Source organism: Streptomyces sp. NPDC026575 (genome assembly GCF_055567415.1).
Map to the genome: position 1 here is coordinate 55,466 of NZ_JBVHQM010000013.1, position 178,023 is coordinate 233,488.

Sequence of the window (178,023 nt, forward strand, 5' to 3'; positions counted from 1 at the left end):
CGCCCCGCTACCGGGGAACCGCCACAAGGCATGGACCGCCCTACGGCTTCACTCCCCTATTCCCCTTCCGAGAACTTGTAGCTGTTCGGCACGTGGACCTTCTGTCCTACCGGCCCGTAGACAAGCGCGACCTCGTCATGCGCCCTGAACTCGATCGCGGCCGGGTTCCCCAGACGCTCCTTGCCGTTGACGTAAGCGTGGAACGTGTTGCCACCGCCAGCCTTGAGCCCGCCGACGGAGTTCTGACCGAGGGCAACGTTCCACTCCGTCATGAACTGCCCCAGGGAGAAGGTGGCCTTGACCGGAGCCTCGATGTGGATCACACCGCTGGAGTCGTGCGTGTGCAGCGGACTGATCTTCTGGGCCTTCAGGTCGATGCCGACGTCCGCAGGAACAGCGACGGGCTTGCCGTTCACGATGACATCCAGGTGCGCGTGGATGTGCTCGACGTTGCCCTCCGCTCCGAGCATCGGCAGGCCGGCAGCCTTGACCCGCGCGGAGGGATCACTCGGCGCGTCCCACGGCGGGCTGGTCGTATGGCCCGAGGCGGTCTTCATAGGGGCGGCGGGGATACCGGCCTCGGTCGGCGCCTTGGACGCCCCCCCTGACGAGAGCACCGCGACCGTGATCCCGGCGACCACCGCGAGCACGACGACACTCACGGCCAGCAGGAGCAGCACACGACGCCGCCGCCCTTCGCACGCAGCCCGCTCACGCAACACCCCAGCACGGCACGCCGCCCCTCCGGAACCTTCTTGCCGGGCTCACGGGACATGCGGCGACCTCCCCTCTCCCCTCCACGCCAGAGCGATGACGCCAACACCTAAGCCAGTATTCGCACAAAATCCCTATAGCGGACAACACAGGGACAAGCCCAGCATCCCCACGCCTTGACCGTGCCCCCAGGGAAAGGTTCTAGCGTCGTCGGCATAGGCACGAAACGGGAATACGGGAAGGGGCGCGGCCATCACTCTCGGCGCGGCCGGCTACGCCCAGCTCGCGGGCGTAGCCACCGACCGGATGCTGAACAGCCAAGGCCCCCTCCCCCGGCCCTTCACCGTGCCTCTGCCGATACCACCGGTACTGCGTCCGGTGAGCACCGCCCGCGGCACCGACTACTACGAACTCGACCAGCGCGAAGGCCACATCGAGATCCTGCCCGGCCGCACCACCACCGTCTGGGGCTACGACGGGATCTTCCCCGGCCCCACCTTCACCGCGCGCTCCGGACGCCGCACCGTCGTACGCGTCAGCAACAACCTCACCGTGCCCACCGCGATGCACCTGCACGGCGGTGTCACCCCGGCCGACTCCGACGGCTACCCCACCGACCTCGTCCTGCCCGAGCGGTGCGCCCCCGGACAACCACGCCCCAGTACCCAGAAGGGGCACCGGATGCCGATGCACGCGGAAGGGAAGACGACCTTCGCCTACCGCACGTACGCGTACCCGCTGCCCCAGCAGGCCGCCACCCTCTGGTACCACGACCATCGCATGGACTTCACCGGCCCCCAGGTGTGGCGCGGCCTGGCAGGCATGTTCCTCGTCCGCGACGACGAAGAAGACCGCCTGCCCCTGCCCACGGGCGACCGCGAGATCCCCCTGATGCTCTGCGACCGGGCCTTCACGGAGAACGGCGCCTTCCGGTACCCGGCCCTGGACCCCAGCTGTACGGGCCGACCAGGCGTCCAGGCGCCCTATATGAACGGCGTCCTCGGCGACGTCCAACTCGTCAACGGCGCACCCTGGCCCCACCTGGAAGTCTCCAACACCCGCTACCGGCTCCGCCTCCTCAACGCAGCCAACGCCCGCCGCTACCACCTACGCCTGGAAACCGACGACGGCCGCCCCGCGCCCGTTACCCAGATCGGAAGCGACGGCGGCCTCCTCGCCGCCCCACAACGGATGGACAGCATCCCGATGGCACCGGCCGAACGCTTCGACGTCATCGTCGACTTCGCCCGCCACCCCGTCGGCAGCCACCTCACCCTCGTCAACACCGCCGCCCGGGGTCGAATGCGCGACATCATGCGCTTCCACATCGTCCGCACTGCCAAGGACGACACCCGTATCCCCACCCGCCTCACCCGGTTCGGCAAGCTCATCCCGACCGCGCAGATGCCCGTGCGCCGCTTCGACTTCCGCCGCACCCAGCAGGACGGCGAACACCCGATGTGGACCATCAACGGCCGCCCCTTCTCCACCTCGGAAGTGCTGGCCACGCCACGCTTGAACACCGTCGAACGCTGGCGCTTCAGCAGCGACTTCCACCACCCCGTCCACCTGCACCTGGCCCAGTTCCAGGTCATCGCCCGTGGGAACAAGCCACCCGACCCCAGCGACGCGGGCTGGAAGGACACCGTCGACGTCCGCCCCTACGAAACCGTCGAGACCCTCGTCCGGTGCACCGGATACCGAGGCCGCTACATGCTCCACTGCCACAACCTCGAACACGAAGACATGGCCATGATGGCCACCTTCCACGTCGTTTGAACCACAGGCATCGCCGCCTTCCCAAGGGACGCGCCTTACCGTCATGCGCGGCTCAAGGCGAATACCTGTACCGATCGGCACGAAGCCACAGAACCCTGCTGGGAGCCATGTGGGAGCCGACCCACTCCCGAAAACCTTTCGACGCCGCCCGAGACCAACCCGCATCACACCTCTGGCCTGGGCAAACGTCATCCGCGCAGGCAAGATCAGTCTCCGGACCTCATTCGGGACGAAGAGGTCGCCGGTTCAAGGGCGCCACGCTACTGCTGCTGGCTACCGGTCCCCCGACCGCAAGAATCTGGCAGCTCCTCGTAACCCGGCCAAAGCGGTGCTGGCGCTCAACCCGATACGCCACGGCGAAGCCGCCCGCTCCACCCAGTTGGGTAGCGATCACGCGGCACCACGGGCAAGGGAGGCGAACCCCCGAGTGGCTGGCGTCACGATGAGGCTGTACGGGCGGTCCGGTCGCAATCCCGGAGACCGGGCCGCCCGTGCGGCGTCGGTGTGACCTGTCGGCGGTGCGGTCAGCCGGCCAGTTCGCGGGCGGCCAGGGCGGTGCCCTCGATCCGCGCGCGGATCTTGGCGAAGGCGGTGTCGCGGGAGGTGGAGTCGTCGTCCGCGAAGGGCGAGAACCCGCAGTCGTCGCTTGTGCCCAGGCGGTCGACAGGCAGATGCCGGGCGGCGGCCAGGACCCGGTCGCGGACCTGCTCGGGGGTCTCAATACGCGGGTCGATCGGGTCGGTGACTCCGATGAACACACGGGCGTGGCCTGGCAGATGGTCGGCGAGGACGTTGAGGACCTTATCCGGTTCCGGTTCGCTGGCCAGCTGGAGGTAGAAGGTCCCGGCTTTGAGCCGTAGCAGTCCGGGCAGCAGGGCGGCGTAGTCCACGTCGAGGCTGTGAGTGGAGTCCTGGTCGCCGCCGGGGCAGGTGTGCACGCCGATCCTGTCCTGTTCGGCTGCGGAGAAGCGGTCCAGGACACGGTTGTTGAGCGTGATGAACTGCTCCAGCAGGCCACCGCTAGGGTCCAGCTTCAGCGCGAGGCGGGCCTCGGTGAAGTCGAGCTGGACGATGTGTGCGCCGGCGTCCAGGCAGCCGCGGATATCGGCCTCGGCTTCGGCGGTGAGATCGTCGAGGAAAGCCTCGCGGGAATAGCCGTCGATGCCGTTCGGCGGGTAGAGCAGGCTGAGCGCCGAGGGGGCGATGACGGCCTGTTTGACCGGAACGGTCGCGTGCCGGCGGGCGGCACGCAAATAGCTGTCGGCGTGCACGGCGTAGCGCAGCGGTCCGGCCGTCAGGCGGGGAAGCTGCCGCTGGTGTCCGTCGGCGAAGGGGATGGCGACACCGTCGGGGGCCAGCCGGTCCAGCCCGGCGAGGGGGTAGGTGGCGAAGCTGGGCTTGGACTGTTCGCCGTCGGTGACGACTGGTGAGCCGATCTCCTCCAGGCGGCGGACGGTGTCGCGGACCGCGCGGTCCTGGGCGGTGGCGAGTTCGTCGTCGCCGATCCGGCCGGCGGCATGGGCCGCCATGGCCGCGAGCAGGTCGGAGGACCGGGGGATGCTGCCGATGGGTTCGGTGGGAATTCCCACAAAGGCATTGGTCATGGCTGGATCTCCAGCTGCGCCCAGCCGCTGCTGCCCGTTAGGCCGGAGGAGAGGCACTGCGTGGGCAGCTGATCGGGCAGCGCGGCCACAGTCCGCTGCGCCGGCTGTCCCTCGCTGCGGCCGTTGGTGACCTCGCCCGTCAGCCGCACGATGAGAAGGCCGGCGACACGGGCGGTGGTGCTGTTGTCGTAGGTGATCAACGACCGCGCGCCGTCGGCATACTGCACGGTTTCCGTGAGGCGGGAGTTGGTCAAAGCGACACAGGACGCCGCCGGCGATACGCCGTCCAGAACACCGGTGGCCGTTACGGTCCGGCCGGGTGTGACGGTGCATGTGTACCGGGCTTTGGTGTGGACGCGGGCCGTGCGTGGCTCAAGGGTCAGGGGCGGGTCGTACTCGCTTTCGCTGGTGCCCGTGCACAACACGCCCTCTGTGTCTCTGTGCCTGTCCGAGTCGGCCTGACCGGCTGGAGCCCACGCCCACGATGAGCCCATCAGGACCAGGGAACTCAACACCACCGCCGCACCACGCCTGCCGACCATGCACCCTCCAGGGACTCCGGATCCGTTACCGGCCCTTCACTACCCCGGGCATCTCCCACCACCCCGGCTCCTGGCAGCACATCACCGCGCACGTCCCGCTCTGTGCGCGGGAGATGCGCCACGTACACCACATCACCGCGGCGCAAGCTGCATCGGAAGCGTTGAACCCCGGGGTGCCGGGTAGGGACAGCCGAACGACAAACGAGAAGATAGCTCTCACGAGCGAACAAATCCGATGGAAGGGACTTCGGTGGACGACATCACCGCGAAGCGACTTGTCTTTGCCATGCTGGACGCGGACGGGGACGGGGTCATCTCGAAGGACGAATACTCCGCGCGAGCCGAGCGGGTGGTGCAGGCCACAGGTCGCACCGAGGACGATCCCCTGGTCGTCACCGCCCGCACAGCCGGCGAGCGGGCGTGGGCAGAAATGGACGCAAACGGCGACGGAGGAGTCACCTTCGACGAGTACGCCGCGTGGGCGGGCGCCGAGGCGTTCGACACCGTCTGCGAACCCGTACTCGGCGCACTGTTCGACCTCGTCGACGCTGACAGGGACGGCGCCTTGGACCTGCTGGAGTTCACCAAGCTGCGCACGGCACTGGGCAACCCGGTCAGCAACATCGAATCTGCCTTCGCCGCACTGGACACCAACGGTGACGGACACATCAGCCGTGACGACTACCTGGCTTCGGTCCGCGCACACGTCTCCGGGGAGAGCTCCCCCGTGGGTGAGGCTCTGTACAGGACGCAGTAGGGGCCACGTGGGATCCCCGGTGCTGCTGTGCGGGGCACGCCTCGGTCGCCCGTCAACCGTGGCCGAGGAGCAAGGTCCGCAGCCACTCCCCCGCAGCGGGCACGAGACCCGCACGGCCAAGGACGACTTGTAGATCGGATTCGACCCCGATGGGTCTGGCCCAAGGCAGTGTGGCTGCCCGCTGGCGGTCAGGCTTGTCGTACGAGGTGTTGCTGAGCGGCCGTTTTCTGGCGCGTAGCGCGTACCTTCGCGACTTCCTGTTGCCGCTCGTCGTCGGAGTGCTGGTAGATCAGCGCTGCCACCCAGCTCGCGCCCTCGAATCTCCCGTTCGCCACAAGGTGCCGACAGCCCTGCCCCGCATTCAGGTAGCTGACACCAAGATCCGGACCATTCACGGACCAACGCTCTCCCGACGGCAATCACAGCCGCTATTTCAGCAGCTCAGCACCAGCATGAGCGCTGTACCACCAACAGACGAAGAACCTGCTGTCAGGGCCCATCAGGGAACACAGCTCGACGTCAGCCGTTGCTGGGACTCTCTGACCTGGGCTAACGTCCGCCGAACCGATACCACTCTCCTCAGAACTCCGCAGGTGCGAGGTTGTGCGTCCCGTCCGCCGAAGTCGTGGACACCCAGGCACCAACTGCCCTCGGCTGCCGCGTCAAGCGTCACCCTGCTCGATGTCCAGATGGATCGGACCGCGAAGAACGGGGCTGGGCCGGTACGGCGGCGGGTCGGCGACCAGCCTGGGGCGGTCGAGCCGGCGTACCAACTCGGTCAGCGCGATCTGGGTTTCCCGCCGGGCCAGCGGGCCGCCGAAACACAGGTGGATGCCACTGCCGAACCCCAGGTGCTGGTTGTCCTGCCGATCCGGGTCGAAGCGGTCCGGATCGTGGAAGCGCTTCGGGTCACGGCTGCCCGAGGCCAGCACGAGCATGATCTGCGAGCCCTGGGGGATGACGGTGTCGGCGACGGTGACGTCGCTGTACGCCGTCCGCCAGGGAATGATGTGCACGGGTGGCTCGTAGCGCAGCAGTTCCTCGACCAATGGCACGACGAGGTCCGGTTCGTCGCGCAGTCGTTGGAGCACCTGCGGGTGGCGCAGCAGTGTCAGCATGCCGTTGGTGATGAGGTTGACGACGGTCTCATGGCCGGCGATGAGGAGCAGTCTGGCGGTGGCGACGATTTCGGCGTCGGCCATCCGACCGTCGGGCCCGTCGTCGTTGGCCAGCCGTGACAGCAGGCCGTCTCCCGGCCGGCCGTGGCGCTGTTCCACCAGTTCGCCGAGGCACTGGCGCAAGTCCTTGCGGGCCTGTATGCCCTTGTCCAGTTTGTTCTTCGGGTCGGTCTCGGGGTTGTAGTCGATCGAGTTCATGATGTCGTTCACCCAGAGGTGGAACCTCGGCTCGTCCTCGCGCGGCACGCCGAGCAAGTGACAGGTCACGGTTACGGGGAACGGGAAGGCGAAATCGTCGACGACGTCGATCTGCTCCTTGCCCGCCAAATCGTCGATCAGGTTGCCGACGGTGGCGGTCAGGAAGCCTTCAAGTCCGGTCACCAGCCCAGGGGTGTGCGGGGGGCCGAAGTGACGCATCGCCATACGCCGCAGGCGATCGTGCTCGGGCGAGTCCATGTGGATGAACGACGACGTGGCCCCTTCCTCGGGTGGAGGCGGCGGACGCGACAGATTGCGCAGGTCGGAACTCAGATGCGGGTCGTTCAGTACGTCCGTGATCTCGCGATAGGTGCTGATGACGTAGCTGCCGTCCTCCTGCCGAGCCACCGGCGTCTTGCGCAACTCGGCATACAGCGGGTAGGGGTCGGCCCGGGCGGAGTAGTCGAAGATCCGTTGCAGCGTGCCGGGCGTCCCGGACGTGGTCGTCTGGCCCTCCTCCTGCCGATGCTGCTGCACGGCCGTGACGCGGCGCTCACCCGGGTCTTGGCCTGTGACGAGCGCCGTGGCGCCCTGCGCGAGCAGGGCGGGGCCGGGCAAGTCGACGGGCACCGGCTTCATGTCGGCCGGCTGGTCCGGCGTGGGGCAGGGGGGCGGGAACGGTGCGGCCGCCTCGATCAACCGTCGGTAGTGGCCCAGCCACTTACCGTTGTTGAAGCCCACGGCAGCGGTGACGCGGCCCCGATAGCCATATGCGGTGACGAAACGGTGGTCGGCCAGCGATCCCTGGGTGACGACCACCTCGTCGGCGAAGGTCGGTACGCCGACGGACTTGATGTTGACACCGAACTGGATCGACCAGAACAGCGGGATGGACAGGTGGGGCCGGTGGTCCGCCTGGGCACTGACCATGTTGTGTGCCGCGACCCCTGCTTGCTCCACGGCGTTGGCCCAGTGCTCCTGTGAGATGAGCCGGTGTTCGTAGATGGGGTTCGGGCAACGTGCCACGTCTCCCGCGGCGAAGACGTCGTCGGTGGCGCGGCCATTGATGTCGAGGGCGCGGCAGCCCGTGTCGCAGGTGATTCCCCACACGCCCGCCGCCAGTCCCGACTCCCGTAGCCACTCGGTGTTGCGGATGCTCCCGAGTGCCACCACCGCCACATCGGCCTCGACCGTGCTGCCGTCGTCGAAGTGAGCACGGCGAAACCGTCCCTGCGCGTCGCCCTCCAGCCGGGCGACCTTGACACCGCACCGCAGGTCGACACCGTGAGCGCGCTGCATGTCGGCCGCAACCTCGCCGATCATGGCGCCGAGCGCCCCGACCAGCGGGGCCGGCGCGAGTTCGGCGACGGTCACCGGGATGTCCCGCTCGCGGCAGACGGAGGCGATCTCGGAGCCGATGAATCCCGCACCGATGACCAGCACACGGGAGGGACCGGCGGCGAGGGCCCGCTGCAGGCTCTCGGCATGCTCGCGTGTACGCACGACGAACACCCCGTCCAGGGCCGCCTCGGGCTCGACGAACCACGGCCGGGCCCGTACCCCGGTAGAGATCAGCACCCGGTCGAAGGGAACCTCACGTCCGTCGGCGAGACGCACGTGGTGCGTCGCGAGGTCCAGCCCGCTGGCGGGCACGCCCAGCAGCCACTCCGCGTCGATGTCGCGACGGCGGGGCAAAGTGGTGCCTCCGGCCGGCACCCACCCGGTCAGGACTTGCTTGGACAGGGGAGGCCGATCGTAGGGCTCGCCCAACTCGTCACCGATCATGGTCAACGATCCGGTGAAACCCTCGTCGCGCAGAGCCTCTGCGGCCCTCAACCCCGCCAGCGAAGCCCCGACGACCACGATGCGGCCATCGCGCTTGAACGCACGCAGGTTGTCGGCACTGGTCATGACGGCGACGCCTCCGCCGGCGCCTGCCGCGCCTCCAGCTGGTCGACCAGGATCGCCTGGACCGGACAGGCCGCCACGGCGCGTAGCACCTGGTCGCGCTGGGCGTCGTCGGAGTTCGGGGCGTACATGAGCGCTTCCTCACCGTGCATCCGGAACACCTCCGGAGCCAGGAACGCGCACTGCGCATACCCCTCACATCGGGAAAGATCAACGACGACTTTCACCCCGACCTCCACAGGGAGTGGGAGCTGCAGACCCTCAAACCGGGGCCACTCCGGCACGGAACGAGGAAGGATCCGGCCGCTGCCCACCCCTGCGAACTGCGACGGGGCGCATCGCGCTCGTCGGATCTCCATGTCTCCATGGAAGGAATTGGTCATCGCGGTTAAGGCGATCGGCGCCTGACTAGGAACGTATCGCGGGTTGCGGCTGCATTTTGGTTGCGCAAGCGACGCTCTTTTAGATTGCCGTTTCGACGGAAACCGTGTGGCACGGTGCGTCGGAATACCGTCCCAGAATCAGCCTAACAGCGGCCCCGATACCGGCGAGTCCGATGGCCCGGTAGGCAAACGCCTGATCTCCAACGTTGACATCAACGACGCTGGATAGCGGCGTACCTTGGTCGAGAACCGGCGTACGCGGCACGGCAGCGAGAAGCCGAGTCTGCAGACGTCGGACGAATTCCTGAAGCAGTGACCGGCGGCAGCCCGATGCCCTTCGCGTGCCCACTCGGTCCGAAGAGCAGTGGCGCGGCAGCACCGGCACGCCCCTCGCTGACGCAGTCGGACGTGCGCCCGCTGCGCGACCCCGCTGCTCCGGACGAGGGCGACGATCAGCGGTGAGACGGAGCACGGGGGGCAACATCTGCCTCGGCGTGCCTGTCGGCCTCGCGCGCACAGCAGCGTGATCAAATAGGGCATGGCATCGTCCTGGACCGGTAATCGGGTACGCCTGCGCGCTGTCGAGCCCGACGACTGGACGGAGTTCGCGCGTTTCGCCGACGATGACGGGCAGCGAAGGGGCCGGCTGGATCTGCCGCGGTCCGCCGAGAGCTACCGCGCCTGGGCGAAGGAGCAGGCCGTTGCCGAGTGCGATGACGACCACTTCCGGTTGGCGGTCGAAGCGACGGCCACGGGAGAGCTGGTCGGTACAGTCGGCTCATATCGCACCGGCCCTCGCTCAGGCTGGTTCGAGTGCGATATCACCATCGGCGCCGACCACCGGCACAAGGGCTACGGGACGGAAGCCGTGGTGCTGCTGCTGCGCTTCATGTTCGCCGAGCGGCGCTATCACAAATGCCTGGCGGCGGTTTTGGCCCACAACCGGGCATCGCTGGCGCTTTTTCGTGGGCTCGGCTTCACCGAGGAGGGGTGCTTGCGGGAACACGTTTTCTTCGCCGGCCAGCACCACGACCTCGTCATGATGGGCATGCTCGTCAACGAGTTCGACCGGCGACACACGATGAGCGAACCATGAGCCGGTGATCCGAGCGCGTGTGGAACGGCACTCGGACGTGATCGACGTTCGTTGTTCGCGGGCGGAGACGGCCTGCCACCGAAAGCAGGACCGTCCTAAGCCGCGCAAGGTGGCACGCAGGTGCAGGCCGGCGGTTGCGAGACCTTCGAAAGTGGTGACCCGGTAGCCGGGTTCCGAGCCGGGCGGCTCGCTCAAGTGGTAGAGGCGGGCGGTCTGCGCGGTCATGAGCGTGAGCATGGCCATGGCAAGAGAGGCGCCCTCGCAACCGTGCGGCCCGGTACCGAAGGCTAGGAAGACCCCGGCTTTCGCCGGCGAGCCCGAATCGTCGAGCCAGCGTTCGGGCCGGAACCGGTCCGGCTCGGGGTGTTCCCGTGCGTCGCGGTGGGCGGTGTAGGGGCAGACGAGAACGGTGGACCCGGCGTCGATGGTGTAGTCGGCGAGCTGAGTCTGCCGCGTGGCGCGCCGGGTGAGCAGCCAGCTCGGGGGGTGCAGTCGGAGCACTTCGCGTACCAGCGCCTGGGTGTATTGCAGGTTGTCGAGGTGGGCGCTGGTCGTCGTGGCCGGGTCGGCGGGCAGCAGGGCGGCTTCGGCCGCGACGCGGTCCGCGGCCTGGGGGTATCGGGCCAGGTGGAGCAGGATCCATCCGGCTGCCCGGGAGGGTGTCTCGAAGGTGGCGACGGTGATTCCGGGGAGGGTGTCGAGGACGGCTTCTTCCGACAGCGGGCCGTAGCGGGAGGAGGGCCGGAGCATCTGTCCCAGCACGTCGTCACCGAGCCGGCCCGATGAACGGCGTCGGCGGACGACGGGCCGCAAAGCGTTGGTGAAGGCGACTTGCCGCCGTGTGCGGAACCGCCGTGCCGGTGTGGGGATCCAGCGCGGCCACACCCAGCGCGAGGGGCGTACGAGCACCTCCCGGGCCACGAAGAGCTGCCAGGCGAAGGGCAGCAGGGCGGGAGCGTCTTCGGAGAAGAGGTAGCGCACGCCGATCTCTGCCAGGACGGGCCGGACCAGCGGCAGAATCTCGACGTCGCGGCCCGTGGGCCACTGGTCGGCAAATCGAGCGGTCCCGGACGCGATCTCACCGACACGGGCCGCAACCGCCTGCGGGCGCAGTCCGCGCATGCGGGCGGCGCGAGCGTGCGCACGCTCCTCGGGCGTCGGCGCTCCGCCGGCCCGCTTCAACGGCGGGAAGAGGGGCGAGGACGGCTTGGGGAAGTCCTGCGCGCGGCGCAGGACCGCTTCACACACCCCGGCCGAAGCGGCTACGTAGACACCCGGCTCCAGCTGCCAGACGTCCCCGCACTCGTCAGCGCCACGGCGCGCCAGCGCCAGCCGGTCGCGGCTCCAGGCCGCGAAGCTGCCCTCGGGCAGCCGTGGCGGCTCATTCACTCGGCCCATGGGATCGCCCCCGACTTCTCGTACCGGTCAGGGCGATATCGTCGGCAGCGCGGCCAGGAGCCGGCGGGAACCTGGGGGCGCCCGCCGACCGTGTGGTCACACCCTGTCGTCGCCGGTGTGCGTGCCCCAGTCGTGGGCCCCGTACGCACCGTAGTTACGGGTGAAGGACAACTTGGCGAGCAGCTTGGCGATCATGGGGCACTCCTCTCGCTTGCCTTCAGCGCCATGTGCCGTACATTCATTTGTACCGTACATTCATTTCTTCTCACACATAGCACGTATGTCGCATTTTAGAGCATTGGCGGCATGCTTGGATGCATGGCGCATGCTTGCGGGCCGGGCCCGCAGCCGGCCAACGTCGCCCCGGTGCCGGCGGTCGATGCCGCCCCCAGCCGCGAGGTGCGGCGGCGCCGGGCACCTCAAGACCGGCGGCACCAACGCCCCGAAGGAACGGAACGGCTTTCGCGCGAACCAGTCACCGGAACCGAGCACGTCGCGAACAGCGCTCCCCTACGGCCCGGGTCGCCACTGCGCACTCTCGCAGAGGCCGCTGGCCAACTACACCTCGGGCCTACGCTCGAAAATGGTGAAATGGACCTGACCTGGTGTCAGGTGAGCGTCTCGTCGGGCTCGATGCGTCGGTACAAGGGGCACTGAGATGACTCGTCGCTGCACATCTTCACGGTGTCCTTGTCGACCACGGTGACCAGGACCCGATGCGTCTGGAAGTATCACCGTTTTCCCTGTTTGTAGACGTAGACAGCGATGCCCTCGTAGCGGGCCTTCAGCGGGCGGATCCGGGCCTCCGACGGGTCGACCGCGGGCCCGTAGTCCTGTTGGCAGCCCTGCGCGGTCATGCCGTGGCTGCCTTCGATGGTGCCGGTGAGCGTGTACTCCTCGTCGTCACCCACCGGGTCGAAGCGCAGATGGAGCTGAGGGCCGGCGTAGGTGCCGGCGAGTCCGCCTCCCGCTGTCTGCTCTTCGCGGGCGTCGACGACTTCGTCTGCCTTATGGCCGCCGCCTCGCCAGGACAGCCCCCCTTGGCCTTTGACGGTGATGCGGACCGCTTCGACGTCACTGCCGATGGACACCTGTCGCTTCTCGACTGCCGGCCTGTTTTTGATCGTCCCCGTCTTCATCCCAGCCTTTTGGGTTTCTTCGGAAGCTGGTCTCCTAGGCCGGGTCCGGTGGTGTGTCATTCGCGGCCCAGTGCGGCGTCACCGACGAAACCTCTGGTCCATTCGGTGAGGAATTTCCGGCCCTTGTCTCTGTCGGCGTTGCCCGCCAGTTCGAAAGCTTCCGTGTTGGTCTCCTGGTGCATCATCCCGTCGATGGTCGCCCAGGGTTCGTTGTAGCCGTCGAGGGTGGTGTCCAGCTGAGCGTAGTAGCCCACCGCGTCGTAGCTTCTGGCCCATACGGTCTGTGCGCGATCCCGGGGGTTGAGGGTGTAGGAGTGGAAGCACTCCGGCCATTCCGTCCCGGGGGATACCGTGTTCGCGCCCTCGTACGCGTACATCGCGCCGGCCCATTCGGCCGCTCCTTCGGCGATCCAGTCCGCCATGAGATCGCACTTCCGTACATCGACCTCCTTTCAGTTCACGGCAGTGTGTCCACGTGCCGGCCGTGACGCACTCGAAGGCCCGGCGTTGCCTACCGTCTGCTACAACGGGCGCCCTCGCGGTCGGCCGGCTCATGGCCGTCCAAGAGCGAGGCCGACCAGACCTCCGGCCCCTCTCACACCCTCCGGCAATGTCTGACACGAGCGAACGACTGCACAGCCGCCTCCATCCGGCGCCCCATTTGCCTCCTACTGGCTTGTGGGCAGGCAGGTCTCGGAACGAGGCGAAGAAAAGGAGCCTGCGTCCAAGTCGAGAATGGTGCCAGCGCTTCAACTCCGACGCCAGACATTGCCGGAGCTCTCTGACCTGGATTAACCTCGGGCTTTCACGTGGCTGGGTGTCCGATGCATGACCGGAAACGCGAAGAGTGCTCCTGACCTGCAACGATGGGACTTGTCTAGGGTCCAGGTCGTCGCGTGGAAAGAAGCACTCCTCAGGTGAAGAAGCGTATCGGGTCCTATTGGCGTGTCCGCATCGAGGGCGGTGGCCGGGCGGTGGTCTCCCAGGCCGGAGGGGTGCTGCTGGTCGAGACGGTCGGCAAGAGCGGCCTGGACACCGCGATATCGGCGGCGCTCGCGCCGTGGCGGCGGCCACGGGCGGTGCATGATCCGGGAAGATCCTGCTGGACGTGGCCCTGGCGGTCGCGCTGGGCGGGGACTGCCTGGCGGATGTCGCGATGCTGCGGGCCGAGCCGACCGTGTCCGGGCCGGTGGCCTCCGACCCGACCGTCTCCCGGCTCATCGACAAGCTCGCTGCGGACGGACCGAAGACTCTGACCGCGATCCGGTCGGCGCGGGCTGAAGTACGGGAGCGGGCCTGGAAGTTGGCCGGCACCTCGTCACCGGACGCCACCGGACAGGTGACCGTGGACATCGACGGGGTACTCGTCCTGGCCCACTCCGACAAGCAGGACGCTGCCGCGACCTGGAAGAAGACCTACGGACATCATCCGCTGATGGGCTTCGTCGACCATGGACGCGGCGGCACCGGAGAGCCAGTGGCCGCGCTGTTGCGACCCGGGAACGCGGGCAGCAACACCGCCGCCGATCACATCACCGCCACCCAGCTCGCCCTGGCCCAGCTTCCCAAGCGATATCGACGAGGCCGCTCCACCCTGATTCGCACCGACTCCGGCGGCGGCACCCACGAGTTCGTGGCCTGGCTCACGAAACGCGGGAGGTGGCTGTCGTACTCGGTCGGGATGACCATCACCGACGCCATCCACCAGACTGTCCTGAAGGTTCCCGCCTCCGCCTGGACGCCCGCCGTCGAACCGGGTGGCGAGATCCGCGACGGCGCCTGGACCGCCGAATTCGACGGTGACGTCCTGAAGGGCTGGCCGAGAGGGATACGGCTGATCGTCCGCAAGGAACGTCCCCACCCAGGCGCCCAGTTGCGCTTCACCGACGCCGACGGACTGCGGCTGACCTGCTTCGCCACCAACACCACTGATGTCCCGATCGCCGCACTCGGACTAGGGCACCGCCAGCGAGCCCGCGCCGAGGACCGTATCCGCAATGCGCGCCGACGGCTCGTCATGAAAGATCGAGGCTAATCGGTGATTATGCAAATCGTAATCGTCATCCTCTGCACCACCGTGGTGGGATGCGCATTGAGAACTGAGAAATTCAAATTCAGGCCACCGGGCAAAGGATTTGTCACAACATGGAAGTCCCGGACCTCAACAGCGTAAACCTCCTGTAGGCTCCCCGGTTCCGCATGAGCTGTGGCACTAATTGATATGTTGTCACCGAGGCCCCCAACAAGGATCCCGGTAGAGAAGACCGCACTTTCCCCTGGCTTCAACTCTGTGGACGGAGTACCCTCCCAGTGAATGTTCTCAAATCGGATGTTAGCCATAACAATCCTTCTCTGTGGGGTCGAATGTCATACCTCCAGGCAAGCACGGGTGCGCTCATCCTGCATCTGGGCCTTCTCAGGTGAAGGAATCGTGACCCTTCGCACGCGGACTGCGGTGGCGCTCTACACCCGGGCCGTCTGCAAGGGCAGGCCAGGAATGGTCACAGTGAGGTAACGGCCGGAGGTGCCTCTCCTGCCCAGGTAGGAACTGGGGCTCCGGCCGATACCGGCCCGGACACAAACGATCACAAAGCCCGGATCCCGCCCTAGCCTCTCGCCTTCACGAGCGTGCTCGTCCATGTCTTGATCAAATAAGCGGAGAGTGCTTCTGACCTGCAACGATGGGACTTGTCTAGGGTCCCGTTGGCTGCACGGAAGGAAGCACTCTCCAGGTGAGCAAGCGTATCGGGTGGTACCCGCGTGTCCGCGTCGAGGACGGTGGCAGCGGGGTCATCTCGCAGGCCGGAGGGGTGCTGTTGGTCGAGATGGTTCGCAAGTCCGGCCTGGACAGTGCGATGTCGGCGGCAATGGCGCCGTGGCGCAAGCCGCGGGCGGTGCACGACCCCGGCAAGGTCCTGTTGGATATCGCGCTCGCGACGGCCCTGGGCGGGGACTGCCTCGCCGATGTCGCCATGCTGCGGGCCGAGGCCGACGTATTCGGCCCGGTGGCATCCGACCCGACGGTCTCCCGGCTCATCGACGCTCTCGCCGCGTCCGGACCGAAGGCCCTCACCGCGATCCGGTCGGCTCGGGCCGACGTGCGCCAGCGGGTCTGGGAGTTGGCCGGGGCGAACGGCCCGGCCGCCGACGGGCAGGTGATCGTGGACATCGACGGCGTGCTGGTGCTTGCGCACTCCGAGAAGCAGGACGCCACCGCGACGTGGAAGAAGACCTTCGGCCATCATCCCCTCGTCGCGTTCGTCGACCACGGCCAGGCCGGGTCCGGGGAGCCGGTGGCCGCCCTGCTGCGGCCCGGCAATGCGGGCTCCAACACCGCGAGCGATCACATCGAAACCACCCGGCTCGCCCTGACCCAACTGCCCAGAGCCCTGCGGCGAGGGCGGCAGACGCTGATCCGTACCGACTCCGCTGGCGGCACCCATGCCTTCCTCGACTGGATGTCCCAGCGGGGCCGGTGGCTGTCGTATTCCGTCGGAATGACCATCACTGACACCATCCACCAGGCCGTCCTGAAGATCCCGAAGAAGGCATGGACGCCGGCCTACGACGCCGAAGGGACCGAGCGGCCCGGGGCCTGGGTCGCGGAGATCACGGACATGCCCGACCTGAGCACCTGGCCCAAGGGCATGAGACTGATCGTCCGCAAGGAACGGCCGCATCCCGGAGCCCAGTTGCGCTTCACCGACCTCGACGGACTGCGGCTGACCTGCTTCGCGACCAACAGCAAGGGCGGCCAGCTCGCCGACCTCGAACTACGTCACCGCAGGCGGGCACGCTGCGAGGACCGCATCCGAGGCGCCCGCGACACCGGTCTGCGCAATCTGCCCCTGCACGACACCGCACAGAACCGGATCTGGCTGGAGATCGTCTCCCTCGCACTCGACCTCCTCGCCTGGATGCCGATGCTCGCCCTGACCGGCACGACCCGCCGCTGGGAGCCCAAGAAGCTCCGCCTGCGGCTGTTCTCCGCCGCCGCGCAACTGGTGAACACCGGCCGCCGCCGCTGGCTCCGTTTCACTACCCGATGGCCCTGGACCGACGAGATCACCCGGGCAATCGGCCGGCTCGAAGCCTTGCCGAGCCCAGGCTGACCAGCCACTTCAACCGCCCCAACGATCCGCACCGCCACACCGGGAAAGTGGAACCCGGCGCCCACCCGACGCGACAACCGGGCCGTCAACGTGCTCCGGCCCTGAAAAGACCGCACCCCCAAACGCAGAGTCCCCGTTAGCACACCGACGAGGACTCATGAACGATCGAGGTTAACGTCCCATCCCCCGTACCACTTTCCTCAGAACTTCGCAGGTGCGAGGTTGTGCGTCCCGTCCGCCGAGACCGTGGACACCCAGGCGATCGGCCGCGGCACCACCGTCGAGGTCAGCAGCTTGTAGAAGTCGTCGCGGGACATGGCAGCAGGATCAAAGTCAGTACGCATGGTGATCAGTATCCACACGGAAGCCCACGAACCCTAGGGCGGATCCACGGTGGGGGCACCGGTACCTCCTCCCTGGCGAACAGCTTGGCCAGCAGCGGTCACGACGGCGCAGGCATCTCAGATTTCGACGACGAGTAGGCCGCTGCGGCGGACTTCCTGGAGCGCAAGCCTCTAGTCGAACCCGAAGGGCTAAGGCACCACCTGCTGTGCAGGCAGCAGGGCAGCCTGCTACGGCCTACCAACCCGGGTGGTAGTTGATGAATCTCTTGAAACGGCCGAGGAGGGTGGCGGACTCAGCCAGGTCGATGCGGCAGATCGCGCAGTGCAGTCCGTCGGCCGGCGGCGCGTCCTCCTCTTCGATACCGCGGGGGTAGGTGGTCGATTCCAGCGGGCCGCCACATTGCTGGCAGGTGGGCTTGGACCTGGCAGCTGCCTTCTTACGGGCCTGCTCCTCCGCCTCCCGTCGCGCCAGGTCGCGGTCCCGCTTGGCCTCCTTCTCCCGTTGCTCCCTCTCCCGTCGCTGCTGCCTCTCCCTGCGCCGTACGTCCTCACGGCGTTCGTAAGCGGCCATGTCGTCGGGGTTGTGCAGGGCGTCGACGAGGGTCTCCCAAGCGTCGTGGCCGGCACGCCACCACACCGCGCCCAGCGGCCCGTACTGTTGGAGGCGGTCGAGGGTGGTGAGCAGCAGCGGCACGGCGTCGTCGTAGCGGGTGTAGCCGTCTTCCCCCTCGTTCCCGTAGGAACTCCGGCGGTGGTACCTGCCTTCCCAATGGATCTTGGCCAGGCGCATCACTTGGCCGATGCGGTTGTTCATCGCGGTAGTGCCGACCTTCTTGGTGAACACGATGGCCGGCGGAGGGTGCGGTTCATCCTGGTAGCCGTCTCGGGTGTTCGCGTTGGCGGGGTCGAACATCAACTGCCACAGCGGCACGCGCGCGTCTATCTGCCAGTCGGGGCCGGGGGCGGGGTGTTTGACATCACGGCGGAAGAAGTCGCGGTACCGGCTGACCTTGGAGGCGAGGGTCGCGGGATTCTCGGTGCCGTTGTCGACCTCTACGAACAGCACCGGCAGGCGGTGTTCCGGTGCGGTCAGCACAGCGTCCGCGCGCGGGCTGCCTTTCGCGGGCGTCGTCTGTGTCCCGGCCACCGGCAACACCACCTCAGTGGCCCAGGACTCGATGCGTCCGACACCGGCAGGACGCTGCTGCGCAGCGGGCCTTGCAGTGTCGTCTGACGGGGTGCTGACGGGCGCTGTGGCGGCCGTCTGGAGGCGTTTGCGGGGTACACGGCGGTGGGCTCGGGCGGGGTCTGCAGGAACGCTGCGATGGTGTCAGTGACCTTCACAGCGTGCTTGGCACCCGCGCGTGCCGCACCGCGAGCGGTGCCGCCCATCTCCTTCTCCGGCCGGTCGAGCAAGGTGGCTGCGGCCTTCAGGCCGGGGCCAGTCAGGTTCCACAGTTTCTCGGTGACCTGGTTGCCGTTCGAGTTGATGCGGCCTGTCGATCCCACCGACTCAACCAGGCCCTCGCGGGCCAGGTCGAGGCAGCCGTTACGCACAGTCTGCGCGCCGGCCGTGCCCGGACACATCAACTGCCGAATCTGGTCGGCCGTAGCTACCTTCACCACCCCAAGCGCAGCCAGCACCATCTGCCGGGTCTTGGCCGTCGATCCATACGGCCGTCGCGCTGTCCCACCCATCTCTCTCCCTCCCGCACCGGCCGCCCGGCGGCTGGTGCGCTCTCCCGGCCCCGCGGCCCGAGCACGCCCCGAAAGCCGACGCCCCGACCCACGCTCATCACCCACAAATAACACCCACCTCTGACAGGGAGAGGGAAAGGAGGATGTCGAAGCGGAGACAGCCCTTTGGTAAAGGTCCTGACCTGCGGATTTAATTGCCGCGCCCCGGCAGCGCGGCGTAGGGGATTCCATAGGGAACGGCGTAGGACACACCGTAGGGGCCAATCCACATGAGCAGCTCCAACCGCCCCCCTCACCACAGCGCTTACCACCGACACAGGGCGGGCGTCCCGAGGCTTCAAACGACCTTGACGCAACCATCGGCGCCTTCACCTAATTCCGGGCGGCGCAGGACCGTGACACCGAAACCGCTGCGGGGCCGCCAGACCCGAGTCGCGGATTCCCGCACTGCTCGCAGAAGTCGCCGAGCTCGTCGTCGTCCCGTTCACCGCGTTTCCCAGCCTGGACGCGGATATGCCATGCGTGGACGCCTTCGTCCTGGAGGCTCTCGGGCAGGTCTTCGTGAACACCCTGCGCACCTGGGAGCAGGCAGGGCCAGACGCTGCAGTTGGCGTGGCCAGCACCGTCCACGGCTTTGCCCCGCAGATCCTTACCGAAGAACGCGAGGACATCGCCGATGTCCTCCGGCAGCTGTGGGCCACCGGCGTGGGCCAGGCCCTCGGTACGCACCCAGCACCGGCCGGTGCGGCACCAGGTGCGCACCAATGGTGGGTAGTGCGCGCACCACGTAACGGCTTGCCGACCGCCAAAGGATCACCGGTGCGCCCCATGCGTGTGCGTGCAAGGCATCGTCACGACAGCCAGACGGTGGAGCGCCTCATCCGGGACAGATCCCATGCATAGTGCGTGGGGTGGCTGTGTCGATCCGGATCGCCCGGGGCCGGATTCGGCGAGACTGCCCCGAGGCGAGGCTGCGTTGCCCGGCCGCGGACCGGGGCCGTGGGCAAGGCGCGCTCCCGCATGCCGTGCTGAAGCTCGACGGCGATCTTGGCGGTTGCCTCGATCAGGTGGTGAGTCGCCTCCACCATGGCGACATCGGTCCCTGCTCCTCGCCCCGGCCGGCCTTCCCGACCATGCGTTCGCCAGCCCGCCGCTGGCCGCGGCCGCCACCGGGGCAGTGGCTTGCTGCCCCAGAATCGAGCCCCCACAAACACGGGCCGATGTCGGGGCGTGGGGAGCAACCCTGACGGCGAATGATAGATTCTCAACAAGCGTTTATTTTTGAGAATTCGGCCGTGAAGTCCGCGGTGGGGCCCACAACTTGGGGTCTGCACCGCATCGTGGAGAGCGAGCATCATGCGCATCCTCATCACCGCACAGGCAATCTATTCACACCTCGCGCCGCTGGTTCTGCCAGTGGCGGAACGAGCCCGAGAGGCGGGCCATGAAGTGGCCGTCGCCACTGGGGCCGGCGTTGTCCAGCACATCGAGAAGCGCGGGCTCACCGCGCTGACGCTGCCCCGTCTCCAGTCGATGGGGGAAGCCCTGCAGGGCGGTAAGATCCAGCCCCCGCCGGGCATGGACAAGGTCGGCTCCGCGACGGTCGAGATGGCGCCGGAGTTCTTCGCAGCGGCCTTCGTCGGGCATCTCGCCGGGTCCAGCGTCCACGACCTTCTGGACGTGGCGAGGGACTGGCAGCCGGACCTGATCCTCCACGAGTCGACCGAGTACGGCGGCTATCTGGCGGCAGAGAGCCTAGGCATACCCCATGGCGTTCTGGACATCGCGCCGATGGCTCCTTACGCCCATCCCGCCGTGCAGAAGGAGCTGAACCGGCAGCGGGAGAAGCTCGGTCTGGCGCCGGTCAGCGACCCCTGGCACCCGTTCCGCGCCTTCCGCGCCGGAGTCGTTCCGGAGGACTTCTACCCCGCGGACAGCCGACTGCCCAGCGCCCGCTACTACCAGGTCCCCGCCCAGACGACCGCGGGTGGCCTTGACCCGGAAATCGCCCAACTCCCCACGGAGCGGCCGCTCGTCCTCGCCACCCTCGGTTCGAACGCCCCCCGTCTCCCCGGCGGAGCCCTCGCACTGCTGGAGACCATCATCGAGGCGCTCGGAGACCTGCCGGTCACCGGTGTCGTGGCCTTGGGGGCCGAGCGTGACCCACAGCAGTGGGGCGGTGCGCGCCCCGACAACGTCCATCTGACATCGTTCGTCCAGCAGGAGCTGCTGCTCCGGTCCAGCGATCTGTTCCTCACGCATGCCGGTTTCAATGGAACCCGGGAGGCGCTGACATACGGAGTCCCCATGGTGGCCGTGCCGTTGTTCGCCGAGCAGTCGCACAACGCCAGTCGACTGCAGCAGTTGGGCGTCGGAACGCGGATCGACGCCCAGGACGCCACGCGCGAGGCGCTGGCGGCAGCGGTGCACAACGTACTGGAGGACCGCTCCTACCGGTCCCGTGCCCAAGGGCTCCAGCGCCGGACCCACGCGCTGCCGGACCTCGGCCAACTGGTGGCGGACGCGGCGGCCCTGGCCACCTGAGCCGGACGGCTGTCGCCCGCACATCACCCTCGTCAACGGTTCGCCGAACCGTTCCGCCGCGCTCCGACCGTGGGACTCCACTGGCTGGAGCGCGGCGGTGCTGAGTCCGCCCCTTGTCCGTGCAGCCGCGTCGGCTTCTCCCCCAGGGGCCCCTCTGTGATCCGTCGTCCGTCCGAGGCTCTGGCGCCGTGCGGAGGTGCTTGTAGCATCAGGGCCGACACCGGAGAGGAGACCGACTTTGACCTGCGCGGATGCAGTGACACCTGTGCCGCCCGGAGAGGGCGCACAGCGGACGCCCGGTGCAGCGGGCCCGGGGAAGGATTCCGGTTCAGTGGTGTTGGGCGAAGAATCGGGTTCCGTAGGCTCGGGCCGGGCGCCAGCCCTGGGCGAGCGCAAGGGAGAGCGCACACGTCGACGCATCCTGACGGCCGCACGGCGGAAGTTCGCGGAGGTCGGCTACGAGCGCGCCACCATCCGCGCCATTGCCACCGAAGCCGACGTGGACAAGTCCTCCGTGATCCAGTACTTCGGCAGCAAGCAGGACCTGTTCCGCGAGGCCGTCCGATGGCAGATCCCCCATGACGAGCTCACCACCAGCGACCCCGGCCAGACCGTGGAGAACCGCCTGCGCGGCATGCTGGGCACCTGGGCGGCGGATCCGGACAGCCCCATGGCCGTGCTCCTACGGACCAGCATGACGAGCGACGAAGCCGCAGAGCTGCTGCGCCGACATCTCACCACCGAGGTCACCGATCACATCGCCGGGACCATCGAGGCCCCCGACGCACGGCTGCGGGCCGCATTGTTCAGCGCGATCATGATGGGCATCGCCGCCCAGCGCTTTCTGCTGCGCATGCCCGACCTGGCCGAGGCGGACGTGGAGGACATCGTACGGATCGCCACTCCCCTGCTGCGCAGTCTCGTCGCTCCGGAGGCGTGAGCTCCCCGGGCCCCGTCTCGGCCAAACCCACTCGTCCAGCTCGTGACGAGGCTCTCGACTCCGCACGCGGATGAGACGCCCGTCCGTCGCGACAGCATCGATGCCCGCGACTCGGCCCGGCGCGGCTCTGATGCGACACTTCACCGTCAACCAGCCTGCGGTGAGGCCGAGTTACCCGAGTCGGGTTGAGCCGGCCGAGCCAAGGCGGGGCATGACCCGGATACGCCGGAAACCCGCCACGAGATGATCTTGGGTTGTTGAGCCCCTTGCCCCGTCACCCGTTCGGCTCGGTGTCGCTGGTGGTGATGCTGCTGCCCCGCGAGGTCGACGCCGAGCTGGTGCCGGCGATGTGGAAGCGCGCGGTGTTCTCCAACGCCAAGCTGCCTCAGGGCGCGGTCGACCGCGACGCGTACGTGGTGTGCGTGCTGGAGCAGCTGCACCGCGTCCTGAACCGGCGCGACGTGTTCGCCTACCCGTCCAACCGGTGGGCCGACCCGCGCGCCCGGCTGCTGGACGGCCCGCGGTGGGAGGCGATGCGCGCGGACGTGCTGGCGGGCCTGTCCCTGACCGAGGACGCCGACGAGCACCTGGCCCAGCTCACCCGGGGGCCGGACGCGGCAAACGCGGCGTGACCTGGCTCAATGCTGTCAACGACCAGGTCGCCGGGATCGGCTCGATGGTCGTAGGCGGCACTCCGCGCGACAGCCTCTACACGCTGGACTACGGCAGGGGAGGGAAGTCCGCGCCGCGCGAGGTGGTCTCGTAGGCGCGCAGCTCTTCGAGCATGTCTTCCAGCTGGCCGTGGACGGTGTCGTAGCCGGATGCGCCCAGAACCAGCCGGTGGGGAGGGGTGTCCTGCTCCATTGCGCTGACGACGGCCCGCACTCCTCGATGGGGATCGCCGGGCTGTCGGCCGTCCTGGTCGACCATGGAGGCGCGGACGGACTCGACGAACGGGAGATAGGCGTCAACTGTCTCGGACACGGGTTCGTCGGCGAAGGCGGAGTACGCGCGGGTGCGGAAGGCGCCGGGTTCGACGGCCAGGACGTTGATGCCGAAGGGGGCTACTTCGTGCCGCAGCACCTCGGTGAGGCCCTCGACGGCGAACTTCGCGGCGCTGTAGTAGCCGAAGCCGGGCACGCCCCGCAGGCCGGCGACCGAGGACATGTTGATGATCCATCCGGCGCCACGGGCTCGCATACCCGGGAGGACTGCGCGCAGGAGTTCGGTGACGGAGAAGAAGTTCAGTTCGAAGGACCGCCGGAGGTCGGTGTCGGCCGTGCCTTCGATGGAGCCGTACCAGCCCCGGCCCGCGTTGTTGACCAGGACGTCGATGCCTCCGAAGCGTTCCTCGGCCGCACGGACGGCATCATGGATCTGCCTCGTGTCGGTGACGTCGAGCGGTAGGACGAGCGCTCTGTCACCGTGGCGGCCGGCCCAGTCGTCGAGCAGGTGCGGGCGGCGGGCGGTCAGGGCGACGTTGTCGCCGCGCTCCAGCGCGACGTCGGCGTAGGCCGGGCCGAAACCGCCCGGAGTCCCGCCGGTGATGAACCAGGTCTTCATTTTTCCTCGCGATCCTTTGGTGGCGGCCCGATGAACTCCGTGACGGGCCGGGGTCGTCAGGGGGCGATGACGAGCCGGCTGATCCGTCTCTGCCCGTCGAGGACGAAGCGGTAGCGCAGGTCAACCTGCCCGCCGGGGAAGTCGCCTTCGAGGTGCTGGACTGCGGTGTACCGGTCAGGGCCGTGTCGCTCGGCTCCGACGAGCGTGGCGGTGTAGGTGTACTGGATGCTGGTCTGCTCCAGCCAGCCGCGGATGGCGGCCGCGCCGCGGTAGGTACGGCCGTCGTCGGTGACGGTGGCCTCGGGTGCGAGCGTGTCCACGGCGGTGGCGACGTCTTTCGCGTCGTGGGCCCGTAGGTAGCGTGTGACGGCCTCCGGCAGGTCGGCGACGTCGACGGGGTCGGTGCGTTCGGTCATGTCTGCCTCACAGATGCGCTGGATGCCGCCGCGGCCGGGCGCCCGGCGGCGGGGGCCGGATGTGGTGTCCGGGCTGTTCCGCGCGGCCGTACGAAGCACGCCCTTGGCAACTGCTAAAATAGAAGCAAGTTACTTTCACTTTAGCAGTAACTCGGGAGGGTGCCATGCCGAGCCGGATCCGGCTGGAGGATCGTGAGTGCCCACTGTCGACCACGGTGCAGCACGTCGGCGAGTGGTGGACGCTGCTGATCCTCCATGACGCCTTCGACGGCTATACGCGCTTCGACCAGTTCCAGCAGAGCCTGGGCATCTCCACCAGCATGCTCACGGCACGGTTGAAGGCCCTGGTCGCCGACGGCCTGCTGGAGCGGCGGCCCTACCAGACGAACCCCGTCCGCCACGAGTACGTCCTCACCGAGCGCGGGCACTCCCTGCGCCCCGTGATCGTCGCCTTGGCCGCCTGGGGAAACCGGCACCTGGCCCCGCAGGACCGATCCATGATCCTCGTCGACGCCGAGACCGGCCAGGAAGCGGAGCCGGTCGTGGTCGATGCTCGCACCGGGAAGAGCCTCGACGACAATGACGCGTACGTGTTCAGCGCTGGGCCGGCGGCCGGCGCGGCGATGCGCGCGCGCTATGCCGAACTCGATCGGCAGCGGCGATCACGAAGCGCCGACCCTGAGCCGGGCGCGCCGTAACCGCTCCGCCTGCCGAGTAGAGCTCGCTGCGCAGGTAGGCCCAGGCGAGATGGGCGAGGGCGGCGACCCGCTCGGGGTTCTCGTCCGTGGTTTCGGCGACGTCGTATCCGGAGACCCCTCCGAGTCCGTGCTCCGCGTCGAACAGGGTGAGCAGGGACTTGGGGCCTGGGGAGAGGACGTAGGGGTCGGTGTGCCAGTCCGGGCCGCTGACCGTCAGGAAGGCGGAGTCGTCCTTGTCGCCGGCGACCACGAGCGCGGGCGTCGTCATCGTGGAGAAGTCAGTGGTCAGGAAGAAGGAGTAGTTCTCGACCGTGAACTCGGTGAGGGCGCCACCGCCCCGGCCGGGCGCGGCGAGCAAGACGCCCGGCGAGCTGCGGGACGGCGTCCTCGATCACGTCGAGCTGGTCGAGGACGCGCGTCATGTCCTCGGCCCGGGTGCGCCAGTGCGCGGCGGCACCGGGGGCGTCGGAGTCCAGGCTCAGCGTCCTGGAGTCCAGGTGAGTGGGCTGGATGACGACGAAGCCACGTGCGGCCCAGAAGTTCGCGAGCGGGGCGTAGCCGTTCAGCGAAGAGAGATTGTTGGAGAAGCCGAGACCGTGCGAGAGGAGGATGACCGGCAGCTCGCTCCCGGTCACCGCCGCGGAGGTGTTCGTGACCTCGGGGATCGACGCACCGATTCGCCAGATCGCGGCCCGGGCGGGCGTCGGGCTGGGGACGCTCTACCGCCACTTCCCCACCCGGGCGGACCTGGTCACCGCCGTCTATCGCCATCAGATCGAGGCCTGCGCCGAAGCCGGCCCGAAGCCGCTGGCCGATGCCACCTCCCCGTTCGACGCGCTGCGCCAGTGGGTCGACCTCTTCACCGACTTCCTGGTCACCAAGCACGGACTTGCCGACGCCCTCCAGTCCGACAGTGACCGCTTCGCCGCGCTGCACACCCACTTCCTCGACCGCTTGATGCCCGTCTGCGCCCAGTTGCTCGACGCCGCCGTCGGCGCCGGCGAGATCAGGCCCGGCATGCAGCCCTACGAACTCATGCGGGGCATCGGCAACCTCTGCATCGGACGCGACAGCGACCCCCGCTACGACCCTCGAAGGCTGATCGAACTGCTCCTTCAGGGGCTGCGGCTCTCATAGACGGTCCTTTGCGCGAGCAAGATCAATAACGAGCCGCCGGACCCGCGCCGATCCCGGATTCGTTCGCAGAACCCGTTCTCACTCAAGAACGGGACGGGCTCCCTTGTGAGACTTGCATTGTCCGAAAATCCGGCCCCATGACGGACCCTCAACAGCCCTCCCCGGCCGACCGCGGGCCCGGGGCCGGCCGTGGCGGCCGGGCACCCCGCCCCCGGCGCCGATCGACCCGGACCTGCCGGGCGCGGACATCCGCATCGGGTACGCGCGGTGCTCGGGTCCTGATGGGTCAGCTGGCGAGGGAGACGGCGAAGGGCTTGAAGCCGTGTCGGCGCAGGATGTGGGGAACCACGAGGATCATGGCCTCGGTGGCGCGGGCCGTGGTGATGCCGCCGAGGTCCTCGATCCATGCGGGCTGCCAGCCCAGGTCGCCGAGCAGGCCGGTGACGGTCTTCTTCGCGTTCTGGTCATCGCCCGAGAGGTAGGCGGTCGGTGGGGTGGCCAGGGTTTCGGGAGCGGTCATGACCATGAACAGCATGGTGTTGAGGGTCTTGACCACATGGGTGTCAGGGAGGGCGGCCTGGAGTTGCTCGGCGAGGCTACTGCCCGGATAGCACAGGGCGCCGGGCAGGCCGTCATCGGCGTCGCGGGTGGCGTTGGAGACATCGACGAGGAGTTTTCCGGAGAGCTCGGTGCGCAGGTCGGCCAGGCGGTCCAGAGAGGTGTGGCCGGGCGTCGCGTTGATCACGATGTCCGCGGTGCGGGCGGTGGTGCGCTGGTCGGCGAAGGCAATCTGCGGGGCGATGCCGGCGGCAAGGGTTGCGGTCTCTTCCGGTTTCCGGACGCCGAGGGTGACACGGTGTCCGGCTGCGGAGAGCTTGCCGGCGAGGTTGGCGCCGACGCGGCCGGCGCCCAGGATGCCGATGCTGGTCATGGGGTGATGCTCCTTGCGGTGTGAGGTGGGTGGAGCGGAAATGTCCGGTCAGGCGATCGGCGACAGGACCTTGAGAGCGGCGGTGTGGATGCCGGGGGCGGCGGCCAGGAAGTCGCGGCTGCCCGTGTGCCAGGGCTCGCCCGCCAGGTCGGTGACGGTGCCTCCGGCCTCGGAGGCCAGCAGTGCACCGGCGACCAGACCGGAGCGAACGTCGGAGAACTGCCAGAAGGCGTCCGTGCGTCCGGCCGCGACGTGGATGAGCTGCATCGTGGCGGGAACGGAGACGCGCACGACCAGGCCGTTGATGAGCATGGCGGTGACCGAGTCACCGATCCGCCGGAAGGTGCGCTCGTCCTCGCCGGGCCTGGCCTGGCCGGTGCCGACGAGCGCGGCGCCCAGATCGGTCTTGGCGGACACCTTCAGGGGCCGGTCGTTGAGGCGGGCACCGCCGCCGGCGACAGCGGTGTAGGTGTCGCCGGTCAGTGGCAGGTGGACGACGGTGAGCACCGGCTGGTTGTCGCGGACCAGGGTGGCGGTCACGGCCCAGTCCTCCATGCCGTGAACGTGGTTGATGTTGCCCTCGGCGGGGTCGACGACCCACCACTCCCCCGACGGGAGCGCACCGCCGGCCAGCTCGTCCTCGGCCCACTGCGATCCCCGCCGGGCCCGCAGCAGCGGCTCCCGCAGCACGTCCAGCACCGCGTCGTCGTTGGCGAGGATCTCAGCGACGACCTCCTCCAGAGTCACGCCCCGGGCGTGCGGGGTGTGGCGGTCGCGCAGGGTGAGCCCTGCGGTCTTCACCGCGGCGGTCACCTCGGGCAGGAGCGTCGTGCCGGTGGCGAAAGGCATGGCTGTGCTCATGGTTGGGCTCCCTGAGTTCGATGTGTGCGGGCGGCTCGTCTCGCGCCTGCACTTCGAAGGTAGGTCTCCCGACCATTAACAACAAGTGCATGCTATTCAGCTATAGAATTACTCGCATGCAACTGGATCTGAACCTGCTCACGGCCCTGGACGCACTACTGGAAGAGGGCAGCGTCGCCGGCGCCGCAGCACGCCTCCACGTCACCGCACCGGCGATGAGCCGCTCCCTGGGCCGTATCCGCAAGGCCACCGGTGACCAGATCCTGGTCCGCACCGGCCGCAGCATGGTTCCCACCACCCGCGCACTGGCCATGCGCGCCCAGGTCCACGCCCTCGTACAGCAAGCCCACCACCTTCTGTCCACGCAAGCGGAACTCGACCTGACAGCTCTGGACCGGGTGTTCACCCTGCGCTGGCACGACGCCCTGGCTGCCGCCTGCGGCACCGCCCTGATCACCGCCGTCCACCACCAGGCCCCCGGCGTCCGACTGCGCCTGTCGGCCGAACCCGGGACGGACGACGCCGAGCTGCGCCGGGGTGAGGTCGACCTCGAATCGAGCTCCAGCACTCCGACGCTCCCCGACATCCGCCACCGCCTCGTCGGCAGGGATCGGCTGGTCGTCGCCGTCCGACCGGGCCACCCCCTCACCGAAGGCCCGCTGAGCACCGAGCGCTACGCAGCCGCCGAACACCTCACCGTTTCGCGACGCGGAAGCCTGCGCGACCCGATCGACGACGCCCTGACCACCCGCGGCCTCGATCGGCGCGTCGTCGCCGCCGGGCCCACGGCCGCCTTCGCTCTGCAACTCGCCCTCGACAGCGACCTGGTGGTGACCCTTCCCGACGCGGTCACCCGCGCGGCCCGGCACCAACTCGGCCTGACCACACTGGCGCTGCCACTGCCACTGCCCTTGCCCGAGGTCCCCCTGTACCTGCTGTGGCACCAGCGCTACGACGACGACCGCGCCCACACCTGGCTACGAGACCTGGCCACCGAAACCGTCCAAGCACTCTTTGCACCACCGACCGCCTCACAACAGCCCCTCACCAACCGGACCGGGCAGTGACGGATACGCCGGGCGACCAGGACGGGGCGGGCCGGCCCCGAGGCGGCGATGATCCCCCGCGCCGCCCGCGCGCGGATCGCCGTGGAGAAGTCGCAGCACTTCGTGGAGGTGCTGCGGAAACTGACGGAGCGGGGGGAATGCCAGGCGCAGGCGCTGGAGCGGCTAGTTTGTGTGCAGGACTGGTACGCAGGTCCGTGGTGGCAGAGGTGCACGGGGGACGGGAGGTCGGGAAGAGTGTCGCTGCGCGAAGGTGATCCAGCCGAGATCGGTGGTTATCCACTTGAGGCCCGGCTCGGTTCGGGTGGCATGGGCACGGTCTTTCTGGCCCGTACGAGTTCAGGGCGACCGGTCGCGGTCAAACTGATCCACCCGCAGTTCGCGGCGGACGACGAGTTCCGTATCCGCTTCCGGCGGGAGGTGGCGGCAGCGAGACGGGTGAGCGGCGCGTTCACCGCCGCCGTGGTCGACGCCGCCCCCGAGGCCGAGCAGCCGTGGATGGCGACCACCTACATCCAGGGGCACACGCTCTCCCGGCGCATAGCCACGAAGGGCCCGCTGGGCGGAGCGGAACTGAGGAGGCTCGCCATTGGGCTGGCGGAGGCGCTGCGGGACATCCATCGGGTGGGGGTCGTCCACCGTGACCTGAAGCCCTCGAACGTCGTGCTCTCGCCCGAGGGTCCACGCGTCATCGACTTCGGCATCTCGCGCGCCGTGGACCAGCAGACGCTGACGATCACAGGGCGGGTCATCGGTACGCCGCCCTTCATGTCGCCGGAGCAGTTGCAGGCGCCGCGCGATGTGGGGCCGCGGTCCGACGTCTTCTCGCTGGGGACGCTGGTTGCGTACGCAGCGACGGGCCACGGGCCCTTCGACGCGGACAGCCCGTACATCGCCGCATATCAGGTGGTGCACGGGGAGCCGTCGCTGGAGGACGTGCCGGTGGCCTTGCGCGCGGTCGTCGAGTCGTGCCTGGCCAAGGAGCCCAACGGGCGCCCCTCGGCGGACGAACTCCTCGTGCTGCTACGGGACCTGCCGGCCGACCTCGGCCAGACCGACGCGTGGGGAGTCGACGCGGGCCGCACCCGCGACATGATCACCCAGCACCACGTCGCGACGCCGGCCACCCCGGCACCGACTGCCCCGACCAGCGCCCCGACCACCGTCCCGGCCGGTCCCGATACGGGGAGCGCCGACACCCCCATCGGCCGCCGACCGCGTCGCCGATGGCGTCCCGTGCTCGCGGCCGCGGTCGCGGTCACGGTGGCAGCGATCTGCGGCGGAGTCGCCGCACTGACGGCGGGCGGCTTCGGGGGGAACGGCGGCGGCGACAAGGGCCACAACCTTGCGGCCCCGGGTGCCGCACTTCCGGACGGCTTCAAGCCGTGGCACAAGACCGTGCCGGGCGGTCGCGAGGACATACCCGACGAGCTGCGGTGCGTCGCGCACGGCGACGCGCTGTTCTGCGGGGGCGGCAGTGTTGTCGCGACCCGTATCAGGGCCAGGGACGGCTCGCGGGTGTGGACGGCGAAGAGCCCCGGCGTCCCCGTCCACGGCATGCACCTGGTGGGCGCCACCGACGACACGGTGCTCGGTTACCGCTTCGCCGCCCAGGACGCCCCGCAGGACCCTCCCAGCGAGGTGGTGGCCATCGACGCGGACAGCGGCCGGGAGCTGTGGTCCGTGCCGTCCGGCGGACAGTCGACGGCCGTCATGGGTCGGGCCCAGGACGCCGTTGTGGTCGGCTCCGACGTCGTGACGGTCGACGCCTCCAACTCCCGCTTCGAGGCCCGCAACGCGCACAGCGGTCAGGTCACATGGACGTCGCCATTCCCCGCGGGAACGCAGTGCTCACCCGTCCCGGTGGGCCCCCAGCTCGTCGCGATGTGCGCGACGCATGCGGAGGTGAATGCCTTCGCGGTGCGCCACCCCACCCTGCGCCCGGTCGACCGCGCGTCGGGGAGACTGGGCAGGCCCATCGCGATCAACGGCCCCGCCGTGCCGATGGGCATCGCCGACGGCAGGCTCGTCCTCCTGCAAGTACACCTGGGAGGAACGGAGTTGGACCGCTACAACGGGGTGGCACGGGTCGACACGGCCTCGCGGAAGGTCACGTACTCCCGACTGGCCAAGACATACACCGGGACGCCCGGCATGACGGACAGCACCGTCTACGTGAGCGGGCAGACCGGTCTCGTCACCGCACTCGACCCCGCGACCGGCCGGAAGAAGTGGTCGCGGCAGACTGGCGTGGAGGGCGCGTCGGGTCCGGTCGCGGGAGCCGGCGCACTGTATTTCAGCTCGGCCACCGGCCGGGTGGTCGCACTCTCGCCGAACGACGGCAAACCTCTGTGGACCACATATCCGCAGGCCGATGGGTTGACGGGCGAGCTGGACGTGAGCCCGCGGGTGACTCTTGCGGGGCGTGCGGTGATCGTGGCCGCGGCCAAGAACACTCTCTTCGCCTTCGACGCGCAGAAGCCGCCGAAGTCGGGGTGACCCGGGCGGACATCAACGGTGTCCCTGACGGTCGGCCGACGGCCGAGGAGCGGCCCGCGTCAATGGCGGACCGGAAGCAGCGTCGGCCGTACCCACCCGCGCCCGTGCCGACGCGGCCGCGTCGTCCTTGAACGCCCAGGACATCTTCGGCTCCATCACGTATCGGAACACCCGCCGTACCGGCCGCGTGCACAGCAGCGTGATCAGCGTGACGGCCAGCACCGTCACCACGACCTCGCCGACCGGCGTGCGCACCCAGGGGAGGGTGTCGTACCAACCGGACCAGCGGGACATCTTGATCGCGAAACCGTGCAGCAGATAGCCGTACAGCGTGCCCGCGCCCAGCTTCGTGAACCACGTCCGCCGACGCGGCACCAGGGCCAGGAAGCACACGGTGAGCACCATGGCGCAGCCGAACAGCGCGAGTTCCATGACCGGGGAGACCCACGCCGGCATGCCCAGGTCCTGTACGGCGTCGTTCTGCCGGAGCCATGCGACGTTCATGCGCGGCGCCGCCCAGTACGCGAAGAGGACGGCGCCCACCATCACCGGCGCTGCCGCGACGCGGACCGCGCGCTGCCGCAGCAGGTCGAAGTGGGCCGGCTTCAGGTGCAGTCCGAGGACGAAGAACGGCAGGAACTGCAGTACCCGCCGCATGGCGAAGTCGTTGCCGACCTCAGGTGAGGCCGCCGCGAGCACGGCGATGACCAGCGCCAGCGGGACGGGCCAACGCACGAGCTTCCAGACAGGGGTGGTCAACCGCCAGATGAAGAGAGCTGCCAGGAACCAGTCCAGGTAGTACGGGCTGGTGAGGTTGATCGGCTCGTTCGGAGTGTCGTTGACCCAGCGCTGGAAGTAGGCGTAGAGCACCTCGAACACCACGTACGGCACGGCGACACTGGTGAGGAGCCGCTTGAGCTTGGCCGGGCTGAGGTCGAATCCGCGGGAGAAATAGCCGGAGATGAGGACGAACGCCGGTATGTGGAAGGTGTAGACGGTCATGTACAGCGCCATCGCCACCCGGCCGCCGTGGGTGAGCGGCTCCCACGTATGCCCCATGGCGACGAGGACGACCGCCAGGTACTTCGCGTTGTCGAAGAACGCATCTCTGCCGCCGGACTCGGGCTCGATGCGGGGGACGGGATCCTGCCGCCCCTCGGGCGCCGGGTCCACAGTACGTTCGGGGGGTATGGCCGCGCGGAACATTTGAGGCACCCTAGTCGCACAGCTGTAATGGGTAAAACCGTCGACACGACTGAACCATCGTCCGTCCGTCGCTTCGGCTCAACGACAGGCCAATTCATGCGTTCCGCCTGCTTGATGGCTCATGATCTGCCTCAATGAAGGCATGTACGCGGCGAACTAGGCAGGCCGTTGTCGCGCTACGGCGGAAGAGCCGCTCCGGGCATCGGAAGCCGACCGACCAACGGTGCCGCCGCGAGATCCCACTGGCCCCCTTCGCCGTGACCGGCATGGGCTTGAAGCTGCGGGTCCACCCGCTGGCTCAAGGTCCGGAAGGCGCAGGGACCAGCGCTCCGCCGATGTCAGTCACAACGTTTCAGCAGGTCAACACAATCATAAGGTTCGTACCAACAGACGAAGCATCTGCTGGCAGGCGTCTGGCCGAGAAGGGCGGACTCGCGTACGTCCTCACGGCGTTCGTAAGCGGCCACGTCGTCGGGGTTGTGCAGGGCGTCGACGAGGGTCTCCCAAGCGTCGTGGCCGCCCCCAGCTCCGGCCGGCGCAACCGGGTTACGCGACCTTGGGGCCGCAGCGCATCCCGATGTACACGCAGGCGGTGCCATCCTGCAGCGTGGAGAAGATCACGGGCATGTAGTCCTCGCTGAACGCCGCGCCTACCCCTGTACCGGCGAAGACCGTCTCCGTCACCGGCACCAGATCGATCTCCAGGGGTTCGGAGAAGTCCTTCATGCCGTCGACGAACTCGTACACCATGTGCCCCGCACCGTCCCGCTCGGTCACGGTGATGACCACGCCCGCGCGCCGGTACGTGCCGACGAGAGGCGCGAAGTCGACCACGGGAGGCTCGGTCGGCGGGGCGAAGGCGTCCGGCATCGTCACCCCGGCCAGTTCGGCGAGGAGTTCTCGGTAGAGCGCCGCATACAGCTCACGCGCACCGCCGCCGTTGGTGAGCAGCGCGACCACGACGCCCGCCGACGGGACGACGCGCAGATAGCCGTACTGCCCGATGGAGGCGCCGTCGTGGCCGTAGCCCTGGACGCCGTTCCATTCGTAGAGGGTCCAGCCCAGGCCCCAACCATCCGCGCTGACCGACCACTTGTCGAGGGAGTCCACGACCCGGCGCTGCATCAGCGCGACGGCCTCTTCGGAGAGCACCCGGGTGCCGTCCTCCGCGACTCCGCCCGCGAGGTGCATCCGCGCAAGCCGCGCGAGGTCCCCGGCCGTGGCGATGACCCGGCCGTACGGGCCCGCCGAGCGCGGCATCAGGTCCCACGACGGCGCCGGGTCCGGGTCCTGGCCCGGCTCGCCCAGGTGGCTCATCGCTGCGCGGAACCGCAGCGCCTCCTCGGGCAGCGTCATCGTGTGGTCAAGGCCGAGCGGGGTGAAGAGCAGGTCCTTGAGCGCCTCGTCCCAGACCTTGCCGGTCAGCACCTCGATGATGCGGCCGAGCACGTTGTACCCGATGCCGCTGTACGAGAGCGCCTCGCCGGGCGGGCAGTCGAGTGCCACGCCCTTCGCGGCCTCGACGTACTTGGCGAGGCAGTCGTCGCCGCGCCCGCTGTCATAGGTGAAGTCGCAGGTGAGGCCGCTCGTGTGGCTGAGCAGCTGGCGCGTGGTGATCGCCCTGGTCACCTCGGGGTCGGCGACCGAGAACTCCGGCAGTACGTCCACGACCGGTGCGTCCAGATCCAGTTGTCCCGAATCGACGAGCTGCATGATCAGGGTGGCGGTGTAGATCTTGGCGATCGAGCCCATCTGGAAGACCGAGTCGGTCGTCGCCTCGACGCCCGTTCCGCGGTGGAGGACGCCGCTGGCCAGCTCGTGGACGGCTCCGTCGACGAGGACCGCCAGCGACGCACCCGGGACGTGGTGCTTGGCGCGCAGCTCATCGAGCCGAGACTGCCAGTGGGCGAGGTCCAGCTTCCGGCCCTCCGAGTCCCGGGTCCCCCACGAGCCCTTGGCATCCCAGTTGCCCTGCTCGTCCCAGTTCACGTTCTTCGACATGCCCACTCCCACTCGATGCGTACGGCGTTCTCTCGATGCGAACACTGTACGCATCATGTAACGCCGTACGCAAGGTGCGTACGGCGTGCGCTACCGTGGAGGGGAAATCACGGACCGAGCAGGGATGAGGGACGTATGCCAGCCGACGAGAAGCCGATCGCATCGGTGTGGACCCGTCCGCGCCGCCCGCAGCGGGAGCAGCTGACCCGCGAGCAGATCGTGGCCGCGGCGATCGAACTGCTGGACCTGGAGGGCATCGAGGCGCTCAGCATGCGCAAGCTCGGCACGCGTCTGAACGCTGCGGCCACGTCTCTCTACCGGCACGTGGCCAACAAGGACGAGCTGATCGAGCTGGTCGTGGACGACGTCTACGGAGAGCTGGAGGTACCGGTCGTCACCGACCGCGCCGGGTGGCGCGCGGCCGTCACCCGCAGCGCGGCCGACCTGCGGGCGATGACCCTTCGCCACCCGTGGATCGCCCCTGAGCTGGGCCAGGTGGGCCTCGTCCACATCGGCCCGAACGCCATGCGGATGTCGTCCGGGCTGCTCGCACAGTTCGAGGCGGCGGGCTTCACCGCGGACGAGAAGGACCGGGTCGCGGGGACGCTCATGGCGTACGTCATCGGGATCGCGACCTCCGAGGCCGCGTACCTCTCGCAGATCGCCCGCAGCGGCAAGACCGAGCAGGAGTGGGTGGCAGGTCTGCGGTCGGCCTTCGAGGCGGCATCGCAGGAGCACCCACGGCTGCGCGAGGGAAGCTCCGCCCGGCAGGACGTACACCCACAGCAGATCCGCGACGCCGACTTCGCGTACGGGCTCGACCGCGTTCTCGACGGCCTGGCAGCCCGGCTCGACGCCTGAACCCACACGCCTGGTGTGCGTGTTCGTTCACCACACCCTGAGGACCGGGGTTCGGACGACCCCTCGCAAGCGGCCCTTGGTCCGACACGTGCCCACCCCCCGCCGACCGCGAGCCCGGCCAACCGTGGCGCCCGGCGCCACCGTCCCTGCCCCGGCTGCCGGAGAAAACTCAGCCGGCGCCCCACTCCCGGACCGGAAATGGAGACGAGCGCGGCGGACACTGTGTGTGCCGTGCACGCCGCCCTGGCTCCCTCCCCGGCCCGCGGTCCTGTGCCCACCATCCGTTCCAGGGACCATGGTGGGGCACAGGACCGACAGTGAAGGTCGATGGCATCGTGGTCAGCCGGAATATCGGTCAGCTGAGGTAATCCGCGTGTCCCTCGTCGTCGAGCTCGAAGGGGCCCTCGGGGAGGATGCAGAACTCATTGCCCTCGGGGTCGGCCATCACCAGAAACCCGCCGTCGGCGTACTGCTCCAGCCTGCGTCCGCCGAGAGCCACGACCCGCTGCTGCTCGGCGGCCGGGTCGGGCGAGGTGACGTCGAAGTGCATACGGTTCTTTCCCGACTTCGATTCGGCGGTCTGCTGGAAGCCCCGGCCCAGGCCGTTCTCCCGCCGCAGTCATACGTACGGTCCCGTGCGGCCCGCGACCGGCCGGCCAAGCAACTCCGACCAGATCGCGGCAAGCCGCTCGGGGTCGGCGGCATCGACGATGAGGGCGTTGATGTGCATAGGCGAGTCCGCCATGCCCTGATCCTCTCAGGGCATGGCAAGGCGCCCGCTCAACCGCGCCGCGCACAGCTGGAGAACCAGTCGCCCGTGAGTCGGGCAGCTCGATCTCCACGTCGTACCACCACACCCCGGAGCAGCCCCGGCGCAATCGGCTCCCCTGGCGCATCGGGATCGACCACCCGCTGCGCCCCGGGGAACTGTGCACCGTCGTCACCGGACGCAACCTGGCCGTCGCCACTTCGGGCACCGCCGAGCGGGGCGCCCACATCCTCGATCCGCATACCGGCGCCCCCGTCCGAGGGCCCGCCTCGGTCACCGTCGTGAGCCGCCACCTGACCACGACGGACGCCTACGCCACCGCGGCCTTCGCCATGGGCGCCGGCGCCAGGCACCGGCTGGCCGGGCTCGACGGTTACGAGGGGTTCGCCGTCACGCGGGACGGCGGTGTCTGGCACACCCCGAGGTTCCCGGGAACGCCGCGCTACGGCGTCGGCCTCCGGCTGCCGTCCGACGAGCCGTGTGACTGAGCCGGTCGGTACCGATGCCCGCTGGGTACTTACACGTCATATCGCCCTCGTGCATCGGTGAGGACAGAGCAGAGGCGTTCGACGAGCGGGTTGGTGTCATCGGCCCGCCGGACCAGGTGCAGGTCGGTCGAGGTCTCGGCCAATGGCCGGGGGGTCACTCCCATGCGGCGCAGCACACGGTGCGAATCTGCCAGCACCGCGGCGCCGAACTTGGCTGCGACCAGGGCCAACAGTGTCTGCACGCTACGGCCTTCTGCGTTGATCTGCGGCACGATGCCGGCGCCGTGGCAGAGAGCGATGATCTCGTCGTAGGACCGAGGTGAGACGTCCCGGGGCCAGATGACCAGGGGGATCTGGCCAAGTGCCGTGAGCGGGGCGGGTTCGGAGGGATAGGCCAGCGGATGGCCGGCGGGCAGGAACAGGGTCAGCGGTTCGCGCCACCACACCTGGGTGGCCAGCCGGGCATCGCGCATCGGGAGGCGCTGGACCGCGAGGTCGTAACGGCCGTCCAGCACGCCCTTCGACATCTCGGCATCGTTGAAGCTTTCCTCCAACTGCAGGTGCACTCGCGGAAGTTCACGCCTCACCCGGCCCAGTGCTGCACCGAGTGGTCCGTTGATGCCCGAACCGGCGAAGGTCACGACCAGCCGTCCGGTCATACCCTGCCCGGCCAGCCGCACGTCCTTCAGGGCGGCCTCCGCCTCGGCGAGCACAGTGGCCGCACGCCGCACCAGCACCTGGCCGGCCTGCGTCGGTGCCAGTCCGCGCCCTCCCCTGACGAAGAGCTTGGTCCCCAACTGCCTTTCCATTTCCCGGAGTTGACGGCTGAGTGTGGGCTGCGTCAGATGCAGTCGCCGCGCCGCGCCGCTGATGCTGCCCTCCTCCGCGATCGCGACTGCGTAGCCGAGTAGCCTTAGCTCCATCCATACCTCCCAGGCATGGGAAGTATAGACAGTAATGCCCATGGAGCAGATCTGGGCAGTCCTCAGGCCAGGCTGGAATCAGCGCACCGGACGGACCGGAGCGCACACCACGCCCTGAGGAGAATCCATGAACCGCGAAGACCGCTACGGGTACGGCATGAAGGTGCTGGAGCAGGTCGACGGCGAAGCAGGACAGCGGATCGTCGACTCCCTCGCAGACACCTCACCCGAGTTGGGCCACCAGGTGGTGGCATGGGCATTCGGCGACATGTACGCCCGTCCCGAGCTGGCCCCGCGTGATCGGCAGCTGGTCACTCTGGGCGTGCTCACCGCACTCGGTGGCTGCGAAATCGAGCTGGAGGTACACATCAACGCCGCGCTCAACGTCGGCCTGGCCGCGACCGAAATCACCGAGGCGCTGCTGCACTCGGCCGTCTACTGCGGCATGCCACGGTCGATCAACGCCACTCTCGTCGCCAAGAAGGTCTTCGCCGAGCGTGGCCTGCTCCCGCTCACCAACCTCAGCTGACCGTTGCCATGCTGCACCCTCGATACGCCGGGCGGTGCTGTTCGCCGAAGCCGTATCACGAGCGGCTCTCCAAGTCGCCACGGAAGCAGCTGATCCATGTGCGTCCGCACCTTGGATCCCAGGCGAAGCGCACGGCAGCGCCCGCACCCTCGGCGACCGCATCCCCCCTGACGCCAGGCTCACGCCAACCCGTTCTGCCTCACTTGGACTTCGGCAGTACGTCTTCGGCCCCGGCGTGGGCGCGACCGTCGCCCGCGACTCCGGACCCGACCTGCACGTCCACATCGTCACCCACGAAGAAGCCGCCGAGGGACGCGGGCGTACGGGGCAGCGCAAGATCACACAGACGGAGAATTCCGCCGTACCCGAAGCCGACCTACCGCGCCCTGCCTGAGCGGTGAAGACCTTCTCACGTATGGGAGCCAGTGAGAGGGTTCCAGCCTGAAGGAGTCGGCTGGCTGGGGTGTGGGGGCGTTGGTTGCGATGAGGGTAATGGGTGGCAGGGAGGGGCGTCCTAGGGCCTGTCCGATGGGTCAGGGTCGGGAAGCTCGCGGCGTCTGGTGCGGTGCATCGCAAGGCGCCGGAGCGTCTCGATAGCGGAGCTATCGGGATGATTCGGCAACGCCGCGAGGTGCCGTGCCAGGCGTCGCGAGCCCGGCCATGACCCATCGGACAGGCCCTAGCACAGGGTCCTGGCGAGATGGGCGTTGCGGGACCTGATCAATCTGGGCATGTACCAGCCCAGGACGGTGGTGTCGGCGAGCTGCCCGAGTACTCCGAGGGGTGAGGCGAAGTCGATGACGTCCGTCATGACGGTGCCGCCGGTGCCGTCCGACTCGAAGTGGTGCGCGTGACGCCACTGCTTGAACGGGCCGGCTTCCTGCTCGTCCACGAAGTGCCAGGGCGGGTCCCACGAGGTGATGCGAGCGGTCAATCGCCAGCTCAGACCGAAGTGGCGGGCCTGGAATGTCACCGCCTCTCCGAGCGCGAGAACGCCTTGGGTCCTGCCGCCCACGGCCTGCTCCGAGGAAGCCCCCATCGATCGGGTGTGCTCTTCCACGTCGAGGCAGATATCGAACACCCGCTTTGGAGAGGCCGCCAGAACGGTAGTGATCTCGAAGTGCTGCACTGATCCTCCTCCAGCGTGACGGAACGCCAGAGCGAGTGCGGAGCCTGGCTATACGAAGAGACGAAGCTCCTGGTAGATGGGTTCACGGCCAAGATCATCCATACTCGCCAGGAGTTTCGGTGCTTGTCTACCCATCCTCGATTGATCTGTCCAGTCCAACCCCGTGCTACCTGGCGCGCCACCTGGCCGCCCGCCGCGAACGGATCGGCACCCGGTGGCGACGGCTCGCCGCCGGACGCCAAACCCTGCTCGCCCTCGCCCTCGCCCACCTACGCTGCGGGGGACACGTACGCCCAACCCACCACGGCGTTCCGCGTCGGCATCGCCACCATGTACCGCTACATCCGCCGTTGCGCTGGGCGTCTGGATGCCGGATGCTGTCTCAGCCGATCTGGTCCGGCTACGCCGTCGTCCTCGAGACTGACCGCCGCTCCGCCAAGCGGCCATCGCCCACCCTCCGGAAGGCCGATGGCAAGCGCCGAACGCCCCGGCAGGATCGGCCGCATGACCACGCACCCCACCATTGGCCCTCCCCGCTGGGCGGTCTGGGCCGCGCGCCTCACCACGCTGGTGGTGCTGCCGTCCGGGCTCTGGCGCATCGCCCTGGTCCTCGGCTATCCGTCCGGCTATCACGAGGCGGGCTTTGTGCCGTTCCAGACGCCCGGTGCGAAGATCTGGATGCTGGCGCTGAGCGTGCTCTGCGAGCTGCTGGCCTTTTTGACGATCGGTCTGGTACGGCCATGGGGAGAGAACGTCCCCGACTGGATCCCGCTGATCGGTGGCCGCCCCGTACACCCCCTGGCTGCCACGGTCCCGGCCGCCCTCGGCGCAGTGGCTCTGACCTTCATGTGGGCCACCATGCCCTGGTGGTGGACCCACCCGCACACCGACATGACCGAAACCGGACGTCTTGTGGTGGGCATCCTCTACCAGCCGCTGGCCCTTTGGGGACCGCTGCTCGCCGCCGTCACCGTCTCGTACTACCGGCGTCGGTGCCTCGTGGACGGGGATCAGATCCTTGGAGACGGGACAGGAGAGCAGTCGGGCGCACCGAGTCGGCGGGTGATGGCGCGAAGTGTGGGATGGGTGGTGTCGTTGCCGTCGCGTCAATGAGGGCCGCAGGCTGAAGTGGTGGATGAACGGCGCATCGTGTTTGTGGTTTTCGAGGGGTTCCAGTCACTCGACCTCGCCGGACCGTTCAAGGTATTCCAGCAGGCGGGTCGGCTCCGACCCGGATACGTCTGCGAATTCGTGGGCCCTGCGAGGGCGACCGAGGTGCGGGATTCACCGGACACAGCCGAGACCCAGGTCAGCTGACCACCACAAACCTGCGGCGCACAACGAAATCGAGAAATCTGCAGATGGAAGTCCACGAAATGAAACTCCCGAATACCGCGCACACCTCCCGGCCCTGGCGGATCCACGAGATCACGCCCGACTTCCGCCTCTATGACGTGTGGGCGCTGCCGACGCCCGGAGGTCCTGACGACTTCCCGCACCTGGTGCGGCAGACAGCCGTCGGCGACACGTCGGACAACCCGTCCTGGGTCGCCCGCACGCTCTTCGCGATCCGCTGGAAACTCGGGAAGCTACTCGGCTGGGACAACCCCGACTCCGGAGTCGGCGCCCGGGTGCCGACGCTGCGCGACCGGCTGCCGGCCGATCTGCGTGACGGTCGGTTCGGGCCCGAGTTCAGCCGCCTGCCCTTCCGCTCGATCTACCTGACGGACAACGAGTGGGCGTCGGAGATGAGCAACCGGACCATGCACGGGGTGATGCACATGAGTTGGGTCCCAGACGGAGCCGGCGGCTACCGCGGCCAGATGGCCGTGCTGGTAAAGCCGAACGGCCTGTTCGGGAAGGCGTACATGGCCGCGATCGCGCCGTTCCGGCACCTGCTCGTGTACCCGCCGCTGATGAGGGGCATCGCATCCGAGTGGCGAGCCGACCCACCCCAGAACGCCGCGCCCGTGACCTGAGAACTGCCCGCGATCGGATCATCGGGCCTTGGTCAGTCATGTGCGCGACCTGCGGCACCCATGGACGTCAGTGGCTGCCTCGTCGATCACTGCTGCCTGTAAGGGCGCTGAACGAATCGGGCACCCGGGCGGGTGAGGAAGCTGGCAGTCGCTGAGGTCGACAGGGGCCGAGGTTGCTACAACATGACCCCCCACCCGGGCCGGTGCACGAGGCTCCGGCGTACCGTTCGCCCGCGCACCCGCGCGGTACGGCACTCCGCCGCCCTCTGCTCCGACGGGGATTGCTCACAGATCTCGCCGAACGGGCGGACTCCCCGGGCTTCCGTGGCCGCCTTCACCACCCCGGGCGCAGCCAGCACCCTCTGTCGCGTGTCGGCCGTCGATCCCTACGGCCGTCGCGTCGTGCCGCCCATCTGGCCAAGGCTCCCTCGACGCAGTCACACGCGCCATTTCGGCAGGTCGGCACAGTACGAGCGCTGTACCACCGGCGGACGAAGAGCCTGCTGGTGTCGTACGCGCCGAAGAAGCTCGGCTTCTTCCGGACGCCCGGGACAAGGGCCTGACCTGGGCTTCGCCCGTCAGGCTCGGTCCGCGATGCCCGCGCCCTAAGGACGGACTAAGGCAACGCACAGAGTCGTGAGCACCATGACGGGCAAGGGAGCTCGACCCACGATCCCTCAGGAAGGGGGTACTCAGGCAATGGACGGTCCGGCCGATGCCACGACGGCTCCGAAGCCCGGCTCCACCGGTCCCAGGGACGTCATCTGGGACCTCACCTACGCGTGCCCGCTGCGCTGCACCCACTGCTACTCGGAGTCGGGCCGGCGCCCCGCCCAGCAGCCGGGTCATGAGGAGTTGCTGCGGATCGCGGATGCCCTCATCGCGCTGCGGCCCGGTGTGGTCTCCCTGGCCGGTGGCGAGCCCCTCCTGGTGCCCGGGATCGCCGAGATCGCGGCGCGGCTGACGAACGCCGGTGTCCAGGTGGTGCTGTACACCGGCGGATGGCGACTGACTCCCGGCATGCTGGACGATCTCGCGGACGTGTGCCACCGCATCGTCGTGAGCCTGGACGGCGCCACCGCGGAGGTGCACGACCGGATCCGGGGCAGGGTGGGGTCCTTCGAGCGGGCGCTCGACGCACTCGACCTCCTCGACCGGACCTCGCGTGCCCGCCGCGAACAAGGCGTGCGTCCCGTCCAGTTCGGTGTGGACTGCGTGGTGGTCCGCAGCAACTTCGACCGGCTCGAAGAGTTCTGCACCCGGATCGCGCCGCGCTTCCCCGAGATGCGGATCCTGTCGTTCGGCGCGGTGATCCCGGCCGGACTCGCGAGTCGGACCGGCTTCGCGGACCATGAGCTGCTCTCCGACGCTCAGATGGCCCAGCTCTCCGGCGAGCCGCTCCACCAGCGGCTCACCGCGCTGGCCCCCGCGTCCGTACTCGTCCTGGTCACCGACAATCTGCATCTGCAGATGCACCCGAGCCAGATCGCGCGGGGCCTCGGCTTCCAGGCCATCCAGGTGGAGCCCGACGGCGCGGTGCGGGCCATGCCGGTCTACGAAGGCACGGTCGGCAACCTCCTCACGGACCCCGCGGACGTGCTCTGGCAGCGCGCGGTCTCCCGGTGGAGCGACCCGTTCGTGGTCCGGACGCTCACCCCGGTACGGACCGTGCGCGACTGGGCGGAGGCCGCCCGGCAGATCGACTACCGCTTCGGCTCGGACGCGGTCCGTGCCCGTATCGACCGGCGGCCCGCCTTCGTACCCCGCGATCTCCCCTCCCCGGCTCCTGGAAACCGAGGTCAGTGACATGGATTCGATGCCGCCGCGGGACGCACGACGCGCGGGCGACGACGCCCTCCTCGTCGACATCGTGAGGTCGGTGTGCTCCCGGCACCAGGACGAGGGCGGCGCATGGCGCGTGCGCCCGGGGGATTTCTGGTGCTATGTGTCCCCCGTCGACGAGCCCACCAGGGTGCAGGGCTGGAAGCTGCACCTCTCCGCGACTCCGCTGTCCGCGCCGCTGGTCCTGTCCCGTGCCGCGCAGGTGCTCGTCCGCCGACGGTGCAGGTTCAAGTTCGCCGGCACCGTCGGCCGTGCCGGGGAGCTGGTGTCGCACCGCTACGACCGGGGCGGCGGAGGCAAGTTCCTCACCGTGTACCCGGAGTGCGATGACGACGGGCTGCGCGCCTTGGCTGAAGAGCTGCACCGGGCCACCGAGGGGCTGCCGGGGCCGGGGGTCCTCTCCGACCGTCCGTGCTTTCCGGGCAGCCTGGTCCACTACCGGTACGGAGTGTTCAACGGGGTACGCGCCCTGAGCGACGACGGCATGTACGCGGCGATGCTGATCGCTCCGGACGGCACGCTCGTGCGTGACCAGCGCAAGCCGTGGTTCTCCCCGCCGCCCTGGGCACCCCGTGACCCCTTCGTCGTGGAGCAGGCCCCTGCGCCTCGTAAGGCCGCGGCCCCGGCCCCCAAACCGGTTCTGCTGGACGGCCGCTACCTGGTTCACGAAGTGATCCGGCACGCGTTCGCCGGCGGCGTCTACCGGGCCACCGACCAGGCAACCGGCGCCCCCGTCATCGTCAAGCAGGCACGCCCGCACACCGCTGCGACCGTGACCGGACAGGACGTCCGCGACCGGCGGCGCCACGAGGCCGCCATGCTGGACCTGTTCGCCGACAGCGGCTACACCCCGCGCCCGGTGTGCGTCTTCGAGCAGCAGAACGACATGTTCCTCGTGCAGGAGGCCGTTCCCGGCACGACATTGCGTCAGTGGGTGCTCGACCACCTCGTCTTCGACGACGGGGGCGCCTGGGGAATCCCCCTTGCGGACGCCCTGCGCCTGGCGCGCGGCCTGACCGGCGTCATGCGCTCCGTCCACACGGCGGGGTGGGTGCTGCGGGACTTCACCCCCAACAACGTGATGATCAGTGAGAGCGGCGAGGTCAGTGGCAGCGACGAGGTGTGCCTCATCGACCTGGAGATGCTCGCCCGGCCCGGCGAACCCACGACCCGTATCTACACACCGGGATACGCGGGCGCCGAGCAGAGCACCGCGCCCGGCATCGGTGCGGCGCCCCGCCCCGCTTCTGACCTCTACAGCCTGGGTGCCACCCTCTTCTACCTGGTCAGCGGCGTCGACCCGCTGCTAGCTGCCGACGTACCGGCCACCCGCCCGTACAGCGAGCGCCTCACCGCCTGGCTGCTACGCCTGTCGTCCGGCAACGCGGCGGCCCACCGGCTCGCCCCGCTGATCCTGGACCTCCTCCAAGAGGACCCGGAACTGCGGCCCGGTGTGGACGAGGTCCTGGACCGGCTGGCGGAGGCGGCCGTCGACGAGCGGCCGCCCGGCGGCCTCGCCCCGGCGCGCGGTCTCGCGGGCCACGAGCTGAAGCAACTCGTCTCGGACGGCATCGACCATCTCCTCGTCACCATGGACCCGGAGCACGCGGAGCGGCTGTGGCCCACCGGCCCGGTGGGGGCGGCGACAGAGGCGTTCAACGTCCAGCACGGCGCGGCCGGTGTCCTCGGCGTGCTCGTCCGCGCCCACTCCGACGAGCCGCAACCGGGGCTGCGTACGGCCTTGGAACAGGCGGCCCGGTGGATCAGCCGACGGGTCGGGCGGGAGCCACGGATCCTTCCGGGGCTGTACTACGGCAGGTCCGGGACCGCCTGGTCCCTGCTGGATGCGGCCGTACTGCTCGGCGACGCGGCGCTGCTCGCCCATGCGAAGGATCTGGCGGTGCGGGTTCCGGTCCGCTGGCCCGGTCCCGACATCTGCCACGGGGTGGCCGGTGCGGGCATGACCCAGCTGCGGTTCTGGGAGACCACCGGAGAAGAGCGGTTCCTCGACCGGGCGCGGCAGGCGGCCGACCATCTCGCGTCGGCCGCCGTCCGCAACGAGGGCTCCGTTGCATGGCCCGTGCCGGGGGAACTCCTGGCCGGCCCGTCCGACATCACTCACTACGGGTTCGCCCATGGCGCCGCCGGAATCGGCGCGTTCCTGCTTGCGGCGGCGCGGGCCACCGGCACCGCCGCGTACGGGGAGCTGGCGGCCGAGGCCGCACGGACCCTGCTCTCTCTGGCCGAGGTGACGGAGGGCGCCGCGTACTGGCGCAGCGGGGAGAAGAACAGCCCCCGCAAGACCCACTGGTGCAGCGGCTCCTCCGGTGTCGGGACGTTCCTGGTGCGGATGTGGCAGGAGACCGGAGAGGACGCCTTCCGGGAGGCCGCGCACGGGGCCGCCGTCGCCGTCCGACGCTCCCGCTGGCACGTGGGCACCGCTCAGTGCCACGGTCTCGCGGGCGACGGGGAGTTCCTGCTCGACCTCGCCGAGGCGTGCGGCACGGGCACCTACCGCGAGTGGGCGGGAGAGCTCGCGGCAGGGATCCATGTCCGTCATGTCCTGCGGGACGGGCGGGTCGTCCTGCCGGACGACGGCGGGACGGAGGTGTGGGCCGACTTCAACACCGGCCTGTCGGGAGTCCTCGCCTTCCTGCTGCGCCTCGCCCACGGCGGGCCCCGACTGTGGCAGCCGCGCTCCTTCACGGGGCACGGCGACGAAGACTCCGGCACGGCCGCGGCCGTGCCGGTCCAGCCCCGCCGGACAGCGGAGAGGGGGTGAACATCATGGAGTTCGACGTGAACGCTCTCCAGCTCCTGGAGGAAGAGACCGCCGAGAGCGGCGCCTGGCCGCCGCCGACCCAGGGCACGTGCTGCAGCACCTTCTGACGCAGCGACACCCTCGGCCCACCGTTCCCGCCCGCCGACGGCGGGAACGGTGGGTGCCTTCATGGGGGCACCGCCGCGGACCGGCGCGGGCCCGCACGGCGACACGACAGGAGCGGGACATGAGGAGACGGCATCCTTCCGGCAGGGCGGTACGGGCGGCCAGGCTCGCGGCTGCGGTAAGCGGTTCGGCGCTCCTGGCCGTGCTCGTGCCGGCATCGCCCGCACCGGCCGTCTCCTCGCGGCAGGTCCTGTCCGCCGAGCGGGCGGTGCCCCGGCCGTGCCACACCGCCCTGCTTCCCCCGCACACACCGGGCGTGGCCGCGCGCCCGGTGACCGCCACGGCGGACGGAGTGCTGCACGCCCGGCTCGCGCCCCGCTCGGGGGCAGAGGGCGACTGGGACTTGGCCGTCTTCGACGCGGACAGCGGCACGCTCCTGGCGGCCTCGGCAGCGCCCCGCAGCCGTGAACTCGTCGAGACCTCCGTCGCCGGGGGCAGGCACCTTGTGGTGCAGAGCTGCCGGAGGCTGGGGCCCGCGCGCACGGTGTCGCTACGTGTGGACCTGTTGGCGCAGCCCCCAGGGAGCGGCCCGGCACCCGCCGCCGCGGCCACGGAAGGCGGCACTGCGCACAGCTCTGCGTTGCCGTCCGGACGGTCCGGCTACCGCCATCTGTACGACTACGAGTACGAGCTGAAGGAACTCGCCCGCGCCCACCCGTCCCTCGTGCGCTCCTTCGTTCTGCCGCACCCGACGGTCGAGGGCCGGGACGTCTCCGGAGTCGAGGTGAGCAGCCACGCGCCGCACATCGCCGACGGCAAACCGGTGCTGCTCACCCTGGGGCTGCACCACGCGACCGAATGGCCCAGCGGTGAGATCGCCCTGGAGTGGGCCTATGAGCTGGTGCACGGCTACCGCACGGATCCGTGGGTCCGGGGCCTGCTCAAGCAGACCCGTGCCGTCATCGTCCCGGTGGTGAACCCCGACGGGTTCTCGGTCTCCCGCCGGGCCATGCCCCGGGGCGACTTCACCCGCTTCGACTACGAGAACAAGCGCAAGAACTGCAGCGCCCTGGACGCCCCGTCCTCCCACGCCTCGGGGGCGTGCGGGGCCAACCCCGCGGGCCGCGACCGCGGTGTGGACCTCAACCGCAACTACGCCGGGTTCTGGGGCGGTGCGGGCGGTGCCCCGCAGTGGTACGCCGACTACTACCGCGGCTCCGCCCCCTTCTCCGAGCCCGAGACCCGCAATGTCCGCCATCTCGTCTCCACCCGGCAGGTCACCGACCTCGTCTCCCTGCACACCTACGGCAATCTGGTGCTGCGACCGCCGGGAGCCCTCGACACCCGTCCGCCGCTGGACGAGCCGGCCTACCGGGCCCTGGGCGCGCGGCTGGCCTCCCGCACCGGCTACCGCAGCGAACCGGCCTGGAGGCTGTACGAGGCGACGGGCATGACGGAGGACTGGTCGTACTGGGCGACCGGAGGTTTCGGTTTCACCCTGGAGATCGGTCCCGCCAAGGCCCATGGCCCGTACGCGGACGCGGTGGTCGCCGAGTACACCGGCAGGGCGCCGGCAGCCGGCGCGGGCAAGGGCGGGATCCGCCGGGCGCTGTTCGATCTGCTCGCCCACACCGCTGACCCGGCCGGGCACGCGACGCTGACCGGCACCGCGCCGCGCGGCCACCGGCTGCGGCTCCACAAGACCTTCCGGACCCCGACCTCGCCGGTGCGCGGGGCCGACGGCTCGACCGGGCCGCCCCTCCAGGTCACCGACACGCTCGTGTCGGACCTGCTCGCCCCTGGCGGCCGGTTCACCTGGTCCGTCAACCCCTCGACCCGGCCGTATGTCGCGGGACGATACGGAAGGGACCCGCAGGGCCCGGCCCAGCCGGTGGCCGAGCTCGCCAATCCACCCGGTCTGCCGCCCGAGAACACCGGGTTCCCGCGGGACCCGGCCGCGGACCGGGTCCCGTTCATCGTCCTCGGTCCGCCGGAGGCCGACGCCGGCCGGATGAGCGTGTCGGTGTCCTGGACGTCGCCCCGCACCGACTGGGACCTCTACGTCCTCGACGCGGACGGCCGTACCGTGGCCCGGTCCGTCACCGGCGGGGCCAACTCCGAACAGACGGTCCTCCTCGACCCTTCCCCGGGCCGCTACACCGCCGTCGTCGTCAACTACGACCAGACGCAGGCGGACCCCGACGACTGGACGGGCCGGGTGACGTTCCAATCGCCGCTGCCCGCCACCCACGGCCCCTCGGAGTCGTACTCCCTCAGCTGCTCGGACCGCGCCGGGCGCACCCTGAGTATCACCCAGGTGCGGGTCGGGCGGGGTGAGCGGGTGGACGTGGGCGAGGTATGTGCCCGGCCGGCGCGCGGCGTCGCGTTCACGCCGGTCCGGTCGGGCCGTGCCGCAGATAGGTGAGCACGGCGGTGACCCGGCGGTGCAGCTGGGACTCCTCCGCCAGGCACAGCTTGGCGAACGTCGAGTTCACGTGTTTCTCGATGGTCGACTCCGACAGCGACAGCGACTCGGCGATGGTCCGGTTGTTCATGCCCTGCGCCATCTGCCGCAGTACGTCGAGCTCGCGGCGGGTGAGCTGGGCCAGCGGTGAGTCGGTGGTGCGGATGTGGCTGCCGACCAGCACCTCCACGATGCGCGGATCGATCACCGAGCGCCCCGCGGCCACCTCGCGCAGGGCCCGCAGCAGCTGATCGAGTTCGCCGATCCGCTCCTTGAGCAGATACGCCAGGCCGTCCGTGCCGCGCTGGAACAGGGCGAAGGCGTACTGCTCGTTGGCGTGCTGCGACAGGACGACCACGCCGGTGTCCGGGTGCCGGGCCCGGATGGAGTGTGCGGCGGTGATGCCTTCGGTGTGGTGGTCGGGAGGCATCCGGATGTCCGCGATGACCGCGTCGAGCCGGAACCGCTCGACCGCGTCGAGAAGTTCCCCGGCCGTGCCGACCGCCGCAACGACATCGACCTCGCCGGTGTCCTCAAGGAGCCTGCGGGTGCCCTCCCTGACCAGATAGTGGTCCTCGGCGATGACGATGCGCAGCCGCTCGGGGGCGGTCGTCCCGGGTGCGTTCCGGTCAGGCATGGGTGGTTTCCCTCCGCCGCTCGGTGAGCCGTGCATGGACGGTCGTGCCGCCCCCGGGCCGGGACTCGATGGACAGCTCCCCGCCCACCGCCTCGATCCGGTCGCGCATCCCGGTCAGCCCGGAGCCGAGCCGGGACCCGGTGGGGAAGCCGACTCCGTCGTCGCTGATGGCCAGGAGCAGGTCTGTTTCGACGTGCGAGATCCGGATGGTCACCCGGGCCGCGTCCGCGTGTTTGAGCACATTGGTCAGCGCCTCGGACACCAGGAAGAACGCGGACTCCTCGATCTCGGGCGCGAAACGCCGAGCGCACACCGTGGGTTCCACATGGACAGTGACGGGGATCGGCAGCCGGCGGGCCCGGGAGGTCACCGCGGCTGCGAGGCCCTGGTCGGTCAGGACCGGGGGGTGGATGCCGTGCGCGAACTCCCGCAACTCGTCGATGACCCGGACGGCGTCCTCCTGGATCTCGGCGAGGGTGCTGTCCACCGTGCCGCCGCTACCGCGCAGTTGATTGCGCGCCAGCCGTAACTTCGCCACCAGAGCCACGAGTTCCTGCTGGATCCCGTCGTGCAGCTGCCGCTCGATGCGTCGCCGCTCGGTGTCCTGGGCCTGCACTATCCGGGTCCGTGAGGCGTTGAGTTCGCTCGCCTGGCGCTGGACCTCGTCGACCCGCGCCGACAGTTCGGCCGTGAGCCGGGCGTTGTGGACGGCGAGCGCCGCCTGTCTTGCCAGCGTCTCGACCAGGTCCCGGTCCTCGGGGGTGAACCAGCCCTCGTTCTTGGGCCCGTACTCGATGAACCCGAGGATCTCCGCACCATGCCGCAGCCGCAGCCCGGCCCGTGAGCCGATCTCGCCCGCGGTACGGGAGCCGGCCGTCGCCACGGCGAAGGGCCCGTCCCCGGATTCGGCCGCACCCAGTTCGACCCGTACCCAGCGCAGGTCGAGTCCCTCCCGCAGGCTGGTCGCCAGTTGCGGTGCCAGCCGTTTCACGTCGTAGGCGTGTTCCAGCGTGGTGCCGCACTGCACGAGCAGTTCGAAGTTGGAGGGGCGCGCCCCGAACACCCGGCGCGCCGCGAGCTGGTTGAGCCGCCCTCGCACCGGCTGGAACAGCATGGTCGCGCTCACCGCCACCAAGACCGCCAGACCGATCGGCAGGTACTGCCCCGCCGTCAGGCCCAACGCGGTGGTGATGCCCAGATACCAGCCGCCGGTGATCAGCCAAAGCAGCCCGTACACCACGGGTTTGCGCAGGGCGATGTCCATGCCGGGCAGCAGATGCCGGAACCCTGCGTACACCACGCCGACCGAGATCAGCAGATAGGGCAGCGCCCCGAGCACCGCACCGATGAAGTACGCGACTCCCGTCTCTCCCTGCCACATCCGGAACAGCCGCGATGAGCCGCGCCCCAGCAGTACGGCGAACGCCACCGCCGCGACCAGCGTCAGACGGCTGCTTCGGGCACCGCGGTCCCGCGCCGGCAGCAGGGACCGGACGAGCAACAGGCCCGCGCCCACAGCCGGCAGCCACGCCTCCGGCTGCACCAGCAGCCGGGACAGCTGTTGTTCGGGAATGTCCGACGCCATCAGGGCCGGCGGGCAGAGCGTCAGCAGCCACAACGCACCGAGCAGGACACGTTCGTAGCCGTGCCGGTGACGCCCGTCCGGCAACAGCGCCACCAGGCGGACCAGCAACACGCTCACGACCACGTCGAGCGTCCTGGCCACCAGCAGACCCGTCCACACCAGCGGCGTGGGCGGGTTCCAGTCCGACGGCTCGACCCAGAGCGCCAGCGTGAAGCGGACCACCAGCCCCATTGCCGCACAGGAGCCGGCCACCACCAGCCGTCGGGCCACCGGGTGTGCCGGAGCGCGCCACCACAGGAACAGCCCGGCCGCATAGCAGGGCAGCACCGCGCCCAGGCTCCAGGCCAGCGTCCGCTCGGCGGAGATCCAGATGCCGCCGGCGAGCACCGCGTAGAGCAGTCCGAGTCCGCCGCACAGGGCGAGGACGCGGACCGGCCATCCGTGAACACCTGCCATCCCACGAGTTTCCCGGTCCCGCCGCACGGTGTACAGAAAGCCTGCCTCCACTCCCCCATGGCGGCAAACCTCCATACCGAAGCGAGGCCGCCCGGATTCCGCGCGCCCGAGCGCCCGACCACACTCGTCATGTCCGGGGTCCCGCCCCGGAGCTGGGGGGAGCACGATGACGATCACACCGACCGAGGAGTCCGGCCGCGCGGCGGGCGGTACCGGGGAGGACTGGACCGCCGCGCCCGATCTGCTGCGCCGGGCCGCTTCCTGGACCGGTCCGATGGAACCGGCGCTCGGACAGCGACTGGGAATGACCTACCAGTTGCTGGGTGAGCCGGCCCGCGCCCTGGACATCCACCGCAGGACCGCCCTCGCCGGGGCCGGGACCCCGGACGAGATCATGTCCCTTGCCTGGGCCGCCGCCGCCCACTGCGCACGGGGCAGGCTGCGCCCGGCCCGCGCGCTCGGACAGCTCGCCCTACGGGCCCTGCGGCACTGCTGCGATCCCCGCGCCCAGGCCGTCACCCACACCACCGCCGCGACGATCGCCGCGCTGGAGGGCCACGGCCGTCTCGCCGAGCACCACGCGGACCGGGCCGGGGAGGCGGCGCGTTCCTCGGGGGACGCGACGCTCCATCTGTTCGTCCATACGAGCCTGGCGGCGGAACGTCTTGAGTACGGCGCTTGCCAGGACGTCTGCGACACGCTCGGCACCGCGCTGCGGGCCCTCGGCGGGGGCCATGACGGCGTCGATGTGCCGCTGGTCCTGCTGGCCCGCTGTCGGCGTGGCGCCGCGCACCTGGCCCTGGGCGAACTGGACCGTGCCATCACGGACTTCACCGGCGCGCTCGACGGCTACCAGCGGCTCAGCCAGTCCATGGAGAGCGGCCAACTGGGCGCCGCGGCGCTGGTCGGCCTGGGGGACGCGCACCGGGAGCGCGGTGATCTGGGCCCGGCACGGGCGGCCTACCAGGAGGCGGTGGTGCGCACCGAACACTCGGGCGATGCCCAGCTGCTGGCCTCGGCGCTGACTGGTCTGGCGCTGACACGATGTACCGACGCGCCCGGTACCGCGACCGTGCTGGCGCGCCGGGCGGCCGACGGGTGCGTGGGCCCGCAGCGGATCCGTGCCCTGCTCGCCGGCGGCTGGATCGCTCTCGCGGACAACCGCCCCGAGACTGCGGCCGAGGCGGCCCGGCAGGCGGCGGGGGAACCGGCCGCGCAGATCTCGCGGACGGCGTGCGCGGAGATCCTCGAACTGGAGGCGATGTGCCTGGCCGGCGGGCAGGCGCAGCAGCGGCTCCTCGACGACGCGGAGGCGCTGTGGGCCACGGCGCAGCGACCGTTGGCGGTGGCGCGGGTGGCCGTGGCCCGGGCGCGGCTGCGTCCCGCGCCGACGCGGGGCCCGGTTCAGGCGCTGCGCGAAGCGACGCTCCGGCTGAGGCAGTTCGGCGTGTCGCCCGCGGCGGCCGAGGCCGCCGGTCTGCTCAACCGGGTCATGGCGGACCCGGAACCGTGTGTGAGCGTCCGCGTCCTGGGCGGCTTCCGGGTGATCCGGGACGGCGTACCGGTGGGTGCCGACGAGTGGCAGTCGAAGAAGGCCCGCGATCTGCTGAAGGTGCTGGTCGCCCGGCGCGGCCTGCCCACGTCCCGCGAGGTCCTGATCGACGCCCTGTGGCCGGACGAGGACCCGGCCCGCTGCGCCAACCGTCTGTCGGTCGCCCTGTCGACGGTACGGCTCGTGCTCGACCCCGGACGCCGGATGCCGCAGGACCACTTCATCACCGCGGACAAGCATGTCGTCGGTCTGGCCCGGCTCCGCGTCGACGTACAGGAGTTCCTGGCCGCCGCCCGCCATGCGATCGGCGGCGCGCAGCGCACCGGAAGCGGCGCCTTCGCCTCCCTGGCCGCCGCCGAGGAGCTGTACCGGGGGGACGTCCTGGAGGGCGAGCCGTACGCCCCGTGGGCGGCGGGCCTGCGCGAGGAGGCGCAGGCCGTCTATCTGGAACTCCTCGCCCAACTCGCCGCGGCCGCCGCCGAGAGCGACGACCACCACTCCGAGGCGCACTACCGCCTGCGGCTCCTGGAGCGCGACCCCTACGACGAGGACGCCCATCTCGGTCTGGTCTCCCTGCTGACCGCGACGGGCCGCCACGGCGAAGCACGCCGCCGCTACCTCCTGTACGCCACGGCGATGGACGAGATCGAGGTGACTCCGGCCGCCTTCCCGTCCGCCCTGCGCGGCACGGTGGCCGGGCGGGGCCCGGGTGGCGATCCACGGCAGTTCGGGACATACGATCCGGGGAGTCCAGGCGGCGTTAGGGAGCGCGTGGGGAGAATCGGCTGAGCAGACGTCCACCTCCCATCGCCGTCGACCACCGCGTCGATGGGATGATCGGGCCATGACGACCGGAGCCGGTGACTTCGAGCTGACCATGGACGAGCTGCGCGTCGTGGCGCGCTACGTGGTGGAGAGCGTTCAGGACGTCCTTCCGGTGTTCGAGGAGGCTGTTCCTGGTGATCCGCGGCCTCGCGCGGCAGTTGATGCCGCCTGGGAGTTCGTGAACGGCGCGAGAAGGACCACGCTGCAGCGCATGGCCGCGTTGGACGCACACCGCGCCGCGAAGGAAGCGGCCACCGAAACCGCACGACTTGCTGCGCGCGCCGCCGGAGACGCCGCAGCTGCCGCATACCTGCACCCCATCGCGAAGGCTACCCAGGTAGGTCACATCCTGCGCGGGGCTGCATGTGCAGCGCGGGTGGCCGAGTTGTGTGCAGGCGACGATCCCGACGTCGGAGACAAGCTCATCGAGCAGGCCAGGCGACGCGCCACGCCGGTCCTGATCGATGTTCTTCACCGGTATCCGCTCGCGCCAACAGGCAAGGGCCGCGTTGCCCACCTCATGAGCACCTTGGACGCTTCCCTGCGCGCATCGCGCTGAGGAATCCCCTTTCGGGACGCCACCGATACTCATCCAAGCCCTCGGCCGCGCCGCCGGCCGCAATGACCGCACCGGCGCCGGCCTCGCCTACCTGCACACCGCCCTGGACGACCACTCCCGGCTTGCCTCCATCGAAGACTTCCCCGACGAGAAGGCAGACACCTGCGCGGGCTTCCTGACCCGCGCCACGGCCTGGTTCACGCCGTGCGACGTGAAGCTGGTCCGCTGCGACCACGCCGCCCAGCATCCGTCGCACGAAAGCCCCCTGATTGCCAAGCTCGGAGCGCGGGTGCGATGGGGCGAGGCGGCAACGGTGCCTCCAGGAGGCCGCCGTGCGCGACGGCAGCCTCCTGGATCAGCACCGGTGGCTCAGTAACCGATGGTGAATCGGCGTTGGACGAACCGGGGCAGCTCGGCTTCGTCGACGAGTGCGACGGCGGCGTCCTCGACCGAGATCCGGCTGAGGCCGTCGGCGTCGAGGACGGGCTGGTCGCCGCCGATGCGGAAGCGGCCGGTGCGCTCGCCGGGGGCGATCTGCTCGGCGGGGCTGAAGTAGGTCCACAGCCGGTTCGAGGTGCGCAGGACGTTCAACGCGTCGCGGTGGCCGCGTACTGCGGCGGCGTACTCGCGGGGGAGCCCGATCGCATCGAGCGCCTCATGGAGGAGTTCGTCGTGGTCGGCGCGGGCGACGCCCGGTTCGATCTCCAGGCTGCCGGCGCCGCCGATGACGATGAGGCGGGTGCGGGGGTGACTGTCCAGGGCCTTGAGCAGTTCTCGGGCGGCCCGCGCGTAGACGGTCGGGTCCGCGACGGAGCGCCGGATGGTGTCGGTGATGTCCTTGGCCGCGTTTCCCGGCTGGAATCCGCTGATGAGGACGTCCAGGCCGGGTAGGACGGCGGCGATGCTCGCGGCATCGAGGACGTCGACGCTCGCCCAGCTGAGGTTCTCGCGCGGGTCGTCGATCGCGGAGACGTCGCGGCTGAACGCCGCGACACGGTGCCCGCGCCGGAGTGCCTCGGTGACGACCCGGCTGCCGATGGTGCCGGTGGCTCCGATGACGCCGATATGCATGGTTCTCCCCTTGTTCATGCCGGATGGACGGCGCAGGCCAGCAAATCCCTCACGCCATGCAGAAACTATACACCGTGAAGTTTTCGCACAGAGCTCACTAGCGTGACGCTGTAGAGTGGGCGGATGGCAGGCACCCGGAGCACTGGACGACGTGAGCGGCTGAGGGCCGAGACGATCGCCGAAATCAAGAGCACCGCACTGGAGTTGATGGCTTCAGGCGGCCCCGACGCGATCACTCTGCGGGCGATCGCCCGCGAGATGGGCATGACCCCCAACGCCATCTACGGCTACTTCGCCACCCGCGACGACCTGGTCACCGCGCTCATCGCGGACGTCTACACCGCGCTCGCGGACGCCGTGGACGCCGCATGGACCGCCTCCTCGCAGGACAGCCCGGCGGCCCGCATCCCGGCATGGGCACACGCCTTCCGCAACTGGGCGCTGGCCAACCCGGAGGGCTTCCGGCTCATCTACGGCGATCCCGTCCCCGGCTACCGCGCCCCCGAGGGCGGCGCCGCGCCGGACGCCGCCCGGCGCGTGTGCGTCGGCATCGCCGCCCTCGCGGACGCGGCTTGGGAGAAGACCGAATCACCGCCCGGGGAGGACGGCTTCACCTGGGACGACTTCGATCCCGGCCTGCTCGGCAAAATCCGCCCGGCCTTCCCCGACCTGCCTCCGGCCGGCGTGGCCCTCGCCCTGCGGATCTGGGGGCACCTGCACGGCCTGGTCGCGCTGGAGGTCTACGGCCACCTGCGCGCCCAGACGCTCTCCCCCGACAAGCTCTTCCGCGCCGAACTGGGCCAATTGATCCGGTCTTTGGGCTTCGAAAGAGACTGAAGCCGTCCGGCCGGTCATGTGGCCGTCAACCACGTGATCCACAGCCCGCTCCGGCCTGCTGCCGAAGAGCGCCTGCCCGCATCGGTCGGTTGTGGAACAGGGTGGCGCGCTCTGCGACCTCGCAGGCACCTTTGGCCTGGTTGATCCCGCCCCCGGAGATGAGGCCGCTGCTGCAGTCCGCGTGGGTGGACATCTCGGAGAAGGGGGGAGGCGGATCCGATCTGCCTGCACTGCGATGTGCGCATGCGGAATATGACGGCCCTGCAGGCCCGCATCTACATCGGAGGTCTCCATTGAGATCCTCCACGGCCTCCCGGGTCACGAGCGGGACCAGCCGGTGCGGCCCGGACTGGATCTCCACCTGCGCGACCACGTCGTCCATCGACACCGCGGTCACGATGCCCACGAACGAGTTCCGCACGGATGTGGCCATGGCATCGGGTGCCGGGTGCGCCCCTGAGGACCGCTCCCAGCGGGTGCGAATCCACTGTCGCTATCTCCAAGATCAGTCACGCATATGCGCTCCCCATTGGGCAATCAGCCAAGCATTTCACAAGCTGTTGCCCACGAAGCCCTCGCAGATGCACGATGTGCCGCAACCACCGGTGCGAGGGAGGCCAACCGCTTCCGCAGTTCGCGCCCGAGAAGGGTTCCCCTTCTCCTGCTCACGAGGCGAGGTAAGTCACCATGACCACGCGTGCCCAGGGCGGCAGTGCCGGCGACGTCGACTACGACGTCATCGGCTCCGGATACTCCGCCCACCGCCGGCCGGACGCCCGGATCGCCCGGTTCATCGCCGATGCCCTGGACGGCGCCCGGACGGTGCTCAACGTCGGCGGCGGCACCGGATCGTACGAGAGCGCGGCCCGCACGGTCACGACGGTCGAGCCTTCGGAGCCGATGCGCGCCCAGCGGCCGGCGCGGCTCGCCCGGGCCATCGACGCCGCGGCCGAGGATCTGCCGTTCGCGGACGGGGAGTTCGACGGGGCGATGACCTTGTTCAGCGTCCACCAGTGGTCCGACGCGACTGCCGGACTGCGCGAGATGCGCCGCGTGACCCGTGGGCCGGTCGTCATCCTGACCTGCGATCCCGCTCTCGTGCGGGACTTCTGGCTGTACGCGTACGCGCCCGAGGTCCTCGACACCGAGGCCCGCCGCTATCCCTCCATCGAGGAGTTGACCGCGGCGGTCGGTGGGACGGGCACCGTGACGACCGTGCCCATCCCCCTGGACTGCACGGACGGTTTCAACGAGTCCTACTACGGCCGCCCCGAAATGCTGCTGGACCCCGCTGCCCGCCAGCCGTGTTCGGCGTGGAGCTTCGTCGACGACCGCGCCCGCGAGCACTTCGACGAAACCTTGCGGAGCGACCTGGCCTCCGGGGCCTGGGACGAGCGGTTCGGCCACCTGCGCAGTCAGCCGACGTACGAAGGGTCACTCGTCATCGTACGAGCGACCCCGTGAGAGCCACCGAGCCCGGCCCAAGGCGAGAGTCCATCGGGCTGTGGCGGCGGGCGACCGGCCTCGCACAAGACCGGGTGGCACATGCCATGCTTCCAGGCGGATTTCCTTGCAGGAGCAAAGACAGGGCGCCTATCTTGATGCCCATGCAGACCTACACGATCGGCCAGGCGGCGCGTCTGCTCGGGGTGAGTCCGGATACCGCGCGACGGTGGGCAGACGCGGGCCGGGTGGCCACTCATCGGGATGAGGGCGGGCGCGGGCGCCGACTCGTCAACGGGGAGGACCTGGCCGCCTTCTCCGTGGAACTGGCCAGGAGCGGCAGCGAGGAGGACGCCTCGCACACGTCCGTCCGCAATGCCTTCCCCGGCATCGTCACCGCCGTGAAGCTCGGCGATGTCTCGGCACAGGTGGAGATCCAGGCCGGGCCGCATCGACTGGTGTCGTTGCTGACACGTGAGGCCGTCGAGGAGTTGGGGCTGGAGGTCGGCGTGGAGGCCACCGCCCGCGTGAAGTCGACGAACGTGCACATCGATCGCTCCTGAGCGGAACGGGGCCCGGGTTCACCGCGTACGTGTGGTCGATGCGCGTAGAAGTCGATCACTCGAAGCGTCCTGCACCCCCTGGTCCGTGCAGCACAGCAGGGCGGTCCACAGGTCGAGGCGGTTGGCGAGGCGGGACAGGTCGCGTCCGGTGAAGTGTTCGATGCGCTGGATGCGGTAGGGGACGGTGTTGACGTGCAGGTGCAGCGCCTCCGCGGTGCGGGCCCAGGATCCGTCGCAGGCGAGGAAGGTCCTGAGGGTCTGCAGCAGCGGGGCGGCGGAGGCGTTCCCGGTGTCGAGCAGGGAGCCGAGAAGGGTGCGGCTGTAGGCGGTGCGGACCTCGGCCGGCACTCCGGTCAGCAGGGCGTCGAGGCTGGCGAGGTCGCGGCGTCGGCGAGGAGCGAGGCGTCGGGAGCGGTGCTCCGCGCCGAGTCCAGGGCGAAACGGGCCTCCGCCAGCGCCTCGGCCAGTTGCTGCGGCCCCTCGGCCGGTGATCCGGTTCCGCCGTGCAGCGGCATGGACGGCTCACACGCGGCGACGAGGGGCCAGACCTCGCTCACGGTGACGTCCCCGGCGACGACCGCGAAGGCGGTGCCGTCCGGGAGGCGCCCCACGGCCGCGGGCCCCGGCCTCACGTGGGCCACTGCCTCCGCCAGGGCACCCTCCGCCCATCCCCCACGTCGTGCCCCGGTCTCGGCGGTGACCACACGGTACGGTCCCTCGGCGGCCGGAAGTCCGCAGGCCCGCAGCGCGGCCGCCACGGCCGTGCTCTCCGCGTCGGCTCTGGCGAGCAGTGCGCCGAGTTCGTCCGACGCCTGGTGGGCGGCGCCCCGGTGCCTGGCCTGCGCTTCCTGGCAGCGGCCGAGGATCGCGGCGACCTCGTGCAGCATGCGGGGCGGTGCGGCGTCCGGGTCGGGCAGGTGGAGGTGCCAGCGCCCGTACGGTGTGGTGGCGTCCGCAGCGACCGGAAGCGTCGTGCCGGTGGCGTCCGACAGCAGGGCGGCCGCCTCGGGGGCGGGGAGGACAGGTGCCCCCTCCGTGGCCGCGACCGTGCGGCCGGTGGAGGTGATGACGTACGCGACGGCCGCCGGTCCCAGGTGTGCGAAGGCGGCCGCGACGATCTCGTCCAGCCCGGCGTCCTGGGTGACGAGTCGGCTCAGTCGGACACGTGCGTTCTCGGGCAGCGCATGGTGGCGGCTCAGCTCCCCCCACTGCTGGAGGTAGACCTTGTCGGTGACGGCCCGGAACATGACGTGGGCCGGGACCGCCGCCACCGGGATGCCATGCCGTACGCACGCCTCGATCACGTCGTCGGGGACCGAGCCGTGCGTCTCCTCCCCGGCCAGCAGCACGGCGGTGTCCGCGCTGCGCAGCCCGGCGTCGGCTTTCCGTCTGGTGAACCGGCCGTCCGGGACCGGTGCGCGACGCTTCGCTGTCAACGGATCCCGGAGGCGGTCGGTGGTCGATCGACTCGCAAAGGTTGCAGCTCTGCGCTTGGGAACCATCGGGGCAATTGGGTACCTGCCCCTATGGACAGGCACTTCCCGGCCGGCCCCGTGGGTTTGCCTCCCCCGTGCGGCGGAGGTGGATCGTCGTCGTGGCTGAGGCACGTGGCAGGCGGTGCCGGAAGGCTCGTCACCATGACTGTTCAGACCGGCCGGACCCGTCACCGCGCAGCCGCCCCGACTCCCGCCCCGCGACGGGGCGTGGGCGTCACGCTCCGGACGCTCACTCACGTCGCCTGCGTTCCGTACCTCTCACTCAAGATCGCCTGGATCGCGGGCAGCCGCATCGGCATCCCCGAGGGCAGCGCACTGCGCAAGGACGGCACCTTCCTGATGGCCATCAACGTGCTCACGCTGCTGATGGACGGCGTAGTGATCCTGCTGTCGTTCCTGCTCACCCGGCCCTGGGGACGGCAGGTCCCGGCCTGGCTGCTGGCGGTGCCGATGTGGTGCGCGTCGGGGCTGCTGGCGCCGGTCGTCGTGGCGTTCCCGGTCCAGACGCTGGCCGCCGCGCTGCACGACCACATCACGGTGGCCGACGACGGCTCCGACGCGCTCCTCGAACCCTGGGTGTGGACCGTCGTCTACAGCGGCTTCATCCTGCAGGCCCTGACACTGGGCACCCTCTTCATGCGGTACGCCAGGGAGCGCTGGGGACATATGTGGCGCGGCCGTACCGGGGCCCTGCCGCCCTCCCCGACCGGGGCCGCGCGGCGGCTGATCGCGAGCGTGGTGAGCATGCCGGCGCTGTTCGCGGGCGTCATGCATCTGGTGTGGGCGGTCGGCGGAACCTTGGGAATGACCCCGGCGCGGGCCGCGGCCCAGGACTTCAACAGCCGCGTGAACGACGCCACGTACGTCCTGTTCGCCGTCCTCACCGTCGCCGGCGTCCTGCTTCTCGCGTACGGCCGCGGGCGCCGGCTCCCCGTGCTGGGCCCACTGGCCGCCGTGTGGGTCGGCGCCGGCGCGCTGGCCTGCTGGGGCGGCTGGCTGACACTGAACACGCTGAACCTTGCCCCCGGTGACCCCAGGCTGCCCGCGCCGCTGATGAGCCTGACCCACTCCCTCCAGATGATCGCCGGGATGGTGGCGGTGGCCGCCGGGGCCCACTTCTTCGCGGAGCGCCAGGCCGAGCGCGACGCTCGACACCGGCCCGAGCCTGGGGTCGCGCGGTGAACGCGGTAAGGGCGAGCGCCTTCGGCGAGCGGCGGGGTGTTCGTGCCGTGGCTGCTCCTTCGACGATGTGCGGCACGCCCGCGACGTGCTCCATGAAGTCTTGCGGCAGTTGCCTCCCCGGCCACGAGCCGAGCTCAAAGCCCGAGTGCATGCGCTGGACGGCACGTACGTCGAGCGCACACTGCCCGATCCGTTCGCGGCTCATCGGCAGCGGCGTTCCGATCGCTGGTGGCGGCGCCGCCCGGCCGAGGGTCCGGAAGGCGGATGAGGAGTTCTGCCGCAGGCATCGGCCGGGACCGCGACGCCGTCATGGCCGGACTCGCCTGCCCTGGGACTCCGCAGTCGTCGAAGGCCATGTCAACCGGATCATTCGTGGAATCAGCGAGGTCAAGCCGTGTGCCTGTGCATCACGCCGAGGTAGTGGCGGTCTCGGTGCGGCACGTGGTTGTCCCGGCCGGGGAGGCTGAAAACCGCGCAGACGTCAGCCGGCCGAGTAACGATGCTGGACTGGCTGCCGAACGTGAGGGTGGCGTTGACGTGGTGCTCACAGCCTGCGGTGTCCAGGGCCGTGACCAGTTCCTCGCGGAGCACGGTGGCCTCGAACGACTCTGATTCGGGCAGGATGAGGGCTGGGAGCTTCGCGGTCGAGCCGGGCCGGAGACGGATCCGGATGCCGCTGACCGCCCGCTGGGTGACGTCCAACTCCAGTCCGTCCCAGGAGTACGGATAGCCGTCGATGTCGGGCCCCTTCATGCGGATGGCGGGGTGCGGACGCCCCGGACCGAGGAGGTCCTCGGCCTCGGTCAGGAGCATTCCGCAGTGCAGAGGCCCGATCCGGCCGATGCGGGCGAAGTCGACGAGGACGTCCATCAAGGTCACGGCAGCGACTGTGCCACGCGCCCGGGCGGCTTCGCACTCCGATATCAGCTCGGCCTCGGCACCTCCCTGCCCTTCTTGATGTCGACGATCGGTAGGAAGGTGGGAGGGTCCCGCCCCGCTTTCGTCGCGGCTCAAGCGTCGTCGGCTGGCCGGGCCGTCTCGTGGTCCGGGAAGAGGGTGGCGGCGACATGATGGGTGTCGGCGTATTCGACGACCGAGGTGATCTTGCCGTCGCGGACGGTGAAGATGCCGAGGCAGCGGTTGTCGTAGCGGCTGCCGTGCACGGTTGTGGCCCTGGAGGTCCATTCCGCTACCACGCGGTCGTTCTCGGCGATGGTGCCGACCAGAGCTATTTCCAGGCTGCCGGGGACGAAGGCCGGCCCCATGCCGCCGAGGAAGTCGTTGATGATCGCGTCGCGGCCGTGCCACACCTTGGAGACCGGCAGGCTGCCCGGGTAATGCCAGGTCGCGTCCTTGGCGAAGCTGTCGTGGATGACATCGGCGTCGCCGTCGCGCACGGCCTCGACGTAGCGGATGACGACGCTGCGAGGGTCGGTGGTGAGGTTCATGGTCGTGCTCCTTGGGCTGCGGTGCGGAGTGTGTGGTCGGGGAACGGCGATCACCGTTCGGGGGTTGGAGTTCGGGGTTCGGGGTTCGGGGTTCAGGAGAGGGTGAGGACAGCTTTGCCGCGGATGCGGCGGTCGCGCAGGTCGGTGAGGGTGGTCGCGGTGTCGGCCCAGTCCGTGACGCGGCCGATCTCCGGGTGCAGGCGGCCCTGCTCGGTCAGCCGGACCAGCGCCGCCAGATCGTCGTCGAGGCGGGAGTCCGCGTCGAGGTAGTGGAAGTGGCGGATGACGGCCGACTCGGGGCCGTTGAAGAAGTCGAAGAAGTCGAGCGTGGCGGGCGTACGGCTGGCCTGGCCGAACCAGACGAGCGTGCCGCGCCCGGCGAGCCGCGCCAGAGCGAGCGGAAGGGCACGGCCGCCGGTCGACTCCAGCACGACGTCGTAGGGGCCACGGGCGTCGGCGACGTCGTGGACGACTTCGGCGCCGAGCTCGGCCAGCCGGGCGCCGCGTTCGGCGTCCCGGGTCACGGCGGTGATCCGCGCCCCCGCCGCGGCCGCGAGTTCGGTCACGTAGTGGCCCACGCCTCCGGACGCGCCGGTCAGCAGGACACGCCGGCCCAGCACGGGCCCGGCGACCCGCAGCAGCCGCAACGCGGTGAGCCCCGCCAGCGGCAACGCCGCGCCCTGGAGCACGGAGACGCCGTCCGGCAGCACCGCGAGGGCGTCCGTCGGCACCGCCACGTACTCCGCCCAGCCGCCCGCCATGGGATGGCCCACGACCCGGGTGATCCCGGACGGTCCGCTTCCGTCGGCGGCCGGCTGCACCACCAGCCCCGCGATGTCCTTGCCGGGCCGCTCGCCGGGCACCGGCTTTTCCAGCTTGAACGTCTCGCCCCGGTTGACCGAGAACGCCTCGACCTTCACCAGCGCCTCGTGGGGGCGCGGGGCCGGCTCGGGGACGTCGGCGAGTACGACTGGTGCGGCGGGATCGCCGGTCGGTATCAGGGCTTTCATCGTGGTCCTCTTCCTCGGTGCTCTCCGGGGCCGTCCCCGGTGTGGCGCCCGGTGTGGCGTCGAGGACCATCTGACCGGGCGGCGGGGCGGACCGGCCAACAACGCAGCCGCCCGGCCGACAACGCACGGTTGTCGCATAAGGTCAGCGGCATGGATCTCGACCTCGCACTCGTCCGCGCGTTCACCACGACCGCCGGAATGCTGCACTTCGGGCGGGCAGCCGGGGAACTGAACACCAGTCAGCAGGCACTGTCCAAGCGCATCGCGCGGCTGGAGAAGCTGCTGGCCGTCCGGCTCTTCGAGCGCGAGGGCGGCATCCGGCTGACCGAGGCGGGTGAACGGTTTCTGCCGGCCGCACACGAGGCGTTGACGGCGGGCGAGCGCGCGATCGCGGCAGTATGCGGTGCCGGTTCGGCCGTACGGATCGACACCTGGGGGCACCTCTACGCCCCGATGCGCACCGTCGCCCAGGCCGTGCAGGCGCTCGGGCCGATACGGCTCGAACCCGGCCCGGGACGCGACTGGCCCTCGGTCGCGCAGGCGCTGCTGCGCGGCGACACCGACCTGGGCCTCGGCCGGGTGCACCAGCTGCCCGGCGGCCGCGACGCGGGCCTGACCCAGCGGCTGGTGCGGCTCGAACCGGTCGACGCGTTGGTCGGCCCGTCCCATCCGCTGGCCGGCGCGGACGCGCTGCGCCCGGCCGACCTACGCGAGTGGCCCCTGTGGTGCCCGGCCGAACTGACCCGCCTGGACTTCCTCCGCCGGTTCGCCGACCACTTCGCCCTCAACCTGCGGCAGGACGGCCCCAACCTGGGCCTGGACCACCTCGTTCAACACCTGCGCGGCGACGCCGGGTGCTTCACCCTCTTCCCCGCCGACGCCCCGCTCCCCGACCACGCGGGCCTGCGCGCGATCCCGCTCGTCGAGCCGACCCCGCTGTACGCCTGGTCGCTGGCCTGGCGCGAGTCCGCCCGCCACCCGCAACTCGACACCCTGCTGCGCGGCTTCAGCGAAACCGGCCGCTCCCTGCGCTGGCTGGACTACGACCCCCAGCGCGACTGGCTCCCGGACACCGACCACGCGAAGCTCGCGGGCCGCGCCCTCTGAGGTCCGGCTGTGGTGGACCAAGAACGGGCCGGCTTCGTGATGACGGCCACCGTCGAGGCCCCGCGCTGGGGCCCGACAGCGGGTGACGTCAGGCGGACCGGCTGACGTCGTCGAAGTCGGTGGAGGCCGACAGTTCGGCCCACGCCAGCATGTCGCGCTCGAAGGCGTCGCGTCCGGCCCGGACGAGCCGAAGCGCGTCGTTGCCGAGCAGCAGACGCCTCGGCGGCCGGTCGGCCGCCACGATGCGCAGCACCGCGGCGGCGGCCTTGTCCGGGTCGCCCGGCTGGGTCCCGCTGCCGTGGATGCGCCGGGCGCGCAGCGGCTCGAACAGCTCGTCGTAGTCGGCGATCGCACGGGGTGCGCGGATCATCGAGCGGCCGGCCCAGTCGGTCCGGAAACTGCCCGGCTCGACGGCGGTGACATGGATGCCGAAGTCGGCGACCTCCTTGCCGAGCGTTTCGAGGATGCCCTCCACGGCGAACTTGCTGCCGTGGTAGAAGCTGAGGCCCGGCATGGTGATCAGCCCGCCCATCGAGGTGACGGCGATGATGTGGCCCGAACGGCGCTCCCGCATGTGCGGCAGCACGGCCTTGATCACCGCCACGGTTCCGTAGACGTTCACCTCGAACTGACGGCGAAGGTCGTCCATCGACGACTCCTCGAAGAGGCCGTCATGGCCGAACCCGGCGTTGGCGACGAGTAAGTCGACCGGGCCCAGGTCGCGCTCGGTCTCGTCCACGACCGTGTCCACCGCGCCATGGTCGGTCACGTCCAGGATGCGGGCGTGCGCGTCGCCGGCGAGCGCCTCAAAGGCCCGTGCGTCGGCGGGCGTGCGCACCGTGCCCACCACCCGGTGGCCCGCGGCCAACGCCGCGCGCGCGACCCAGCTCGCCAAGCCCGCCGCAGGCAGGCCCCGCCGCACGGCGACGCGTCCGCAGCCGGTCCGCCCGGGGCTGCGCGATCTGCTCCGGATCCTCGAACACACCCCCGCCCTTGTGCTGGGGCGGCGACTGGACGTACTTGCGTCCAACCAGATGGCACGTGTGCTGCTCACCGACTTCGACGCGCTGCCGCACCGCGAGCGGAACCTGGTGCGGTTCATGTTCTGCGACGAGACCGCCCGCTCGCTGTATGCCCACTGGGACACCCACGCCCAGGACATTGTCGCCTCGCTCCGGCTCTACGCCCGGACGCCATCCCCACGATCCACTGCTGGCCGAACTCGTCGGCGAACTCTCGATCACGGATGAGGACTTCCGCCGCTGGTGGGCCGACCAGAACGTACATCGGCACACGCATGGCAGCAAACACTTCCACCACCCGATCGTCGGCCCGCTCACCCTCAATTACGAGTCCCTCACCCTGCCCGCCGACCCGAATCAGCGGCTGAGTGTCTACACCGCCGAGGCAGGCTCCAGCTCCGAAGAGGCGCTTCGGCTACTGGCCGCGTGGATTCGGCAGCCCGAGCCTCGCACGGGCACCGTCACCGACGCCCGGCTGTCGGCCTACGCCGACTTCTACACCGAAGCCACCGGGCAGCCGTTCCGCCCCGAGAACGCCGCGAGGCTGCTGGTCGACCGACCCCCGCTGCCCCACCTGACGCTCGACCTCCTGACCCCGGAAGGCGGGATCGCCGCCCAGGTCACCGCAGTGATCGCGGGTGAGGCGGCCACCGTGGACACGGTCCTCCACCGCCACGGGATCAGCGCCGGGCAGCTGACCGCGCTGCTGAGCGCACTCATCGGCCGGCTGCGACACGACTACCCCGAGGCCACACGTATTGACGTACAGGAGCACAGCGGTACACCCGTCGCCGAGGCGCTCACCGCCGCAGGCGCCCACATCGCCCACCGCTGGCTCCGGTACCGGCTCCCGCTGAGGGAAGAGCACCCGGACACCAACTGACTATCAGGGAGTGTCCGACGGGCCAGTGGCTAGGAGGCTTCGGTGTCGTTCCGGCTGTGGCTCCGTCCGTGACCTGCATCAGAACACGCATGTGGGCATCATTGGGCGGCCGGTGCGCACGGCCGTCGCCACCCGACACGGCAGCGTCGCCGCGCCAGGGCCCAACTGACCTTTCCTGCTCAGCTGTTGAAGGGCGACTTCCCGGCAGATCCGAGCCGGGCCGGCCCACCCTGGGCTGTCGTGGAACGTCACGCGGAGGGCGCGCAGGTGTCTCGGCCCTGGATCGCCGCCGCGGCCCGATGCAATGCGGCAACGACCGTTCGGGTGGCCTTTCGTGCGATGCGCTCGGGCCGGTGGAGCACGTCGATGTGGCGGCGGGCGTGCACTCCGCTCAGCGGCCTGAGGACGACGTCGGAGTGGGCACGGGTGGTCCAGCGAGGCATCAGCGCGACGCCGCCGCCGGCTGCCACGGCCTCGGCGACCACCGCGAACTCGTTGATGCGGTGGACGATATCCAGTCGGCGGTTGGCGACGCTGGCGATCGCCTCGATGGTGGCCATCAACGGGAAGCCGTCGTGGACGGTGATCCAGGGCTCCTCCGCCACATCCCGCGGCGAGAGCAGCGGTTGGGAGGCCAGCGGGTGGCCGACCGGCAGAGCGACGTCGAGAGGCTCGCGCAGCAGAGTGGTGGCGGTCACCGTCCGGGGCCACGGCAGAGCGTGGTCGAGGCGGTGGGCGAGCACCAGATCGTAGTCACGGGTGAGGGCCGGGAAGCGGTCCTGGGCAACGTCCTCGTCGGCGAGAGCCAGCCGGGGGCTGTCCGGGCCGGCGAGGCTCTGCAGCAGGAGCGGGAAGAACGCGGAGGCCGCACTGTGGAACGCCGCCACCGATACGTCCCCGTCCGGTCGTCCCGCGAAGTCGGTGATGGTGTGCCGTGCCCGGGCCAGCGCGGTCTCCACCTCGATGGCAGCGCCGGCCAGGGCCTGCCCGGCGTCGGTCAGCACCACCCGGCGGCCGGCGCGTTCGGTGAGCGGAACGGAAAACGAACGCTGCAGCAGCCGCAGCTGCTGCGAAATCGCTGAAGGCGTCACATGCAGTGCCTCGGCGACGGCGCTGACACTGCCCAACTCTCCCAGTTCGCGCAGGATCCGCAGCTGCCGTTCGTCCATCCTGACAGTGTAGGGCTGCTACAGCGTTGTTGAAGAACTTGGTTATGGCCTTCAAGATCCAAGTGGTGCAGCGTGGGGACATGCCTGTTGCCCGCCGCACCGATGTGGTGCTCCTCCTCGTCGCGCTCGTCTGGGGTTCCAGTTACCTCGCGGCCAAGACGGCCACCGTCGCACTCCCGGTCATGGCGGTGCTCTTCGCCCGATACGCGATCTCCGCGCTCGCATGCGGCGCCCTGGTCGCCGCTCGTCGCCGGGCGCGCGGCTGGACCCGCGCAGAGATCCGCGTCGGGTCGCTGCTGGGACTCACGCAGGCGGCCGTTCTGGTGCTGGAGACCTACGGAGTGGCGCACACCAGCGCCTCGAACGCGGGGCTGATCATCAGCCTGACCATTGTGCTGACGCCGCTGCTGGACCGTACCGGGGGCCGCCGCAGACTGCCTCCGACGTTCTTCCTCGCCGCCGGCCTCTGCGTGCTGGCTGTCGGACTGCTCACCTCCAGCACCGGACTGCACGCGCCACGGCTCGGGGACGTTCTGGTGCTCGCCGCCGCAGTGGTCCGGGCGGGGCACGTCGCGCTCGTCGGTCGGCTCACCACCGACCGCCCCATGGACCCGCTGCATCTGACGACCGTCCAAACCGTCGTCGGCTCGGCGCTGTTCCTGCCGCCCGCCCTCACCCACATGCCCGATCTCGCCCACGGCAGTGCCGCCACCTGGGCCCAGTTGATCTATCTCGCCCTGTTCTGCAGCGTGTTCGCCTTCCTCGCCCAGACCTGGGCCGTGCAACGCACTTCCGCCAGCCGGGCCAGCCTTCTGCTGGGCACCGAACCGGTCTGGGCCGTCACGGTCGGGATCAGCCTCGGCAGCGAACGGCTCACTCCGTGGGCCGCACTCGGCGCCATGCTCATGATCACCGGGACCTACTGGGGCCAGGCCGTCGAACGCACCCACCGCACCACCACACTGAAACCCGCGAAAGAGGACGCAGCGTGCCCGACCACAACACCTACCAGCGCCTGATCGACCTGCCCGACACCGCCAGGACCCCTTACCGGCTCATCGATCACGAACCGGAAGGCACCACGGACTCGGTCAGCGCCCTGCGCGGGCATCCCGCCTCCCATGCGGCGAAATGCCTCATTCTCAGGGCCAAGATCGACCGGCGGACCACGCGCCACGTGCTCGCGGTCGTCCCCGGAGACCGACGCGTCGACCTGGACGCCGCCCGCCTCGACCGCTCAGCGGCCATCTCCGGCTCCGACTACGCCCAACTCGCCCGACCACGCATCGAACGGATCGCCGGCCCGCAGGCCCCTGACGCGCAAGAACCCCCACACCGGTATGAGCACAACGCCATCTGACCCGGGTGTCCAGACACTGCCCTTCGAGCGCCGCGGTGTCGGCGACGGCACTGCGGCGGTGCCGGACGGCCCAGGGCTCCGTCCGGGGTCGGCGGGCGTTTCACCTGCTACCGGTCGAGCTGCCTACTCCACCGCGTACAGCAGCCTGTACTCAGCACCATCCGCCCTGAAGCGCAGACTGCGCTCACCAGGCGTATCCGTAATCCACTGCTCCCCGAGCTTGCCATCCCCGCCCGAGGCGCCGGCCTCGCCGAGTGATACAGCGATCGTCCCCGTGAAGTCGCAGTCGTACTTGACGGTGTACATCCGATCTCCCAGCACCGTCCCATTCCACACAGTGCCGCGATCCTGGACAACGAGCCTCGGCTCATCGGAGCCGCTCCAGCCCTCAGTCGTGACGCACTTGAGCTTCTCCAGATACAGCTTGGCCATACCGTCCCCTGTGAAGGATCCTTCTCGACACTTCACATCCTGCCGAGCCTCGATAAACGATCACTAAATGCTCTGGCACGACCTTCGCCGCACGGCCCCGCCGCACAGGTGAAAGATCGAGCCGGCAATACGGCACGAGTGCGTAGGTGTCAGGAAGTCATGGAGGCTCCACGCTCCTCGGCGAGCGGGGGGCGCGGGCTGTCGAGCCGGTGCAGTCAGATCCTGCCGAACGGAAGGAAGTTCTTCCCTATCCGGCATTCACTGCCGAAGGGGTATCTAACGGCGACCACGACACCCTACTCTGGAGCCGCCCCGGTCGCGTCGACGGACGTACGGACGTGGTGTACGGCATCGCGCCGGTGCGGGCGATCCGACCTGTCCGTCCGTCCCGGTCGTATGCCCAAGTCCCCGGGCTCGGTGCACCGCGTCACCAGGGAGGCGAACGTGCCCAGTGGGGCTGGATCGACCGATTCCGCACCCATCGCGCCCTCCGGCGACACCGTCCCGGGCGCTCCCGACGCGCCGGTGATCTCGCTGCCGAAGGGTGGCGGTGCCATCCGGGGGATCGGGGAGAAGTTCACCGCGAACTTGGTGACCGGCACCGGCGGGCTCTCGGTTCCCCTCGCGATCAGCCCGGGACGGTCCGGGTTCGGCCCGTCCTTGTCACTCGGTTACGACTCCGCCGCCGGCAACGGCCCGTTCGGGATCGGCTGGGGTATCGGACTACCGGCGATCACCCGCAAGACCGACAAGGGCATTCCGCGCTACGCCGACGACGGCGGGGACTTCGAAGACACCTTCATCCTGTCCGGCACGGAGGACCTGGTCCCCGTCCTGGTGGAGCGCGGTGGAGAGTGGATCCGGAATCGCCGGTCGTGCAGGGTGGACGGCTCGGATTATGTGGTGTGCCGATATCGGCCGCGTGTGGAGGGCCTCTATGCGCGCATCGAGCGGTGGACCGACGTACGGTCCGGCGACGTCCATTGGCGCTCGATCAGCCGGGACAATGTCACCACCGTCTATGGACGTGATGCCGCCAGCCGCATCGCCGACCCGAACGACGCACGCCGGGTGTTCAGTTGGCTGATCTGTGAAAGCCATGATGATGTCGGCAACGCGGTCCGCTACGAGTACAAGACCGAGGACGGCAGCGGCGTCGATCTCGCTGCCACCTGCGAACGCAACCGCACCGCGGCCGATCGCGCCGCGAACCGGTATCTGAAGCGCATCCGCTACGGAAACACGGTTTCCCGGCTGGTCTCCGCCGATGCGGACCATATGTTCGAGATCGTCTTCGACTACGGCGAACACGACGAGAGTACGGCCGAAGTCCGGCCGTGGGCCTGTCGGCTGGACCCGTTCTCCTCCTACCGGGCCGGATTCGAGATTCGCGGCTACCGGCTCTGCCGCCGGGTGCTGATGTTCCATCATTTCCCGGACGAGCCCGATGTCGGTCGTGACTGCCTGGTGCGCTCCACCGAGCTGGTATATCGCGGCGATGCCGAGCGGGGCGGAGTGACGGGCGCATTTTTGGAGTCGGTGTCACACAGCGGCTGGCGGCGGACTTCCGGTGGATATCTCACCAGATCGATGCCGCCACTGGAATTCTCCTATTCCCAGGCCGAGATCGACACCGAGGTACGCACACTCGACGCGGCCGACCTGGAGAACGCGCCGATCGGCGTGGACGGATCGGCCTACCGATGGACGGACTTGGAGGGCGACGGGCTGGCCGGGCTACTCACCGAGCAGGCCGGGACCTGGTTCTACAAGCCCAACCTCGGCGGTGGCCACCTCGGACCGATGCGGGTGGTACGCAGCCGCCCGACCGGCGGCCGGACCGAGCTGCTGGACCTGGACGGCGACGGCCGCCCGGCCGTGGTGGATTTCGGTGGCACCACACCGGGGTTCACCGAACGGGCCGACCAGGACTGGGAGGTGTTCCGGCCGTTCCGGTCCCGACCGGACCTGGCCTGGGACGACCCGAACCTGCGCTTCGTGGACCTCAGCGGCGACGGCCGGGCCGACGTGCTGGTCACCGGCGAGCCGGGCTGGACCTGGTATCGATCGCTGGGCGAGGAGGGATTCGACACCGGCCGCCGGACCTGGCCGTCACGGGACGAGGAATCCGGGCCGCGACTGGTCTTCGCCGACCGCACCTCGTCGATCCACTTGGCGGACCTGTCCGGCGACGGGCTCGCCGACCTGGTCCGGATCCGCAACGGCGAGATCTGCTACTGGCCGAACCTGGGCCACGGCCGGTTCGGCGCCAAGGTCGGCATGGACGGCGCTCCCCGGCTCGACAGTCCGGACCAGTTCGACCCGGCCAGGATCCGGCTGGCCGATGTCGATGGTTCCGGCCCGGCGGACCTGATCTACCTGCACCGCGACGGGGTCCGGCTCTACCTGAACCGGTCGGGCAACGCGTGGAGCGCTCCGCACGCCCTGCCCGTGGCCTTTCCCCGGATCGAGAACGTGTCCAAGGTCGCCGCGATCGACCTGCTCGGCTCCGGCACCGGCTGCCTGGTGTGGTCCTCGCCGCTGCCCGCCGAATCCGGCCGCCAGCTGCGCTATCTGGATCTGATGCGCGGCGGCAAACCCCATCTGCTCACCGGAGTACGCAACAACCTGGGGGCCGAAACCCATATCCGCTACGCCCCCTCGACCCGCTTCTACGCCGAGGACGCCGCCGCCGGGCGCCCCTGGCTGACCCGGTTGCCGTTCGTCGTGCACCTGGTCGAGCGCGTGGAGACGGTGGACGCGATCGGCCGTCACCGGTTCGTCAGCCGGTACGCCTACCACCATGGCCATTTCGACGGGCCGGAGCGTGAGTTCCGGGGTTTCGGCATGGTCGAGCAGACCGACACCGAAGCGTTGGAGGCGTTGGCCGAGGCCGGCAATGTGGACGAGGCCACGTACCGGCCACCCACGCTCACCCGGACCTGGTTCCACACGGGCGCCTTTCTCCCCGGACAGCGGATCTCGCGGCAGTTCGCACGCGAGTACCACAGCGATGACCTGTTACTCCCCGACACGGTGCTGCCGGACGGCCTGACCGCCGACGAGGCCCGGCAGGCATGTCGTTCCCTGAAGGGATCGGTGCTCCGCACCGAGGTGTACGCGCTCGACGACAGTGACGCCGAAAGCCGCCCGTACCGCGTCACCGAGCACAACCATCTGGTCCGGATGCTCCAACCGGCCGTCGGCCGCGCCGACTCGACCGGCGCGCCGCATGCGGTTTTCGACGTACACCCCAGGGAAACCCTGACCGGGCACTACGAGCGCACCATGGACCCGCGGGTCGGCCATGAGCTGACCCTCGCCGTCGACGCATACGGCAATGTGCTGCGGTCGGTGACCGTCGGCTACGGCCGTACCCGCCCCTCCCCCGATCTCGATGAGCGGGACGCGGGGCCGCAGCGGCGTACGCATGTGGTGCTCACCGATCACGACTACACCAACGCCGTCGAGGAACCCGACAGCCACCGTGCGCCCCTGCCCTGCCGGACCCGCGCCTTCGAGGTGCTGGCGCTCCGCCCCGCCGGGGACCGGTTCACCCACGCCGAGCTGACCCGCGCGCTGACCGGCATCGATCAGACGATTCCCTACCAGGACTGGGACGCACTGCCGGCGAAACCGGCACTCCGGCTCACCGAGCACGTACGCACCCTGTACCGGAGCGACGACCTCTCAGGGCCGCTGCCCCTCGGCACGCTCCAGTCCCGCGCGCTGCCCTACCAGGAGTACCGACTCGCCTTCCCCGACGGACTGGTCACTGCGCTGTACGGGGACCGGGTCGACGAACCGATGCTGCGGACCGCCGGATATCTGCGGCACGAGGATGGATGGTGGATTCCCTCGGCGCGGACCGCGTACGCGCCACCGGACACGAGCGAACTGGACCACGCCGCACGCCACTTCTTCCTGCCCTGCCGGTTCACCGATCCGCTCGGTGGCACCTCGACGGTCTCCTACGACGACTACGACCTGCTCCTCGTCGACAGCACCGACCAGCTCGGCAACCGCTACACGGTGGGTGAACGCGACGCCGACGGCAGGACGCTCTCCCAGGGCAACGACTACCGCGTCCTGCGGCCGGCCCTCGTCACCGACCCCAACCGCAACCGGGTCCAGATGGCCTACGACGTGCATGCCAGGGTCGCCGGGACCGCGACCATGGCTAAGCGCGAGGAATCCCTCGGCGACTCTCTGGACGGCTTCGACCCCGACCCCTCCCCCGCGCTGGTGGCCCGATACCTCGCCGATCCGCTCGCGGCCGGACCTGCGTTGCTCAAGTCGGCGGGGAGCAGGTTCTGCTACGACGAGTCGGCATTCTGGCTGCGCGGGGAACCGGCCATGGTCGCGACCCTCGCCCGGCACACCCACCAGTCCGACCTCGCCCCTGGCGAGCAGAGCAGGATCACCCACACGATCGCCTACAGCGACGGTTTTGGACGCGAGGTCCAGTCCAAGGTCCAGGCCGAACCCGGTCCGCTGTCCGAGGGCGGCCCGGTCGTCGAGCCCCGCTGGGCCGGCACCGGATGGACGATCTTCAACAACAAGGGCAACCCGGTCCGTACCTTCGAACCGTTCTTCACCGGGACCCACGCTTTCGAGTTCGCGGTCCTGGCCGGGGTGAGCACGGTGCTCCTCTACGACCCGCTGGAGCGGGTGGTCGGCAGCCTGCATCCCGACCACACCTATGCGAAAACGGTGTTCGACCCGTGGCGGCAGCGGGTGTGGGACGGCAACGACACCGTGCTGACCGATCCCCGGCAGGATCCGGACGTCGGCGGCCAGGTCCGCCAACTGCTGGCCACGGAGCCCGGGTGGACCACATGGCATGCCGCGAGGGCCGACGGGGCCCTCGGCCCCGAGCAGCGGCGCGCCGCCGAGAAGGCCGCACTCCACGCGCACACGCCCACCGACACCCATCTCGACTCCCTCGCCCGCCCGTTCCGCACCGTTGCGCACAACCGGCACGCCAAGGACGGGACGGTCGTCGAGGAGCGTCTGGTGACCCGGACGAGCACGGATGTCGAGGGCAACGTCCGCGAGGTGCGCGACCCACTCGGCCGCGCCGCGATCCGCCACGCCTACTCGATGGTGGGCATGCAGGTGAGCCGGGCAGGCATCGACTACGGGGCCGGGGCACTGCTGCCGGACGTGCTCGGCAATCCGCGCTGCACCTGGAACAGCAGGGGCTTCCGGTTCCGCACCGAGTACGACGCCGGCCACCGTCCGGTGCGCGCCTATGTCAGCGGTCCGGGTCTCGACGGTGAGGTTCTGCACCAGAAGACCGAATACGGCGAGGACCCGGCCCGCAACCTGCGGACCAGGGTTTTCCGGCGGCACGACGGTTCCGGTGTCAGCACCCACGAGGCGTACGACTTCCGCGGCAACCTGCTGGAGGCGACGCGCCGGTTCCCGGTGGATTACCGGCGAGCGCCCGACTGGCGGGAGGAGGTCGCGCTTGAGGAGGAGGTCTACACCGGCCGCACCCGATTCGACGCGCTGGACCGCCCCATCAGCATCACCAGCCCGGACGGCACCGTGGTCCGGCCGTACTACAACGAGGCGAACCTGCTGGAGCGTCTCGTGGCCACGTCCGACGGCCGGGACACCGTGCTGGTCGCGGGGGTGGAGTACAACGCCCGCGGGCAGCGCACCCGGATCGACCACGGCAACGGCGCGCGGACCCGCTACACCTACGACCCGCTGACCTTCCGGCTCACCGCGCTGCGGACCCGCCGTGAGCGGCCGCGTTCCCGCCGCGAGCGCAGGACGGTGCAGCACCTGGCCTACTGCCACGACCCGGTCGGCAACATCGTCTCGATCCGGGACACCGCGCAGCAGAGGACGTTCTTCCGCAACCGGGTCGTCGAGCCCGGCGCGGACTACACCTACGACGCGGTGTACCGGCTCGTCGAGGCGACCGGCCGGGAACACCTCGGCCAGACCGATCCCGGTGACACCGGTGACGCGCCCAGGGTGGGACTCGCCCACCCCGGCGACGGTGCCGCGATGGGGCGTTACCTGCAGCGGTATGTCTACGACGCGGTCGGCAACATGCTGACCCTGGAGCACCGCGCGTCCACCGCTCCCGGCTGGACCCGACGGTTCCGGTACGCCGAGCCCAGTGCGCTGGAACCGGAGGTGACCGGCAACCGGCTGAGTGGTGCGCACGACGGCGACTTCGCGTACGACGCCAGAGGGAACACCACCGCGATGCCCGGTCTGCCGCTGCTGCGCTGGGATCCCGAGGACCAGCTGGAGGCCAGCGCCCGGCAGGTCCGCGGCGCCGGAACCCCGCAGACGACGTACTACTCCTACGACGCCACCGGACAACGCGTCCGCAAGGTCACCGACTCGTCCTGTGGCGAGGGTGGAACGGCGAGGAGAAGCAGCGAACGCCGTTACATCGGCCCGTTCGAGGTCTACCGGGAGTACGGCGCGGACGGCGCGGTGACTCTGGAACGCCAGACGGTGCACGCGATGGACGACACGCGGCGCGTCGCACTGCTGGAGCGGCGGACCCGCGGCGCGGATTCCGGTCCGGAACACCAGGTCCGCTATCAACTGGCGGACCATCTCGGATCCGCCACGCTGGAACTGGACGAGCGGGCCCGAATCCTCACGTACGAGGAGTACTACCCCTACGGCGGCACGGCCTACCAGGCGGTACGTGCCAGGACCGAGACGCCCAAGCGCTACCGCTTCACCGGGCGGGAGCGCGACACCGAGACCGGCCTGTACTTCCACGGCGCCCGCTACTACGCCCCGTGGCTGTGCCGCTGGACCAGCTGCGACCCGATCGACACACCTCAGGCCAGCTCGTACGAGTACGCCCATGGCAATCCGGTCGCGCTGGTCGACCTGGACGGCAGGAATCCGACGCCTCCCACGCACACCATCGACGACATCCTGGAGTTCGTTCGCAACCAGGCGGGATTCGAGGCCGGCGCCAGTACCAGCCCCGGCGCCATCGAGCGGACGGCGCTGAACTTCAGTAGCAAGGCGGCGAGCCCGTTCGGCACCGCGGCGCACGGTCGCGTCGGCGGCGTGCTGCGGGAGTTGCAGCAGCTGGGTGTGCAGGGCGCCGAGCGGATCTACGCCGATGTGCGGGTGATCGGCGGCACGATCACCGAGATCGGCGTCCCGCCGGGGGGTCCGAAAGGGGCGCACAACCTCGATGTGGTGGTCGCCAAGGTCGGTCAGACGCTGGCGAAGGGGAAGAGCCTGCTCGGTGGCGTCGCCGAGGCGATCGGCGATTTCAAGTACGGCGGAGGCCGGATCGCCCAGAAGTACGCCGTCTATCTCTCCAAGCTGCTGACGCTGAACGCCCGTCCTCTGGCGGCCGCGGACTTCATCGAAGACGCCGCGTCCACGGCGGCCAACGTCGAGCAGGCCGCCGCGAGCACCCAGCAGGCGGTGACGGCCACGGTCTCCGCGGCCGCGACCGAGACCGCATCCGTCGCCAAGACCGTTTCGACGACCGCCCAGGTGGCCTCCGAGACCGGCGTCGCGGCCAAGGCGGTGGGTACCGGAGCACGAGCCCTGCAGGCCGCCGCGCCGGTGCTCAAGGTGGTCGGGAAGGTGGCGGCCCCGCTGGCCGTGGCCGCCACCGCCCTCCAAGTGGCCACCGCGAAGACCACGGCCGAGAAGGTCGACGCGGGAATCGGGGTCGTGTCCACAGCGGTCGGTTTCGCGGGCCCGCCGGGGGCGGTCGCCGCGGTCGGCATCCAGGGGACCGCGTACGCCAGCGGCAAGGTGGGCGAAATCGTCACCGAGAAGACCGGCAGCGAGACCGCCGGGGTGGCCGCGGCCACGTTGACCGGAGCGGCGGCAGGGGCGGGGGTCGGCGCCGTGGTGGGAAGCATCGTGCCCGGTGTGGGCACCGCTGTCGGCGCAGGGGTGGGCGCGGTCGTCGGCGCCGGCATCGGATTCGTCAAGTCGTACTGGAAATAGTCGTGTGGGAACAGCTGGAAAAGCTGGAATCGGGGCGGAAGGGCGAAGATTGAGATGCCGGAGTTGATCATCGTTCGGTTGCACCCGACGAAACCCATGTCCGCGGCGGATTTCCGGGCGGCCCTGGACAAGCTGACCGTGACGGCCTTCGACCTGACCTTCGCCGAGCCCAGGAAGGGCGTACAGATCGGCTCGGCGAAGGGGCTCGCCGTCACGCCCGCCGATGTCACCAAGAACGACGTGAACGTGGCCGACACGGCGATCATCCAGCACTACCTGGACATCGTCGGCGGTGGCCTGCCGCCCGTGACCACACGGCACCAGGAGGCGGTCGCCACCGCCGTGATCGTGGTGGCACCGCCGTCGGGCCATCCGGAGTACCCGACCGGCTCCTCGTACGACCTCCGGCTGGAGCTGACCCGCGACGGCGTCCCCGTCGGCGACGGGGAGCTGGACTTCAACGTCAAGGTCACCAGCGTGGGCCCGCTGCCGGTGCTCCAACCGGCGTACTTCGCGATGCCCGCGAGCGCCTACGCAGCGGTGCCGACGACGTCGCCCGGAGGGGACCAGATCGAGCTGCCCAGGGACGGCACCCCGCCGAACTTCGCCGACCTGGTCGCGAAGGTCGACAAGGTGCTGGCGAAGGATCCCGGCACGGGGGGCTCCCTCCGGCAGCGTCCGCCGCTCAGCCCGGCGCAGAGCCGTTATGTGGCAGCCGAACTGACCTGGGACCGGCTGGTGTATCCGCCCCCGGACCTGCCGCGCCCGCTCGGCGAGATGTACACCAAGCCGCCCGTGGACCCCGGTCTCGACGAGCGGCAGGCGGAGAACGACCGGCAGCGGTTCGAGGCGGAACTGGCCGGCTATCACGCGACCGTCGGCGCGAAGGCGTCACTGCTGACCACCTTCGTCTTCGCCGCCTCGGCGGCCGTGCAGGGCGAACGGCTGGCCGCGAACGCCGCCCGGGCGAGGCTCACCTTCCCGGTCCTGACCGGCGCGGAGACCGGGCACGCCGCGGTGACCTTCGTTCCCCAGGGTGGCTCGACCACACTGGACCCGACGTTCGCCGTTCCGGCGGCCTACCTGTACGCGCTCGGCGCGACGCTGCCGATGACGGTCGATCCCGAACACCGCTACGACGCGGCCCGTTTCGGCGTCGAGACGCAGTCCCTGGCGCAACTGCGCATCGCGGTCGAGAACGGCGTGGTCGCCGCGTCCGAGCCGCTGCTCACCAGGCCCGCCGAACCGGCGATCGGCCCGCAGGCAGCGGCTCGCCGACTGCGCGCGCTGGGCTCGGTCACCACGTCGGAGCCGACTGTCGCGCTGGCACCGCCGGTCTCCACGGTGGTGCGGTCGTGGAGCACGCATTCCGGGGCCACGGAGGCCATCGACGCGGAGTTCTGGGCCCCGGCCGCGGCCGCGTCACCCGGACCGTACCTGGAGCTGGTGCTGCGAGCAGTCACCGGAAACCACGATCCGCTGGTGGTCGCGGTGGGGCAGCCGCCGCTGTCGGTCACCACGGTGGCCGGGCTGGTGGCGGTCACCGATGAGCAGTGGCGCACCGTCCTGCGGGGCAATCCCGCGCTGCTGCCGCCGTTCACCGAGCCGGGCACGGTTTCGGAGCGGGCACGGGCCTTCGTCCGGCACCTGCGGAAGTTCTTCACCGTCCCCGTCAAGCCCCCGACCGCGGAGGAGCCCGCCGCCGGTGGCCTTCCGACGCTCGGTGTGTCCGCCTCGGACGTGTTGGCCCGCATGATCGCGGCATACGGCGACCACGGCGGTGGCGCCTTCGTCTTCGGAGCACCCCGGGACGAGGCCGCGTTCGCGGCCGCGCTGGCCGACACCTTCGGCGCGGACATCGCGGCGCAGCGGTGGCTGGAGCAGGCGGTCGCGGTGCTCGACGCGCTGCACGAACTGACCGCGTTCGCGGCCGGTGACGAACTGCGGTTCTCTCTGATGGAAGCGCTGTACTCGGTCGGCTTCACCAGCACGTCGCAGCCCGCCGCGCTGCCGGCGGCCGACTTCGCCGCGGCGCTCGCCGGCACCGTCGCGCACCCGTTCGCCGCACAGATCCAACAGGCCGCGGGGGGACCCGCCGATCCGGCCGGCCCGCCGGACGAGAGCTTCGCGCCGGTCAACCCGGACGGCACACTGACCGACTGCGTGCCGCCGGATCACCTCTCACCGTTCGGCCCGCCGCAGTACCTGCACGACCTGCTGCGGCTCTCGTCCGCGTCGACCTGCGAGCACCCCACCGCACCGGCCAACGTGGCATCGGTCGGCGAACTCCTCGCGGATCGCCGTGGCCCGCTCGGCGATCTGCAGGTGACGGCCGCCAACCTCGGCACTCCCCTGCCGGTGATCGACCTGGTGAACGAGAGCCTGGAGAGGCTGGCGGGCGGCGGCGCGCAGGGCGCGATCCACGACACCGCGACGGACCGGCTTGCCGGGCACGCTCTGGGGCGGCCGCACGATCCGGCGACCCTGTTCGCCGCGGTGCCGGAGCACTCCTCCCCGGCCACCGAGGCCCTGCCCCAGGCTCACCTCGACGCCTACGCCCTGCTGCGCAAGGACTTCACCGCACCCGCCCTGCCGTACCACCAGCCCCTGGACGTGAACAGGTCCTACCTGCGCTTCCTGGGCACCAGCCGGTACGCCGCGATGCGCCGGTTCCGCAAGGAGATCACCGAGCTGGTGCTGGACCCGGTGCACGAGCCCGCCGGGTTCCAGAGCCACCGGTGGCGCTACCCCGTCCGGCTGGAGATCGCCTGCGAGTACCTGGGCATCTCCGCCGAGGAGTACGACCTGCTCTACGCCCACGACATCGCTTTCCGGAAGGCGCGGGGCCGACTGACCCTGTACGAGGTGTACGGGTTCACCAAGGAGTCCGCCGACGGACCGTCCTGGACCGGCAACGTGTTGCGGGTGCCCGAGTTCCTGGACCGTACCGGCCTGGGCTACTGCGAGTTCCTCGAACTCTGGCGCAGCGGCTTCGTCGCGTTCCAGCGCGCCGTGCCGGAGGGCGCGGCCCCGGACTTTCCCGACTGCGAGCCGTGCTGTCCCGACGATCTGCGGATCAGGTTCACCGATCCCGCCGACGAGCAGGACCCGCGCGCCGCGCTGCGCAAGCTGATCGTCTTCGTCCGGCTGTGGCGGCGGCTGGGCGAGGGCACGGCGCCGGGGATCACCTTCGCGATGCTGCGCGATGTGTGCGAGGTGCTGCGGCTGTTCAACGGTTCCACGATCAATGCGGACTTCTGCCGCCAGCTCGCGGCGCTGCTCATCCTGCACGCGGAGCTGGGTCTCTCGCTCGTGGACACCTATCGGGCCGACGCTGCGTCGCCGGCCGGGAGAGTGCCGCTGCTGGGGCTGTGGGCCGCCGAGCCCCCGGCCGCCGGAGCCGTCGAGCTCATGCTGGACCGGATCGGCGATCTGGCACGGGCCCGCTATTCCTGCGGGGACCGGGAACCGCGCTTCGCCAAGGCGCTCGCCGGGAACCTGACGGTGTTGTCCCGGCTGGCCGGGTTCGACCCCGGCACCGCGAGCGATACCTGGCACGCGCTGCCCACACACACGCTGCGGTTCGTGGAGGTCCTCGGCAAGATCTACGCCTCCGACTTCACCGTCGGCGAGATCATGTGGCTCTTCACCGTCGAAGAGCACCGCGACGGTGACGACCCGTTCGCTCTCCAGGACCGCAACGAGTCGGCCGACGATCCCCTGTCACTGCCCGAGCCGGCGGGGTCGACCGGGTGCGACGAGGCGCAGACGCTCTGGGCGCTGCGGCGGTCCCTGCTGGCCGTGCGCGTTTCCGAGGAGGACGCCGAAGCCTGGACATGGCCCCGGATGACCGCGGCCTTGCGGGACGAGTTCGGCTACGTCCCGGCTTCGAGCGGACCCGACGCCTGGCGGGTGCTCGGGGAGCACTTCTTCCCGACCGTGCTGGAGCGGTGCGGCTGCCCGGTCGATGTGCTGGGGCGCCAGTACCGTACGCCGCTGGCGGCGGCGGACACCTCTCCCCTGATGTGGCTGCGACCGGAGGAAGGGCCGTTCGGCTACGACAGCGCCGCGCAGGAACTGTGGACCTCGCTGCCGGTCTCCGACACCGAGGTGATCGAGGAGCTGAGCCACCTGCGGCCGCTGCGGGAGGCCGAGCGGGTCGCCGTACGCAACCTGTACTTCGCGCCCCGGGCCGCGCTCGCGCCGTTCGCGGCCCTCTTCGACAACGCCGAGCTCGCCATCGACACCCTGGTCTCCGAACCCGACGAGCACGCGAGATTCGCCTTCTTCCAGGCCCAGTTCGCCCGATTCCGGGCTCGCTGCACGGTGATCGTCGATCATCTGGCGGCACACGTGGCCGCGGTGACCGGCTGCCCGGCCGACACGGACGCGGCGGCCACGGTGCTGCGCAGTCTGTGGGCGGACGAGAATGTGGCGGCGACGCCGTGGGAGGCCGATGACGGCAGGTCCCCCGAGGTGACCTGGGCGCCACCGCCCAGCGGTGGCGCGTTCGCCGCGCTGCTGGGCCTCGTCGGCACCGGTCTGCTCGGCGAACTGCACGACGGCGCCGGAGAGTTGGTCTGGCGGGAGACCCGCGGTCCGGCCACCGCGTTCGGTCCGGTGCGCGACCGCTACAACGCTCCGGTGCCCACCGTGTTGCCGGCGATGGATCTGGCGCTGAGCCCGGCCCAGTCCCGCCTGGTCGGCGTGCGCAACGGCTTCGCCGTCAGGGAGGGCGACGCCGAGCCGCTCGGTGGCGCGAGTCCCTTCACCGTGTGCTGGACCGGCGTGCTTCTGGTGGACGAGGCCGGGGAGTACCACTTCCACGCCGGCGCGCCCACCGAGGGCGATATCGCACCGGACTTCTCCCGCGCCCGCGAGCACCGCTGGCGGGTCACCCTGGGGCGCGGCCAGAAGACCTGGATCATGCTGGACCACCACTGGGCCTCCGACGACGCGCCGGCGGCGGCGTCACGGGGCGTGCGGCTGCGCCGGGGCGCCTACCGGATCACGATCGAGTACGCCCAGTCCGATCCGACCTTCGAGCGGGCCGAGGAGGTCTGTCCGGAGCACACCGGATTCCAGCTGAAGTATCGCGGCCCGGACAGTGGCGGTGTGCTGACGGAGATCGGCTTCGACCGGCTGTTCCGGGACGCCAAGAACGGCACCCTGGGCGACGGCCTCGTGGGGTCCGCGGGCCGGTACGCCTCGGACGAGGCCGCCGCGCAGTACCTGGAGCGGCGCTACGGCGCCACCCTGCGCGACATCCGCCGCACCTACCAGCGGGCGGTGAAGGCGGCGCTGCTCGCCCGCCGGTTCGCGCTCTCGGCGACGATCGTGCCCGGCTACCGGCAGTCCGAACTGGGCCACCTGATCACGCATCCGCAGTCCTTCGCCGGCACGTCCTACCCCAGGACCGGACCTTCGGCGTTCGGGGTGCACCACGCCTGGTTCGACTTCGACCTCCTGCCGGTGTCCGACCCGTACCCACCGCAACCGGTGGGGGATCAGCGCACCGCGCCGAGCCCACGCCGTCAGGCGGCACTCTTCGACTGGTGGGAACGGCTCTTCGACTACTGCCTGCTGCGGGCGGAGACCGAGTCCGCCCGGGAGCGACCGGCCTGGCTGCTCTTCGCCGACGTGCTCGAACAACAACCCGACGACCCGGCGCAGCTGCTGCGACATCTGGGCGTCGATCTGGCGCACTCGCCCCTGCTGCACACCTACTTCGCGACGCCCCCGTATGCGCTCGACGCCGACGACCTCACCGATGAGCGATGGGCGCTGCGGGTCTGGCAGGGCGAGAAATGGCTGACCCGGCTGCGCAGCCACTTCGCGTGCCGCTGGATCGGCGATGCCGTGCCGTGGAGGTGGGTCGCCGACGACCCCGGGGCGCAACCCGACCCGGGCAACACGAACCTCACCCGGTTTGTGCGGGACGGCTGTTTCGAGAACGGTGAGCCGCTGCGCTACGAGGACCTGCGCGGGCTCAACGACAGCCTGCGGGAGCGGGCGAGGACGGCCCTGCTCGGGTACCTGTGCGGGATGGACCGGGTACCGCTGCCGTGGGCGCCGGGCACCTTCGCGACCGCGCCGAAGGATCTCTCGGATCTCCTGGTCCAAGATGTCGAGGCGGGCATCTGCCTGCGGATGAGCCGGATCGAGGAGGCCATCCGGACCGTGCAGGCATGCGTTCAGCGGGCCCGGCTCGGGCTCGAACCCACCCTGAGGCCGGGGCCGGAGTTCGTCCGCCTGTGGGAGCGGCGGCTCGCCACCTACCGGGTGTGGGAGGCATGCCGGCGCCGCGAGGTCTACGGGGAGAACTGGATCGAGTGGGACGAGCTGAGCAGCGCCCGGGAGTCGGAGGCGTTCGCGTTCCTGGAGTCCGAGCTGCGCCGGTCGACGCTGACCGTGCCGGTACCCGGTGGACTGGAATGGTGGCCGGGACAGCGGCCGCCGGAGCACCCGTCGCTGCCCCTGCTCCAGGCCCGCGAACCGTCCGGAATCCAGCTGCGGCAACCGGCCCCGGAGGGTCTGGGGTTGCTGGGCACGCCCGAGCGGGCCGCCCGTAACTCCTGGCTCGCGCCGGTGCTCGGCCTCACCCCCGCCCGCCGCCCGCCGGAGAACGACCGCCCCCGGCTTGAGCGCGACCCGCGCGATCACCAGCAGGGAACCGAGGACGACCCCACCGGACTCCCGCTGTGGCTGGCCGCCGCGGTCCGCCTGGGCACCCGGTTCGTCCGCGTCGCCGCCGCCGGGCTCCCGCCCGCCGGGACGGAGTTCGAAGCCTGGCGCGAGGACACCGGCTGCTGCGCGCAGTGCGGCGAGGAACGGCACCACGTCGACGAGTACTACTTCTGGCTCGACGATTCCGCGTACTACTCGGCACGGGACCAGCAGGCGGACGTCGGTGCCCAGCCGGACCAAACGCACCGCGACACCTCCGACTGGCACCGGCCGGAGAAGCTGCCCGCCCTGCTGGACTGGGACGCACAACCCATGGTGCATCTGTGGTGGAGCCGGGTGCGGCACGGCGAGTTCGACCCGCCGCGCCGGTCCGGCCAGGGCATCGCGGTCACCGGAGACACGGCCACCTTGAAGTTCTCCGGACGCACGGCGGATTCTCTGCGCTTCGAGGTGGTGGGCGCGGTGACGCCGGTGATCGGCCACGCCGACCCGACGCCACCGGGGTTCCGCTACGACCTGGCCGAGGACCACGCCGTACCGCTTCCGTTGGTCGAGCCGCCGGTCCCGGCGCCGAGCTACCCCGGCGGGCTCGCGGCCTACCCCTACTTCGTCTACGTCGCCCCGGGAGCTCCCCTGCTGCCGCCCTCGCCGTTCAGCGTGGCGATGACCGTGGCGGGCGCGCTGCGCACCCACTGCCAGTACGAGTCCGCGCTGAAGTGGTACGAGCTGGCGTACCAGCCTCAGGCCCGCGACAACACCTGGGCCTCCTGCGCCACGGACAACCAGCGACGCCGACGGCGGCAGGACGTGCCGTGCTGCCCGAGTTCACCGGTCCGCGAGGACCGGGCCAGGAACCGCGCGGTGCTGCTGGCCCACCTGGAGACCATGGTGCAGTGGGCCGATTCCCACGCCTGCCGCAACACCGTGGAGGGCGCACAGCAAGCGGGCGTCCTCCTCGCCGCCGTCCAGCGGATCTTGGGCGATCGCCCCACCGTGGTGCGGGCCCGGGACCACGTCGGCGAGTCCATGACGGTCAGCGGCCTCGTCACCCGCACCGCGCCGCTGAACCCGCGGCTGATCGCCCTGTACGACGACACCGCGGACCGTATCGCCCTGAATCACCACTGTCTCAACCGCTACCGGCTTCCCCAGCGTGGTGCCTTCGGTGAGACCGGGCTGCGGGAAGGGTGGCAGGAGACCGTCGAGCCGTGCGCCGGTGACTGCGCGGAGGACTGCAGGTGCGGCGGCAGCCCGTACCGGTTCACCTTCCTGGTGGCCAAGGCCGGCGAACTCTGCGCGGAGGTACGCCAACTGGGCGCGGCGCTGCTCGCGGCCTACGAGAAGGGCGATGCCGAAGCCCTGGCCGCGCTGCTCCACCATCACGAGCGGCAACTGCTGGAACTGGCCCTGGACATCCGGAAGAACCAGTGGCGGGAGGCCGACTGGCAGGTGCAGGCGCTGGACAAGACCAAGGAGGGCGCGCTCGCCCGGCTGCGGTACTACCAGGAGCTGATCGCCGGTGGGCTCAACACCGGCGAGACCGGCTACGCGGCGCTGACCGGTGTCTCGATCGCGTCCCGGATCGCCGGCAACGTGCTGGAGGGCGTCGCGCAGGGAATCGGGATCAGCCCGGACATGTGGCTCGGCATCGCGGGATTCGCGGGCACCCCGCTGGAGTTCAACCAGCTCCCGGTCGGCAACAAACTCGCGTCCGGTTTCTCCACCGCGGCGCGGATCATGATGGCGATCGCCGACAACGCCAACACCGGCGCGGGGCTGAGCCTCACCGAGGGCGGCTGGGACCGCAGAGAACGGGAATGGCACCATCAGGTCGAGGTCATCGGCATCGAGATCGAGCAGATCGAACGGCAGATCCTGGCCGCCCACCGGCGACGTGACGTCGCGCTGCGCGAGCTGAACAACCACCAGCAGCAGATCGACAACAGCGCCGAGCTCTCCGACTTCCTGCGGGACAAGTTCACCGGCACGCAGCTGTACCTGCATCTGCAGCGGGAGACCGCCGCGCTCTATCGCAGCCTGTACGAGGTGGCGATGCACACTGGCCGCCGGGCCCAACGCGCCTTCAACTACGAACGCGGCCACACCGCCCGTGCCTTCCTGCCCGAGACCGGGTGGGACGGCCTGCATGAGGGGCTACTGGCGGGAGAGCGACTGCAGTTGGCGCTGCGGCAGATGGAAGCGGCCTACCTCGACGCCAACTGCCGCGAGTACGAGCTGACCAGGCACATCTCGATGCGCCAGGAGTTCCCGCTCGCCTTCCTGCATCTGCAACACGCCGGGTGGGCCGAGATCGACCTCCCCGAGTGGCTCTTCGACCTCGATCACCCTGGGCACTACCTGCGCCGCATCAAGAGCGTGACGTTGACGATCCCCTGCGTGGTGGGTCCCTACACCGGCGTGCACGCCCGGTTGACCCTGCTCGGCAGCAACACCCGCGTCGATCCCGCGCTCTGCGAACCACCGGCCGGATGCTGCTCGGGCCCCGAGTTCGACGGCTACCAGGCCGGCAGCGACGACCGGCGGGTGGTGCGCGCCTACGGCGCGACCGAGGCGATCGCCACCTCCAGCGGCCAGAACGACGCGGGCCTCTTCGAGCTGCGCTTCGCCGACGAGCGCTATCTGCCCTTCGAGTTCGCCGGAGCCGTGAGCCGCTGGCGGATCGAGCTTCCCCAGGAGAACAACCGGTTCGACTTCGACACGCTCGGGGATGTCGTCCTGCACCTCAACTACACGGCCAGGGAAGGCGGCGACGTACTGCGCAGGGCCGCCGGCACCTCCGCACGGCGACACCTGCCGGGCGCGGGCCTGCAGTTGTTCGACGTGCGGCACGACTTCCCCGACGACTGGCACCGCCTGACCACCGCCACGGGCCCGAGGCGGTTGCCGCTGCGCCTGACACGCGCGCACTTCCCGTACCTGCCCGGTGATCAGGACCTGCGGGTCAACCGGCTCGGATTGTTCGTCGAGACCGCGGGCTGCGAGGGCCTCGGCCACATCACGGTGCGGTTCAGGACTGAGCACGAGGTGCCCCACGGCCCCGGCGAGAACTGCGGATGCGCCGGGCACGACATCACCTGTGTGGCCAGTGCCGAATACCCGGGTCTGTTCCACGGGGAGCTGAGCCTGCCGTTGGCGCCGTTGCGTCGCGCCCGAGACCGCGAGCTGGGTGGCTTCACCATCCCCACCGATGTCGGCCCGGTCACCCGGATGTACCTCCTGTGCGGCTACGAACTGGTCCCGTGACCTGCTTCGCGGGGTCACGGGTGGGAGCGCCGACGCGGGATGCAAAGACTCGTACGCCCGACAGAGATCGGTCGTGTCGGAGCCGGATGTGCGCAATGCCGGCCGGCGAGCTGACGCCACGGCGCTTCGGTTTCCAGTGGCTCTGCCCGTCGGAAGCGGCCGCACTCGGCGATCAACGCGTCGGCGCATCCGCGCCTTGTGGGCCCGGTCGATGGATAGGCTCCCGGCATGGACGTCCGTGTAGAGATCATCCGGGAAGTCAGTGAGGAACTCGTCGACGCCTTCGGCCGACTGCTGCCGCAGCTGTCTTCGACGGCCAAGCCCCTCGGTCGCGAGGCGATCGACCGCATGGTGTCGTGTGATGCCAACACTGTGCTCGTCGCCCGGACGTCCGAGGCGATCGTCGGCACCCTGACTTTGGTGCTGTTGCCCCTGCCGTCCGGGGTGAGGGGTCGCGTCGAAGACGTGGTTGTCGACACCGCGGCGAGAGGCCAGGGAGTCGCAGCGCTCCTCACCCAGGACGCCTTGCGGATCGCTCGGGAGGCGGGCGCCCGGACGGTGGATCTCACCTCCCGGCCGGATCGTGCCGCGGCGAACCGGCTCTATGAGCGTCTCGGCTTCCGGGCTCGGGAGTCGATGGTCTATCGCTTCCCGATCGACTAGCCCTTCTCTTTCGGATCACTCTCATGGCATGCGATAGGTTGCCCGCCATGACTGGACTCGGACCCGTCGCCTGGCCACCTGCCCCGATAAGGACCGAACGGCTCGTGCTCCGCGAGTCCGAGGCCCGAGACCGTGCGGCGTTCATCGAGCTGTTCGCCTCGCCAGAGGTGGGCACCTACATCGGCGGCCCTCGACCGCGTGACGAGCTCGAACGCGCGGTGCCTGAGGTGCCCGGGCGGCGTCCTGGCCTCTTCGTGATCGATCTCGATGGAGCGATGATCGGCATGACCACGCTCGATCGGCGCGACGCAGAGCGTCAGGGTCGCGTCCGTCCGGATGGCGGGGAGGCCGAGCTCGGATACCTGTTCTTGCCGGAGGCATGGGGACGCGGGTACGCCGCAGAGGCGTGCGCAGCGGCACTCGGCTGGTTCGCCGACGTGCTTCCCGGCGAGCCGGTGGTGCTCACCACCCAGACCGCCAACGACCGCGCGATGCGCCTCGCGGCGAAGCTGGGGTTCACCGAGGTGGAGCGGTTCCAGGAGTACGGCGCCGAACAGTGGTTCGGCGTGTGGTCGTCCTCGGTCACGCCGTAGTTGCATGCTTCTGTCGTCCCGCCGCAGGCCCGTTTCCCCATCTGGTGGTCTTCGGCAGCCATGCGTTGGCGGAGGCTGCCTGGCTGCCTGGCTGCCTGGCTGCCTGCATCTGGCTGAGCGGTAGCAGGCATCCCATCCTGGATCCAGCGGACGAGCGGGTCAGCTCCCCCAGCACCTTCATAGCCGTAGCCGGGTCCGGCCCGTGGACAGGCCGCGCGAAGGCCGGTTTACGTCTGCTTGCGTCCCGGAGGGACGGGTACTACCCCAGCATGTTCCGATCCGGTCCGTCGCCCGATGCTTCCGGCCTGTGCGCGCACAGGCCGGAAGGGCTCGCCATGGCGGAGACGTCACCCCTGTTCTGCGGGCGAGGCGACCCTCTGTCCGGTCGGCAGGCCGTCATCCTGGCGGGCGGCAGGGGCAATCGGCTCCTGCCGCTTACCCATGAGCGGCCCAAAGCGATGGTGGAGGTCCAAGGGGTGCCGATCCTGCGGCACCAGCTCGACTGGCTCGCCGGTTGCGGAGTCGAACACGTCGTCGTGTCGGCGGGCTATCTGGCCGAGGTGATCGTCTCGTATCTCGGTTCCCGTCCATCGCTGCCACGGACCGAGGCAGTGGTCGAGCAGCAGCCGCTGGGGCGTGGCGGTGGACTACGCCGGGCCGCGCATGCCCTGCCGTATCCGGGCGAGCCGTGGTTCGCCGTCTACGGGGACATCTGGACGTGCTTCTGCTTGTGCGGGATGCGCGCCCATCACCTGCGCGGTGGCGTCGCGGCGACCGTGGCGCTCGCCGGTCCCGGCCTGCCCGGCAGCGCGGTGGCCTATGACGAGCTGGGCCGGGTGACGGACCTCGCCCCGGTCACGCCGGGGCCGGGCCGGGTGAACGCCGGTGTGTACCTGTTCGCCTGGCAGGTCGCCTCTCTTCTCCCCGACAAGGGAGATCACGCCGTCAGCACACTGCCCCGTCTGGTCGGCACCCGCCAGCTGGCCGGTTACCCGATCGACGCGCCCTGGCAGGCGGTGAACACCCCGGCGGACGTGATCCGGCTGGAACGCGATATCGCCACCCGGCGGGCCACTCGTCAGACTGTCGCCGAGTGACCGTCAGGGCAGCCATCGTCAGGTAAATGCCGAGGAGGGCGCGGTATGGACATGTCGCCGGTCGGGGTGTGGAGTACGGCGTTCACGCACGGTGATCCCGATCGAGTGCGGGCGGCGGCCTGCGAACTGGAGGAGCTCGGATACGGCACCTTGTGGCTGGGCGGCGTTCCCGGTGGAAACCCGAGTGGGGACCTGCACAGCAGCCTCAACCTCCTCACAGCGACCCGGCAGGTGATCGTCGCCCCCTCCTGCGTCTCCATCTGGAACCATCCGCCCGGTCTGCTCGCCGCCGCCTACCACGGTCTTGCCGCACCGTATCGGCGACGGACGCTGGTGGGCCTGGCCGTCAGTCACGCGGAGATCGCCGCGGCCTACCAGCGCCCCTACGAGGTGATGGCCGCCTACCTCGACGCGCTGGACGCGTCCGCCGGACCGCTGCCGAAAGCTGCCCGGATCCTGGGCGCGCACCGGCCCCTGATGACCCGGCTCGCCGCCGACCGGACCGCTGGAGTACAGCCCTATCTGGTCCCGCCGTCCCACACCGCCCGGGCGCGCGCGGCGCTGGGGGCGGGGCCACTCCTCGCGCCGGTGCAGACATCCGTGGTGGACACCGACCCGGTCACGGCCCGTGCCACGGCGCGGCTGGCGATCGGTCCCTACCTCACGAAGCCCAACTACGTGCGGACCTGGCTGGAGAGCGGATTCACCCAGGGCGACCTCGCCGACGGCGGCAGTGACCGCCTCGTCGACGCCCTGGTGGTGTGGGGATCCGCCGACGACGTCGCGCGGCGTGTCCTGGCCCACCTGGAGGCGGGCGCGGACCATGTCGCCCTCCAGATCATCGCCGACACCCCGCATGCCCTCCCCCTCGCCGCTTGGCGCGCCGTGGCCGAGCGCCTGCCCGATGCCCGGCCCACGCTCAGCACGGCAACCGCATCTGGGGACCTCGGGCCCAGGCCCCTGGCCGCTGATCGAGATCCCGGCCGAGGCCCGACCGGTGCTCCTGCCTCGCGGCACTTGCCTGGTGCCGGCGGAGTGTCCATCGACGGCGACGCTTGAGAAGCGGTAGCTCTCGCGCGGTCCTGCCTGACGTCCCCCGTCGGTCGGCCGAACTGCTTGAGCACGCGCCCATCCCCGTCTCCCCGCCAATCTGGTTGCGAGGTGGCCCAGTTGGCCACGAAGGAAGACCTCGCCTGTCAAGAGATCTACGACCGGTACCGGTTCAGCGGAGCGGGCGCCAATATGCTGCCCCAGCTTCTCGAAGCCCTCGGCGACCCGGGACGCAACCTGCGGGGCATGACCGTCGTCGGCACCAACGGGAAGGGGTCCACCTGCGCGTTCGCCGTCTCGGCGGTGGCCGCGTCCGGGCTGAACGGGGCGGCAGGCCGGAGGGCTACTGCCTCCGGTAGGCCCTCGACGCCGTTCGCTACGTCGTCGACAACGGCGTCAAGTTGCGTTGAGTTCCGGCCGACCGGCCGTCCTGGACCGGGTCGGCGCGGGAGATGGCGGAGGCGTGTACTCCGGCCGAGGCCGTGGCGATGACTTCGTCCAGAACGTCGCGGGAGCGGAGCAGGTCCATGATCAGTCGATCGATGCGACCCCGTTCCGCGGTGAGTTCGTTGACCAGCCGTGGCGTGGCAATCTCGTTCGGTGCCCCGTCCGTGTCCCGCATGCAGGGGAGCAGCTGCGCGATCTTCTTGCTGTTCAGCCCGGCGGCGTAGAGGGCTTGGACGCGGATGACCCGGTCGACCGCCCACTCACCGTAATGCCGTTGGCCACCCGGGGTACGCTCGGCTCTCAGCAGCCCCTGCGTCTCGTAATAACGCAGCGAACGCTCGCTCACGCCACTGCGCCGAGCCAGTTCACCGATCCGCATTCCCCACCTCGCATGTCACCCCAGGACTTGAACCTGACACCAGTGTCAACTTCTACCGTAGCGGCATGACGAACACACCGGCTGACTCCGGCCTCTTTGAGCCCACCACCCTCGGCGCCCTGCCCCTGTCGAACCGTTTGGTGATGGCGCCCATGACCCGCAACCGCGCCACAGCCGACGGCGTCCCGCAACCGATCATGGCCGGCTACTACGCCCAGCGTGCCTCAGCGGGGCTGATCATCGCCGAGGCATCCACACCGAACGCCGTCGGACAGACGTACCCCAACATCACCGCGATCTACAACGATGAACATGTGGCCGGATGGCGACACGTCACCGATGCTGTCCGCGCAGCGGGCGGCCGGATGTTCCTGCAGCTGCAGCACGGCGGCCGGATCGGTCACCCCGACACCAGCGGGCTGACGCCGGTTGCGCCCTCGCCCATTCCACTCCCGGAGACGATCCACACCCCCAGCGGGCACCAGGATGCCGTCGTGCCCCGCGAGATGACGATCGACGAGATCGGCACCACCGTGGCCGACTTCGCTGCTGCCGCCCGCAACGCCATCGACGCCGGCTTCGCCGGAGTGGAGGTGCATGCCGCCAACGGCTACCTGCTGCATCAGTTCCTGGCGCAGGGGACCAACCACCGCACCGACGCCTACGGTGGATCGGTGGCTCACCGCATTCGGTTCACCGTCGAGGTGGTCCAGGCCGTCGCCGACGCCATCGGCCCCGAGCGGGTAGGCGTGCGGATCGCCCCCGGACTCACCGTCAACGGCATAAACGAGGGCGATACCAAGGAGATCTACCCGGCGCTCATCGCCGCCCTGGCCGATGCCGGCATCGCCTATCTGCACGTGGTCTTCGCGGATCCGGACCAGCCGCTCTTCCAGGAAATCCGCAAGACCTGGCCAGGCACGCTGATCGCCAACCCGGTCCTCGGGTGGGGGAAGCCGTTGCCGGTCGACGGCGGAAAGCACGAGAGCGAACGGCTCCTTGCCGCCGGAGCCGACCTGATCTCACTCGGCCGTCCGTTCCTCGCCAACCCCGACCTCGTGGAACGACTGCGCATCGGAGCGCCGATCAACCAGGTACAGGACCAGGGCCTGATGTACACGGGCGGTGAGACCGGATACACCGACTATCCCCTGCTGGCCGCCGCCCAGCACCGAGCCGAGACGCTCGAACCCGTCGGACCGTGACGACTGCGGGACAGTCGCGCCGACACTCAGTGCGGCGCAGCGGCAGGTGGACCGGCACGGCCCACAGGAAGCAGCCCCTGCCCGGAGGAAGGCAGGGGCTGTGGCCCGTCTTGACGTTGACGATATGAGTGAACGGGCCCGCACCCTGATCGAGGAATTCGCCAGACACCGCCGGCGTGAGCCGCAACGGACGACCGCAGCGCTGGACATGCGCACCGGCGATCCCGACCGGGCGATCGCTGCCCGAACCGGCGGAGGTCCAGCTCGTGGGCAAAGCCCCGCCGCTCCTCGGAAGTGACGGGGCTTGTACCGGCCGCTGGTTGCCTTACAGGCCCTGGACCTTGGCGAAGTCCACGAACGACGCCCAAGAGGACGCGGGGAAGACCAGGACGGGGCCGTGCGGGTCCTTGCTGTCACGGACGGGGACGAGGTCGGGGATGCTGTCGGCGACCTCGACGCAGTCCCCGTTGGCGAGGCTGTAACTGGATGTGCGCCAGGCGGCGGTAGCCAGGAGGTCGTCGGAGACCTCGATGCAGGCACCATCGCCGGTGCTGTAGCTGGACTTGCGCCAAGTGACAGTGCTCAGGTCGGTGGAACGCATGGCATTGCCTCCAACTTCCGCGTGGTGAGCTCCCATGGGGTGCTCGGTTTGAGCACCGACCATTCATCTTGACGGCGGTGACGAACGATGGCCAGACGGCCGTTTCGCCGGCACACCGCACCTGGATCAGACCACAGGCTACGAGCCACCGGTCTCCCCGCCGGCCCGCCCGATAGTCGAGCGCGTGCCCGCGATCGGCAGTCTCGTGATGATCCGATGGCTGGGCTGTTCACGCCTGGTATTCGGTGAGGTCAATGGTGTGAACGCGCAGCGGAAGGCCGTACACCGGGTGGACCGTCTCCCGCTCCAGCACCATGCCGAGCTTGCGGATGACGTTCTCGGAGGCATCGTCACCCACCCGGTTGATGCTGATGACGCGGTCGAGGCCACGGTCCTGGAGCGCGAACTCCAGCGTGGCCTGGGCGGCTTCGGACCCGTATCCCTGACCCCAGAACTGTGAGCCGAGCCGCCAGCTGATCGCCACCGCGGACCCGAGCTCGGGCAGGAACTCGGGTACGGACAGCCCGGTGAAACCGGCCAGTTCACCCGAGGCCAGCAGTTCGACGGCGAAGAGGCCGAAGCCCTCCTCGTCCCACTCCTCCTCCCACCGCTCGATGGCCTCTGCCGTGTGGTCCAGGTCGCGCACCGAGCCGTCGTCGATCCAGCGCATGACCCGGGGGTCCGCGTTGATGTCGGCCATAGGCGCAAGGTCGTCGTCATGCCAGCGACGGAGCAGGAGGCGGGGGGTGCGGATCTCGGTCATGGCACCCATTTTGCCGAAGGCCAGAGCCTCATCGGTAATCGGCACTCGCCGTGCCGCCGCTCCCGGGCCCCGTGACATTACGGCGTATCCGACGGGTCCCCTCAGGCCCGCGCCGGGCAGAACGCATATACGTACGGGGTCGTGATGGCAAGCGGTACGAACCCGAGCCGCCGCAGGATCGGACGGCTCTGGTCGGACGCGTCGACCTGAAGGTAGCGGTAGCCGCGTTCGACGGCGATGCGGGTGCGGAAGGCGACCAGGGCCCGGTAGACGCCACGGCCGCGCCACTCCGGCACGGTGCCCCCGCCCCACAGGCTCGCGAAGGACGTCCCCGGGTGCAGCTCCATCCGAGCCGCGCTCACCGGCACGTCACCGGCCATGGCGACGACCGCGGGAGGCATTCCCGCGGCCAGCTGACCGAGCAGCAACTGCCGGTGGTGCGGCCGCGCCTCGCCGAACGCCCGCTCCTGAGCGGACACCGCCAGCTCGACCCCGGCAGCATCGGTCACCGGGAGCAGACGAACGCCCTCCGGCACCTCGACGCTCGTGGGCAGGTCTCCGATGTCGGCGACCATCACAGTCTCCTCGGGCTCGGGTACAAAACCCGCTGCCCGCAGCCGACCGGGCAGGTCGGCCGGCCGGTCATACCCGTACAGCTTCCACTCGAACCCGCGCCCGAGCGAGGTGAAGTACTCCACCTGGTCCGCGATCGCGACGTCGGCCGTGCTGTCGTCCAGATCCGACCAGACGATCCCGTTCCAGCCCTCGGCGTCCGCGCCGACGTGGCGTACGACGCCGCCCACCCGGTCGACCCGGGCTCCGGGCCCATCGGCCCGGATGCCCTGCCTCAGCTCACGATCGAAGATCGCCAGCACTGTGTCCTGATCCATCCGCTCACTCCACCATCACCAGGCGCTAACGGCAATGGAAAGTGATCGGAACGGGCCTGGCCCCTACCCGTGCTGCGGTCCTGGGCCTCCGAGGGCCCCGCGAGGTCACCGGCGGGGCCAGGTGCTACCCGGAGGTCCTGGTCCGTCGGAGAACTTCTCCCAGCCCGCCCCTGACCGCTGAACGTTTCGCCGCTTCGTAGCAGTTCTGTAGGGGTTGGGCGCCGGGTGGTCAGGTCGGCAGGCGCAGGGTGGCGACGGCGCCGCCCTCCGGGGGACGGCCGCCTGCGAGCCGGCGAGAGCGTCGGCCTCTGGGGACTGGGCGGGCTCGGCACGCACGCGGTGCAGATCGCCCGTGCCGCGGGCGCGGCGCCGATCGTCGGCTTCGCACCTCGCCCCGCTGCCCGCACCCGGGCTCTCGGGCTTGGCGCGGACCTGGCACTGGATCCGGCCGATCCTGCGGCCCCCGGCTGCCGTGCGCCCGGGCGCGTGTCAGCGGGGAGCTTCGGCTCCGCCTCCTCGTCGGACGCGATGCAGCACATCGGCGTGCAGAGCGGCCAGTCCGTCGCGGGGCAGCGGGGCGGGGCTACCGGCCAGGGTGTACCACTCCTCGGCACCGGTGTACTGGACCGCGATGCCGGCGCGCCCGCCGGACAAGGCGGTGGTGGCGACGGTGAGGCCGCCGGTGATGACACCGACTTCGTCGGTCATCGCGCCTCCGGGACCCGCGACCACGTCGTTCTCCAGCCGCTGGGGCTCCGGCCGGCTGTCGTGACCGGTCATGGGGTGCAGGTGTCCAGCATCTCGGTCAGCTTTTCCTTCTCCGCCTTGGTGACCGACAGGTCGTACGTCGACTTGATCGAGGTCCAGGCGCGCCCGTAGGTGCACCAGTACGTCTTGGACGGCGGCTGCCATTCCTCGGGCCCCTGGTCCCCCTTGGAGCGGTTGGCAGCCGCCGACACCACGAGCAGCTGCGGATGCGTCAGGTCGTTGGCGAAGTCCTTGCGCTTGTCCTGAGTCCAACTGCGGGCTCCGGAGCGCCAGGCATTGGCCAGCGGCACCATGTGGTCGATGTCCAGGTCCGAGGCGTCCGTGAACGTCTTGTCGTCGTACACGCTCACCCACTTCCCGGATACCGCCCGGCACTCGTCGTCGCGCCGCACGCCCGTGCCGTCGCGCACCAGCACCGTCTCCCGGGTGTTGCACCTCTCGCCCTGTGAGGCCCAGTGGGGGAACTTCTCACGGCTGTAGCCGGACATCGGTCCGTGTGCGGCCACCTCCAGCCCGAGCAGCTCCCTACGCGCCTGCTCGACGGTCGGCACGCCCGGCAGCTTCGTGGTGTCGGCCGCCTGGCCGCCACCGGCTCCGGCCGATGCGGACGGCTTCGCGTCCGTCGCCGCAGGTGACGCTCCCTTGTCGACAGGCGAGCAGCCGGCCACGGCGAGCACGGCCAGGGCCGCCAAACCCAGTCCCCAAGCATTCCGCTGACGCACCATGACCTGCGCATTCCCCTCATCCGGCACCCGTGCAGCCTAGCCAGCCGCCACCACGGCCACCACCCCCGCCGTCGCCCCTCCCGACACACCGGACTTCTGCGCCGGTCCGTCCCCGCGGCCCACGGGGCGTCGGTTCACAGCGGAGTGCCCGACGCGTCGGAGTCCTCGTCGATCGCCGGTCTCTCCCGGAGGCGGGCCGCGTGAGCCTGCTGCGCGGCTGTCAGATCCAGGCCGGAGAGCGACTCGGCGAGGTCGGAACGGTTCGGGTCTTCAGGAGGTGCGGTGCGGAGCCAGGCCAGCGTGTGGTCGGCGACGGTCCGGGCCTGGGCGGTCGGGAGATCACCTCGCCGGGCGAGCGTTCGCAGCACCACGGGTACACCGGGCGACGAAGGGCTGCGCTCCAGCCATCGCAGGACGTGAGCCACGGCAGGGGAGGTCCGTCCCGGGAAGGAGTAGTCGTCACTCAGCAGGGACCTGATCATGGACCGGTTCGCCTTGAGGCTCGGCGGGGTCTCCTCGAAGCGGTGCAGTACACGGTCGATGAGCCGCTGGATCTGTTCTCCGGTGACCTCTGGCCGCCGCAGGATCTCGTGCAGTATCCGGCGGTGGAGAGTGGGCGCGGCGGGCACGGCGTCGAACCAGTCCACCGCCTGGGCCACCAGCCGGTCCGCTACGGCCGCAGGCAGGTCCGAGCGGCTGAGAAGCGATCGCAGTACCCGCCCGCTTTCTTCGGAATGACCGTCCTCGGACAGCGCATCGGCCGCCAGTGCAGCGAGATGGCTGCCGCCGCGCTCCCGCAGCAGCACGCGCACCTCCTCGGCCGGGCCGTCCCGATCCTCATCCTGGTCCCGCAGCCAGTCCTCCGCCGCCGCAATGGAGCGGGCCCTTGCCAGGGCCGGGAGGTCGTCGCAGGAGAGCAATGTCGCCAGCAGCGTGCTCATCCTCTTGGAGCCATGGTCCTCTGCCAGCCACTCCCATACGGCCTCCAGAATCTTCTCCGTCGCGTCCGGCGTGCGGGCATCGCCGGCGAGGAGGGCGCTCAGCACCACATGTCCCGACTTCGCGCGCGGGTTGAGCCGGTGCCAGCTCAGGGCGAACCCGATCAGCCAGTCGGCGTTCCCGGGAGAGAGTCCCGGACGTCGGAGCAGTTGGGTCAGCACCGCCTGCGTGGCGGGAGCCCGCTCGTGGCTTTCCAGCCACGAGAGCGCCAGTTCGGTGAGGCGCTGCCCCTGTTCCGCCGCCAAGTCCTGGCGGGTGAGCAGATGGTGCAGCGGCAGGCCCGCGCTGTCGCTGTGCCGGGCCTGCTGGATGAAGTCAAGGGCGAGAGTGATCGCCCCGCGAGGTGACGCACCGTCCGGTATCCGTTGCAGAACGGCCCTCAGCAGCTGGAACTTCCCGTCGTGGTGGCTCCCCGCGGCGATCCGCACGGCGTCGGTCCGGGTGCCGAGCCAGTGCAGCGCCATCGTCACTGCGGCGCGTGCCTGGTCGTCGGGCAGGTCCTTCTGCGCCAGGAGCCCTCTGAGGACGTACAGCAGTGCGTGGCTCTCCGGATACGACGCGCCCCAGGCCAGAGCCTGCTCGTTGAACCGTACGCGGTTGTCCGACGTGAGGTCGGCCCGTCCCAGCAGGCACTCCAGGACCACACTCGTGGCCACGGTGTCGTGATGCGCGTCGAGCCAATCCAGAACCGGTTCCCACACTTCCGGCGAACGGTCGGATCTGAGCACCGCGCGCAGACCCAGCACGGAGTCACGGTCAGACTGGTCGCCGGCCAGTCGGCACAGCAGCCCTTCCGTGATGAAGCGCAGCTGATCGCCGCCGAGTTGGGGTCTCTTGAGCAGTGCTCTCAGCACCAGGCCCGAGCCGCCGACCGCACCGACGCCTCCCAGCCACTCCACCGCACAGCCGACGGCACGTCGCACCCGGCCGTCGTCGATGCCGTCGCGTTCGAGCAGCGCGAGCAGCACTCGGCCCGCCTGGGGTTTCGGCTCGCCCTCGGCGAGCCAGTCCATCACGGCGTCAGCCAACGGTGGGACCTGATCCGGCGGAAGCCGGGGGTATTCCAGCAGTACCGGCATCAGCCCGCCGTCGGGACGCTCCCCGAGCCGCTCCATGGCCAGGGCGCTGACGTCCCGGGCCTGGGCGTCCGTGATGTCGAGTGGTTTGAGGAGGGCTCGCGTCAGGGCGGCGACGGCTCGCGAGGGAGCCGCGGGGTCCCGGCAGAATTCGATCGCGCAGCCGACGAGGGCCTGGGACTGGTCCCTGCTGAGCTCGTCGCGGTCCAGAAGTGGCCAGAGGCTGAACTCCGGTTCCTGGTCCGGGGGTTGGGCGGCGCGCCAGGCCGAGGCCATGGTGCGGGCGGCACAGTCACCCTGCCATCTGTCGTTATTGAGCAGTGCCCCTATGAGCCTTGTCGTCAGCTTCTCGTTCCGCGCCGCATTGCGCCGCAGCCACCGCACGGCGCGTCCGTCGGCCATGACGCCCTGCTCGTCCGTCAGCTCCGGGTGTTCCAGCAGCGCACGCAGCACCACGCCCGCGTGGAACGCCTCGCCATGTCGGGCCAGCCAGCCCAGGGCGTTGTCGATGAGGACGGGCTCCCTGCCGTCCGGCCCGCCCCGTTTCAGCAGAAGCCCCAGCACCGACCAGGCGGCCGGTGTATCGGGGTTGCGTTCGAGCCACGTCCACAGGCAGGCGGTGGCGTCCCGGACATGGGCCCCGCGCAGGATCGCGTGCAATGCGGCGGCGGCCTTGAGATCGTCGGGCCAGGCCTCGATCCGCAGCAGCGCTTGCCGGGTGACGTCTACGGTCTGCTCCGAGGTGAGTTCCCCGCTGTCGACCAGCGCCGAGATGACCTGCGGGGTTCCGAGCGCGGTGGGCTGCTGGTGCACCCAGTCCCACGCCGCCCCTGTGGTCTGCCGCCACTGCTCGTCGGTGAGGCTCTTTTGGCGCAGCAGCGGCCTGAGCACGGTGTGCGCGTGTGGATCGGCGGCGTGGGCCGTCAGCCACGCTGTGGCGGCCTGCCCTGCGCGCTGTCGTTCCACAGGGGTCAGGTTCCGGTGGTTCAGCAGCAGGGAGATCACGAACACGGCCGAGGCGCCGTCCGGGCAGGTCTTGAGCCACTCCAGGGAGCGGTCCACCACCGCCCGCAGTTCCAGGTGGGTCAGATCCTGCCGCTGGAGCAAGGAGCCCAGCAACGGGCCCGTCGAGTACGCGCCCGGGTCCAGCCAGGCCATGGCGCGTCGTACGGCGTCCCGCGCCACGAACGGGCGCAGGGCCCTGCGGCGCAGGAGAGCAGCCAGGAGGTGGCACGCATCCGCCGAGCCCTCCCGCGCCCCGAGCCAGCGGAGGACGTGGGCGATGACGGCGGGGACCTGCCACTCCGGCAGGTCCGGGGCACTAACGAGCCGGCGCAGCAGGTGTCGGGCTTCGTCGCGGCCGCCGTGTTCGGAGAGCCACTCCAGGGCGAAGCCGACCGCACGCTCGTACTCGTGACGGGTGAGTTCCTGCTTGAGCAGGGGCACGAGGACGAACGTCGCCTCAGGCAGGGTGGAATGGTCGACGCACCAGCCGAGGGCACAGCTCACGGCGGCTCTCAGCTCCGGGGTTCCGTGTTCGCAGCGCTCGATCAGCGCGGGAAGGACGAAGCTGGACCGCTGCGAGGTGTGCATATGGAGCCACTTCAGCGCGTACCGGATCGCCGCTTCGCCCTGGTCCGGCGGCAGTTCGCGAAGCAGCAACGCCTTGAGGAGAAAGGACGCGTCGGCCTGCCGGCCGCGGCTGTCGAGCCAGTCGACGGCGTAGGACACGGTCTGCCGGCACTGCGCCTCGGTGAGGCCGGGATGCGTGAGCAGCGCGGAGATGACGTAGTCGGCGTCCGCCCGGTGATGGCGCGGTCCGAGCCAGGACAGGGCCTCGGTGACGATCCGGTCGGCGGCGGCCGGCGGGCAGACGGTCAGAGCTCCGGTGAGGAAGATGCGCGCGCTCTTCTCCGTCGCGCCTCCCGCGAGCCATGGTGCGGCGACGGTCTCCCAGTGCCTCGTGACCGCATCCGCCCAAGGCCGGCCGGAAACCATGCCGAGCAGCGGCTGTCCGCCCTCCTCGCCTGCTGCGTCGAGGAGTTCACCGATCACGGCGGCCTGATCCGCGAGCCAGCGTTCGCAGAAGGCGGCCACGAAGCCTCCGCCGCTGCCGTTCAGGTCGAGATCCGCGACCAGCCGCCGCAGATGGCCGACGAACCGGTCGAACGCCACAGGGCCACTCCGCACCGCGCCGAACACGGCGTCGGCCGCCCCCTCGTGGAGGGTCAGGCCGGGCTGCGGCAGCAGCGCCCCGTGCAGAAGGGTGTCCGTGACGACGTCGTGCAGGGCCTCCAGCTGTCCCTCGGCGTCCTGCAACCAGCCCAGGGAGAGCAGCGGCCCGAGAATCGCGCCGGTGCTCCACTGCTCCCCGTCGGGCCGCGCCGCGAGCAGGGCACCGACCGCGGCTTCCACGTCGGCACGCGGCTGTGGGCAGACGGCCATGGCCACGGTGCACGCCAGCTGGACGGTATCGGGCTCGGCCATCTGAAAAGGGCTGCGTGGTCCGTCGGGCGCCGGCGGCAGCAGGCCGTCCTCCCGCAGCCGCAGATCCAGCCAGGGCAGCAGCTGACCGCTGCGCAGCCTCGGTAGTTCTGGGGCCTTCATGGTGCCGGTGTTCAATCGCTGCTCTATGCCCATCGCGATCAGCAGTGCCATGGCCGGCCGCTGTCCGCAGGCTTCCATGAGGTCCGAGGGGCCCCAGCGCCGTAGGGCCCGTGGCGCGACGGTGTGCAGGATGCGGCCGACCACCGCTGCCCAGTGGTCCGCGTCGTCGCGCAACGGCACCTCGCGGAAGAGGTCAAGGGCGTTGCGATGGTGCACCGCGGCTCGGGCGCCGGGCCGGATCGAGCCGATGAAGGCCAGCGTGATGCCCTGGCGACGCGCCTCGGGCTTCAGTTCGCTCGCGACCTTCCGCAGATCCAGCCGGGTGTAGGTATCCAGGTAGTCCAGGACGAACAGAACCCGGCGATGCTCCCGTCCGAGGACGGCATGGGCGAGGTCCTCTGCGGTGAGAGAGCCGTCGGGCCGTGCGTGCAGCACCCGCCAGCCCGCTTCCTGGGCGAGCCCGGCAACTGTGAAGGCGGTCCGGGTCTTTCCGGTCCCGGCCGCCCCGACCAGCAGGACATCCGGCGTGCCGGGGTCGGCGAGTGAGGCCAGGAGCCGCTTCGGCTCGGCTTCGTGGTGAGGCCCGGGGCTGACGAAGTCGAGCGCCCGGTCGAGGAGGTACGAGTGGCTCGGCCGGGCGGCAAGCCGTTCCAGGACGTGGTCGTGCGGCAGGATGCTGCTCAGCAGGGGACCGCTCGGCTGCCCGGGAAGCGGGACCTCCACCGGTTCGGCATCGATGCCGTGCCGCTTCAACTGCCGTAAGAACGCGGGATCGGCGAGGTCGCACAGATCGACTGCGGACACACTCCGTCCTCCGCCGGGCAGATGGTGGCTGCTGAAGACACCCGCGAGCAGCCCGCCCTCGACGGTCACGATGCCGGCTCCTGAGTAGCCGGCCCAGGGCGAACGCCGTCTGCCGTCCGGACCTCGTCCTGGGGACTCCGGTTCCGGACTGCTGATCGCCAGCTCCAGCCGGTGGCCGAGACGGTCGGAGCCGAGCTGGATCGTGCCGTCGATCTGACGGCTGCTCATATGCCCCTCCTCCACGGCGAACCGCGGGAAACCCACGGCGTGGAAGCCGATGGCGCCCACCGCCTCGGGCAGCCGGGCGAAGCGCATGGGCGGCACCGCGTCGGGTTCGGCGTCAAGTACCAGCAGGGCCACATCGCGATCGCGATGCGGCAGAACGAACTGGACCCTGAGGGGCGCGGGCGGCACCGTTTGGCCGGGCCGGGCATGCTGCCGCACCTCGTACGTTCCCCGCTGGTCGACGGCGTGCCGTGCCGTGATCGCCAGATCACCGGTGAGCAGGAAGCCGGTCGCGACGAAGTGCCTGCTGCCGGGCTCGGTTCCATGACCGACGACTTGCAGCACCCGGCCACGATAGTTCGCCATATCCCACCACCCAGGCTCAGTCGGTCAGCGGCAACCGGTCCGGATCCGCGGTGAGAACGCGCTGCCCGTCGGCAGTCTCGGCCTTCAGCTGTAGCTTGACGGTATGAGCGACGGTGGTGCTGCCCGAGGCTTTGGCGTCGCCTGAGACGACCCAGAACCTGACCCCACCGGCGGCCTCGGCCGTCGCGCTCACCGATACCTGCATCTCCAGATCGACGGATTCCACGTGCAGCCGCACAGGCTGCCCCTGCCCGTCCGCCATCGCGTGCGCCAACTCCTGACGGAGCGCCCGTATCGCATCCGCAAGCCCGATTTCCACGCTCATCGACGATGTCCCCCCATTCCCTGCCGCCGTACGCGGCCTGCACCACAGCTTACGAGGTGGTCGATGCGGGACCTGGCAACAAACCTGGCCGCCCAGGCGGTGGAGCGGAGTCACAGGTTCGGCTTGCGCTCGACAGGCACGGCCACTGCACCTACGTGCCGAACATGCCTCCTGACGTTGCCGGTCCTCGCCGACCACCTCACGGTCGTGCCGGCCCAGTTCGCCGCCCCGATCGAGCTGATCTGGCATCCGCTGCAACACATCAGCGGGACGTTGGCCCATGCGCTGTACGGCACGGACTGGCTGCCGAACCCGGCCCACTTCAACTTCATCCGGGGGGCCACCAGACCGGTGGAACACGGAGTGATCCACGCGACCTCGCACGTCAGCAGCACACTCGGTCCGCTGTTCACCATCGTGATCGGCGCCGCGCTGATCCTGGTCGCCGTCCGCTACCTGGGAAAGCTGCTCAAACTGCTCATGGTCGGCAGGGCCCGCGACATTCTGATCAAGGCCGTCGGGGCCGCAACGCCTACCTCGCCATGGCGTCGGGCATGGGGGTTGCCTGCAAGAAGTGGTGATTCGGTGAACTCGGCTGGGCAGGGCCAGAAATGACGTGGCGGCACCGCTCAGCTGATGCTACCCAGGGATTTCAGGGGGTCAGTTGCTCTCGTCGTGCCGTCGCGTGAGGTTCGGGACGTTGGGGCGAAGATGCCGAGGATGTACCGTCGGGGTCGCGGACGAGGGGACGCTCCGTGGGCCAATTCTGTACTGTCACGCCATGACAGCACCGCTCTATCCCGCGAAGCCCGAACCAGGTGACACGGTCGCGGTCATCTCGCCCTCCAGCGGACTCGCCGGGATCCTGCCGCTGCCCTTCGAAATGGGATTGCGGCGGCTGCGCGAGGACTTCGGCCTGAACGTCGTGGAATACCCGGCGACCCGGAAGATGCACAGCACCCCACAGGAGCGCGCGGCCGATGTGCACGCTGCGTTCGCCGACCCGGAAGTCAAGGCGGTCATCGCGAGTATCGGCGGGGACGATCAGATCACGCTCCTGCCCCATCTCGACCGCGACCTGCTGCGCGCCAACCCCAAGCCCTTCTTCGGATACAGCGACAACACGAACCTGCTAATCCACCTCGTCAACTGCGGCATCGTCGGCTTCCACGGCGGCACCGTCATGGTGGAGTTCGGCCGCCCCGGAGCGATGCACCCGCTGACTGCGGCCTCGCTGCGCGCCGCGCTGTTCACCTCCGGACCGTTCGAGCTCACGGAGCCGAAGGAAACACGGGCGGAGGACGGCCTGTGGCAGAACCCGGCGACGTTCGAGGCCGAACCCGCCATGGAGCCGGCAGGCGCCTGGATATGGCACAACGCCGACCGGGTCGTTGAGGGGCGTGCATGGGGAGGGGAACTGGAAATCCTGTCCTGGCTGATGATGGCCGACCGGGAAATTCTTCCGGTCGATCAGTACGCCGGGCACGTGCTGTTCTTGGAGACCTCGGAGGAGATGCCGCGCGACGAACAGGTCTACCGGATCCTGCGCAACATGGGCGAGCGCGGGCTGCTCCGGCAGTTCTCCGGGCTGCTGGTGGGACGCGCCAAGGCATGGTCCTTCCAGAATCGCCACAATGCCGATCAGCGCGCCGAGTACCGGAGCGCCCAGCGCAGGGCGGTGCTGCGGGCACTTTCCGAGTACGCCCCGGACATGCTGACGGTATTCGACGTCGATCTCGGCCACACCGACCCGCAGATGGTGATTCCGATGGGCGGCACGGTCAGAATTGACGGGCCCGGGCGTCGTATCACGGTGATGTACTGACCATGCCCACACCACGCGCCCTGTCGAGATCTGTCGCAAGCAAGCGATGGTTCCAGTCCATTCCCCTGACGAACTGACTTCGTTCCTGGAGAAGATATGAGCAGCGCCCTCCTCGTGATGGACGTCCAAAAGGCCATCGTGGACCTCGTCGACACCGACTCCGCATACCTGCCACGCCTGCGCAGGGCCATCGACGGGGCCCGGGCGGCGAACATCCCCGTGATCTACGTGGTCATCGCGCTACGTCCCGGCTTCCCGGAAGTCGGCACGCGCAACAGGCCGCTGGCCGCCATCGCGCAGGCCGGCCTCTTCGTCGAGGGCGCTCCAGGCACCGAGATCCACCCGGAGGTCGCGCCCCGGCCGGGCGACGTGGTGGTCACCAAGAGAAGGGCGAGTGCGTTCTCGGGCAGCGATCTCGACGTGGTGCTGAGGGCACGCGGTATCGACAGCCTCGTGCTCACCGGCATCGCCACCAGCGCCGTGGTGCTGTCCACGCTGTGCCATGCCAACGATATGGACTTCGGCCTCACCGTCCTGCCCGATGCCTGTCTGGACACCGATCCAGAGGTGCACCGGGTACTCGTCGAGCGGCTGTTCCCGCAGTGGGCGGATGTCGTCACCGTCGACGACTGGCTCAAGTCGATCGCGCCTCAAGAGCCAGTTCCCTACCTCTAGGGCCGTCTTGTCGATCATTGGCTGAGCCGGAGGAGGTGCTGGCGAGGGTGGGGTGGGGGCGGCGAAGGAGCGGTGTCCGGCGGAGCGGGGCTCGGTCAGGCGGTGGGCAGCGGCCGGTTGTCGTGCGGGTGCAGTCGGTCGGTGAGGAAGGCGAGGATCTCGTCACGGGCGCGGACCGTGGGGTGGCCGGCCTCGTCGACAAGATGGGCGGTGACGACGCTGTGCGGCGTGCCCACCAGGTCGGCGAAGAAGGGCGGCGGGGCCGGGTTGGCGGCGCTGTCCGGAAGGACGCGCCCGTCGAAGGCGTCACCGAGCAGTGCGCGGTAGGCGGCGAAGCGCTGCCCCGTGCACCAGCGGTCGCCCTCGAAGCGGTAGGCGAGGACGGTGAGTCCGTCGCGGTCGAGCCGGTCGCGTACCGCGCGCGCGTCCGCCGCGTCCAGTTCGAGACCGCCGGGGTCGTCGAGCGGCAGCGACGGGTGGTTGACCACCGGGGCGATCACCGCCGGCTCCAGGGCCATGGTGAGGGCGAAGTTGCCGGTGAAGCACAGGCCGATCGCGCCCACCCCCGGCCCACCGCACGCGGTGTGGGCCTGGCGCGCCAGGCCGCGCAGCCAGACCGTCACCGGACTGCTGCCGCCCCCGGCGAAGGCGCGGAACTCCGCGCTGACACAGGCCCGGCGGACCACCTCCCGGCCGCCCTCGACCGTGGGGAAGGCGCCGTCCGTCCCGAACAGGGAGGGCACGTGAACGGTGAAGCCCGCCTCCCTCACCCAGCGCGCGAGCCGCAGGACGTCGGGACTGATGCCCGGCATCTCGGGCAGCACCACGACCGCGGGCCCGGCCCCGGCCACGTACACCGTCTTCTCCACCCCCTCCACGGCCACGCTCCGGCGGGTGAAGTCGGTGATCGGGTCGTCGATCGGATCGTCGTCGCTCATGGGGCCAGCCTCGTCCCTGGGCCGGCCGTCGGGTGAGGGGCCAGATCGCCAAGGCCAGGGGTAATCTCGCCATACGCGAGGGAGGCCGGCGGTACGCGGTCGGCGACCGGGGCCGGGGACACCAGGGGTACGGGAGCGATGGCGGAGGTGGCGCGACAGGCGGAGGTCGGTGCGGGTCCGGGCGCCGGACCGGGAGCGCTGCGGGTCGGGGTCCTGGCCTACCCGGACTGCTTCGCGTCCGAAGTGTTCGGCGTCCCGGACCTGTTGACGATGGCCGGGCATGTCGCCGGACCGGACGCGCCCCGCTACCGGGTGTCGGTCGTCTCGCCCCGCCGCCGGGTCACCGCCTCGGGCGGTGCGAGCCTGGAGGTGCGTCCCCTGCGCGAGGTCGACGTCCTTGTCGTCCCCGGCTTCGAACTGCTCCCGGCCACGGACCTCGACGCGCGGCTCGCCCCGCTCGCCCCCGAGATCGCCGCGATCCGCGCGCAGGCCGCCACCGGCACCGCCGTCGTCTCCCTCTGCGTCGGCGCGTTCCTGCTCGCCGAGGCCGGGCTCCTCGACGGGCGCCGGGCCACCACCTCCTGGCTGCACGCCGGCGAACTGGCCAGGCGCTGCCCGGACGCCGACGTACGGCCCGAGCACCTGGTCGTCACCGACACGGGCGTGACGACCACGGCCGCCTTCAGCGCCATGTACGACTTCGCGCTGGACCTGATCCGCCGACACAACGGCGCCCGAGTGGCCCGCACCACCGCACGGTTGGCGCTCGTCGACGACGCGCGGACCTCCCAGACCCCGTACGTCGACCCGCGGCTCCTCCCGCAGCCCGGCCGGGAGTTCTCCCAGCGGGTCATGCGGCGGCTCGACCAGAACCTCGCCGAGCGGTACGACCTCGCCGCGCTCGCGGACGCCTTCCGGGTCAGCACCCGCACGCTGCTGCGCCGCTTCGCCGAAGAGACCGGACGCAGCCCGCTGGCGCACCTTCAGGACTCCCGGGTCCGCCGCGCCCGCCATCTTCTGGAGACCACCGACCGCACCGTGGCCGCCGTCGCCACGGCCGTCGGCTACCAGGACCCCGGCACTTTCGCCGCCCTCTTCGCCCGCCACACCGGCCACCGCCCGAGCGCCTACCGGGCCGCCTTCCGCCGCCTGGCCCGGGCGTCCGCCCCGGACGTCGCGCGCGACCGTACGGGTTCGGCAAGACCGGCTACCGGCGCCGACGGACCGTGACCACCGGGAGGGTCGCTCTGGGGCGCGGCTACGCGGCCATGGGCCTGGCGGAAGACACGCTCGACCTTCGCGTCCCGCCGGCCCCGCCCGCTGCGAGGGAGTTCCGACAGCGCATACAGCGCGGGTCGACATGCCGCGCATGGCGTAATGAGTAGCGCCAGTGGCTGTGGCAGGTCACGTTGTGGCAAGGCAGTGACAGGAGCGGGTATCAGGAGGGTGGTGGCGGACCCGGCCATGGGCAAGGAGAGCGTGGAGCGGCCGGAGGGCTACGGTGAGCGGCTGCTCGGCTTGCTGCTGGACAGGGCGCAGCAGATGCCACCGCAGCTGATCGCCCCGCTGATCGCGGAGGAGCTGGCCAGGGTCGGCGGCCGTGACGTCTCGATCCTGCTCCAGGACTACGCGCAGGAGCTGCTGGTACCGCTGCCAGGGAGGAAACTGCACGTCAGCCAGCCTCAGCCGGTTGCCGACTCCCCCGCCGGCCGGGCCTTCCTGCGGGCGGAGGTCATCGAGGTGCCGCAGAACGGCGACGGTGTCCGGATGTATCTGCCGCTGCTGGACGGTAGTGATCAGGTGGGCGTGTTGGCCCTGACCCTGGAGGCCGTGAGCGACGATGACCGGCGCCTGCTGCGCCGGCTCGCCGGCCTGGTCGCCGACATGCTGGTCACCAAGAACGCCTATACCGATCAGTTCTTCCTGGCCCGGCGCAGGGAGCCGATGAGCGTGTCCGCGGAGATCCAGTGGAGCCTGCTGCCGCCGCTGACGATGTCCCTGCCGCAGGTCAAGGTGGCCGGCATTCTGGAGCCCGCCTACCGGGTCGCCGGTGACAGCTTCGACTACGCCCTCAACGACAACATTCTGCACATGGCCGTGATCGACGCGATGGGCCATGGTCTGGATGCCGCCGTGATGGCGACCGTCGCCATCGGCGCCTACCGCCATGCCCGACGCGTGTTGATCAGCCTGGCCGAGAAGTACGCGTTCATGGACGACGCCATCTCCCAGCAGTTCGGTCCCGACCACTTCGTCACCGCGCAGCTGATGCACCTGAACATCGCCACCGGGGAGATGGAGCTGGTCAACGCGGGCCACCCCGCTCCGCTGCTGATCCGCGACGGCCAGGTCGTGCGGCAGCTGGAGAGCGCGACGACGCTGCCCGTCGGCTTCGGAGGTGAACTGCCCCGGGTCCGAGAGCACACGCTCCAGCAGGGCGACCGGGTGCTGTGCTACACCGACGGCATCATCGAAGAGCACGTCGCCGGAGGGGAACCATTCGGCGAGGAGCGCCTCATCGACTGCGTCAACCGTTTGGGTGATGAGCCGTCAGAGGGGATGCGGGCGGACCTGCGCCGGCTCTCCCACACGTTGAAGAGGGAACGGGACGGGCGCACCAGCGACGACGCCACCCTCTTCATGATCGAGTGGCGCGGTGGCGCCGTCGACCACCTCGCGGTTCTGGACTGAACACCTCGACGTCGGCCGAGCCCGCACCGCCAGGAGAGGGCGGTGACCTCGCCGGGGTACACCGCCCACGGCTCCGTACCCGGCCGGTCACAGCGACGCGAGGTTGTCGGCCAGATCGTCGAGGCCGAGGGAGCCCTGGGTGAGCGCCTTCATGTGCCAGGTCCGCAGGTCGAAGCCGGTGCCGAGGCGGCGGCGTGCGGCCTCGCGGCCCTGGAGCCAGGCGCGCTCCCCCAGCTTGTAGCCGATGGCCTGGCCGGGCCAGCCGAGGTAGCGGTCGATCTCGCTGGTGCGGCGGGTGGCGTCGCTGCCGTGGTGGGCGGCCATGAACGCGGTGGCGAGGTCCGGTGTCCAGCGTTCGCCGGGGTGGAAGCCGGAGTCGGCGGGGATGGCGAGTTCCAGGTGCATGCCGATGTCGACGATCACGCGGATGATCCGGAGCATCTGCTTGTCCAGGTAGCCGAGGCGGCGGGCCGGTTCGGTGAGGAAGCCCAGTTCGTCCATCAGACGCTCGGCGTACAGGGCCCAGCCTTCCTTGTCGGCGCTCACCGCGCCGAGGGTGATCTGGTAGCGGCTGAGGTGGTCGACGGCGGCGGTCCATCGGGCGGTCTGCAGGTGGTGCCCCGGGACGCCCTCGTGGTACCAGGTGCTGACCATCTCCCAGGTGGGGAAGGTCTGTTGGCCCAGAGTGGGCAGGTAGGCGCGTCCGGGGCGGCTGAAGTCGAGGCTGGGGCCGTTGTAGTAGGGAGCGCCCGAGCTGCCCGGGGGCGCGATCCTGGTCTCGACCCGGCGGAGCGGGCCGGAGATGTCGAAGTGGGTGCCGTCGAGGGCGTCGATCGCCTCGTCCATGATCTGCTGGAGCCAGGCGCAGATGTTCTCCTCGCCGGTGATGGCGTGGCCGTGGTGGTTCAGGTGGTCCATGGTCTCCCGGACGGTGGCGCTCGGGAGGATCCGGCCGGCCTCGGCCGCCATCTCGGCGACCGTGCGGTGGAACTCCTCCCAGGCCCACGCATACGCCTCGGCCGGCTCCAGACCGGCGCCGATGGCCCAGCGTGCCGAGCGCAGGTAGCGCTCGCGGCCGACGGCGTCCGGGGTGCCGTCCGCGGCGGGCAGGTAGGTGCCGCGCAGCCAGTCCCGGAAGCCGGCCACCGCGGTCGTCGCCCGGTCGGCCGCGGCGTCCAGCTCGGGCCTGAGCCGATCCGGACCGGCGGCCACGAACTCGGCGAACCAGCTTGCGCCGTCGGCATCCTGGCCGGTCCAGGCCGCGAGCTGCCCGATGACGGCCCGGGCCTGGCGGGGCGCGCACAGCAGTCCGCGGGCGATGCCCTCGGCCAAGGTGGCACGGTAGCCGTCCAGCGCGTCCGGCAGATTGCGCAGCCGCCCTGCGACGGTCGCCCAGTTCTCGTCGGAGTCGGTGGGCATCAGGGTGAGGGTGCTCCGCACCTTGTGCAGCGGCGAGCCGACGTTGCGCAGCTGGCGGAAGTGGTCCCCCGCCTCGTGCAGGGCGAGTTCCGCGGTCAGCCGTTCCCTCAGCAGGCGGGCGCAGTTCCGTTCGGCGTACGCCCACACCACGCCGTCCTTCTCGGCGTTCTGCTCGCTGGTATCGAGCGCCAAGAGCGTGTGCCGGGCCACTTCGGCGAGCGCCGTGAACCCCTCCGGCGACAGATCCGGCTGCCGGTCGTCCTCGGGGTGCAGGCCGAGTCGGGTCGAGGTCAGGGGGTCGAGGGCGGCGACCTGCGCGACGTGGTCGTCGGCGATCCGGCGCGGAGTGCTCGCATTCTCGGACATGTCCCCCATGCTGGCCTACCCTGCCGACGGCGTCAGCCGGCCACCGTCGGCTTTCGGCCGACGGACGCCGGCCCCTCCCTGTCAGGGGCCGGACGGACCTTCGTGGTCAGCTCACCGCGGGACGTCCTGGACCCGGCCGGTCACCACCATGTTGCCGTCGGGGGTGCGCCGCGCGAGGCCGCCGGTGCGGAAGTAACCGTCGGTGGTGAACGAGCGTGCGTTGTGGTCGGGCGCCCGGTAATAGCCTCGCGGGGTATACGGCCCGCGGGCGAGCAGTTCGCCGGGCTCCCCGTCGGGCACGTCCTTGCCGTCGGCGTCGACGATGCGGATCTCGTCGTCGGGCGAGAGGGGACGGCCCTGTGTGGTGAGCACGGTCTCGTCCGGGTCGGCGGGCCGGGTGAGAGTGAGCAGCCCCTCGGCCATGCCGGAGACCTGCTGCAGGCGACAGCCCCATTCGGGGCCTATCCGTTCGGCGGTCGCCCGGCGCAAGGGCGCGCCGCCGATCTGCACGAGACGCAGGCTGGTCAAGTCGGCCTGGACCATGGGGCGTTCGTCGAGCCAGAGCTGGGCGACGGCGGGCACCAACGACGTGACGGTGACCCGTTCTCGCCCGATGACCGGGAAGCATTCGGCGGGTTCCGGGCTGTCGGCCAGGACGACGGTGCCGCCGACGGAGAGGGTGCCGACGATGCCGGGGCAGCCGAAGGTGAAGTTCGACTCGGCGGGGAGCGCGGCGAGATACACGTCGTTCTCGGTGAGCGACACCAGCTCGGCGGCGGCCCGCGCCTGGTAGGCGTAGTCGTTGTGGGTGCGCGGAATGAGCTGGGGCGCTGCGGTGGCTCCTCCGGAGAGCAGGAAGAACGCCACCTGATCGGCGCTCTGCGCAAGCGCCCGCTCGGGCGGGGCGTCGATGGATCCCAGCGGGAAGTGGTGGCAGCCCGATGTGTCGACCCTGAGACCGCCGTACGGGGACGAGGTGCCCGGTGCCTCATAGGTGAACACCCGCCGCAGGAAGGGCCCTTGGGACGCGATGTCCGCGACCATCGCCGTGTGGTCGAAGCCCTGGTACGTCGAGGGACCGACGTAGCCACCCGCCTCGGTGACCCGCACGAGGTGGGACACCTCGGCCGCACGGTGCGAGACCGGGCAGAACACGGGGACCGCGCCGACGCGCATCAGCGCGAACACGGTGATCACGAACTCGGGAACGTTCGGCAGCTGGACGACGACCCGTTGCCCGGGCCTGAGACCGCGCAGCCGGAACCCGGCGGCCATGCGGTCCACCCGCCGGTTCAGGTTCGCGTAGGTGAGGCGGGTGCCGCCGTGCACGAGCGCGGTCCGGGGTCCGTGCTCCAGGGCCCAGCCGCGCAGCAGGTTGTCCAGCGTATGGCCACGCCAGTGCCCGGCCGCCCAGTAGCGGTCGACGAACTCCTCGGGCCAGGGTGTACAGCCGTCGAGCATTGTTGCCATGCGCTTCCTTCTGTACCAGTTCCCGAACCGGAAGCCGTGCGGGTCTCCGTTCTCCCTTCGCCGTGACGGGGGCGGGGCAGCAGTGATCTCGACATACCGTCCCCCCTTCTCGACGCCGGGGAGCGACCCGCCGTCTCGACCGTGACAATCCCATCTGTCAACACCCCTCCGTGCAATGCGCTTTCCCCACCACGGACGCTGAATTCCCTCAGCAGAAAGTCCAATGCACGCCGCTGACCAGGAGGAATGGTCGCGGCGGCGAACGTCTTGGTCTGGCCGACGGCGCGGAAACGCGCGAACGGCCGCCGTGGGAGCCGACGGCCGTTCGCTGTGGGGTGGGGAGGAAGGAGTGGGTGGGTGAGCGGGCGTGCGGGCTACGGGTAGTCCACCATGTAGGACTGCTGGTGGTCCGTGTTCGCCGGGTCGCCCTGGTCGTTGACGACGTGGTTGATCGTGCCCGTACCGCCGAGCGAGACCGTCACCATGTGGCGGAGCCGCACGCCGTCCGTGCGGGGTACCTGGAAGGCCCGGTCGGCGGCGACGGACTTGTTGACGTTGAAGTAGCAGTAGCTGCCCAGCCCGTACGCCTGGTGGTCGGTGACGTCGTCGGCCACCTTGTACGCGGAGTAGCCCTTGGTGTCGCCGTCCCTCCAGGCCGCCTGGTCCGGTGGGTCGTAGGGCATCTCGTTCTGGAAGAAGTACGTCCGGCCGTGATTGCCGTTCCAGACCACCTGGTCCTTCTGGTAATGCTCGACGAAAAGGCCGTACATCGTGACGTCGTCGCCATTGACGGTCAGTCCGTTGTCCGCGGTGTTCTGCGTCCAGCCGACCCCGTCGCCGTGGTCGGCCCGCCAGATCCAGGTGTGGTCGCCGATGACGTCCGAGCTGTTGACGACGAGGCTCTTGGTCGCCTTGCCCATGCCCGCGCCGCCGACCCGGAAGTAGACGTCGTGGAGCGAGGAGGGGTTGCCGGAGTGGTCCCCCGAAGCGCCCTTGGGACCCATCTCCATCAGCGTGGCCGAGTTCTCCCGGCCGGCGTCGATCAGCAGACCCGCGATGTTCGCTCCGTCGACGTCGGCCACCGAGAGGGCGGTGACTCCGCCGTCCGGGACGAGGGTGGCCAGGCCGAGGCCGAGCACCACGGTATCCGGCTTCGTCACCTTGATCGTGTCGTCCAGGTGGTAGACACCGGGCGTGACCAGCAGGTGCTTGCCCTGGTTCAGCGCGCCGTTGATCTGGGACGCCGTCATGCCGGGCTTGGCGATGAAGAAGTCGTCCAGCGGCAGTGAGGTGCCTTTCGGGGCGCCGCCGGACCAGGTGGTGCCCTGGGTGTTGGTGGCGACGTCGGGGACGAAGACCTTGTACGCGCCCGCGTCGTCGACGTAGAGGAACGGCTTCTCCCGGGACGTGGGGGTCTTGTCCACCGTGGTGTACGGCGGCTGGGGGAAGTCGCCGGCGGGCGGGTGGGTCGCTCCGACGAACACCATGTTCCAGTTGGCGCCGTTCCAGCTGCTCCACTCGGTGTTGCGGGAGAGGTACTGCTGCTGCGACCCGGAGGAGACCGAACCGTCGACCTTGGTGTCGGCGAGCAGGCCGCCGCTGGACCAGCCGTGGTTCCGCGGATCGAGCTGCAGATTGCCTTTGACATGCATCCGGCGGAACGGCGCGGCCTGCGAGACGGCCCACCGGTCGGTGCCGTTCGCCGGGGTCACCGCCAGGTTCTCGGCGGAGCGCCAGAAGTTCTGCGTGGCGTTGTCGCCGAACCAGTCGGCCTCGGCGTGCACATCGCCGTTGATGTCGGTGTCGTCGGGCGACCGGCCGAGCCCGGAGATCTGTGTGTAAAAGCCGATGTTGGCGTCCACGTCGTACTTGCCCGGTCTGAACAGCAGCGCGTGCCGTTCGGCGCCGAACTGGTTCTTCTCCTGCTCCTTGAAGACCGCATCGAGCCGGGACTGGATCTGGTCCTTGGGCATCGACGGGTCGAAGATGTCGACGTTGGGGCCGAGGTCCGGGGCGTCCGCTGCCGTGAGGTGCTTCCGCGGTGCGAGGTGTTCCGGGCCTGCGCTCGCGCTCTGGGGGGACAGGAGGGCCACGGTGCCGGCCGCGAGGACGAGGGCGGCGGCAGCGGCGGGCAGGGCGCGGCGCCGGCGATGGCGCGGCCGGCCCGATCCGTCGCGGGTCATGTTCAGCTTCACGATGTCCCCCGCTCAGCCCGTGTATCCGGCGAAGATCTTGGTGAACTGCCAGGGTTCCTGGTCCACGCCGGAGCAGGTGTCGTCGTTGGGATAGGTGCCGGGGCACGGGCGGTCGCGGTTGGCCGACCAGTAGGTGAGGCGGGCGAGGTGGTGTTCCTGGGCGTAGGCGCGGATGGCCTCGAAGTTCTGCGGTGTGACCCGCTCGTCGGCGTCGGTGATGCCGTTCATCGACGAGATGCCGCTGTGCCGGTAGGCCGCGTCGTCGCTGTAGCCGTATGCGTCCTTGACCGTGTTCTTCAGCCCCTCGGCGGCCTTCTTCGTCAGCTCGCCCATGTCCTGACCGCCCGCGTCCCCGAAGTCGAACGGCATGATCGTCCAGCCGTCCACCGTCAGATCGGAGCCGGCGGCCCGCTTGATCATGCTGTCGTCCGGGCCGTCCTGGGCGCTGGGGAACGTGACGTACGTCGTCAGGCCGGAGTTGTGGGCCTTCACCTGCTTCAGCGCGTCGATCGTCTTCTGCTGCACCTGGGGGTCGTCGTAGGCGTCGCCCTCGATATCGATGTCGATGGCCTTCAGGCCGTAGGCGTCGATCACCTTCTGGTAGGCGCCGGCCAGGGCCGAGGCGTCCGGGCAGCTCTGTTCCAGCTTGTTGCCGTTGGCCCCGCCGAAGGACGGGACGATGTCGCCGCCCTTGGCGCGGATCGCGTCCACGGTCCGCGCGTCGACGCCGCCGGCGAGGGGGCGGCTGCCGTCCCACTGCGGATCGCAGGTGCCGTTGCTGAGGACGAAGGCCAGCGTGAACCACGTGACGCCGGTGGCGTCCATCACCGTCGCGGGATCGGGTGGGTTGCCCCAGCCGTTGTACAGGTACGGGGCCACGGCCTGCGGCGCATCGGCCGCCTCGGGCCCGTCGGACGGTACGGCGCCGGCCGCCGCGGTCGTGGTGCCGCCGAGGAGCACAGCGGCGACCACGCCGATCGCGCCCCGGTGGGCGCCGCGTATGTGCCGTGCCCGCGATCTGCTTCCGTGCCGTGCTGGTGAACTCATAGGGGCTCCTGTGCGGTGGGGGGAGCGGGCGGCGGCCCGGGGGCGGCTGCCCTGCCGTCAGAAGTGCCTGTGCACCGGAGCGCTGAAAGAGCGTTGAAGAACTGGACGCTCAAGGCATGGCTGGTTGCCCTCCGAAAAGCGGTGCACAGTCGGTTCGGCCGACCGGGTAGGGCGTCGGGACCAGCGCAGTTCAGGCTGGTCCAGACCTGTTGCACGGCTTGAGTTAACTCGGCGTAAGGAAGGGCGTCAAGACTGTTGACATCACTTCAAGAAGTGAACGCACTGGCCGGCAGCGGCCCCCTACGCCGGAGAGCCGGACACCGCGGGGACGACCGCCCCGGCCGACGCCCCTGACCAAACCCCTGTCCGAGCGAGCCCCTAGTATCACTTCGCGTTCTCCGACGGACGCTGACGCCTGCTGGGTCGTGCCCGCCGTCCAACGCCCGACACGACACGACGGCTCCACCGCATGGCGATGGAGCCGAGCATCGAGGAGAGGAACGTTCATGCGCGCCCGGAGCATCGCCACGGCCACCGCAACAGCATTGGCACTGGTGGCCGCTCGTGACCTTGTCCAGAAGAAGCACGCACTGCTCCGGAACTTCCCCGTGATCGGGCACGCCCGGTACCTGCTGGAGACCATCGGGCCGGAGCTGCGCCAGTACATAGTGACCTCCAACGACGAGGAGCGCCCCTTCAGTCGTGACCAGCGCACCTGGATCTACGCGTCGGCGAAGGGGGAGAACAACTACTTCGGGTTCGGAACCGACAACGACGTCGAGCACATGCAGGGGCACGCGTACCTGAAGCATCGCACGTTCGCCGGCACGCTGCCCGACGCGCACGACCCGCAGGCCCCACTGCCCTCGGCCAAGGTCCTGGGCGGGCCGCGTGGGCGCGCCAAGGCGTTCCGGCCGGCGAGCGTGGTGAACATCTCGGCGATGAGCTTCGGATCGCTCTCCGGTGCGGCGATCACGGCGCTCAACAAGGGGGCGGCGCTGGCGGGCACGCTGCAGAACACGGGCGAGGGCGGGCTCTCGCCGTACCACCGCAACGGCGGCGACCTCGTCCTTCAAATCGGTACGTCCTACTTCGGCTGCCGCAATGAGGACGGCAGCTTCAACATCGACAAGCTCAAGGACGTGGTCGCCGGCGCCCCGGTCAGAGCGATAGAGATCAAGCTCTCCCAGGGCGCCAAGCCAGGGCTGGGCGGGATGCTGCCGGGCGCGAAGGTAACCCCGGAAATCTCCGAGATCCGCGGCATCCCGCTCGGCGAGGACTGCGCCTCCCCGTCGCGGCACACCGCGTTCGGCGACGTCGACTCGATGCTCGACTTCGTCGAACTGCTCGCCACCGAGACCGGCCTGCCGGTCGGCATCAAGAGCGCGGTGGGAGAGATGGAGTTCTGGCAGGAGCTGGCCACGCTGATGGCGCGTGGTGACCGTGGTGTCGACTTCGTGACCATCGACGGCGGCGAGGGCGGCACCGGTGCGGCGCCGCTGACCTTCTCCGACTCGGTGTCGCTGCCCTTCCGGATGGGATTCTCCCGGGTCTACGGCGCCTTCGCCGAGCTGGGGCTGACCGACGACCTGACCTTCATCGCCTCCGGCAAGCTCGGCCTGCCCGAGAACGCCGCGGTCGCCTTCGCCCTGGGTGCGGACATGATCAACGTGGGTCGCGAGGCGATGCTGTCGATCGGCTGCATCCAGGCGCAGAAGTGCCACACCGACAAGTGCCCCACCGGCATCGCCACCCAGAACCCGTGGCTGGCCCGCGGCCTCGACCCGGCCTCGAAGGCCACCCGGGCCGCTGTCTACCTGCGCACCCTCCGCAAGGAGCTGATGAAGGTCTCCGCAGCCGTCGGCGTCGCCCACCCGTCACTCATCACGGCCACCGACATCGAAATCATGAACGGCGACTACGAGGCCCGCACCCTGGCCGGCGTCTACGGCTACAAGGAAGGCTGGGGCGAACTCGGCCCGCACCTCGCCGAGGAGATCACCGCACTGCTCACCGCCCATCCGGCCTCCGTGAAGAAGTCGACCGACTGAAGCGCCGACAGCGCCGAGCACCGCCCTCACTGCTCTACTCTCCTGCTCGGAGCACGCGCGCGCACCAGCCGGTGTCGCCCTCGTCTCCCTGCCCACGAACAGCCCCTGCCTAGGTGATCGCCACATGACCGAAAAAGTGAGATTTCCCAGCGTCGTCGGCCCCGAACTGGCCGGAGTGATCGACCTGCCGGACGGTGAGATCCGAGGCTGGGGAATCTTCGTGCACGGATTCACACTCGGCAAGGACTCGCCGGCCGCCTCGCGTGTCAGCAAGCAGCTGGCACGCGAGGGGATCGGAATGCTGCGCTTCGACAACCTCGGCATCGGGGACTCCGACGGCGACTGGGGGGACGGTTCCTTCACCATCAAGGTCCAGGACACGGTCCGTGCCGCGGCCCTGATGGCGGAGCGAGGGACTCCAGCGGACCTGCTGGTGGGGCACTCATGGGGAGGCGCCGCCGTCCTCGCCGCAGCGGCCGAGGCGACCGGCGTCCGCGCGGTCGCCACGATCGGGGCGCCCGCCGACCCCAGCCACGTCGAGCGGCAGTACGACGCGGTCGTGGATCGCGTGCTCAGTGACGGGTCGCACGAGTGGTTCGTCGGCGGGCGGACCCTGGTCCTCAAGCGCGCCTTCGTCGAAGACGTCCGCCGTGCTCACCTGCGCGACCGGATTCGCGAATTGGACCTGCCGCTGCTCGTCCTGCACTCGCCGACCGACAACACCGTCGACATCGACAACGCCGGGGAGATCTTCCGCGAGGCACGACACCCGCGCAGCTTCGTCTCGCTCGAAGGAGCAGATCACTTCCTGACCGCGCGCGGACAGGCGCAGCGAGCCGCCCACATCATCAGCGCCTGGGCCGACCAGTACATCCACGGGTCACGGTCCGCAGGAAAGGCGTCTCGGGTCGCCAAGTGAGCGTTTGATCGCGGTCGATCAGGGGCTTCTGGCCGGCAGTGACGCCGGTCAGAAGCCCGTTGCCGCGATCAGCCTTCGTCAGCCGTCGGACTCCGGCGAAGGGAGGTAGGCGCCCGGCACGTCCTTCGGCGCGTAGAGCTTGGTCTCGCCGGGGTAGGGCTTGGCCCAGTTGTGCGTCTGGTACCACGTGAGGTGGTTCATCTGCGCGGGGTTCGCATAGTCGGGCACGGCGCGCGGTCCGGTCAGTCGCTGGTGGGACTCCCAGGTCTTCCACTGCGCCGCGAGCGTCTGCTTGCCCGCCGGCACCTTCGCCGTCGGCGCGAGCGCCGCCTTGGTGTTCTGCGGGGCCGGGGTGTCCGCGCCGCAGGGAGGCAGGGTGCTCAGGCCGTCGGTCAGTGAGATCCGGTTGGGCTGTGCCGTGAAGGGGGTGTAGTCCGGCTTCCGGGTGAACGCCCCGTACATCGGCGTCGCCGCGCTGTCCTTCTGGTTCATCGGGTGGATCCCGAGGATCTGCTCGACGGTGCGGATCATCGTGATCTGCGAGTAGTAGCGGCTGTCGACCTTGCCGTGCTGGGCCCACGGGCTGATGACCTGGACCGGGGCCCGGTGGCCGTCGACGTGGTCGAGGCCGGCCTGGGAATCGTCCTCGACGACGAAGATCGCCGAATCCTTCCAGTACCTGCTGTGCGAGATCTTCTCGACCATCCTGCCGACCGCGAGGTCGTTGTCCGCGACCTCGGCGGTCGGGCTCGGCGGACCGCCGGTGTGGTCGTTGGAGAACCAGAACATGTTCAGGTTCGCCGGGCCGTTCTTCTCGAAGTCCTGCTTCCAGATCTGGTACTTGTACACGTCCGGGACGTCGAGGTCGAACAGCGGGAAGCCGGGCACCGACACCTTGTTAAGCGACGGGATCGCCGAGCCGGTCTGAATCGGGTACGCGGTCCGCTGACCCGTCGCGTCCATGTTCTTGGCGTCGCAGTACAGGTTCTGCCATGTCGCACCGGCCGGCTTGCTCTCGACCGACTGGAACTCGCCGTAGTCCTTCACGGACTTGCCGACCGCCTGCGCACCGGACCAGATGAAGCCGGTCTTCTGGTGGCCGAGAACGTCGTTCTCGGTGTCGTAGCTGCGCGCGTACTCACCGGCCGAGGACTCGGTGTACTCCGGATTGTCCGACTGCATCAGCCAGTTGTGGCCCTCGGCCGAGTTCGTGCCGATGTCGTAGAAGTTGTCGTAGAGCCCGAACTGCTCGGCCAGCGCGTGCTGGTTCGGCGTCACGTTCTCGCCGAACTGCGTGAACGTCGAGTCGCCATCGCCCTGCGGCAGATCGCCGAAGACCTGGTCGTAGGTCCGGTTCTCCTTCACGAGCAGGAAGACGTACTTGATCGTCGAGGGGGCGCCGAGCCGCACCGGGACCGGCAGCGGCTTGGCGTGGCTCGTCCCCTTGGCTTTCGTGACCGAGCCGGGCGTCCAGCCGTTCTGCTGGAAGACCTTGGCCGTCTGGGACCGGATGAGGCGGTCGTCCGGCAGCGTGAACTGCGTCAGGCTCGACGTCGTGTCATGGGTGCCGTGCCCGCCGGTGGTGGAGGGGCGGCGGGCGTCGATACCACGGGTGTGGGAGACGACCACGTGCTTGCCCACGGCGGCGATCCCCGAGGGGAAGTAGTCGGTCGGGAGCATGCCCAGGTAACTGGCGGGCTCCTGCGGGGATGTGTAGCGGTACACGGCGACCGCGTTCGCGCGGCCCAGCGTCACCAGCAGACGGCCGTCGTCGGTGAGCGTCACCGCGTTCGGCTCGTAGCCGACCCGGGCCTCCGGCCACGGCTGGGTGGAGATGGTCTGCACGACCTTGTCGTTGCCGGTGTCGATGACCGACACGTTGTCGTCGGCGGTGTTGGTGACGAACACCGCGCCCTTGTTCGCGTACACCGCGGTCGGGTGCAGACCGACGTCGATGGTCCCGACGGCGGCGGCCGGGTCCGTCACGTCGATGACGCTGACCGTGCCGGTGGTGCTGGCGCCGGTGTCCGGGTCGGCCACGACCTGGGTGCCGTAGGAGTTGATCGTGGTGTCGCCGGGCTTCGCCGGGCGCCCGCCCTCGTTGCTGATGTACAACTTGCCGCCGACCAGGGCGAGTCCGCGGGGGGCGTTGCCAACCGCCCAGCTGTGTTCGATGGTTCCGGTCGCGGCGTCGAGGGCGACCACCCGGTTCTGGCCGTTGACCGCGGAGTACACGGTGGAGCCGTCGGCCGAGAACACCGCCGCGCCCACCAGCGCGTGCTTGGTGCCGTCGGCCGGGATGGAGACGGTCACCGGCTTGGAGAGGGTGCCGTCCGCGCCCACGCTGAACTTGGTGTAGCCGTCGGCCTGGCCCAGCCACAGCTGCGTGCCGTCGGGCGAGTACGTGGGGCCCTCCTGGCCGACGGTGCCGCTCTTGATGCGCAGGTCGTCCGCCGCGTTGGTGCCGACCTTCTGCTTCACCTTCCCGGTCGCGAGGTCCATGATGACCAGCGACGCATCGCCGTCGGCGACCGAGGCCGCGAGGTGGGTGCCGTCCGGGCTGACCGCGGACGACATGATCTTGCCGTCGTTGATGACGGTGCGGCTGCCGTAGGGCTTGAGGTACTGGTCGCTGGAGATGACCTGGCCGTCGGCGGTCACCTGGGCGACCCGCTGGGTGCCGAACTGCCACGTCGAGGCGACCGCCGTGCCCGTGACGCCGAGGGCGACGGCGATGCCCGCCGCCAGCACGGTCCGGCGGCCGACGCGTCTGCCGAAGAGGTTGACCTGCTCCTTCTCGCTCACCCGGCGCTGCCGCGTTACCTGCATGGAACTATCCCTTCGAGGAGGTGTCGAGCAGCTCGACGTTGCCGTCGAACTGCCACAGCGGATTCGGGGAGTCCCCGGTCGAAGTCCGCAGCAGGAAGTAGCCGTTCACTTCCTTCGGTCCGTCACCGTCGGCCACGAACCGGCCGTCCGGGCCGATGTCGAGCTGGTAGACGGCGGTCCCCGCGACGGCGACGCCGGGGAGATGCCAGGTCACGACGCAACGCCAGTCGTTGCCCGCCCCCTCCTGGACCGCCCGGCCGTCGCTCTTGGTGCACGCCGCCGTGGCCCGCAGCTGCGCCTCCGTGACGGCGGGGCGGTGGAGCTGGCGGGTCTGGAGGCGGTAGAGGTGGGCGAACGCCGTGGCGAGGGACCGCTGGACCTTGCCCTGCTCGATTCCGGAACCCGTCGAGGGGGTCGTCACAGCGAGGACCGCAACGGTCAGAGCGGTCAGCCCGGCCAGCGGTAGCAGCCCGAGGGTGAACGCACGGCGCCCGGAACCGTCGTGGACGAGGTTGGTGAAGTCCCGCCGCAGGAACAGCACATGGGCCAGCGCGGTCGCGAGCACGGCCCACACCAGGCTGACGACGATGCCGAGCAGGAGCGGGCCGAGCTGCACGGGGCCGGCGAACAGCCCGTTCCAGGCGATGAAGGCGTAGCCGGGCAGGGCGAGGCGTACGGCGACGGGCAGCGGCAGCATCTGGGCGAGCTGCATCACGAGCGCGACAAGCGCCGGCAGCAGCAGTCCCATCGGAGACCGTCCCAGCGCGACCGACCCGAGCAGCCCGATCGCGGCGAGGGCCACTGTGGGGGCGAGCACGCAGACCCAGGCGAGGAGGACCTTCGCGGCGGCGTCGGACGGCGCCAGCAGGTGGCCGTCGAGCCCGACCAGCGGTTGGTCGCCGACCGCCAGGAGCCCGCCGACCGTGCTGGAGAGGGCCAGCCCGGCCACGAGCAGCAGGATGACGGTGAGGCTGGCCAGTGCCTTCGCGGCGAAGATCCGCCGCGGCGAGCGGACCGCCACGAGCAGATGGCGCCAGGTGCCGAGCCGGTCCTCGGAGGCGAACACATCGCCGGCGACCACCGAGGTCAGCAGGGGCAGCGCCCAGGTGCCCGCGAAACCGAGCATCACCAGCGGACCGGCCCACCCGGTGGCGTGCATCCAGCGGCCGAAGAGAGTGTCGGAAGGGAGCGTGCTCTGCTGACCCACTCCGGCGACGAACAGCGCCGGCGCGATCCAGCAGGCCAGGACCAGCAAGCGGATGCGCCACTGCGAGACCAGCTTGACGAGCTCGAAGCGATAGCCGCGCGCCACCGATACCCGACTGGCGGAAACAGGAGGGTCGTCGACTGCGGTCGCGGTCATCTGGGGGGCTCCTGCTGCTCGGTGAGGGCGAGGAACGCGGCCTCAAGTGGGGAGACCACAGGGGTGAGTTCGCGTACCGCGATGCCGGCCTTCACGAGCCGGACCACCAGCTCGTCGAGGGCGGGCAGCAGCGCGCGCACGATGAGCCGGTCGGCGGCCGTCCGTGCCTCGGCGTCGTCGACGACGTGGATCCCGGGCGTGTCGAGGGCCACCCGGCGGGCAGCCTGCGGGTCGGACGTGGCCAGCCGGTAGTCGAGTTCACGGCCCTCGCCGGCCAGCTTGCCGAGCGGGCCGGAGAAGACGACGCGTCCGGTGGCGAGGATGGTGACCTCGGAGCACAGCGCCTCAAGGTCGTCCATACGGTGGCTGGAGAGCACCACGCTCGTGCCCTCCGCCGCGAGCCGGGTGAGGACACCGTGTACGTGCCTTTTGCCCGCCGGGTCGAGGCCGTTGGAAGGTTCGTCGAGCACGATCAGCCGGGGCCGGGTGAGCAGGGCGGCGGCGAGCCCGAGCCGCTGACGCATACCGAGGGAGAAACCGCGGACCCGGTCGTCGGCGACATCCGTGAGCCCGACCTGGTCGAGCACGTCGCCGATCCCCGCTGTCCGCGCGCTGTGGCCGCGGAGGGCGGCCAGCGCGGCGAGGTTCTGCCTGGCGGTGAGCGAGGGGTAGAGCCCGGGCCCGTCCACGAAGCCGGCGACACCGTCGGGAGCGGCGAGCGCCCGCCCGACCGGCATGCCCAGGGTCTCAAGGCTCCCGCTGTCGGCGACGGCCAGTCCCAGCAGCAGGCCGAGCAGTGTCGTCTTGCCGGCGCCGTTGGGGCCGACCAAGCCGTGGATCCGACCCTGCGCCACGTCCAGATCGATGGCGTCGAGTGCGACGACATCACCGAAGCATTTCGTGATCCCGCGAGCCCGTACTGCGAGGACTGCGTCCATGAACCGCCTCCTTCCAAACCGTCAAGGACCGTAGGGATGCCAGAGAACGGGGGCAGGGAGACCAGTTGAACGTTCCGGGAACGGGGCACGGCCGGCATCCGAAGCACTGATGCCCCGTCACCGGCCGGTTCAGACCGAAGCGGCGCGGTGTTCGGGCCCTCGCCCCCGGCCGGTCCTAAGGGCCGGCCGCGAGGCTGTCGGCGAGGTGGAGCAGGTCGGCGCCCAGTGGGGAGTGGGCGCTCCAGACCGCTTCGAAGGAGATCCGCACCTCGCGGCCCTCGTTCATCAGCGGACGGTGGGGCACGTCGGGCGAGGTGAGCTTGGAGCGGGGGACCATGGCGGATCCCAGGCCGAGCTTCGTCCAGTCCTCCAGGGCCTGGTAGCTGGCGGCTTCGCCCGGATAGGTGAGCAGGGGCAGCTCGTTGGCCTGGAAGAGCTGGGTGGTGAAGGTGGTCAGGCCGCAGGTGTCCGGGACGAGGATGAAGCGCTCCTTGCCGGCCTCTTCGAGTTCGAGGGGGGTCGGCTCTGCGGAGTCGGGGCTGACGACGACGATCGGCTCGACGTCGACGACCCGGTGCTCGAACAGCTTGCCGCCGAGGCGCTCCTCCAGCTTGGCGACGCCGTTGGACAGGGCGGGCTGCGTGACGCCGTAGGCGCGTGCGGCGGCGCTGAAGGAACTGGTCTCGGCGACTGCCTGCGCGTAACGCAGCCCTTCGAGGTTCAGGCGGTCCATCGTCATAGCCATGCCTTGTCGCCGCATTCACCCATGTCCTCTACCGGACTCCCTATTTCCCTGCCTACGGTGGGACGCCGCCGATCGAGCATAACCAGCGGCTATATGCCTCGTCGTGTTCGGAAGGGAGGGGCACCATGTCGGAGACCGCCGTGACCATGGTCGTGACCGAGCCCCGAGGGCCCGTGAAACCCTCGGTGTCGGAGACGACACCGCCGACGGGCACGTGGGTGCGGGTGTCCGTCGCGGCGAGCGGTGTGTGCCACGCCGACCTCGGAACGGCTGCGGCCACCGGCGCCGACACCGCCCTCCCGGTCACTCCGGGGCACGAGGCCGCCGGTGTCATCGTCGAGCTGGGTGACCGGGTCGAGGGGCGGGCGGTCGGGGACCGGGTGGCCGTCGGTTGGTTCGGCGGCAGCTGCGGGCCCGGATACTGCCGGGGCCGGCATACGACGGCGCAAGCCGGTCCTCCTCGGCCCGAACAGACCGCGACACGGCCCGACGGGACCGGATCACCGGCTGAAGTGAAAGGGAGTCACACATGTCCCACCGGGACAGCCACGACGTGATCGTGATCGGCGCCGGCGCCTCCGGGCTGACCGCGGCCACCGCCCTGCACGCCGGCGGCCGCGACACGCTCTGCCTGGAGGCCCGCGACCGCATCGGCGGACGCCTGCTCTCGGCCCCCGCCTCGCACCCCGAGCAGGCCCTCGACCTGGGAGCCACCTGGTTCTGGGACGGCGAGGAGCGCGTACGCGCCCTGACCGCACGCAGCGGCATCGAGACCTTCGACCAGCACCTCACGGGCGACACCCTCTTGCAGGAGGCCACCGGCACACGCCGCTTCACCGGCAACCTGATCGACGTCCCCTCCCGCCGGTTCGCCACCGGATCCCAGAGCATCGCCGGCGCCCTCGCCGCCGAGCTGCCCGACGGCACCCTGCGGCTGGACACGCCCGTCACCGCCATCCACCCGGACGGCCAAGGCGGCCTGGCCGTACTCACCCCGGCCGGAGCCCTGCACGCCGAGCACGTCGTCCTGGCCGTCCCACCGGCCCTGGCGCTGGAGCGCATCGACTTCGGTGACACCCTGCCCGCCGACCTGGTGCGCCTCGCCCGGTCCACCCCGGTATGGATGGGAGCCGTCGTCAAGGTCGTCGCCCAATACCCCGACGCCTTCTGGCGGGAAAAGGGGCTGGCCGGCGCGGCATTCAGCAGGACCGGTCCGCTGCAGGAGGTACACGACATGTCGGGGCCCGACGGCCGGCTCGCCACCCTCTTCGGCTTCGCGCACGCCCGCACCGTCCGCCCCGGCTTCGACAGGGCCGTCACCGCGCAGCTCGCCCAGCTCTTCGGCCCGGCCGCGGCCACCCCCGAGGCCCTGCACGTGCAGAACTGGAGCAGCGAAGAGTGGACCGCACCGTCCACCGTCCAACACCTCGCCGACTACTCGCTCTTCGGCCACCCCCGCTATCAACGGCCCACGCTGGACGGCCGACTGCACTGGGCGGCGACCGAGACGGCGCCCGACCACGCCGGCCACATCGAAGGCGCCCTCGCCGCAGGAGAGCGAGCCGCACAGGCCGTACTGGTCGCGCCCGGTACTCCCCACGGCCGCGGCATCAGCACCTCGGCCACGAGCCGATAGCGATCCGCGCCTGGACCGCCCTTGGACTTCGTCGTCGGCTCCGGCAGATCACGCGGCCGACACCGCCGCGCACCGCGCACTCCGGGCCCAGCGCCGCAGATACGAGCACGCTCCCGTCACGACGGGCATCCCTCTTCGCTCCACCAGACCATCCGGGAAGTGACATGACCGACACCGCGGCCACCCGCACCACGAGCTCCCCATCCGGCATATCCGACCCCGGCCCGGCCCAGCGCCGCGTGCTGCGCGTCCTGGTCGCCTCCCAGGTCCTCAGTGGCGCGGGGCTCGCCGCCGGTGTCACCGTCGGCGCGCTCCTCGCCCAGGACATGCTCGGCACCACCAGTCTCGCCGGGCTGCCCAGCGCCCTGTTCACCGCCGGGTCCGCGCTCGCCGCCGTCGCCGTCGGCCGCGTCTCCCAGGCACGGGGCCGTCGCCCCGGCCTGGCCGCCGGGTATCTCACCGGGGCGGTCGGCTCGGCCGGCGTGATCCTTGCCGCCGTGCTCGACAACCCCGCCCTGCTGTTCGTCTCCCTCTTCGTCTACGGGGCGGGCACCGCCACCAACCTCCAGGCCCGCTACGCCGGCGCCGACCTCGCCGACGCCCACCACCGCGCCCGCGCCGTCTCCACCGTCCTCGTCGCCACCACCCTCGGCGGGGTCGCCGGGCCCAACCTCGCCGCCCCCACCGGCACCCTCGCCGAGAACCTCGGCATCCCCGGCCTCGCCGGCCCCTTCCTCCTGTCCGGCCTCGCCTACGCGCTCGCCGCCCTCGTCCTCGCCCTGTGGCTGCGGCCCGACCCGCTGCTCACGGCCCGCGCCCTGGCCCGGGCGGCGGAGCGGGACGCCACGAGCGGCGGGCCCTCGGCCGACGCCCCCGACGCCGGTGAGGGGCGCGGAGGCGTAGTCGTGGGCGCGCTCGTCATGATCCTCACCCAGCTCGTCATGGTCGCGATCATGACGATGACGCCGGTCCACATGCACGAGCACGGGCACGGCACCGCGGCTTCCGGCCTGGTCATCGCCGTCCACATCGGCGCGATGTACCTGCCCTCACCCCTGACGGGCTGGCTCGTCGACCGCTACGGCCGCATGAAGATCGCCGCCGCCTCCGGGGTCGTCCTCCTGGCCTCCGGCATTCTCGCCGCGCTGGCCCCCGGCGACTCCGTCGCCCTGCTCGCCCTCGCCCTGGCCCTGCTCGGCCTCGGCTGGAACTTCGGGCTCGTCTCAGGCACCGCGATCATCACCGACACCGTGCCCCTCGCCACCCGCGCCAAGACCCAGGGCACGGTGGACGTGTCCATCGCCATCGCCGGAGCAACCGGCGGCATGGCCTCCGGCATCATGGTCGCCGCCACCAGCTACCCCGCCCTCGCCCTCACCGCCGGCGCCCTCTCCCTCGCCCTCCTGCCCGCCGTCGCCGCGAGCGCCTACCGGGGCGCATGACGGCCCGGTTCCAGGCTCTGGCACATCGGGCAGGCGCTGGGGCGTGTCCGCTTAGGCCGCGGGGGCCGGGACGAAGTCGTCCGGAAGTCGCGGAGGAGCGCCCTGGGTCCACACCACCCGCAGCGCCGAGGCGGAGATCCGCCAGCCGTCAGCCGTCCTGACCAGTTCGGTGTCGGCATGGCCGGCGGAGACGAAGACGCTGCCCGAGCCGTCTGCCAGGACGTGGGTGCTCAACTGGGCGCCACGGGCAGTGGCCCGGGCGCCCTCGATCTCGATGACGGCGTTGGTGCCCAGATGCACGGTTCGGTCGAACAGCGCCATTCCCCGCCGGACATGAGCCAGAAGGGCACCGCGGCCACGGACGGTGCCGATGGGCATCTCCGCGGTGACGTCCTCGGTGTGGAACGCGCGGGCCCACTCCTCGTCGAAAACCCCGTCGTCAAGGGACCGCAGATAGCGGTCCATCAGGTCGGTGATCTCAGCGCGGTCGGTAAGGGTCTGCAACTGTCGCTGCATCTCTTCGGTGTCCATGACGGAAAGCCTCCTCCCTCAACCACACTTGAGGTCAAGGCGTCATGGCGTCCGCCCCAGGTCCGGGCAACCGTGCCAACCGATCGGATCTCGAAGCCGGAGAACCGCACTTCCGGCCGGCAGACATTGAAGACGCCGGACGAGCCGTCGGACCTGGTCACCCGCACGGTACGGCCCACGTCCTTCGGCAGCGCGATCTCGACCTCGGACGCCTGCACGGCGCAGACCTCCCTGGCCGAGGCGCTGCCCTGACGAACGTGACACGCACGTCACCATCTTGACCGGTGACGATCCCCGATGCCAAGGTCATCACCTCTCGACGGTCTCGCGCGGCTCGCCGAGCGGTTCCCGGTGCTGGGGCTCTCCAACGCGGCCGCACCGCTCTGCTGCGACTCAACGCACATGCCGGGCTGCGCTGGCACCAGGCGCTGTCCGCCGAAACCGTCCTGGCCTACAAGCCGGCGCCCGAGGTCTACCAGCTCGCCATCGACACCGCCGGATGCCCACCAGAACACGTACTCATGGTGGCCGCGCACGCCTGGGACCTCCGGGGAGCCCAGGCGCAGGGCATGCGGACCGCCTACGTCCAGCGGCCGGTCGGGGATCCGCCGACGAGCACCGACACCTTCGACGGGCAGTTCAACGGACTCCACGAACTGGTCGCCGCGCTGACGGCGAGGTGACACCGAGGCTAGCCGCGCGTTCCGCCGGTGTGGAGGCGGAACAACAGCAGTCGGGTCTCCACTGCGTGGTCCCGCCATGCGCGGAAGAACTTGCCGTGGGTGAGGGCCGAAGTGGTCAGGCGTTCGCGTGGCGTGTGGGGTCCGGGGGCGTCGAGTTCCATCGTCGACCAGGCCATGCTCTGCACCCAGAACTCCGTCACATGGTCGGTGAGGTCCTCGTCGTGTTCCAGGACGAAGCCGGCCGCCTCCGCGGCGCGGGTGTATTCAGGGACCGTGCCCAGGTGCGTCTTGTAGTAGTCGTCGATGAAGGGACCCAACGAGGCGTCGAGCAGGAAGTGTTCCTCGATCCCGAACCAGCCCTGGGGCCGCAGGGAGGCGGCGACGGCCCGGAAGAGCCTGTCGCGGTCCATGTAGCCGCTGCTTTCCAGGGCCACCGCCGCATCGTGGAACGGCGGGGTGTCGAGGATGTGGATGTCGGTGTGGAGCGGGGCGACCATGTCCGATACGCCGACACGTTGGGCGAGGTCACGGATGACGGGTACGTGCTCGGCGATGTTGGTCACCGCGGTGACCCGGATGCCGTGTTCCTGGGCCCAGTAGAGCGCCCCTCCCCCCAGGCCGCATCCCACGTCCAGCAGGCGCGTGGGCGGGGCCTGTCCGATGCCCCCCCCGGCGCGCGATATGGCGGAGCATCTCCTCCTGGCTGTCGACGAGCCGACGGCGTACCTGCGTCGGGCTGGCGTAGTTCCGCGGGTGCTGGTCGAAGAGTCCCAGATGGAAGTGGATCCGGGGCCCGGGGCCGTACTTGCGCACGATGTCGGCGGTCTTCCCGGTGTAGTAGGCACGCACATCGGCGTCGTCGCACACGTCGGCCGCACCCCTACGGGCGCGTTCCCGGTCGAGAGCGTGGGCCTCGGTCATGACGCTCCTGTTCGTCGGTGCTGATGGTGCGCACGTCGTGCCACCGGGATTCCGGCGTCGGCGTGGCGGGCGGTGCGCAGCGACCACCCCAGGTCGCCCGCCATGAATGCCGTGAGGGCGTCGACGTAGGCGCCGACGCCCTCACGGGTGGCGTCGGTGGCATCGAGGGCGTCGAGGGCGTCCGGGAGCCGCTCGGTGAGGGAGGCGAAGGTGCGCAGTCGTTGCGAGACGAGTTCGTTGATGTGGTCCACGGCGGCCTGAAGGCCGTACCCGAATGTGTGCTGGGCGATGACCACGCTGTTGGTGAGTTCGCCTTCGTAGGCGATCTCCTGGTGGTAGGAGAAGATGTCGTTGCGCAGCAGTGCGCTGTCGATGACCGCTTCGGCGATGCCTCGCAGATGCTCCGTGTCCAGGAGCGAGGCGGGCACGGCGTCGCCTCCGGCGTAGCGGGCCAGGGTGACGAAGAATGCCCCGCCTCCCGTCCTCCGCCGTGCGTCGAGGTACTCGATCGGGTCGGGGACCCGTTGGTGTTTGATGTTCGCCAGCTCCCACGGCCAGCTGTTCACCATGTCGAGCGTGGCTTGGTAGAACCGGTCGCGCAGGGGCTGGGCGAGGGCTCGGGCGCTGCGGGGGAAGAGGTCCGCCAGTCCTCGTTCCACGCAGTTGCGGGGGCGGAAATCCCTGGTCGGGGCGGCGAACAGGGAGGTGACGCGGTCGATCAGGCGGTGCGCGCCGTCGGGGTCGTGACCGTGCTTGAAGGTCTTGGCTATGAGGTCGTCGAAGTGGAATCCCCACACGTACCAGTCCGTGATGAGGTCGAGTCCGTCCCTCGATGCCTGGGGATGGGTCATGGCGGTGAACAGGGGGAAGTCGATCGCGTCATAACGGGACTCGCTCCAGGCCGGCGATGTCCCCGGGGCGAGCCCCTCGGTGAACAGTCCCATCCGTCGCGCCCATGCCCTTGTGTGCTCGGCCGTCGCCTGCAGGTGGGGGTTGACCCGCTCGGGGTACGGCATGAGGAACTCGGGCACCTTGAACGTGCCGAAGGCCGCGGGCCCCAGGGGGCGGGTGGTCGGGCGCTGGGCGCGCGGGGCAGGTGCGAGCGGTGCGTCCCGTCCGCGCCAGCGGGTGTCGGCGTCCAGAAACCCCCGCAATCCCTCGGCGTAGCGGCGGAAGCCCGCACCGCCTCGCCGTGGTCCCTCGGTGCCGTGTGGGGCGCGCGGTGGCGTCTCGGCGATGCGGTCGAAGTGCTGCAGGCGGGAGTCGAGCAGGCGAGTGAGGAGTTCGGCGTGGCGGGGGGAGGGACGGAGCGGGGGCGGGACGCCGCGGCTCAATGCCTGACGCAGTCCCAGCACGTCGGCGAACGCCTCGGTCAGCGACTTGGCCGGTCCGTCACAGGCCGGGTCCGCCGAAACCTCTATCCCTAGGGCGTGCTCGACCAGGTGGGCGACCACTTCGCCGCCGCCGGCCGCTCGCTGTCGCCGCAGGTACTCGATCGGGTCGGGGAACTCCCCCGCCGCGGCGTCGCGGCATTGCAGGATCAAGGCCCGGGCCTGGTTCGCCAGGGCCTGGGCGAACTTGTCCGCCCAGGCGGTCGACCGGGACGCGACGGTGCGCGGCCACAGCTCGGCGATGCCGCGACGCAGGGGGTCGTTCGTGTCCATCGAGCCGATGCAGGCCCGCGCCGAGGCGGCCGTGAACGCGATGAGCCAGGGTAGGGGGTCTCCTGGCTGGGCGGAATCGGCGCCGGACGCGATCCGTCGGCGGATCTCCCGGTTCATCTGCCATGACCACCGGTTCCAGCCCGCCAGCAGGTCGGGGTCGTGGGCGGGAACGGCATGGTGGGCGATCCGCGCTGGTGGGGCGATGTCCGCCGGCGGCCCGGCGGGATCGGTCCCGGCGCGCCGGCGAGCGTCGACGGCTTGGAGCCGGTGGTGCGGGAAGTGAGGTACCACGGTGGTCTCCTCCGAGCGGGACGACACCGCGTACGCGGTATCCGAACAGCGGGACGGTGGGGCGCTCGTGCATCGATGCGAGGTAGTGCCGCATTCAGTGGCGAAAGTTCCGGGCCGCGCTGATCGGGTCACCCAGAAGCTTCCTGTCCCTGCCTTCCGCACCGACGGATCTTTGAGCGACTGGGGCAACCGCGAACGACCACCCACATCACCAGATTCACCCGTACGGGCGCAACGGCGCGCAGTGACGGCGACGATACGGCCGCCAGATCACGTGCCCTCCAAGTACCCCGCACGCGTCGTCTCGCGCTCTAGCCAGGCGGAAGCACAAGCGTCCGATCCGAACCGCTGACCGGGAGGCGGGCAGTTCCGCATCAGTCGCCTCCCCCGACCCGCTCCTGGGTGCCTGGAGGCGCCGGGTGGCCGAGAACAGCCCGTGTCGTCAGGGCTCCGTGTCAGGACGGGCCGAGGACGCAGAACTCGTGGCCCTCCGGGTCGGCCAGGCACGTCCACGGGACATCGCCCTGGCCGAGGTCGAGGTCGGTGGCGCCGAGGGCCCGCAGCCGGGCCACCTCCGCCGCTTTGTCGTCGCCCGGGTACGGCAGCAGGTCGAGATGGACGCGGTCCGGCACGGTCTTCGCGCCGGGCGTGCGGAGGAACTCCAGATACGGGCCGACGCCCTTGGCGGAGCGCAACACCGCCTGATCGTCGGTCACCTCGTGCAGGGTCCAGTCCATCGCCTCGCCCCAGAACCGGGCCATGGCGCGCGGATCCACGCAGTCGACCACCACCGCGGCGATCGGCCCGGTGTCCCGGTAGATCTCCCGAGGCTCCAGCACACAGAACTCGTTGCCCTCAAGGTCGGCGAGGACCGTCCACGGTACGTCGCCCTGGCCCACGTCGACGGGCGTCGCACCGAGAGTCTTCAGGCGCGCGACCAGCTCCGCCTGATGGGCCGCAGAGGTGGTGGCCAGGTCGAGGTGCACACGGTTCTTCGTCGTCGTCTTGGGTTCCTGGACGGCAACGACGTCGACGCAGACGGCGACCGGGTCCGGCCAGACGAAGCCGTCGCCGGGTTCGACGTTGGTCACACCCGGCCCCTCGCTGGAAACACCCCAGCCGAGTGCCTCCGCCCAGAACCGGCCGACCGCCGAGTCGTCCAGAGCCTTGATGTTCACCTGAACAGGTCGCAGCGCCATGCCGCCGATCCTATGCACTGGCGACTGCGTTGCACTAGCCTGATCTTTGCGGGCGTTCCCGCCCCTCGTTCAGGTGCCGCAGGCCGACGGCGCTGAGGATTCCTGCGGTGTCTCGACGACCCTGCTCCGAAGCCTCCCCGGAAGGACGCTTCCCCGCGAGGTGGTCGTCCCGAACCAACGTTCGCCATGACGTGGGGTTCCGGCAGCAGTCGGGCATGGGCCGACGCCACGGCCCGTAAGCGATTCCGGGCCATCGCCGTGGGATCGGGATTCGGTGGGGCGGTGGCCGCGTTGCGCTTGGGGGAAGCCGGAATGGACACGCTGGTGATCGAACGTGGCCAGGAGTGGCGGACCAGTCCGACGGAGGCCGTCTTCGGGTCTCAGGAGCGGGTGAGCGGGCGGATGTTCTGGCATCGCTCCGTCGCCAGGTGGCCGGGCGTGCTGCCCGTCCCCGTGCGGCCCCAACCGGGCCTGGCACGCATGGTGAGCACCCCGTCAGCCCTCAAGGCCGCGCAGCGCGCAACCAGTTGATGTCGCTGATTGCCGTACAAATAACCGGCTGCCCAGAGGTGCCCAATGCGCAACCCGGCGTTATTGCGCGCCACAATGGAGGACGGAACCGTCCTAGGCGGCGAGGGAACGAGGTAGCGCTTCCCTATTCCGGGCCGTGCTCCGCGTCGGTGGCGGTACGGGCGATCAGTCGTTCATAGCGCTGTCTGGCGGCTTGAGGAGTGCCGAGTCCGAGGCTGAAAGCGATCTCCGGCCAGGTCATGCCGCGACCCCGCGCCATCTGGAGGAGGCCGGCCTCCAGTTCGTCCATCTCCCCACGGGCCAGCGGCACGAGGCTCAACGCCGCGGTGATATCGGCCTGGTCCACCTCCGGCTCGCCGTCATCGAGCCGTGCGGCTCCGCTGAGCAGGAACGACACGAGCCTGATGGCTTCGTGCGGTCCGATGGCGGAGGGATGGACCTGCCGTCGGCGCTGCTCGTCGGTGGCCGCATGCCGCTCGGAGATGCGGAACAGGGACGCGTACACGCGGTGCGCCCGCGCCTGGTCCGGATGCGGGGGCGTGAAGGGATCGGCGGATCGATCGGGAGTCGTTGCCATGCAGCCAGGATGAGCCAGCACACTAGCCGTTGTCAACGAATCATTGTGAACACATTGTTTGCAATGCATGCGTTGAAGGATCCCGGGGTGCGGCCGGAGGGCCGTTGGCAGTGGGCGAACGCCTCTTGATGAGGCGTCCACTTCAGGATTCGAGTGCCTGGCGTCGGTAGTCCCTGGGGGGAAGTCCGTAGGCGGTGCGGAAGGCGCGGCTGAAGTCGGCTGCGTGGACGAAGCCCCAGCGGGCGGCGATGGCGTGGATGGGGGTGGTGTGCAGTGCCGGGTCGGTGAGGTTGCGGCGGGCGGCTTCCAGGCGTTGGCGACGGATCCAGGCGGCGACGCTGGTCTCTTCCTGCCGGAAGAGGCGGTGCAGGTAGCTGAGGGAGATGTGGTGCGCGGCCGCGATATCGGCCGGGGCGAGGTGGGGATCGTGCAGGTGTGCCTGGATGAAGTGCTTGATGCGCAGGATGAGGGTGCGGCGGCGGGTGTCCGGCGACAGTGCGTCGTCGGTTTCGAGGACATGGGCGAAGAGCGCGGCGGCCAGGTCGACCAGCACCGTTCCCAGCCGGGGCCCGTCGGAGGGCTGATATGCGGTGGTGTCGGCGCTCAGTTGGGTGAGGAACTGCGCCAGCAGCGCGCCGATGCCTTCCCGGGCCGATATCGGCCGTGCGATCGTGCGGTCTGCCGTTCCGCTCGGCAGCGGCAGCAGCGACTTGGGGACTTCAAGCCCCACGGTCGTGACCGGGACCCCTGTGGTGCGGATCCCCCACGGCGCCGAGGAGTCGTGGATGAGCAGCTCTGACGGCTTGTAGACGGCCTCGCGGTCGCCCCAGGAGCCCACCCCGGTGCCGCCCGCGACGAGTAGGACGTGGTACTGCTCCGGGTCGGAGCGCCGGATCAGCTTCGGCGTACGGCGGAGGGTCAACTGCTCGACCGTGCCCGTCCACATGGACATGGCGCCGAGAGCCAGCACACGTCTGGTCGCCCGGAAGTCGTGTGCGCTGTCGCTGCTCAAACGTGCCGGAGCACAGGCCCGCCCAAGGCACTCCGCCCAGTAGGACAACCCGTCCTCCACCGGCACATCCGCACTCCGGAAAACCATCTCGTTCAGCACGCATTCCTCCTGTGTCTCGCGGCCTCCACAAGATCAAACAGGGTGCCGATAAGCGTCTGATGAACGGTTCGGGCGGACGCCGGCGGAGCCCAGGAGGAGTGGTGCGGGCGTGCCGGCGCGCGAGGCGCGGTGTGCCGCGGGGCCGGAGACCGGCAGGTCGCAGGACGCTCAGTCGAGGCAGAACTCGTTGCCCTCGATGTCCTGCATCACGATGCACGAATCGTGGCCGTCATACAGGAGTCGCACGCGTACCGCGCCGAGCGCGATCAGTCGCGCGCATTCGGCTTCGAGCGTGGCGAGGCGCTCCTCACCCACGAGCCCGGTACCGACGCGCACATCGAGATGCACCCGATTCTTGACGACCTTGCCTTCGGGAACGCGCTGGAAGAACAGTCGCGGGCCCACGCCTGAGGGATCACTGCAGGCGAACCACGAACCCTGATCCTCAGGAAACCGGGAGAGGTTGAAATCGTCCCAAGTGGCAAACCCCGCAGGTGGCGGCGAGACGGCGTACCCCAACACCTCGCACCAGAAACGAGCGACGCGCTCGGGTTCGGCGCAGTCAAAGGTGACCTGGAACTGCCTGATCGATGACATCGGCGCACCATAGCAGCGGACGCCGTTGCTCATGATCGCTTGTCTTCAGGTTGCCACCCCGAGCCGGCCGCCGTCATGACGCGCCTCCGCCATGGCCCGCACGGGACCGCCTGGCAACCGCATATCCATCGCACCGCGGCATCGGCTCCAGCAGCCAACGGGACCTGGCCGCAGGGGCCGACTGCCACGTCTCACCTCACTTCACTACGACTGTGCCGTGCATGGACGGGTGGATCGTGCAGTAGTAGCTGAACGTACCGGCGGAGTTGAACGTGAAGGTATAGGAACCACCGCTCCTGAGCACCGGCGAATTCAGCGAGCCCGAGCCGCTGCTGGTCACCGTGTGCGGAGCCGAGTCGTTGTTGGTCCAGACCACCGTGGTGCCCTTGCTGACCGTCAAGGTGGACGGTGAGAAGGCGAAGTCGGCGATCATCACATGCGTGGCCGCCGCCGGTGCGCCCGGAGTCATGGGGGCCATCGCGACCGTGGCCGCCCCTGTGAAGTCCGCTTGCTCAGCGGAGTGCCGACCGAACCCGTCGTGCCCGCCGGCAGACCATGCGCCTACCGAGGAGACACCTGCAGCTGTGGCGGCCGCCACCAAGGCGATCGTGAGGCGCCGCCTGCGAGTCCATCGCGGGGAATCCGTATCTGATCTACGTGTCATGATGTCGACCCAATCCAATTCTGGTGCGGGTCTATACGCGTCCCGCAGGATGCGGGTCGCGCATCCGGACAGAACCGACGATACTCCGTCCATCCATGGGACGTGCATCGGCTGTTGGGGCATCGACGTGTGACACCACGACCTACAAAGACCGCATCGAGCGGGGGCGTCCGCGCGGACCTGCGGCGTGCCGAAAGCCAGGCCGTCTGACCTGGCCACTCCTGCTCGCCTTCCCTCAGCGCACTCACCGGCACACGGACAGTGGCGGGGTGTCGCCCCGAAGGCCGGCGGACGTGTGAGGATCCCCGGAAAATTCTGGTGAGCCTTTGCCTGCTCCCGGTTATCCTGCCTCGTCCTGAACAGGCCAGGGAGGTCACCCACCATGAGCAGCACCACATCGTCCTTTCCCGAGCGGATCGAGCTCTCGGGTGAGGGGCTCGTCCTCCGCGACTGGACGGAGGCGGACCTGGCCGCGATGCCGGAGCTGTTCGACCACCCCGACATCGCGTACTGGACACCGATCGTCTCCCCCTTCGACGAAGCGGCCTCCCTTGCACGGCTGGACCGGGCCCGGCAGCTGCGGGCGGAGGGCACGACCATCCTGCTCGCCATCACCGTCGACGGCGGCGCACCGCTCGGCGAGGTGATGCTGCGGCGTGCCCCCGAGGGCACGGAGATCGGCTATGCGGTCGGCCCGGCGCACCGCGGCCAGGGGCTGGCGGCGCGGGCGGTGCGGGTGATGGCCGCGTACGCCTTCCAGCAACTGGGGGCCGGACAGGTGATCCTGGAGCTGGAGGCCGAGAACGCCGCGAGTATCGGCGTGGCCACCAAGGCGGGCTTCAGGCTGCTCGATGTGCCGCTGATCACGGGTGAGGAGAAGGGGCGGCCCTTCGCCCTGCAGACCTGGGGCCTGGACCGCCCCTGACCCCGGCCGCCGCGTTGAGGCCGCGCCGCATTGCGGCCATGCCGCCTCGGGACCGGATGTCAGTGGGTGCTGTCAGACTCGCGGTCATGGATGCTGCTGCGGAAGCCGTACTGGATCTTGACGCCGCCCTGCGCTGTCTGGCCGAGGCCGAGGAGGACCGGCGTCGCCCGGAGCTCTGCCAAGGGCGGTATGTGGTCGTGGCGTATGAGCAGGGCGTCCGGGACGAGGAGTTCGACGAGGCGTTCGACGAAGACTGCGACGACGAGGGCCTTGACGAGGACGTCGAGGAGGCGCTCCGGGACATCGCCGTGCTCGGCGAAGCCGCGTCGCTCTACGATGCGTTCGATCTCCTGGCCCCCGGCATCGTGGAGTCGTTCGAGTGCGACGATGCGGCCGAAGCACTCGAAGTCCTGCTGGACGGTGGGGAAGAGACGGCGGAGGACCGGCGGCGGCTGGCCCCCATCCGCTCGGCGGAGCGGCGGCTCGTGGCATCCGTCCTGCTGGGTTACGCCGGGCCGATGGACACCGAGACCGGCCGGCTCTCCCAGGGCCTCTATGTCGGCGCGGCGCCCTTGCTCTTCCCCGGCGCCCGTTTCGTATTCCTCAGCACTGCGGCGCCGCCGCACCAGGAGATGGCCTACGGCATTCTCGAACTCCAGCCGGTGGGTGCCCCTACGGCCGCCGAGCGCGCGCTATTGGAGGCGAGCCGCCGTGGCGACACCGCAGCCGTGGCGGAGGCCCTGGAGGCAGGGGCGGGCGTCGATGCGCTGGACGAGCGCGGTATGGGTGCGCTGCATCTCGCCGTCGCCCACCGGCAGTTGGGGGCGGTGCGGGTGCTCCTCGACGCCGGGGCGGACCCGGGGCTCCAGGCGGCGTACGGCAATGCCCCGCACTTCGCGGCGCTGGACGGCAGGCGGCGGGTGATGCCGTGCGCCGCCGTGATCGAGGACGCCGGCCATGAGCGGATACTCCGGGCGCTCGTCGATGCGGGCGCCCCCGTCCGGGACCGGGACCGGCTGGATGCCACCCTGCTGGACATGGCCCTTGCGACGCTGCCCTACCCGGAGGAAACGGTGCGGTTCCTGGTCTCCGCAGGCGCGGAGAGCGGGTGTCTGGAAGGGATGTCGCTCAGCCGACTGCTGGACCGCCTGCCGCACGGCTCCCCGCGGAAGCTGGCGGAGCAGCTGAACCGTGTGCGGTTCCTGCTCGATCCGGGGACCGATGCGGGGACCGGTCCGCGGGGTGCGGACGAGGAGCCGGGCGCACCGGTGGGGCGGGAGGTCGAACCGGCCCTGCATGCGCTGCTGGGCCACAGCGGCTACCAGGAGCGCGAGGTGTCCGGCGAGGTGCTGCTCGCGCTGGTGGAGGAGCTCCTGCGGCACGGCGTCCGCGACGTTCCCTACAACGGGCGTACCGCGCTGGAGCATGCCGAAGGCTGGGTGAAGTACGGCCTCGCCCACTACCGGCCGGTGGTGGAGCGGTTGCGTGCGCAGGCGGCGGGCGCGGGCCCGGTCTGACGAGGTCCCCGTAGTCGAATCTGCACCATCGTCTTCACGAGTTGGACAAACCGAAGGTGGCCCCATCCGGTCGCCCGGTGCGGCTGGTCGCGCCGGGCGCTGCCCGAACTCCGCGCCGTCGACACGGAGTTCGCCGATATCTCCCGGCACGAGGGGCCGCGCGGCGGGCCTCTGACCACTGCCGCCCAGGTCGTTCTCACCGTCCGCAGCCCTGACGCAAGAGGCCGCGCACCGGCCTGACACTCTGCCGAGTCCTTGATGCCCTGCAGGGCCTGCTGCGGTGCCGGACCGGCGCCGGCACCCCTGGCCGGAGCCTCATCCGAGCCAGAAGCTAACGAATTCACTACCAAATACGCCCAGTCGGCAGTGCTGGGACGGCTCGGGGTTGCCGGTGCGGGTAGCCCGGAAAATTCCTATTTTCACAGGTCACAAGGTAGGTCCTGGGCAGCAACACACCCGCAGGTAGTGACCGTTCGATGGATCCGGCTTCAAATGTTGAGCACAAGTTCCACACATCCCCTCTTCGGCAGGGCCCTGATGGTCTAGATTGACCGTGCTTCACATGTGGACACGAGGCGACAAATGATGATCTATGGTCCGGCTCTGCGGACCGCCGGCAGTCGTGTCCCGGCGCCAGGCATGGGGGTGATCAATTCTTCGAGCCCGAGAGGGGCCTTGGGTGGGGAGCCCGAGGTTGCGACGGGTTCTGGCGCACCTCGAAAGTCCGGCAGGACGTGCGCGTCCGCTGCCGCCTGGGTGGGGCGTTCAAGGAGCGCTGCAGTAGCCGGGGTGTCATCGCGGGGGCGGGGCCTCCCGGGGGAGGAACAGCGCGGCGCGGGGGGCGGGGGCCTCCCGAGGGGCGGAACAGTGCGGGGGGCGCGGGCCTCCCGGGGGGAGGAACCGTGTGGAGCGAACACGTCGAGCCCACAGGCGACCTGGGGGGGTCTGTGCAGCAGGGGGAATGGGTCAGCCCGTTTCTGTCGGCACGCGGGCGTCCGCTGAACGGGGCGATCAGCCAGGCCGCGAGCGACTGGGAGCAGCGCTACCGCCGTACCGTGATCACCAGCGATACCGCGGCCACCGCCTGCGTGGTGGCGGCGATCGGCAACTTCTTCGGGGCCCGGGACGCGGCCAACTGGCATGAGAAGTGGGGAATTCTCGCCTTCGGCACCTGGCTGCTGGTGCTGGCGGCGCTTGCGGTGAGCCGGTCGTGGGCTCCGGCCGTGCTCGGCCAGGGCGCCGAGGAATTCCGCCGGCTCGGACGCTCACTGTTCACGGCGACCGTCGTACTGGCGCTCGCCGGGATCGCCCTCACCTCGCGCAACATCAAGCTCTGGATCTTCGTCGCGATACCCGCGATCGCGCTGGTCACCATGACCGCGCGGTATCTGCTGCGCCTCTGGCTGCACAAACAGCGCAAGGAAGGGCGGTGCCTGCGACCGGTGCTCGCTGCCGGGAGCCCGGCCACCGTGCACGACCTGATCACCCGGACCCGCAAGTTCCCGCACCTCGGCTGGCGGGTGGAGGCGGTGTGCACGACGGACGGTCTCGGGCCCGACGGTGACCAACTCGACGGAGTGCCGGTCGTCGGCCGACTGGCGGACGTCGCGGGCCATGTCCGCCGCGACGGCTACCGCGTCGTCGCGGTCACACCGGACCCGCACTGGTCACCGGACCGGCTGCAGCGGCTGGCCTGGAACCTCGAAGGCAGCGACGCCGAGATGGTCGTGGCCCCCGTGCTGATGGAGGTGGCCGGCCCGCGGCTGCACATCGACGCGGTGCTCGGCATCCCGCTGCTGCGGGTCAGCATGCCGACCTTCACCGGGGGCCGCCGGGCGGTCAAGGGGGTCGTCGACCGGATGGGCGCGGCGATCCTGCTGATGCTGTTCGCGCCGCTGATGGTGTGCGTCGGGGCGCTCGTACTGATGGAGAGTCGGGGTGGGGCGTTCTACTGCCAGCGCAGGGTCGGCAAGGACGGCCGCGAGTTCACCATTCTCAAGTTCCGCACCATGGTCGCCGGGGCCGACCGGGCACGTGCCGAGCTGGCCGACCGCAACGAGGGCGCCGGCCTGCTGTTCAAGCTCCGCCGGGATCCGCGGGTGACCCGGGTGGGAGCGGTGCTGCGCCGGTACTCGATAGACGAGCTCCCGCAGCTCTTCAATGTGCTCACCGGATCGATGTCGCTCGTCGGTCCGCGGCCTCCGCTACCGGAGGAGTCCGCTGCGTACGGCCCGGACATCCGGCGACGGCTGCTGGTCAAGCCCGGACTCACCGGCCTGTGGCAGATCAGCGGACGCAGCGACCTGTCGTGGGAGGAGGCGGTCCGGCTGGACCTGCGGTACGTGGAGGACTGGTCGCTCGCCCTGGACACAGTGATCTTGTGGAAGACGCTGCGTGCGGTGCTCTACGGGCAGGGGGCGTACTGATGCGCGGGGGGCTGCAACGCAACGGCCCCACCGGTGTGCGGATCGCAGGCCGGGAGGGCCTGCCTGGGGGGAGGAACGGGAAATGAAGATCAGCGTTTTCGGGCTCGGCTACGTGGGCTGCGTGTCGGCCGCGTGCCTGGCCAGTATGGGTCACGAGGTCATCGGGGTGGACGTGAACCAGGTGAAGGTCGACCTGGTCAACGACGGCAAGGCCCCGGTGGTCGAGGAGCGGATCGGCGAGCTCACCGCCGAGGTCGTGCGGACCGGAGCGTTACGCGCCACCGTCGACGTCCGCGAGGCGATCATGGGAAGCGAGGTGTCGCTGGTCTGTGTGGGCACTCCGTCGGAGCCCAACGGCAGTCTGTGCACCACGTACTTGGAGCGGGTCACCGAGCAGATCGGCGCCGCGCTGGCGGATCGCAAGGGGCGCAGCGGACGGCACACCGTCGTGTTCCGCAGCACCATGCTCCCGGGCACCTGTCTGAACCTGCTGGTGCCGATCCTGGAGAAGGCCGTCGGTGGCACGGCCGGGGTGGACATCGGAGTCGCGGTCAACCCGGAGTTCCTGCGCGAGGGCACGAGCGTGCGGGACTTCTTCGACCCGCCCAAGACCGTCATCGGCGAGCTCGACCCGGCAAGCGGCGATGCGGTGCTGGCGCTGTACGGCGGCCTGCCCGGCGAGGTGTTCCGGGTGCCGGTCCCGACGGCCGAGGCGATCAAGTACGCGGACAACGCGTTCCACGGCCTCAAGATCGGCTTCGCGAACGAGCTGGGCGCGGTGTGCCAGGCGCTGGGGGTGGACTCGCACCAGGTGATGGACGTGTTCCTCGCCGACCGCAAGCTGAACATCAGCCCCGCCTACCTGCGGCCCGGCTTCGCCTTCGGTGGCTCCTGCCTGCCCAAGGACCTGCGCAGTCTGGTCCACGCGGCGCGGCGGGCCGACGTCTCGGTGCCCATCCTCGCCCACGTGCTGCCCTCCAACTCCGACCATCTGCAGCGCGCGGTGGAGCTGGTCGAGCGCACCGGCAAGCGTCGGGTGGGCCTGTTCGGGTTGTCCTTCAAACCCGGTACCGACGACCTCCGCGAGAGCCCGCTCGTCGAGCTGGCCGAAAGGCTCTTCGGCAAGGGCTACGACCTGCGGATCCACGACGCCAACGTGAGCCTCTCCCGGCTGATCGGCGCGAACCGCGAGTACATCGAGACCCGGCTGCCGCACCTCGCGCAGCTGCTCGCGGACTCCGTCGACGAGGTGCTCGAACATGCCGAGGTGTGCCTGGTCGGGACCAGGGATCCGGCCGTGCTGTCGGCGCTGCCCCATGGCGGCAGCCCGGTGATCGTCGACCTCATCCGCCTTCCCGACGCCGAGACGCGCCGGACCGAACCGGGGTACGTGGGCCTTGCTTGGTGACACATCGTTCAGTGACACAGCCAGTGGCGACGGGCACGGCCGGCGCGCGCTGATCCTGGTGGAGAACCTGTCGGTGCCGTTCGACCGGCGAGTGTGGCAGGAGTGCACGACCCTGCGCGCCGCGGGCTGGGACGTGCACGTCATCTGCCCCCGGGGGCAGAAGCGGGACACGGAGCCGGAGGCCGTGATCGACGGGGTGCGGATCCACCGCTACCCGTTGCGCGCGGCCACCGGAGGGCCGGCCGGCTATCTGCGGGAGTACGGATCGGCGTTGTGGCATACGGTCCGGCTGGCCCGGAAGGTCGGCCCGGTCGACGTGGTCCACGCCTGCAACCCGCCCGACCTGCTGTTCCTGCCGGCACTGTGGCTGAAGCGGCGCGGCGCGCGGTTCGTCTTCGACCAGCACGACCTGGTACCCGAGCTGTACCTCTCCCGGTTCGACCGCGGCGAGGATCTGCTCTACCGCGCCGTGTGCGCACTGGAACGACGGACCTACCGGGCCGCGGACATCGTGCTCGCCACCAACGAGAGCTACCGGGACGTCGCGGTGCGCCGTGGCGGTCGGCGGCCGGAGGACGTCTTCGTGGTGCGCAGCGCGCCCGACATCGAGCGGTTCCACCCGGTGCCGCCGGAGCCGGAGTTGAAGCGTGGCAAGCCTCATCTGCTGTGCTACCTCGGCGTCATGGGCCCGCAGGACGGCGTCGACTATGCCTTGCGGGCCCTGGCCAAGCTGCGCGACGAGCTCGGGCGGACCGACTGGCATGCGGTGTTCGTCGGCGCCGGCGACGCCTTCGACGCGATGGTGGAGCTGTCCCGGCGGCTCGGGCTCGCGGAGCAGGTGCAGTTCACCGGGCGCATTCCGGACGCCGACCTGGTGCGCTACCTGTCCACCGCGGACGTGTGCCTCTCCCCCGACCCGCGCAATCCGCTCAACGACGTGTCGACCATGAACAAGGTCCTGGAGTACATGGTGATGGGCCGGCCGATCGTCTCGTTCGACCTGAAGGAGGCGCGGGTCTCCGCCGGTGACGCCGCCGTCTACGCGCCCGCCAACGACGAGGCCGAGTTCGCCGGGCTCATCGCGCTGCTGCTGGACGATCCGGAGAAGCGGGCCCGGATGGGCAAGATCGGCCAGGAGCGGATCGGCGGGCCGCTCTCCTGGCGGAACTCGCAGGCGTCGCTGCTCGCCGCCTACGCCGCGGCCCGCCGCGACCACGCTCCGGTGTCGGCCGGCGCCCCGTACCAGGCAGGGAAGAGGCCGCGCCGTTGAGCGAGGACACGATACGCCTGGTCACGATCGGGCGGATTCTCCGTCGGCGCTGGCGACTCCTCGCCCTCGTCACCGTGGTGGGCGCGCTCGTCGGCTGCGGCGCCTCCCTGCTGTTCCCGCCGAGTTACACGACATCGACGTCGGTACTGCTGGCGGGGCAGTGGGAGGAGCGCGAGCTGCTGACCCAGGCGGAGATCGCGGCCAGTTCGGCGGTGGTCGACCGCGCGGCCGCCTCGCTCGGCTGGAGCGGTGTCAGCGCCGGCGAGCTGCGGGAGCAGGTGAGCGCCAAGGCCGCCGACGGGAACATCGTCAAGATCTCGGGTACGGCCGACACCCCGGAGCGCGCCGGGCTGCTCTCCGACCAGGTGGCCCAGCAGTTCGTCGCCTTCGCCGCGCGGATCGCAGGCGACAGCACCGACCCCGAAGCGGCGGCGCGGCCCGAGGACTTGCGGCAGAAGGTGGTGCAGACCAACCGCCGCATCACCGAGCTGGCCGGTGCGGCCGATCCGGGGCGGACCGTGGAGGGCGTCCAGGCTCGCACCGCCCTTGAGAAGCTGCGCACCGCGCTGCAGGAGGCCATGAAGAAGCTGGACGAGGCCGACCCGGCGACCAACAAGGCCAACATGGTCGTCATAGGGCCGGCGACCCGGCCGGCCGACGAGGCACCGCCGACGAGGGTGCAGCTCATCGTCGCCGGGGCGCTGCTGTTCTTCCTGTTCACGGTCATCGGCCATCTCACCGCCGCACGGACGAGTCGCCGACTGCGCACCGAACCGGAGATCGCCGCGGCGCTGGGCTCGGCGCTGCTGGGTACCGTCGACGTACCTGGTGAACGGCCCGAGAACCGGCCGGAAGGCCGTGACGCGCGGGACCGGATCCGCCGGCTGCTGGGCGTCGACACCCGGTGGGACATACCCACCCCGCAGACGTCCGGCGACGAGGCCGGCAGACAGCTCCGCTACCGGCGGGTGTGCGCCCGCCTCCGGGAACAACTACCGGTCCCCCGGCGGCTGTTGGTCGTCGTCCCGGACGGCGACGAGATCGCCCGCCGGGCCGCCGGGCAGCTCGTCGCCGAGGCCGGGAGCGATCTGCTGCCGCGGGTGGTGGGGGTTTCGGTGGACCGGCCGATGGTGCCGGACCGCGACACCGAGTCCGGTGCCCTGGTCGTGCTCAGCGCGGGCAACTGGACCGCAGAAGAGCTCACCGGTATCGCCGAGGCGTGTGCGGACGCCCAGCATGAGGTCGTCGGCATCGTCCTCGCCGGTACGGTCCGGGCCCGTCCGACACGGACTGCCGGCCGTCCTCCGCGTCACGCCGCGCCGGCGCTCGCGGTGGGCGACGACGCGAGGGGCGGTTCCCTGTGACGACCAGCACGACTTCGGAGTCGTCGGCCGCCGCTCCCCTGCTGGATCTCCAGGCGCTGGTGGTGGCGGTGCGCAGGCGGCGCTCCTTCTGGTGCGCCATGGCGCTGCTGGGGCTGCTCGTCGGCGCGGCGGTGGCGGTCCTGCTGCCGCCACCGCCGACCGCGGTGACCAAGGTCCTGGTCGCGCATCAGGAGGACCAGCCGAACGACCCCGGAACGCTGATCCGTACCGACGTCGAGCTGCTGGGGACCACACGGATCGCCGGCAAGGCCCTGCAGTCCCTCAAGTCCCCGGAAAAGCCAGCGGACTTCATGCAGGAATACGGGGGTACCGGCTTGACCAACAACCTGCTGCAGATCAATGCGACAGGTGACAGCGACACGGAAGCGGTGGCCCGCGCCAAGGCGCTGGCCGATGCGTTCGTCGCGGACCATGTGCGGCGGATACGAGAAGCCGCGAACGCCGAGGCCACGTCCCTGCTCGACCAGCGTGACCGCATGCGCGGCGAACTCTCGCAGGTCAACAAGGCGATAGGAGACCGATCGCCGGGGAGCGACCCCAAAGCGTCGGCGAACCTTGAGTCGCTCTTCGCCCGCCGCGCCGAACTCATCTCGCGGATCACCGATTTCGACCAGCGCGCCGAGGAGGCGCGCATCGGCACGCCCCAGCTCATCGCCGGCACCCAGATCGTGGACGCCCCGCGCGCGGTGCGGCACTCCCTGCCGAAGGCCGCTGCCACCAACGCCGCGATCGGGCTCGTGCTCGGGCTCGTCCTCGGACTCGCGGTGGCCGCGGTCGGCACGGTGGTGGCGGACCGCCCCGTGCTGCGCCGGGACATCGCGGCGAACCTCGGCGCCTCGGTCATCGCGGAGCTGCCCCGCCGGTCGGGCAGACTGTGGCGGCGCCGACGGGTCCGGACGGCACGCGAACGGCTCACCGTGTCCCTGACCCGCACCGTGCGCGGCTCCGCGGAACCGGTGTCGCTGCTGGAACTGGGCTGTGCGCGCAGCGCGAGCGTGATCGCCCTGGATCTCGCCGGGGCACTGGCGGCGGAGGAGCCAGTGCTCGTCATCGATGGTCTGCCCGGCTCCCAGCTCGCCGATCGCCGCCCGAAGCCGGGAGACCCCACCGTGGTCAGCGGCGAGCGGGCCGCGGCCGCGTCGCCTCAGGAACTCCGGCTCGGCGTCGGCTCGGTGGCGCCCGGCACGGCATGGACCGACCTCCAGTACCTCGGCACTCGGACCGTACTCGTCGTGCGTGCCGGGCACGGCAGCGCCGCATGGCTGCACACCGTGGCGCGGCAGCTCGCGGACCAGCGCATCGCGGTGATCGGCGTGGTGCTGATCGACCCCGATCCACGTGACCGGACCGACGGCACGCTGTGGGACGGGCTGCACATCGCACTGCGGGGCCATGGCGAGCGGTCGGCCCGGCAGCACGGTGGGGGTACCTCCCACGCCGTTCAGGCAGTGGGGGAGGGCCGGCGGCGGGCGGAGCGGCCGCCGGTATGGGCGGCCCGGGTCCCGGACAACGACCAGGAGGCACGGTAGGACATGTGTGGTATCGCAGGCACGTACCGATGGCCGGACGGGAAGGCCGTGACCGACCGGCTCACCGATACCCTCGCCCACCGCGGCCCGGACGGGGCGGGACGGTACAGCCACCCCGCCGGTGACGGCGAAGTGCACCTCGGGCACCGCCGGCTGGCCATCATCGACCTGTCCGGGACCGGCGCCCAGCCGATGGTCTCGGGCGGCCTCGCCCTGACGTACAACGGCGAGCTGTACAACGCGCCCGAGCTGCGTGCCGAGCTGGCGGCCGCCGGGGTGCGCTTCCGCGGTACCTCCGACACCGAGGTGCTGCTGGAGGCATGGCGGCGCTGGGGCACGGACTGCCTGCCCCGGCTGCGCGGTATGTTCGCCTTCGGCATCTTCGACGAGCGAACCGGTGAACTGGTGCTCGCCCGCGACCAGTTGGGCATCAAGCCGCTGTTCCTGCTGCGGCGCGGCGAGGGTCTGGTGTTCGCCTCCGAGCTCAAGGCGCTGGCCGCCGCGACCGGCGGGTCGCTGGAGGTGGACCATGCGGCGCTGGTGGCCTCGCTGCTCTACTACTGGGTGCCGGACTCACGCTGCGCGTTCCGCGAGGCGGAGAAGCTGCCGCCGGGGAGCTGGCTGCGGATCCGGCCGGACGGCCAGGTGGAGCGCGGCCGGTACTGGCACCTGAAGGACGTCGCCGCCGAAGGCCGGGAGCGGGCCCGCAGCGGTGAGCGACCGGACCTGGCCGCCATCGTCGCGGAGTCGACCCGGCAGCACCTGCTCTCCGACGTACCCGTGGCGACCTTCCTCTCGGGCGGCCTCGACTCCAGCTATCTGACCGCGCTGGCGGCCCGCGACCGACCCGGGATCTCCGCTTACACGATCGGGTTCCGCGCCGAGGACGCGAAGTTCGAGGCGATGCCCGACGACCTGCGCTATGCCCGACAGGTCGCCGAGCGGTTCGGTGTCGATCTGCACGAGATCGAGATCGCTCCGAACGTGCTCGACCTGCTGCCGCAGATGACGTACCACCTGGACGAGCCGATCGGCGACCCCGCCGCGATCAACACGTTCCTGATCTGCTCGGCCGCCCGGGAGGCCGGCGTCAAGGTGATGCTCTCGGGGATGGGCGCCGACGAGCTGTTCGCCGGGTACCGCAAGCACCTCGCCAACCTGCTCGCGCTGCGCTACCAGCGCATCCCGCGGCCCCTGCGACGCGGCGTGTCCAGGGCCGTGGACCGGCTTCCGGTCGCCACCTCGCGGCGCGGGTTCCGGTCGGTGCGCTTCGCCAAGCGCTTCCTCTCCTTCGCCGATCTGCCGGAGGAGACCGCGTTCCGGCGCAGCTACACCATGTACGACCAGGACGAGCTGCTCGCCCTGGTCGATCCGGACCTGGCCCCGGCGGTCGAGGACGTACTGACCGAGCATGCGGACGTCTACCAGGACAACGACCTCGACGACTTCGTCAACCGCATGTGCCTGGGCGATGCCCGGATGTTCCTGCCGGGCCTGAACCTCGCGTACACCGACCGCTCCAGCATGGCCGCGTCGACCGAGGTGCGGGTCCCGTATGTGGACGTCGAGGTGGTCAGGGCGGCGTTCGCGGTGCCCGGTGATCGCAAGATCGTCGGACGGCAGGGCAAGGCCGTCCTCAAGGAAGCCGCCACCTCGGTCCTGCCCCGGGAGATCGTGTACCGGCCCAAGGGCCTGTTCAGCGCCCCGCTGCGGGCCTGGATGAGCCGGGATCTTGCGCCGCTGGTGCGCGAGGTGGTCAACGACGGCGTGCTCGTCCGCTCCGGGTTCCTGCGCCGCGACGCGCTGACCCGGCTCGTCGCCGAGGACGCGGCCGGGCAGCGGGACTACTCCAAGCATCTGTGGCATGTGCTGACCCTTGAGTACTGGTATCGCGGCGCGACCTCCGGGTCCGGCCACAACTCTCCCGTGACGGCTTAGAGACAAGAGGACTTCGGGTGAAACAGGTTGTGCAGAACTACAAGAGCGGCGAGCTGACGGTGCTCGACGTGCCGGTGCCGGGGTGCAAGCCGGGCGGTGTGCTGGTCCGCACCGCCTACTCGCTGATCTCCACCGGGACCGAGCTGATGAAGGTGTCCGAGGCCGGTATGTCGATGCTGGGCAAGGCCCGCTCCCGGCCGGACCAGGTGGCCAAGGTCATGCAGAGCGTGGCCACCAACGGGGTGCCCGCCACCTACCGCAAGGTGATGGGCAAGTTGGACTCCTACACGCCGCTGGGCTACTCGCTGTGCGGGGTGGTCGAGCAGGTCGGCGCCGGGATCGACGACGTGAAGGTCGGCGACCTCGTCGCCTGCGCCGGCAATGAGCACGCCTTGCACGCCGAGCTGAACTGGGTGCCGAAGAACCTCTACACCCCGGTGCCGGACGGCCTCGCGCCGCGGCACGCGGCCTTCGGCACGGTCGGGTCGATCGCGCTCCAGGGCGTCCGCCAGGGCGAGCCGCAGCTCGGCGAAGTGGCACTGGTCATCGGCCTCGGGCTGATCGGGCAGCTGGTGGTGCAGCTGCTGGCCGCCGCGGGGGTCCGCGTCGTCGGGGCCGACCCGGACCCGGTGCGCTGCGAGCTGGCCGAGCGGCTGGGCGCCGCGGCCTGCGGCGACCCCGGGTCCGCGGCCGTGGAAGCCGCCGTCGCCGAACTCACCGGCGGTCACGGCGTGGACCAGGTGTATCTGGCCGCCGGCGGCGGCAGCAACCAGCCCGTCGAGCTGGCCGCCCGGCTCTGCCGGGACCGCGGCCGGGTCGTCGACATCGGCAAGTGCCGTCTGGACCTGCCGTGGAACGCCTACTACGAGAAGGAACTCGACGTCCGGTTCTCCCGCTCATACGGCCCCGGGCGCTACGACCCGGAGTACGAACTCCAAGGGCGGGACTACCCGATCGGCTATGTGCGCTGGACCGAGCGCCGCAACCTGGCGTGCTTCCTCGACCTCGTCGCCCGCGGCCGCGTCGACGTGGAACCCCTGGTCTCCCACATCGCCGACTTCGATGACGCGGTCGAGACCTACCAGCGCCTGAAGGACGGCGATCTGAAGGCCGTGGCCGTGCTGTTCCGGTACCCCGAACACGCAGGGGAAGCGGAGGAGGCGCAGGCTCCGACGGTGGCCGTGCCCGCGGTGCAGCGACGCAGCGGCACAGTGCCCACCCCGGCCCGGTCCGCCAAGGCGCCGGTGCGGCTGGCGTTCGTCGGCGCGGGAAACTACGCGACGTCGATGCTGCTGCCGCACCTGGCGCAGCGCGACGGCGTCGAGTTGTCCACCGTCGTCACCACGACGGCGCTGTCCGCGGCCAACGCGCAGCGGAAGTTCGGCTTCGCCGAGGCGACCACCGATCTCGACGCCGTGCTCGGCGACAAGTCCATCGACGCGGTGTTCGTCGTCACCCGGCACAGCTCACACGCCGAACTGACCCGGAAGGCGCTGCTGGCCGGCAAGACGGTCTTCGTGGAGAAGCCCCTGGCCCTCACCGAGGACGAGCTGGCCGACGTGCTCGCGGCGGTGGAGGAGTCCGGCAACGACCGGCTGCAGGTGGGGTTCAACCGCCGGTTCGCGCCGCTGCTGAACGAGGCCAGGGCGCGGTTCGGCACCCGGACCGGTCCGGCGAGCCTGCGCTACCTGGTCAACGCCGGCCAACTCCAGCACGGCAGCTGGTACCTCCAACAGGGCACCGAGGGCTCCCGGTTCGCCGGCGAGGGCGGGCACTTCATCGACACGGCGAGCTGGCTGCTGGAGGCCGATCCGGTCTCGGTGTACGCGGTCGCCACGTCCGGCAACGAGGACCTCCAGGTCGTGCTGCGCTATCCGGACGGGTCCACCGCCACCATCAGCTACGTCACCACCGGCCCGTCCGGCTTCCCCAAGGAGACGCTGGACCTCGTCGCGGACGGCAAGGTGCTGCGCCTCGACGACTTCGTCCGAGCCTCGCTGTACTTCGAAAAGAGCACAGCCGGCCGCAAGCGGTGGGTCAGTTCGCGGCTTCCCAAGGCCCGGGACAAGGGCCAGAACGCCGAACTGGCCGCGTTCGTCAAGGCCGTACGGACCGGCGGGCCGATGCCGGTGCCGCTGGAGTCGCTGGTCGCCACCACGGCGGCCACCCTCGCCGTGCGGGCCGGTCTGGCGGGCGGCGCGCCGGTGACGTTGGCGAGGGCGCGATGACTGTGAGCTCAGGGAGTCCGGGCTGGTACCTGCGGCGGCTTTCCCGGATGGGACCGCGGGAGGTCGGCGGACGGGTGGGCGACGCGGTGCGCAGGCGGCGGTGGCGGTCGGCGCGGCCGGACTGCCCGAGCGTGACCGGCGCCCGGTTCACCGCGGTGCTGCCCGCCGGGACGATCGCCGCGGTGCCGCCGGACGCCGCGAAGCGTCTCATCGCCGAGGCGGACCGGCTGATGGCCGGGCACGCCGAGTACTTCGGGGTGGACCGCGACGACCTGGCCGACCCGGACTGGTGGTACGACCCGAAGACCGGGCGCCGGGCTCCGTGGGGCTACGCCTTCGACGTGCCGTACCGGAACGAGGACGCGGTCGGGGACATCAAGCAGATCTGGGAGCTGTCCCGGCATCACTACCTCACGGTGCTCGCCGCCGCCTACGCGATCACCGGGGACGAGCGGTACGCCGAGCGCGTGGCCGAGCATCTGCGGTCGTGGTGGACGGCCAACGCACCGCTGCGCGGAGTGCACTGGACCAGCGGCATCGAGCTGGGGATCCGGCTGCTGTCCTGGGTGTGGATCCGCCGGCTGCTCGACGGCTGGCCGGGCGCGGCCGGGCTGTTCGAGGGCAACCCGGTGGCGCTGAACCAGATCTGGCACCACCAGCGCTGGCTGGCCGCCTTCCCCAGCCGGGGCTCCTCGGCGAACAACCACGTCATCGCCGAGGCCGCCGGGCAGATCGCCGCTGCCTGCGCGTTCGGCTGGTTCCCCTCCTCGGCGCGCTGGCGGGCCGACGCGCTGCGGTCGCTGGAGCGGCAGCTGCGCGGCAACACCTTCGCCTCCGGCCTCAACCGCGAGCTGGCCACCGAGTATCACGGACTGGTGCTGGAGCTCGGCCTGGCCGCGGTGGCCGAGGCGGATGCCGCAGACGTTCCGGTCCCCGCGTCGATCCGGCTGGTGCTGCTGCGGATGACCGACGCGCTCGCGGCCATCGTGGACAGCCGGTTGCGGCCGCCGCGCCAGGGGGACGCGGACGACGGGCACGGTCTGGTCGTGGATGGTGCGGGCACCGACCGCTGGGCCTCGCTGCTGGCCACCGGGGACGCCGTGTTCGGCCGGCTGGGCTGGTGGCCGGCGGTGACCGGCACCGATGTGCGCACCCCGCTGCTGGCCGCGCTCATCCGGCCGTACGCGAAGGAGGGAACGGCACCGGCCGTGACCCGTCCGGCCGGCCGACCGGCCCACTTCGCCGACGCGGGGCTCACCATCCTGCGCGGCCCGGAGGAGATCTGGTGCCGCTGCGACGGTGGTCCGCACGGGTTCCTCTCCATCGCCGCGCATGCCCACGCGGACGCGCTGTCCGTGGAGGTCCGGCACGACGGGGTCGATGTGCTCGCCGACCCGGGGACGTACTGCTACCACGGGCAGCCCGAGTGGCGGCAGTACTTCCGGTCGACCCTCGGCCACAACACCCTGCAGCTGGACGGCGGTGACCAGTCCGTCTCCGGCGGCCCGTTCCTGTGGACCCGGCATGCCCGCAGCCGCGTCCTGGCCGTGGACACCTCCGATGAGGGCGTGGCCCGCTGGTGCGCCGAGCACGACGGCTACCAGCGCTTCGCGCACCGCCGCCGGGTGGAACTGGCGTCCGCAGAGCAGGAGTTGACGGTGGTCGACGAGGTGCGCGGCCCGCACCGGGCCGAGGTGCGCCTGGCGTTCCACCTCGGCCCGGCGATCGCCGCGGACCTGATGGGGAACCGGGCCGTGCTCACCTGGACCCGGGACGGCGAGGGCCGCTCCGCGGTGCTCGACCTGCCCGGGCAGCTGAGCTGGCGGGCGCATCGCGGCGAGACCGATCCGCCGCTGGGCTGGTACTCCCCCGGCTTCGGGCGCAAGGAACCCGCCACCACGCTCGTCGGCACGGGCTTCGCCGACGGCGCGGAGGGGTTCACCACCGTGCTCAGGTTCCGCGGTCAGGGGGACGCGTGGTGATCAAGTCTCGGAACTGGGCGTTACCGGCGGCGGCGCTGGCGCCGGCCCTGCTGGCGACCGGCTGTGTGAGCACGCCGGGCGCCCCGGCGGCGGAGCCGACCGTGGCGCCCTCCCCGTCCGTGGCCCGGGCCCGGGTGTGCGCCGAGCCCCCGGCCGGGCCGGCCAAGGCGCCGGCGGGCGCGGTGACGGTCGACCCCGCGGTGGTCGGCGACCTGGCTGCGAAGACCCGGAGCAACCCTGCGCACACCACGTTCTGGCTTCGACCGGGCAAGCACCGGCTTGAGCGGGACCGCTACTCCCAGGTCATCCCCAAGAAGGGGAACCGCTACCTCGGTGCGCCCGGCGCGGTGCTCGACGGCGGGAAGGTCAACCAGTACGCGTTCGGCGGTACCGCCCGCAATGTCACCCTCCGCTCGCTGACCGTGCAGGGTTTCGTGGCGCCGCAGAACGAGGGTGTGGTCAACCACGACTCGGCCGACGGATGGCTGATCGAGCACACGACGATCCAGCACAACTCCGGCGCCGGGCTGATGGCCGGTGCCCGCCAGCGGGTCCGCGCCAGCTGTCTGCGCGGCAACGGACAGTACGGAATGAACGCGTACAAGGCCGGTGCCCCGCTCCGCGGCCTGGTGGTCGAGGGCAACGAGATCGTGGCCAACAACACCGACGACTGGGAGCGGCGAAAGCCGGGCTGCGGCTGCACGGGAGGCGTCAAGTTCTGGGCCGTCGACGGCGCCGACGTACGCGGCAACTGGGTGCACGACAACCGCGGATCCGGGTTGTGGGCGGACACCAACAACAACGACTTCCGCATCGAGGACAACGTCATCGAGGCCAACGACGGTGCCGCGCTGATCTACGAGACCAGCTACAACGCGGTCATCCGGAAGAACACGATCCGGCGGAACAACTGGGTCGAGGGCCGCAGATACGCCGACCGCGACGACAGCTTCCCGTTGGGGACCGTCTACGTGTCCGAGTCCGGCGGCGAACCACGGATCCGAGCCCGCACGGACAAGATCGAGATCTACCGGAACGTGCTGGAGAACAACTGGAACGGGATCACCCTGTGGGAGAACGCCGACCGGTTCTGCAACAGCCCGGCCAACACCTCTTCCGGTGACTGCACGTTGCTGGTGCGGCGCCCCGACCGCTGCGCGCGCCCGGCGATCGCCACCGCCCCGCTCTACGCCGACTGCCGGTGGAAGACCCAGCGGGTGGACATCCACGGCAACCGCTTCGTGCTGGACAAGTCCGTCGTCGACTGCACGGTGAAGTGCGACCGCATGGCGGTGCTGGCCAACTACGGCACCTATCCGGACTGGTCGCCGTACCAGGGCGAGCGGGTGGCCGAGGCGATCACCCGCGAGCAGCACAACCGCTGGCACGACAACGTCTACCTCGGACCGTGGAAGTTCGTCGCCCACGACCCGAGCCGGACACTCGACTCCGGGCAGTGGCAGGGCACGCCGTACCAGCAGGACGCGGGCAGCACCTTCGACCCACGGACCGGTGGTTGAGGTGGGCGGGGACCTGCGGCCCGGTGGGCTGCCGGGCGGACCGGATACCGCGGGCATGCGGCCGGGCGCCGCACCGCACCCGGCCGGCGCACCGAGGATCGTCGGGATCGCCTGGGGGTTGCTGATCCTCAACACGCTCGGCTCCGCCGGGGCGAAGACCATCGTCCCGCTGCCCCGCTCCCTCATCCAGCTGGTCACCATGGGCGCGCTGGTCGCCGCGTTCGCGCTGGCGCTCGCCGTCAATGTCCGGCTGCGCATCCGACCCGGCGCCTACCTGTTCCTGCTCACCCTGCTGCTGGTGCCGAGCGTGATCTCCAGCGCGAACCTGGAGTCCGGGTTCGGCGCGCTGTTCCGCTGCGTCCGGCTGGCCCTCTTCGTCGGCACGCTGTGGCTGCTCAGCCGATGGTGGGACGGCGGCCCGGCCTTCGTCCGGCACCACATCCGGATGTACTTCGCGGTGCTCGGGTCGGTGGCCGCCGGCGCGGTCATCTCGCCGGGCGCGGCGATGCCCGAGCTCTACGGCGGGCGGTTGGTCGGCGCGTTGTGGCCGCTCACCCCGCCGCAGATCGGGCAGTACGCCGCGGTGATCATCGGGCTCACCGTGCTGCTCGTACTGGGCCGTTGGACCGACCGGGCCGGCGCGGCGGTGGTCATCGTGCCGTCCCTCGTCCTGCTCGCGTTGACCCATACCCGGACGGCCACGCTCGGCCTGTTCATCGGGCTGGCGCTGGCGATCGGCTCGCTCGTCCTGACCAGCGCCGCCGCCCGCCGGTTCTTCGCCTGGGCGGTGCCGTGCGCCATCGTGGCAGCGGTGGGGTTCGCCGCCGCGCTCCAGACGTGGTTCCTGCGCGGACAGAGCCAGGAGAACCTCTCCAGTCTCACCGGTCGGCAGAAGGTCTGGGACGCCCTGCTGGCAGCCCCCCGGACGACCTCGGAGCAGCTGTTCGGCGCGGGCCTGGGCGACAAGTCGTTCGGCGGGCTGCCGATCGACAACAGCTGGCTGGCCGTCTACCAGGAACAGGGGCTGATCGGCGTCGCCTTGGTGGCGGCGCTCATCATCGTGCTGGGCGGCGTCGCGCTGCTGCGGCCGCCGTCGCTGCCGAGGGCCTGTGCGATCTTCCTGATCAGCTACTGCGCGATCGCGTCGTACACCGAGGCGGGGCTGGGCGACGCCTCGCCGTATCTGCTGCATCTGGCGCTGGCCGCCTCGCTGCTGGCGGCACCCGCCGCGGTCCCGCCCCTCCCCACACCCGAAGTCCCCCGACGACGTATCCCGCGCTGGGCCCGGGATCGGGAGGTGACCTGAGCATGCATGTCCTCGTGGTGCACAACCGCTACTCCTCGGCGCAGCCGAGCGGGGAGAACAAGGTGGTCGACCAGGAGGTGGGGCTGCTGCGCGCGGCCGGCCACCGGGTCGAGGTGTTCGAGCGGCGCAGCGACGACATCGCCGCCCGGTCCCTGCTGGGCAAGGCCGCGGTGCCGCTGCTGGTGCCGTGGAACCCGGCGGTCCGCACGGAGCTCGCCGCCCGGCTGCGCACCCGGCGGCCGGACGTGGTGCACGTCCACAACGTCTTCCCGCTCCTGTCGCCCGCGGTGCTGGCCGCCTGCGCCGACGCCGGCGTGCCCGCGGTCGCCACGCTGCACAACTACACCCAGGTCTGCCCGCCCGGCACGCTGCAGCGGGACGGCCGGCCGTGCACCGAATGCGTCGGCTCTGCGCCGCTGCCCGCCGTCCGGCACGGCTGCTACCGCGGCTCCCGCCTGGCGACGGTGCCGCTCGCGGTCAGCCTGTCGGTCAACCGGCGGCGGTGGTGGTCCGGCGTGGAGCGGTTCTTCTGCATCTCGGCGGCGCAGCGCGACGTCCTGGTGCGGGCCGGTATGCCGGCCGAGCGGCTGGCGGTGAAGCACAACTTCGTGCCCGATCCGGACGCCCGCCGATCGGGGGCCGGCGAGCAGCTGCTCTATCTCGGCCGGCTCGCGGAGGCCAAGGGCGTGCGGCTGCTCATGGCCGCGTGGGACGAGATCTCAGCGAGCGGCGGTGTGGGCGTGCCGCTCGCGATCGCCGGCACGGGACCACTGGAGGCGGAGGTCACCGCCTGGGCGGCGGGCCGGGACGACGTGCGCTACGTCGGCCTGTACGACACGGCGGAGTGCCAGAAGGCCATCGCGCGGTCGGTCGCCGTGGTGGCTCCCTCGACTTGGCTGGAGGCGTTCGGTCTGGTGGTCGTGGAGGCGATGGCGGCCGGGGTCCCGGTCGTCGCCGCCGGTCACGGCGCCTTCGTCGAACTCGTCGAGGACGGGGTGACCGGGCTGCTGCACCGGCCGGGCGAGGTCGCCTCGCTCGCGTCCTGCATACGCCGGCTCGCGGCCGAGCCGGCCCGCAACCGGGAGATGGGCCAGGCGGCCCGGCGCCGTTACGAACAGGGCTTCAGCCCGGCCGTCGGGCTGGAGCGCCTGGTGGAGGAGTACCGCACCGCGATCGCGGGGCGGTCGGCACTGGCTCGCGGCGGGGACACCCGCGCGAACAGGGGGGATGGGGACAGTAGATGACACGATGCCGACTCTGCGGCTCGGAAGCGATGGCGAGCGTCGTCGATCTCGGGGCGACGCCACCATGTGAGAGCTTTCTCGCCGCGGACCAACTGGACCGGCCGGAGCCGGCGTACCCGCTGCACCTGCGGGTCTGCACCGACTGCTGGCTCGCGCAGATTCCGCCGCTGATCACGCCGGAGGAGACGTTCAGCGAGTATGCGTACTTCTCCTCCTTCTCGACCTCATGGGTGGAGCACGCGCGCACGTTCGTCGCCGACGCCGTGCAGAAGGCGGGTCTCGGCCCCGACGCCTTCGTGGTCGAGGTCGCGAGCAATGACGGCTACCTGCTGAGGCACGTGGTGGACCGGGGGATCCGCTGCCTCGGCATCGAGCCGTCGGTGAACGTCGGCGCGGCGGCACGGGACGCGGGTGTGCCCACGCTCACCGAGTTCCTGTCCCCGGACACCGGCTCGGCCGTCCGCGCCGAGCACGGCCCGGCGGATCTGGTCGTGGCCAACAACGTCTACGCGCACATCCCCGACGTGGTCGGGTTCACCCGGGGGCTGCGCGCCCTGGTCGCCGACGACGGCTGGGTCTCCATCGAGGTGCAGCATCTGCTGACCCTGATCGAGGAGAACCAGTACGACACGATCTACCACGAGCACTTCCAGTACTACACGGTCGCGTCCGCGATCCGGGCCCTGGAGAGCGGCGGACTCGCGCTCGTGGACGTCGAGTTGCTGCCCACGCACGGCGGCTCCATCCGGCTGTGGGCCCGGCCGGCCGAGGTGGCCGGCGAGCCGTCCCAGAAGGTGGCCGACGTGCTGGCCCGGGAGAAGGCCGCCGGGCTGCAGGAGCTGTCGGGGTACACCGAGTTCTCCGCCCGGGTGGCCAAGGTGCGCCGGGACCTGCTGACGTTCCTCATCGAGGCGGCCGAGCGCGGCGAGACGGTCGTCGGCTACGGCGCCCCGGGCAAGGGCAACACCCTGCTCAACCACTGCGGCGTCCGGCCCGACCTGCTCCCGTACACGGTCGACAAGAACCCCTACAAGCACGGCAGGTTCACCCCGGGCACGCGGATCCCGATCCTGCCGCCCGAGCAGATAGCCGCCGACCGGCCGGACTACGTCCTCGTCCTCCCGTGGAACCTGCGGGCCGAGCTGGTCGAGCAGCTGTCCTTCGTCAACGACTGGGGCGGCCGCCTGGTCTTCCCCATCCCGGAACTGAGCATCGTCGAGGTCACGTCGTGAAAGAGGTAGCAGCATGAAGGTCGTCCTGTTCTGCGGCGGTTACGGGATGCGGATGCGCAGCGGTGCCGCCGACGACGTGCCCAAGCCGATGGCGATGGTCGGCCCACGACCGCTGATCTGGCACGTCATGCGCTACTACGCGCACTTCGGGCACACGGAGTTCATCCTGTGCCTCGGCTACGGGGCCCACCACATCAAGAACTTCTTCCTCAACTACGAGGAGACGACGTCCAACGACTTCGTGCTGCGGGGCGGGCGGACCGAGCTGCTGTCCACCGACATCTCCGACTGGACGATCACGTTCGCGCAGACCGGTGTCGAGTCGCCGATCGGGGAGCGGCTGCGCCGGGTGCGGCACCACCTGGACGGCGACGAGATGTTCCTCGCCAACTACGCCGACGTGCTCACCGACGCCCCGCTGCCGGAGATGATCGACTCCTTCGACCGGCGCGACGCCGGTGCGTCGATGATGGTGGTGCCGCCGCAGTCCTCGTTCCACTGCGTGGAACTGGGCGAGGACGGCCTGGTGGGGGGCATCACCGCGGTGAGCGAACTGCCGCTGTGGGAGAACGGCGGCTACTTCGTGCTCCGCCAGGAGGTCTTCGACCACATACCGGAGAACGGGGACCTGGTCGCCGACGGCTGCGCCCAACTCGCCAAGCAGGGGCGGCTGGTGGCGCACCGGCACCGCGGCTTCTGGAAGCCGACCGACACCGTGAAGGAGCGGGCCGCGCTCGACGCCGCCTACGCCCGGGGCGACCGCCCGTGGGCCGTGTGGGAACGGGACGGCGCCGCGGTGGGGGCGATCGCATGATCCGGCTCGGGGCCGAGCGCCTGGACCGGGTCGTCGCGCTGGGCGCGCACTGCGACGACATCGCCATCGGCGCCGGCGGCACGCTGCTGACGCTGTGCCGCGCGCGGCCGGGTATCCGTATCGACGCACTGGTGCTCTCCGGCGGCGGCAGCGAGCGCGAGCAGGAGGAGCGGGCCGCGCTCGCCGCCTTCTGCCCGGGCGCCGATCTACGGCTGACCGTGCTCAAGCTGCCGGACGGCCGGCTGCCCGTGCACTGGGACGAGGCCAAGGCCGCGATCGAGGAACTGCGCGGCCAGACCGACCCGGATCTGATCCTGGCCCCGCGCACCGATGACGCGCACCAGGACCACCGCGGCCTGGCGCAACTGGTCCCCACCGCATTCCGCGACCATCTCGTGCTGGGCTACGAGATCGTCAAATGGGACGGCGATCTCGGCCGCCTCGCGGCGTACCAGCCGCTGTCGCCCGAGATCGCCGAACAGAAGGTGCGGCTGCTGCAGGAGCACTACCCCTCGCAGCGGCACCGCCCCTGGTACGACCGGGAGGCATTCCTCGGTCTGGCACGGATCCGCGGCATCGAATGCCACGCGCGCTACGCCGAGGCGTTCGCCATCACCAAACTCACGCTCCATCTGAGCACCTTCAACCTGGGGGAATGAACCTTGCGCGTACTGCTGACCGGACACCAGGGCTACCTGGGCACCGTGATGGCCCCGGTCCTCACGGCCGCCGGGCACGAGGTCGTCGGTCTTGACGCCGGCCTGTTCGCCGACTGTGTGCTGGGCCCGCCGCCCGTGGACCCGCCGGGGCACCGGGTGGACCTGCGCGACGTCACGGCCGAACACGTGGCCGGGGTGGACGCCGTGATCCACCTGGCCGCGCTCTCCAACGACCCGCTGGGATCGCTGGCGCCGGAGCTCACCTACGACATCAACCACCACGCGTCCGTACGGCTGGCCCGGCTGGCCCGCGACGCCGGAGTGCGACGCTTCCTGTACGCGTCGACCTGCTCGGTCTACGGCGCCGCCGGCGGCGACGACCTGGTGGGCGAGGACGCTCCGCTGCGCCCGGTGACCCCGTACGCGGAGTCCAAGGTGCGAGTGGAGGACGACCTGCACGAGCTGGCCGACGACGACTTCACTCCGGTGTACATGCGCAACGCCACCGCCTTCGGCTACTCGCCCCGGCTGCGCGCCGACATCGTGCTGAACAACCTGGTGGGCCACGCACTGCTGTCCGGCGAGGTGCTGGTGCTCTCCGACGGCACCCCCTGGCGCCCGCTGGTGCACGCCGCCGATATCGCGCGGGCCTTCACGGCCGCGCTGACCGCGCCGCGCGAAGCGGTGCACGACCGGGCGTTCAACATCGGCAGCGAGACCAACAACGTCACGGTCGCCGAGATCGCGGAGCAGGTCGCCGAGGCGGTGTCCGGGTCGAAGGTGGTGATCACCGGGGAGACCGGCGCCGATCCGCGCTCGTACCGCGTGGACTTCTCCCGGTTCCGCACGGCCGTACCCGGCTTCGACTGCGAGTGGACGGTCAAGCAGGGCGCCCTCGAACTCGCCGACGCCTACCGGAAGCACGGGCTGGCCCGGGAGGACTTCGAGCAGCGCTTCACCCGCCTCGCCGTGCTGCGCGCGGCGTCCGACGCCGGCACCGTCGACGACACCCTGCGGCGGCGCCGATGACCACACGTGGAAAAGAGGGTGTCGGCGAAGAGATGCACGCGCTGGTGGAGCGGCTGTACCCGCTGTGCCGGAGCATCACCGGCGACGGGGTGCGCGCCACCTTGGACATCGTCGGCGAGTACCTCCCGTTGCAGGTGCACGAGGTGCCGACCGGGACGCAGGTGCTCGACTGGACGGTGCCGCAGGAGTGGAACATCCGGGACGCGTACATCGCCGACGCCACCGGCCACCGGGTCGTCGACTTCGCCGCGTCCAGCCTCCACGTGCTCGGCTACAGCGTGCCGGTGTCGGCGACCCTGCCCCTGTCCGAGCTGCGCGCGCACCTGCACACGCTTCCGGACCACCCGACCTGGGTGCCCTACCGCACCAGCTACTACAAGCCGGAATGGGGGTTCTGCCTGGCCCAGGAGACCCTGGACGCGCTGCCGGACGGCGAGTACGAGGTCCGCATCGACTCCACACTCGCCGACGGACACCTCACCTACGCCGAGCATGTGGTCCCCGGCCAGGTCCCCGACGAGGTGATCGTCTCCTGCCACGTCTGCCACCCGTCGCTGGCCAACGACAACCTGGCCGGCATCGCCGTGGCGACGTTCCTGGCCAAGGCGCTGGCGGAGCAATCGCCGTACTACACCTACCGGTTCCTCTTCGCGCCCGGCACCATCGGGGCGATCACCTGGCTGGCGCGCAACGCGGAGCGGATCGACCGGGTCGAGCACGGGCTGGTGCTGGCCTGCGCCGGTGACCGGGGTCGGTTGACGTACAAGCAGAGCAGACGCGGCGACGCGGAGATCGACCGGGTGATGCGGCATGTGCTCGCCGCCTCCGAACGCCCGCACCACGTCGCCGAGTTCACCCCGTACGGCTACGACGAGCGGCAGTTCTGCTCACCCGGGTTCAACCTGGGCGTGGGCTCGCTCAGCCGGACCCCGTACGCCGGCTACCCCGAGTACCACACCTCGGCGGACAACCCGGACTTCGTCTCCCCGGAGGCGATGGCGGACACGCTCGCCGTGTGCCGCGAGGCGTTCGCCGTCCTCGACCGCAACAGGAGGTACCTCAACCTCAGCCCTTACGGCGAACCACAGCTGGGCCGACGCGGGTTGTACGACGCGCTCGGCGGCCGCAGCGACACCAAGCAGGCCCAGATGGCCATGCTCTGGGTGCTCAGCCTCTCCGACGGCGAGCACAGTCTGCTGGACGTCGCCGAGCGGTCCGGGCTGCCGTTCGACACCGTCGCCGTCGCGGCCGGCGCGCTGGGCGCCGCCGGGCTAATCAAGGCATGACGCCGATGACCACCGAGGAGGAGACGACGACGGCACCGGCCGGATCCGCCTGGCGGGCCCTCGCCGGCCGGCTGTCCTGGGGACTGGCCGACCAGGCGGCCTCCAGCATCTCCAACTTCGCGGTGGGGATCTATGTGGCCCGCTCGCTGGGGGTCGCCGCGTTCGGCGTGTTCAGCCTGGCCTGGGTGACCTACGGCGTGGTGCTCAACGTCTCCCGCGGCCTGGCCACCGACCCGCTCGTGGTGCGCTTCAGCGGCGTGCCGACCGCGTCCTGGCGCGCGGCGGTGGCCCGGTCGTCGGGCACGGCGCTCGGCCTCGGTGCCGTCCTCGGCGCCGTGTGCCTGGTGGGCGGGCTCGCGCTCGGCGGACGCGTGGGGCCCGCGTTCGCCTGCCTCGGCGTCGTGCTGCCCGCGCTGCTGCTGCAGGACGCCTGGCGGTTCGCGTTCTTCGCCGCGGGCACCGGGCGGAAGGCGTTCGTCAACGACCTCGTGTGGGGCGTCGCGCTCGTCCCGGCCATGGTGGTGGCAGCCGGCGTGGGCAGTGTGGCCGCCTTCGTGCTCGCCTGGGGCGCGTCCGCGGCCGTGGCCGCGGCGTACGGATGCCTCCAGTCCGGCATCCGGCCCCGGATGTCCCAGGCGCGCGGCTGGCTTCGCGAGCAGCGCGACCTGGGCTACCGGTACCTGGTCGAGAACGTCGCCCTCAGCGGCGCGAGCCAGCTCCGGGCCTACGGGCTCGGCGCGATCGTCGGGGTCGGCGCGGTGGGTGCGGTCCGGGGCGCGGAGCTGCTGCTCGGCCCGTTCCTCGCGGTGCTGATGGGCCTGTCGCTGGTCACCGTCCCGGAGGCGGCACGGGTGCTGCGGCAGGCCCCGCACCGCCTGGGCGGGTTCTGCCTGCTGTTGGGCGGCGGGCAGGCCGCCGCCGCACTGCTCTGGGGCGGGGCGCTGCTGCTGATGCCGGACCGGCTCGGCGAGCTGGCACTCGGCGGCGTATGGCCCTCCGCCTCGCAGCTCATCGTGATGGTCACGCTCGGCGTCGCGGGCGCGGGCCTCGGCACGGGCGCGGCGGCCGGGCTGCGTGCCCTCGCCGCGGCCCGACGCAGCCTGCGCTGCCAGCTGTTCGCCTCGGCCTGCTACGTCGGCGGCGGACTCGGCGGTGCGGCCGTCGCCGGCACCGTCGGCTCGGCCTGGGGCGTCGCCGCCGCGACCGTCTGCGCCTCGGCCGTGTGGTGGCTGCAACTGCGGTCCGCCCTCCGCGAGCACCGGCACCATCCCCTTCCACAAGTGAGGACGCCATGACCGCCCACCCCAGGCTGAGCATCGGCCTGCCCGTGTACAACGGCGAGGAGTACCTCGCCGAATCGCTCGACGCCCTGCTCGGCCAGACCTACGAGGACTTCGAGCTGGTCATCTCCGACAACGCCTCGACCGACGGGACCGAGGACATCTGCCGCAAGTACGCCGCGCAGGACTCCCGCATCCGGTACATCCGGCTGCTCCGGAACGTCGGCGCCACGCCGAACCACAACTACGTGTTCACCCAGTGCCGCGGCGAACTGTTCAAGTGGGCCTCGCACGACGACCTCTACGCCCGTGATCTGCTGCGGCGCTGCATCGAGGCGCTGGACGAACGGCCCGACGTCATCCTCGCGCACGCCGACCAGGCGGTCATCGACGGCGACGGCCAGGTGACGGTCCCCTACGAGTACACGCTCGCCACCGGCTCCCCGCACGCGCCGGAGCGTTTCCGCAGCCTGCTGTTCGAGCCGGGCGGCGACGACTTCTACGGGGTGATGCGGGCCGACGTGCTCCGCCGGGTGAAGCCGCTCGACAGCTACCACCACGCGGACCGCACGTTCGTCGCCGAGATCACCCTGCACGGGCGCTTCCACCAGGTGCCGGAGCTGCTGTACTTCCGCCGCGACCACCCCAACCGCGCCGAGCGGGCGAACCCTTCCAAGCGCTCCCGGTGCGTCAACCTGGACCCGCGCCGGGCGGGTCCGCTGCACCCGACGCCCCGGCTGCTCGCCGAGTACATCTGGGGCTTCGCCGCGGCGATCCGGCGGGCGCCGTTGTCCCCGGCCGACCGGAGCGCCTGCTACCGCCACATGGCCGCCTGGATGACCAGCCGGGTTCGGCCGGGCGCCGGCGAGCGGGTCGAGGACCGCGCCCCCATCGACCCGGACCTGCTCACCGTCTCCGTCGACGCCCTCGTCGCGGGCCGCGAGGGGCGGCGGGCATGAAGCCGGCAACACGCGTGGGGGTGTTCGGCCTCCTCGGCTCCGGCAACCTCGGCAACGACGGCTCGCTGGAGGCCGTCCTCGGGTATCTGCGCACCGAGCACCCGGACGCGGCCGTGGACGCCCTGTGCGGCGGACCCGAGGCCGTGACGACCCGGTTCGGGATCCCCGCGACGCGGCTGCACTGGTACCGCGGGGAGTACCGGACCGCGTCCCGCGCCAGCGCCGTCGCCAGCAAGGGCCTGGGCAAACTCGTCGACGTCTTCCGCACCGCCGCCTGGGTGCGGCGGCACGACGTGGTGATCGTGCCGGGCATGGGTGTCCTGGAGGCCACGCTGCCGCTGCGGCCGTGGGGCTTCCCGTACGCACTGTTCCTGCTGTGCGCCAGCGGCCGACTGCTGCGCACCCGGGTCGCGCTGGTCAGCGTCGGCGCCGCCGAGATCGGCAACCGGCCGACCCGGGCCCTGGTGCGCTGGTCGGCGCGGCTGGCCGCGTACCGCTCGTACCGGGACGCCCAGTCCCGCGACGCGATGCGGGCGATGGGCGTGGACACCGCGCGCGACGAGGTCTACCCCGACCTGGCGTTCGCCCTGCCGACACCGGCGGCGAGCGGGCCCTCGGGCCCGCCCGGGACGGTCTGCGTCGGCGTCATGGACTTCCACGGCGGCAATGACGACCGGGCCCGGGCCGACGAGATCCACCGGCGCTACCTCGACGGGACGACCCGGTTCGTCCGCGCGCTGGTCGAGGAGGGCAGGCCGGTCCGGCTGCTCACCGGCGACACCTGCGACGCGTCGGTGGTCGCCGCGATCCTCGACGCGGTGGACTCGCCGCTGGTCACCGCCGCCGAACCGGCCGCACTGGCCGACCTGATGAGGGAGATGGCGGCCGCCGACACCGTGGTGGCGGTCCGCTACCACAACCTGATCTGCGCGCTGAAGACCGGCACACCGGTGCTCGCCCTGAGCTATGCGGCGAAGAGTGACGCGCTCATGGAAGGCATGGGGCTCGGCGCGTACTGCCACCCGGCGCGCGAGGTCGACGCCGACCGGCTGCTTGAGCAGTTCCGGGCGCTGGAGAAGCGGTCGGCCGAGCTGCGGGAGACCCTCGCCGAGAAGAACCAGGCCGCCGCCCGGCGCCTGGAGCACCAGTTCCACGCCCTGACCGCCCTGTTCCCGGCGGCCGCCCCCGCCCGAGCAGGCGCCCGCGCCCGACAGGAGACTCCATGAAAGCGACCCAAGTCCCCGAGATCGACGGCGCGTTCCTCTTCGAGCCGACGCCGTACGCCGACGAACGCGGCTTCTTCTGCCGCACCTTCGACGCCGACGTGGTCCGCTCGGTGGGCCTCGACCCGGACGCCTTCGTCCAGGACAGCGTGTCCCGCTCGGTCCGTGGAGTGCTGCGCGGCCTGCACCTGCGCTCGGGCGCGGGTGAGGCGAAGCTGGTGCGGTGCTCGTACGGGCAGATCTTCGACGTCGTCGTGGACCTGCGCCCGGACTCGCCGACATACCGTAACCGGGCCTTCTTCGAGCTGTCCGGCGAGACGCAGGCGACCGTGTACATCCCGGCGGGGTGCGCGCACGGCTTCCAGGCGCTGACCGCCGTCGCCGACACCTCGTACCGGATCGACCGCGAGCACGATCCCGCCGAGGACGTGACGATCGCGTTCGACGACCCGGAGCTCGCCATCCCCTGGCCGCTGCCGGCCACATCGATGTCCCAGCGGGACCGCGAGGCGCCGAGCCTCGCCGAGGCCCTGAAGCACAAGGAGAAGTGAGGTCGGCGTGGACACCGAACGCACCGAGCACACCGAACGCGCCGAAGGGACCGCGGAGTTCCGCCTGCCCCGGTCGCAGCAGGCGAACGAGCGGCTGCACGCCCTGATCCCCGGGGGCGCGCACACCTACGCCAAGGGGGACGACCAGTACCCCGAGGATCTGGCCCCGGTCATCAGCCACGGCCGCGGTGCCCACGTATGGGACGTCGACGGCAACCGCTACATCGAGTACGGCTCCGGTCTGCGGTCGGTCAGCCTCGGCCACGCCCATCCCCGCGTGCTGGAGGCGGTACGGCGCGAACTCGACCGCGGCGGCAACTTCGTCCGCCCGTCGATCGTGGAGGTCCAGGCCGCGGAGCGCTTCCTGGCCACGGTGCCGACCGCCGAGATGGTGAAGTTCGCGAAGAACGGCTCCGACGCCACCACCGCCGCGGTGCGGCTCGCCCGCGCCGTCACCGGGCGCCCGCGGGTGGCCGTCTGCGCCGACCATCCGTTCTTCTCCGTCGACGACTGGTTCATCGGCACCACGCCGATGTCGGCCGGCATTCCGGCGGCGACCACCGACCTCACCGTGGCCTTCCCCTACGGCGACCTGGCCGCCACGGAGGAGCTGCTCACCCGGCACCAGGGCGAGGTCGCCTGCCTGATCCTCGAACCGGCCACCCACACCGAGCCTCCCGCCGGCTACCTCACCGGCCTGCGCGAACTGGCCGACCGGCACGGCTGTGTACTGATCTTCGACGAGATGATCACCGGCCTGCGCTGGTCCGAGGCGGGCGCCCAGGGCCTGTACGGCGTCGTCCCCGACCTCTCCACGTTCGGCAAGGCGCTGGGCAACGGGTTCGCCGTCTCCGCGCTCGCCGGGCGCCGCGAGCTGATGGAACGGGGCGGGCTGCGCCACTCCGACGACCGGGTGTTCCTGCTGTCCACCACGCACGGCGCGGAAACGCACTCGCTGGCGGCCGCGATGGCCGTGCAGACCACCTACGTCGAGGAGGGCGTCACCGCGCGGCTGCACGCGCTCGGCGAGCGGCTGGCCGCCGGTGTCCGGGACGCCGCGGCGAGCATGGGCATCGGCGACCACGTCGTCGTCCGGGGCCGGGCCAGCAACCTGGTCTTCGCCACCCTCGACGAGACCGGGCAGCCGTCGCAGCAGTACCGCACCCTGTTCCTGCGCCGGCTCCTCGCGGGCGGGGTGCTGGCCCCGTCGTTCGTGGTGAGCAGCGCGCTCGGCGACGCCGACATCGATCACACCGTCGACGTGGTCGCCGAGGCATGTGCGGTGTACCGGAAGGCGCTTGACGCCGCCGACCCCACTCCCTGGCTGGCCGGACGACCGGTGAAGCCGGTGTTCCGCCGCTTGGCGTGAAGGCATGTGACGTGACGTGCCGTCAGGGGCGCTCCCGCCGGCCGACGCCGGCCATTCCGTCGGCCATCCGGTCGACCAGCCACGCGGTCGCCGGTACCACCACCAGCGCGGTGCACCAGCCGCCGAGGGCGTCGGTCGGATAGTGCGCGCCCAGGGCGACCTGCGCCCATCCCATGGCGGCGCCGGCAACCAGCGCCGCGGCGAGCACGAGTGAGGTGCCGGCCGCCCTGCCGAGGCCGAGCCGGCCGGTCGCGAGCAGGGCCATCACGAGGGCGAACGCGGTGAAGAAGGCGGTATGCCCGCTCGGGTAGGACAGGTTGTCGTCGCCGTGGATGGTGCGTCCCACCAGGTGCTTGAGCAGCGTCCCCGTCCCCACGGTGATCCCGACCCCGGCAACGACGAACGCCGCGGCGCGAGGACACCGAAGCAGCAGGCAGCCCGCGACGGCGGCCGCGATCAGCGTCACCGACCCGGCGGGCTCTCCCAGGAAGTCCAGGGCCAGAGCGACGTACCGCCACGGCGGCCGCACGCTGTCCGCCGTCGGCAGGACGATCCACCTGTCCACCGCGCCAGGCTCACGGTGGCCGGCATACCGGACCCCGAGCGCGACCACCACCAACGAGGCGAGGGCCGCAATCCGCCCGAGCCACGCGCGCAGCGAGGCGGGCAGCGCCGCGGGCGCCGTTCGGCCTTGGCCGACCTCCAGGCCCGCTCCGGCCGGTCGATCCAACGCGAGCCCCCCGTCGTGTCCGACCCACCCTCAGCGACCACAACCGCCCCGCGGCCACTCGCTCAAGGCAAAGGCAGGGAGATCTCTCTCCCTGCCACTACCAAGCTATAGCGCACTGGGGGGCTTGCGGCAAGGCCCGGGTCACGGCGCAGAATCATCGACCGAAGCCACAACCTGCGGAAATGAGGGCACGACGTGCGTGTGATGTTGTCGATGTATGGGGGACGCGGTCACGTCGAACCAGTGGTGGGACTGACAGGGCGGCTGCGGGCGCTCGGGGCGGAGGCAGCGCAGTGAACGAGCGGTACGCGTATGTGGTGGATCTTCAAGAGGTCGACGAGACCCAGGTCGCCGTCGTCGGCGGCAAGGGTGCGCACCTGGGCGGGCTGTCGCGGATCGAGGGCATCCGCGTACCGGACGGCTTTTGCGTGACGACGGACGCCTTCCGGCGGATCTTGGCGGAGGCGCCGTCGATCGACGATCGGCTCGACCGGCTGTCGCGCGTGGACCCGGACGACCGGGAGGCGATCGGCACGCTCAGCGCGGAGATCCGCCGGACCATCGAAGGGATTGCCCTCCCGGGCGATCTCGCGGCGTCCCTCACCCGCGCGCTCGCCCGGCTCGGCGAGCAGGCCGCCTACGCCGTCCGATCCAGCGCGACGGCGGAGGACCTGCCGACGGCCTCCTTCGCCGGCCAGCAGGACACCTACCTGAACGTCGTGGGGCCGACGGCGATCCTCCAGCACATCAGCCGGTGCTGGGCCTCGCTGTTCACCGAGCGGGCCGTGACCTACCGCCGGCAGAACGGCATCGACCACCGTACGGTGCACATGGCCGTGGTCGTGCAGCGGATGGTCGTCCCGCATGCGGCCGGGATCCTGTTCACGGCCGACCCCGTCACGGGCAACCGGACGGTCGCCACCGTGGACGCCGGCTTCGGCCTCGGCGAGGCCCTGGTCTCCGGCCTGGTGAACCCGGACGTCTTCAAGGTGCGAGACGGCGAGATCGTCGCCAAGGCGATCGCCGCCAAGCAGCGCGCCGTGCACGCCCTGGCGGCCGGCGGTACGCAGGAAGTGGCGATCGACTCGCAGCGGCAGGAGCAGCCGGCGCTGACGGATGCGCAGGTCGTGGAGCTCGTGCAGCTCGGGCGGCGGATCGAGGCGCACTTCGGGCGCCCGCAGGACATCGAATGGTGCCTGGCCGATGACGGCTTCCAGATCGTGCAGAGCCGTCCGATCACCACGCTGTTCCCCCTCCCCGAGGCCGACGACCAGGACAACCACGTCTATGTCTCCGTCGGCCATGGGCAGATGATGACCGACCCCATGAAGCCCCTGGGGTACTCCATGTGGCAGCTGACGGCCATGGTGGCGATGCACGAGGCCGGCGGGAGGCTGTTCGTCGACGTCACCCGGCGCCTGGCGTCGCCCGCGAGCCGCGCCGGTCTCCTGGACGTCGTGGGCCGGGGCGATCCGCTGATCAGGGACGCGCTGGAGACCGTCCTCGACCGCGGGGACTTCGTCCCGTCGCTCCCGGACACGGGTCCCGGCGGGCCGCCGGTCGGCGGTGCGTCCGCCGCCCCGATCGAGACCGATCCGGCCATCGTCACCGAGCTGATCGAGCGCAGCCGGGCGTCGATCGCCGCCCTGGAGCGCGACATCCGGACGAAGACCGGACCGGCGCTGTTCGACTTCCTGCTGGAGGCATTCGAGGAGCACAAGCGGGTCCTCAGTGATCCGCTGAGCATGCAGGTGATCATGGCGGGGATGGAGGCCACATGGTGGCTCAACGACAAGCTGCAGGAGTGGCTGGGCGAGAAGAACGCGGCTGACACGCTCACGCTGTCCGCCCCCGACAACGTCACGTCGGAGATGGGGCTGGCGCTGCTCGATGTCGCGGACGTGATCCGCCCGCATCCGGAAGTGGTGGCGTTCCTCCAGGACGTCGAGGACGAGGGCTTCCTGGACGAACTGGCGAAGCTCGCGGGCGGGATCCAGGCCCGCGACGCCATCGAGGTCTACCTCGACCGGTACGGCATGCGCTGCGTCGGCGAGATCGACATCACGCGGCCGCGTTGGCGCGAGCGCCCCACCACGCTTGTGCCCGTCATCCTCGACAACGTCAGGAACTTTGAACCGGGCGCCGCGGCACGGCACTTCGAGCAAGGACGGCAGAAGGCGCAGCAGAAGGAACAGGACGTGCTGTCCCGCCTGCGTGCCCTGCCGGACGGGGACCGGAAGGCCGACGAGGCCAAGCGGATGATCGACCGGGTCCGAACCTTCATCGGGTACCGGGAGTACCCGAAGTACGGCATCGTCAGCCGCTACTTCGTCTACAAGCAGGCCCTGCTGGAGGAGGCCGAGCGCCTCGTGCGGGCAGGTGTGCTTCCCGAGAAGGAGGACGTCTTCTACCTCACGTTCCAGGAGTTCCACGACGCCGTGCGCTCGCACGAGGTGGACGACCGGCTCATCCAGCAGCGCAAGGACGCGTTCCGCTCGTACCACGCGCTCACACCGCCCCGCGTGCTCACCTCGGACGGTGAGGCCCTGACCGGGGCGTATCGGCGCGACGACGTACCGGCCGGCGCCCTGGTCGGCCTACCGGTTTCCGCCGGGACCGTCGAGGGACGGGCCCGCGTCATCCTCGACATGGCGGAGGCCGATCTCGAAGCGGGCGACATCCTGGTCACGACCTTCACGGACCCCAGCTGGTCGCCGCTGTTCGTCGGAATCAAGGGCCTGGTGACGGAGGTGGGCGGGCTGATGACCCATGGCGCGGTGATCGCCCGCGAGTACGGCTTGCCGGCCGTCGTGGGCGTGGAGCAGGCCACCCGGCTGATCCGGGACGGGCAACGGATCCGGGTGCACGGAACGGACGGGTACGTCGAGATCCTTTCCTGACCGACCACTCGGACGAGAACGCCACTGACACCGTGGCGGACCCGCACGGCGGTCGTCTCCGTGGTCACCCGAGGGCGCTCCAGAGCGCGCAGTGGTGGCGGAGCCGCGCCGTGCGGGAGACCACGCCTACATGCCGGCCACCGGGGGCCGCGGCCCAGCGGGCTTGCCGCGCGGGACGTCGAGGACGATGTCGGCGGCGCGGGCGAGGACCGGGGCGCGGGTGCGGCCAGGGTGGTCGGCGGCGAGGAAGTGGCTGCCGATGGCCGTGCAGAAGGCGAGCAGGGCACGGGCCTCGACCTCTTCGGGGTCGGCGCAGAAGGTACCGATCGCGTCGCGCGCCAACTGAATGCGCTTGTTGTCCACGCGGCGCAGGCGGTCGGCGACGGCGTCATCGCGGCGGGCCCATTCGCGGATGGCCAGGTCGATGGGGAGCAGGCGGTCGCTGGAGAAGGTGAGCTGCCCGGCCAGGCGGACCTTGTCCCGGGCGTCGCCGCCCTCCCGCTCGACCCGGTCGATGACGTCGTCGACGCTCTCGCGCTCCCAGGTGTCCAGCATCTCGGCCAGCAGTGCGTCGCGGTCGGCGAAGTACCCGTAGAAGCCGCCCTTGGTCACCCCCAGCGCCTTGGCGAGCGCCTCGACCCGCACCGTGTCCACCCCGCCCGCTGCCAGCGCCTCCAGCCCCGCCTCGACCCACTTCTCGCGCGGTGTACGCAATGCGCCCATCTGTGCCTCACCTCAACCCTGCCGAACCTGTTGTACGGAGCCGTATAACGCCCTAGGCTCGCGTTGTACGGCATCGTATAACCCGGGAGAGGACACCTCATGTCATTCGGTTTCGTTGCCTTCCACTACCCCGCCCCCGAGCACCTGGAGGAGTTCGTTCGCGACTGCCACCGGGTCGCCGAGGCGGCGCGGCGCCAACCCGGCTTCCTGTCCGTCGGGGTCTGGGTCACCCCGGACGGCAGCGCCGTCGTCACCACCGGCGCGTACGAGTCCGAGGAGGCGTTCTCGGCGGCGGCCGACGTCGGCCGCGAGATGGGCGCGACACCCGACGGCCTGAGCGACCTGGAGGTCAGGCCCCGCGAGGTCCACTTCCTCGTGTCGCGCTAGAAGGCCGACAGGGCGGCCGGGCAGGCGAGTTCCGCCAACCGCTGCGCCCCCCGGAACGGACCAGAGCGCAGGAACGTGGTGCCCAGGCCGTCTGGGCGGAACCGGGCCGGCCGGGGCCTACCGGCTCACGCCGCGGGGAGCTCCGCCCACCGTGTGATACCGCCCGCATGGGCCCGCGTGCCGCACTCGGCCGCCAGGGCGGTGACGATGCCGAGCCCGCGGCCGCGCTCACCCGAGCAGGGCTCGGCTACCCGCCGCCCGCACGCCGCCGCCGGCCCCGCGTCGGTGACCTCGACCCGCAGCGCGTTGCGCCCGTCGACGGCCAGTGACAGCCGCAGCACCGCCGGCGGCAGGGCGTGCACGACCGCGTTGGTGATCAGCTCCGAGATCACCAGGAGCGCGTCCTCGGCGAGGTCCGGGGCCAGGTTCCAGTCCGCCAGGACCGTACGCGCCCGCCGGCGTACGACCGAGACGGCCTCGGGGATGTGCGGCAGCGGAAGGACGTGTTCCACCGCCTCCCGAACCACCGCATCAAGCTGTGCCGTCATGCTGCCTCCTCCGAGGCCCCTACCGGCTGGACGCCGGGCTTGAGAGGGACGCTATGAGGAACGGTGGAGGCGGTCAATGAACACCGGTCGGCATTACCGAACGCCAGCCCGCGGAGGCCATCGACACCGGAAGATGCCGACCGCGGGACTACGATTGCCTCATGGCCGGCCCGGTCCAGTCGATCGAACGGGCGGCGGCGATCCTGCGTCTGCTCGCCAGCGGGCCCCGTCGGCTCGGGCTGGGTGAGGTGGCCGCGTCGCTCGGACTGGCGAAGGGCACCACCCACGGCATTCTGCGCACCCTGCAGAACCTCGACTTCGTCGAGCAGGACCCGGCGACCGGGAAGTACCAGCTCGGAGCGGCGCTGCTGCACTTGGGCACCAGCTACCTCGACGTGAACGAGCTGCGGTCCCGGTCCATCAACTGGGCCGACGCCCTGGCCGCCCGCAGCGGGGAGGCGGTCCGCCTGGGCGCGCCCCTGGAGGGCCAGGTGCTCATCGTCCACCACGTCTTCCGCCCCGACGACACCCTCCAGACCCTGGACGTGGGGGCCCTGCTGCCCCTGCACGCCTCCTCGCTCGGCAAGGTGCTGCTGGCTTTCGGCAGTGTGCCCCTGGAGCCGGCCGCGGAGGCCGGGCTGGAGGCGTACACCCGGCACACCCTGGTCGCCCCGGAGCGCCTCGCCCAGGCGCTCGCCGAGGTCCGGGAGCAGGGGTGGGCCGCCGAAGTACAAGAGATGATCACGGACGAGGCCGGTATCGCCGCGCCGATACGGGGCCACGGCGGCATCGTGGTGGGCGCCATCGGCATCTCCGGCACGGTCGAGCGGATCTGCGACTCCAAAGGGGTGCCGCAGCCGGCCCTGGTGACCCAGGTCCGCCACGCGGCACGGGCGATCTCCCGAGATCTGGGAGCCGCCCGCTGGTGAGCCCCGCCGCCCTTGTGCACCGTAACGGAAGGCTGATCATGGTTGAGCGGTATGTGATGTCCATCGATCAGGGCACCACCTCCACCCGGTGCATCCTGTTCGACCACCAGGGGCGGCTGGTGTCGGTCGCCCAGCGGGAGCACCAGCAGCACTTCCCCCAGCCCGGGTGGGTCGAGCACGACGCCGTCGAGATCTGGCACACCCTCCAGCGCGTGGTGCCGCAGGCGCTCTCCGACGCCGATGTCGCCCCCGGTGAGGTCGCCGCCATCGGGATCGCCAACCAGCGCGAGACGACCGTGCTGTGGGACCGCCGTACGGGCACCCCGCTGGGCCGGGCGATCGTCTGGCAGGACACCCGTACGGCCCCGCTGGTCGAGGAGCTCAGAAGCCGGCCCGGGGACGAGTTCTTCCTCCGGCGCTGCTGTCTGCCCCCTTCCACGTACTTCTCCGCCCCCCGGATCCGCTGGCTGTTCGACCACGTCGACGGGCTGCGGCAGCGCGCCGAGGACGGCGAGGTGCTGTTCGGCACGATGGAGAGCTGGCTGATCTGGAACCTCACCGGCGGGCCGGCCGGCGGTATGCACCTGACCGACGTCACCAACGCCAGCCGCACCATGCTCATGAACATCAGCACCCTCGACTGGGACACGGAGCTGCTGGAGTTCTTCGGCGTCCCCCGCCCGATGCTCCCGGAGATCCGCTCCTCGGCCGAGACCTACGGCGCCGCCCGTGCCGTCCTCCCGGGCGTGCGGATCACCGCGGCACTCGGTGACCAGCAGGCTGCGCTGTTCGGGCAGACCTGCTTCGCCCCGGGCGAGGCGAAGTGCACCTACGGAACCGGCAGTTTCCTGCTGCTCAACACCGGCACCGACCTCGTACGGTCCCGGCACGGGCTGCTCACCACCGTCGCCTACAAGATCGAGGACCAGCCCGCGGTCTACGCCCTCGAAGGCCCGATCGCCGTCACCGGGGCACTGGTCCAGTGGTTCCGCGACCGGCTGGGGCTGATCAGCACCGCCCCCGAGATCGAGACCCTCGCACGCGCCGTCGAGGACAACGGCGGCTGCTATATCGTCCCGGCGTTCTCCGGCCTGTACGCGCCGCACTGGCGCAGCGACGCCCGCGGCGTCATCGTCGGCCTCACCTCGTACATCACCAAGGAGCATCTGGCCCGGGCCGTGCTGGAGGCCACCGGCTGGCAGACCCGGGAGGTGGTCGACGCCATGAACGCCGACTCCTCGCTCGCCCTCAAGGTGCTGAAGGTGGACGGCGGCATGACGTCCGACAACCTGCTCATGCAGTTCCTGGCCGATGTGCTCGACGTGCCCGTGGTGCGCCCCATGGCCGTCGAGACGGTCTCCTTGGGCGCCGCCTACGCCGCCGGGCTCGCCGCCGGCTACTGGCCCGACCTGGAAGTCCTGCGCCGCAACTGGCACCGGGCCGCCCAGTGGCTGCCGGACATGGACCCCCGGCGGCGGCAGTCGGAGTACGAGAACTGGCAGCGGGCGGTCGAGCGGTCACTCGGCTGGATCGCGCCGCCGAACTCGCCCTGACGGCTCGTCTCCTTGGCGCGGGGCGCGATCCGAGCAGCGGCTCAGTTCGTGAGCCGCCCGGGAACGCCCGGGCGGGGTCGGTGCCCAGCACCACGGGCCCCGCCTCGGCCTGGACGACCATCAGGCTGATCGAATGGGCCAGCACATCGTGCATGTCCCGGGCGATCTGGGCGCGTTCGCGTTCGGCGGCGCGCTCCTCGTCCACCTGGCGATCGCGTTCGAGGCGGGCGGCGCATTCGGCCAGCGCGGCCGCCTCGGCACGGGAGCCGGCGGAGGCCCGGCCGAGCGCGTACGCGGCGACGTACAGGACGACGCCGCGCGTCGCGGTGTCCGGCGAACCGACCGAGGCGAGGCCGCCCGCGCGGATCGCCAGGAAGACCGGGATCCGCACCCGGGGTGGGGAGACGGACGCCATCCCGTGCAACGCGATGAGGACTCCGTACCACAGCGGCTGCGGAGCGAGCGGGGCGGCGGAAACACCGGCACGAAGAGGATCAACGCGGCGAGGAACGCGAGGTGACCGGTCGTCCAGGCCGGGCCGGGTCCGCGCTCGCCGTCCAGGCCGTCCAGGAAGCGGCAGCCCGCGTAGACGGTGACGAGGAGTGGCGCCGCGGTGAAGGCGATGGTTTGGGTCATGGCGTGATCCTCGCCGCGGCGGCTCCCCTCGGCATCGCCGACATGACCCATCTCCACCGTCCCCCGCAAGAGGGAGAAGAGCGGCTTCCGGAGCCGCCGCTGCCTGCGGGCTCGAAGCCGTCGAGCGAACCGCTCCGGCAAGGTCGGCGCTGCGTTTGCCAGTCACCATGACCGGCAGGAGACTGTTGCTAACAGCGTGGCCCTGCCGCTGGAAACGGAGCTGGTCGACGTCGATGCTTCCCTCGCTGCTGCCGCACCGGCGCAGCCGACGATGCGCATCCGCGGTGCTTCTTGAGACCTTCCGCAAAGGGCGTGGACCGCCGTTCCTCTCGTGTAGGAGGTACCCATGAGCAGGACCCGCCGCCTCAACTGCATCATCCCCCCGCACCTTCTCCATCAGCTCTTGGAAAGTGACGAACACGAGGTGCGCCAGGCTGCCTTGGACACCCTGCTGGCCACCTCTCGGTTGCGGGGTGAGCGGGCGGTCCGGGCGTCCTTCACCGGCGCCGCCGCCCCTGGCAACGGCCGGCGGACCATCTTCGACTGCCGAAAGGGCCGGTTTCTCCCCCTCGCTGTTCTCGCCCAGTCGGAGGAGGGGCCGGCGTCCGCGGATGAGTCGGTCGGCCGAGCGTTCGACGGACTCGGCGCGACACGCGATTTCTACGGCGAGGTATTCCAGCGTCATTCGCTCGACGGCGGCGGGATGCGCCTGGACGGGTACGTCCACTTCGACGTGAACTACAACAACGCGTTCTGGGACGGACGACAGATGGTGTTCGGCGACGGGGACGGAAGGATTTTCACCGACTTCACCAGATCCCTCGACGTGATCGCCCACGAGTTGACCCACGGAGTAACCGAGTTCACCGCCGGGCTCGCCTATCACCATCAGCCCGGGGCGCTGAACGAGTCCATCTCCGATGTCTTCGGGTCGCTGGTCAAGCAGTGGTCGCTGAAGCAGTCGGCCGAGACAGCGGACTGGCTGATCGGATCCGAGGTGTTCACCCCGACCATCGAAGCCGATGCCCTGCGTTCGATGAAGGCCCCGGGGCAGGCGTACGACAACGCCCTGTTCGGCAAGGACCCCCAACCCGACCACATGAGCGGATTCGTCAACCTGCCGGACACCGAGCGAGGGGACAACGGCGGGGTGCACATCAACTCCGGCATTCCCAACAGGGCCTTCTATCTGACGGCGATGCGCATCGGCGGATTCGCGTGGGAGGCTCCCGGACTCATCTGGTACGAGTCCCTCAAGGCTTCCAGCGTCGAGACGACGTTCCAGGATTTCGCGGACACCACCTACCAGAAGGCCGAGGAACTGTACCGGGCCGGCAGCGCCGAACAGTTGGCCGTGCTGGCGGCATGGCAGGAGGTGGGCATCCAGATCAGCGGGGTCCCGGCCGGGGTCGCCCGGGCGCGGAGCCTGGCGGCAACGCGGGACGGTGGCGTCGGTCGGGAGGACGGCCTGGCAGCCTTGACCCGGCAGATCGGGGCGCTGACCGCCCAGGTGACGGGGCTGGCCAAGGACATGACCGCGCTGAAGGACAAGTGACCGTCAGCGACTGACCGTCAGAGGTTGACCGTCAGAGGTTGATGCGGGCCGGCCCTCGGACGATCGCAACGGCAGGGAACGTCGGGCGATCGGCCGGGAGGTGGTGCACGGTGAAGGTGACGCTGGCCAGACACGGCGGGCAGGCGGCGGCGATCCTCCGCGGCCTCCCGCCCAAGGTGCTGGACACCGATGCCCTGCCCGAGAACGCCGCCGCCGAGCTGACGCAGCTGGTGGCGGCGGCCGTCCCGGCGGCCGCGCCGGACCGGCCGAGCCGCGCCAGGGACGCGATGAGCTATACGGTCACGGTCGAGGACGGTGGCCGCTCGACCGTTCTCACCCAGTCGGACACCACGATGTCCCCGGCCTTCGCGGCCTTGCTCAGTTGGCTGGAGAAGCACTTCGCGCAGCAGTGACGCGCGAAGGCGCCCGCACCGCGCGGAGGTCGGGCGCATCGTCGCCGTCGCGGCCTGCGGAACCTTCGCGGAAGCCGCCCGCGCCGACGGCTGCGAGTTCCACCCCCTGCCTGTGACACGACGCTGACGGGTGCCTCCGGACACGAAACGGGGCGCCCCGGATGCACGTTCAGACGTCCCGGTGCCGCGCGCCGCATCCTCGTGCCGGCCCGACGGGGAGTCACGGGGAGAGCCTCAAGACCCCCTACCAGGCACGCTCCTGATGGCATATCAGATCCATGGGTTTTACCTGCCACCCTCTTTCACTGCCATGTGAAGTGTGAAATTGTACCGTCACGCTTTCCGCGAGCATGACAGCTCCGAGAGTGCGCAATCCCCGTGCCATCACGGTCCGCACCCCCACCGCCGTGCCCCTCGCACGGCTGCCGACCGGCCTGGAGGCCATCGCTATGCGTAGACCCCCCACCTTCAAGAAGCTCGCCCAACTGCTGATACCGACCGTGGCCGCCGCCGGCCTGGGGCTCACCATGC

Annotated in this window: 135 protein-coding genes and 12 pseudogenes; 85 read left to right on the forward strand and 62 right to left on the reverse strand. The window is 70.4% G+C overall.

Features of this window, described 5'->3' with window-relative positions; genetic code table 11:
• Window positions 1-56: 56 nt before the first annotated feature.
• Window positions 57-680, reverse strand: a complete 624-nt coding sequence (locus ACZ4NB_RS19525) for a hypothetical protein (protein ID WP_467663086.1) — start codon at window positions 678-680, stop codon at window positions 57-59.
• A gap of 412 nt (window positions 681-1,092) precedes the next feature.
• On the opposite strand from ACZ4NB_RS19525, the gene ACZ4NB_RS19530 reads away from it, so the two are divergent.
• Window positions 1,093-2,493 (forward strand): multicopper oxidase family protein, encoded by a 1,401-nt coding sequence (locus ACZ4NB_RS19530; protein WP_467663088.1) that lies wholly within the window; start codon window positions 1,093-1,095, stop codon window positions 2,491-2,493.
• Between the two features lie 524 nt (window positions 2,494-3,017).
• Here ACZ4NB_RS19530 and ACZ4NB_RS19535 read toward each other — a convergent pair.
• Window positions 3,018-4,097, reverse strand: coding sequence for a cobalamin-independent methionine synthase II family protein (locus ACZ4NB_RS19535; RefSeq protein WP_467663090.1), 1,080 nt, complete (start codon window positions 4,095-4,097; stop codon window positions 3,018-3,020).
• Window positions 4,094-4,324: a hypothetical protein gene (locus ACZ4NB_RS19540; protein WP_467663092.1), complete on the reverse strand. Its 231-nt coding sequence runs from the start codon at window positions 4,322-4,324 to the stop codon at window positions 4,094-4,096. The genes ACZ4NB_RS19535 and ACZ4NB_RS19540 overlap by 4 nt, the downstream gene beginning before the upstream one ends.
• A 565-nt stretch (window positions 4,325-4,889) precedes the next feature.
• Between ACZ4NB_RS19540 and ACZ4NB_RS19545 the strand changes: the two genes are divergently transcribed.
• Window positions 4,890-5,396 carry an EF-hand domain-containing protein gene (locus ACZ4NB_RS19545; protein WP_467663094.1) on the forward strand — a complete coding sequence of 169 codons (507 nt, stop codon included), beginning with the start codon at window positions 4,890-4,892 and terminating at the stop codon, window positions 5,394-5,396.
• Between the two features lie 662 nt (window positions 5,397-6,058).
• Here ACZ4NB_RS19545 and ACZ4NB_RS19550 read toward each other — a convergent pair.
• The 3 genes and pseudogenes from ACZ4NB_RS19550 to ACZ4NB_RS19560 form a co-directional block, all read right to left on the reverse strand.
• Window positions 6,059-7,030 carry a cytochrome P450 gene (locus ACZ4NB_RS19550; protein ID WP_467663319.1) on the reverse strand — a complete coding sequence of 324 codons (972 nt, stop codon included), beginning with the start codon at window positions 7,028-7,030 and terminating at the stop codon, window positions 6,059-6,061.
• A 282-nt stretch (window positions 7,031-7,312) separates the two neighbouring features.
• Window positions 7,313-8,683 (reverse strand): annotated as a pseudogene (locus ACZ4NB_RS19555) (NAD(P)/FAD-dependent oxidoreductase); the annotation flags it as partial.
• Window positions 8,680-8,907 carry a ferredoxin gene (locus ACZ4NB_RS19560; protein WP_467663095.1) on the reverse strand — a complete coding sequence of 76 codons (228 nt, stop codon included), beginning with the start codon at window positions 8,905-8,907 and terminating at the stop codon, window positions 8,680-8,682. The pseudogene ACZ4NB_RS19555 and the gene ACZ4NB_RS19560, both read right to left, overlap by 4 nt.
• A 694-nt stretch (window positions 8,908-9,601) precedes the next feature.
• Here ACZ4NB_RS19560 and ACZ4NB_RS19565 point away from each other — a divergent pair.
• Window positions 9,602-10,159 (forward strand): GNAT family N-acetyltransferase, encoded by a 558-nt coding sequence (locus ACZ4NB_RS19565; protein WP_467663097.1) that lies wholly within the window; start codon window positions 9,602-9,604, stop codon window positions 10,157-10,159.
• Window positions 10,160-10,336: 177 nt separating this feature from the next.
• Here the strand turns inward: ACZ4NB_RS19565 and ACZ4NB_RS19570 are convergent.
• The 3 genes and pseudogenes from ACZ4NB_RS19570 to ACZ4NB_RS19580 all read right to left on the reverse strand — a co-directional run.
• Window positions 10,337-11,557 (reverse strand): annotated as a pseudogene (locus tag ACZ4NB_RS19570) (cytochrome P450); the annotation flags it as partial.
• A 731-nt stretch (window positions 11,558-12,288) separates the two neighbouring features.
• Complete coding sequence (locus ACZ4NB_RS19575) at window positions 12,289-12,648, reverse strand: hypothetical protein (RefSeq protein ID WP_467663099.1); 360 nt, start codon at window positions 12,646-12,648, stop codon at window positions 12,289-12,291.
• Between the two features lie 104 nt (window positions 12,649-12,752).
• On the reverse strand, window positions 12,753-13,118 hold the full coding sequence (locus ACZ4NB_RS19580) for a hypothetical protein (protein ID WP_467663100.1): 366 nt from the start codon (window positions 13,116-13,118) through the stop codon (window positions 12,753-12,755).
• Between the two features lie 495 nt (window positions 13,119-13,613).
• Here ACZ4NB_RS19580 and ACZ4NB_RS19585 point away from each other — a divergent pair.
• A pseudogene (locus ACZ4NB_RS19585) lies at window positions 13,614-14,701 on the forward strand (IS1380 family transposase); the annotation flags it as partial.
• A 727-nt stretch (window positions 14,702-15,428) separates the two neighbouring features.
• A complete protein-coding gene (locus tag ACZ4NB_RS19590) occupies window positions 15,429-16,808 on the forward strand; it encodes an IS1380 family transposase (protein WP_467663102.1) in 1,380 nt (459 codons plus the stop codon).
• Between the two features lie 203 nt (window positions 16,809-17,011).
• Here the strand turns inward: ACZ4NB_RS19590 and ACZ4NB_RS19595 are convergent.
• From ACZ4NB_RS19595 to ACZ4NB_RS19605, 3 genes and pseudogenes are all read right to left on the reverse strand, one after another.
• A pseudogene (locus tag ACZ4NB_RS19595) lies at window positions 17,012-17,152 on the reverse strand (flavin reductase family protein); the annotation flags it as partial.
• A gap of 235 nt (window positions 17,153-17,387) precedes the next feature.
• Complete coding sequence (locus ACZ4NB_RS19600; RefSeq protein ID WP_467663321.1) at window positions 17,388-18,332, reverse strand: replication-relaxation family protein; 945 nt, start codon at window positions 18,330-18,332, stop codon at window positions 17,388-17,390.
• Window positions 18,242-19,210, reverse strand: a complete 969-nt coding sequence (locus tag ACZ4NB_RS19605; RefSeq protein WP_467663323.1) for a replication-relaxation family protein — start codon at window positions 19,208-19,210, stop codon at window positions 18,242-18,244. The genes ACZ4NB_RS19600 and ACZ4NB_RS19605 overlap by 91 nt, the downstream gene beginning before the upstream one ends.
• Before the next feature lie 996 nt (window positions 19,211-20,206).
• On the opposite strand from ACZ4NB_RS19605, the gene ACZ4NB_RS19610 reads away from it, so the two are divergent.
• The 3 genes and pseudogenes from ACZ4NB_RS19610 to ACZ4NB_RS19620 form a co-directional block, all read left to right on the forward strand.
• Complete coding sequence (locus tag ACZ4NB_RS19610) at window positions 20,207-21,394, forward strand: glycosyltransferase (RefSeq protein ID WP_467663104.1); 1,188 nt, start codon at window positions 20,207-20,209, stop codon at window positions 21,392-21,394.
• Between the two features lie 334 nt (window positions 21,395-21,728).
• On the forward strand, window positions 21,729-22,334 hold the full coding sequence (locus ACZ4NB_RS19615) for a TetR/AcrR family transcriptional regulator (RefSeq protein ID WP_467663105.1): 606 nt from the start codon (window positions 21,729-21,731) through the stop codon (window positions 22,332-22,334).
• A 308-nt stretch (window positions 22,335-22,642) separates the two neighbouring features.
• Window positions 22,643-22,951 (forward strand): annotated as a pseudogene (locus ACZ4NB_RS19620) (hypothetical protein); the annotation flags it as partial.
• 103 nt (window positions 22,952-23,054) lie between these two features.
• On the opposite strand, the gene ACZ4NB_RS19625 reads toward ACZ4NB_RS19620, so the two are convergent.
• On the reverse strand, window positions 23,055-23,897 hold the full coding sequence (locus tag ACZ4NB_RS19625) for an SDR family NAD(P)-dependent oxidoreductase (protein WP_467663107.1): 843 nt from the start codon (window positions 23,895-23,897) through the stop codon (window positions 23,055-23,057).
• A 56-nt stretch (window positions 23,898-23,953) separates the two neighbouring features.
• Window positions 23,954-24,313 carry a nuclear transport factor 2 family protein gene (locus tag ACZ4NB_RS19630; protein WP_467663109.1) on the reverse strand — a complete coding sequence of 120 codons (360 nt, stop codon included), beginning with the start codon at window positions 24,311-24,313 and terminating at the stop codon, window positions 23,954-23,956.
• Window positions 24,314-24,477: 164 nt separating this feature from the next.
• Here ACZ4NB_RS19630 and ACZ4NB_RS19635 point away from each other — a divergent pair, with 164 nt between their 5' ends.
• Window positions 24,478-25,011: a winged helix-turn-helix transcriptional regulator gene (locus ACZ4NB_RS19635; RefSeq protein WP_467663111.1), complete on the forward strand. Its 534-nt coding sequence runs from the start codon at window positions 24,478-24,480 to the stop codon at window positions 25,009-25,011.
• Here the strand turns inward: ACZ4NB_RS19635 and ACZ4NB_RS19640 are convergent.
• Window positions 24,908-25,697 (reverse strand): annotated as a pseudogene (locus tag ACZ4NB_RS19640) (alpha/beta hydrolase family protein). The gene ACZ4NB_RS19635 and the pseudogene ACZ4NB_RS19640 overlap by 104 nt on opposite strands.
• On the opposite strand from ACZ4NB_RS19640, the gene ACZ4NB_RS19645 reads away from it, so the two are divergent.
• Window positions 25,621-26,148, forward strand: a complete 528-nt coding sequence (locus tag ACZ4NB_RS19645; RefSeq protein WP_467663113.1) for a TetR/AcrR family transcriptional regulator — start codon at window positions 25,621-25,623, stop codon at window positions 26,146-26,148. The pseudogene ACZ4NB_RS19640 and the gene ACZ4NB_RS19645 sit on opposite strands and share 77 nt — an antisense overlap.
• Before the next feature lie 286 nt (window positions 26,149-26,434).
• Here the strand turns inward: ACZ4NB_RS19645 and ACZ4NB_RS19650 are convergent, their stop codons facing one another.
• Together ACZ4NB_RS19650 and ACZ4NB_RS19655 are read right to left on the reverse strand one after the other, a co-directional pair.
• Window positions 26,435-27,121 (reverse strand): NADPH-dependent F420 reductase, encoded by a 687-nt coding sequence (locus tag ACZ4NB_RS19650; protein ID WP_467663325.1) that lies wholly within the window; start codon window positions 27,119-27,121, stop codon window positions 26,435-26,437.
• Between the two features lie 6 nt (window positions 27,122-27,127).
• On the reverse strand, window positions 27,128-27,940 hold the full coding sequence (locus ACZ4NB_RS19655) for an inositol monophosphatase family protein (RefSeq protein WP_467663115.1): 813 nt from the start codon (window positions 27,938-27,940) through the stop codon (window positions 27,128-27,130).
• A 116-nt stretch (window positions 27,941-28,056) separates the two neighbouring features.
• Here ACZ4NB_RS19655 and ACZ4NB_RS19660 point away from each other — a divergent pair, with 116 nt between their 5' ends.
• Window positions 28,057-29,007, forward strand: a complete 951-nt coding sequence (locus tag ACZ4NB_RS19660; RefSeq protein WP_467663117.1) for a LysR family transcriptional regulator — start codon at window positions 28,057-28,059, stop codon at window positions 29,005-29,007.
• Between the two features lie 234 nt (window positions 29,008-29,241).
• Window positions 29,242-31,503, forward strand: a complete 2,262-nt coding sequence (locus ACZ4NB_RS19665) for a serine/threonine-protein kinase (RefSeq protein ID WP_467663327.1) — start codon at window positions 29,242-29,244, stop codon at window positions 31,501-31,503.
• A 12-nt stretch (window positions 31,504-31,515) separates the two neighbouring features.
• Here the strand turns inward: ACZ4NB_RS19665 and ACZ4NB_RS19670 are convergent, their stop codons facing one another.
• Both ACZ4NB_RS19670 and ACZ4NB_RS19675 read right to left on the reverse strand, forming a co-directional pair.
• A complete protein-coding gene (locus tag ACZ4NB_RS19670) occupies window positions 31,516-32,709 on the reverse strand; it encodes an acyltransferase family protein (protein ID WP_467663119.1) in 1,194 nt (397 codons plus the stop codon).
• 546 nt (window positions 32,710-33,255) lie between these two features.
• Window positions 33,256-34,710: a serine hydrolase domain-containing protein gene (locus tag ACZ4NB_RS19675; protein ID WP_467663121.1), complete on the reverse strand. Its 1,455-nt coding sequence runs from the start codon at window positions 34,708-34,710 to the stop codon at window positions 33,256-33,258.
• Between the two features lie 135 nt (window positions 34,711-34,845).
• Between ACZ4NB_RS19675 and ACZ4NB_RS19680 the strand changes: the two genes are divergently transcribed.
• The gene (locus ACZ4NB_RS19680) at window positions 34,846-35,571 is read left to right on the forward strand and encodes a TetR/AcrR family transcriptional regulator (RefSeq protein ID WP_467663123.1); all 726 of its coding nucleotides are present in this window, start codon (window positions 34,846-34,848) and stop codon (window positions 35,569-35,571) included.
• A gap of 355 nt (window positions 35,572-35,926) precedes the next feature.
• On the opposite strand, the pseudogene ACZ4NB_RS19685 reads toward ACZ4NB_RS19680, so the two are convergent.
• Window positions 35,927-36,316: pseudogene (locus ACZ4NB_RS19685) on the reverse strand (VOC family protein).
• Between the two features lie 140 nt (window positions 36,317-36,456).
• Between ACZ4NB_RS19685 and ACZ4NB_RS19690 the strand changes: the two are divergent.
• A pseudogene (locus tag ACZ4NB_RS19690) lies at window positions 36,457-36,828 on the forward strand (FAD:protein FMN transferase); the annotation flags it as partial.
• 29 nt (window positions 36,829-36,857) lie between these two features.
• Here ACZ4NB_RS19690 and ACZ4NB_RS19695 read toward each other — a convergent pair.
• A complete protein-coding gene (locus ACZ4NB_RS19695; RefSeq protein WP_467663125.1) occupies window positions 36,858-37,793 on the reverse strand; it encodes a LysR family transcriptional regulator in 936 nt (311 codons plus the stop codon).
• A gap of 85 nt (window positions 37,794-37,878) precedes the next feature.
• On the opposite strand from ACZ4NB_RS19695, the gene ACZ4NB_RS19700 reads away from it, so the two are divergent.
• Window positions 37,879-38,280: a carboxymuconolactone decarboxylase family protein gene (locus ACZ4NB_RS19700; protein WP_467663127.1), complete on the forward strand. Its 402-nt coding sequence runs from the start codon at window positions 37,879-37,881 to the stop codon at window positions 38,278-38,280.
• A gap of 679 nt (window positions 38,281-38,959) precedes the next feature.
• On the opposite strand, the gene ACZ4NB_RS19705 is transcribed toward ACZ4NB_RS19700, so the two are convergent.
• Window positions 38,960-39,409 carry an SRPBCC family protein gene (locus tag ACZ4NB_RS19705; RefSeq protein ID WP_467663128.1) on the reverse strand — a complete coding sequence of 150 codons (450 nt, stop codon included), beginning with the start codon at window positions 39,407-39,409 and terminating at the stop codon, window positions 38,960-38,962.
• A 119-nt stretch (window positions 39,410-39,528) separates the two neighbouring features.
• Here ACZ4NB_RS19705 and ACZ4NB_RS19710 point away from each other — a divergent pair.
• The 7 genes and pseudogenes from ACZ4NB_RS19710 to ACZ4NB_RS19740 all read left to right on the forward strand — a co-directional run.
• Window positions 39,529-39,754: pseudogene (locus tag ACZ4NB_RS19710) on the forward strand (IS5/IS1182 family transposase); the annotation flags it as partial.
• 159 nt (window positions 39,755-39,913) lie between these two features.
• Entirely contained in the window at window positions 39,914-40,522 is a 609-nt protein-coding gene (locus ACZ4NB_RS19715) for a hypothetical protein (protein ID WP_467663329.1), read from the forward strand.
• 263 nt (window positions 40,523-40,785) lie between these two features.
• Window positions 40,786-41,388, forward strand: coding sequence for a DUF2867 domain-containing protein (locus ACZ4NB_RS19720; protein WP_467663130.1), 603 nt, complete (start codon window positions 40,786-40,788; stop codon window positions 41,386-41,388).
• A gap of 699 nt (window positions 41,389-42,087) precedes the next feature.
• On the forward strand, window positions 42,088-43,194 hold the full coding sequence (locus ACZ4NB_RS19725; RefSeq protein ID WP_467663132.1) for a radical SAM protein: 1,107 nt from the start codon (window positions 42,088-42,090) through the stop codon (window positions 43,192-43,194).
• A 1-nt stretch (window position 43,195) separates the two neighbouring features.
• Window positions 43,196-46,012 (forward strand): class IV lanthionine synthetase LanL, encoded by a 2,817-nt coding sequence (gene lanL, locus ACZ4NB_RS19730; protein WP_467663134.1) that lies wholly within the window; start codon window positions 43,196-43,198, stop codon window positions 46,010-46,012.
• 5 nt (window positions 46,013-46,017) lie between these two features.
• Window positions 46,018-46,119 carry an ALQxL family class IV lanthipeptide gene (locus tag ACZ4NB_RS19735; protein WP_397885668.1) on the forward strand — a complete coding sequence of 34 codons (102 nt, stop codon included), beginning with the start codon at window positions 46,018-46,020 and terminating at the stop codon, window positions 46,117-46,119.
• A gap of 119 nt (window positions 46,120-46,238) precedes the next feature.
• Complete coding sequence (locus ACZ4NB_RS19740; protein ID WP_467663136.1) at window positions 46,239-48,542, forward strand: M14 family zinc carboxypeptidase; 2,304 nt, start codon at window positions 46,239-46,241, stop codon at window positions 48,540-48,542.
• Here ACZ4NB_RS19740 and ACZ4NB_RS19745 read toward each other — a convergent pair.
• A complete protein-coding gene (locus ACZ4NB_RS19745) occupies window positions 48,505-49,218 on the reverse strand; it encodes a response regulator (RefSeq protein ID WP_467663138.1) in 714 nt (237 codons plus the stop codon). The genes ACZ4NB_RS19740 and ACZ4NB_RS19745 overlap by 38 nt on opposite strands.
• The gene (locus tag ACZ4NB_RS19750) at window positions 49,211-51,259 is read right to left on the reverse strand and encodes a sensor histidine kinase (protein ID WP_467663140.1); all 2,049 of its coding nucleotides are present in this window, start codon (window positions 51,257-51,259) and stop codon (window positions 49,211-49,213) included. Before ACZ4NB_RS19750 ends, ACZ4NB_RS19745 begins: the two co-directional genes overlap by 8 nt.
• A 166-nt stretch (window positions 51,260-51,425) precedes the next feature.
• On the opposite strand from ACZ4NB_RS19750, the gene ACZ4NB_RS19755 reads away from it, so the two are divergent.
• The 3 genes and pseudogenes from ACZ4NB_RS19755 to ACZ4NB_RS19765 all read left to right on the forward strand — a co-directional run.
• Window positions 51,426-53,600, forward strand: coding sequence for an AfsR/SARP family transcriptional regulator (locus ACZ4NB_RS19755; protein WP_467663142.1), 2,175 nt, complete (start codon window positions 51,426-51,428; stop codon window positions 53,598-53,600).
• Window positions 53,601-53,655: 55 nt separating this feature from the next.
• Entirely contained in the window at window positions 53,656-54,195 is a 540-nt protein-coding gene (locus ACZ4NB_RS19760) for a putative immunity protein (RefSeq protein ID WP_467663143.1), read from the forward strand.
• A 34-nt stretch (window positions 54,196-54,229) separates the two neighbouring features.
• A pseudogene (locus ACZ4NB_RS19765) lies at window positions 54,230-54,421 on the forward strand (IS481 family transposase); the annotation flags it as partial.
• Between the two features lie 143 nt (window positions 54,422-54,564).
• Here the strand turns inward: ACZ4NB_RS19765 and ACZ4NB_RS19770 are convergent.
• Complete coding sequence (locus tag ACZ4NB_RS19770; protein WP_467663144.1) at window positions 54,565-55,266, reverse strand: NAD(P)-dependent oxidoreductase; 702 nt, start codon at window positions 55,264-55,266, stop codon at window positions 54,565-54,567.
• Window positions 55,267-55,389: 123 nt separating this feature from the next.
• Between ACZ4NB_RS19770 and ACZ4NB_RS19775 the strand changes: the two genes are divergently transcribed.
• Window positions 55,390-56,103, forward strand: a complete 714-nt coding sequence (locus ACZ4NB_RS19775) for a TetR/AcrR family transcriptional regulator (protein ID WP_467663146.1) — start codon at window positions 55,390-55,392, stop codon at window positions 56,101-56,103.
• Window positions 56,104-56,128: 25 nt separating this feature from the next.
• Here ACZ4NB_RS19775 and ACZ4NB_RS19780 read toward each other — a convergent pair whose 3' ends face one another.
• Complete coding sequence (locus ACZ4NB_RS19780; protein WP_467663148.1) at window positions 56,129-56,536, reverse strand: TOBE domain-containing protein; 408 nt, start codon at window positions 56,534-56,536, stop codon at window positions 56,129-56,131.
• 254 nt (window positions 56,537-56,790) lie between these two features.
• On the opposite strand from ACZ4NB_RS19780, the gene ACZ4NB_RS19785 reads away from it, so the two are divergent.
• The gene (locus ACZ4NB_RS19785; RefSeq protein WP_467663150.1) at window positions 56,791-57,567 is read left to right on the forward strand and encodes a class I SAM-dependent methyltransferase; all 777 of its coding nucleotides are present in this window, start codon (window positions 56,791-56,793) and stop codon (window positions 57,565-57,567) included.
• Window positions 57,568-57,710: 143 nt separating this feature from the next.
• Window positions 57,711-58,109 (forward strand): TOBE domain-containing protein, encoded by a 399-nt coding sequence (locus ACZ4NB_RS19790; RefSeq protein ID WP_467663151.1) that lies wholly within the window; start codon window positions 57,711-57,713, stop codon window positions 58,107-58,109.
• 18 nt (window positions 58,110-58,127) lie between these two features.
• Here ACZ4NB_RS19790 and ACZ4NB_RS19795 read toward each other — a convergent pair whose 3' ends face one another.
• Together ACZ4NB_RS19795 and ACZ4NB_RS19800 are read right to left on the reverse strand one after the other, a co-directional pair.
• Complete coding sequence (locus tag ACZ4NB_RS19795) at window positions 58,128-58,457, reverse strand: PucR family transcriptional regulator (RefSeq protein ID WP_467663153.1); 330 nt, start codon at window positions 58,455-58,457, stop codon at window positions 58,128-58,130.
• A gap of 5 nt (window positions 58,458-58,462) precedes the next feature.
• The gene (locus ACZ4NB_RS19800; RefSeq protein ID WP_467663155.1) at window positions 58,463-59,545 is read right to left on the reverse strand and encodes a hypothetical protein; all 1,083 of its coding nucleotides are present in this window, start codon (window positions 59,543-59,545) and stop codon (window positions 58,463-58,465) included.
• 201 nt (window positions 59,546-59,746) lie between these two features.
• Between ACZ4NB_RS19800 and ACZ4NB_RS19805 the strand changes: the two genes are divergently transcribed.
• Window positions 59,747-60,787 carry a hypothetical protein gene (locus ACZ4NB_RS19805; protein WP_467663156.1) on the forward strand — a complete coding sequence of 347 codons (1,041 nt, stop codon included), beginning with the start codon at window positions 59,747-59,749 and terminating at the stop codon, window positions 60,785-60,787.
• Window positions 60,788-61,174: 387 nt separating this feature from the next.
• Here ACZ4NB_RS19805 and ACZ4NB_RS19810 read toward each other — a convergent pair whose 3' ends face one another.
• From ACZ4NB_RS19810 to ACZ4NB_RS19820, 3 genes are all read right to left on the reverse strand, one after another.
• Entirely contained in the window at window positions 61,175-61,666 is a 492-nt protein-coding gene (locus tag ACZ4NB_RS19810) for a hypothetical protein (RefSeq protein WP_467663158.1), read from the reverse strand.
• Between the two features lie 131 nt (window positions 61,667-61,797).
• On the reverse strand, window positions 61,798-62,235 hold the full coding sequence (locus ACZ4NB_RS19815; protein ID WP_467663159.1) for a nuclear transport factor 2 family protein: 438 nt from the start codon (window positions 62,233-62,235) through the stop codon (window positions 61,798-61,800).
• A 92-nt stretch (window positions 62,236-62,327) separates the two neighbouring features.
• Window positions 62,328-63,245 carry a zinc-binding dehydrogenase gene (locus ACZ4NB_RS19820; protein ID WP_467663160.1) on the reverse strand — a complete coding sequence of 306 codons (918 nt, stop codon included), beginning with the start codon at window positions 63,243-63,245 and terminating at the stop codon, window positions 62,328-62,330.
• 150 nt (window positions 63,246-63,395) lie between these two features.
• Here ACZ4NB_RS19820 and ACZ4NB_RS19825 point away from each other — a divergent pair, with 150 nt between their 5' ends.
• Window positions 63,396-64,352, forward strand: coding sequence for a LysR family transcriptional regulator (locus tag ACZ4NB_RS19825; protein ID WP_467663161.1), 957 nt, complete (start codon window positions 63,396-63,398; stop codon window positions 64,350-64,352).
• Window positions 64,353-64,440: 88 nt separating this feature from the next.
• On the opposite strand, the gene ACZ4NB_RS19830 is transcribed toward ACZ4NB_RS19825, so the two are convergent.
• Window positions 64,441-65,274, reverse strand: a complete 834-nt coding sequence (locus tag ACZ4NB_RS19830; RefSeq protein WP_467663163.1) for an oxidoreductase — start codon at window positions 65,272-65,274, stop codon at window positions 64,441-64,443.
• On the opposite strand from ACZ4NB_RS19830, the gene ACZ4NB_RS19835 reads away from it, so the two are divergent.
• Both ACZ4NB_RS19835 and ACZ4NB_RS19840 read left to right on the forward strand, forming a co-directional pair.
• Window positions 65,192-65,602 (forward strand): MmyB family transcriptional regulator, encoded by a 411-nt coding sequence (locus ACZ4NB_RS19835; protein ID WP_467663165.1) that lies wholly within the window; start codon window positions 65,192-65,194, stop codon window positions 65,600-65,602. The two genes, ACZ4NB_RS19830 and ACZ4NB_RS19835, sit on opposite strands and share 83 nt — an antisense overlap.
• A complete protein-coding gene (locus ACZ4NB_RS19840) occupies window positions 65,514-66,257 on the forward strand; it encodes an MmyB family transcriptional regulator (protein WP_467663167.1) in 744 nt (247 codons plus the stop codon). Before ACZ4NB_RS19835 ends, ACZ4NB_RS19840 begins: the two co-directional genes overlap by 89 nt.
• A 248-nt stretch (window positions 66,258-66,505) precedes the next feature.
• Here the strand turns inward: ACZ4NB_RS19840 and ACZ4NB_RS19845 are convergent, their stop codons facing one another.
• Window positions 66,506-67,426, reverse strand: a complete 921-nt coding sequence (locus tag ACZ4NB_RS19845) for a LysR family transcriptional regulator (RefSeq protein WP_467663169.1) — start codon at window positions 67,424-67,426, stop codon at window positions 66,506-66,508.
• A gap of 80 nt (window positions 67,427-67,506) precedes the next feature.
• On the opposite strand from ACZ4NB_RS19845, the gene ACZ4NB_RS19850 reads away from it, so the two are divergent.
• Window positions 67,507-68,445, forward strand: a complete 939-nt coding sequence (locus ACZ4NB_RS19850) for a DMT family transporter (protein WP_467663171.1) — start codon at window positions 67,507-67,509, stop codon at window positions 68,443-68,445.
• On the forward strand, window positions 68,415-68,786 hold the full coding sequence (locus tag ACZ4NB_RS19855; RefSeq protein WP_467663173.1) for a YbaK/EbsC family protein: 372 nt from the start codon (window positions 68,415-68,417) through the stop codon (window positions 68,784-68,786). The genes ACZ4NB_RS19850 and ACZ4NB_RS19855 overlap by 31 nt, the downstream gene beginning before the upstream one ends.
• Window positions 68,787-68,909: 123 nt before the next feature.
• Here ACZ4NB_RS19855 and ACZ4NB_RS19860 read toward each other — a convergent pair whose 3' ends face one another.
• On the reverse strand, window positions 68,910-69,218 hold the full coding sequence (locus tag ACZ4NB_RS19860) for a hypothetical protein (RefSeq protein ID WP_467663175.1): 309 nt from the start codon (window positions 69,216-69,218) through the stop codon (window positions 68,910-68,912).
• Between the two features lie 444 nt (window positions 69,219-69,662).
• Here ACZ4NB_RS19860 and ACZ4NB_RS19865 point away from each other — a divergent pair, with 444 nt between their 5' ends.
• From ACZ4NB_RS19865 to ACZ4NB_RS19890, 6 genes are all read left to right on the forward strand, one after another.
• On the forward strand, window positions 69,663-77,186 hold the full coding sequence (locus tag ACZ4NB_RS19865) for a SpvB/TcaC N-terminal domain-containing protein (RefSeq protein WP_467663177.1): 7,524 nt from the start codon (window positions 69,663-69,665) through the stop codon (window positions 77,184-77,186).
• Between the two features lie 96 nt (window positions 77,187-77,282).
• A complete protein-coding gene (locus ACZ4NB_RS19870; protein ID WP_467663178.1) occupies window positions 77,283-87,137 on the forward strand; it encodes a Tc toxin subunit A-related protein in 9,855 nt (3,284 codons plus the stop codon).
• A gap of 228 nt (window positions 87,138-87,365) precedes the next feature.
• Window positions 87,366-87,800: a GNAT family N-acetyltransferase gene (locus ACZ4NB_RS19875; RefSeq protein ID WP_467663180.1), complete on the forward strand. Its 435-nt coding sequence runs from the start codon at window positions 87,366-87,368 to the stop codon at window positions 87,798-87,800.
• 47 nt (window positions 87,801-87,847) lie between these two features.
• A complete protein-coding gene (locus tag ACZ4NB_RS19880) occupies window positions 87,848-88,393 on the forward strand; it encodes a GNAT family N-acetyltransferase (protein ID WP_467663182.1) in 546 nt (181 codons plus the stop codon).
• A 335-nt stretch (window positions 88,394-88,728) separates the two neighbouring features.
• Window positions 88,729-89,490 (forward strand): nucleotidyltransferase family protein, encoded by a 762-nt coding sequence (locus tag ACZ4NB_RS19885; RefSeq protein WP_467663184.1) that lies wholly within the window; start codon window positions 88,729-88,731, stop codon window positions 89,488-89,490.
• Window positions 89,491-89,535: 45 nt separating this feature from the next.
• On the forward strand, window positions 89,536-90,549 hold the full coding sequence (locus ACZ4NB_RS19890; protein ID WP_467663186.1) for a TIGR03620 family F420-dependent LLM class oxidoreductase: 1,014 nt from the start codon (window positions 89,536-89,538) through the stop codon (window positions 90,547-90,549).
• A gap of 367 nt (window positions 90,550-90,916) precedes the next feature.
• On the opposite strand, the gene ACZ4NB_RS19895 is transcribed toward ACZ4NB_RS19890, so the two are convergent.
• On the reverse strand, window positions 90,917-91,366 hold the full coding sequence (locus ACZ4NB_RS19895) for a MerR family transcriptional regulator (protein ID WP_467663188.1): 450 nt from the start codon (window positions 91,364-91,366) through the stop codon (window positions 90,917-90,919).
• Between the two features lie 65 nt (window positions 91,367-91,431).
• Between ACZ4NB_RS19895 and ACZ4NB_RS19900 the strand changes: the two genes are divergently transcribed.
• Entirely contained in the window at window positions 91,432-92,571 is a 1,140-nt protein-coding gene (locus tag ACZ4NB_RS19900; RefSeq protein ID WP_467663190.1) for an alkene reductase, read from the forward strand.
• Window positions 92,572-92,896: 325 nt separating this feature from the next.
• On the opposite strand, the gene ACZ4NB_RS19905 is transcribed toward ACZ4NB_RS19900, so the two are convergent.
• The 7 genes from ACZ4NB_RS19905 to ACZ4NB_RS19935 form a co-directional block, all read right to left on the reverse strand.
• Window positions 92,897-93,172 (reverse strand): DUF397 domain-containing protein, encoded by a 276-nt coding sequence (locus tag ACZ4NB_RS19905; RefSeq protein ID WP_467663192.1) that lies wholly within the window; start codon window positions 93,170-93,172, stop codon window positions 92,897-92,899.
• Window positions 93,173-93,401: 229 nt separating this feature from the next.
• Window positions 93,402-93,935 (reverse strand): GNAT family N-acetyltransferase, encoded by a 534-nt coding sequence (locus tag ACZ4NB_RS19910; protein WP_467663194.1) that lies wholly within the window; start codon window positions 93,933-93,935, stop codon window positions 93,402-93,404.
• 101 nt (window positions 93,936-94,036) lie between these two features.
• Entirely contained in the window at window positions 94,037-94,825 is a 789-nt protein-coding gene (locus tag ACZ4NB_RS19915; protein WP_467663196.1) for a GNAT family N-acetyltransferase, read from the reverse strand.
• Between the two features lie 489 nt (window positions 94,826-95,314).
• Complete coding sequence (locus tag ACZ4NB_RS19920; RefSeq protein ID WP_467663198.1) at window positions 95,315-95,605, reverse strand: hypothetical protein; 291 nt, start codon at window positions 95,603-95,605, stop codon at window positions 95,315-95,317.
• A complete protein-coding gene (locus ACZ4NB_RS19925; protein WP_467663200.1) occupies window positions 95,602-96,318 on the reverse strand; it encodes an HNH endonuclease family protein in 717 nt (238 codons plus the stop codon). The genes ACZ4NB_RS19920 and ACZ4NB_RS19925 overlap by 4 nt, the downstream gene beginning before the upstream one ends.
• Before the next feature lie 134 nt (window positions 96,319-96,452).
• On the reverse strand, window positions 96,453-102,395 hold the full coding sequence (locus tag ACZ4NB_RS19930; RefSeq protein ID WP_467663202.1) for a S1 family peptidase: 5,943 nt from the start codon (window positions 102,393-102,395) through the stop codon (window positions 96,453-96,455).
• A gap of 16 nt (window positions 102,396-102,411) precedes the next feature.
• Window positions 102,412-102,720 (reverse strand): trypco2 family protein, encoded by a 309-nt coding sequence (locus ACZ4NB_RS19935; protein ID WP_467663203.1) that lies wholly within the window; start codon window positions 102,718-102,720, stop codon window positions 102,412-102,414.
• A gap of 177 nt (window positions 102,721-102,897) precedes the next feature.
• Here ACZ4NB_RS19935 and ACZ4NB_RS19940 point away from each other — a divergent pair, with 177 nt between their 5' ends.
• The 3 genes from ACZ4NB_RS19940 to ACZ4NB_RS19950 all read left to right on the forward strand — a co-directional run bounded on the left by ACZ4NB_RS19940 (window position 102,898) and on the right by ACZ4NB_RS19950 (window position 105,220).
• Complete coding sequence (locus ACZ4NB_RS19940) at window positions 102,898-103,335, forward strand: hypothetical protein (RefSeq protein WP_467663205.1); 438 nt, start codon at window positions 102,898-102,900, stop codon at window positions 103,333-103,335.
• 166 nt (window positions 103,336-103,501) lie between these two features.
• The gene (locus tag ACZ4NB_RS19945) at window positions 103,502-104,545 is read left to right on the forward strand and encodes a S66 family peptidase (protein ID WP_467663207.1); all 1,044 of its coding nucleotides are present in this window, start codon (window positions 103,502-103,504) and stop codon (window positions 104,543-104,545) included.
• 96 nt (window positions 104,546-104,641) lie between these two features.
• Complete coding sequence (locus ACZ4NB_RS19950) at window positions 104,642-105,220, forward strand: cysteine hydrolase family protein (RefSeq protein WP_467663209.1); 579 nt, start codon at window positions 104,642-104,644, stop codon at window positions 105,218-105,220.
• A gap of 95 nt (window positions 105,221-105,315) precedes the next feature.
• Here ACZ4NB_RS19950 and ACZ4NB_RS19955 read toward each other — a convergent pair whose 3' ends face one another.
• On the reverse strand, window positions 105,316-106,158 hold the full coding sequence (locus ACZ4NB_RS19955) for a dienelactone hydrolase family protein (protein WP_467663211.1): 843 nt from the start codon (window positions 106,156-106,158) through the stop codon (window positions 105,316-105,318).
• 147 nt (window positions 106,159-106,305) lie between these two features.
• On the opposite strand from ACZ4NB_RS19955, the gene ACZ4NB_RS19960 reads away from it, so the two are divergent.
• Both ACZ4NB_RS19960 and ACZ4NB_RS19965 read left to right on the forward strand, forming a co-directional pair.
• Complete coding sequence (locus tag ACZ4NB_RS19960; protein WP_467663213.1) at window positions 106,306-107,388, forward strand: GlxA family transcriptional regulator; 1,083 nt, start codon at window positions 106,306-106,308, stop codon at window positions 107,386-107,388.
• 234 nt (window positions 107,389-107,622) lie between these two features.
• Window positions 107,623-108,849 (forward strand): PP2C family protein-serine/threonine phosphatase, encoded by a 1,227-nt coding sequence (locus ACZ4NB_RS19965; RefSeq protein ID WP_467663331.1) that lies wholly within the window; start codon window positions 107,623-107,625, stop codon window positions 108,847-108,849.
• 87 nt (window positions 108,850-108,936) lie between these two features.
• On the opposite strand, the gene ACZ4NB_RS19970 is transcribed toward ACZ4NB_RS19965, so the two are convergent.
• The 4 genes and pseudogenes from ACZ4NB_RS19970 to ACZ4NB_RS19985 form a co-directional block, all read right to left on the reverse strand.
• Window positions 108,937-110,634: a DUF885 domain-containing protein gene (locus ACZ4NB_RS19970; RefSeq protein WP_467663215.1), complete on the reverse strand. Its 1,698-nt coding sequence runs from the start codon at window positions 110,632-110,634 to the stop codon at window positions 108,937-108,939.
• 111 nt (window positions 110,635-110,745) lie between these two features.
• Window positions 110,746-112,104: a (2,3-dihydroxybenzoyl)adenylate synthase gene (locus ACZ4NB_RS19975; protein ID WP_467663216.1), complete on the reverse strand. Its 1,359-nt coding sequence runs from the start codon at window positions 112,102-112,104 to the stop codon at window positions 110,746-110,748.
• Between the two features lie 374 nt (window positions 112,105-112,478).
• Window positions 112,479-114,287, reverse strand: a complete 1,809-nt coding sequence (locus tag ACZ4NB_RS19980) for a coagulation factor 5/8 type domain-containing protein (protein ID WP_467663333.1) — start codon at window positions 114,285-114,287, stop codon at window positions 112,479-112,481.
• Window positions 114,288-114,311: 24 nt separating this feature from the next.
• A pseudogene (locus ACZ4NB_RS19985) lies at window positions 114,312-115,217 on the reverse strand (chitinase); the annotation flags it as partial.
• Window positions 115,218-115,852: 635 nt separating this feature from the next.
• On the opposite strand from ACZ4NB_RS19985, the gene ACZ4NB_RS19990 reads away from it, so the two are divergent.
• Window positions 115,853-117,397 carry an FMN-binding glutamate synthase family protein gene (locus ACZ4NB_RS19990; protein WP_467663218.1) on the forward strand — a complete coding sequence of 515 codons (1,545 nt, stop codon included), beginning with the start codon at window positions 115,853-115,855 and terminating at the stop codon, window positions 117,395-117,397.
• Between the two features lie 124 nt (window positions 117,398-117,521).
• Window positions 117,522-118,316, forward strand: coding sequence for an alpha/beta hydrolase family protein (locus tag ACZ4NB_RS19995; protein ID WP_467663219.1), 795 nt, complete (start codon window positions 117,522-117,524; stop codon window positions 118,314-118,316).
• 78 nt (window positions 118,317-118,394) lie between these two features.
• Here ACZ4NB_RS19995 and ACZ4NB_RS20000 read toward each other — a convergent pair whose 3' ends face one another.
• The 4 genes from ACZ4NB_RS20000 to ACZ4NB_RS20015 all read right to left on the reverse strand — a co-directional run bounded on the left by ACZ4NB_RS20000 (window position 118,395) and on the right by ACZ4NB_RS20015 (window position 124,185).
• The gene (locus ACZ4NB_RS20000; RefSeq protein ID WP_467663221.1) at window positions 118,395-121,145 is read right to left on the reverse strand and encodes an alkaline phosphatase family protein; all 2,751 of its coding nucleotides are present in this window, start codon (window positions 121,143-121,145) and stop codon (window positions 118,395-118,397) included.
• 4 nt (window positions 121,146-121,149) lie between these two features.
• A complete protein-coding gene (locus tag ACZ4NB_RS20005; protein WP_467663223.1) occupies window positions 121,150-122,508 on the reverse strand; it encodes an ABC transporter permease in 1,359 nt (452 codons plus the stop codon).
• A complete protein-coding gene (locus ACZ4NB_RS20010) occupies window positions 122,505-123,446 on the reverse strand; it encodes an ABC transporter ATP-binding protein (RefSeq protein WP_467663225.1) in 942 nt (313 codons plus the stop codon). Before ACZ4NB_RS20010 ends, ACZ4NB_RS20005 begins: the two co-directional genes overlap by 4 nt.
• Window positions 123,447-123,621: 175 nt before the next feature.
• Window positions 123,622-124,185 (reverse strand): LysR family transcriptional regulator, encoded by a 564-nt coding sequence (locus ACZ4NB_RS20015; RefSeq protein ID WP_467663227.1) that lies wholly within the window; start codon window positions 124,183-124,185, stop codon window positions 123,622-123,624.
• A gap of 152 nt (window positions 124,186-124,337) precedes the next feature.
• Between ACZ4NB_RS20015 and ACZ4NB_RS20020 the strand changes: the two genes are divergently transcribed.
• From ACZ4NB_RS20020 to ACZ4NB_RS20030, 3 genes are all read left to right on the forward strand, one after another.
• Complete coding sequence (locus ACZ4NB_RS20020; protein WP_467663335.1) at window positions 124,338-124,748, forward strand: alcohol dehydrogenase catalytic domain-containing protein; 411 nt, start codon at window positions 124,338-124,340, stop codon at window positions 124,746-124,748.
• Window positions 124,721-125,827 (forward strand): flavin monoamine oxidase family protein, encoded by a 1,107-nt coding sequence (locus ACZ4NB_RS20025; protein WP_467663229.1) that lies wholly within the window; start codon window positions 124,721-124,723, stop codon window positions 125,825-125,827. Before ACZ4NB_RS20020 ends, ACZ4NB_RS20025 begins: the two co-directional genes overlap by 28 nt.
• Window positions 125,828-125,991: 164 nt before the next feature.
• Complete coding sequence (locus tag ACZ4NB_RS20030; RefSeq protein WP_467663231.1) at window positions 125,992-127,269, forward strand: MFS transporter; 1,278 nt, start codon at window positions 125,992-125,994, stop codon at window positions 127,267-127,269.
• Between the two features lie 51 nt (window positions 127,270-127,320).
• Here ACZ4NB_RS20030 and ACZ4NB_RS20035 read toward each other — a convergent pair whose 3' ends face one another.
• Window positions 127,321-127,800, reverse strand: a complete 480-nt coding sequence (locus tag ACZ4NB_RS20035) for a nuclear transport factor 2 family protein (protein WP_467663233.1) — start codon at window positions 127,798-127,800, stop codon at window positions 127,321-127,323.
• Window positions 127,801-127,872: 72 nt separating this feature from the next.
• Between ACZ4NB_RS20035 and ACZ4NB_RS20040 the strand changes: the two genes are divergently transcribed.
• Both ACZ4NB_RS20040 and ACZ4NB_RS20045 read left to right on the forward strand, forming a co-directional pair.
• On the forward strand, window positions 127,873-128,052 hold the full coding sequence (locus tag ACZ4NB_RS20040) for a hypothetical protein (RefSeq protein WP_467663235.1): 180 nt from the start codon (window positions 127,873-127,875) through the stop codon (window positions 128,050-128,052).
• Window positions 128,053-128,121: 69 nt separating this feature from the next.
• Window positions 128,122-128,483: pseudogene (locus tag ACZ4NB_RS20045) on the forward strand (HAD-IA family hydrolase); the annotation flags it as partial.
• Window positions 128,484-128,491: 8 nt separating this feature from the next.
• Here the strand turns inward: ACZ4NB_RS20045 and ACZ4NB_RS20050 are convergent.
• From ACZ4NB_RS20050 to ACZ4NB_RS20060, 3 genes are all read right to left on the reverse strand, one after another.
• Entirely contained in the window at window positions 128,492-129,112 is a 621-nt protein-coding gene (locus ACZ4NB_RS20050; RefSeq protein ID WP_467663237.1) for an SAM-dependent methyltransferase, read from the reverse strand.
• A gap of 288 nt (window positions 129,113-129,400) precedes the next feature.
• Window positions 129,401-131,359 carry a terpene synthase family protein gene (locus ACZ4NB_RS20055; RefSeq protein WP_467663239.1) on the reverse strand — a complete coding sequence of 653 codons (1,959 nt, stop codon included), beginning with the start codon at window positions 131,357-131,359 and terminating at the stop codon, window positions 129,401-129,403.
• 455 nt (window positions 131,360-131,814) lie between these two features.
• The gene (locus tag ACZ4NB_RS20060; protein ID WP_467663240.1) at window positions 131,815-132,558 is read right to left on the reverse strand and encodes a VOC family protein; all 744 of its coding nucleotides are present in this window, start codon (window positions 132,556-132,558) and stop codon (window positions 131,815-131,817) included.
• 186 nt (window positions 132,559-132,744) lie between these two features.
• Here ACZ4NB_RS20060 and ACZ4NB_RS20065 point away from each other — a divergent pair, with 186 nt between their 5' ends.
• On the forward strand, window positions 132,745-133,089 hold the full coding sequence (locus ACZ4NB_RS20065; RefSeq protein ID WP_467663242.1) for an FAD-binding protein: 345 nt from the start codon (window positions 132,745-132,747) through the stop codon (window positions 133,087-133,089).
• A 124-nt stretch (window positions 133,090-133,213) separates the two neighbouring features.
• On the opposite strand, the gene ACZ4NB_RS20070 is transcribed toward ACZ4NB_RS20065, so the two are convergent.
• The 4 genes from ACZ4NB_RS20070 to ACZ4NB_RS20085 all read right to left on the reverse strand — a co-directional run bounded on the left by ACZ4NB_RS20070 (window position 133,214) and on the right by ACZ4NB_RS20085 (window position 135,852).
• Window positions 133,214-133,666 carry a DNA-binding protein gene (locus ACZ4NB_RS20070; RefSeq protein WP_467663244.1) on the reverse strand — a complete coding sequence of 151 codons (453 nt, stop codon included), beginning with the start codon at window positions 133,664-133,666 and terminating at the stop codon, window positions 133,214-133,216.
• 142 nt (window positions 133,667-133,808) lie between these two features.
• Window positions 133,809-134,777 carry a helix-turn-helix domain-containing protein gene (locus ACZ4NB_RS20075; RefSeq protein WP_467663246.1) on the reverse strand — a complete coding sequence of 323 codons (969 nt, stop codon included), beginning with the start codon at window positions 134,775-134,777 and terminating at the stop codon, window positions 133,809-133,811.
• A 168-nt stretch (window positions 134,778-134,945) separates the two neighbouring features.
• A complete protein-coding gene (locus ACZ4NB_RS20080; protein WP_467663337.1) occupies window positions 134,946-135,374 on the reverse strand; it encodes a VOC family protein in 429 nt (142 codons plus the stop codon).
• A gap of 196 nt (window positions 135,375-135,570) precedes the next feature.
• Window positions 135,571-135,852 (reverse strand): cupredoxin domain-containing protein, encoded by a 282-nt coding sequence (locus ACZ4NB_RS20085; RefSeq protein WP_467663248.1) that lies wholly within the window; start codon window positions 135,850-135,852, stop codon window positions 135,571-135,573.
• Between the two features lie 568 nt (window positions 135,853-136,420).
• Here ACZ4NB_RS20085 and ACZ4NB_RS20090 point away from each other — a divergent pair.
• The 23 genes from ACZ4NB_RS20090 to ACZ4NB_RS20200 all read left to right on the forward strand — a co-directional run bounded on the left by ACZ4NB_RS20090 (window position 136,421) and on the right by ACZ4NB_RS20200 (window position 167,118).
• Entirely contained in the window at window positions 136,421-136,963 is a 543-nt protein-coding gene (locus ACZ4NB_RS20090) for a GNAT family N-acetyltransferase (protein ID WP_467663250.1), read from the forward strand.
• 86 nt (window positions 136,964-137,049) lie between these two features.
• Window positions 137,050-138,480, forward strand: a complete 1,431-nt coding sequence (locus ACZ4NB_RS20095; protein WP_467663252.1) for an ankyrin repeat domain-containing protein — start codon at window positions 137,050-137,052, stop codon at window positions 138,478-138,480.
• A 947-nt stretch (window positions 138,481-139,427) separates the two neighbouring features.
• Complete coding sequence (locus ACZ4NB_RS20100; protein ID WP_467663254.1) at window positions 139,428-140,906, forward strand: sugar transferase; 1,479 nt, start codon at window positions 139,428-139,430, stop codon at window positions 140,904-140,906.
• A gap of 82 nt (window positions 140,907-140,988) precedes the next feature.
• Window positions 140,989-142,314 (forward strand): nucleotide sugar dehydrogenase, encoded by a 1,326-nt coding sequence (locus tag ACZ4NB_RS20105; RefSeq protein ID WP_467663256.1) that lies wholly within the window; start codon window positions 140,989-140,991, stop codon window positions 142,312-142,314.
• Entirely contained in the window at window positions 142,304-143,584 is a 1,281-nt protein-coding gene (locus tag ACZ4NB_RS20110) for a glycosyltransferase family 4 protein (RefSeq protein WP_467663258.1), read from the forward strand. Before ACZ4NB_RS20105 ends, ACZ4NB_RS20110 begins: the two co-directional genes overlap by 11 nt.
• Complete coding sequence (locus ACZ4NB_RS20115) at window positions 143,581-144,948, forward strand: Wzz/FepE/Etk N-terminal domain-containing protein (protein WP_467663260.1); 1,368 nt, start codon at window positions 143,581-143,583, stop codon at window positions 144,946-144,948. The genes ACZ4NB_RS20110 and ACZ4NB_RS20115 overlap by 4 nt, the downstream gene beginning before the upstream one ends.
• Window positions 144,945-146,498, forward strand: a complete 1,554-nt coding sequence (locus ACZ4NB_RS20120) for a Wzz/FepE/Etk N-terminal domain-containing protein (protein ID WP_467663262.1) — start codon at window positions 144,945-144,947, stop codon at window positions 146,496-146,498. Before ACZ4NB_RS20115 ends, ACZ4NB_RS20120 begins: the two co-directional genes overlap by 4 nt.
• Before the next feature lie 3 nt (window positions 146,499-146,501).
• Window positions 146,502-148,436 carry an asparagine synthase (glutamine-hydrolyzing) gene (gene asnB / locus ACZ4NB_RS20125; RefSeq protein WP_467663264.1) on the forward strand — a complete coding sequence of 645 codons (1,935 nt, stop codon included), beginning with the start codon at window positions 146,502-146,504 and terminating at the stop codon, window positions 148,434-148,436.
• A 17-nt stretch (window positions 148,437-148,453) separates the two neighbouring features.
• Window positions 148,454-150,664: a bi-domain-containing oxidoreductase gene (locus ACZ4NB_RS20130; protein ID WP_467663265.1), complete on the forward strand. Its 2,211-nt coding sequence runs from the start codon at window positions 148,454-148,456 to the stop codon at window positions 150,662-150,664.
• On the forward strand, window positions 150,661-152,646 hold the full coding sequence (locus tag ACZ4NB_RS20135) for a heparinase II/III family protein (protein WP_467663267.1): 1,986 nt from the start codon (window positions 150,661-150,663) through the stop codon (window positions 152,644-152,646). Before ACZ4NB_RS20130 ends, ACZ4NB_RS20135 begins: the two co-directional genes overlap by 4 nt.
• Complete coding sequence (locus ACZ4NB_RS20140; RefSeq protein WP_467663269.1) at window positions 152,640-154,166, forward strand: right-handed parallel beta-helix repeat-containing protein; 1,527 nt, start codon at window positions 152,640-152,642, stop codon at window positions 154,164-154,166. Before ACZ4NB_RS20135 ends, ACZ4NB_RS20140 begins: the two co-directional genes overlap by 7 nt.
• Window positions 154,167-154,221: 55 nt before the next feature.
• Window positions 154,222-155,472 carry an O-antigen ligase family protein gene (locus ACZ4NB_RS20145; RefSeq protein ID WP_467663339.1) on the forward strand — a complete coding sequence of 417 codons (1,251 nt, stop codon included), beginning with the start codon at window positions 154,222-154,224 and terminating at the stop codon, window positions 155,470-155,472.
• A gap of 2 nt (window positions 155,473-155,474) precedes the next feature.
• The gene (locus tag ACZ4NB_RS20150) at window positions 155,475-156,716 is read left to right on the forward strand and encodes a glycosyltransferase (RefSeq protein ID WP_467663271.1); all 1,242 of its coding nucleotides are present in this window, start codon (window positions 155,475-155,477) and stop codon (window positions 156,714-156,716) included.
• Window positions 156,713-157,948, forward strand: coding sequence for a class I SAM-dependent methyltransferase (locus tag ACZ4NB_RS20155; protein ID WP_467663273.1), 1,236 nt, complete (start codon window positions 156,713-156,715; stop codon window positions 157,946-157,948). The genes ACZ4NB_RS20150 and ACZ4NB_RS20155 overlap by 4 nt, the downstream gene beginning before the upstream one ends.
• A gap of 13 nt (window positions 157,949-157,961) precedes the next feature.
• Window positions 157,962-158,762 (forward strand): glycosyltransferase family protein, encoded by an 801-nt coding sequence (locus ACZ4NB_RS20160; RefSeq protein WP_467663275.1) that lies wholly within the window; start codon window positions 157,962-157,964, stop codon window positions 158,760-158,762.
• Window positions 158,759-159,421 (forward strand): PIG-L deacetylase family protein, encoded by a 663-nt coding sequence (locus ACZ4NB_RS20165; protein WP_467663277.1) that lies wholly within the window; start codon window positions 158,759-158,761, stop codon window positions 159,419-159,421. Before ACZ4NB_RS20160 ends, ACZ4NB_RS20165 begins: the two co-directional genes overlap by 4 nt.
• Window positions 159,422-159,424: 3 nt before the next feature.
• Window positions 159,425-160,450 (forward strand): NAD-dependent epimerase/dehydratase family protein, encoded by a 1,026-nt coding sequence (locus ACZ4NB_RS20170; protein ID WP_467663279.1) that lies wholly within the window; start codon window positions 159,425-159,427, stop codon window positions 160,448-160,450.
• Window positions 160,447-161,736, forward strand: coding sequence for a DUF4910 domain-containing protein (locus tag ACZ4NB_RS20175; RefSeq protein ID WP_467663281.1), 1,290 nt, complete (start codon window positions 160,447-160,449; stop codon window positions 161,734-161,736). The genes ACZ4NB_RS20170 and ACZ4NB_RS20175 overlap by 4 nt, the downstream gene beginning before the upstream one ends.
• Window positions 161,733-163,031, forward strand: coding sequence for a hypothetical protein (locus ACZ4NB_RS20180; RefSeq protein ID WP_467663283.1), 1,299 nt, complete (start codon window positions 161,733-161,735; stop codon window positions 163,029-163,031). Before ACZ4NB_RS20175 ends, ACZ4NB_RS20180 begins: the two co-directional genes overlap by 4 nt.
• Window positions 163,028-163,975 carry a glycosyltransferase family 2 protein gene (locus tag ACZ4NB_RS20185; protein WP_467663285.1) on the forward strand — a complete coding sequence of 316 codons (948 nt, stop codon included), beginning with the start codon at window positions 163,028-163,030 and terminating at the stop codon, window positions 163,973-163,975. Before ACZ4NB_RS20180 ends, ACZ4NB_RS20185 begins: the two co-directional genes overlap by 4 nt.
• On the forward strand, window positions 163,972-165,201 hold the full coding sequence (locus ACZ4NB_RS20190) for a polysaccharide pyruvyl transferase family protein (RefSeq protein WP_467663287.1): 1,230 nt from the start codon (window positions 163,972-163,974) through the stop codon (window positions 165,199-165,201). The genes ACZ4NB_RS20185 and ACZ4NB_RS20190 overlap by 4 nt, the downstream gene beginning before the upstream one ends.
• Window positions 165,198-165,749, forward strand: a complete 552-nt coding sequence (rfbC, locus tag ACZ4NB_RS20195; protein WP_467663289.1) for a dTDP-4-dehydrorhamnose 3,5-epimerase — start codon at window positions 165,198-165,200, stop codon at window positions 165,747-165,749. The genes ACZ4NB_RS20190 and rfbC overlap by 4 nt, the downstream gene beginning before the upstream one ends.
• Before the next feature lie 7 nt (window positions 165,750-165,756).
• Complete coding sequence (locus ACZ4NB_RS20200) at window positions 165,757-167,118, forward strand: glutamate-1-semialdehyde 2,1-aminomutase (protein WP_467663291.1); 1,362 nt, start codon at window positions 165,757-165,759, stop codon at window positions 167,116-167,118.
• A gap of 22 nt (window positions 167,119-167,140) precedes the next feature.
• Here the strand turns inward: ACZ4NB_RS20200 and ACZ4NB_RS20205 are convergent, their stop codons facing one another.
• Entirely contained in the window at window positions 167,141-167,824 is a 684-nt protein-coding gene (locus tag ACZ4NB_RS20205; RefSeq protein ID WP_467663341.1) for a phosphatase PAP2 family protein, read from the reverse strand.
• A 317-nt stretch (window positions 167,825-168,141) separates the two neighbouring features.
• Here ACZ4NB_RS20205 and rph point away from each other — a divergent pair, with 317 nt between their 5' ends.
• A complete protein-coding gene (gene rph / locus ACZ4NB_RS20210; protein ID WP_467663293.1) occupies window positions 168,142-170,748 on the forward strand; it encodes a rifamycin-inactivating phosphotransferase in 2,607 nt (868 codons plus the stop codon).
• Window positions 170,749-170,874: 126 nt separating this feature from the next.
• Here the strand turns inward: rph and ACZ4NB_RS20215 are convergent, their stop codons facing one another.
• Window positions 170,875-171,471, reverse strand: coding sequence for a TetR/AcrR family transcriptional regulator (locus ACZ4NB_RS20215; protein ID WP_467663295.1), 597 nt, complete (start codon window positions 171,469-171,471; stop codon window positions 170,875-170,877).
• Between the two features lie 99 nt (window positions 171,472-171,570).
• On the opposite strand from ACZ4NB_RS20215, the gene ACZ4NB_RS20220 reads away from it, so the two are divergent.
• Entirely contained in the window at window positions 171,571-171,858 is a 288-nt protein-coding gene (locus ACZ4NB_RS20220) for a putative quinol monooxygenase (RefSeq protein WP_467663297.1), read from the forward strand.
• A gap of 125 nt (window positions 171,859-171,983) precedes the next feature.
• Here ACZ4NB_RS20220 and ACZ4NB_RS20225 read toward each other — a convergent pair whose 3' ends face one another.
• Window positions 171,984-172,406 carry an ATP-binding protein gene (locus ACZ4NB_RS20225; protein ID WP_467663299.1) on the reverse strand — a complete coding sequence of 141 codons (423 nt, stop codon included), beginning with the start codon at window positions 172,404-172,406 and terminating at the stop codon, window positions 171,984-171,986.
• A gap of 161 nt (window positions 172,407-172,567) precedes the next feature.
• Here ACZ4NB_RS20225 and ACZ4NB_RS20230 point away from each other — a divergent pair, with 161 nt between their 5' ends.
• From ACZ4NB_RS20230 to ACZ4NB_RS20255, 6 genes are all read left to right on the forward strand, one after another.
• Window positions 172,568-173,335 carry an IclR family transcriptional regulator gene (locus tag ACZ4NB_RS20230; RefSeq protein WP_467663301.1) on the forward strand — a complete coding sequence of 256 codons (768 nt, stop codon included), beginning with the start codon at window positions 172,568-172,570 and terminating at the stop codon, window positions 173,333-173,335.
• 38 nt (window positions 173,336-173,373) lie between these two features.
• Window positions 173,374-174,888 carry a glycerol kinase GlpK gene (gene glpK, locus ACZ4NB_RS20235; RefSeq protein WP_467663303.1) on the forward strand — a complete coding sequence of 505 codons (1,515 nt, stop codon included), beginning with the start codon at window positions 173,374-173,376 and terminating at the stop codon, window positions 174,886-174,888.
• A gap of 133 nt (window positions 174,889-175,021) precedes the next feature.
• Window positions 175,022-175,408: a hypothetical protein gene (locus tag ACZ4NB_RS20240; RefSeq protein WP_467663343.1), complete on the forward strand. Its 387-nt coding sequence runs from the start codon at window positions 175,022-175,024 to the stop codon at window positions 175,406-175,408.
• Between the two features lie 462 nt (window positions 175,409-175,870).
• Window positions 175,871-177,079, forward strand: a complete 1,209-nt coding sequence (locus tag ACZ4NB_RS20245) for a M4 family metallopeptidase (RefSeq protein ID WP_467663305.1) — start codon at window positions 175,871-175,873, stop codon at window positions 177,077-177,079.
• A 110-nt stretch (window positions 177,080-177,189) separates the two neighbouring features.
• A complete protein-coding gene (locus ACZ4NB_RS20250) occupies window positions 177,190-177,492 on the forward strand; it encodes a protealysin inhibitor emfourin (RefSeq protein ID WP_467663307.1) in 303 nt (100 codons plus the stop codon).
• Window positions 177,493-177,842: 350 nt separating this feature from the next.
• A partial coding sequence (locus tag ACZ4NB_RS20255) for a hypothetical protein (protein WP_467663309.1) occupies window positions 177,843-178,023 on the forward strand: 181 nt, incomplete at its 3' end.

What these genes read in the sequence shown, in the direction of transcription:
- ACZ4NB_RS19535 (WP_467663090.1), bottom strand. Translation starts at nt 4,097, where the DNA reads ATGACCAATGCCTTTGTGGGAATTCCCACCGAACCCATCGGCAGCATC.
- ACZ4NB_RS19550 (WP_467663319.1), bottom strand. Translation starts at nt 7,030, where the DNA reads ATGGACTCGCCCGAGCACGATCGCCTGCGGCGTATGGCGATGCGTCAC.
- ACZ4NB_RS19565 (WP_467663097.1), top strand. Translation starts at nt 9,602, where the DNA reads ATGGCATCGTCCTGGACCGGTAATCGGGTACGCCTGCGCGCTGTCGAG.
- ACZ4NB_RS19580 (WP_467663100.1), bottom strand. Translation starts at nt 13,118, where the DNA reads ATGGCGGACTGGATCGCCGAAGGAGCGGCCGAATGGGCCGGCGCGATG.
- ACZ4NB_RS19605 (WP_467663323.1), bottom strand. Translation starts at nt 19,210, where the DNA reads ATGGTTGCGTCAAGGTCGTTTGAAGCCTCGGGACGCCCGCCCTGTGTC.
- ACZ4NB_RS19610 (WP_467663104.1), top strand. Translation starts at nt 20,207, where the DNA reads ATGCGCATCCTCATCACCGCACAGGCAATCTATTCACACCTCGCGCCG.
- ACZ4NB_RS19625 (WP_467663107.1), bottom strand. Translation starts at nt 23,897, where the DNA reads ATGAAGACCTGGTTCATCACCGGCGGGACTCCGGGCGGTTTCGGCCCG.
- ACZ4NB_RS19630 (WP_467663109.1), bottom strand. Translation starts at nt 24,313, where the DNA reads ATGACCGAACGCACCGACCCCGTCGACGTCGCCGACCTGCCGGAGGCC.
- ACZ4NB_RS19635 (WP_467663111.1), top strand. Translation starts at nt 24,478, where the DNA reads ATGCCGAGCCGGATCCGGCTGGAGGATCGTGAGTGCCCACTGTCGACC.
- ACZ4NB_RS19645 (WP_467663113.1), top strand. Translation starts at nt 25,621, where the DNA reads ATGACCGGCAGCTCGCTCCCGGTCACCGCCGCGGAGGTGTTCGTGACC.
- ACZ4NB_RS19655 (WP_467663115.1), bottom strand. Translation starts at nt 27,940, where the DNA reads ATGAGCACAGCCATGCCTTTCGCCACCGGCACGACGCTCCTGCCCGAG.
- ACZ4NB_RS19660 (WP_467663117.1), top strand. Translation starts at nt 28,057, where the DNA reads ATGCAACTGGATCTGAACCTGCTCACGGCCCTGGACGCACTACTGGAA.
- ACZ4NB_RS19670 (WP_467663119.1), bottom strand. Translation starts at nt 32,709, where the DNA reads ATGTTCCGCGCGGCCATACCCCCCGAACGTACTGTGGACCCGGCGCCC.
- ACZ4NB_RS19675 (WP_467663121.1), bottom strand. Translation starts at nt 34,710, where the DNA reads ATGTCGAAGAACGTGAACTGGGACGAGCAGGGCAACTGGGATGCCAAG.
- ACZ4NB_RS19680 (WP_467663123.1), top strand. Translation starts at nt 34,846, where the DNA reads ATGCCAGCCGACGAGAAGCCGATCGCATCGGTGTGGACCCGTCCGCGC.
- ACZ4NB_RS19695 (WP_467663125.1), bottom strand. Translation starts at nt 37,793, where the DNA reads ATGGGCATTACTGTCTATACTTCCCATGCCTGGGAGGTATGGATGGAG.
- ACZ4NB_RS19700 (WP_467663127.1), top strand. Translation starts at nt 37,879, where the DNA reads ATGAACCGCGAAGACCGCTACGGGTACGGCATGAAGGTGCTGGAGCAG.
- ACZ4NB_RS19715 (WP_467663329.1), top strand. Translation starts at nt 39,914, where the DNA reads ATGACCACGCACCCCACCATTGGCCCTCCCCGCTGGGCGGTCTGGGCC.
- ACZ4NB_RS19720 (WP_467663130.1), top strand. Translation starts at nt 40,786, where the DNA reads ATGAAACTCCCGAATACCGCGCACACCTCCCGGCCCTGGCGGATCCAC.
- ACZ4NB_RS19725 (WP_467663132.1), top strand. Translation starts at nt 42,088, where the DNA reads ATGGACGGTCCGGCCGATGCCACGACGGCTCCGAAGCCCGGCTCCACC.
- lanL (WP_467663134.1), top strand. Translation starts at nt 43,196, where the DNA reads ATGGATTCGATGCCGCCGCGGGACGCACGACGCGCGGGCGACGACGCC.
- ACZ4NB_RS19735 (WP_397885668.1), top strand. Translation starts at nt 46,018, where the DNA reads ATGGAGTTCGACGTGAACGCTCTCCAGCTCCTGGAGGAAGAGACCGCC.
- ACZ4NB_RS19740 (WP_467663136.1), top strand. Translation starts at nt 46,239, where the DNA reads ATGAGGAGACGGCATCCTTCCGGCAGGGCGGTACGGGCGGCCAGGCTC.
- ACZ4NB_RS19745 (WP_467663138.1), bottom strand. Translation starts at nt 49,218, where the DNA reads ATGCCTGACCGGAACGCACCCGGGACGACCGCCCCCGAGCGGCTGCGC.
- ACZ4NB_RS19750 (WP_467663140.1), bottom strand. Translation starts at nt 51,259, where the DNA reads ATGGCAGGTGTTCACGGATGGCCGGTCCGCGTCCTCGCCCTGTGCGGC.
- ACZ4NB_RS19755 (WP_467663142.1), top strand. Translation starts at nt 51,426, where the DNA reads ATGACGATCACACCGACCGAGGAGTCCGGCCGCGCGGCGGGCGGTACC.
- ACZ4NB_RS19760 (WP_467663143.1), top strand. Translation starts at nt 53,656, where the DNA reads ATGACGACCGGAGCCGGTGACTTCGAGCTGACCATGGACGAGCTGCGC.
- ACZ4NB_RS19770 (WP_467663144.1), bottom strand. Translation starts at nt 55,266, where the DNA reads ATGCATATCGGCGTCATCGGAGCCACCGGCACCATCGGCAGCCGGGTC.
- ACZ4NB_RS19775 (WP_467663146.1), top strand. Translation starts at nt 55,390, where the DNA reads ATGGCAGGCACCCGGAGCACTGGACGACGTGAGCGGCTGAGGGCCGAG.
- ACZ4NB_RS19780 (WP_467663148.1), bottom strand. Translation starts at nt 56,536, where the DNA reads ATGGCCACATCCGTGCGGAACTCGTTCGTGGGCATCGTGACCGCGGTG.
- ACZ4NB_RS19785 (WP_467663150.1), top strand. Translation starts at nt 56,791, where the DNA reads ATGACCACGCGTGCCCAGGGCGGCAGTGCCGGCGACGTCGACTACGAC.
- ACZ4NB_RS19790 (WP_467663151.1), top strand. Translation starts at nt 57,711, where the DNA reads ATGCAGACCTACACGATCGGCCAGGCGGCGCGTCTGCTCGGGGTGAGT.
- ACZ4NB_RS19805 (WP_467663156.1), top strand. Translation starts at nt 59,747, where the DNA reads ATGACTGTTCAGACCGGCCGGACCCGTCACCGCGCAGCCGCCCCGACT.
- ACZ4NB_RS19815 (WP_467663159.1), bottom strand. Translation starts at nt 62,235, where the DNA reads ATGAACCTCACCACCGACCCTCGCAGCGTCGTCATCCGCTACGTCGAG.
- ACZ4NB_RS19820 (WP_467663160.1), bottom strand. Translation starts at nt 63,245, where the DNA reads ATGAAAGCCCTGATACCGACCGGCGATCCCGCCGCACCAGTCGTACTC.
- ACZ4NB_RS19825 (WP_467663161.1), top strand. Translation starts at nt 63,396, where the DNA reads ATGGATCTCGACCTCGCACTCGTCCGCGCGTTCACCACGACCGCCGGA.
- ACZ4NB_RS19845 (WP_467663169.1), bottom strand. Translation starts at nt 67,426, where the DNA reads ATGGACGAACGGCAGCTGCGGATCCTGCGCGAACTGGGAGAGTTGGGC.
- ACZ4NB_RS19850 (WP_467663171.1), top strand. Translation starts at nt 67,507, where the DNA reads ATGCCTGTTGCCCGCCGCACCGATGTGGTGCTCCTCCTCGTCGCGCTC.
- ACZ4NB_RS19860 (WP_467663175.1), bottom strand. Translation starts at nt 69,218, where the DNA reads ATGGCCAAGCTGTATCTGGAGAAGCTCAAGTGCGTCACGACTGAGGGC.
- ACZ4NB_RS19870 (WP_467663178.1), top strand. Translation starts at nt 77,283, where the DNA reads ATGTCCGCGGCGGATTTCCGGGCGGCCCTGGACAAGCTGACCGTGACG.
- ACZ4NB_RS19875 (WP_467663180.1), top strand. Translation starts at nt 87,366, where the DNA reads ATGGACGTCCGTGTAGAGATCATCCGGGAAGTCAGTGAGGAACTCGTC.
- ACZ4NB_RS19880 (WP_467663182.1), top strand. Translation starts at nt 87,848, where the DNA reads ATGACTGGACTCGGACCCGTCGCCTGGCCACCTGCCCCGATAAGGACC.
- ACZ4NB_RS19885 (WP_467663184.1), top strand. Translation starts at nt 88,729, where the DNA reads ATGGCGGAGACGTCACCCCTGTTCTGCGGGCGAGGCGACCCTCTGTCC.
- ACZ4NB_RS19890 (WP_467663186.1), top strand. Translation starts at nt 89,536, where the DNA reads ATGGACATGTCGCCGGTCGGGGTGTGGAGTACGGCGTTCACGCACGGT.
- ACZ4NB_RS19895 (WP_467663188.1), bottom strand. Translation starts at nt 91,366, where the DNA reads ATGCGGATCGGTGAACTGGCTCGGCGCAGTGGCGTGAGCGAGCGTTCG.
- ACZ4NB_RS19900 (WP_467663190.1), top strand. Translation starts at nt 91,432, where the DNA reads ATGACGAACACACCGGCTGACTCCGGCCTCTTTGAGCCCACCACCCTC.
- ACZ4NB_RS19905 (WP_467663192.1), bottom strand. Translation starts at nt 93,172, where the DNA reads ATGCGTTCCACCGACCTGAGCACTGTCACTTGGCGCAAGTCCAGCTAC.
- ACZ4NB_RS19910 (WP_467663194.1), bottom strand. Translation starts at nt 93,935, where the DNA reads ATGACCGAGATCCGCACCCCCCGCCTCCTGCTCCGTCGCTGGCATGAC.
- ACZ4NB_RS19915 (WP_467663196.1), bottom strand. Translation starts at nt 94,825, where the DNA reads ATGGATCAGGACACAGTGCTGGCGATCTTCGATCGTGAGCTGAGGCAG.
- ACZ4NB_RS19920 (WP_467663198.1), bottom strand. Translation starts at nt 95,605, where the DNA reads ATGACCGGTCACGACAGCCGGCCGGAGCCCCAGCGGCTGGAGAACGAC.
- ACZ4NB_RS19925 (WP_467663200.1), bottom strand. Translation starts at nt 96,318, where the DNA reads ATGGTGCGTCAGCGGAATGCTTGGGGACTGGGTTTGGCGGCCCTGGCC.
- ACZ4NB_RS19930 (WP_467663202.1), bottom strand. Translation starts at nt 102,395, where the DNA reads ATGGCGAACTATCGTGGCCGGGTGCTGCAAGTCGTCGGTCATGGAACC.
- ACZ4NB_RS19935 (WP_467663203.1), bottom strand. Translation starts at nt 102,720, where the DNA reads ATGAGCGTGGAAATCGGGCTTGCGGATGCGATACGGGCGCTCCGTCAG.
- ACZ4NB_RS19945 (WP_467663207.1), top strand. Translation starts at nt 103,502, where the DNA reads ATGACAGCACCGCTCTATCCCGCGAAGCCCGAACCAGGTGACACGGTC.
- ACZ4NB_RS19950 (WP_467663209.1), top strand. Translation starts at nt 104,642, where the DNA reads ATGAGCAGCGCCCTCCTCGTGATGGACGTCCAAAAGGCCATCGTGGAC.
- ACZ4NB_RS19955 (WP_467663211.1), bottom strand. Translation starts at nt 106,158, where the DNA reads ATGAGCGACGACGATCCGATCGACGACCCGATCACCGACTTCACCCGC.
- ACZ4NB_RS19965 (WP_467663331.1), top strand. Translation starts at nt 107,623, where the DNA reads ATGGGCAAGGAGAGCGTGGAGCGGCCGGAGGGCTACGGTGAGCGGCTG.
- ACZ4NB_RS19970 (WP_467663215.1), bottom strand. Translation starts at nt 110,634, where the DNA reads ATGTCCGAGAATGCGAGCACTCCGCGCCGGATCGCCGACGACCACGTC.
- ACZ4NB_RS19975 (WP_467663216.1), bottom strand. Translation starts at nt 112,104, where the DNA reads ATGGCAACAATGCTCGACGGCTGTACACCCTGGCCCGAGGAGTTCGTC.
- ACZ4NB_RS19980 (WP_467663333.1), bottom strand. Translation starts at nt 114,287, where the DNA reads ATGACCCGCGACGGATCGGGCCGGCCGCGCCATCGCCGGCGCCGCGCC.
- ACZ4NB_RS19990 (WP_467663218.1), top strand. Translation starts at nt 115,853, where the DNA reads ATGCGCGCCCGGAGCATCGCCACGGCCACCGCAACAGCATTGGCACTG.
- ACZ4NB_RS19995 (WP_467663219.1), top strand. Translation starts at nt 117,522, where the DNA reads ATGACCGAAAAAGTGAGATTTCCCAGCGTCGTCGGCCCCGAACTGGCC.
- ACZ4NB_RS20000 (WP_467663221.1), bottom strand. Translation starts at nt 121,145, where the DNA reads ATGCAGGTAACGCGGCAGCGCCGGGTGAGCGAGAAGGAGCAGGTCAAC.
- ACZ4NB_RS20005 (WP_467663223.1), bottom strand. Translation starts at nt 122,508, where the DNA reads ATGACCGCGACCGCAGTCGACGACCCTCCTGTTTCCGCCAGTCGGGTA.
- ACZ4NB_RS20010 (WP_467663225.1), bottom strand. Translation starts at nt 123,446, where the DNA reads ATGGACGCAGTCCTCGCAGTACGGGCTCGCGGGATCACGAAATGCTTC.
- ACZ4NB_RS20015 (WP_467663227.1), bottom strand. Translation starts at nt 124,185, where the DNA reads ATGACGATGGACCGCCTGAACCTCGAAGGGCTGCGTTACGCGCAGGCA.
- ACZ4NB_RS20020 (WP_467663335.1), top strand. Translation starts at nt 124,338, where the DNA reads ATGGTCGTGACCGAGCCCCGAGGGCCCGTGAAACCCTCGGTGTCGGAG.
- ACZ4NB_RS20025 (WP_467663229.1), top strand. Translation starts at nt 124,721, where the DNA reads ATGTCCCACCGGGACAGCCACGACGTGATCGTGATCGGCGCCGGCGCC.
- ACZ4NB_RS20030 (WP_467663231.1), top strand. Translation starts at nt 125,992, where the DNA reads ATGACCGACACCGCGGCCACCCGCACCACGAGCTCCCCATCCGGCATA.
- ACZ4NB_RS20035 (WP_467663233.1), bottom strand. Translation starts at nt 127,800, where the DNA reads ATGGACACCGAAGAGATGCAGCGACAGTTGCAGACCCTTACCGACCGC.
- ACZ4NB_RS20060 (WP_467663240.1), bottom strand. Translation starts at nt 132,558, where the DNA reads ATGGCGCTGCGACCTGTTCAGGTGAACATCAAGGCTCTGGACGACTCG.
- ACZ4NB_RS20065 (WP_467663242.1), top strand. Translation starts at nt 132,745, where the DNA reads ATGACGTGGGGTTCCGGCAGCAGTCGGGCATGGGCCGACGCCACGGCC.
- ACZ4NB_RS20070 (WP_467663244.1), bottom strand. Translation starts at nt 133,666, where the DNA reads ATGGCAACGACTCCCGATCGATCCGCCGATCCCTTCACGCCCCCGCAT.
- ACZ4NB_RS20080 (WP_467663337.1), bottom strand. Translation starts at nt 135,374, where the DNA reads ATGTCATCGATCAGGCAGTTCCAGGTCACCTTTGACTGCGCCGAACCC.
- ACZ4NB_RS20085 (WP_467663248.1), bottom strand. Translation starts at nt 135,852, where the DNA reads ATGGCCCCCATGACTCCGGGCGCACCGGCGGCGGCCACGCATGTGATG.
- ACZ4NB_RS20090 (WP_467663250.1), top strand. Translation starts at nt 136,421, where the DNA reads ATGAGCAGCACCACATCGTCCTTTCCCGAGCGGATCGAGCTCTCGGGT.
- ACZ4NB_RS20095 (WP_467663252.1), top strand. Translation starts at nt 137,050, where the DNA reads ATGGATGCTGCTGCGGAAGCCGTACTGGATCTTGACGCCGCCCTGCGC.
- ACZ4NB_RS20105 (WP_467663256.1), top strand. Translation starts at nt 140,989, where the DNA reads ATGAAGATCAGCGTTTTCGGGCTCGGCTACGTGGGCTGCGTGTCGGCC.
- asnB (WP_467663264.1), top strand. Translation starts at nt 146,502, where the DNA reads ATGTGTGGTATCGCAGGCACGTACCGATGGCCGGACGGGAAGGCCGTG.
- ACZ4NB_RS20135 (WP_467663267.1), top strand. Translation starts at nt 150,661, where the DNA reads ATGACTGTGAGCTCAGGGAGTCCGGGCTGGTACCTGCGGCGGCTTTCC.
- ACZ4NB_RS20145 (WP_467663339.1), top strand. Translation starts at nt 154,222, where the DNA reads ATGCGGCCGGGCGCCGCACCGCACCCGGCCGGCGCACCGAGGATCGTC.
- ACZ4NB_RS20150 (WP_467663271.1), top strand. Translation starts at nt 155,475, where the DNA reads ATGCATGTCCTCGTGGTGCACAACCGCTACTCCTCGGCGCAGCCGAGC.
- ACZ4NB_RS20155 (WP_467663273.1), top strand. Translation starts at nt 156,713, where the DNA reads ATGACACGATGCCGACTCTGCGGCTCGGAAGCGATGGCGAGCGTCGTC.
- ACZ4NB_RS20160 (WP_467663275.1), top strand. Translation starts at nt 157,962, where the DNA reads ATGAAGGTCGTCCTGTTCTGCGGCGGTTACGGGATGCGGATGCGCAGC.
- ACZ4NB_RS20165 (WP_467663277.1), top strand. Translation starts at nt 158,759, where the DNA reads ATGATCCGGCTCGGGGCCGAGCGCCTGGACCGGGTCGTCGCGCTGGGC.
- ACZ4NB_RS20175 (WP_467663281.1), top strand. Translation starts at nt 160,447, where the DNA reads ATGACCACACGTGGAAAAGAGGGTGTCGGCGAAGAGATGCACGCGCTG.
- ACZ4NB_RS20180 (WP_467663283.1), top strand. Translation starts at nt 161,733, where the DNA reads ATGACGCCGATGACCACCGAGGAGGAGACGACGACGGCACCGGCCGGA.
- ACZ4NB_RS20185 (WP_467663285.1), top strand. Translation starts at nt 163,028, where the DNA reads ATGACCGCCCACCCCAGGCTGAGCATCGGCCTGCCCGTGTACAACGGC.
- ACZ4NB_RS20190 (WP_467663287.1), top strand. Translation starts at nt 163,972, where the DNA reads ATGAAGCCGGCAACACGCGTGGGGGTGTTCGGCCTCCTCGGCTCCGGC.
- rfbC (WP_467663289.1), top strand. Translation starts at nt 165,198, where the DNA reads ATGAAAGCGACCCAAGTCCCCGAGATCGACGGCGCGTTCCTCTTCGAG.
- ACZ4NB_RS20215 (WP_467663295.1), bottom strand. Translation starts at nt 171,471, where the DNA reads ATGGGCGCATTGCGTACACCGCGCGAGAAGTGGGTCGAGGCGGGGCTG.
- ACZ4NB_RS20220 (WP_467663297.1), top strand. Translation starts at nt 171,571, where the DNA reads ATGTCATTCGGTTTCGTTGCCTTCCACTACCCCGCCCCCGAGCACCTG.
- ACZ4NB_RS20225 (WP_467663299.1), bottom strand. Translation starts at nt 172,406, where the DNA reads ATGACGGCACAGCTTGATGCGGTGGTTCGGGAGGCGGTGGAACACGTC.
- ACZ4NB_RS20230 (WP_467663301.1), top strand. Translation starts at nt 172,568, where the DNA reads ATGGCCGGCCCGGTCCAGTCGATCGAACGGGCGGCGGCGATCCTGCGT.
- glpK (WP_467663303.1), top strand. Translation starts at nt 173,374, where the DNA reads ATGGTTGAGCGGTATGTGATGTCCATCGATCAGGGCACCACCTCCACC.
- ACZ4NB_RS20240 (WP_467663343.1), top strand. Translation starts at nt 175,022, where the DNA reads ATGGGCCAGCACATCGTGCATGTCCCGGGCGATCTGGGCGCGTTCGCG.
- ACZ4NB_RS20245 (WP_467663305.1), top strand. Translation starts at nt 175,871, where the DNA reads ATGAGCAGGACCCGCCGCCTCAACTGCATCATCCCCCCGCACCTTCTC.